General features: G+C 64.0%; 219 protein-coding genes, 2 tRNA genes and 2 pseudogenes (2 of these 223 cut by a window edge). 140 read left to right on the top strand and 83 right to left on the bottom strand.

Features of this window, described 5'->3' with window-relative positions; translation table 11 throughout:
• The 6 genes from EJ070_RS16555 to EJ070_RS16530 all read left to right on the top strand — a co-directional run.
• Positions 1-279: the 3' end of a hypothetical protein gene (locus EJ070_RS16555; protein WP_126092326.1), read on the top strand. The gene continues 867 nt to the left of window position 1, outside the view; 279 of the gene's 1146 nt are visible here — the last part of the coding sequence; its start codon lies off the left edge, out of view; it ends in the stop codon at positions 277-279.
• Positions 280-301: 22 nt separating this feature from the next.
• The gene (locus tag EJ070_RS16550; RefSeq protein ID WP_126092325.1) at positions 302-2212 is read left to right on the top strand and encodes an ATP-binding protein; all 1911 of its coding nucleotides are present in this window, start codon (positions 302-304) and stop codon (positions 2210-2212) included.
• A gap of 101 nt (positions 2213-2313) precedes the next feature.
• Entirely contained in the window at positions 2314-2730 is a 417-nt protein-coding gene (locus EJ070_RS16545) for a DUF559 domain-containing protein (protein ID WP_126092324.1), read from the top strand.
• Positions 2731-2845: 115 nt separating this feature from the next.
• On the top strand, positions 2846-4150 hold the full coding sequence (locus EJ070_RS16540) for a DUF6638 family protein (protein ID WP_126092323.1): 1305 nt from the start codon (positions 2846-2848) through the stop codon (positions 4148-4150).
• Positions 4151-4166: 16 nt separating this feature from the next.
• Entirely contained in the window at positions 4167-5291 is a 1125-nt protein-coding gene (locus EJ070_RS16535; protein WP_126092322.1) for a DUF2333 family protein, read from the top strand.
• A 316-nt stretch (positions 5292-5607) separates the two neighbouring features.
• Positions 5608-7287 carry a formate--tetrahydrofolate ligase gene (locus tag EJ070_RS16530; RefSeq protein WP_126092321.1) on the top strand — a complete coding sequence of 560 codons (1680 nt, stop codon included), beginning with the start codon at positions 5608-5610 and terminating at the stop codon, positions 7285-7287.
• Positions 7288-7357: 70 nt separating this feature from the next.
• Here EJ070_RS16530 and EJ070_RS16525 read toward each other — a convergent pair whose 3' ends face one another.
• The 3 genes from EJ070_RS16525 to EJ070_RS16520 form a co-directional block, all read right to left on the bottom strand.
• A complete protein-coding gene (locus EJ070_RS16525; RefSeq protein ID WP_126092320.1) occupies positions 7358-8839 on the bottom strand; it encodes a hypothetical protein in 1482 nt (493 codons plus the stop codon).
• A 228-nt stretch (positions 8840-9067) separates the two neighbouring features.
• On the bottom strand, positions 9068-9208 hold the full coding sequence (locus EJ070_RS37065; protein ID WP_245464901.1) for a hypothetical protein: 141 nt from the start codon (positions 9206-9208) through the stop codon (positions 9068-9070).
• Positions 9205-9708, bottom strand: a complete 504-nt coding sequence (locus EJ070_RS16520) for a cysteine hydrolase family protein (protein ID WP_245464900.1) — start codon at positions 9706-9708, stop codon at positions 9205-9207. The genes EJ070_RS37065 and EJ070_RS16520 overlap by 4 nt, the downstream gene beginning before the upstream one ends.
• 126 nt (positions 9709-9834) lie before the next feature.
• Here EJ070_RS16520 and EJ070_RS16515 point away from each other — a divergent pair, with 126 nt between their 5' ends.
• A complete protein-coding gene (locus EJ070_RS16515; protein WP_126092319.1) occupies positions 9835-10827 on the top strand; it encodes a helix-turn-helix domain-containing protein in 993 nt (330 codons plus the stop codon).
• A 17-nt stretch (positions 10828-10844) separates the two neighbouring features.
• Here EJ070_RS16515 and EJ070_RS16510 read toward each other — a convergent pair whose 3' ends face one another.
• A complete protein-coding gene (locus EJ070_RS16510) occupies positions 10845-11402 on the bottom strand; it encodes a sugar O-acetyltransferase (protein ID WP_126092318.1) in 558 nt (185 codons plus the stop codon).
• 236 nt (positions 11403-11638) lie between these two features.
• Between EJ070_RS16510 and EJ070_RS16505 the strand changes: the two genes are divergently transcribed.
• The 5 genes from EJ070_RS16505 (at position 11639) to EJ070_RS16485 (ending at position 18104) form a co-directional block, all read left to right on the top strand.
• A complete protein-coding gene (locus EJ070_RS16505; protein ID WP_126092317.1) occupies positions 11639-12100 on the top strand; it encodes a DUF4126 domain-containing protein in 462 nt (153 codons plus the stop codon).
• Positions 12097-13473 carry an FAD-containing oxidoreductase gene (locus EJ070_RS16500; protein WP_126092316.1) on the top strand — a complete coding sequence of 459 codons (1377 nt, stop codon included), beginning with the start codon at positions 12097-12099 and terminating at the stop codon, positions 13471-13473. The genes EJ070_RS16505 and EJ070_RS16500 overlap by 4 nt, the downstream gene beginning before the upstream one ends.
• Positions 13474-13611: 138 nt before the next feature.
• Positions 13612-14667 (top strand): succinylglutamate desuccinylase/aspartoacylase family protein, encoded by a 1056-nt coding sequence (locus EJ070_RS16495; RefSeq protein ID WP_126092315.1) that lies wholly within the window; start codon positions 13612-13614, stop codon positions 14665-14667.
• 294 nt (positions 14668-14961) lie between these two features.
• Complete coding sequence (locus EJ070_RS16490; RefSeq protein WP_126092314.1) at positions 14962-17151, top strand: anthranilate synthase; 2190 nt, start codon at positions 14962-14964, stop codon at positions 17149-17151.
• 5 nt (positions 17152-17156) lie between these two features.
• On the top strand, positions 17157-18104 hold the full coding sequence (locus EJ070_RS16485; RefSeq protein WP_126092313.1) for a cation diffusion facilitator family transporter: 948 nt from the start codon (positions 17157-17159) through the stop codon (positions 18102-18104).
• A gap of 108 nt (positions 18105-18212) precedes the next feature.
• Here EJ070_RS16485 and EJ070_RS16480 read toward each other — a convergent pair whose 3' ends face one another.
• Positions 18213-19295: a hypothetical protein gene (locus EJ070_RS16480; RefSeq protein WP_126092312.1), complete on the bottom strand. Its 1083-nt coding sequence runs from the start codon at positions 19293-19295 to the stop codon at positions 18213-18215.
• 161 nt (positions 19296-19456) lie between these two features.
• On the opposite strand from EJ070_RS16480, the gene EJ070_RS16475 reads away from it, so the two are divergent.
• The 5 genes from EJ070_RS16475 (at position 19457) to EJ070_RS16455 (ending at position 23115) form a co-directional block, all read left to right on the top strand.
• Positions 19457-19891 (top strand): DsrE family protein, encoded by a 435-nt coding sequence (locus EJ070_RS16475; RefSeq protein ID WP_126092311.1) that lies wholly within the window; start codon positions 19457-19459, stop codon positions 19889-19891.
• Between the two features lie 99 nt (positions 19892-19990).
• Positions 19991-20767, top strand: a complete 777-nt coding sequence (locus EJ070_RS16470) for an SDR family oxidoreductase (RefSeq protein ID WP_189350661.1) — start codon at positions 19991-19993, stop codon at positions 20765-20767.
• A 51-nt stretch (positions 20768-20818) separates the two neighbouring features.
• On the top strand, positions 20819-21130 hold the full coding sequence (locus EJ070_RS16465; RefSeq protein ID WP_126092310.1) for a putative quinol monooxygenase: 312 nt from the start codon (positions 20819-20821) through the stop codon (positions 21128-21130).
• A gap of 76 nt (positions 21131-21206) precedes the next feature.
• Positions 21207-22310 (top strand): AbrB family transcriptional regulator, encoded by a 1104-nt coding sequence (locus EJ070_RS16460; RefSeq protein ID WP_126092309.1) that lies wholly within the window; start codon positions 21207-21209, stop codon positions 22308-22310.
• Positions 22311-22362: 52 nt separating this feature from the next.
• A complete protein-coding gene (locus EJ070_RS16455; RefSeq protein ID WP_126095790.1) occupies positions 22363-23115 on the top strand; it encodes an SDR family NAD(P)-dependent oxidoreductase in 753 nt (250 codons plus the stop codon).
• Between the two features lie 29 nt (positions 23116-23144).
• On the opposite strand, the gene EJ070_RS16450 is transcribed toward EJ070_RS16455, so the two are convergent.
• Complete coding sequence (locus EJ070_RS16450) at positions 23145-24032, bottom strand: LysR family transcriptional regulator (protein ID WP_126092308.1); 888 nt, start codon at positions 24030-24032, stop codon at positions 23145-23147.
• Between the two features lie 147 nt (positions 24033-24179).
• Here EJ070_RS16450 and EJ070_RS16445 point away from each other — a divergent pair, with 147 nt between their 5' ends.
• Positions 24180-25715, top strand: a complete 1536-nt coding sequence (locus tag EJ070_RS16445; RefSeq protein ID WP_126092307.1) for an MFS transporter — start codon at positions 24180-24182, stop codon at positions 25713-25715.
• A gap of 269 nt (positions 25716-25984) precedes the next feature.
• Here the strand turns inward: EJ070_RS16445 and EJ070_RS16440 are convergent, their stop codons facing one another.
• The 3 genes from EJ070_RS16440 to EJ070_RS16430 form a co-directional block, all read right to left on the bottom strand.
• Positions 25985-26215: a nuclear transport factor 2 family protein gene (locus tag EJ070_RS16440; RefSeq protein WP_245464899.1), complete on the bottom strand. Its 231-nt coding sequence runs from the start codon at positions 26213-26215 to the stop codon at positions 25985-25987.
• Positions 26216-26299: 84 nt separating this feature from the next.
• Positions 26300-27076, bottom strand: a complete 777-nt coding sequence (locus EJ070_RS16435; protein WP_126092306.1) for an alpha/beta hydrolase-fold protein — start codon at positions 27074-27076, stop codon at positions 26300-26302.
• A 4-nt stretch (positions 27077-27080) separates the two neighbouring features.
• Positions 27081-28247 carry an ATP-grasp domain-containing protein gene (locus EJ070_RS16430; protein ID WP_126092305.1) on the bottom strand — a complete coding sequence of 389 codons (1167 nt, stop codon included), beginning with the start codon at positions 28245-28247 and terminating at the stop codon, positions 27081-27083.
• A 511-nt stretch (positions 28248-28758) separates the two neighbouring features.
• Here EJ070_RS16430 and leuA point away from each other — a divergent pair.
• The 4 genes from leuA to EJ070_RS16405 all read left to right on the top strand — a co-directional run bounded on the left by leuA (position 28759) and on the right by EJ070_RS16405 (position 34169).
• On the top strand, positions 28759-30498 hold the full coding sequence (leuA, locus tag EJ070_RS16420) for a 2-isopropylmalate synthase (RefSeq protein ID WP_126092304.1): 1740 nt from the start codon (positions 28759-28761) through the stop codon (positions 30496-30498).
• A 194-nt stretch (positions 30499-30692) separates the two neighbouring features.
• On the top strand, positions 30693-32447 hold the full coding sequence (locus tag EJ070_RS16415) for a tetratricopeptide repeat protein (protein WP_126092303.1): 1755 nt from the start codon (positions 30693-30695) through the stop codon (positions 32445-32447).
• A gap of 230 nt (positions 32448-32677) precedes the next feature.
• Positions 32678-33481 (top strand): alpha/beta fold hydrolase, encoded by an 804-nt coding sequence (locus tag EJ070_RS16410; protein WP_126092302.1) that lies wholly within the window; start codon positions 32678-32680, stop codon positions 33479-33481.
• A gap of 70 nt (positions 33482-33551) precedes the next feature.
• Positions 33552-34169 carry a hypothetical protein gene (locus tag EJ070_RS16405; protein WP_126092301.1) on the top strand — a complete coding sequence of 206 codons (618 nt, stop codon included), beginning with the start codon at positions 33552-33554 and terminating at the stop codon, positions 34167-34169.
• Positions 34170-34242: 73 nt separating this feature from the next.
• Here the strand turns inward: EJ070_RS16405 and EJ070_RS16400 are convergent, their stop codons facing one another.
• Positions 34243-35187, bottom strand: coding sequence for a metallophosphoesterase (locus EJ070_RS16400; RefSeq protein WP_126092300.1), 945 nt, complete (start codon positions 35185-35187; stop codon positions 34243-34245).
• 68 nt (positions 35188-35255) lie between these two features.
• On the opposite strand from EJ070_RS16400, the gene EJ070_RS16395 reads away from it, so the two are divergent.
• On the top strand, positions 35256-35759 hold the full coding sequence (locus EJ070_RS16395) for an NUDIX domain-containing protein (protein ID WP_126092299.1): 504 nt from the start codon (positions 35256-35258) through the stop codon (positions 35757-35759).
• Here the strand turns inward: EJ070_RS16395 and EJ070_RS16390 are convergent, their stop codons facing one another.
• Positions 35760-36746, bottom strand: a complete 987-nt coding sequence (locus EJ070_RS16390; protein ID WP_126092298.1) for a glutathione S-transferase family protein — start codon at positions 36744-36746, stop codon at positions 35760-35762.
• Positions 36747-37046: 300 nt separating this feature from the next.
• Here EJ070_RS16390 and EJ070_RS16385 point away from each other — a divergent pair, with 300 nt between their 5' ends.
• The 6 genes from EJ070_RS16385 (at position 37047) to EJ070_RS16360 (ending at position 41813) form a co-directional block, all read left to right on the top strand.
• Positions 37047-37652: an N-acetyltransferase gene (locus EJ070_RS16385; protein ID WP_126092297.1), complete on the top strand. Its 606-nt coding sequence runs from the start codon at positions 37047-37049 to the stop codon at positions 37650-37652.
• 29 nt (positions 37653-37681) lie between these two features.
• Positions 37682-38443: a 3-hydroxyacyl-CoA dehydrogenase gene (locus EJ070_RS16380; protein WP_126092296.1), complete on the top strand. Its 762-nt coding sequence runs from the start codon at positions 37682-37684 to the stop codon at positions 38441-38443.
• Between the two features lie 6 nt (positions 38444-38449).
• Positions 38450-39631, top strand: a complete 1182-nt coding sequence (locus EJ070_RS16375) for a CaiB/BaiF CoA-transferase family protein (protein WP_126092295.1) — start codon at positions 38450-38452, stop codon at positions 39629-39631.
• Positions 39632-39687: 56 nt separating this feature from the next.
• Positions 39688-40449, top strand: coding sequence for a HugZ family protein (locus EJ070_RS16370; RefSeq protein WP_126092294.1), 762 nt, complete (start codon positions 39688-39690; stop codon positions 40447-40449).
• Positions 40450-40622: 173 nt separating this feature from the next.
• On the top strand, positions 40623-40961 hold the full coding sequence (locus EJ070_RS16365; RefSeq protein WP_126092293.1) for a metalloregulator ArsR/SmtB family transcription factor: 339 nt from the start codon (positions 40623-40625) through the stop codon (positions 40959-40961).
• Positions 40962-41015: 54 nt separating this feature from the next.
• Complete coding sequence (locus EJ070_RS16360) at positions 41016-41813, top strand: RNA methyltransferase (protein ID WP_126092292.1); 798 nt, start codon at positions 41016-41018, stop codon at positions 41811-41813.
• Between the two features lie 41 nt (positions 41814-41854).
• On the opposite strand, the gene EJ070_RS16355 is transcribed toward EJ070_RS16360, so the two are convergent.
• On the bottom strand, positions 41855-43000 hold the full coding sequence (locus EJ070_RS16355; protein WP_126092291.1) for a hypothetical protein: 1146 nt from the start codon (positions 42998-43000) through the stop codon (positions 41855-41857).
• Between the two features lie 140 nt (positions 43001-43140).
• Positions 43141-43722: an EipA family protein gene (locus EJ070_RS16350; protein WP_126092290.1), complete on the bottom strand. Its 582-nt coding sequence runs from the start codon at positions 43720-43722 to the stop codon at positions 43141-43143.
• Positions 43723-44067: 345 nt separating this feature from the next.
• Here EJ070_RS16350 and EJ070_RS16345 point away from each other — a divergent pair, with 345 nt between their 5' ends.
• Positions 44068-44697, top strand: coding sequence for a histidine phosphotransferase family protein (locus tag EJ070_RS16345; protein WP_126092289.1), 630 nt, complete (start codon positions 44068-44070; stop codon positions 44695-44697).
• Positions 44698-44931: 234 nt separating this feature from the next.
• Positions 44932-45300: a response regulator gene (locus EJ070_RS16340; protein WP_126092288.1), complete on the top strand. Its 369-nt coding sequence runs from the start codon at positions 44932-44934 to the stop codon at positions 45298-45300.
• Positions 45301-45369: 69 nt separating this feature from the next.
• Here EJ070_RS16340 and ctrA read toward each other — a convergent pair whose 3' ends face one another.
• Positions 45370-46065, bottom strand: a complete 696-nt coding sequence (ctrA, locus tag EJ070_RS16335) for a cell cycle two-component system response regulator CtrA (protein WP_006203583.1) — start codon at positions 46063-46065, stop codon at positions 45370-45372.
• Positions 46066-46513: 448 nt separating this feature from the next.
• Between ctrA and EJ070_RS16330 the strand changes: the two genes are divergently transcribed.
• Positions 46514-46891, top strand: coding sequence for a flagellar export protein FliJ (locus EJ070_RS16330; protein WP_126095789.1), 378 nt, complete (start codon positions 46514-46516; stop codon positions 46889-46891).
• A gap of 86 nt (positions 46892-46977) precedes the next feature.
• Here the strand turns inward: EJ070_RS16330 and EJ070_RS16325 are convergent, their stop codons facing one another.
• Positions 46978-47382, bottom strand: coding sequence for a helix-turn-helix domain-containing protein (locus tag EJ070_RS16325; protein ID WP_126092287.1), 405 nt, complete (start codon positions 47380-47382; stop codon positions 46978-46980).
• Positions 47383-47471: 89 nt separating this feature from the next.
• Between EJ070_RS16325 and EJ070_RS16320 the strand changes: the two genes are divergently transcribed.
• Positions 47472-48398, top strand: a complete 927-nt coding sequence (locus tag EJ070_RS16320; RefSeq protein ID WP_126092286.1) for an NADP-dependent oxidoreductase — start codon at positions 47472-47474, stop codon at positions 48396-48398.
• A 104-nt stretch (positions 48399-48502) separates the two neighbouring features.
• On the opposite strand, the gene EJ070_RS16315 is transcribed toward EJ070_RS16320, so the two are convergent.
• The gene (locus EJ070_RS16315) at positions 48503-48778 is read right to left on the bottom strand and encodes a DUF1153 domain-containing protein (RefSeq protein ID WP_006203587.1); all 276 of its coding nucleotides are present in this window, start codon (positions 48776-48778) and stop codon (positions 48503-48505) included.
• A 99-nt stretch (positions 48779-48877) separates the two neighbouring features.
• On the opposite strand from EJ070_RS16315, the gene EJ070_RS36290 reads away from it, so the two are divergent.
• Both EJ070_RS36290 and mnmA read left to right on the top strand, forming a co-directional pair.
• On the top strand, positions 48878-49030 hold the full coding sequence (locus EJ070_RS36290) for a hypothetical protein (protein WP_189350547.1): 153 nt from the start codon (positions 48878-48880) through the stop codon (positions 49028-49030).
• A 7-nt stretch (positions 49031-49037) separates the two neighbouring features.
• Positions 49038-50228 carry a tRNA 2-thiouridine(34) synthase MnmA gene (mnmA, locus tag EJ070_RS16310; RefSeq protein WP_126092285.1) on the top strand — a complete coding sequence of 397 codons (1191 nt, stop codon included), beginning with the start codon at positions 49038-49040 and terminating at the stop codon, positions 50226-50228.
• A gap of 50 nt (positions 50229-50278) precedes the next feature.
• Here mnmA and EJ070_RS16305 read toward each other — a convergent pair whose 3' ends face one another.
• Complete coding sequence (locus EJ070_RS16305) at positions 50279-51244, bottom strand: Gfo/Idh/MocA family oxidoreductase (protein ID WP_126092284.1); 966 nt, start codon at positions 51242-51244, stop codon at positions 50279-50281.
• Between the two features lie 230 nt (positions 51245-51474).
• Between EJ070_RS16305 and EJ070_RS16300 the strand changes: the two genes are divergently transcribed.
• A tRNA-Met gene (locus EJ070_RS16300) sits at positions 51475-51551 on the top strand.
• 240 nt (positions 51552-51791) lie between these two features.
• Here the strand turns inward: EJ070_RS16300 and EJ070_RS16295 are convergent.
• The 4 genes from EJ070_RS16295 to EJ070_RS16280 are packed head-to-tail and all read right to left on the bottom strand — an operon-like array spanning position 51792 to position 54886.
• Positions 51792-52541: an amino acid ABC transporter ATP-binding protein gene (locus EJ070_RS16295; RefSeq protein ID WP_126092283.1), complete on the bottom strand. Its 750-nt coding sequence runs from the start codon at positions 52539-52541 to the stop codon at positions 51792-51794.
• A 9-nt stretch (positions 52542-52550) separates the two neighbouring features.
• Positions 52551-53237: an amino acid ABC transporter permease gene (locus tag EJ070_RS16290; protein WP_126092282.1), complete on the bottom strand. Its 687-nt coding sequence runs from the start codon at positions 53235-53237 to the stop codon at positions 52551-52553.
• Positions 53237-53992: an amino acid ABC transporter permease gene (locus tag EJ070_RS16285; RefSeq protein ID WP_126092281.1), complete on the bottom strand. Its 756-nt coding sequence runs from the start codon at positions 53990-53992 to the stop codon at positions 53237-53239. Before EJ070_RS16285 ends, EJ070_RS16290 begins: the two co-directional genes overlap by 1 nt.
• A gap of 57 nt (positions 53993-54049) precedes the next feature.
• On the bottom strand, positions 54050-54886 hold the full coding sequence (locus EJ070_RS16280) for a transporter substrate-binding domain-containing protein (protein ID WP_126092280.1): 837 nt from the start codon (positions 54884-54886) through the stop codon (positions 54050-54052).
• A 182-nt stretch (positions 54887-55068) separates the two neighbouring features.
• Here EJ070_RS16280 and EJ070_RS16275 point away from each other — a divergent pair, with 182 nt between their 5' ends.
• Positions 55069-56070 (top strand): LysR family transcriptional regulator, encoded by a 1002-nt coding sequence (locus EJ070_RS16275; protein ID WP_126092279.1) that lies wholly within the window; start codon positions 55069-55071, stop codon positions 56068-56070.
• Here the strand turns inward: EJ070_RS16275 and EJ070_RS16270 are convergent.
• Positions 56058-57041 (bottom strand): asparaginase, encoded by a 984-nt coding sequence (locus EJ070_RS16270; RefSeq protein ID WP_245464898.1) that lies wholly within the window; start codon positions 57039-57041, stop codon positions 56058-56060. The two genes, EJ070_RS16275 and EJ070_RS16270, sit on opposite strands and share 13 nt — an antisense overlap.
• Positions 57042-57187: 146 nt before the next feature.
• Between EJ070_RS16270 and EJ070_RS16265 the strand changes: the two genes are divergently transcribed.
• Positions 57188-58624, top strand: a complete 1437-nt coding sequence (locus tag EJ070_RS16265; RefSeq protein ID WP_245464897.1) for an aspartate ammonia-lyase — start codon at positions 57188-57190, stop codon at positions 58622-58624.
• A gap of 542 nt (positions 58625-59166) precedes the next feature.
• Here EJ070_RS16265 and EJ070_RS16260 read toward each other — a convergent pair.
• Positions 59167-60236 (bottom strand): annotated as a pseudogene (locus EJ070_RS16260) (NAD/NADP octopine/nopaline dehydrogenase family protein).
• Between the two features lie 237 nt (positions 60237-60473).
• Here EJ070_RS16260 and EJ070_RS16255 point away from each other — a divergent pair.
• The 9 genes from EJ070_RS16255 to EJ070_RS16220 all read left to right on the top strand — a co-directional run bounded on the left by EJ070_RS16255 (position 60474) and on the right by EJ070_RS16220 (position 67196).
• Positions 60474-61445: a LysR family transcriptional regulator gene (locus EJ070_RS16255; protein WP_126092278.1), complete on the top strand. Its 972-nt coding sequence runs from the start codon at positions 60474-60476 to the stop codon at positions 61443-61445.
• Positions 61442-62902, top strand: a complete 1461-nt coding sequence (locus EJ070_RS16250) for an NAD(P)/FAD-dependent oxidoreductase (RefSeq protein ID WP_126092277.1) — start codon at positions 61442-61444, stop codon at positions 62900-62902. Before EJ070_RS16255 ends, EJ070_RS16250 begins: the two co-directional genes overlap by 4 nt.
• The gene (locus EJ070_RS16245) at positions 62899-63381 is read left to right on the top strand and encodes a hypothetical protein (RefSeq protein WP_126092276.1); all 483 of its coding nucleotides are present in this window, start codon (positions 62899-62901) and stop codon (positions 63379-63381) included. Before EJ070_RS16250 ends, EJ070_RS16245 begins: the two co-directional genes overlap by 4 nt.
• Positions 63378-63944, top strand: coding sequence for a peroxidase-related enzyme (locus EJ070_RS16240; RefSeq protein ID WP_126092275.1), 567 nt, complete (start codon positions 63378-63380; stop codon positions 63942-63944). Before EJ070_RS16245 ends, EJ070_RS16240 begins: the two co-directional genes overlap by 4 nt.
• Positions 63941-64093, top strand: coding sequence for a hypothetical protein (locus EJ070_RS36285; protein ID WP_189350545.1), 153 nt, complete (start codon positions 63941-63943; stop codon positions 64091-64093). The genes EJ070_RS16240 and EJ070_RS36285 overlap by 4 nt, the downstream gene beginning before the upstream one ends.
• Positions 64094-64110: 17 nt before the next feature.
• The gene (locus EJ070_RS16235; protein ID WP_126092274.1) at positions 64111-64851 is read left to right on the top strand and encodes an amino acid ABC transporter ATP-binding protein; all 741 of its coding nucleotides are present in this window, start codon (positions 64111-64113) and stop codon (positions 64849-64851) included.
• Positions 64852-64875: 24 nt separating this feature from the next.
• Entirely contained in the window at positions 64876-65703 is an 828-nt protein-coding gene (locus tag EJ070_RS16230) for a transporter substrate-binding domain-containing protein (RefSeq protein ID WP_126092273.1), read from the top strand.
• Between the two features lie 66 nt (positions 65704-65769).
• A complete protein-coding gene (locus EJ070_RS16225) occupies positions 65770-66486 on the top strand; it encodes an amino acid ABC transporter permease (protein ID WP_126092272.1) in 717 nt (238 codons plus the stop codon).
• A 17-nt stretch (positions 66487-66503) separates the two neighbouring features.
• Positions 66504-67196, top strand: a complete 693-nt coding sequence (locus EJ070_RS16220; RefSeq protein ID WP_126092271.1) for an amino acid ABC transporter permease — start codon at positions 66504-66506, stop codon at positions 67194-67196.
• A 177-nt stretch (positions 67197-67373) separates the two neighbouring features.
• Here the strand turns inward: EJ070_RS16220 and uxuA are convergent, their stop codons facing one another.
• Positions 67374-68558 carry a mannonate dehydratase gene (uxuA, locus tag EJ070_RS16215; protein ID WP_126092270.1) on the bottom strand — a complete coding sequence of 395 codons (1185 nt, stop codon included), beginning with the start codon at positions 68556-68558 and terminating at the stop codon, positions 67374-67376.
• A 187-nt stretch (positions 68559-68745) separates the two neighbouring features.
• Between uxuA and EJ070_RS16210 the strand changes: the two genes are divergently transcribed.
• From EJ070_RS16210 to EJ070_RS16190, 5 genes are all read left to right on the top strand, one after another.
• Positions 68746-69483, top strand: a complete 738-nt coding sequence (locus EJ070_RS16210; RefSeq protein WP_245464896.1) for an FCD domain-containing protein — start codon at positions 68746-68748, stop codon at positions 69481-69483.
• A 13-nt stretch (positions 69484-69496) separates the two neighbouring features.
• On the top strand, positions 69497-70282 hold the full coding sequence (locus tag EJ070_RS16205; protein WP_126092269.1) for an SDR family oxidoreductase: 786 nt from the start codon (positions 69497-69499) through the stop codon (positions 70280-70282).
• Positions 70283-70371: 89 nt separating this feature from the next.
• Positions 70372-70518: a hypothetical protein gene (locus tag EJ070_RS37060; RefSeq protein WP_245464895.1), complete on the top strand. Its 147-nt coding sequence runs from the start codon at positions 70372-70374 to the stop codon at positions 70516-70518.
• Positions 70519-71041: 523 nt separating this feature from the next.
• Positions 71042-71842, top strand: a complete 801-nt coding sequence (locus EJ070_RS16195; protein ID WP_245464894.1) for a WecB/TagA/CpsF family glycosyltransferase — start codon at positions 71042-71044, stop codon at positions 71840-71842.
• Entirely contained in the window at positions 71839-73065 is a 1227-nt protein-coding gene (locus tag EJ070_RS16190) for an NAD(P)/FAD-dependent oxidoreductase (RefSeq protein ID WP_126095784.1), read from the top strand. The genes EJ070_RS16195 and EJ070_RS16190 overlap by 4 nt, the downstream gene beginning before the upstream one ends.
• Before the next feature lie 104 nt (positions 73066-73169).
• On the opposite strand, the gene EJ070_RS16185 is transcribed toward EJ070_RS16190, so the two are convergent.
• Positions 73170-74327: a GNAT family N-acetyltransferase gene (locus tag EJ070_RS16185; RefSeq protein WP_126092268.1), complete on the bottom strand. Its 1158-nt coding sequence runs from the start codon at positions 74325-74327 to the stop codon at positions 73170-73172.
• A 302-nt stretch (positions 74328-74629) separates the two neighbouring features.
• On the opposite strand from EJ070_RS16185, the gene EJ070_RS16180 reads away from it, so the two are divergent.
• Positions 74630-76105, top strand: a complete 1476-nt coding sequence (locus EJ070_RS16180; RefSeq protein ID WP_126092267.1) for a hypothetical protein — start codon at positions 74630-74632, stop codon at positions 76103-76105.
• Here the strand turns inward: EJ070_RS16180 and EJ070_RS16175 are convergent.
• Complete coding sequence (locus tag EJ070_RS16175) at positions 76091-77185, bottom strand: glycosyltransferase family 4 protein (RefSeq protein ID WP_126092266.1); 1095 nt, start codon at positions 77183-77185, stop codon at positions 76091-76093. The genes EJ070_RS16180 and EJ070_RS16175 overlap by 15 nt on opposite strands.
• Positions 77182-78594: a lipopolysaccharide biosynthesis protein gene (locus tag EJ070_RS16170; RefSeq protein WP_126092265.1), complete on the bottom strand. Its 1413-nt coding sequence runs from the start codon at positions 78592-78594 to the stop codon at positions 77182-77184. Before EJ070_RS16170 ends, EJ070_RS16175 begins: the two co-directional genes overlap by 4 nt.
• 240 nt (positions 78595-78834) lie before the next feature.
• On the opposite strand from EJ070_RS16170, the gene EJ070_RS16165 reads away from it, so the two are divergent.
• The 3 genes from EJ070_RS16165 to EJ070_RS16155 all read left to right on the top strand — a co-directional run bounded on the left by EJ070_RS16165 (position 78835) and on the right by EJ070_RS16155 (position 83720).
• Positions 78835-80994, top strand: a complete 2160-nt coding sequence (locus EJ070_RS16165) for a GumC family protein (RefSeq protein ID WP_126092264.1) — start codon at positions 78835-78837, stop codon at positions 80992-80994.
• A 20-nt stretch (positions 80995-81014) separates the two neighbouring features.
• Positions 81015-82124, top strand: a complete 1110-nt coding sequence (locus tag EJ070_RS16160; RefSeq protein WP_126092263.1) for a cellulase family glycosylhydrolase — start codon at positions 81015-81017, stop codon at positions 82122-82124.
• Between the two features lie 72 nt (positions 82125-82196).
• Positions 82197-83720 carry a hypothetical protein gene (locus tag EJ070_RS16155; RefSeq protein ID WP_126092262.1) on the top strand — a complete coding sequence of 508 codons (1524 nt, stop codon included), beginning with the start codon at positions 82197-82199 and terminating at the stop codon, positions 83718-83720.
• 21 nt (positions 83721-83741) lie between these two features.
• On the opposite strand, the gene EJ070_RS16150 is transcribed toward EJ070_RS16155, so the two are convergent.
• Entirely contained in the window at positions 83742-84626 is an 885-nt protein-coding gene (locus EJ070_RS16150) for a hypothetical protein (protein ID WP_245464893.1), read from the bottom strand.
• 422 nt (positions 84627-85048) lie between these two features.
• Between EJ070_RS16150 and EJ070_RS16145 the strand changes: the two genes are divergently transcribed.
• Genes EJ070_RS16145 through EJ070_RS16135 form a run of 3 tightly spaced genes read left to right on the top strand, consistent with a single transcriptional unit; the run spans position 85049 to position 87908 of the window.
• Positions 85049-85600: a MaoC family dehydratase gene (locus EJ070_RS16145; RefSeq protein ID WP_126092261.1), complete on the top strand. Its 552-nt coding sequence runs from the start codon at positions 85049-85051 to the stop codon at positions 85598-85600.
• Complete coding sequence (locus EJ070_RS16140) at positions 85597-86757, top strand: CaiB/BaiF CoA-transferase family protein (protein WP_126092260.1); 1161 nt, start codon at positions 85597-85599, stop codon at positions 86755-86757. Before EJ070_RS16145 ends, EJ070_RS16140 begins: the two co-directional genes overlap by 4 nt.
• Before the next feature lie 5 nt (positions 86758-86762).
• On the top strand, positions 86763-87908 hold the full coding sequence (locus EJ070_RS16135) for an extracellular solute-binding protein (protein WP_245464946.1): 1146 nt from the start codon (positions 86763-86765) through the stop codon (positions 87906-87908).
• 24 nt (positions 87909-87932) lie between these two features.
• Here the strand turns inward: EJ070_RS16135 and EJ070_RS16130 are convergent, their stop codons facing one another.
• Positions 87933-88769, bottom strand: coding sequence for an amidohydrolase (locus tag EJ070_RS16130; RefSeq protein ID WP_126092259.1), 837 nt, complete (start codon positions 88767-88769; stop codon positions 87933-87935).
• Positions 88770-88886: 117 nt separating this feature from the next.
• Positions 88887-89672, bottom strand: coding sequence for an IclR family transcriptional regulator (locus EJ070_RS16125; RefSeq protein WP_126092258.1), 786 nt, complete (start codon positions 89670-89672; stop codon positions 88887-88889).
• Between the two features lie 158 nt (positions 89673-89830).
• On the opposite strand from EJ070_RS16125, the gene EJ070_RS16120 reads away from it, so the two are divergent.
• The 10 genes from EJ070_RS16120 to EJ070_RS16075 all read left to right on the top strand — a co-directional run bounded on the left by EJ070_RS16120 (position 89831) and on the right by EJ070_RS16075 (position 99244).
• Positions 89831-91141 carry a sugar ABC transporter substrate-binding protein gene (locus EJ070_RS16120; protein WP_126092257.1) on the top strand — a complete coding sequence of 437 codons (1311 nt, stop codon included), beginning with the start codon at positions 89831-89833 and terminating at the stop codon, positions 91139-91141.
• A 211-nt stretch (positions 91142-91352) separates the two neighbouring features.
• Positions 91353-92249: a sugar ABC transporter permease gene (locus tag EJ070_RS16115; RefSeq protein ID WP_126092256.1), complete on the top strand. Its 897-nt coding sequence runs from the start codon at positions 91353-91355 to the stop codon at positions 92247-92249.
• 2 nt (positions 92250-92251) lie between these two features.
• Positions 92252-93118 carry a carbohydrate ABC transporter permease gene (locus tag EJ070_RS16110; RefSeq protein WP_126095781.1) on the top strand — a complete coding sequence of 289 codons (867 nt, stop codon included), beginning with the start codon at positions 92252-92254 and terminating at the stop codon, positions 93116-93118.
• Between the two features lie 4 nt (positions 93119-93122).
• On the top strand, positions 93123-94220 hold the full coding sequence (gene ugpC / locus EJ070_RS16105; protein ID WP_126092255.1) for a sn-glycerol-3-phosphate ABC transporter ATP-binding protein UgpC: 1098 nt from the start codon (positions 93123-93125) through the stop codon (positions 94218-94220).
• A 2-nt stretch (positions 94221-94222) separates the two neighbouring features.
• Positions 94223-95344: a mandelate racemase/muconate lactonizing enzyme family protein gene (locus EJ070_RS16100; RefSeq protein ID WP_126092254.1), complete on the top strand. Its 1122-nt coding sequence runs from the start codon at positions 94223-94225 to the stop codon at positions 95342-95344.
• Position 95345: 1 nt separating this feature from the next.
• The gene (locus EJ070_RS16095; protein WP_126092253.1) at positions 95346-95675 is read left to right on the top strand and encodes an L-rhamnose mutarotase; all 330 of its coding nucleotides are present in this window, start codon (positions 95346-95348) and stop codon (positions 95673-95675) included.
• The gene (locus tag EJ070_RS16090) at positions 95668-96741 is read left to right on the top strand and encodes a Gfo/Idh/MocA family oxidoreductase (RefSeq protein ID WP_126095780.1); all 1074 of its coding nucleotides are present in this window, start codon (positions 95668-95670) and stop codon (positions 96739-96741) included. Before EJ070_RS16095 ends, EJ070_RS16090 begins: the two co-directional genes overlap by 8 nt.
• A 7-nt stretch (positions 96742-96748) precedes the next feature.
• Positions 96749-97201 carry a MaoC/PaaZ C-terminal domain-containing protein gene (locus tag EJ070_RS16085; protein ID WP_126092252.1) on the top strand — a complete coding sequence of 151 codons (453 nt, stop codon included), beginning with the start codon at positions 96749-96751 and terminating at the stop codon, positions 97199-97201.
• 20 nt (positions 97202-97221) lie between these two features.
• Complete coding sequence (locus tag EJ070_RS16080) at positions 97222-97953, top strand: SDR family oxidoreductase (protein ID WP_126092251.1); 732 nt, start codon at positions 97222-97224, stop codon at positions 97951-97953.
• Between the two features lie 13 nt (positions 97954-97966).
• On the top strand, positions 97967-99244 hold the full coding sequence (locus tag EJ070_RS16075) for an L-fuconate dehydratase (RefSeq protein WP_126092250.1): 1278 nt from the start codon (positions 97967-97969) through the stop codon (positions 99242-99244).
• An 83-nt stretch (positions 99245-99327) separates the two neighbouring features.
• On the opposite strand, the gene doeB is transcribed toward EJ070_RS16075, so the two are convergent.
• The 10 genes from doeB to EJ070_RS16015 form a co-directional block, all read right to left on the bottom strand.
• A complete protein-coding gene (gene doeB, locus EJ070_RS16070; RefSeq protein WP_126092249.1) occupies positions 99328-100329 on the bottom strand; it encodes a N(2)-acetyl-L-2,4-diaminobutanoate deacetylase DoeB in 1002 nt (333 codons plus the stop codon).
• 4 nt (positions 100330-100333) lie between these two features.
• Positions 100334-101512, bottom strand: a complete 1179-nt coding sequence (gene doeA / locus EJ070_RS16065; protein WP_126092248.1) for an ectoine hydrolase DoeA — start codon at positions 101510-101512, stop codon at positions 100334-100336.
• Between the two features lie 39 nt (positions 101513-101551).
• Positions 101552-102544 carry a cyclodeaminase gene (locus EJ070_RS16060; protein WP_126092247.1) on the bottom strand — a complete coding sequence of 331 codons (993 nt, stop codon included), beginning with the start codon at positions 102542-102544 and terminating at the stop codon, positions 101552-101554.
• Between the two features lie 232 nt (positions 102545-102776).
• Entirely contained in the window at positions 102777-103766 is a 990-nt protein-coding gene (gene eutB, locus EJ070_RS16050; protein WP_126092246.1) for a hydroxyectoine utilization dehydratase EutB, read from the bottom strand.
• Between the two features lie 183 nt (positions 103767-103949).
• Entirely contained in the window at positions 103950-104726 is a 777-nt protein-coding gene (gene eutA / locus EJ070_RS16040; RefSeq protein ID WP_126095778.1) for an ectoine utilization protein EutA, read from the bottom strand.
• 5 nt (positions 104727-104731) lie between these two features.
• Positions 104732-105391, bottom strand: coding sequence for an ectoine/hydroxyectoine ABC transporter permease subunit EhuD (ehuD, locus tag EJ070_RS16035; protein ID WP_126092245.1), 660 nt, complete (start codon positions 105389-105391; stop codon positions 104732-104734).
• A complete protein-coding gene (gene ehuC / locus EJ070_RS16030; protein ID WP_126092244.1) occupies positions 105391-106050 on the bottom strand; it encodes an ectoine/hydroxyectoine ABC transporter permease subunit EhuC in 660 nt (219 codons plus the stop codon). Before ehuC ends, ehuD begins: the two co-directional genes overlap by 1 nt.
• Before the next feature lie 228 nt (positions 106051-106278).
• Positions 106279-107130 (bottom strand): ectoine/hydroxyectoine ABC transporter substrate-binding protein EhuB, encoded by an 852-nt coding sequence (gene ehuB / locus EJ070_RS16025; RefSeq protein ID WP_126092243.1) that lies wholly within the window; start codon positions 107128-107130, stop codon positions 106279-106281.
• Between the two features lie 107 nt (positions 107131-107237).
• Positions 107238-108023 carry an ectoine/hydroxyectoine ABC transporter ATP-binding protein EhuA gene (gene ehuA / locus EJ070_RS16020; RefSeq protein ID WP_126092242.1) on the bottom strand — a complete coding sequence of 262 codons (786 nt, stop codon included), beginning with the start codon at positions 108021-108023 and terminating at the stop codon, positions 107238-107240.
• A 136-nt stretch (positions 108024-108159) separates the two neighbouring features.
• Positions 108160-109545 (bottom strand): PLP-dependent aminotransferase family protein, encoded by a 1386-nt coding sequence (locus EJ070_RS16015; protein WP_126092241.1) that lies wholly within the window; start codon positions 109543-109545, stop codon positions 108160-108162.
• A gap of 83 nt (positions 109546-109628) precedes the next feature.
• On the opposite strand from EJ070_RS16015, the gene EJ070_RS16010 reads away from it, so the two are divergent.
• From EJ070_RS16010 to EJ070_RS15995, 4 genes are all read left to right on the top strand, one after another.
• Positions 109629-110120 carry an Lrp/AsnC family transcriptional regulator gene (locus EJ070_RS16010; RefSeq protein ID WP_126092240.1) on the top strand — a complete coding sequence of 164 codons (492 nt, stop codon included), beginning with the start codon at positions 109629-109631 and terminating at the stop codon, positions 110118-110120.
• Between the two features lie 264 nt (positions 110121-110384).
• Positions 110385-111878, top strand: coding sequence for an NAD-dependent succinate-semialdehyde dehydrogenase (locus EJ070_RS16005; RefSeq protein ID WP_126092239.1), 1494 nt, complete (start codon positions 110385-110387; stop codon positions 111876-111878).
• A gap of 34 nt (positions 111879-111912) precedes the next feature.
• Positions 111913-113292: an aspartate aminotransferase family protein gene (locus EJ070_RS16000; RefSeq protein WP_126092238.1), complete on the top strand. Its 1380-nt coding sequence runs from the start codon at positions 111913-111915 to the stop codon at positions 113290-113292.
• Between the two features lie 168 nt (positions 113293-113460).
• Positions 113461-114564, top strand: a complete 1104-nt coding sequence (locus tag EJ070_RS15995) for an alcohol dehydrogenase family protein (RefSeq protein ID WP_126092237.1) — start codon at positions 113461-113463, stop codon at positions 114562-114564.
• 9 nt (positions 114565-114573) lie between these two features.
• Here EJ070_RS15995 and EJ070_RS15990 read toward each other — a convergent pair whose 3' ends face one another.
• From EJ070_RS15990 to EJ070_RS15980, 3 genes are all read right to left on the bottom strand, one after another.
• Positions 114574-115335: an SDR family NAD(P)-dependent oxidoreductase gene (locus tag EJ070_RS15990; protein WP_126092236.1), complete on the bottom strand. Its 762-nt coding sequence runs from the start codon at positions 115333-115335 to the stop codon at positions 114574-114576.
• A 36-nt stretch (positions 115336-115371) separates the two neighbouring features.
• Complete coding sequence (locus EJ070_RS15985) at positions 115372-116142, bottom strand: SDR family oxidoreductase (RefSeq protein WP_126092235.1); 771 nt, start codon at positions 116140-116142, stop codon at positions 115372-115374.
• Positions 116143-116275: 133 nt separating this feature from the next.
• Complete coding sequence (locus tag EJ070_RS15980) at positions 116276-117109, bottom strand: GNAT family N-acetyltransferase (protein ID WP_126092234.1); 834 nt, start codon at positions 117107-117109, stop codon at positions 116276-116278.
• A 308-nt stretch (positions 117110-117417) separates the two neighbouring features.
• On the opposite strand from EJ070_RS15980, the gene EJ070_RS15975 reads away from it, so the two are divergent.
• Positions 117418-118302, top strand: a complete 885-nt coding sequence (locus tag EJ070_RS15975) for a hypothetical protein (RefSeq protein WP_126092233.1) — start codon at positions 117418-117420, stop codon at positions 118300-118302.
• Here the strand turns inward: EJ070_RS15975 and EJ070_RS15970 are convergent.
• Entirely contained in the window at positions 118289-119491 is a 1203-nt protein-coding gene (locus EJ070_RS15970) for an ROK family transcriptional regulator (protein ID WP_126092232.1), read from the bottom strand. The genes EJ070_RS15975 and EJ070_RS15970 overlap by 14 nt on opposite strands.
• 213 nt (positions 119492-119704) lie before the next feature.
• Between EJ070_RS15970 and EJ070_RS15965 the strand changes: the two genes are divergently transcribed.
• The 6 genes from EJ070_RS15965 (at position 119705) to ugpC (EJ070_RS15940) (ending at position 125823) form a co-directional block, all read left to right on the top strand.
• The gene (locus tag EJ070_RS15965) at positions 119705-120943 is read left to right on the top strand and encodes an extracellular solute-binding protein (protein WP_126092231.1); all 1239 of its coding nucleotides are present in this window, start codon (positions 119705-119707) and stop codon (positions 120941-120943) included.
• 84 nt (positions 120944-121027) lie between these two features.
• The gene (locus tag EJ070_RS15960; protein ID WP_126092230.1) at positions 121028-121912 is read left to right on the top strand and encodes a sugar ABC transporter permease; all 885 of its coding nucleotides are present in this window, start codon (positions 121028-121030) and stop codon (positions 121910-121912) included.
• Complete coding sequence (locus EJ070_RS15955) at positions 121912-122757, top strand: carbohydrate ABC transporter permease (RefSeq protein ID WP_126092229.1); 846 nt, start codon at positions 121912-121914, stop codon at positions 122755-122757. Before EJ070_RS15960 ends, EJ070_RS15955 begins: the two co-directional genes overlap by 1 nt.
• 12 nt (positions 122758-122769) lie before the next feature.
• The gene (locus tag EJ070_RS15950; RefSeq protein WP_126092228.1) at positions 122770-123786 is read left to right on the top strand and encodes an SIS domain-containing protein; all 1017 of its coding nucleotides are present in this window, start codon (positions 122770-122772) and stop codon (positions 123784-123786) included.
• On the top strand, positions 123786-124724 hold the full coding sequence (locus tag EJ070_RS15945) for a PfkB family carbohydrate kinase (protein WP_126092227.1): 939 nt from the start codon (positions 123786-123788) through the stop codon (positions 124722-124724). Before EJ070_RS15950 ends, EJ070_RS15945 begins: the two co-directional genes overlap by 1 nt.
• The gene (gene ugpC / locus EJ070_RS15940; protein ID WP_126092226.1) at positions 124711-125823 is read left to right on the top strand and encodes a sn-glycerol-3-phosphate ABC transporter ATP-binding protein UgpC; all 1113 of its coding nucleotides are present in this window, start codon (positions 124711-124713) and stop codon (positions 125821-125823) included. Before EJ070_RS15945 ends, ugpC (EJ070_RS15940) begins: the two co-directional genes overlap by 14 nt.
• A 14-nt stretch (positions 125824-125837) precedes the next feature.
• On the opposite strand, the gene EJ070_RS15935 is transcribed toward ugpC (EJ070_RS15940), so the two are convergent.
• The 8 genes from EJ070_RS15935 to EJ070_RS15900 form a co-directional block, all read right to left on the bottom strand.
• Positions 125838-127352, bottom strand: a complete 1515-nt coding sequence (locus EJ070_RS15935) for an aldehyde dehydrogenase family protein (RefSeq protein WP_126092225.1) — start codon at positions 127350-127352, stop codon at positions 125838-125840.
• A gap of 182 nt (positions 127353-127534) precedes the next feature.
• The gene (locus EJ070_RS15930) at positions 127535-128806 is read right to left on the bottom strand and encodes an RNA polymerase sigma factor (RefSeq protein ID WP_126092224.1); all 1272 of its coding nucleotides are present in this window, start codon (positions 128804-128806) and stop codon (positions 127535-127537) included.
• Positions 128803-129177 (bottom strand): YciI family protein, encoded by a 375-nt coding sequence (locus EJ070_RS15925; RefSeq protein ID WP_126092223.1) that lies wholly within the window; start codon positions 129175-129177, stop codon positions 128803-128805. The genes EJ070_RS15930 and EJ070_RS15925 overlap by 4 nt, the downstream gene beginning before the upstream one ends.
• A gap of 112 nt (positions 129178-129289) precedes the next feature.
• Positions 129290-130381 (bottom strand): DNA topoisomerase IB, encoded by a 1092-nt coding sequence (locus EJ070_RS15920; protein WP_126092222.1) that lies wholly within the window; start codon positions 130379-130381, stop codon positions 129290-129292.
• Positions 130382-130566: 185 nt separating this feature from the next.
• A complete protein-coding gene (locus tag EJ070_RS15915) occupies positions 130567-131442 on the bottom strand; it encodes a transglutaminase family protein (RefSeq protein ID WP_126092221.1) in 876 nt (291 codons plus the stop codon).
• Positions 131443-133854, bottom strand: coding sequence for a circularly permuted type 2 ATP-grasp protein (locus EJ070_RS15910; RefSeq protein ID WP_126092220.1), 2412 nt, complete (start codon positions 133852-133854; stop codon positions 131443-131445). It lies immediately after the preceding gene.
• A 6-nt stretch (positions 133855-133860) separates the two neighbouring features.
• A complete protein-coding gene (locus tag EJ070_RS15905; RefSeq protein WP_126092219.1) occupies positions 133861-137220 on the bottom strand; it encodes a transglutaminase family protein in 3360 nt (1119 codons plus the stop codon).
• A 105-nt stretch (positions 137221-137325) separates the two neighbouring features.
• Complete coding sequence (locus tag EJ070_RS15900) at positions 137326-138516, bottom strand: acyl-CoA dehydrogenase (protein ID WP_126092218.1); 1191 nt, start codon at positions 138514-138516, stop codon at positions 137326-137328.
• Positions 138517-138622: 106 nt separating this feature from the next.
• Between EJ070_RS15900 and EJ070_RS15895 the strand changes: the two genes are divergently transcribed.
• Positions 138623-139534 (top strand): LysR family transcriptional regulator, encoded by a 912-nt coding sequence (locus tag EJ070_RS15895; protein ID WP_126092217.1) that lies wholly within the window; start codon positions 138623-138625, stop codon positions 139532-139534.
• On the opposite strand, the gene EJ070_RS15890 is transcribed toward EJ070_RS15895, so the two are convergent.
• From EJ070_RS15890 to EJ070_RS15850, 8 genes are all read right to left on the bottom strand, one after another.
• A complete protein-coding gene (locus EJ070_RS15890) occupies positions 139535-141850 on the bottom strand; it encodes a Tex family protein (RefSeq protein ID WP_126092216.1) in 2316 nt (771 codons plus the stop codon).
• Positions 141851-142167: 317 nt separating this feature from the next.
• A complete protein-coding gene (locus EJ070_RS15880) occupies positions 142168-143346 on the bottom strand; it encodes a serine hydrolase (RefSeq protein ID WP_126092215.1) in 1179 nt (392 codons plus the stop codon).
• Positions 143347-143377: 31 nt separating this feature from the next.
• Positions 143378-144574 carry a serine hydrolase gene (locus EJ070_RS15875; protein ID WP_126095777.1) on the bottom strand — a complete coding sequence of 399 codons (1197 nt, stop codon included), beginning with the start codon at positions 144572-144574 and terminating at the stop codon, positions 143378-143380.
• A 65-nt stretch (positions 144575-144639) separates the two neighbouring features.
• Positions 144640-145668, bottom strand: a complete 1029-nt coding sequence (locus EJ070_RS15870; RefSeq protein ID WP_189350543.1) for an extracellular solute-binding protein — start codon at positions 145666-145668, stop codon at positions 144640-144642.
• A gap of 45 nt (positions 145669-145713) precedes the next feature.
• Entirely contained in the window at positions 145714-146526 is an 813-nt protein-coding gene (locus tag EJ070_RS15865; RefSeq protein WP_126092214.1) for an ABC transporter permease, read from the bottom strand.
• Entirely contained in the window at positions 146519-147466 is a 948-nt protein-coding gene (locus EJ070_RS15860; RefSeq protein ID WP_245464892.1) for an ABC transporter permease, read from the bottom strand. The genes EJ070_RS15865 and EJ070_RS15860 overlap by 8 nt, the downstream gene beginning before the upstream one ends.
• On the bottom strand, positions 147466-148566 hold the full coding sequence (locus tag EJ070_RS15855) for an ABC transporter ATP-binding protein (RefSeq protein WP_126092213.1): 1101 nt from the start codon (positions 148564-148566) through the stop codon (positions 147466-147468). Before EJ070_RS15855 ends, EJ070_RS15860 begins: the two co-directional genes overlap by 1 nt.
• Positions 148567-148709: 143 nt before the next feature.
• The gene (locus EJ070_RS15850; protein ID WP_126092212.1) at positions 148710-150377 is read right to left on the bottom strand and encodes an amidohydrolase; all 1668 of its coding nucleotides are present in this window, start codon (positions 150375-150377) and stop codon (positions 148710-148712) included.
• A gap of 252 nt (positions 150378-150629) precedes the next feature.
• Here EJ070_RS15850 and EJ070_RS15845 point away from each other — a divergent pair, with 252 nt between their 5' ends.
• The 4 genes and pseudogenes from EJ070_RS15845 (at position 150630) to EJ070_RS15830 (ending at position 154266) form a co-directional block, all read left to right on the top strand.
• Entirely contained in the window at positions 150630-151283 is a 654-nt protein-coding gene (locus EJ070_RS15845) for a TetR/AcrR family transcriptional regulator (RefSeq protein WP_126092211.1), read from the top strand.
• Positions 151284-151324: 41 nt separating this feature from the next.
• Positions 151325-152355, top strand: a pseudogene (locus EJ070_RS15840) (histone deacetylase family protein).
• Between the two features lie 433 nt (positions 152356-152788).
• Positions 152789-153499, top strand: coding sequence for a helix-turn-helix transcriptional regulator (locus EJ070_RS15835; RefSeq protein ID WP_126092210.1), 711 nt, complete (start codon positions 152789-152791; stop codon positions 153497-153499).
• Positions 153496-154266, top strand: coding sequence for a helix-turn-helix transcriptional regulator (locus tag EJ070_RS15830; protein ID WP_126092209.1), 771 nt, complete (start codon positions 153496-153498; stop codon positions 154264-154266). The genes EJ070_RS15835 and EJ070_RS15830 overlap by 4 nt, the downstream gene beginning before the upstream one ends.
• Before the next feature lie 38 nt (positions 154267-154304).
• Here the strand turns inward: EJ070_RS15830 and EJ070_RS15825 are convergent, their stop codons facing one another.
• Genes EJ070_RS15825 through motA form a run of 6 tightly spaced genes read right to left on the bottom strand, consistent with a single transcriptional unit; the run spans position 154305 to position 159185 of the window.
• Positions 154305-154742, bottom strand: coding sequence for a hypothetical protein (locus EJ070_RS15825; protein ID WP_126092208.1), 438 nt, complete (start codon positions 154740-154742; stop codon positions 154305-154307).
• A gap of 19 nt (positions 154743-154761) precedes the next feature.
• Positions 154762-155844, bottom strand: coding sequence for a flagellar biosynthesis protein FlhB (flhB, locus tag EJ070_RS15820; protein ID WP_126092207.1), 1083 nt, complete (start codon positions 155842-155844; stop codon positions 154762-154764).
• A gap of 24 nt (positions 155845-155868) precedes the next feature.
• Positions 155869-156888 carry a flagellar motor switch protein FliG gene (locus EJ070_RS15815; RefSeq protein WP_126092206.1) on the bottom strand — a complete coding sequence of 340 codons (1020 nt, stop codon included), beginning with the start codon at positions 156886-156888 and terminating at the stop codon, positions 155869-155871.
• Positions 156889-156928: 40 nt separating this feature from the next.
• Complete coding sequence (gene fliN, locus EJ070_RS15810) at positions 156929-157309, bottom strand: flagellar motor switch protein FliN (RefSeq protein WP_126092205.1); 381 nt, start codon at positions 157307-157309, stop codon at positions 156929-156931.
• A gap of 30 nt (positions 157310-157339) precedes the next feature.
• Positions 157340-158275, bottom strand: coding sequence for a FliM/FliN family flagellar motor switch protein (locus EJ070_RS15805; RefSeq protein ID WP_126092204.1), 936 nt, complete (start codon positions 158273-158275; stop codon positions 157340-157342).
• Between the two features lie 34 nt (positions 158276-158309).
• On the bottom strand, positions 158310-159185 hold the full coding sequence (motA, locus tag EJ070_RS15800; protein WP_126092203.1) for a flagellar motor stator protein MotA: 876 nt from the start codon (positions 159183-159185) through the stop codon (positions 158310-158312).
• A gap of 146 nt (positions 159186-159331) precedes the next feature.
• Here motA and EJ070_RS15795 point away from each other — a divergent pair, with 146 nt between their 5' ends.
• The 32 genes from EJ070_RS15795 to EJ070_RS15640 all read left to right on the top strand — a co-directional run bounded on the left by EJ070_RS15795 (position 159332) and on the right by EJ070_RS15640 (position 189735).
• Positions 159332-160453 carry a DUF1217 domain-containing protein gene (locus EJ070_RS15795; RefSeq protein ID WP_126092202.1) on the top strand — a complete coding sequence of 374 codons (1122 nt, stop codon included), beginning with the start codon at positions 159332-159334 and terminating at the stop codon, positions 160451-160453.
• A 7-nt stretch (positions 160454-160460) separates the two neighbouring features.
• Positions 160461-161183 (top strand): flagellar basal-body rod protein FlgF, encoded by a 723-nt coding sequence (flgF, locus tag EJ070_RS15790; RefSeq protein ID WP_126092201.1) that lies wholly within the window; start codon positions 160461-160463, stop codon positions 161181-161183.
• Positions 161184-161187: 4 nt separating this feature from the next.
• Positions 161188-162588, top strand: a complete 1401-nt coding sequence (fliI, locus tag EJ070_RS15785; RefSeq protein WP_126092200.1) for a flagellar protein export ATPase FliI — start codon at positions 161188-161190, stop codon at positions 162586-162588.
• Positions 162569-163225, top strand: coding sequence for a hypothetical protein (locus EJ070_RS15780; protein ID WP_126092199.1), 657 nt, complete (start codon positions 162569-162571; stop codon positions 163223-163225). The genes fliI and EJ070_RS15780 overlap by 20 nt, the downstream gene beginning before the upstream one ends.
• A gap of 88 nt (positions 163226-163313) precedes the next feature.
• Positions 163314-163694: a flagellar basal body rod protein FlgB gene (flgB, locus tag EJ070_RS15775; protein WP_126092198.1), complete on the top strand. Its 381-nt coding sequence runs from the start codon at positions 163314-163316 to the stop codon at positions 163692-163694.
• Positions 163695-163696: 2 nt separating this feature from the next.
• Complete coding sequence (flgC, locus tag EJ070_RS15770; protein ID WP_126092197.1) at positions 163697-164113, top strand: flagellar basal body rod protein FlgC; 417 nt, start codon at positions 163697-163699, stop codon at positions 164111-164113.
• Entirely contained in the window at positions 164113-164442 is a 330-nt protein-coding gene (locus EJ070_RS15765; protein ID WP_126092196.1) for a flagellar hook-basal body complex protein FliE, read from the top strand. The genes flgC and EJ070_RS15765 overlap by 1 nt, the downstream gene beginning before the upstream one ends.
• A gap of 9 nt (positions 164443-164451) precedes the next feature.
• Positions 164452-165240, top strand: a complete 789-nt coding sequence (gene flgG / locus EJ070_RS15760) for a flagellar basal-body rod protein FlgG (protein WP_126092195.1) — start codon at positions 164452-164454, stop codon at positions 165238-165240.
• A 6-nt stretch (positions 165241-165246) separates the two neighbouring features.
• A complete protein-coding gene (flgA, locus tag EJ070_RS15755; RefSeq protein WP_126092194.1) occupies positions 165247-165771 on the top strand; it encodes a flagellar basal body P-ring formation chaperone FlgA in 525 nt (174 codons plus the stop codon).
• Positions 165768-167009 carry a flagellar basal body P-ring protein FlgI gene (locus EJ070_RS15750; RefSeq protein WP_126092193.1) on the top strand — a complete coding sequence of 414 codons (1242 nt, stop codon included), beginning with the start codon at positions 165768-165770 and terminating at the stop codon, positions 167007-167009. The genes flgA and EJ070_RS15750 overlap by 4 nt, the downstream gene beginning before the upstream one ends.
• A 62-nt stretch (positions 167010-167071) precedes the next feature.
• Positions 167072-167602: a MotE family protein gene (locus EJ070_RS15745; RefSeq protein WP_126092192.1), complete on the top strand. Its 531-nt coding sequence runs from the start codon at positions 167072-167074 to the stop codon at positions 167600-167602.
• Positions 167599-168303: a flagellar basal body L-ring protein FlgH gene (gene flgH, locus EJ070_RS15740; RefSeq protein WP_126092191.1), complete on the top strand. Its 705-nt coding sequence runs from the start codon at positions 167599-167601 to the stop codon at positions 168301-168303. Before EJ070_RS15745 ends, flgH begins: the two co-directional genes overlap by 4 nt.
• 18 nt (positions 168304-168321) lie before the next feature.
• Positions 168322-168816 (top strand): flagellar basal body-associated FliL family protein, encoded by a 495-nt coding sequence (locus EJ070_RS15735; RefSeq protein ID WP_126092190.1) that lies wholly within the window; start codon positions 168322-168324, stop codon positions 168814-168816.
• A complete protein-coding gene (gene fliP, locus EJ070_RS15730) occupies positions 168813-169544 on the top strand; it encodes a flagellar type III secretion system pore protein FliP (protein WP_126092189.1) in 732 nt (243 codons plus the stop codon). Before EJ070_RS15735 ends, fliP begins: the two co-directional genes overlap by 4 nt.
• Before the next feature lie 246 nt (positions 169545-169790).
• The gene (locus tag EJ070_RS15725; protein ID WP_126092188.1) at positions 169791-170777 is read left to right on the top strand and encodes a flagellin; all 987 of its coding nucleotides are present in this window, start codon (positions 169791-169793) and stop codon (positions 170775-170777) included.
• A gap of 280 nt (positions 170778-171057) precedes the next feature.
• Positions 171058-172128: a flagellin gene (locus tag EJ070_RS15720; protein ID WP_126092187.1), complete on the top strand. Its 1071-nt coding sequence runs from the start codon at positions 171058-171060 to the stop codon at positions 172126-172128.
• 220 nt (positions 172129-172348) lie between these two features.
• Entirely contained in the window at positions 172349-174007 is a 1659-nt protein-coding gene (gene fliF, locus EJ070_RS15715; RefSeq protein ID WP_126092186.1) for a flagellar basal-body MS-ring/collar protein FliF, read from the top strand.
• Between the two features lie 3 nt (positions 174008-174010).
• Positions 174011-174637 (top strand): hypothetical protein, encoded by a 627-nt coding sequence (locus tag EJ070_RS15710; RefSeq protein ID WP_126092185.1) that lies wholly within the window; start codon positions 174011-174013, stop codon positions 174635-174637.
• The gene (locus tag EJ070_RS15705) at positions 174634-176064 is read left to right on the top strand and encodes a MotB family protein (protein ID WP_126092184.1); all 1431 of its coding nucleotides are present in this window, start codon (positions 174634-174636) and stop codon (positions 176062-176064) included. The genes EJ070_RS15710 and EJ070_RS15705 overlap by 4 nt, the downstream gene beginning before the upstream one ends.
• Positions 176061-177509 (top strand): chemotaxis protein MotC, encoded by a 1449-nt coding sequence (locus tag EJ070_RS15700; RefSeq protein WP_126092183.1) that lies wholly within the window; start codon positions 176061-176063, stop codon positions 177507-177509. The genes EJ070_RS15705 and EJ070_RS15700 overlap by 4 nt, the downstream gene beginning before the upstream one ends.
• Positions 177506-178882 carry a flagellar hook-length control protein FliK gene (locus tag EJ070_RS15695; protein WP_126092182.1) on the top strand — a complete coding sequence of 459 codons (1377 nt, stop codon included), beginning with the start codon at positions 177506-177508 and terminating at the stop codon, positions 178880-178882. The genes EJ070_RS15700 and EJ070_RS15695 overlap by 4 nt, the downstream gene beginning before the upstream one ends.
• Positions 178812-179402, top strand: a complete 591-nt coding sequence (locus EJ070_RS15690; RefSeq protein WP_245464891.1) for a transglycosylase SLT domain-containing protein — start codon at positions 178812-178814, stop codon at positions 179400-179402. Before EJ070_RS15695 ends, EJ070_RS15690 begins: the two co-directional genes overlap by 71 nt.
• Before the next feature lie 222 nt (positions 179403-179624).
• Positions 179625-180293, top strand: a complete 669-nt coding sequence (locus EJ070_RS15685) for a response regulator transcription factor (RefSeq protein ID WP_126092181.1) — start codon at positions 179625-179627, stop codon at positions 180291-180293.
• 184 nt (positions 180294-180477) lie between these two features.
• Positions 180478-181734, top strand: coding sequence for a flagellar hook protein FlgE (locus EJ070_RS15680; protein ID WP_126092180.1), 1257 nt, complete (start codon positions 180478-180480; stop codon positions 181732-181734).
• A 31-nt stretch (positions 181735-181765) separates the two neighbouring features.
• Positions 181766-183220, top strand: coding sequence for a flagellar hook-associated protein FlgK (gene flgK / locus EJ070_RS15675; RefSeq protein WP_126092179.1), 1455 nt, complete (start codon positions 181766-181768; stop codon positions 183218-183220).
• 3 nt (positions 183221-183223) lie between these two features.
• Entirely contained in the window at positions 183224-184273 is a 1050-nt protein-coding gene (locus tag EJ070_RS15670; protein ID WP_126092178.1) for a flagellar hook-associated family protein, read from the top strand.
• A gap of 31 nt (positions 184274-184304) precedes the next feature.
• Positions 184305-184652 carry a flagellar biosynthesis regulator FlaF gene (flaF, locus tag EJ070_RS15665; RefSeq protein WP_126092177.1) on the top strand — a complete coding sequence of 116 codons (348 nt, stop codon included), beginning with the start codon at positions 184305-184307 and terminating at the stop codon, positions 184650-184652.
• The gene (gene flbT, locus EJ070_RS15660; RefSeq protein WP_126092176.1) at positions 184649-185086 is read left to right on the top strand and encodes a flagellar biosynthesis repressor FlbT; all 438 of its coding nucleotides are present in this window, start codon (positions 184649-184651) and stop codon (positions 185084-185086) included. Before flaF ends, flbT begins: the two co-directional genes overlap by 4 nt.
• Positions 185087-185088: 2 nt before the next feature.
• Positions 185089-185496, top strand: a complete 408-nt coding sequence (flgD, locus tag EJ070_RS15655; protein ID WP_126092175.1) for a flagellar hook assembly protein FlgD — start codon at positions 185089-185091, stop codon at positions 185494-185496.
• A gap of 124 nt (positions 185497-185620) precedes the next feature.
• A complete protein-coding gene (gene fliQ / locus EJ070_RS15650) occupies positions 185621-185887 on the top strand; it encodes a flagellar biosynthesis protein FliQ (RefSeq protein ID WP_027165133.1) in 267 nt (88 codons plus the stop codon).
• Positions 185888-186063: 176 nt separating this feature from the next.
• Entirely contained in the window at positions 186064-187929 is a 1866-nt protein-coding gene (gene asnB / locus EJ070_RS15645) for an asparagine synthase (glutamine-hydrolyzing) (RefSeq protein WP_126092174.1), read from the top strand.
• 162 nt (positions 187930-188091) lie between these two features.
• Positions 188092-189735, top strand: a complete 1644-nt coding sequence (locus EJ070_RS15640; RefSeq protein ID WP_126092173.1) for an MFS transporter — start codon at positions 188092-188094, stop codon at positions 189733-189735.
• 35 nt (positions 189736-189770) lie between these two features.
• Here the strand turns inward: EJ070_RS15640 and EJ070_RS15635 are convergent, their stop codons facing one another.
• The 4 genes from EJ070_RS15635 to EJ070_RS15620 form a co-directional block, all read right to left on the bottom strand.
• Complete coding sequence (locus tag EJ070_RS15635) at positions 189771-190139, bottom strand: cupin domain-containing protein (protein WP_126092172.1); 369 nt, start codon at positions 190137-190139, stop codon at positions 189771-189773.
• 102 nt (positions 190140-190241) lie between these two features.
• Positions 190242-191627: an FAD-binding oxidoreductase gene (locus EJ070_RS15630; protein ID WP_126092171.1), complete on the bottom strand. Its 1386-nt coding sequence runs from the start codon at positions 191625-191627 to the stop codon at positions 190242-190244.
• A gap of 123 nt (positions 191628-191750) precedes the next feature.
• Positions 191751-193532: a chloride channel protein gene (locus EJ070_RS15625; protein WP_126092170.1), complete on the bottom strand. Its 1782-nt coding sequence runs from the start codon at positions 193530-193532 to the stop codon at positions 191751-191753.
• Between the two features lie 166 nt (positions 193533-193698).
• Positions 193699-194424: an NAD(P)-dependent oxidoreductase gene (locus EJ070_RS15620; RefSeq protein ID WP_126092169.1), complete on the bottom strand. Its 726-nt coding sequence runs from the start codon at positions 194422-194424 to the stop codon at positions 193699-193701.
• 62 nt (positions 194425-194486) lie between these two features.
• Here EJ070_RS15620 and EJ070_RS15615 point away from each other — a divergent pair, with 62 nt between their 5' ends.
• The 9 genes from EJ070_RS15615 to EJ070_RS15575 all read left to right on the top strand — a co-directional run bounded on the left by EJ070_RS15615 (position 194487) and on the right by EJ070_RS15575 (position 202254).
• Positions 194487-194966, top strand: a complete 480-nt coding sequence (locus tag EJ070_RS15615; RefSeq protein ID WP_126092168.1) for a MarR family transcriptional regulator — start codon at positions 194487-194489, stop codon at positions 194964-194966.
• A gap of 88 nt (positions 194967-195054) precedes the next feature.
• Complete coding sequence (gene flhA, locus EJ070_RS15610) at positions 195055-197142, top strand: flagellar biosynthesis protein FlhA (protein ID WP_126092167.1); 2088 nt, start codon at positions 195055-195057, stop codon at positions 197140-197142.
• Positions 197139-197891 (top strand): flagellar biosynthetic protein FliR, encoded by a 753-nt coding sequence (fliR, locus tag EJ070_RS15605; protein ID WP_126092166.1) that lies wholly within the window; start codon positions 197139-197141, stop codon positions 197889-197891. The genes flhA and fliR overlap by 4 nt, the downstream gene beginning before the upstream one ends.
• A gap of 4 nt (positions 197892-197895) precedes the next feature.
• Positions 197896-198279, top strand: coding sequence for a hypothetical protein (locus EJ070_RS15600; protein ID WP_126092165.1), 384 nt, complete (start codon positions 197896-197898; stop codon positions 198277-198279).
• Between the two features lie 174 nt (positions 198280-198453).
• Positions 198454-199980 carry an FAD-dependent oxidoreductase gene (locus EJ070_RS15595; protein WP_126092164.1) on the top strand — a complete coding sequence of 509 codons (1527 nt, stop codon included), beginning with the start codon at positions 198454-198456 and terminating at the stop codon, positions 199978-199980.
• A gap of 236 nt (positions 199981-200216) precedes the next feature.
• A complete protein-coding gene (locus EJ070_RS15590) occupies positions 200217-200756 on the top strand; it encodes a rod-binding protein (protein WP_126095773.1) in 540 nt (179 codons plus the stop codon).
• Positions 200757-200764: 8 nt separating this feature from the next.
• Positions 200765-201187 carry a hypothetical protein gene (locus EJ070_RS15585; protein WP_126092163.1) on the top strand — a complete coding sequence of 141 codons (423 nt, stop codon included), beginning with the start codon at positions 200765-200767 and terminating at the stop codon, positions 201185-201187.
• A gap of 31 nt (positions 201188-201218) precedes the next feature.
• Positions 201219-201740 carry a hypothetical protein gene (locus EJ070_RS15580; RefSeq protein ID WP_126092162.1) on the top strand — a complete coding sequence of 174 codons (522 nt, stop codon included), beginning with the start codon at positions 201219-201221 and terminating at the stop codon, positions 201738-201740.
• Positions 201741-201969: 229 nt separating this feature from the next.
• Positions 201970-202254, top strand: coding sequence for an SCP2 sterol-binding domain-containing protein (locus EJ070_RS15575; RefSeq protein WP_126092161.1), 285 nt, complete (start codon positions 201970-201972; stop codon positions 202252-202254).
• A 186-nt stretch (positions 202255-202440) separates the two neighbouring features.
• On the opposite strand, the gene EJ070_RS15570 is transcribed toward EJ070_RS15575, so the two are convergent.
• Together EJ070_RS15570 and EJ070_RS15565 are read right to left on the bottom strand one after the other, a co-directional pair.
• Positions 202441-202935 (bottom strand): N-acetyltransferase, encoded by a 495-nt coding sequence (locus EJ070_RS15570; RefSeq protein ID WP_126095772.1) that lies wholly within the window; start codon positions 202933-202935, stop codon positions 202441-202443.
• A gap of 343 nt (positions 202936-203278) precedes the next feature.
• On the bottom strand, positions 203279-204412 hold the full coding sequence (locus tag EJ070_RS15565; protein WP_126092160.1) for a type III PLP-dependent enzyme: 1134 nt from the start codon (positions 204410-204412) through the stop codon (positions 203279-203281).
• A gap of 541 nt (positions 204413-204953) precedes the next feature.
• Between EJ070_RS15565 and EJ070_RS15560 the strand changes: the two genes are divergently transcribed.
• The 4 genes from EJ070_RS15560 (at position 204954) to EJ070_RS15545 (ending at position 209008) form a co-directional block, all read left to right on the top strand.
• Positions 204954-206153, top strand: a complete 1200-nt coding sequence (locus EJ070_RS15560; RefSeq protein ID WP_126092159.1) for an amidase — start codon at positions 204954-204956, stop codon at positions 206151-206153.
• A gap of 2 nt (positions 206154-206155) precedes the next feature.
• Positions 206156-207055, top strand: a complete 900-nt coding sequence (locus EJ070_RS15555) for a LysR family transcriptional regulator (protein WP_126092158.1) — start codon at positions 206156-206158, stop codon at positions 207053-207055.
• A gap of 78 nt (positions 207056-207133) precedes the next feature.
• Positions 207134-207802, top strand: a complete 669-nt coding sequence (locus EJ070_RS15550) for a DUF1007 family protein (protein WP_126092157.1) — start codon at positions 207134-207136, stop codon at positions 207800-207802.
• A 6-nt stretch (positions 207803-207808) separates the two neighbouring features.
• Positions 207809-209008 carry a nickel/cobalt transporter gene (locus EJ070_RS15545; protein WP_126092156.1) on the top strand — a complete coding sequence of 400 codons (1200 nt, stop codon included), beginning with the start codon at positions 207809-207811 and terminating at the stop codon, positions 209006-209008.
• A gap of 180 nt (positions 209009-209188) precedes the next feature.
• Here the strand turns inward: EJ070_RS15545 and denD are convergent, their stop codons facing one another.
• From denD to EJ070_RS15525, 4 genes are read right to left on the bottom strand one after another with little or no spacing between them, the layout of a single operon-like run.
• Positions 209189-210163 carry a D-erythronate dehydrogenase gene (gene denD / locus EJ070_RS15540; RefSeq protein WP_126092155.1) on the bottom strand — a complete coding sequence of 325 codons (975 nt, stop codon included), beginning with the start codon at positions 210161-210163 and terminating at the stop codon, positions 209189-209191.
• A gap of 2 nt (positions 210164-210165) precedes the next feature.
• The gene (locus EJ070_RS15535) at positions 210166-210372 is read right to left on the bottom strand and encodes a hypothetical protein (protein ID WP_126092154.1); all 207 of its coding nucleotides are present in this window, start codon (positions 210370-210372) and stop codon (positions 210166-210168) included.
• A gap of 51 nt (positions 210373-210423) precedes the next feature.
• Positions 210424-211425 (bottom strand): cation diffusion facilitator family transporter, encoded by a 1002-nt coding sequence (locus tag EJ070_RS15530; RefSeq protein ID WP_126092153.1) that lies wholly within the window; start codon positions 211423-211425, stop codon positions 210424-210426.
• 12 nt (positions 211426-211437) lie between these two features.
• Positions 211438-212124: a GNAT family protein gene (locus tag EJ070_RS15525; protein ID WP_126095771.1), complete on the bottom strand. Its 687-nt coding sequence runs from the start codon at positions 212122-212124 to the stop codon at positions 211438-211440.
• A gap of 101 nt (positions 212125-212225) precedes the next feature.
• On the opposite strand from EJ070_RS15525, the gene EJ070_RS15520 reads away from it, so the two are divergent.
• Both EJ070_RS15520 and EJ070_RS15515 read left to right on the top strand, forming a co-directional pair.
• Entirely contained in the window at positions 212226-213410 is a 1185-nt protein-coding gene (locus EJ070_RS15520; protein WP_126092152.1) for a pyridoxal phosphate-dependent aminotransferase, read from the top strand.
• A 354-nt stretch (positions 213411-213764) separates the two neighbouring features.
• A complete protein-coding gene (locus EJ070_RS15515) occupies positions 213765-214118 on the top strand; it encodes an SHOCT domain-containing protein (RefSeq protein ID WP_245464890.1) in 354 nt (117 codons plus the stop codon).
• Between the two features lie 29 nt (positions 214119-214147).
• On the opposite strand, the gene EJ070_RS15510 is transcribed toward EJ070_RS15515, so the two are convergent.
• The 3 genes from EJ070_RS15510 to EJ070_RS15500 form a co-directional block, all read right to left on the bottom strand.
• The gene (locus EJ070_RS15510) at positions 214148-214900 is read right to left on the bottom strand and encodes an SDR family oxidoreductase (protein WP_126095769.1); all 753 of its coding nucleotides are present in this window, start codon (positions 214898-214900) and stop codon (positions 214148-214150) included.
• A 295-nt stretch (positions 214901-215195) separates the two neighbouring features.
• The gene (locus EJ070_RS15505; protein ID WP_126092151.1) at positions 215196-215903 is read right to left on the bottom strand and encodes a tellurite resistance TerB family protein; all 708 of its coding nucleotides are present in this window, start codon (positions 215901-215903) and stop codon (positions 215196-215198) included.
• Positions 215904-216022: 119 nt separating this feature from the next.
• A complete protein-coding gene (locus EJ070_RS15500) occupies positions 216023-216952 on the bottom strand; it encodes a rhodanese-related sulfurtransferase (RefSeq protein WP_126092150.1) in 930 nt (309 codons plus the stop codon).
• A 148-nt stretch (positions 216953-217100) separates the two neighbouring features.
• Between EJ070_RS15500 and EJ070_RS15495 the strand changes: the two genes are divergently transcribed.
• Positions 217101-217736 (top strand): 2-dehydro-3-deoxy-phosphogluconate aldolase, encoded by a 636-nt coding sequence (locus EJ070_RS15495; protein WP_126092149.1) that lies wholly within the window; start codon positions 217101-217103, stop codon positions 217734-217736.
• A 69-nt stretch (positions 217737-217805) separates the two neighbouring features.
• Here the strand turns inward: EJ070_RS15495 and EJ070_RS15490 are convergent, their stop codons facing one another.
• Entirely contained in the window at positions 217806-218558 is a 753-nt protein-coding gene (locus EJ070_RS15490) for an SDR family oxidoreductase (protein WP_126092148.1), read from the bottom strand.
• Between the two features lie 238 nt (positions 218559-218796).
• On the opposite strand from EJ070_RS15490, the gene EJ070_RS15485 reads away from it, so the two are divergent.
• Positions 218797-219690: an AraC family transcriptional regulator gene (locus EJ070_RS15485; protein ID WP_126092147.1), complete on the top strand. Its 894-nt coding sequence runs from the start codon at positions 218797-218799 to the stop codon at positions 219688-219690.
• A 157-nt stretch (positions 219691-219847) separates the two neighbouring features.
• Here the strand turns inward: EJ070_RS15485 and EJ070_RS15480 are convergent.
• From EJ070_RS15480 to EJ070_RS15470, 3 genes are all read right to left on the bottom strand, one after another.
• A tRNA-Gln gene (locus tag EJ070_RS15480) sits at positions 219848-219921 on the bottom strand.
• A gap of 90 nt (positions 219922-220011) precedes the next feature.
• The gene (locus EJ070_RS15475; RefSeq protein WP_126092146.1) at positions 220012-221850 is read right to left on the bottom strand and encodes a DUF882 domain-containing protein; all 1839 of its coding nucleotides are present in this window, start codon (positions 221848-221850) and stop codon (positions 220012-220014) included.
• A gap of 379 nt (positions 221851-222229) precedes the next feature.
• Entirely contained in the window at positions 222230-223771 is a 1542-nt protein-coding gene (locus EJ070_RS15470; RefSeq protein WP_126092145.1) for a sigma-54 dependent transcriptional regulator, read from the bottom strand.
• A gap of 155 nt (positions 223772-223926) precedes the next feature.
• Between EJ070_RS15470 and EJ070_RS15465 the strand changes: the two genes are divergently transcribed.
• The 6 genes from EJ070_RS15465 to EJ070_RS15440 form a co-directional block, all read left to right on the top strand.
• A complete protein-coding gene (locus EJ070_RS15465; RefSeq protein WP_189350541.1) occupies positions 223927-225762 on the top strand; it encodes a M3 family oligoendopeptidase in 1836 nt (611 codons plus the stop codon).
• Between the two features lie 360 nt (positions 225763-226122).
• The gene (locus EJ070_RS15460) at positions 226123-226839 is read left to right on the top strand and encodes a proton-conducting membrane transporter (protein ID WP_126092144.1); all 717 of its coding nucleotides are present in this window, start codon (positions 226123-226125) and stop codon (positions 226837-226839) included.
• 158 nt (positions 226840-226997) lie between these two features.
• Complete coding sequence (locus EJ070_RS15455; protein WP_126092143.1) at positions 226998-228143, top strand: aminodeoxychorismate synthase component I; 1146 nt, start codon at positions 226998-227000, stop codon at positions 228141-228143.
• Complete coding sequence (locus EJ070_RS15450) at positions 228092-228754, top strand: aminotransferase class IV family protein (RefSeq protein ID WP_126092142.1); 663 nt, start codon at positions 228092-228094, stop codon at positions 228752-228754. Before EJ070_RS15455 ends, EJ070_RS15450 begins: the two co-directional genes overlap by 52 nt.
• Positions 228755-228812: 58 nt before the next feature.
• A complete protein-coding gene (locus EJ070_RS15445; RefSeq protein ID WP_126092141.1) occupies positions 228813-229763 on the top strand; it encodes a DUF3445 domain-containing protein in 951 nt (316 codons plus the stop codon).
• Positions 229764-229888: 125 nt separating this feature from the next.
• Positions 229889-230686 carry the 5' portion of a homospermidine synthase gene (locus EJ070_RS15440; RefSeq protein WP_126092140.1) on the top strand. Its footprint extends 648 nt past the window's final position, so 798 of the gene's 1446 nt are visible here — the first part of the coding sequence; it begins with the start codon at positions 229889-229891; the stop codon falls past the right edge of the window.

Here is a 230686-nt window from a genome sequence, read left to right as displayed (position 1 = left end):
AACGCCTGGCTGCTCACCTGGACCATCCAGGAGGTCTTTTCCAAGTCGGAGAAGCCCGGCCGCAAGGGCCTGTTCTCCAGCGAGAAGACGACGCAGGAATTCTTCATCAACACCGACGACCTCGAGGCGGCGCGCCAGGGTGTATCGAGCTACGAGAACCATGCTCTGATCCCGCACGAGGCCTATCAGGCACTTTACGCCGCCGGCGAGGCACAGAGGATCTTTTCCGGCTACAAGGTCCACATCCTGTCGAACGGGCAGGTCATCAGCGACGTTTGATTTCAACCGCGGAGCATCCTTCATGGACACCGGGCTGACAACGATCTCGGAAGCGGCAATCGAAAAACACCGCGCAACCGCGCAGAGCTTCATCACCCGCATCGTCGTGCTGGAAGACCCGTCGCGCGAATCCGGCACCGCGCTCGCCGGCACCAACCGTCGCTTCGTCTCGACCGTCTCGGTCGGCTCGGTGCGCCGCACGCGCGAGGTCGAGCTCACGAAGACGGTCGCCGCGATCCATCCCGACGACCAGTTGATGACCATTGCCCAGCACACGCTTCTCTACCGCGCTCGCCGCGGCCTGGCGATCGCGCTCGCCATAGCGGGCGTCTTTGCCGAGGGTTCCGACCTCGAAAGCCTGCAGGCGAAGAATGCCCGCGCCCCGCTCGAAGGCGACGAAGCCGCAACCTTCAAGAAGCTTCTGTCGGCCTCGGCCTATGTTTCGGCCTTCAGCTTCGCCTCCTACCTCTTCCAGCTCATCGACAGCGACGGCGAGGCGCCGAACGACATCCCCGAACCCGACTTCCTGTTCGACACGCCGCAGGACGCGGTGAAGTCGATCGTGGCCGGCCTCGACCTGGCAATTGCCGGCTCCAGGGACGATGCCGATTTAGCAACGCGGGCGCGCGCCTTTGCCCGTGTCGCCATTGACGGGCTGCTCGCGCGAAAAGGCCGCTTCGACGGCATCGGCCCATTCGAGAACGCCCATATCCGCATCGATGTCGACGACTTCACGCTCGACGGCTTCGACGTGGCGCCCGGCAAACGCTCGAAGCCGCTGGTGATGACCTTCAAGAAGCCGGAAGAGGTGGTCGGCAATCATATCGCCAAATTCCAGTCGGTCAGGCTGGCCAAGATGCTGATGGCCTACGACTTCGAGCGCGAGCTGAACCCCTTCGTCGAGCTCGGCGGGTTCCTGTTCACCTTCATCGGCGATGGCGCGCCGGGCACCGGCAAGACGACGCTGATCCAGATGATCGCCGGTCTCGTCAACGGCTATTGCCAAGTCGCCGGCTATCCCTTCGCCTACGAGAATTTCGGCGTCGACCAGATTTCGTCCTATCAGGGCAAGTCCGGCCAGAACTGCCGCCAATTCGTCAACAACGTGCTCAATCCGCGCGTCATCGGCTTCGGCACCATCGACGACATCGACCAGGTGGCGGCGCGCCGTTCCGACGACCGCGCGTCGGCAGGCCAGCAGGAGATCACCGGCGTGCTGATGGACGCCTTCGCGGGCGCCTCAACGGTGGTGCGCGGCAACTGTTCCTTCGGCATGTTCTCCAACTATCCGGAAAACGTCGACGATGCGCTGCGCCAGCGCGCCGGCGCACGCTGGCTGGTGGACGGTCCGCAGACCCGCGACGACTACATCGACATCTTCGTGCTGCTTGCCGGCAAGAACCACAAGATCCCGCTCGGGGACCACAAGCTCTACGCGGCGCAGGAGATCCAGCGCGCCGTGGCGGAAGCCTATGAGGAGCACGAGAAGCCGCAGGAAGACGGATTGATGAAGGTCTATGAGCGCTACATGAAGGAGAACGGCGCCCCGAAGACGCTGGCCGATATCGGCACCTATCTGCACATGATCAAGGATGCCGAGCCGCGCTTCACCGGGCGCGCCATCAAGAACGTCACCGACGCCATCAAGATGCGCGCCATGGATATCGAGCTGCCGGACGACTGGTTCGAGAAGCCGGAAGCCTTCATGCACAAGAGCTACGACGACAAGAAGGCGATGATCGAGGAACTGCGCGGGCCGTTTTCGATGGACATGGTCATGCAGGAGATCAACCGCTACGCCGATTCCGAATTCCGTTATTCCGACAAGTCCGACGACGCGGCGGTGGAGAAGCTCCTGCGCGACGCGCGCCTGCGCGAACGCGCGGCGCGCGAGATGGAGGAGTTGAAGAAGAAGGGCCTGTGGAATGCTTAATGTTGCTTCGCTGCTCACATGTGCTGAAAGACGTAGCTCCAACGCTGGCGCCCCCCTCTCCCCGTTCTTCACGGGGAGAGGGTAAGGGTGAGGGGCAGCGCATGCGTGGACCGGTAATCGAGACGACGAAGCGAGCACGGCGATTGCGCCAGTCAGACAACGATGCCGAAGGCGCACTTTGGCACGAGCTGCGTGATCGCAGATTGAACGGGTACAAATTCGTGCGGCAGTTCCCCATAGGCAGGTATTTCGCTGATTTTGCCTGCAGGGAATGCCAGCTTGTTGTCGAAGTTGATGGGAGCCAGCATATCGCGAACAAACATGATCAGATTCGCGATCGCTTCATGGTGTCAGCCGGCTGGTCCGTCCTCCGCTTTTGGAACGTTGACGTTTTGAAGGACAGGGAGGCGGTGCTTCAGACCATACTGGCGGCCGTCGAGCAGCGTTTAGGGCGCCACATCGATACACACGACCTTCGATTTATTGCCGCCGAAGGTTATGGGGAGACATATCCTTGACCGTTCGCGCCGCCCCTCACCCTTACCCTCTCCCCGTGAAGAACGGGGAGAGGGGGACGCCAACGTTGGCGCTCCATCCTTCGCCCATACGGGAAAATCTCACTGGGTCGCCCAAATGACCCCCAGCAAAAAGCCCGACCTCCTGCGCGACAACGAGCTGATCTATGGCAGGCTGCTCGCTATCGACGAGCCGCACCTCATCCAGCGCTACAACAAGGCGCTTGCCGCCTTCGGCCTTGAGCCGACCAAGCTGAAAAGCTTCCAGATCGACCGCACCGGCTTCTCGCCCGAGGTCGCCGAGGAGTGCGGCGACTACGACTATCTCGATCCCAATGAGGTCAACCGCCGCTTCATCATCCTGACGCCGTCGCAGATCGACCTGCCGGTGGTGCACACCGCCTTCTCCAACACCTCGCAGTTGATGTTCGAGTTCATGTCGAAGAACCAGCGCGCCATCGACGCGCTGACCATCAAGGATGTCATCTACGGCGAGATCGAGGACTCTGTTCCCAAGGTCAACGACATCGAGGATCTTCTGTCGATCAACCAGGTCGAATTCAAGGTGCTGTCGGCCGAGGATGTGCTGGGCAAGGCGGCCGAGCTCGGCAAGCTGGTCGACCGGTTGAAGCAGGAGCCCGACGCCTGGCGCGACGACGCCATGCTTGAACGCATGGTAGATCTCGCCAAGGTCTGCGGCGACATCCGCGAGAACGCGCTGGTGCCCGACCAGGTGATCTTCCGCCACAACGCCTATTGGACCAGCCATTTCGGCGGGCTCTACGTGTTCGTCGATCCCGATATGACGACGGTGATCAGCGATCCGGCCGCTCCCGGCTTCCGCCGCTCGCGGCCCTGGCAGGTGAGCTATCTGTCGATCAACGACGCCGACAAGGTGTTCCGCTTCCTCGCCGCCACCGGCCGCCTGGACCTGCCGCGCGCCTCCTGGATCGAGGCCTCCGGCTATCTCGAGCATCGCGCCGAGATGGTGGTGCGGGCGCTGATCCGCGACGCCGAGCCCAACCGCAACCTGACCGACGTGGACAAGGTCTGGCTGCAGACCTGGATCCAGCGCCATGCCGACCTGATCGCCAGCGACGGCAACTTCCCCTTCCTCAACGCCGCCAAGCGCGAGATCGCCCAGTTCGGTCACCTGAAGCTGGATGACGTGCCGCCGCGCCTGCGCTTCCTGGCAGTACGCGCCAAGCCCGATCATCCCGATGCCTGGCTCACCAACCAGTTGATCTCGGATTTCGTGCCGCAGGACTTCGTCTCGCGCTACGTCTTCAACAAACCGGGCTTCTACAAGGACTTCGACGGCTTCAGCGACGCCTGGCGATCGCATGTTGTGGACGTTCTGAAAACCACATATTTGAAGGACAAGGCGGCGTTCCGCGCGCGCCTTTACGGCTTGACTGACTGAGGGGGTGACGAGAGCCATGCTTGATCCGATCGTGAATTTCTTTACCCGAATTTTTCAATGGATTGGCCGCGGCATCGGCTTTGTCATCGGCATCGTCCTGTGGCCGTTCATGTGGGCAGGCCGCTGGTACGGGCAGCGCGGCTGGATCCTCAAGGCTGTGGTCGGCCTGGCCTTGCTGGTGCTGATCGGCCTCTATGCCAACTTCTTCTACGCCACCCAATGGTGGAACAATTTCGAGCCGAACTATCCCGACAAATACACCTTCGAGACGCGTAACGTGTCGGCCGGCGAGCAGGTGTCGGCCGGCGCCGGCACCGACACCGCCAAGACTTGCGGCAACTCGGCAATCGCCCAGGTGGCTGCCGATCTGACCGACTTCAACGTCAATCAGAATGCCTGGATCTCGTCCATGATCCTCTACAAGCTCGGCTTGTTCGGCATCGACTGGGACCACACGCCATGGATGGACAACAAGGCTTCCTTCCAGCGCGGCATCAACCAGGCAGTGCGGCGCACGGCGACCGAGCTCGCCGACAATCTGGGTCGCGTGCGCACCACCTCGCAGATCGACGCCGACCTGCAGGACGCGCGCGGCAATCTGCAGTTCGATGAAGAGACTTGGTATTTCGGCCTGAATCCGTTCGGCCCGAAGACCCCGACGCCGAGCTACTATCGCGACGCGGTGCGCAAGCTGCGCTCCTTCAACGCTCGCCTTGCCAGTTGTCAGGCGACGTTCGATGCCCGCGCCGACAATCTGAAGCAATATATCGACCGTATCTCGTCGGACATCGGCTCGACCTCAGCAATCCTCAAGGAGCGCGCCGAGAACCACAATGATGGTTGGTTCGACTTCCGCGCCGACGATCGCTTCTGGTTCGCCTATGGCCAGCTCTATGCCTATTACGGCCTGATGAAGGGAGCGCAGGCCGACTTCGACGACGTGATCAAGGAAAAGCACCTGCAGAACCTCTGGGACACGATGGACGCCCAGTTCGTCTCGGCGCTGCGCATCCAGCCCTTCATCATCGCCAACGGCCGCGAGGACGGCTGGCTGCTGCCGACGCACCTGACAACCATGGGCTTCTATATCCTGCGCGTACGCTCCAACATGGTCGAGATCAGCAACGTGCTGACCCAGTAACGCTGGACCAGACAGCCGGGCGGTGGCGGATTTGCGCCGTCGCCTCTGTCGCTTTTCGCGTATTGCGCGGCTGTTTTAAGACGGCGGAGCGGCGTCGGCTCTGGCTTCTATACGGCGCAACGACCGGGCGCCAAAGACCCTGGGAAGGCCCGACCGGGAACAGCAATTTATTTCTTCACAGGAAACATAGTTGCATGAAAGTTGACGCCACGGCAGCGACAGGGTTAGAACATGCCCTTGCGTCCGGGCGACGTTCCGAACATGCACGAATGATCGAACCCCTACCCTCCACCGCCCAATCCAGAGGAAAGCCGTCATGGCCGAAGTGAAGTCCGACATCGAGATCGCGCGCGCCGCCAACAAGAAACCGATCCAGGAGATCGGCGCCAAGATCGGCATCCCGAACGAGCATCTGCTGCCCTACGGCCACGACAAGGCGAAGGTCTCGGCCGAGTTCATCAAGTCGGTGAAGGGCAACAAGGACGGTAAGCTCATCCTGGTCACCGCCATCAATCCGACGCCGGCCGGCGAAGGCAAGACGACCACTACGGTTGGCCTCGGCGACGGCCTGAACCGCATCGGCAAGAAGGCGGTCGTGTGCATCCGCGAAGCCTCGCTCGGGCCGAATTTCGGCATGAAGGGCGGCGCGGCCGGCGGCGGCCTCGCCCAGGTGGTGCCGATGGATGACATGAACCTCCACTTTACCGGCGACTTCCACGCCATCACCACCGCCCATAACCTGCTTTCGGCGTTGATCGACAACCACATCTATTGGGGCAATGAGCTCGGCATCGACATCCGCCGCGTGGCCTGGCGCCGCGTCATGGACATGAACGACCGGGCGCTGCGCGATATCATCTGCTCGCTGGGCGGCGTCGCCAACGGTTTTCCTCGCGAGGCCGGCTTCGACATCACCGTCGCCTCGGAAGTGATGGCGATCCTGTGCCTGGCCACCGACCTCAAGGACCTCGAGAAGCGCCTCGGCGACATCATCGTCGCCTACCGCCGCGACAAGTCGCCGGTCTATGCCCGCGACCTCAAGGCCGACGGCGCCATGGCCGTGCTCTTGAAGGACGCCATCCAGCCCAACCTGGTGCAGACGCTGGAGAACAACCCGGCCTTCGTGCATGGCGGCCCGTTCGCCAACATCGCGCATGGCTGCAACTCGGTCGTCGCCACCACGACGGCGCTGAAGCTCGCCGACTACGTCGTCACCGAAGCCGGCTTCGGCGCCGACCTCGGCGCTGAGAAATTCTTCGACATCAAGTGCCGCAAGGCCGGGCTCCACCCGGCGGCGGCCGTCATCGTCGCCACCGTGCGCGCCATGAAGATGAATGGCGGCGTCAAGAAGGAAGACCTCGGCAAGGAGAACATCGAGGCGGTCAGGAAGGGCTGCCTCAACCTCGGCCGCCACATCGAGAACGTGAAGCAGTTCGGCGTGCCGGCGGTGGTGGCGATCAACCACTTCACCACCGACACTGAGGCCGAGATCCAGGCGATGAAGGACTTCGTCAAGGCGCAGGGCGCCGAGGCGATCCTGTGCAAGCACTGGGCGCAGGGCTCCGCCGGCATCGAGAACCTCGCCCGCAAGGTGGTCGAGATCGCCGAATCCGGCGCATCACAGTTCTCGCCGCTCTATCCCGACGAGATGCCGCTGTTCGAGAAGGTCAACACAATCGTCAAGCGCATCTATCGCGGCGACGAGGCGATTGCCGACAAGTCGATCCGCGACCAGCTGCATGCCTGGGAGCAGGCCGGCTACGGCCACCTGCCGGTCTGCATGGCCAAGACCCAGTACTCTTTCTCGACCGACCCGAACCTGCGCGGCGCGCCGACCGGCCACACCGTGCCGGTGCGCGAGGTCAGGCTTGCGGCCGGCGCCGGCTTCGTCGTCATCATCTGCGGCGAGATCATGACCATGCCCGGCCTGCCCAAGGCACCGTCCTCGGAAAAAATCTTCCTCAACGAGGCGGGCCAGATCGAAGGCCTGTTCTAAACATCTATCGAGCTGAAAATGACCAAGGGCGCCGCGCTGCCGCGGCGCCCTTTTTTCTTGCCCGGATTTCTCAAGCCACCGTCGAGGAACCGAACTTCTTGATGCCCGCGACCGACATGCTGACGAACTGATCGAGGATGGTGAAGAAGATGTCCAGGCTGAAGCCGAACAGGAAGGCGAAGGTGAACAGGCTGAAGCCTATTCCCGTGACCTCGCCGCCGAGCTTGGTTCCCGGCGCCATGAACCATGCGAGGATCATGCCGGCCAGCGCGCCAAGCGCGATGCGATGGATGAGCCGGGCCAGCGTTGGATTGGGTAAGAGCGGGTTCAGGATCATGCGCATGTGGAACATGATCCCGCCAAGAGCGCCGTAGAGCGCGGGCAGGATCCACAACGCATAGGGGCTGAGGACCTCGCTGAGGGTCTTGGCCTGCAGTGTCAGCGTCGAAATCGAATTCGGCGTGATGGTGATGACGCCTTCGCATTGCAGGCTGCGCGTCGCTTCGTCGAAATCGGCGTTCACATCCTCCGCCAGGCCTGCCGTGTCCGTAGCGCTGACGACCTGTGTTCTGCCTCGAGTGTTGCCGCCGCTCTTGCAGTCGAAATCCGACTGCTTCAGCGGCTGACTGCTCCCGGCCTCGCCGTCTTGCATTGCGGGCGCGACTTCCTGGCCGCAGAATTGGTTTATGGCCATCTGCCGGGGGCTCGGAAAAGCGGTCGATGCCCCTGCACCGGCTGGCGAGGTGGAAAGCTTGCAATAGGTCCACTGCATGCCCCAGATCGGGAATGGCGCCTCCTGCGTCATGAAGCCTTGCGCCCTTACCAACAGCGAGGAAAAACGCTGGTCGAGCGAATGCAGGCTGTCGACGGAATTGTAGTATGCGTCCTTCAGCAACGTCAGGTCGGTCGTCGAGGCCTGCTGGGTCGTGGCTGAGCTCAGTTGCCTCTTCGTCGCCCAGACCTGCCTTATCGATTGTCCGAAGCGGGCGCTGAAGTCGTTATTGTCGATCTCCTGCAGCTCGGCATTGATCGAAACGCCTCTGTTGTAGACATAGGTGAGCTTGCCGATGACGATCATCATCGTCACGGACAGGGCGACGAGAAAATAGGTCGCGACGGCGGTCCGGCGCGACATGTCGCCGGGCGACCAGCCCGACCGCAAGGCCGCCAGGGTGGAAAAAGGCACGGTGGCTGAGCAATCGTTCAGTATTGTCTGGAGATTGACCACAGCAGGTTGGCTGGCGGTCGCATCATCGAGCTTTTCGGCATCGCCGATGGCTGCGAACAGAGCGCTGTCCTTGAATACGCCGTAGCGGCCGTAGCTGGCGACAAGCTTCGCGTCCGCAAGCAGGCCGGAAACAAGGGGATCTTTGGATGTCGTCATCGTAGCCCCTCGGACGACTAACCAAGGTAGCCCGGTACGAAACCGTACTGGGACGGGCATCCACAGGCGTAGCCGGGAGGCCCGGGCGGCTGCGCCCAGCACCAGAAGAACTGGGTGACGCAGATGGTTCCCGGAGCATGCGGGGGAAGTTGCGCGAAGGCGGGCCACGGCAACAGCGCGGCAGCGGCGGCCAGCGCCAGAACAACCATGGTATGTGCAACGCGCGCTTTCACGTCAGCCCCCAGCCAATCGCGCTTGTTCAATGCATCATCACTCTCCAGAAGTGCTGGGCTTACTTCTGTGAAGTGGGTCACGTTTTTCTTGCATTACTTTCTACACCAAGAAAAAGGCGCCGCATTGCTGCAGCGCCTTTTAATCTTCCACACAGGCCCGGGTTTAGGCCGCGTTGCGCGCCAGCGCCCGCTGGTTCGACGCATGGATCGTGTCGCGTTCCGGCAGCGTGCCGGTCCTCAGGCAGTCGATCCATTCGGCGGTCTTCAGCACCGCGGCGAAGCGCGACTGCAACACCACGCTCACCACCCGATGGATGTCCTCGGCCGACGCAAGCCGGCTCGGTTGGCGTAGTGCACAGAACCGCTGGCGTCCGAGAGGAACTCGACCGCAAAGCCCATATGCACGGCGTGGATGATGGTCGACAGATCGCAATTGTGCGTCATGTAGCCGACGACCGCGATCGTATCGATGCCGTTGGCGCGCAGCCAGTCTTCGAGGTCCGTGCCGGTAAAAGCGGAGGGCAGCGTCTTTTCGACATAATGGTCGCGGGCGCGCCTGGCGATTTCGGGATGCAGCTCGCCGCCATGGCTGCCCCTGGCGAAGATCGGCGAGGTCTCCGGCGCCATCTGCTTGACGACGACGATCTTGATGCCGGACGCGGCCGCCGCATCCATGGCGCGCGCCACATTGGCGACGCTGTCGTCGGAGGGCGGATGCTGGATGGCGAGATTGCCGCCGTTGTAGTCGTTCTGGACATCGACGACGACGAGCGCGCGGCGCGGCTGGGTGGCTGGTGCTGGCATGGCGGTTTCCTTTCGACCGGGTTGATGAATGCAAGGCTAGGCCGGACATCCACAAGCAGAAAGTGGCCCGATTGACATTGTTCGAAAGAATTGGGACACTTGACCTAATCCCAAATGGTGTCCGCCATGCGCAATCCGATCATCGCCGCCGTCGCCTTTGACGGCATCAGCCCGTTCCATCTTTCCGTGCCTTGCCTGGTGTTCGGCGCCGACCGCACGAAGCTTGGCCTGCCGCGCTTCGACTTCCGTGTCTGCGCGGCCGAAGAAGGGCCGATCCAGACCGATGCCGGTTTGAGGATTTCGGTCCCGCACGATCTTTCGGCTCTTGACGCGGCCGATATCGTCATCATCCCAAGCTGGAAGGATCTGGAGGCTCCTCTGGCCGCACCGCTCAAGGGTGCGCTCGAACGGGCGCACGAGCGCGGCGCGCTGATCGTCGGCCTGTGCCTCGGCACCTTCGCCATCGCCGCCGCCGGACTTCTTGCCGGACGAAAGGCGACGACGCATTGGGCCTATACCGATCAGCTCAAGGCACTTCACCCCGACATCGCCGTCGATGCGGACGTGCTCTATGTCGATGAAGGCGACATCGTCACCTCCGCCGGCGTCGCCGCCGGATTGGATTGCTGCCTGCACATCGTGCGGGCCCGCTATGGTGCCGAGGCAGCACTTCGGCTCGCCCGCCACGTCGTGCTCTCGCCGCACCGGCAAGGCGGACAGGCCCAGTTCATCGAACGCCCGCTCGCACCGACACCGACCGCCGACCGGTTCGCGAAGGCCCTCGATGAGGTGCTGGCAACGCTCGGCGAGACCCACAGCCTCGACAGCGTCGCCGATGCCGCCGGCCTCACCCGCCGCACCTTCACGCGCCGCTTCCAGAAGACGACCGGCACCAGTTTCGGCGACTGGCTGACCGACCAGCGCGTGGGGCTGGCGCAGCGGCTGCTGGAACAGACGGATAAATCGATGGATATGGTGGCCTTCGAAGCCGGCTTCGGCAGCGCCACGTCGCTGCGTCAGCATTTCGCGGCGCGGCTCAAGACCTCGCCGATGCAGTATCGGCGCGAATTTTCCAGGCACGCGCCGTCGGACCGGGCGGCATACTCGACATTGCTCTAGAAAGACGGCCTTGGCCCTCAGCGCTTCCCGGTCACCCGCGCCGGATTGCCGACAACGGTCGCATTGGCCGGCACGTCGCGTGTCACCACCGCGCCGGCGCCGACGATAGCGCCCTCGCCGATGCCGACGCCGGCAAGGACCACCGCGCTGCCGCCGATCCAGACATTGTCGCCGATCGTCACTGGCTTTGCGATCTCCAGCCCGGCGCGCCGGCCGGCGGCTTCTCGGTGATGCTCGGCGCAGTAGATCTGCACATTCGGCCCAAGCAGCGTGCCCTTGCCGATGCGCACCGGTGCGGTATCGAGGATGGTGCAGCCGGCATTGAGGAAGATGCCTTCGCCGAGGAAGAGGTTGAAGCCGTAAGCGCAGTGAAACGGCGCTTCGATGCGCGCGCCTTCGCCCGCGCCGCCGAGCAGCGCCCGCAAAGCCGGGCCGATATCGCCGCGCTGCCGTGGCGGCAGGCTGTTGTGCTCGAACAGCGCATCGCGGGCGGCAATGCGCAGCGCTTCCAGCTCGGGGTCGATGCAGGTGTACCATTCACCCGCCGCCATCTTCATGCGCTCGCTTGTCGTCATGGCCGCTCCTCCGATGCCGCTGCTGCCAAAGCACAATCCGCCCCTAAAAGCATGTCTCCCGAAGGTGGGAACCGGTTTCGGGACAAAGACATGCGTAAAGTCAAAAACCTAAAGCGCAGGGAGCGAATCTGAAAGATCGCGGCGCGCTTTCGGGAAAAGCCGTGGCCAAACGCCCGGCCTATGCTAGCCTGCTTTGTCGGGACCGTGCGAGGGTCCTGAATTTGAGGGGGTCAATCATGCTTTACATCCTTGCATTGCTGATTGGCGTCGTTGCCGGCCTGCGCGCCATGACGGCGCCGGCGACTGTTGCCTGGGGCGCTTGGCTCGGCTGGTTGCCGGTCGCCGGCACCTGGGCGAGCTTCATGGGGCACTGGATCGCCGTCGGTATCTTCACCATCCTGGCAATCGTCGAACTCGTCACCGATCAATTGCCGTCGACGCCGAGCCGCAAGGTGCCGCAACAGTTCGGCACGCGCATCGTCGTCGGCGCCTTCTGCGGCGCGGTGATCGGCGCGACCGGCGGCGCCACCATCGGCGGCCTGGTCGCCGGCGCGATCGGCGCGGTGATCGGCACGCTGGGCGGCGCCGAAGCGCGTGGCCGGCTGGCCGCCAGCTTCGGCAAGGATCCGCCTGCTGCTTTCATCGAGGATGCCGTGGCGATCATCGGCGGCCTGCTGATCGTGGCGGCCGTCGCATGACCGCGAAGAACTTCGACGCCATCGTCATCGGCGCCGGCCAGGCCGGCACTCCGCTCGCCGGCCGGCTGAACGCAGCCGGCATGAGCGTGGCGCTGATCGAGCGCAAGCTGGTCGGCGGCACCTGCGTCAACACAGGCTGCATCCCGACCAAGACGATGGTGGCAAGCGCCTATGCCGCGCATCTTGCCCGCCGCGCCGCAGACTACGGCGTGACGCTCGGTGGTCCCGTCGGTGTCGACTACAAGGCGATCAAGGCGCGCAAGGACAAGGTATCGGGCGCCTCCCGCGCCGGGTTGGAAGACTGGATCGCCAGCATGGACAAATGCACGCTCTATCGCGGCCATGCGCGCTTCGAATCCGGCGACACGGTGCGCGTCGGCAACGATGTGCTGACCGCGCCAAAAATCTTCCTCAACACCGGCGGCCGCGCCGCCGTGCCGGACCTGCCCGGCGTCAACGACATCCCCTATCTCACCAATTCCTCGATGATGGATCTCGATGTGCTGCCCAGCCATCTCGTCGTCGTCGGCGGCAGCTACATCTCGCTCGAGTTCGCGCAGATGTTCCGCCGGTTCGGCTCCGAGGTCACGGTGATCGAGAAGGCGCTGCGCCTGGCCGGGCGCGAGGACGAGGACGTCTCGGCCGCCATCCTGTCGATCCTCGAAAACGAGGGCATCACAGTCCATGTCGGCGCCGACGACATCGCCTTCGCCAGGCAAGGCAATGGCATCGCTGTTGCCTTCTCGGCGGGCAAGCCGCCGGCTGTCGGCTCGCATGTGCTGCTGGCGCTCGGGCGCGTCCCCAACACCGACGATCTCGGCCTCGACAAGGCCGGCGTCGAGGTCGACCGGCACGGCTACATCGTCGTCGACGACCAGTTGCGCACCAGCGTGCCCGGCATCTGGGCGATGGGCGACTGCAACGGCAAGGGCGCCTTCACGCACACCTCCTACAACGACTACGAAATCGTGGCCGCAAATCTGCTCGACAACGATCCACGCAGGGTGAGCGACCGCATCGAGGCCTATGCGCTCTATATCGATCCGCCGCTCGGCCGCTGCGGCATGACGGAGGCAGCGGTGAAGAAATCCGGCCGCCGCGCGCTCGTCGGCCAGCGGCCGATGACCCGTGTGGGTCGTGCCGTCGAGAAAGGCGAGACGCAAGGCTTCATGAGGATCCTGGCCGATGCCGACACCGGCGAAATCCTCGGCTGCTCGGTGCTCGGACCGGGTGGCGACGAGGCGATCCACTCAGTGCTCGACCTCATGTATGCCAAGGCGACGATCTCGACGCTGGCGCGCGCCATGCATATCCACCCCAACGTCTCGGAGCTTCTGCCGACCATCGCCCAGGAGCTGAAGCCGCTCATCTGAGCCCCGGATCGGCCGCCCTCCCGTCCGGCGCTGCCCGGTCGCAGAAAGGTCCGACTTGCGCCCACAGGTCGGCCCGGCTGGACCACTCGACAGTTCTGCCGCAAACATGCATGTCTGGACTCTCCATCGGAAACACCCATGCACAAGACGATCGAGCGCATCACCGGCGACGGCGAAGGCACCACTTACGAATTTCCGGTCTTTCGCTTTGACGGCTCGGACAAGACGGCTCCAACCGCCTATCTGCAGGCAGCCCTGCATGCCGGCGAACTGCCGGGCGTCGTAGCCATCGACGCGCTGATGCCGATGCTTGCCACAGCGGAAGCGGAAGGCCGCATCAAGGGCGCCATCACTGTCGTGCCCTGGGCCAATCCGATCGGCCGCGCCCAATATCATTTCGGCGAGCATCAGGGACGCTTCCATCTCGGCACCCGCACCAATTTCAACCGCGGCTTCCCGCTGCTTGCCGCGCCCGACACCGCGTTCCTGCCTGACACTACGCTTGGCACCGCCGATCAGCGGCTGAAGACGCGGCTGGTGCAGCTCTCGCTCGGCCACGACATCGTGCTCGACCTGCATTGCGACGACGAGGGCCTCGCCTATCTCTACATCCACACCAGCCTGTGGCCGACCATGGCCGATTGCGCCGCCGCCATGGGCGTCGATGCCGTAGTGCTGTGGAGCGAGGACAGCAGCGGCACCTTCGAGGGCGCCTCGATCATGCCATATCAGAATGTGCCGGCAAATGTGTCGCGCTTCGACCGCCGCGTCGTCACCACGGTCGAATATCGCGGTATGCTCGATGTCGACGGCGCGCTCGCCGAGGCCGATGCGGAAGGCCTCTATCGGCTGCTCGTGATGCGAGGCGTCATTCAGGATCGGTCAGTATCCAAGCCCGGCAACTTCACCGGGGCTGTCGTGCCGATCGAGAACATCGACATGATGCCATCGCCCAAGGCTGGCGCGATCCTCTACCACGTCGAGCCGGGCGACCGCGTCGCCAAGGACGACAGGCTCGCCACAATCGTCCATGCGCCTGGCGAAGTGGGCGGCCGCACCGAAGTCTTCGCGCCGCAGTCGGGCTTCATCCTGACCCGCCGTTCGCGCCGCATCATCCGCGCCGGCGAGGATCTGCTGAAGCTCGCCGGCGACAAGCGGAGCGGCGACGCGCGCTCGGGCACGCTGGAGGATTGACGCATGTCGCCCAAAAGCGCGCAGCGGTTTTGGGCGAACGACATGCATCGGACAAAGGCCATCAGGCTTTCACCATCCGCGTGAAATCCAGTTGCGCGGGTCGTCATTCGCCGCTATGGGAGTCGCCATGAACATGCGTTCGAACAAGACCGTTTGGTGGTGGGCTCGCTGACAGCGGCCGGTTCGAACGCGCGTGCGTGAAAGAGAGGGTGGCCGCAGCGGAATGTCCGGGCGGCCATTTGTTTTTTAAAGCCATTCCCGGGTCCGTTGCCCAAAACGCTGATGGAGACGGCAATGACGACTAAAGTTCTGGACAACGGAGCCGAGCGCTTCGTCACCGCGGGCGGGGTGACGATCACCCGCGAACGCCATGACCAGCCCTATGAAGGCGCTATCGACGCCTATGTCGAAGGGCTGAATTCGCGCCGCGGCGCGGTGTTTTCCTCGAACTACGAGTATCCGGGCCGCTACACGCGCTGGGACACGGCCATCATCGACCCGCCGCTGGTGATCTCCGCGCGTGGCCGCGCCATGCGCATCGAGGCGCTGAACGCCCGTGGCGAAGCGCTGTTGCCGCTGATCGGCAAGGCGCTTGGCCAGATCAGCGAGGTGACGATCGCCGAGACCTCGAAAAAACTCATTCGCCTCGATGTCGCCAAGCCCGGCCGCGTCTTCACCGAGGAGGAGCGCAGCCGCGTTCCGTCCGTCTTCACCGTGCTGCGCGCCATCACCGCCCTGTTCAAGACCGCCGAGGATGCCAATCTCGGCCTTTACGGCGCCTTCGGCTACGACCTCGCCTTCCAATTCGACCCGGTCGACTACAAGCTCGAGCGCAGGGAGAGCCAGCGCGACCTGGTGCTGTTCCTGCCCGACGAGATCCTGGTCGTCGACCATTATTCGACCAAGGCCTGGACCGACCGCTACGACTATTCCGGCGAAGGGTTTTCGACCGAAGGCTTGGCCCGCGATGCTCATGTCGAGCCCTTCAAGACCGCCGACCGCATCCCGCCGCGCGGCGACCATGAGCCGGGCGAATATGCGAACCTGGTGCGCCGGGCTATGGAGAGCTTCAAGCGCGGCGACCTGTTCGAGGTCGTGCCCGGCCAGATGTTCTACGAACGCTGCGAGACCCAGCCCTCCGACATCTCCCGCAAGCTGAAGTCGATCAACCCCTCGCCCTATTCCTTCTTCATCAATCTCGGTGAAAACGAATATCTGATCGGCGCCTCGCCGGAGATGTTCGTGCGCGTCAATGGCCGCCGCGTCGAGACCTGCCCGATCTCCGGCACCATCAAGCGCGGCGACGACGCCATTTCCGACAGTGAGCAGATCCTTAAGCTGCTCAATTCGAAGAAGGACGAATCCGAGCTCACCATGTGCTCGGACGTCGACCGCAACGACAAGTCGCGCGTCTGCGAGCCTGGCTCGGTGCGCGTCATCGGGCGCCGCCAGATCGAGATGTATTCGCGCCTGATCCATACCGTCGACCACATCGAAGGGCGGCTGCGCGAAGGCATGGATGCCTTCGACGCCTTCCTGTCGCACGCCTGGGCGGTCACGGTCACCGGCGCGCCGAAACTCTGGGCCATGCGCTTCATCGAGCAGAACGAGAAGAGCCCGCGCGCCTGGTATGGCGGTGCGATCGGCATGGTCAACTTCAACGGCGACATGAACACCGGGCTGACGCTGCGCACCATCCGCATCAAGGACGGCATCGCCGAAGTGCGCGCCGGCGCCACATTGCTTTTCGACAGCGTTCCCGAGGAAGAAGAAGCCGAAACCGAACTGAAGGCATCCGCCATGCTCTCCGCCATCCGCGACGCCAAAACCGGCAACGCAACCGGCGCCGAACGCGCCACCGCGCGCGTCGGCGACGGGGTGAATATCCTGTTGGTCGACCACGAGGATAGCTTCGTCCACACCCTGGCCAACTACTTCCGCCAGACCGGAGCCAATGTCTCGACCGTGCGCACGCCGGTGCCGGAAGAGGTCTTCGAGCGGCTGAAGCCCGATCTCGTCGTGCTCTCGCCCGGCCCCGGCACGCCGAAGGATTTCGACTGCGCCGCGACCATCAAGAGGGCTCGCGCCCGCGACCTGCCGGTATTCGGCGTCTGCCTCGGCCTGCAGGCGCTGGCCGAAGCCTATGGCGGCGAGTTGAGGCAATTGCACATCCCGATGCACGGCAAGCCGTCGCGCATCCGCGTCTCGAAGCCCGGCATCATCTTCTCAGGGCTTCCGAAGGAAGTGACGGTTGGCCGCTATCACTCGATCTTCGCCGACCCGGTGCGCCTGCCGGATGATTTCGTGGTCACCGCCGAGACCGAGGACGGCGTCATCATGGCCTTCGAGCACCGCAAGGAGCCGATCGCCGCCGTGCAGTTCCATCCGGAATCGATCATGACGCTCGGTCACAATGCCGGCATGCGCATCATCGAGAACATCGTCGCGCATCTGCCCCGCAAGGCCAAGGAGAAGGCCGCGTAGGGACGATGACGGAAGCGCGGGACATGACAGCGGCCGCGGCGAAAGCCGCGACCAGGCAGAAGGTCGAAAGGCTGGCCTTCTGGTCGATCGTCGTCGCCGGTGTCGTGCTCGCCCTCAAGGTCGCCGCCTGGTACATCACCGGCTCGGTCGCGCTCTATTCGGACGCGGCCGAATCGATCGTCAATGTCATCGCTTCGGCCGCCGCTTTCTGGGCGATCCAGGTCAGCTACAAGCCCGCCGATCAGGACCATCCCTTCGGCCATCACAAGGCCGAGTATTTCTCCGCCGTTCTCGAGGGCGTGCTGATTATCGTCGCAGCCCTCCTGATCCTCAACGAGGTGTGGCTATCCTGGCAGCATCCGGCTCCGCTAGAGCAGCCCTGGACAGGCCTTGCCGTCAACGGCGTGGCGACCGTCATCAACGCGATCTGGGCCTGGACCCTGATCAGCTCCGGCCGGAACGCGAAGTCGCCGGCTCTGGTCGCCGACGGCCAGCACATCATGACCGATGTGGTGACATCCGTCGGCGTGTTCGGCGGCCTTGTCAGCGCGGTCCTGACCGGCTGGCAGATCCTCGACCCGGCGCTTGCCGTCATTGTCGCGCTCAACATCCTGTGGCAGGGCTGGCATGTCATCGGCTCGTCGATGAACGGGCTGATGGACCGCGCCGTCGACAGCCATGAGCACATACAAATCCGCGACGTCATCTCGGCCAATTCGAAGGGCGCAATCGAGGTGCATGACCTGAAGACGCGCATTGCCGGGCGCGCCACCTTCATCGAGTTTCACCTGGTCGTCGACGCGGACATGACGGTCGGCGCCAGCCATGTCATCTGCGACCGCATCGAGGACGCGCTGAAGGCCGAGATCCCCTCCGTGCGCGTCACCATCCATGTCGAGCCGGACGACGAGGCCAAGCTGCCGAGGGGCACGACGGCGGTGCCTTTCGCGTAAGGCAATTCGTATCGCAGCCTTGGAAGTTTCGGCGAAGCCTCCCGGGATTCTATGGTCTGCGCCGCGTCGCTTCGCTCCTTGCTCCGCTATAGAATGACGAAGCGAAAGTTATGGCGTGCAGGCCGATTGGGGCATCGGGTTCAGCCTATAGACCTTGTCGTCGGATTTCGTCTTGCCACTCGCGGCCTTCGAGCAGAGGTCGACGATGGCGAGCGCGCTGTTGGGGTTGGCCAGCATCATCGTGCCGCCGGCGCCGCGCTTGAGGAAAATCTCCTTCTGCGAGATGTCGCAGGCAAAATCGCTCATCTTCGAACTTGCTGAGCAGCGCCACTGGTCGGCCTCGCCCTGGCAGGTATAGGTCTGGGTAACCTTGGCTCCCTTCTGCCTGGTCGTCACCGACACCGCGATATCGGCGCCGTCGGGCCAGTTGGCGGTATCGCCGCCGGCGGCGAAGGAAGCGAGCTCGATCGGACCGCGGAAGACGCGGATCGACTGCGTCACCTGGTCGGGATGCGACTTCAGATGCGCGTCGTCATAGTCGCGGCCGTAGCAGAAGGGTTGGTCTGGCTTCAGCCGTTCGCGCAGTGGCGCGCCCAGCGCCGGATCGATCGGATCGATGCGCGCGAACTCCGCCTTGCAGTTGGCGGCCGGCATCGGATCGAGGCGGAAATTGTCGTCTTCGCTGCCCAGCGCCTGCTTGTTGTATTCCGCCTTGCCGAGATCCTCCTCCGCGCCCGCGTCGAGATACACGTCGGGCTGCAGATCGGTGAGGATCAGCCGCCCCTTCTCGTCGACCTTGAGCGAGGCGAGCGTGCGATCGCAATCCATGCCGCAACGGATGCCGCTCGCCTTGTCGTCCGGATCCTCCTTGTTGCACCAGCCGCCGGTCCATTCCGGCGCCTTGGCACCGCGCACCGTGGTGGTGAGGAAGCCATTATAGGAGCTGTCGGCGTCAGTGGCGGGTTCCTCGTTCGGCCGGCTGACGGGGTCATGGCCATAGTAGAAGAAGATGCGCGCGACCTTCTGGTGCGGATGCGCCTTGAGATGGGCGGCATCATAGACGCGGCCGAAGCAGGCGTCGGCGCCGTTGGGGCTCAATTCGGTGAGTTTGAGAGCGTCCTCGGCAAGCGCGGCGCCAGAAATGAACAGTGCCGCGCCGAGCGCCGCGCCCCCAACCATCCTTGACGTCATGCCACCCTCCTCGCACCGACAGGACTGTGATTTATGCTAGTCTAGGAGCAGTTCCAGGAAAAGTGTGCGGCGGTTTTCCGCCCGCAATTGCGTAAGAACAAAAGGCAGTGACGCCCCGGACCACGCAAAATTGCGAGAGCCGGCGAATCGAGGAGGATACGATGCTGCGCCGTGACATTTTCCGCGCCGGCCTGGCCGGAGCGGCCGGCCTTTTCGGCCTGCGCCAGGCAAGTGCCGCCTTGAACGAGGAAAGGCTGAAGGTCGCCTATCATCTCAGCGATGCCGACAAGGTCAATTTCGTCCTCGGCAATATCAAGAACCACTATGAGGGCACCGGCGGCAACGTCGACATCGTCCTGGTCGTGCACGGCCCGGCGCTTGCCGCCTTCAAGGCGAAGAGTGCTTCCGGCGCGACATCCAGCCGGTTTGCCGGCCTCGTCCAGCAGGGGCTCGTTCCACAGGCCTGCGGCAACACATTGCGCGGCATGGACATTGCCGTCACCGATCTGATCGACGGCTTCCAGGTCGCCGAGAAGGGCGGGGTCGTCAACCTCGCGGAACTGCAGCGCCAGGGCTATGTCTATCTCCGGCCCTGATTTCGCGCCCCTGATTTCGCCTCTTGACTTGAATGCCCGGCCGGCAAGCGTCTACCAATTGCCAGTAGAAATCCCGGAGGTCGCGACGTGCCAGCCAACATGACGATGCCACTTGTCATTCCCGACCTTGCCGGCAAAGTGGTGCTGGTCACCGGCGCGTCGACCGGGATCGGCGGAGCGCTTGCCCACGCCTATGCCCGGCAGAAATGCCGCGTCGCCCTGCATTACAATTCAAGCCGGGAAGCCGCCGAAAGGCTCGCCGGGTCCATCCGCGACGACGGCGGCGACGTTCTTTTGACCCAGGGCGACTTTTCGATCCCCGCCGACGTCGAGCGCGTCGTTGAGGAAAGCGCAAAACATTTCGGCCGACTCGACGGTCTGGTCAACAACGCCGGCGGCATGCTCGGCCGCGTCGCCTATGCCGACCAGACCGAAGCGCACTACGACGCGGTGATGAACCTCAATGCGCGATCGGTGCTGACCGCCTCGCGCAAGGCGATCCCGTGGCTGAAGCGCCAGGGCGGCTTCATCATCAACACCACCTCGATCGCCGCCCGCAACGGCGCCGGCGGCGGCGCCGGCCTCTACGGCTCGTCCAAGGCCTTCGTCTCCAACGTGACGCGTGGCATGGCCAAGGAGTTGATCGGTTTCGGCATCCGCGTCAACGCCGTGGCGCCCGGCACCATCCTGACGCCGTTTCACGAGCGCTATTCGAGCGCCGAGCAGATGAAGGCCATGGTTGCGACCATCCCGCAGGGCCGCGCCGGAACGGCCAATGATTGCGTCGGCGCCTATCTGTTCCTGTCTTCCGATCTCTTGAGCGGCTACATCATCGGCCAGGTGATCGAGGTCAATGGTGGCCAGTTGATGCCGTGAGCCGTCGACTGCATACTCGGGCAGCATACAACCTGCAGGGAGAGGAAAGGCATGTTCGGACTGATCGGCAAGATGCGGGCGGCACGCGGCCAGCGCGACGCGGTCATGGACGTGCTGCGTGAAAGCACCGCCGCGCTGCCCGGTTGCCTGAGCTACATCATCGCCACCGATCCGGTAGATGCCGACGCGATCTGGGTCACCGAAGTGTGGACGGACCAGGCAAGCCACAAGGCTTCCCTGCAACTGCCGGAAGTCCAGGCGGCGATCGCCAAGGCGCGCCCTTTCATCGCCGGTTTCGAATTCCAGGTCGAGACCCATCCGGTCGGCGGCTTCGGCCTTCCAGCCTCCGAGAAGAACGGTTGAGAGCGAGTCCGGAGAAATAGAACTTTCAGCGGGAAAATGGGTTCGCATTTGCCCGTGCCCGGTCTAAGAGCCGGATATGGACTCCTCGCCGGAACAATCGCCCCCGGATCAACCGTCCGTTGAACGCATGGCCCGATTGCGCTGGCCGCAGCAATGGCTGGCGCTGGTGGTATTCTCGCTGCTGTTTGCCGGTGCGCTGGAACTCGCGGCCCTGCCGGCGGCGCTGCTGATCGGCCCGATGCTTGCCGCGATCCTGGCCGGCACCAACGGCGCCACCGTACGCGTGCCCCGCGTGCTGTTCGGCTCCGCCCAGGCCGTGGTTGGCTGCCTGGTGGCGAATTCGATCTCCGCCGACATCTTTCCGGTCTTCTACGCTGAATGGGCGCTCTTCTTCGGGACAGTGGTGGCGACGCTCACTGCCTCCAGCCTGCTCGGCTGGCTGATCAGCCGCTGGCGCATCCTGCCCGGCACCACGGCCGTCTGGGGCTCCTCGCCAGGGGCCGCCACCGCCATGGTTCTGATGGCCGGCGCCTTCGGCGCCGATCAGCGCCTCGTCGCCTTCATGCAATATCTGCGCGTCATCTTTGTCTCGATGACGGCGGCGCTGGTTGCCAAGATGTGGGTCGACACCTCAGGCGTCGAAGTGCCGCCCATCGTGTGGTTTCCGCCGATCAACCCGATGGCCTTCGCCGCCACCATCGGCATCGCGATCGTCGGCGGCCTGCTGGGAAGGCTGCTGCGGTTGCCCTCGCCCTTCTTTCTCGGCACCTTCATCTTCGGCGCCGTGGTTCATCTCGGCTTCGGCGTGCCGATGCAATTGCCGCCCTGGCTGCTGGCGCTCAGCTACGCAATGGTCAGCTGGTCGATCGGTTTGAACTTCACCCGACCGATCCTGCGCCACGCCGCACGCGCCCTGCCGCAGATCATCGCCTCGATCGTGGCGCTGATCGCATTCTGTGGCGGGCTGGCCTTCGTCATCAGCCGCCTGCTCGGTATCGACCCGCTGACCGCTTATCTGGCGACCAGCCCCGGCGGCATGGACAGTGTGGCCATTATCGCCGCCGCCGCGCAGAACGTCGATATCTCCTTCGTCATGGCGCTGCAGTCGGCCCGCTTCCTGGTCGTTCTGCTCATTGGGCCAAGCGTCGCCAAGCTTGTGGCGCGAAACGTCAGGGACTGATCCGCGCTACCAAACGCATGGGGAAATAAAGGAAATGCCCATGAACCGCCGTTTGAATGCCGTCGACCTCTCTGGCCGCGTCGCCGTCGTGACGGGCGGCGCGCAAGGCATCGGCCTTGCCGTGGCCCGCCGCCTGCTGTCGTCGGGCGCAAGCGTCGCCATCTGGGACATCGACCAGGCCGCGATGACGAGCGCCTTGGCCGAGCTTGAGCCGCTTGGCCGCGTCGAAGCCTTCACTTGCGACCAGTCGCAAATCGAGGCCGTCGATCGTGCCGCCATCGAAACCGAGCGGGCGCTCGGTCCTGTCGATCTTCTCGTCAACAATGCCGGCATCGCCGGGCCGGCCGCGACCGTGGTGGACTATGATCCCGCCGCATGGCGCCAGATCGTCGACATCGACCTCAACGGCGTCTTCTACTGCTGCCGGCGCCTGGTGCCCGGCATGATCGCGCGCAATTACGGCCGCATCGTCAACATCGCTTCCGTCGCCGGCAAGGAAGGCAATCCCAACGCCGCCGCCTATTCGGCCGCCAAGGCCGGCGTGCTGGCGCTGACCAAGTCGCTCGGCAAGGAGCTCGCCAGCCATGACATCGCCGTCAACGCGCTGACCCCCTCGCCCGCCCGCACCCGTATTCTTGATCAGCTCACCGAAGCCCAGGTGACCTACATGCTCAGCAAGGTGCCGCGCGGCCGTTTCGTCGAAGTGGAGGAGGCGGCGGCCATGGTCGCCTTCATGCTCTCGGACGAGAATTCCTTCACCACCGGTGCCACTTTCGATCTTTCCGGCGGGCGCGCGACCTACTGACCATCGTCGCAGCTTTCGCCGGGCGCAACTTATCGTCCGGCTGCAAGCCGCTCGGGGAGGAAATCGACGAAGACGCGAACCTTCGGCGAGAGGTGGCGATTGGACGGCCATAGCATGCGGAACTGGCCGCGGCCGTCGACATGGTCGTCAAGCACGGTGCGCAGCTTTCCGTCATGCAGCGCCTCCCGCACCAGGAAATCGGGCATGCAGGCGATGCCCAAGCCGGCAATCGTTGCGCCCTTCAATGCTTCCATGTTGTTGCAGGTCAGCATCGAGCGAATCTGCGGTGCCGCGCTTCCGGTAATGAACGGCCAGTTGAGCAACCTGCCGCTGTTGAGAAAGCGGAAGTGTATGCCGAAATGCTGCGCGAGATCCGCTGGCGTGCCGGGCGTGCCATGGCGGTCAAGGTAGGAAGCGGCCGCGCATAAGATCATGCGAAAGGGCGCAACCGGCCTCGACACCAATCGTGAATCGGGCAGCTCGCCGCTTCGGATCGCGACATCGATACCCTCTTCGATGACGTCGACGATGCGATCGTTGAAATCGATATCGAGCTCGATCTCAGGGTATCGTGCCGTGAATTCCGAAAGCACCGGCAAAAGCAGATGATAGGTGACGATCGGGGTCGAAACGCGTAGCCGCCCATGTGGCGTTTCGCGCGTCCGCGACAGCATCGCCTCGGCATCGTCGATATCGTCGAGGATGCGGCGCACACGTTCGTTGAACAGCTTGCCCTCCTCGGTCAGACCTATGCGCCGTGTGCTGCGTTGCAGCAGACGCACCCCGAGCTCCTGCTCGAGTCGGGCGACGCTCTTGCCGACAGCGGATGCCGAGATTCCCAGCGCCCGCCCGGCGGCGACAAAACTGCCGTGCTCGGCGGTGCGGGCGAAAGCGAGAAGGCCGTTGAGACGATCCATCGCAGGAATCCATTCGAGCGCTTCATTCCGGTATGACCGGAGATTTAATACTATTTTGCCGGAAATGTCGCCGCCCTATCTTGTCTTTGCGATCGGCGCCGCCAATCCGCGGCATGCCGGCAAACCTCGCCTCAGATAGGAAAATCCATGACTTCGATGACCATAACCGGCCCCGCCGGCAGATGGCTTGTGCTGCTGTCGGTCTGTCTTGCCGCCATGACGATGCCGTTGAGTTTCACCGGTCCGGCCGTGGCGCTCTCGCGCATTGCCGCCGATCTCGGCGGCAGTCCGATCGAGCTCAATTGGGTGACGAATGCCTTCATGCTGACCTTCGGCGCCAGCCTGATGGCGGCCGGAGCACTGGCCGACAACCATGGCCGCAGGCGGATCTTCCTCGCTGGCCTCGCCACCTATGTCCTTGCCGCACTGGGCTCCACGCTTGCGCCTGACATCGTCTGGTTCGACATTTTCAGGGCCTTGCAAGGCATAGGCGGTGCTGCCGCCTTCGCCGGTGGCGCTTCTGCGCTTGCCCAGGAATTCGACGGCCAATTGCGGCTGCGCGCCTTCAGCTTCCTCGGTACCAGCTTCGGCATCGGCCTCGCCTTCGGCCCTGTTGCCTCAGGCTTGCTCATCGACGCGTTCGGCTGGCGCGCGATCTTTTTTCTGGTGGCAGCGCTTGCGGTTGCCGCCGCGACCCTCGGCCTGCGCGCCGTCACCGAATCGCGCGACCCGGATGCAACCGGGCTAGACTGGGCGGGAGCCGGCACCTTCACCATCGCGCTTGCCGCGCTGACCTATGGCGTGCTGCAGGCGCCGCAGAACGGCTGGACCGATCCCCTCGTCATTGCGCTGCTTGGTATGGCCGCCGTCTGCCTTGTCGCTTTCGTCATTGTCGAGCGGCGCGTGCGCCGGCCGATGCTGGACCTGACGCTGTTTCGCTTCCCGCGTTTCGTCGGCGTCCAGTTCCTGGCAGCCGCACCTGCCTATGCCTTTGTCGTTCTGCTCGTGCTCTTGCCGATCCGCTTCATCGGCATCGAGGGGATGAGCGAGATCAAGGCGGGGCAGTTGATGATCTGCCTCTCTGGGCCGCTGCTGGTATTGCCGTTGCTTGCCGGCCAGGTGGCACGCTGGATCGCTCCAGCCACGATCTGCGGTGTTGGCCTGCTTGTAGCGGCAGCCGGCCTTGTCTGGCTCGGGCGTGCTCCTGCGGCGGACAGCGCGCTGGTCGCCCCGTTGGTCCTGATCGGCATCGGCATTGCCTTGCCTTGGGGGCTGATGGACGGGCTTGCCGTCAGCGTCGTGCCGAAGGAGCGTGCCGGCATGGCGGTCGGCATCTTCAACACCACCCGCGTCGCTTGCGAGGGCGTGGCGCTGGCGATCGTCATGGCGACGCTGTCGGGCTTCACCGCCGCGCAGCTCGGCACTCAAGGGTTGGCGTCACCCGCAAAAGCGGCCGCGGCAGGGCAGCTTCTGGCAACGGGCAATATCGGTGAAACGGCACGACATCTGCCTATGGCCGATGCCGCTGTCCTCATCCAGGCCTACGAGACGGCCTTCGACCGGCTGCTGGTCGTGCTGGCGACAATCACCGTCCTGACCGCCATCGTCATCTTCCTCGGCCTGCGTCGCGGATCGGCGCCGGAACAAGACGTCGAGCCCCTCTCGGCCTGCCAGGAAGGCTAGACGTCGGCCAAAGCCCGGCGCCCTTCCGGCCTTCTTCGGTGGGCGCCGACCTCGCCGCCACGGGGAAGGCTCAACTGCGACCCTGCTGCTGCCGCGACGTGACGTCCTCTGGTATAAAAAATACTTGACTAGCATACTCATATTTGAGAGCGCGGGAGCGCAATCGAGCGGTCGACTTCCAGGAGAAGTGCGTAGCGGTCTTCCGTGCGGAATTGCGTCAAAACAGAGAGATAGAACGGTTCGCCGTTTCGGTGAAACAGTGAAACGATCTAGCTGATGATCAGGCTCGCGATCCGGTCGCCGTCCAGCGTGAAGGTCATGTCGCCTTCACCATTGAAGCCGTCGCCGGTCACCTTGATGCGCACATGGTAGGCGCCGTCCGATTGCGCGATGCGGACGATATCGAGGCGGGATTGCACGCCGATATTGTCCGACTGGTTCCAGCGCGCGATTTCCCCACGGCTGCGGAAGGGGCGGCCCCAGTCGGTGAGCAGGGGCATCCGCCGTGAAGGTCTCCAGAAAGGCCTCGGTGTCGCCCGAATTGGTGGCTTCGACAAAACGTCGGATCGGGTCGGGCGTGGTCATCAATCGAGCCTATGCATCAGGTCCTCGTCCAGCCAGCGCCCGAAGAAATAGACGAGCTGCTTGTGCCACCACGGCCAGTCGTGGCTGACGTCGCCACCCCAATAGTCGACCCAGGCCGGAATGGATTTGTCGCGCAGCACCTGCTCCAGTTCGCGCGTTTCGACAAGCATGCGCTCTTCCCAGGCGCCCTGCCCGCAGCAGAAGATCAGCCTGAGCGCCCTCAGGCGCCCGAGCAGCCGCTGGTCGACGATGCCCGGCAGATAGTCGAGCGGCGAGTTGTAGAAGATGCTGCCCTCCAGCGCCCGGCCGAAGAAGTCGCGCGTCGAATAGACGCCCGACAGCGAAATCACGCCGCTGGCCAGTTCCGGAAAGCGGAAGACGAAATTCGACGAGTGATAGCCGCCCATCGAGCAGCCGCAGAACAGCGGCTTCAGGATTCGTCCGCCATTGGCCTTGGCGGCAACCGCCTGCAGCTCCGGCAGCGCCTCCTCGCGCACATAGCGGAAATAGGCCTCGTGGCGGGCTATGCGGCTGGCGGGATCGCCATGCTTGTCGAAGAAGGATTCCGAATCGATGCCGTCGAGCGTGAACAGCTGGATGCGGCCGGTGTCGATGAACTCGGCGAGCGCGCCGACGCCGCCCGAATCCTCGAACTGGAAGAAGCGTCCCTGCGAGGTCGGGAACACCACCACCGGCCGCCCGGCATGGCCGTAGCGCTTGTATTCCATGTCGCGGCCGAGATTGCGGGCGTGAGCCTTGTGATAGGAAACGTCCATCGCCTCACGCCTTTTCCGCGTGGATATAGTCGACCGCCTGGCGCAAAGCCTTCTGGTCCTTGGAACGCATCTGGTAGGCGTAGTTGCCCATGGCGCGGCTGAAAACCTCTTCGATGGCCTGATGATGCACGATCTTGTCGCCATGGGCGGCTAGCACGTCCTCATGGCTGTGCAAATAGTCGATGTGACGCTTGCGGCTGGCATAAGCGGTGAAATACTTGCCCTTGTAAGGGCCGCCAGCGGCATCCTTGACCACCATGTCCGCCCATGCGGCATAGACGTCGATGTCGAAGGTGTAGTTGATAGCGTCGGTCATCCAGGCGCCCGGCGGGCGCATGTTGACCTCGAGTGCGATGACGCGATTGTCCCTGGTTTCGAACAGCTCGATGTGGAAGAAGCGCTCGCGCACGTCGAACGCTTTCAGGATCTTGCGGCCCGCCTCCTCGACCTCCGGGCTGATCTCGGGAAAGCAGGTATAGCTCATGTGGCGGTCGCGGTTGACCGCGTCCATGATGCTCTGGTCGTAACGGTGGCTGGCCGCCAGCACGACCTCGCCGTCGCGGTTGACCAGGCCGTCGAAGGTCACCACCAGCCCCTCGATGAACTGCTCCATGACGAAGGTCACACCCTCCGGCTTGTCCCTGAAGAACTGGTCGAGCTCCCTGGCATTGGAGATCTTGAACGTGTTCGAGGCGCCGGAGCCTGAATCCGGCTTGACCACCACCGGATAGCCGACCCGGCGGATGAAGGTCATGGCCCCAGTTCGATCCGAGCATTTGCGTTGCGGAATGGTTTCGACGCCGCTTTTGCGGAAAAAGGCGCGCATGCGGCTCTTGCGCTTCAAATTCTTCACGAAATCGAGCTTGGTGCCGAAGATGTTGAAGTCGGTGCGAATGTTGGCTTCGAGCTCCAGCCAGTGCTCGTTGAGCGACTCGAAGCGGTCGATACGGCCCCATTTGTGGATGAAATGCCCCATCGCCCGGAACACGGCATCGTAATTCTCCATGTCGGCGACGCGGTAATATTCCGAAAGCGCCGCTTTCAACTTGCCGCTCAGCGTCTCATAGGGCGCGTCGCCTATCCCGAGCACGGTGGCGCCGGCTTTCTTCAACCGGTCGCAGAAATCGGCGCCGTTGACCGGAAAATGCGGCGAGAAGAACACGAAATTCATGCACGGCCTCCCCCTGAGATCAGGTCCTCCGAGGCAAATGTGGCGCATTTGCCTGGTGCGGGGAAGAGCCCGCGCCGATGCATGTCACCCAAAAGTGTGCAACGATTTTGGGAAAACGACATGCATAAAACCCAAGGACTTAAAGCGCGTCGCTTGAATCCGTTTCGACGCGGCGCGCTTTGTGCCCGGCCAGACCGGCACTTGCCTCCCAACGGCGGCTCCTGTAAGAGAGCCGGCATGACCACGCGCACCCGCTCCGTCGCTTCTCCTCGCCCCGGCTTCGCCGGCGAGACCGTGCGCGCGCTTGCTTCGACCCTGCTTCTTCTCGGCCTTATCGGCGATCGCCGGGTTCGCTGAAGGAGCGCCCGGCGGTCGGAAACCGCCGCCCGAGGCGCATGCTCCTTGGCCAGAATTTGGCAAAGTCACATCAAGCGAACGAAACTTTGGTAAAGGCGCCGCTCGGCACCAATCCGCCTGAGAGCGATCAGACGAGCCGCCGGGAGAAACGACGATGAACAGAAGAGAAGCAATCCCAGTCGGCGGGGCCGAAACGGACAGTTCCGTGGCCGGCCATATGCCGGATGCCCACCGCAAATATCAACCCTACCCGACGGTCGACCTCGCCGATCGCACCTGGCCGTCCAAGGTCATCGAGAAGGCGCCGATCTGGTGCTCGGTCGACCTGCGCGACGGCAACCAGGCGCTGATCGACCCGATGGGCCATGAGCGCAAGGCGCGCATGTTCGCGCTGCTCATCGACATGGGATTCAAGGAGATCGAGATCGGCTTTCCGTCGGCCTCGCAGACCGACTTCGATTTCGCCCGCTGGTGCATCGAGGAAGGCGGCGTGCCGAACGACGTGTCGCTGCAGGTGCTGGTGCAGTGCCGGCCCGAGCTGATCACGCGGACCTTCGATGCGCTCAAGGACGCGCATCGCCCGATCGTGCATTTCTACAACTCGACCAGCGAGCTGCAGCGCCGTGTCGTCTTCGAGAAAGACGTCGCCGGCATCAAGCGGATCGCCACCGACGCCGCCAAGATGATCACCGACATGGCGGCCAAGGCCGGCGGCGGCTACCGTTTCGAATATTCGCCGGAGAGTTTTACCGGCACCGAGCTCGAGGTCGCGCTGGAGATCTGCAACGCCGTCACCGAGATCGTGAAGCCCACTGCCGACAACAAGCTGATCATCAATCTGCCCTCGACGGTCGAGATGTCGACGCCCAACGTCTATGCCGACCGCATCGAATGGATGTGCCGCAATCTCGACAATCGCGACAATCTGATCATCTCGTTGCATCCGCACAATGATCGCGGCACCGGCATCGCCACCACAGAGCTCGGCCTGATGGCTGGGGCCGATCGCGTCGAAGGCACGCTGTTCGGCAATGGCGAGCGCACCGGCAATGTCGACATCGTGACGCTGGCGCTCAACATGTATACGCAAGGGGTCGATCCCGAGCTGGACTGCTCCGACATAAACCGGATGAAGGACGTCTACGAATATTCGAACCAGCTGAAGATCCCGGAGCGCCACCCCTATGTCGGCGAACTCGTCTACACCGCGTTCTCAGGCTCGCACCAGGACGCCATCAACAAGGGCATCAAGGCGCTGCGCAAGGCCAACACGCCGCTCTGGGAAGTGCCCTATCTGCCGATCGACCCGGCCGATGTCGGACGCACCTATGAGGCGATCATCCGCATCAACTCGCAGTCCGGCAAGGGCGGCATCGCTTATGTGCTGCAGGCCGATTACGGCCTCAACCTGCCGCGCAATTTGCAGATCGAGTTCAGCCAGGACATCCAGGCGATCACCGACGCCGAAGGCAAGGAAGTGCCTGTCAAGCGCATCCACGATCGCTTCATTGAGACCTATGTCGAGCAGCCCGGCGCGCGGCTGAAGTTCCTCGACCATCGCACCTATCCCGACACCGGGGTCAAGGGCAGGCGCATGGTGGAGGCTGAAATCCTCGACAATGGCAAGGAAGTGACCATCACCGGCACCGGCACCGGCCCGATCGACGGTTTCGTCGATGCGCTTTCGCGCCATGTCGGCGTGGAAATGTCGGTGCTCGACTATTCCGAACACTCCTTGCAGCGCGGCTCGAATGCTTCGGCCATCTCCTATGTCGAGATGGAGTATCCGGGCGGCAAGCTGTTCGGCGCCGGCATAAACACCAACATCGTCGCCGCTTCGCTGGAAGCCGTGGTTTCCGCCGCCAACCGCATCCTCGGCCGCAAGGCCGGCTGACCCTCGATCTTCGCGCAGCGCGTTCGCTGGGACGCGCTGCGCTTTAAAAACATGCGCGATTTCCCTGCCATTCATTAACCGGCAGGGAAATTTGCGGTGGCTTACGCGATCGCATAACAGATGTATTCTTGTGCGCCGGCGCGAGCGCTATATGATCACCTACTAACCTGTGCCGACTTCGAAAGGTTCGACACTTGGAGCCTGCCACGCCTGCCGCCCCCGCAGTGCGCGAGACATTGGAGCGACTGCTTGCCAGCGAAACGTTCGGACGCTCCGAACGTGCCCGCCGGCTGTTGCGCTATCTCGTCGAGCGTGAGCAGGCCGGCGAAGGCGACAGGCTGAAGGGCGTTTCCATCGCCATGGATGTCTTCGGCAAGGACGGCGATTTCGACGCGTCGACCGACGCGGTCGTCAGGGTCCAGGCGGGGCGGCTGCGTGAGCTTCTGGACCATTATTTCGCCAACGAGGGCATTGCCGAGCCGGTGCGCATCGCAATTCCGCGCGGTGGCTATGTGCCTTCTTACGAGCTGAATGCAATCCGGCTGTCCGCCGATGCCGGCCAAGCTTCTGCGCTTTCGTCCGAGCATTTCGAGAATGCTGCGCCCGTCGATGCCACGTTGATGCCGCCCCCGGCGACACCCGCATCCGCCCCATCGCTGACGCGCCAATTGCGGTTCTTCTGGGCCGCCATGGTTCTGGTCATCGCCATGCTGGGCGTGCTCGTCATCCGCCAGGGCGATGCCTTTTTCCACGGTGGCGATGCCGCCGCGCCGGTCGAAACGGCAGGTGCGACCGGCAGCGTCACTTCGCAAAAGTTCGACAGCCTGCCTCTGATTTACGTGGCCATCAAGGCCGACGGGCCGGAGGCGGCCCGTGTCGCCTCTTCGCTGCGCGCCGGCCTCGCCGGCTTCGACACCATAGACTTCATCGGACGCGACGCCGATGGGACACGCGATAGTTCCGCCGATCCGATCAGCTTTGTTTTCGAAATTATTCCCGGACCGGTCTCCGGCAACGTCACGGTCGAATTGCAGAGCGTTGCGACCGGACGGGTTCTCCTGTCACGCAATCTGGACCCGATCGAAAGCGCGTCTTCGGCGGTCGAAGGCAATATCGCCAGCCTCCTGACCTCGACCGTCCCCGCTTCGGGCGCGATCTACAGCTATATCGATCAGAGCGACATCCAGACCAGCCAGATCGGATGTCTGGTGCTCGACGACCGCTACTATCTCGACCAGAGCGCCAAGACGCACGAAGCCGCGTATCGCTGCCTGGAGAAGCTGGTCGGCGAAGGCACCAAGTCATCACTCGTTTACTCGGAGCTCGCTTCCCTGCATCTGGAAGCCGTCAACAACCACTACTCCTATCCGGCCGGCGCAACGGTCGAGCAGGCCATGTCGTTTGCACACCGCGCCATCCAGATGGGGCCGATGAGCCCGCACGCGCATCGCGCCTATGGCTACCTCAACTCGCGTCTCGGCAACACGGATGAAGCGATCCGCTGGATGCGCAAGGCTTATGAACTCAACCCCTACGATCTCGGCATGGCCGCCGCCTATGGCTACGGCCTGATCTTCGCCGGCAAATATCAGGAAGGAACGCCGATCCTGGAACATGCCGTCGAAACCTTCAGCGGCCACCCGACCTGGTGGGATTATGGCCTGTTTCTCGGAGCCTTCATGCAAGGCGATACCAAGAGGGCCGCGATCGCCAGCGAATCGCTCAGGACCACGGCGTCAAAATCGCATTACCTGGCCGCACGTCTGATCGGCGCCAAGATTTCAGGCCGCGACAAGCTAGCAAGCGAGCTGGCGGACGAACTGACGGCCGAATTCCCGAAATTCGCAGCCAATCCGCGCGCGACCTTTGTCGACAGGAAGTATCCCGCCGATCTCACCGATCGGCTGGTGCAGTCCTTGCGGGCTGCGGGGATCGGCAACCCAAGCTGAGCGATCGCAAGCCTGTCTCAGCCTCGTCGACCCTATGATGGAATCGATCCTTGGCTGCTCGGATATCGCAAAAATGGCACGAGGACGACCATTAGAGTAAACTAATGAATCAGGTTCATTGCTGATCGCTCCCAGTCGCGAAGAATTTACTGGCTATCGACTCGGCCGGGGAGCAATGCAGCCACCATTTGGAATAACCCGCTTGTTTTGCTTCGCAGCCGATAAATTTCATGCTCCCATCCCTTAATGCCGCCGAGCACGGTGCAGGCTCGAGGACGATCGTCTTGCTGCACGGCTTCGGCAGTTGCCATGAGATATGGCGCGACGTGATTTCCGCATTGCTGCCGGGTGTTAGGGTGCTGGCTTACGACCTGCCGGGCCATGGAAACTCGTTGGAGTGCGACGGAAATGGCGGCGCCAAGCCGGCAGCACGGGCCATCCTCGCGGATCTTTCTGATCGCCGGCTGGGCAAGGTCCACCTCGTTGGCCATTCCATGGGCGGTGCGATCGCAACGTTGATGGCGCTGGCCGAACCCGAAAGGGTTGCCTCGCTGACCTTGCTGGCGCCCGGCGGCTTCGGACCCGAAATCAACGGTCCGCTGCTGCGCCGCTATGCCGCCGCAGCCGACAGGAACGAGATTCATGCTTGTCTTGCCGCCATGTCGGGGTCGGGGAGCTTGCCGCCCGGACACGTGGTGGAGGCGCTTTTCCGCATGCGTCAAAGGCCAGGCCAGTTGCAGATCCTTGTCGATACGGCAGCCATGATGACCAAGGACGACCGGCAAGGTGTCATACCGGGCGAACGGCTGGAGACCTTGGGCATGCCGGTGATGGTGGTTTGGGGAACGGACGATCCCGTCCTGCCCGTCGACCAGGCCGAAGGCCTGCCGGCGCATTTCCGCCTGCATCACGTGTTGAAAGCAGGCCATATGCTGGTCGAGGAAGCTCCTGACCTGATTGCAGAGGTCGTGCGCCGCAACACGCGGCGCCGCGGCAGACGCCCGCGGCCCGCATTCGGCGCGGAAGCGAGCTGAGCCCCATCTCGCAGTGCATTTTGCCGGCGACTGTGTTAACTCGCTGTTAACCAACAGTGAGGCAGCCGCCATGATGGATGCAGGCGACAAAATCACCCCGATCGAACCGTCGCAAAAGCTGGCGGATGCCATCCGTGACGTCAAGAACGCCTTCGCCGACCGCGACGACGTGGTGGTCGACATGCGCGAGGCGCACCGCATGCGGCTCGACTTGATGGCCGCCGAACTCGCCCCCGTCTTCGCCGGTGTGCCGACCGACATGGACAATTTCGACTTCGCCGTCTCGTCGGGCCTGCAGCCGCGACTGTGGATCGATGCCGTCAGCCACGTCGCCATGGGGCGCGACCGCCGCACCTACCGCTTCCTCAAGGACACGCGCATCGGCCGCGTCGTGCTGGCTGAATCGACCGATATGAAGCTCGTTGCGGATGCCGTCACGCGTTACGTGGCCGAGCGTGTCGTCGAGCGGCAGCGGATGATGGAAGGTGCGGTCGAGAGCGCCGTGCCTGGCCTGCATCGTGCCGATGTCCAGGAAGCAGAGCCACCCTTGCAATCCGCAACGCGCCGCAACGGCTGGACGACCTTCTTCGCCGGCCTCGGCTTGATCGCCGCCGGCGCGCTGGTGGGCCTGGCGGTATCGCTCGTGCTTTTCTGGGATCGCATCGCCCAGATGAAGATCAGCTTCTGACGCGGGCATGACCCCGAAAAGTGTTTTCGGAAAAGATCATGCTCGAACAAACAGACAGAGCCCCGTCCCGATTTCATCGGGATGGAACAGGCTCCAGTTCACGCGCCGCCGCTATGCCGGCGCCCAATTCGATCACCTGAAGATCCGACGGCGGCAATGCCGGCCCGGTCAGGCCGCGCCGCGTCAGGCGGATGCCCCAATCACCTTTTTCGCCATCGATTTCGAACAGATTGTATTGCGCCGCCGGGTGCTTGCCGCCGGGCGCCTGGCCGGCGGCGGCCACGCCGACCACCGGCACCTTGGCGCCGCGCGGGCCGATGGTGAACAGCGACGGCAGGTGCGAGTGACCGTGCAGGACGAGCTCGGCGCCATGCCGGCGAACGACCTTGTGGAAGCGCGCGATGCCGAAGAGCCGCTTATGCTGCGAGACCGCGCCGCGCACCGGCGGATGGTGGATCATGATGGCGCGAAACAGCCCCTGCTTGGCCATGGCGTCCAGGATCTTGCCGAGCCGCTCCGCTTGGCCCTCCATGAAGAAGCCGTTGGCCATGAAGGGCGCCGTGGCTCGCGCCGTCGTGACGCCGATCAGCGCGACGTTGCCGCGCACGCGCAGATAGGGAAAGGAATTGCGGTCGACCGGACTGTTGACGCCGTCGCCCGTCATCCACGGCGCCCAGGACCGACAAACCTTGTCGAAGGCGCCCGGCACATAGGCATCGTGATTGCCTGGCACCACGGACACGTCGTCCGGAGGGCCAAGCGTTTCCAGCCAGTGCTTCGCCATCTCGATCTCGCCGTCGAGCGCCAGGTTGACGAGATCGCCGGTGACGGCGAGATGATCGGGCGCGTTGGCCTTGATGTCGGCCACGATCGTGTCGATGACCGCATCATGCATATGCCGGCGGCGGTTGCGCTGCCAATTGACGTAACCCAGCACGCGCTTGGATGCGAGGTCGCGATAGGTTACATCGGGCAGCGGCCCCAGATGGACATCGGAAATATGCGCGAGCCTGAACATAGTCCCTTCTTAAGCGAGGCAGCGCAGGCTTTCCACTCACCGTTTGCTGTTCGCTTGGCGATTGCCGGATGACCGGCTCGCCCGACCCGGAAGAGGTGTTCCGCCAGACCGGCTGGCCGGGGCTGCGGGCAAGGCTGTTTCATTTCTATTTCCTGCTGCGCCGCCCGATGACGCTTGGCGTGCGCGGCCTGATTTATGACCGAGCCTCCAACTCCGTCTTCCTCATTCGCCATACCTATGTCCCGGGCTGGCAACTGCCAGGCGGCGGCGTCGAGAGTGGCGAGACGCTCCTTGAGGCGCTGGCACGCGAACTGGCCGAGGAGGGCAACATCGCGCTGACGGCCCCGCCGGTGTTGAAATCGATGCATTTCAACCGCCGCTCCAGCCGCCGTGACCATGTCGGGCTCTATCTGGTCGAGGCCTTCAGCCAGACCGTGCCGAAGCTGCCTGACCATGAGATCGCCGAGGCGGGATTCTTTCCGCTAGATTGTCTGCCGGATAGTACCACTCCGGCGACACTGCGGCGCATTGGGGAGATTTTCGGCGATGAGCCCCCATCGCCTCATTGGTAGCTACGCCGCCTTCCTGAACCTGCCGCGATCGTGCGGCGCGGCATAGTCGAGCTCCGGCCCCACGGGGATGATTCCGGTCGGATTGATCGATTTGTGGCTGCCGTAATAGTGCGACTTGATGTGGTGCAGGTTCACCGTGCCTGAGACGCCGGGCACCTGGTAGAGGTCGCGCAGATAGTTCGACAGGTTCGGATAGTCGGCGATACGGCGCAGATTGCATTTGAAGTGGCCGACATAGACCGGATCGAAACGCACCAGCGTGGTGAAAAGCCGCCAGTCGGCCTCGGTGATGCGCTCGCCGACCAGATAGCGCTGCTTCGACAGCCGCTCCTCGATTGCATCAAGCGCCGCGAACAATTCGCCGAACGCCTCCTCATAGGCCTCCTGCGTGGTGGCGAAGCCGGTGCGATAAACGCCGTTGTTGATCGCCGGATAGACGAGCGCGTTGATCTTGTCGATCTCGGGACGCATTGCCTTCGGATAGAAGTCGAGGTTCGCATCGCCCCACTCGTCGAAAGCGGAATTGAACATCCGGATGATCTCGGAAGACTCGTTGTTGACGATGGTTCCCTGTTTCTTGTCCCACAGCACTGGCACCGTCACTCGGCCCGAATAGGCGGGATCGGCCTTGGCATAGATCTGGTGAAGGTAATCGAGGCCGTAGAGCGTATCGCCGGTGGCGCCGTCTTCTGCCTTGAATGTCCAGCCGTTCTCGCCCATGAAATGATGCACCACCGAAACGGAGATGATGCCTTCCAGCTTCTTCAAGGCACGGAAAATCAGCGTCCGGTGCGCCCATGGGCAGGCGAGCGAAACGTAAAGATGATAGCGGCCAGGCTCTGCCTTGAAGCCGCGCTTGGCGCCCTCCGCCGGCGCGCCGTCGCGCGTCACCCAGTCGCGCCACAGTGATTCCTTCCGTACAAACCTGCCGCTGCTGTCGGTAACGCGCGACAGGTCCTGCCATTTGCCTTCAATCAGCAATCCCATGCGAAATCTCCTGCGCGTCCTAAGTCCTAAGAAGATTTAGGCGCGTTGCCAAAATGTCGAAACCCTCTGGCGCTGAACAGTTCGTCAAACGACGAAACCAGATTGTCAAGCGGCGGAAAAAAAAGGTCAAAAGCGCCGATTGCAGGCGAACAAAATTGGTGCTAGCGGAGGCGCTCATGTTCGACTTTGCCTCGATCCGGTTCGACCGACGACGAAAGGACGCCCGCGCTTGATGAAGCGCTGACTGGCGAACGCTGCCGCTTGCAGCAAACCTTCCTCGTATACCGGAACGCAAAGACCATGAGCCTTGCCGACGTGAAATACCTGCCGGAAACCCCGGCGCACGATGCTGAAATTGAAGCCATCAACGACGAGGCCTTCGGGCCCGGCCGTTTTGTGCTTGCCGCCTACAAGATCCGCGAAGCCGGCGGACATGACCGCTCGATGTCCTTTGTCGCCATCGAGGATGGCACGGTGATCGCCTCGGTGCGCATGACGCGCGTCGCCGCCGGCGCCGGCCGCGCCATGATGCTCGGCCCGCTTGCCGTACGCCCCGCCTTCAAGAACCTCGGCATCGGCCGCAGGCTGGTCGCCATCGCGCTCGAGGCCGCCGCGAAGGCCGGAGCGCCGGCCGTGATGCTGGTCGGCGACGAGCCTTACTACGGGCCGCTCGGCTTCAAGCGGTTTCCGCGCGGCCAGATCACCATGCCTCGCCCCGTCGATCTCGACCGGCTGCTTCACCATGAAATCAAGCCGGGCGCCGTGGCCCGCTTCGTCGGTGAGGTCTGCCATGCGGATACGGCGCGGGTCGCGGACCTCGCCCCGGCCGCGGTCAGGGCGCCGGCTAGTCCGCAAGTCTCGATCGATCCGGTCATTCAGGTTGCGCCCCAGCAGCGTGCTTCGTAGCATGATCCGAATTTTGGGAGGACGCCCGCATGAACCCGAACGGCCAGATCGCGATCGTCACCGGCGGCGGGTCTGGCCTCGGCGAGGCGACGGCGCGCGCCCTTGCCGCCAGGGGCGCCAAGGTTGCGATACTCGATGTCGGCGTTGACCGCGCGGCGAAGGTGGCGGCCGACATCGGCGGCATCGCCGTTCAGTGCGATGTCAGCAGCGGCGACAGCGGCACCGCCGCGATCGCCGAGGTTGCGAAGGAACTCGGCGAGCCGCGCATTCTGGTCAATTGCGCCGGCATTGCCATCGGCGTGAAGACGGTGGGCAAGGACGGTCCGCACCCGCTCGACCAGTACCGCAAGGTGATCGAGATCAACCTGATCGGCACCTTCAACATGATCCGCCTTGTCGCCGACCGCGCGGCGAAACTCGATCCGCTCGCCGGCGGCGAGCGCGGCGTCATCGTCAACACGGCGTCGGTCGCGGCCTATGACGGCCAGATCGGCCAGGCCGCTTATTCGGCCTCCAAGGGCGGCGTGGTCGGCATGACGCTGCCGGTGGCGCGCGATCTCGCCCGGTCCGGCATTCGCGTCTGCACCATTGCCCCGGGCATCTTCAAGACGCCGATGATGGCCGGCATGCCGCAGGAGGTGCAGGATTCGCTTGGCGCCTCGGTGCCCTTCCCGCCCCGCCTCGGCGAGCCTTCGGAATATGCGGCGCTTGCGCTCCACATTATCGAGAACCAGATGCTGAACGGCGAGACGATCCGCCTCGACGGCGCCATCCGCATGGCGCCGAAATAGAAGGGAATGACCACGTCGCGGACAGGCGCCTCCCCCGTCAAGGCAGGACCGCTGGCGGGTCTCAAGGTAATCGAGATGGCGGGCCTCGGCCCGGTGCCGCTCGCCGCCCTGATGCTGTCGGAAATGGGCGCCGACGTGCTGCGCATCGAACGGGCGGACGCGAAGGAGCCGCCCCTGCCCTTGCCGGAAGCATACGACCTCGATCGTCACGGCCGCTCCATCCTCGAGCTCGACCTGAAGCGTCCGGATGGCGCGGAGCTTCTGCTGCGCCTTGCGGAAAAGGCCGACATCCTCGTCGAGGGCTTCCGCCCCGGCGTCATGGAACGGCTGGGCCTCGGACCCGACGTCGTGCTCGAACGCAATCCGGCGCTGATCTATGGCCGCCTGACGGGCTTCGGCCAGGGTGGACCGCTCTCGCGTCGCGCCGGCCATGACATTACCTACCTCGCCTATGCCGGCCTGCTGCATGCCATCGGCAGGCAGGGAGCCCCGCCCGTGCCACCGCTCAATCTCGTCGCCGACCAGGGTGGTGGCGCCATGATGTTGATCGCCGGCGTGCTGGCCGCTCTCTTCCAGCGCTCGCGCACCGGCAAGGGCCAGGTGATCGATGCTGCGATGGTCGAGGGCGCATCAATGCTGGCGGCTCCGATCCACGCCTACATGGCGGCGGGTCTGTGGAGCGACAGTCGCGGCGATAACCTGCTCGATTCCGGCGCGCCCTTCTACGACGCCTATGAAACCGCGGACGGCCGGCATGTCGCCATCGGCTGCCTGGAGCCCCATTTTTTTGCCGAATTCGCCAGGCTGCTGCCGCTCGACCAGCGCTTTGTCGGCAGCCAATATGACAGGACATTGTGGCCCGAGATGCGCGCCGCCATAGCCGACAGGATCGGAGAGAAGACGCGCGACGAATGGGCCGACGTCTTCGCCGCGACCGATGCCTGCGTCGCGCCGGTTCTTTCCCTGACCGAGGCCAGGGGTAACTCTCACAATCGCGCAAGGCAAAGCTTCGTGAGGTCCGACCGGTTCGAGCGTCCTGCCCCTTCGCCACGTTTCTCGCAGGCCTCCCAGACCCTTGCCGCGGCGCCAACCGCTGCAGACCGTCAGCCGGCAAGCGTGCTGGCACGCTTCGGCATGGACGAAAGTGAAATCGAAGCCCTTGTCATGTCCGGCCTGTTTGACCGATAACCGGAGAACAGAAATCAACTTATCCTGAAAGTGTTTCGACCAAAAAGGTGAGCGCTTTGACCGAGACCAGGAAGGATGTCATCCGCGAGACCGATGCCGAGGCCGTCAGGCTGGCGAAGACGCTGATCCGCTCGGCCCGATTTGGCGCGCTGGCGGTGATCGAGCCTGGCACGGGCGCGCCGCTGGCAAGTCGGGTCGGCACGGCGACCGACATAGACGGCGCGCCGCTCATCCTCGTCTCGATGCTGGCCGCGCATACCGGCGCGCTTCTCGCCGATCCGCGCTGCTCGCTTCTGCTTGGCGAACCCGGCAAGGGGGATCCGCTCGCGCACCCGCGTATAACGCTGGCGTGCCAGGCGCTGCGGCTGGACCGTGGATCGGCCGAGCACCTTCGCGCCGAACGGCGCTACCTCAACAGCAACCCGAAAGCGAAGCTCTATGCCGGGCTTGGCGACTTCTCGATATTCCGGCTCGAGCCCGAACGCGCCAGCCTGAATGGCGGCTTCGGCAAGGCCTATCTTCTCGATCGCGCCGACCTGATCACCAGCGGCCCGGTCGTCGAGGAGCTCGCGGCTGGCGAGCAGTCCGCGCTTGACCACATGAACGCCGACCATCGCGATGCGATTGCCATTTATGCCCACCATTTCGGCCGAGCCGAAGGCGATGGCTGGATTGCGACGGGTTTCGATCCGGACGGCATGGACCTGGCTTCTGCGGATGGCGCCTGCAGGGTCTTCTTTCCGCAGCCTCTCACCGCTGCCCGCGAGTTGCGGGCCGTTCTGATCGAGATGGCAAAGGCTGGACGCGCCGCCGGCTAGACACGGCAACGAAAGTTAATCGCCTCAGCTCAAAAGCAACTCTTGAGATTTAGATAAAATGATCTACCTTTCGTTGTAGCGCTGATTCAGCGGCGCTTCCTGACCTGAACATTGTGGAATCAGCCACCATTGCCCCCATGGTGACTGGATGAGCCAGAAAACATGGGGGATCTATGATCTCGAGCAAGCTAGTCGCCAATGCCGAATCGGCTGCAGCGTTTCTGATGCTCATGGGCAATGAAAAGCGGCTGCTGATCGTGAGCTACCTGATCGACGGCGAAATGTCGGTCGGTGCCATCGCCGAAAAAGTTCAGCTGAGCCAGTCCGCTCTGTCGCAGCATCTGGCCAAGCTGAGAGCGCTCGATCTCGTCGAGACGCGTCGCGATCGCCAGATGATCTACTATTCCTGCAAGTCCGACGCCGTGCGCGAGCTGCTTCGCATGCTGGAAGGCATTTTCGGCGACGGCGACCTGTCCCAGATGGCCTATAAGATGCGCCGCGCCGGGTCTTGACCCGCCCTATCCAAAGCTCCTTACCTCGCTGACAATCTTGCCGGCGATATCTGCATGAACCTCATTCCCATCGGCGACCCGCAGGATCCGCGTGTCGCTGCCTATCTCGATATCCGCGAGCGCGATCTCATCGGTCGCCACGGGCGCTTCGTCGCCGAGGGCAAGGTGGTGCTGGATCTTCTTTTGTCGACCGGGCGCTTCGCCGCTGAGTCGGCCCTCATTCTCGAAAACAGGTTGGCCGGCCTGGAAGGCGTCCTGAGCAAGGCGCCGGCCGGCTTTCCGGTCTATGTCGCCAGCGGCGAGGTCATGGACCGTATCGCCGGCTTCCACATGCACCGCGGCATATTGGCGATCGGCGTTCGGGGTGCTCCTCAGCCGGCGCAGGCTTTGCTCGAAGCCTTGCCCGCAAGCGCGCTGGTCGTCGTTCTGGTCGGCATATCCAATCACGACAATATGGGCTCGATCTTCCGCAACGCCGCGGCCTTTGGCGCGGATGCCGTGCTTCTCGATCCAACCTGCTGCGATCCGCTCTATCGCAAGGCGATCCGCGTTTCGGTCGGGGCGGCGCTGAAGGTTGCCTTCGCGTCCTTCGGCGACACTACGAGCTTGATCGCAACGCTCGACCGGCTTGGCTTCACCCAGTTCGCGCTCTCGCCGCGCGGCGAAACCGACATTCGCGCGGCGGAAAGAACGCCTCGGCTGGCGCTCTATCTCGGCACCGAAGGCGAAGGCCTGCCCGAAGCTCTGCTCAACCGGCTGCGGACTGTACGGATCGGCATGGCGGATGGTTTCGACAGCCTGAACGTCGCTGCCGCTTCGGCCATTGCCCTGCATCACTTCTCGAAACGATAGCCGCTCAACCTGGGGGAGCGCCGCTTGGCCGACTGCCAGGATCAGTTGGTCGTGCTGGCCTTCTGCAGAGCCCTCACGCGGTCCGCGAGGCTGATGCCGCGTTCGCCGGCGCCCTGCCGCCCGTCGCGAGGAGTCGCCAAGGCTTTGGCAATGGGCGAATCCGGCCCGTCCAGCTTCATCGTCAGGTTGACGACCTCAGCCGCCAGTTCATTCATCTGCTCGCGAAGCGCCGCACCGGCGCGGCGCGCGTCGCCTGCCTGTTCGGGCCTTGCCGTTTCAAGCGCGGCGAGATCGGTCTTGAGCCGCTTGTTCTCACGCGCCAGCGCCGTCAGCCTCGACTCCAGCCGCTCCCGATCGCCCTCGAGCCTGGCGATAGCCTTGTCGATGCCTTCGACCTCGCCGGCATCGTGCGTTCCACCGTTTGCCGCGGGGGCCTGCTTTGGGCGTTCGCGCATCCGGGCAAGCTCCTTCTCGCGCCGGTCGAGCTTTTCCTCGCGGTCGGCAAGCGTCGCGAGCAGCCGTTCGACCTTCTTGTCCAGCTCGGCTGCCCGCTTCTTTTCCAACTTGAGCGCGTCTCTCGCCGCTTTGCCTTCCATGGCGGCTTCCTGATTGCGCCTTTCCGCTTCCTTGCGCTGGCTGCGCAGCACCGCGATGTCGTTGGCGAGCTTGTCCAGTTCCGATTCGCGGGCCACGAGCTCGATCTGGCGGTTGCTGGAAGCGAAGCTGGCGTCGTCATACATCTGCTCCAGCTTTTGCAGCTCCAGCGCGCGCTTCTCAAGCGAGCGCTCCGTTTGCGCCAGCTTTTCCGACACCTTGTGCAGTTCCTCCTCGCGTTGCCTGAGCTCGGCGTTCTTTGCCTGCAGATCGGAAAGGGCCTGGTTCTTGTCCTTCGTTTCGACCGTCAACCCCTTCAGCGCCTCGCGGCCGCGGCCGATCTCGACCAGTTGCTCGGCCGCCTTCTCCTTGAGGCTCTTGATGTTCATCTCGAGCCGGCGCGTGGTCATGGCGAATTCGGCGCGAACCCGGTCCTTCTCCGCCAGGATCTCGGCAGGTGTCAGCGGCATCGAGGCTTCGAGGCGCCTGCGCGTCAAGACGACGGCCCGCCGCCAGACGGCCGGCGCGATCAGCGACACCAGGAAGACGGCGCAGAGGAAGCCGAGTGCGAAGAACAGGACCGACTGGACCAAGATGGACTAATCCGTATGCGAGGCGGCAACCCGCCAATGCCCGACTGTGCCACCTTGGCATGGCGGAAATCCAGCGCCGCGGCAAGAGCTTGCCACGGCGCGATCAGGCTTATCCGAGCGGTTGTGACAATCCTGTCCGCTCAGAACGGATTCCAGGTCGCCCGCTCGGTAAGCTTCAGATAGCCGAGATTGACGCCGAGCCGGGCGCCGACGCCGGTACGGATCGGAACGATGAGCACCCTGTTGCTCTGCAGCACGTTGAAGCCGACGCCGGCCACGACATAGGCGGAACCGGCAACACCGCCAAAGCGGTTATAGAGGCTGCTGATGTCGTCCAGATTGTAGACCAGCATCATCACGCGCGACCCTTCGCCGCCGAAATCCCAGCCGAGCGACGGGCCTTGCCAGAACACCTTATGGTCGCCGGCATTCTTGGTGTAGAGAGTGCCCTCGCCGTAGGTCAGGCCGCCGATCAGCGCGCCGGATCCTTCTTCCCCGAGCAGATAGCCGTTGGGCAGGCCGTAGGACGCGAAAATCTTTTCGACCACGGTGGCGAGGCCGCCCGACGTCGCGCCGAAGAACTTGTGGCCGGAATCGATGATCTCCTGGGCGGTATATTCCTGGGCCCGCGACGCGGAGGTCGAGAAGATGAGGACGCCCACGAGGGCGATCGTCATGGTGAGGACGCGGACGATAGTCCGGTCATAGAATCGGGAAAACATGCTTCCAATCTCCGTCAGGGAGCACTTTCGCCGACGCCTCGTACCCCTACGGCTCTTGGCGGCCGCTTCGAGATGACTATCACGGGCAAACTATGCCGTAATCCTTTTTCAACCATTAAGCTGGCGCAGGAAGATGGCAGTTCGAAGGCTGGCGGCCCGGCACAGTCCCTTTAGCCTCGTTTTCAAGGCGTAAACGCACCATTTTCGCCGTCCGCGGCTGCGGATTTGTTGATGCACGGGCGGGCGCTGTGTATTCAGAGGGCGTTGGAAAGAGCGTGATTCGCGTGGCGGGCGCGAAAATCGGTCGCTCGGCCATGAATATGTGAACTAGCAGGGATTTATCCGATGGCCGAGCTCTTCACCCTCTCCGCCCCCGATCTGGCGGCGCTTCTGTGCAGCCGCGTATGCCATGACATCATTTCGCCGGTCGGCGCCATAAACAACGGCCTCGAACTGCTCGACGAAGGCGGCGCCGACGAAGACGCCATGAAGCTGATCCGCCAGAGCGCCAGGAACGCCTCGGCGCGCCTGCAGTTTGCCCGCATCGCTTTCGGCGCCGCCGGCTCTGCCGGCATGATGATCGACACCGGCGACGCGGAGGCCGTAGCCATTGCCTTTCTGAAGAATGAGAAGCCGGAACTGGTCTGGAACGGGGCTCGCGCGCTGCTGCCCAAGAACAAAGTCAAGCTGCTGCTCAATCTCATTCTCGTCGCCAATGCCGCCATACCGCGCGGCGGCAAACTGGTGGTCACGCTGGAGAACCTCGAGACCGAGCCGCGTTTTTCGCTGTCGGCCAGCGGCCCGATGCTGCGCGTGCCGCCAAAATTCCTCGAGCTGCATTCCGGTCACAAGCCCGAAGAGCCCATCGACGCCCACTCGGTCCAGCCTTATTACACGCTGCTTTTGGCGCGTGAGGCCAACATGACGATCTCGATTCACGCGACGGCCGAAGAGATCGTGCTGTCGGCGGCCTGAAGACAACGGCCAAGAACAGGTCAAGTATTCATTCCACTGATATTTCCGCTTGCAATGCCAGAGGGGCAATCCTTACCATTGCAGGTGTATTGGTTCGGCGGCGAAAAAGCGCGCAACGCGCCTCTTTGGAAAAACTTTACCTAACGGCTTTTCAGCTTCTTTACCGGATTGCTCTAAGGTGCCCCACGGTTACCGGAGGTTGCCGGTTCGGCAGATGGCAAAGAGGACCCGGAAATGAAGCGCTGCCTGTTCGTGGACGATTCGAGCGTCATCAGGAAAGTTGCAAAGCGTATCCTTGGCGGTTCGGACATCCTGGTCATCGAAGCGGCCAACGGGCTTGATGCGATCGAGATGTGCTCCACCGAAATGCCCGATGTCATCGTTGTCGACGGCGGCTTGGCCGACATGCAGGCAGTGGACCTCATTCGCCGCATCCGCGCCATCGAAAGCCCCGTCAAGCCGCAGATCCTGGTTTCGCTCGTCGAAGTCGACGTCGCTTCGATCATGCGGGCGAAACGCGCCGGCGCCCAGGGCTATCTGCTGAAGCCTTTCAACCGGGCGCAGTTACTCGAGAGCTTCCGCTCCCTGAAGATCGCAGCCTGAGATTTTCGATATCAAAAAACGAAAAACCCGGCCAAAGCCGGGTTTTTCGTATGAATTTCTTGGCTCCGCTCAGGCGCTGACGCGGATGTCTTCAGGCTCGCGCAGCACATAGCCGCGACCCCATACAGTCTCGATATAGTTCTGGCCGCCGGAGGCCGCGTCGAGCTTCTTGCGCAGCTTGCAGATGAAGACGTCGATGATCTTCAGTTCCGGCTCGTCCATGCCGCCATAGAGATGGTTGAGGAACATTTCCTTTGTCAGCGTCGTGCCCTTGCGCAGCGAGAGCAGCTCCAGCATCTGGTATTCCTTGCCCGTCAGATGCACGCGCTGGCCACCGACCTCGACCGTCTTGGCATCGAGATTGACCACCAGGTCGCCGGTCGTGATGACCGACTGGGCATGGCCCTTGGAGCGGCGCACGATGGCATGGATGCGTGCCACCAGTTCGTCCTTGTGGAAGGGCTTTGTCATGTAGTCGTCGGCGCCGAAGCCGAGGCCGCGCACCTTGTCCTCTATGCCGGCCATGCCGGAGAGGATCAGGATCGGCGTCTTGACCTTGGAGAGGCGAAGCGTGCGCAGCACTTCGTAGCCCGACATGTCGGGAAGGTTGAGATCGAGAAGGATGATGTCGTAGTCGTAGAGCTTGCCGAGATCGACCCCTTCTTCGCCGAGATCGGTCGTATAGACGTTGAAGCTCTCCGATTTCAGCATCAACTCGATGCTTTGTGCGGTTGCACTGTCGTCTTCAATCAGCAGAACACGCATTTCATTCCCCTTTTCTGCTGCCGGACCGCGTCACGACCCGTCCGGGACCGGAGCAGTGATTGCCTGAACAGAAGGTGCCACTGACTGGTTAACAAATCCTAATTTCGTGCCGAACACGATATCAGATTTTTTAACCCCTTTCTACACCCACTTGAATCTAATAACGAATCACAGACCCAAATCGCTCATGTACCACATTAATTAGTCAGCCTAAGTGACTCCAGAGACTCGCAGGCCTGGGCTTCCCGCCGCAGCCGGAATTTTTACCCGGCCTTAAGTCCTCGCCCGTATGATTAACAATGCCCGTAAACGAATGGTTACCGCCGGCAAAAATCTTTAGGGCTTTGTTTCCCATAGCGTTGGGAAAGCCGGGGGAAACGGGTGACGCTTGGGCCTTTCCAGGCTGATGGGACGATATGCAGGTGTGCGTTTCCGGGAGTACCGAGTCATGAAGTCACGTGAAAACCTCGTTCGGCTGAAGCAGTTTCAGGTGAATGAGAAACGGCGCCAGCTGTTGCAGTTGGACATGATGATCGCCGAGTTCGAGCGCATGGCCGTCGAGTTGGAGGCGCAGATCGTCGCCGAAGAGAAAAAAGCCGGCATCACCGACATCAACCATTTTGCCTACCCGACCTTCGCCAAGGCAGCGCGCCTGCGCCGCGACAACCTCAGGAACTCGCAGGGCGACCTCGCCCAGCAGCGAACCACGGCCGAATCATTACTCGGCGAAGCTGAAGCGGAGCTTTCCAAGGCGGAGATGCTGGAATCGCGCGACAGCAAGATCCGCGACGCGGAAGTGGGCGGCCGCAGCGCCATGATCGGCTGAGTGGATCGCTATTCGCCCCAACGCCGGTGCCCGCCGGCATCGCTGTTGAAACCCGCGCCGGGACAAATCCCGCCCGCGCCCCCGCTTCAAGGCAGCACTGCCATATCGTCCTGATGGTTCGCCGATGCCCGCGCGCGGGCATCCTTGATGTCGGGCGCATGCTCTTCCGCCCATGACCGGATTTGGCTGAGCAGTCCCGCCAGGTTCTGGCCGAGCTCCGTCAGCTCATATTCAACCCGCGGCGGGATGACCGGATAGACCTCGCGCCGGACAAGGCCGTCGCGCTCGAGCACACGCAGCGTCTGGGTCAGCATCTTCGGCGTGATGCCTTCCATCTTGCGCGCCAGTTCGCCATTGCGCAGCCGGCCGCGCCTTAGCGCGCAGACGGTCAGATAAACCCATTTGCTGGCCAGCATCTCGAGCACGGTATGCGACGGGCAGGTGCGCCGGAACGCATCGTAGCCGAAGGGGGTGGAGTTATCACTATCCATGAGGTACCTATATATAGAAAAGGTACATACTAGACAACAGAATATTACTATCCAAATGATAGCGGCATATTCATTCATGGGAGACCTTGATGCGTGCGGTTATCCAGAACTCCGTCGGTGGACCCGACGTCCTTTTCGTCGCCGAGCAGCCAGACCCCTCGCCCAAGCCTGGCGAGGTGCTGGTCCGCGTCGAGGCGGCGGGCATCAACCCTGTCGATGGCGCCGTGCGCGGCGGCTTTTACCCCCTGCTTGGCGAGCCGCCTTTCATTCTCGGCTGGGATATTTCCGGAACCGTCGAGGCGCTTGGCGCCGGCGTGACCGCCTTCAAGGTCGGCGACGATGTGTTCGGCATGCCGCGCTTTCCGAAACAGGTCGGAGCCTATGCCGATCTCGCGGCCGCGCCGGCGGACGAGATCGCCATCAAGCCTGCCGGCATCGATCATGTCCACGCCGCGGCGCTGCCGCTGGCTGGCCTTACCGCCTGGCAAGGCCTCGTCCGGCACGGCCGCATTCAGTCCGGCCAGCGCGTGCTGATCCACGCCGGGGCTGGTGGTGTCGGCCATCTGGCTGTGCAGATCGCCAAAGCACGCGGCGCTCATGTCGTCTCGACCGCCAGCCCGGGCAAGCTCGACTTCGTTCGCTCGCTCGGCGCCGACGAGGTCCTCGACTACACCAAGGGTGATTTCACTGAGAAGGCCGGCGGCTTCGACCTGGTGCTGGAGACTGTCGGCGGCGACCACGCCGAGGAGTCGCTTAAGGTGCTGGGGGACGGTGGCGTGCTGGTCTCGCTGCTCAATGTCCACGACACGACAAAGGCGAAGGCAAAGGAGCGGAACATCCGCGTCGAGCGCATGTCGGTGACGCCCGACCGCGAGGGCCTTGTCGAACTCGCCAGGCTGGTCGATGCCAAGAAGCTGTCGGCCCACGTGGCGAAAGCCTTCCCGCTCGATCAGGCAGGCGCAGCCCATGCCTTCCTTGCGACCCGGCCGATCGGCAAGGTCGTGCTAACGGTCTGACCAAAGCATGTCTCCCGAAAGTGGGAGCCGGTTTCGGGACAAAGACATGCGTAAAATCAAAAACCTAGAGCGCACGGAGCGAATCTGAAAGATCGCGAGGCGCTTTAGTGCCGGTATTGCTGGATTCGCGTCGTGCGCAGCCCGGCAAGGCCATATTCGTCGATCGACGCCTGCCAGGAGAGAAATTCCTCGGTGGTGAGCTTGTAGCGCTGGCAGGCTTCCTCAAGACTGAGCAGTCCGCCGCGCACCGCCGCGACCACTTCCGCCTTGCGCCGGATAACCCAGCGCCGCGTGTTCGTCGGCGGCAGGTCGGCTATCGTTAGCGGGCTGCCGTCGGGCCCTATAACATACTTGACTCTAGGTCTAACCAGATCGGTCATTCGTACTCTCTACTAAAAACTCAAAGACCCAATCCCCGCCACAGTACCGCCACAGCTTTAAAATTTGCCTAAGCGAACCCTAATGACTAGGTAAGGATCGTGAACGTCACGTTAGGTTTTTGTTCGGCATTTGAGACAATCGCGGTCGGAGCCCTGATTTTGCCGGGAAAAATCGCTTCGGCAGGCAAGCTGGCGCACCCGGGTCGCTTGACCTATATTCCGGCCATTGGCAGCCAGCGCCACGCAGATTGAAAGAACCATGAACAGCCTCGATCTTCCCGGACGCCCAGAAAACACCCGCGTCGTCGTTGCCATGTCGGGCGGCGTCGATTCGTCGGTCGTTGCCGGCATCCTGAAGCGAGAGGGCTATGATGTCGTCGGCGTCACCTTGCAGCTTTACGATCACGGCGCGGCCACACACCGGGCGGGTTCCTGCTGCGCCGGCCAGGATATCGACGACGCCCGCCGCGTCTCCGAGACGCTCGGCATCCCGCATTACGTGCTCGACTACGAAGAGCGCTTCCGCAAGGCGGTCATCGATCCCTTCGCCGAGAGCTATGTCGCCGGAGAGACGCCGATTCCCTGCGTGTCGTGCAACCAGACGGTCAAGTTCGCCGATCTTTTGGCCACCGCGCAGGATCTCGGCGCCGACGCCTTGGCCACCGGCCACTACATCCGCTCCCGCGCCAATGGCGCCCATCGCGCGCTCTACCGTCCGGTCGATGCCGACCGCGACCAGAGCTATTTCCTGTTCGCCACCACGCAGGCGCAGATCGACTATCTGCGCTTTCCGCTGGGCGGCCTCTCTAAGCCGCAGGTGCGGGCGATCGCCGAGGAGATGGGGCTGACGGTCGCCGCCAAGCAGGACAGCCAGGACATCTGCTTCGTACCGCAAGGCAAGTATTCCGACATCATCGCCAAGCTGAAGCCGGCGGCCGCCAATCCGGGCGACATCGTCCATATCGACGGCCGCGTGCTCGGGCGCCATGAAGGCATCCTGCGCTACACGATCGGCCAGCGCCGCGGCATCGGCATCGCCTCAGGCGAGCCGCTTTATGTCGTCCATCTCGACGCCGACCGGGCGCGCGTCGTCGTCGGCCCGCGCGAGGCGCTGGAGACGCACAAGATCTATCTGCGCGCCATGAACTGGCTTGGCGACGGCCCGCTCTCGGACGTCCCCGCCGGCGGCATCGAGCTTTTCGCAAAAGTCCGTTCGACCCGGCCGCCGCGCCCGGCCGTGCTGCATCATCGCGACGGCGTGACCTCGGTCGAGCTGGTCGACGGCGAATCCGGCATCGCGCCCGGGCAGGCCTGCGTGCTCTATTCCGATGACGGCAACGAGGCGCGTGTCTTCGGCGGCGGCTTCATCGAGCGCTCCGAGCGCGGCGCCGAGGCCGAGGCCATGCTGTCGAGGCTTGCGGCGCGGCCCGCGCACATTCCCGCCGAGTAAGCCAAAGCTTCCGCCAGCCGCTACAGTTCAGGATCGTCTTTGCAGGCGGCTCAGGCCGATGAACCGCTATGCGTCACCGTGCCCGCCGTCAGGATGCGCAAAACCCGGATCGCTTCCTCGCCGTCGGTGCGCGGTTCGGCGCGCGTCTCGATGCACTGCATGAAATGGGCAAGCTCCCGCGTCAACGGCATGCCTTCGCCGACTGCCACATAGGACGGCTCGTTCGCGGTGAAGGCCCACTGGCCGCTATCCTGCCAGACCGCGTGCCGATAGACGGCAAGCTTGCGCTCCCACGGCTCGACATCGTCGAACACCGCCATTGCCTTGGTGCCGACCACGGTCAGCCGCCGCTCGCGATAGGGATTGAGGCGAGAGGCGAAGAGATGACTGCGCACGCCATTGGGAAAACGCATGTGCAGATGCGCGAAGTCGCTGAGATTGTCTAAGAGCGCCGCGCCCTCGCCCCTGACCTCGATCGGTTCGGTGCCGGTGATGGCGAGGATCATCGACAGATCATGCGGCGCAAGGTCCCAAAGCGCGTCGTTCTCGGTATGGAACTTGCCGAGGCCGAGCCGGTGCGAGTGGATATAGCGGATCTCGCCGAGCTCGCCATTGTCGATGAGCGCCTTGAGCGTCTCGAAGGCAGGATGAAAGCGCAGCACATGGCCGACCATGAAGACGCGGCCATTGTCCCTTGCCGCCTTCACCGAACGCTCGGCGTCGGCGACCGTCAGCGCGATCGGCTTCTCCACCAGCACGTCCTTGCCGCCTTCGACGGCGCGCACCGCCATGTCGGCATGGTATTGCGGCGGCAGCGCCATGACGATGGCATCGACATCGGCGCGCTCGAACAGCTTGTCCGGCTCGATCGCCAAGCAGTCCTGCTCACTGGCGAAGCCTTCGGCGCGAGCGCGGTTGACGTCGGAAACGGCGTGGAGCGCGCCGAGCGCCTTGAGGGTGCGGATGTGGTTGCTGCCCCAGTATCCGCAACCGAGGACTGCGATGCGCGGCTTCATTCGTTCAAACTCTAGAATTTCATGGCCGAGACATAGCGACGTGCCCGGTCGAACTCAACCCCGCTGCATGCGCTTCAGTGCCTGCCCGGCAAAGCTTTTCTGGGATTGGATTATACTGGTGCGTCCGGCTTGACAGGTTTGCCCTGCCAACCTTATATCCGCGCGACCTTGGCGAACGCCTCGAAATTGCCCGATCCCTGGGCGGTTCCTCGAGCCTCTTCGTCACTCCTGGCGGAGTAGCTCAGTTGGTTAGAGCACGGGAATCATAATCCTGGGGTCGGGGGTTCAAGTCCCTCCTCCGCTACCACGAACCTCCGCTACCACGAATCCGTTAAGCGTTTGAAATACTTATTAAAATCGAAATTTATGGTAGCGCTCTCGGGCAAAATTTCTCAATAATTTCAATGCGGCGCCGTCAGTTTGCTCAGCCGCAATTCAGGTGCCGGGAGACGGTCGCGATCGCGCCGGAAGCGGACGTTTGGCACCCGAGCGACGACCGCGCCGACATTGTCGATGAGGTCAAAGATGTGCTCAGTGGAAACAATGCCTACAGAACTTTGGAAAGGAATTCCTTGGTTCGCGGATCACTTGCACGTGCGAAGAAGTCGGCGGGCGGTGCATGCTCAACGATCACACCCTTGTCGGTAAAGTAGATATGGTCCGCCGCCTCGCGCGCGAAACCCATCTCGTGCGTCACGAGAATGCAGGTCATGCCATCCTCGGCGACTTTCCTGACAGCGGAAAGCACTTCCTTCACCATCTCCGGGTCCAAAGCCGCGGTGACTTCGTCGAAGAGGATAACTTCGGGCTCCATGCACAGCGCCCGCGCAATCGCAACACGTTGCTGCTGGCCGCCTGACAGCTCTCCAGGATAGGAGCTCGCTTTGTCTGGAAGGCGCATCTCGCCGAGGAGCTTGCGGGCGCGTTCTTCGACCTGAGGCCGAGGCTGCTTCAGCACCTGGATCGGCGCCATGGCGACATTCTCCAGCACCGTCTTGTGCGGGAACAGATTGTATTGCTGGAAGACCATGCCAACACGATGTCGAAGCTTGACCTTGTCGACTTTCGGATCGTTGACCTTGATCTCGCCGACCGTGATGACGCCTTCATTGATCGGCGTCAGCCCGTTGATCGTTCTCAGAATTGTCGATTTACCCGATCCGGACGGGCCAATGATGGCCACGACTTCGCCCTTTCGGATATCTATGTCGATGCCGCGGAGAACCTCGACGGCTCCGAAAGACTTGCGAACACCGCGAAGCGCAATCAAGGGCTGGGACGAGCTGGAGAAGTTCATATCGAAACCTCATTTCGTACGGAAGCGGCGCTCGAGCATCAGGGACAGGCGGTTGATCGGCCACGTGTAGATGAAAAACATCGCCAGCAGCGAAAGGTACATCGGTATCAGCATCCGCGAGTCCGACACCGCCTGAACTGCCGCCTGCGTCCTGCCCAAAGCCTCTTCCACGCCAACGATCACCGAGAGTGGGGTCGCGGTAAGGAGGAGCGCATAGAGGTTCATCCACGGTGGGATCATCCGAGTAATGCACTGCGGCAGAATGATACGAAACAGCGTTGCGCTACGCCTGTAGCCCAAGGCTTCGGCGGCCTCCCACTGACCACGCGGGACGGAGTTGACCGCCCCACGTACGATTTCCGAGAAATTTGCGGCCACGGGGAACGAGAACCCTATCGTGGCGCGTAGCCAGCTCGGCATAACTATCACGGAGCCGCCGATACTGACCTGATAGGGCATCAGGAAGATGCAGTAGAACAGCAGGACCAGCCACGGTGCGTTGCGGAACAATTGCGTGGCCAGCCGCGAGGGCCAGCCGACAATGCGCAGGCTCGACAGTTGTCCCAGCCCCAGGAACGTCCCAACGGTCGTGCCGATGGTGATGGCAAGGACGCTCATCAGGATGTTGAGGCCAAATCCTTTCAGGAGGAAGGGCATCCACTCCAGGAGGCGACCGAACAAGTTCAGGTCCCCCATCACCCGACTCCCAGACCAAATCCGGGCAAACGTGTCGCCGCCTCAACCCGGTTGATGATGAAGACGACGGCTCCGGTCAGCCCCAGGTAGATCAGCAGCATGACGTTCATCATCTCGATGGTGTTCAGCGAATCCGACCAGATCTGGTTGGACACGTAGAGGAGCTCAGCTACGCCGACCGCGTAGGCGACCGTCGTTGCCTTGGTCAGGTCGACTAAGTTGTTCGACAGCGAGGCGAAAGAGAATCGCAGCGCCAGTGGGACCGTGACGGAGATGAAGGCCTGCGTGCGACTGTAACCCAGCGCCAGGGCAGCTTCCTCGTAGGAATTGTGAACCGCGCCGACACCGGAGCGGAACGTTTCCACGTTGAACGCGCCGGAGTAGAGCGAAAGCGAGATAACCGCCCAACTGAAACTGCCAAGGAGCGGCACCGGCAGGCCGATCTCATTCTGTGACACGGGCATGATGCTGCCAATCGCGAAGTAGAAGAAATACATCTGCACAAGCAGCGGCGTGTTGCGGAAAAGCGCAACATAGGCACGTACGACCGCTGTAGCGGGTCCCTTACTTAGCGTGAGAATCGCGGCGCCTGCTGCGCCAATAATGATGGAGAAGAATCCGCTGAGCACGACCAACAAAAGCGTGTTGCCGAGACCCTTCACGAAGCGATCGAAGTCGAACGCATCGTAAAAGATGGTCAGGTTTATCCCGGAGTCCGCGAGATGACGAAAGAATGTCTGGATGTCGGCAATCATAAGCCCTGACCTCAGTTGGTCCGGCGCCGCGGCGCCGGACATGCCGTTATGCAAGGATCAGTCGATGTGGTCCTTCAAAGCGTCATGCATCCTGATCAAGAAGGCTGAGTTCTTGATGCCGTTCGCTTTTTCCAGATCGAGGAGTGTGCCGTCCCGATGCATCTCCGAGATCACACCCGCTACGAAGTAATAGAAGGGCGACGACTGATCCGCCTGCCGCACCGCCATGCCCCAAGGCGTGTCTGCCTGAATTGGCAGCGGCATCTGGTAACCTGCCCATTTCGGGTCACTCAGGCGAACGTTAATTTGGTTATCGTCCTCCAGCAGGCCGATGCAGCGCCCCTGGGTCATGGCGGCTTCGGTCTCCGCGGTGCCCGGGAAAGCGAGAACCTTGATGCCGAATTCCTCCTGGGCCGGCTTGTTGTACCAGGCGCCCTGGACGGCACAGACAGTCTGGCCGGAAATCTGGCTCCATTGGGTGGCCTTCACTGCAGCCGGCAGGAATACTGTATAGCCGGACGAATAGTAGTTCGGATGCACGAATGTGACGATCTTGCGCCGTTCAGCGGTATCCGAGGCCGATGCGATCATCAAATCGATCTGGCCCTGCGCGAGGAATTCGAAGCGATTGGCAGAATTGACCTTGACGAATTCGGTCTTCACGCCGAGGACCTTGGCAATCTTGTTACCGATATCGACTTCCATACCCTTGAAGCTGCCGTCCGCAGCCCGGTATGACCACGGTACATAGTCGTCCTTCGTGCCGATCTTCAGCACGCCGGCCGCTTTTACGCGGCAAAGTGTATCGGTGCCGCAGTCGAGCGTCTGGGCGTAAGCTACTGATCCGGTGAATGCGATGCCGGCTGCAAGCGCCAGTGCCTTCAGGTTAATCATTTCAATTCCCTCTGATGGAGTTCAGTCCTCAAGAACCAACCTGTGCCCGTTTTTTTCTTTGGACTTCTGTTTGCGCAGCGCAGGTACTCAGTACGCAGCAAGCCTGTTGAATGTCCTGTCTTGCGGCAATGGCAAATCACTATTAGTAGTGAGATTACTGGAAACCATTATCCTGACTGCACATGCTGCTCCCCGACTTGCATGCTCTGGAAATCGCCGCGACCGTCATTGAGGAAGGCAGCATGAGCGCCGCAGCGGCTCAGCTTGGCCTGACGCAATCCGCGGTGTCGCAAGCGGTGAAGCGCGCCGAGGCACAGATCGATGTGCCGCTCGTGCATAGAGACCGCCGACCTCTGGTACCGACTGAGGCAGGCCGAGTTCTCGTTGCCCATATCCGGGAAATCGCCCTCAGGGCCGAGCGAGCGGTCGAGGAGGTCAGAGCGACGGCATCGCGCCCCGAGCGCCAGGATCTGCGTCTCGGCATGGTGGATACGTTTGCGTCGGCGGTTGGGCCGGTCCTGATCCGCGACCTTATGGAAGGGTCTATCGCCTTGCGCGTGACCGCCTTCTCAGGGCTGGCCCACGCCCATACCGATGCGCTGATGCGGCATGAGATTGACGCGGCGATCAGCTCAGACCCCATGGGAGAACTCGACGGGCTGATGCGGTTCCCGCTCTTTCGCGAGCCTTTCGTGCTGGTCTGTCCCGCCGCTTGGGGGGATATGCTGCGCAACCGGCCATTGCGGGACGTTTTGTTCGAGCATCGCCTAATCCGCTACAGTGCCCGCTCCCATATGGGCGCACAGGTTGAGCGGCACCTGCGGAGGCTACGCATTGAGCACCCGCAGGTGCTCGCCTTCGATACGTCGGACTCGCTGCTGGCCATGGTAGTCGGAGGTATGGGAGTGGCAATCATGACACCTCTCTGCCTCCTCCAGGGCGCAGTGCACTTCCCGGCGCTTGCCGTGCTACCCCTGCCCAGCCCTGGCTTTTCAAGGGAACTGACACTCATCACACGGCGCGGTGAGTTCGACACGCTCGGGCCGCGTATCGCCGAGGCCGCACGCGATATGCTGCGGCGTTACACACTGCCCCAGATCATCGGCCAGATATCGTGGCTTGAAGAGATGTCAAAAGACATGGTCTGGTCCCCGGCTTCGCCGGATGCAGCTCAAATCGACTGAAAAACCTGCGCAATTTTCTGCGGGGTGTCTTCTCGCGCAAGACAAAGGGCGAGAAGGATACGAGCCTTCTGTGGATTGAGATCGTTGCCAGCGATAATGCCCATGGCCTTGTGCCGGGCGCTGTCAACAACCTGGCCTGCTCCCGCGCGCGACGACTGCACGACGACAACCCCAGCCGCTATCGCGTCGGCCAGGGCAGCGGTCTCGGCCGGCGATCCTATTCCGGGACCGAAGCCAGCGGACACGATGCCTCTCGCGCCAGCCTCGACAAATGCCCTGATCGCGCAACCGTCGGCGCCGACGTAACTGTAAGCGATGTCGACGCGCGGCAGCCGACGCAGCAAATCTTGTGGGAAACCAGCCGCTTTTGGCCGAGGTTGCCTTGCCAAGCTGACTCGCGATCCGTCGATGGTGCCTATTGGTCCAAGCCAGGGCGATTGGAAGGCGTTCAGACGCAGCGTGTGGTTCTTCGTGACAGCACGCGGCGAATGGACTTCGTCATTCAGAACGACGAAAACGTTGCCTCCGTCCTCGTGCTTCGCAGTTGCGACGCGGACAGCGGCCGCCAGATTCGCGCCCGCATCCGAAGATATGCCCGTGAGCGGCCGCATGGACCCGGTGACGACCACTGGGACCTTGACCTCCAGAACCAGCGACAAGACCCATGCTGTTTCTTCGAGGCTGGCCGTTCCGTGGCCGATCACTATCCCATCGAATGTTGAGTCACGGGATAGCTGTCGGCACAGGCTGGCCAGGTCGGCCCAGTCAGCGGACGAAATCGCCGTACTGTCCATCCGCCGGAAATCGATAGGTACGATATCCGCAATTGTACCCAGCAGGCCGGACCGCTCCAGGAGTGTCCGTGCATCCACACGCTCATCTGAAGCATTGTAGTCCAACAGATCGAATGGGTCGCTCCCGATGGACGCGATGGTTCCCCCGGTTCCAATGAAAGCAATTCTGGGCAGCAAGCTGGGTCCTCGGCGCGTGTCGTTATCGCTTACCGGGCGTAGGACGAGCCCGCAACGACCTGCCACTACAATAAATTCAAATTATGCTGTTCAGTGAAATCATTTAAGTCTCACGTCTTTGGTTTCAAACCGCAGACAGCTTTGCCATGCTGATGTCCATCATATTGCCGGATGGAACCCGCATGCCGCACACCCGTATCGATACCGACAGCCTTGGGTCCAGACAGTTGCCCGCAGGGGCACTCTATGGGGTTGCCACGCTCCGCGGTCAGGAGAACTTTGATATTTCATTCCGCAAACTTGGGGACGCGCCGGAGCTGATCGTCGCGCTTGCACGCGTCAAGCATGCGGCAGCAGCTGCCAATCGCGACATTGGCGTGCTGCCCGCCGAAATCGCCGATGCGATCATTGCGGCATCGGAGGAAATCGAGAATGGCCGTCATGTCGACCAGTTCGTCATCGATCTCCTGGAAGGGTCAGGCGGCACATCGATCAACATGAACGTGAACGAGGTGATTGCGAACCGCGCACTCCAGTTGTTGGGAGACGAGCCGGGCCAATATGACCGCATCCACCCGAACGACCATGTCAATACCGGCCAATCGACCAACGACGTCGTGCCAACAGCGGTGAAGCTGGCGGTCTACGACAAGTCACAATCGCTCATGGACGCCTTGTCGCATCTGGTGGCGGCGCTCGAGGATCGCGCACGGGCCTTCGACGACGTGCTGAGGATTGGTCGGACCTGCATGCAGGCGGCCCAACCGATGCGCCTGGGTCAAGCCTTCGGCGGCTACGCGGCGGCAATTCGCAGGCTCGTGCCGAAGTTGATGACTGCGCGTGACGAAATGCTGGTCCTGCCCCTCGGCGGAACAGCCATTGGCACCGGTCTCGGTTCGGCGCCCGGTTATCGTATCGCCGTATACCGGCACCTGCGCAAGATCGTCGGAGCCAACGTCCGCCCTGGCGAAAACATGTTCGACGCCATGCAGAGCGCTGATGGATTCGCGCGCGTCTCCTCCGAGATTCGCATCTGCGCCGAAGTCATCGGGAAGATCGCTTCGGACTTCGTCATCCTTTCATCGGGTCCGAACAGCGGCGTGGGAGAACTACATCTTCCTTCGGTCCAGCCTGGCTCCTCCATCATGCCCGGCAAAATCAACCCTGTCCTCCCCATGATGATGCAGCAGGTGGCTTTCGCAGTCGTGGGTAACGACGCCGCCGTGTCGCTGGCATCGCTGCAAGGACAACTCGAGATCAACCATTTTGAGCCCGTCATTGCCGCTCGCCTGTTTGACTCCATTGAATTGCTGGCGAAATCGACCCGGATCTTTGCCGACCGCTGCGTTGCCGGCATTGAGGCTGACCGCGAGCAATCGCTCAAAAACCTGATGCGATCGTCAGCTCTCGCGACGGTCTTTGTTCCGAAACTCGGATACGCCAAGGTCTCGAAGCTCGTATATGCCGCGGCCAACGAGCAGCGACCGTTCATCGAGCTTGCTATCGAAGAGGGTTTGCTGACGCGTGACGAGGTGCTCGACGCGTTGCGCGAAAGCACTGACTATCGCGAGGGCACGGCATAAGCCTCCAGTCGGTGGTACCGATGGCGCCGTTGCCAAGCGTGGTGAGCTAGCGCACAGGTCGTCCCGACATCTAGGCTGGACTGCCGAAGGACAGCTAGTTACTCGGTGCGTCAGGCAGTTCTCTATGACTGCTTTTGCGGCGCAAAGCAGCCATGCTCAGCTTCTGGCGTCAAACCTTCACTTCTAAGTACTCCTCGCGCCAACGGTTGTTCCGCTATGACGCGACACGGAATACGAACGGCACCGGTTCGGAATGTGGGAAACGCTTGAAACGGTCACCCGCTACCATCGATCCCCATGCAAAATCACCAAGCGCCACCACCGTTCCCCGGTCGCATTTAGGACGACATCATGTCGTCAACAGGATGCAGACGGTGGTTATCCCAGATCGCGTCATCAACGGCCATCGCCACACGATCGGAGTTCCAATGATGTGTATGGGCCGAAGGACTTTCCTACACCTGCCGGCGCCCGAAACTCTTCATCAAAGCGGACAGGCAAGGCCACGCCCTAACGTGGCTCAGCATTTCCGCTGCGGCTAGTTAGAATCCCTCACGCGAAAGATTAACGAGGCCCGCGTCTGACCACCCTTCAACCCCGAGAGCAGGAAGAATGTCATTGTCTGCCCTGAGGTCGCGACCATAAGCCGCCGACAATATTGAAACTCCAGACTCATGGAGCATGGCCGGTTTCCCGGTGATCTTCCCCAACAGTACGGTCGGCAGCAGCCCGAACGGAACATCCTCGAGAATGTAGCGGCTTTCGATGGTTGTCGGTCCAAAGCCACCGCGGCCCTGGCGGTCCATCTCCTGGTTCATTTCCGAAACGGTTCCCATCGGAACATGGAACGATAGTGAAAAATGCTCTTTGACGGTGCGAACCGCGATGCCGAAATGGGCTGCGATTGCCAACCGCTCTGCATCCAAAGCCTCGATAAGGCGGCCGACGGCCGGGGTGACATTCCCCCCTGGCTCCATCGTTCGGCCTTTTCCATCCGTGTCAGATTAAGAAGGGCAATTCCCAGGTGGTTCTGTGGATTGAGGTTGCTGAGCGCGATCGCCAGCATCCCGTCGCGCTTGACGAAACGATCGCCGAACAAAGTCGTGCAAAGTTCGTACCCTTCATCTTGGGCTTTGAAAGGTAGCGTCGCGACGTCAAGCTTCTGGCGAATGGTAGTGACATGAACTTCGGTTGGTCCGAGTTGGCGGCCAGTCACCAGCGTTGTGCCCCAAACGACGATCGGCAACGAGGCCTTGCGTTCGGCCAACCGCTTGGAGAGATACAGCGCTGCGAATGAGCAATGCGAACTGATGATGACCGGAACTCCATCGATCAAATGGGGGACGGCGGCATCTATCACCATCTTGTGGCCGTAGGCCGGGAGCGCGATCACCACCACGTGCGCATTGGCGATGGCATCCTGGCAATCCTTGGCAATGCGCACCGGAACCGTCGCCTCTATATCCCCCGTCGCCTTCAACAACTCGCCAGCAGCCAACGCCCTGGTGCGCTGTCCCGACGGCGACCAGAGCGTTGGCAAATGCCCCGATCCTGCCAAATAAGCGGCAAGGCCATAAGCTATTGCTCCGGCGCCCAAAATACTCACGCGCATTAATATTCCTCCTGCTGCGGGCTTTATGGTTCGCCATTGCTGTCGATCAGCTTCAATTTTTCATTAGGTTCTTGCGCAAGTTGGAGCCGCATCTGCCCTCATCGGCCGCTTCCGATCGGGATTCTGGCTCTGAGCCGGCAAATGCGCAAAGCCGCAGCGAACATTCGTTTCTACTTGACATATATCAAAAACGAATGAGACGATGTCAATCATTCAGATTGCGCATGTAGGGAGAGCATGGAAACCCGAGACCTTCAGACCTTCCTTGCGGTTGCTGCCAGCGGCAGCATCACCAAGGCGGCTGACATGCTCGGTCGTTCCCAGCCTGCGGTGACACGCACCATTCAGGATCTCGAGGCCGAGCTTGGCTTCGAATTGCTGCATCGGATCGGTCGACGAGTGCAGCTGTCTGAAGAAGGAGTCGCCTTCGAGGAGGAAGCGCGGCGCCTGCTGATGTCCTTCACCGAACTCGCGGCGCGGGCCAAGATGATCGCGGCCGGCAGGGGCCGCATCCTGCAGATTGTGACGACGTCCGCGATCGGCACCGGCTTGATCCCGACGGCCCTGGCTGAGCTCAAGGGCGTCGAGCTTCCGCATGAGACGCATCTCGGGCAGTTTCTTCCCTCGATCGTCGCCCAGGAAGTGCGCAGCGGACGTGCCGAGATCGGGTTCTCAAGTCTGCCGCTCGATACGCCCGGTCTGGATGTCCTGCGGCTCTATTCGGCGCCCGATGTTGCGGCCGTGCGGGAGGACGACCCGCTGGCCAAGCTTGATGTCGTCCCGCTCTCGGGTTTTGCCGGTCGCCGCGTCGCCACGTTGCTCAATCCGCTGCGTTTTCAGTTGCATGTCGCCAAGGCCTTGGCGGCCCGGGGCATCGACACCGGCCCGGTGATCCGGACCAATACTGCCTATGGCGCCTTGCAGATCGTGCGCAAGACTGGGGTCGCGGCAGTCATCGATCCCCTCACGGCCTATGGCGTGCCCCTGCCGGGCGTCGTCATTCGCCCGCTCGATGTAACCGTTCTCTTTTATTGGGGCGTTGTGGCTGCAGCAAATCGCCCCCTTCGTCCAGTCGCACAGGCGTTGATCGATGCGGTCGAAGCGGTTGCTGAACGGTCGATCGCCGGCTTCAGGAAGCTCGATCCAGCCTTAGCCGGCCAATTGGTGACCGATCCCGCATCGGGCACAAGTCACGGAACTGGAATATGAAGCATACGCCCACCCCCGCAGGACTTGATGCACTGGAGGCACAACTTGCGCAGGATCTCGAGTTTCTCGAGCTGCCCTCCAAGCCCTGGGTCCCCAAGCGAATGCATGACGGCGTGCCGGTCCGTGACGTCGTTGTTATTGGCGCCGGCATGTGCGGACTTGCCGCCACGGCAAAGCTTGTCCTGACCGGGATCACCAATGTCGTCGCCTATGATGCCGCTCCGGCTGGACTCGAAGGTCCATGGGTGACGTTTGCGCGCATGCAGACGCTGCGCTCGCCGAAGACCCTGAACGGCCCCTCCCTTGGTCTGCCGCAGTTGACCTTCCGCGCCTGGTTCACCGCGCAATGGGGTGTTGAGGCCTGGCGGTCACTGGACAAGATCCCCAGGGGCCAGTGGATGGATTATCTGGTCTGGTACCGCAAGGTTCTTGCCCTGCCGGTGCGAAACAGCGTGCGCATGACCGGCGTCGCGCCTGTCGATGATTTGATTGCGATCGATGTCGAAGGCGCGGAAACGGGCCTGGTTCTGACCCGCCATCTCGTTCTGGCCACTGGCCGGTCCGGCCTCGGCGGTTTTGCCGTGCCCGATTTCCTCAAGGGCATCGATCGCACCTATTGGGCCCATTCTGCCGACGACATCGATTTCGATGCGCTGAAAGGCAAGCGTTTGGCGGTGATCGGCGCCGGCGCCTCTTCCATGGACAATGCCGCAACGGCGCTCGAGGCGGGCGCCGGTTCTGTCGACATGTTGATCCGGCGCAAGGAAATGCCGCGCATCAATAAGCTGACCGGCATCGGCAGCCAGGGAGTCGTGCACGGTATCTATCACCTGCCCGACGCCTGGAAATGGAAATTCTTCGACTATACTGCCTCGACCCAGACGCCGCCGCCGCGTTCTTCGACGCTTCGCGTGTCTCGCCACCCGAATGCGCGGTTCTTCCTCGACTGTGGCATCGTCGCAATAAAGGAAGATGCCGGAGGCCTTGTGGTCGAAACCACACAAGGGGCAATGCGCTACGATTTCCTGATCGCGGCAACCGGCTTTTCGAACGACTTCAGCGACCGCCCCGAATTTGCAGCTCTCGCCCCCTATATCCGGACCTGGTCGGATGGTCGATACACATCGGATATGGGACCGCCGCGTCCAGGTATGTCGGAGGCGCCGGACCTCGGTCCAGCTTTCGAGTTTCGCGAACGCATTCCCGGCTCCTACCCGATGCTGGCGCATATCCACTGCTTCAACGATGCCGCCATGCTGACTCATGGGAAGGTGTCCGGCGATATCCCAGCCGTCAGCGCCGGTGCCGACCGTCTCGTCCGGGGCATTACCGCATCGCTCTTTGCGGAAGATGTCGAAACCCACTTCGCCAATCTGATCGCTTACGACACCCCCGAACTTCTGGGTGACGAATGGGCCGATTCAACACCTCTGCTGCAGAAGGAGGCCGTGCAGTGATCGACGCAATGGATAAGGCCGCCGGTCTTTCGCCGGAAGATGCCCTTTTCGCTGCGCGGCGGTTTCGACCCGAATTCGTGCAAGGGGCTGAGGAATGTCGCCTTTCTGTAATGCGTCCGGCAAATGACCAAGGGCTGGCGCCGAATTTGCGGGTTGCTCTGGCCCGTCGCATGGCCGCCCTGAATGCCGATCCGGTCCTGATGGCTGAATATGATGTGCAGCTGGCTCAGTTCGGTCCGACGGAGCAGCTTCTGGCCTTGGCTCGAGGCGAAACGGATCTTGAGGAGCCATTGGCGACCATCGCCAAGCATGTCGACCTGATCACGCTGACGCCGAAAAAAGCAGAGGCGAGTCACATCGTGCTGCTGGCGCAGGCCGGATTGAACAACCCTCAGATCGTCGCGCTCTCCGAACTGATTGCCTTCGCAAACTTCCAGACCCGGGTTGCGACCGGCCTGCGATTGATGAGGTCGGTATGATTTCCTCGGTTCGCCTGAAGCCTCTGAATTGGCATCCCTACATCGCACCGGTCGAGCTATCCGAGGCCACGCCGGAGCAGCTCGAAGCGATGAAGGTCACGCCCTCTGCCAAGAAAGTTTCGGAATATGTGCGCACCCTCGTACATGATCCCGAAAGCTATCTTGCCCGCACGATCCTGTTCAACGCCATTATGTATGTCGAAGGCGGACTTGCCCGCCCCGATCGCGAACTTGGCGCGTTAGGCGCGTCGATGATCAACGGCTGCAAATTCTGTGCCGTCGTTCACGCTCGCCGGCATGCGGAGCTGACCAAGAGCGATGACGTGGTCACTGCGCTGTACCTCGACAAAACCGAAAACCTTGGGCCGCGCGATGCGGCAATCTACAGCTTTGCCCGCCGACTGTCGGCGGCGCCGTCGGAAGCGACGGCGGATGATATCGCCTCGCTTCGATCTGTCGGAATGGATGATGCCGAAATCATCGACCTGATCCACGCCATATCGATCTTCGGCTGGGCAAACCGGCTGATGCACGTTCTCGGCCATGCGGAGGCCGGGAAATGAAGTCGCATATCGTCACCACCATCGGGCTGGATGCCGCCAACAAAAGCCGGCCGACCCGGCAGCTGATGACAAGAAAAGGGGAACTGATGCGCAGGAATTCCTGGCCGCATGGCGATCGTCTGGCCGTCGGCCCCTCGCGCACGAAATAAAGGAACACCAATCAGAAATGCTCGAACTCAGAGATATCAGGCTGTCCTACGGAAGCACCCAGGTCCTGAACGGCGTCAATCTTTCGGTGCAACGCGGAGACGTGGTGTCAATCATCGGCCCGAGCGGGACCGGCAAGACCACGCTGCTGAAATGCATTAACTACCTGGCCAAGCCGTCGTCAGGAACCATCGCATTCGACCAGATTCGGATGGACTACCAGCGCGCCGACAAGACCGCTGTCCAGGCGATCCGGCTCCGGACAGCGATGGTCTTTCAGCAATTCAATGTCTTCAAGAATATGACAGTCCTCCAGAACGTGATGGATCCGCTTGTCGTCGTGCAGCGCAAGTCCGCGGACGAGGCGCGTGAAATCGCGCTGCGAGAGCTTGACCGGGTCGGTCTCTCGGCGAAGCGGGACAGCTATCCTTCCCAGCTGTCGGGCGGCCAGCTCCAACGCACCGGCATCGCGCGTGCGCTGGCGGTTCGTCCCGACGTGATGCTCTTCGATGAACCCACGTCATCACTGGATCCTGAGCTCGTCGGTGAAGTTCTGAAGGTGATCAAGGATGTCACGTCGTCAGGGATCACTTCGTTGCTTGTGACCCACGAGATGCAGTTCGCAAAGAACATCTCGAACCGGATCGTCTTCATGGATCGTGGCGTGGTTGCCGCCGACGGCAGTCCGGCTGAGATCTTCGATGCGCCTTCCAGCCCACGACTTGCTCAATTCCTGCAGTCAGAACTCGCTTTTCAATAACTCAACGAGAAGGGAACCTAAGAAATGTCTGCAATCACATCCAATTTTTCCCGTCGCGCTGCCCTGACTGTTGCCGGCGGCATCGCAATTGCCCTTGCAACCGCGGGGATCAGCCACGGTGAGACGGTCCGGACGATCAAGATCGCCACGTCGGCAGAATCCAAGCCGCTGGCGTGGGGCGCGATCGGCGTCGAACCACAAGGCTATGAGCCCGATCTCCTGAGGGCAATCAACGCCAAGCTGCCGCAATACAAGTTCGAGATGGAAGGCGTCTCGGACATAGCGCAGGAAACCGGCCTCGCCACAGGCAAGTACGACATCGCGGTCGGTGGCTACTACAAGTCCCCCGAGCGCGCCAAACAGTTCTTCATTCCGGAGAGCCCTATGGGTGCCAGCCTGATGAAGATCTACAGCAAAAAAGGCAGCGGCATCAAGGAAATGAAAGATCTGGTCGGCAAGAGAATCGTTCCGACCACGGCTGGCGGGGGAACCTACAAGTTCATCATGAACTGGCAGAAAGAGAACCCGCAATACAAGCTCGACGTGACGGCATCGAGCGCGGGCATCCCGTACCCGAACCGTCTGGACGAAGTTCAGAACGGCAAGTTCGACGCACTGGTCCTGCCTTCGAATCTGGGGGAGCAGACCGTCATCGAGGAAAAGAAGCTCGATATCGTGGCGTCCGAGCCAGTCTTTAGCAACAACACCTACATGCTCATTCACAGGTCAGATGAAAACAAGGTTCTGGCTGACGATATGAGCAAGGTTCTTAAGGAATTGAAAGACGACGGTACGATCGAAAAGCTCTCGCAGAAATGGTTCGGCGAGGGCATCGTCCAGTACATGAAATAACAGGGCGTCTACGACTAGGTTTGTTAGTCAGCGGCAAGGCTGAATTGCAAGAAGGAGTGTTTCAAAGTGGATGTTTCTGCTATGATTCCCGAGTTGCTCTCGGCGTTGCCGCTGACGCTCGCCATCACGTTCACGGCCATGTTGGTCGGCTTTTGCCTGGCTCTCGTCGCGACAACACTCCGGGTTCGCAGGATACCGGTGGTCAGCCACCTGACCGACATCTACGTGTCTTATGCCCGGAGTGTTCCCGTCGTCCTCCAGTTGTTCGTCGCGTTCTACGGGCTTCCCCTATTGGTGGCCCTGTTCGGTTCCGCAGATTTTTTCTCACCGACGGTCGCTGCAATGGTGGGGCTGAGCTTTTACCATGGGGGATATCTGTCGGAAGTCATGCGGCCCGCATACCTGGCCGTCGATCGCGGCCAGCATGATGCGGCAGACAGTCTAGGATACACCTTCCGCCAGAAGATCGCTCGCGTCGTGGGCCCGCAGGCGGTGCACTTCGCGTTGCCAGGCTATGGAAACTCCATCATCTACCTGATCCATAACGTTGCGCTGGTCATGTATATCGGGGCGGCGGACGTGATGGCGACCGCGCACTTGATCATGGAGCGCGACTATAACCAGTACCAGTTCGAAACCTACCTCGTCCTGGCGGTCATCTATTCGCTGATGTGCCTGATCGCGTGGCTCATCGTGCGGTTCTTCGAGCTTCGCTCACCGATGCAGGCACCGGAGGCGACGACCACGGCTCAGATCAAGAACGCGCTCATCGCGAGCGCCTGACGTAAGGGCATTCGACCGTGTTTGATACCGATATTCTACTCCAGGACTCGCAGGAAATTCTGGGCGCCGTACCCGTAACGCTCGGCATGGCTTTCATGATTTTCGTCTTGTCGACGATAGTCGGCAGCATTTTTGCACTCGTCGAATATAGACGGGTCCCGGTACTGCGGGAGTTCATCATGGCTTACAAGGTCGTCTTCAAGGGCGTTCCGATGGTCATCGTGATTTTCCTCGCCTATTTCGGTCTGCCCCTGGCATTCCAGTTCCTGCTCTCGTTGCTCGGGATCAACTTCAACGCCCACGAAACGCCCAACTGGATAATCCTTGTCATTGCAGTGACCGGCTGTGTCGCGGCGTTCCAAGCGGAGATCATCAAGGGAGCCCTGAACGCCTTCGATACCGGTCAATCAGACGCCGCCCATTCGCTGGGCTATACAAGCGGCCAACTGTTCCGACGGATCCTATTTCCCCAGGTGACCCTTACGGCAATTCCCGACCTCACGACCTCCATGATGGTCATCATGAAGGCGCTTTCCCTCGGGTTCGCCATCGAGGTTGTCGATATCTTCGCCCAGTCCCAGTTGACCGCGGCGCTGAATTATTACTACCTCGAAGCCTTCGTGATTGCCGTCGTGATCTACATGGTGATTGCCTATATCGTCACGCAGATTGCCGATAGGCTGGAACGGGCGCTGAGAGTGCGGACCTGAGCCGAAGCGTCGTCGAAAGAGCACGCGAATTCGCCGCCAGAGTCGGCGAGCTCGGTAGCCGCCGGGCTCTTCCAACCGGGGTCCGGCGGTGGCGGACCTCCGCTAGCAAAATTCTCTCCGCGATCTCAAATAGATTGCTGGCTTCAACGTTAACCAAGCCGCTCAGTCTCCCCGGACTCAAGCCAACCCAAACCGCTCGACGGCCCGCATGATGCCGCGCAGTTCGGCAAGGCCCTTCAGCCGGCCGATCAGCGAGTAGCCGGGATTGATCCTGGTCTTGCCGATGTCGTCGGCGAGCAGATGTCCATGATCCGGCCGCATCGGAATGCGCCAGTCGGCACGGCCTTCCTTCCGGCGGCGCGCCTCCTCTTGCATCAGCGCAAGGATGACATGCGCCATGTCGGTGCCGCCCTCGAGATGCTCGGCCTCGTGGAACGAGCCGTCATCCTCGATGGTGACGTTGCGCAGATGGACGAAATGGATGCGGCCGGCGAATTCCTTGACCATGGCGACGATGTCGTTGTCGGCGCGCGTGCCATAGGAGCCGGTGCAGAACGTCAGCCCGTTGGCCGGGCTGTCGACGGCGGCCAGGATAAAGCGCGCATCCTCGGCGGTCGAAACGATGCGCGGCAGGCCGTAAAGCGAGAAGGGCGGATCGTCGGGATGGATGCACATGCGCACCCCTTCCTGTTCGGCCACCGGAATGATCTCGCGCAGAAACCAGGCGAGGTTGTCGCGCAATTCCCTCGGCCCGATCGAATCGTATTCGGCCAGCGCCTCGCGAAAGCTGTCGCGGTTGTAGCTGCGCTCGGTGGCGGGCAGGCCGGCGATGAGGTTGCGCTCGATCCTGTCGATCTTCTCGTCGCCGAGTTCCTTCAGCCGCGATTGCGCCTCGGCGATGCGGGCGGACGTGTAGCCGGCCTCGGCATTGCTGCGCTTCAGCACGAACAGGTCGTAAGCCGCGAAATCGATCGCGTCGAAGCGCAACGCATAACCGGTGGTCGGAAGGCGATAGGCCAGATCCGTGCGGGTCCAGTCGACCACCGGCATGAAATTGTAGCAGATCGTCGCGATGCCGGCCTTGGCGAGCGCGCGGATCGTGTCCTTGTAGAAGCCGACATAGCGGGACCGTTCCGGCGAGCCGATCTTGATCGAGTTGTGGACGGGAATGCTCTCGACGACCGACCAGGTCAGCCCCGCCGCCTCGATGATCCGCTTGCGCTCCAGGATGTTTTCCAGCGGCCAGGCGCGTCCATCATAGATGTCGTGCAGGGCCGAGACGACGCCGGTCGCACCCGCCTGCTTGACATGATCGAGTGTCACCGGATCGTCCGCGCCATACCAGCGCCAGCACTGTTCCATCGTCGCTTTCCTTCTTCGAGAGAGCGACAACTTATTGTTGGACCACAATGAGAGTCAAATTAAAAATCCGACGCCCGCTAAGGGACAAACGCCTCACAAATTCCTGCGAAATTCGACGAAGCAGGTCCGAATCAGATTGTTTTCCCCCAAATCATACGATATTCTGGTCCAACAATTAGGAGAATGGATGTCGGAAAACTCTCAGGCCGTGCGGGACAATGCCGTCGCCCGCCGCGCCGGCGGCAGGTCCGCGGTCGATACCGCGGCCGGGCGGATCCTCGACCTCATCCGCGCGCGGCAGCTCAATGTCGGCGACGTGCTGCCGACGGAGCGCGAGCTCAGCGAGATCACCGGCGCCAGCCGCAACACGGTGCGCGAGGCGTTGCGCACCATTCGGACCTATGGGCTGATCGAGCCAAAGCCCCGCGTCGGCGCCGTCCTGGCCGACGGGCAAAGCATCGCGATCCAGAATTTCTTCGCCGCGCACATGGATGTCTCGCGCTCGTCCTTCGCCGACATCCAGGGTTTCAGGCGCATCATCGAAGTCGGCATCGGCGACCACATCGTGCTCCATGCCACGAACGAGCAGATCGAGGCGCTCGACGAGATCAATGCCCGGATCGTCGAGAGCCGCTCGATCGAGGAAGCCGCCGAGAACGATTTCAATTTCCACATGGCGCTGGTCGCGTTGGCGGACAATCGCATGCTGACGGACATCTACTCCTTCCTTTCCCCGGTGATCCTGCGGATCATGACTATCGGCAAGGAAATGCGTCCGGTGCTGGCCGACACCCGCGCCGCGCATGACGAAATCATCGCTGCGCTGCGCGCGCGCGACAGGCTGGCCTACGCCTACCTGATGAGCCGCCACCTCGATTTCGCCCTGCGATTCCTGCCGGAAGAACCGGCTTCCGACAGTGACTGAAGGAGTTCCCGCAATGAAGGATTTCGACGGCAAGGTGGTCCTGGTGACGGGGACGACCGGAATTGGCCTCGCAACCGCCAGACGCCTCGCGGCGGGGGGTGCCGCGATCGTCGCCTGCGGCATCGACCGCGCGGCGAATGCCGCGATGAGGGCCGAACTGGAAAGCTGCGAAGCCGGCGCGCTGGTCATCGACACTGACGTCTCCGTTTCCGACCAGGTCCGCGACGCCGTCGCGGCCGGCGTCGAGCGCTTCGGCGGCCTTGATGTCATCGTCAATTCGGCGGCAGTCCATCCGTACGGAACCGCGACCAGCACCGATTTCGACACCTGGAACAAGGCGATGACGGTCAATGTCGGCTCGATCTACCTGACGGCGCATTTCGGCATCCCCGAGATGATCAAGCGTGGCGGCGGCGCCATCGTCAATGTCGCCTCGGTGCAGGGTTTCGCCTGCCAGCAGAATGTCGCCGCCTACGCCACGACCAAGGGCGCCATCCACACGCTGACGCGTTCGCTGGCGCTCGACTACGCGGCGGCCGGCGTCCGCGTCAATTCGGTCAGCCCGGGCTCGATCCGCACGCCGATTCTCGAGAAGGCCGCGCGCGGTGAAAGCGGCAGCGATGCCGATGTCGAGGAGGCCTACAGGCGCTTCGGCGCCGCCCATCCGCTTGGTCGCATCGGCGAACCGGAGGAAGTGGCGGAGCTCATCGCCTTTCTGTGCTCGTCGAAAGCCGGCTTCTGCACCGGCGCGGACTACAAAATAGACGGCGGCCTGACCGCCGGCATCGGCGTGAAGTAGGACCATGAAGATCGGCCTTGGCCTCTACCGGGAGTCGCTGACGCCCGACAATTTCCGGTTTGCCCGTCAGGCAGGCGCAACGCACATCGTTGCCCACCTCGCCAACTATTTTTCGCGGGCGCGATCCTTCGCTGTCCGCGGGCGGCGAGAAGGAAGGCTGGGGCGACTGCTCCACCGACGAGCTCTGGGACTACGAGAGCGCGGTGGATGCCTACAAGACCTTCTGCATCATGTGACAGGCTGCCGGGAACGCGCCGCTGCCGCAAAGCAGCAGCCCTCCCGCGGATGCAGTTGACGAGGATCGGTGGGCCGCTCACGTCCGCACCCGGACGCACTGATCTTCCGCCGGTGAAACCAGTCGCCCCATTGGCCGCAATCGGCGACAACCGTGTCACGACTTTGCACCTGAAAAATTCAACTTCAAATCTGCAAAAAGTAAGCTGCAGTTGCGGTCGCGAGAATTCAATTAGTACAAAATTAGATTCAAAATTTACACATTAACTAATTATTAACATATCACTTAACTTTTTGTTTTTTTTACTTATGGTGGCAATGAAGGGGGTAGTTTGAATATCGGGGAGTGGGGCGAATTCTCCTATGCGAAAAGTTTTAGAAAGTTCAAAAAGAGATTTTGAACAAGAGGGCGCTACGACCGGCGCACCGGATCCGCTCCATTCCAGCCAACGTGTGACGCCTGCGAACCATGAGACCTCTCATTTTCCTCGGTTGCCGCCTCAGACTTCGACCGGGCACACGAGCGTGAGCGCCGTGGCGAAGCTGGAGGCAGCGCCATCCCGGCAGGACGTGCTTGCATTGCCGACGGTGCAGCTTGGCGGGCTGCCCATCACCGTGATCGACCGGCAGGGCGCCGCCCGCCTGATGATCGCGGCGGCGCGCCAACACCGGCACGGCAGCCGTCCGTATTATTTCACCTCCGCCAACGGCGAGGTCATCGCCCAGGCGCGCGCCAAGTCCGAGATAGCCGCCCTCTTTCGCGAAGCCGACCAGATCTTCGCCGACGGCCAGCCGCTTGTTCTCGCTTCGCGCCTTTTGTGCCGCACGCCGCTGCCGGAACGGGTGGCCACCACCGATCTGTTCCACGACGTGGCAAAGCTCGCCGAGAACGAGGCGGCAACCTTCTATCTGCTGGGATCCACGGAGGCCGAGAACGGCAAGGCCGTGGCGGCGATCCAGGCCAGTTACCCGCGCCTGCGCATCGTCGGCCACAGCCACGGCTATCTCGCCGGCGAAGCGCTCGAGAAGAAGCTCGATGAAATCGACGCGCTCGCTCCGGACATATTGTGGCTCGGCCTCGGCGTGCCGCGCGAGCAGATCTTTGTGCGCGACTTCGGGTCGCGCCTCTCGAATGTCGGGGTCATCAAGACATCCGGCGGCCTTTTCGACCATCTTGGCGGCAAGGTCCGACGCGCGCCGCTCTGGGTCCAGAAGGCCGGCTTCGAATGGCTCTGGCGCATGCTGATGGAGCCGCGCCGGCTCTTCTGGCGCTATTTCACCACCAATCCCCGCGCTCTCTATGCCCTGTTGAGGTATTCGCAATGACCGCCGAAAACTCGCTCCGTCCGCTGCCGGCAGGAACCGATACGGAGATCGCCATCGTCGGCGGCGGGCTCTCAGGCACGCTTGCCGCGACCCTGCTTGGGCGGTCCGGCTACCACGTCACGCTGATCGATCGCTATCCCGTTTTTCCGCGCGAGTTCCGCGTCGAGAAGATCGCCGGCGACCAGATCGACAAATTGCGCCGAATCGGTCTGCTGGACAGCCTTTCGGCGGCGGCCGCGGCATTCGACGAGATCGTCAATATGCGCAAGGGACGGGTGCTCGACCGCACGCGCGCCTGCCACTACGGCATTTTCTACGACGACCTCGTCGCCGCGATGCGCGCCGAACTGCCTAAGACCGTACGCTTCGTCGCCGGCCGGGTGAGCGGAGTGGAGGCTGGCCCCGAGCGGCAGCGCGTGTCGATCATCGGGCAAGAAGATGTGACGGCGCGCCTCCTCGTGCTCGCCACGGGCATGGGTGACATCCTGCGGCGCGATGTGGGTATCGAGCGCCGGTCCATCCACCAGCGGCAATCGTTGACCTTCGGCTTCAATGTCCGTCCGGCGGGCGCGAGCGCCTTCAGGCACCCTGCGCTGACCTATTACGGTGAACGCGTCTCGGACGGGATCGATTACCTGAACTTTTTCCCGGCCGGGGACGTTACCCGCGCCAATCTCTTTGTTTTCCGGGAGCACACCGACCCGTGGGTCAAGGCGCTGCGCGACCGTCCCCGGGAAACGCTCATCGAAACGCTTCCAGGACTGATCAACACCTTCGGCGATTTCGAAGTCATCGACCGTGTCTCGAGCTGGCTCACCGACATCACCGTTGCCGAGAATTGCAAACGCGACGGCGTGGTCCTGATAGGCGATGCCTACCAGACATCCTGTCCGGCCGCCGGAACGGGCGTCAGCCGGCTGCTCACCGATGTGGAACGGTTATGCATGGTGCATGTGCCGCAATGGATGGCCACGCCCGGCATGGCGGCGGCGAAGATCGCCGCTTTCTACGACGATCCGGCGAAGCTGGCGATGGACGAACACGCGCTCCAACTGGCGAATTTCCGCCGCAGTCTGACCATCGACACCGACCTGCGCTGGCGCGCGCGCCGGCAAGTCCACTTCAGCCGCCGCCGCATCCTGTATGAGATCGACAAGGTGAGCCCGAGCTTTGCCGCGAGGCTGCGCGGCCTCAAGCGACCGAGCGTAGAAGCCGTCGGTTGATCGCACCGCCACCGTCCAGGGCCGGCGCTCGACAATCGCGTCCGTCAACGCGCGATGGACGTTCGGATGCGTGACGCCTCGAGGCTTTGCGGCTACGATCTTACTCAGGAAGATTCGGCGGCCTCATCGGAGGCCGACGGAACCATGATGGGAGAAGGCTTGGCCTTCTTGACATGCGCGGCCTCCAGGATGCGCCGCGCCAGCACCTTGGTTGCCGGCATTTTCTCCACCGTCATATGCGCCGCGTAGCCGAGCGGACTCCCCGCCCGGTAGATTTGCCACATCGGTGAGGGCCGTCCGCCGAAGATGCGCTTGTAGGGTTCGTCGCCGATGGTGAAATCGAGGTGATGGTCGCCGCGCTCGATACAGTCGCGGGCGATCTGCTCGAACATCAGGCTGCCGATCGACTGCTTCCTGTAGCCGGCCTCGTCGAAGCCGCCGAGAATGACCAGGAGCGAGCCACGGTGCTCGAGCCCGAGCGCGCCGGCGATCGGCCGGCCGTTCATCCAGAATGCATAGGTGCGGGCGAAGCCGCCGCATCCCTCATTGGCCACGGCCAGGTAGAAATCGAAATAGGAGGGCAGTTGCAGAAGGTCGGCGGGACCGTTGCTGCCGTCGAAGCGTTTGCCGCGATAGAGCCTGAGCGCATCGAATGTTGTGCGGATGGCGGCCGGGCCGTCCACGCATTCGAAGCGCGCCTCCCCCATCCGGTTGAGCTGCCGCGACTTCTTGTCGAGCTCCTTGCGATACGACTGGTCCAGCCGATGCTCACGCCAGCCGGCGAATGTCGGCTCCAGCTTGCTGGAATAGGCGCTCATGCCCATGCTGTCGCGCTTGTCGATGCCAAGCAAGCGTTCCATCGCCAACGAGCGATCCGCGAGCTTGCCGATGCGCAAGAGATCGTATGGCCGCAGATGCTTGCGGATTGCTGCGACTGCGCGGCTGTCGGCCAGGATGCGTGAGAAGGTCTCCTCGTCGGCGACCGGCGACACATAGTCGGAAACCCGCATATCCGCGAATTCCACCACCTTCAGCAGCGTGTACCGGCGCCTCACCAGCGGCAGGACCATCGCAAGCTTCCCGCTCGCACGCACGCGTACGACGATGATCAGCGGCGTGGCGGCGCCTTGCCGCACGATCCTCTCATACAGTTGCGCGAGCCATATGGGATGCTGAAAAGCGGTCGCCGCCGAATTGGCGAAGAGCTCGGCGTATTCCGTCGAACGGAAATCGAACGCATCCTCGGCAGTGACTTCAAACATGTGATCCGAACCGGCTGGACAGCGGCCTATCGACGACGTCTTGCGTTTCAGGTCAAGATCGGTCGCCGGGATTGTTGGAATCTTGGTATATGCGTAAAATGCTAATGTTGCGTTGCAAAAGCGGCCGGGCGCATGGCCCTCGGCCGGTTCGGGATCGCAAGTCAAGAATTTTCGCCGTGGACGTCAAAGTCGAAGTTGGACTTTGCGTGTAACCCGGATGTAAGCATTTTTAAGCTAGTCTTTCGCTCCTCATTATCGGAACTACGAAAACCCGATTAGAAAATAGACGCGGACGGCAAGACATGCTGGCGATCGAGGTCATCGTTCCGCAATCGGCGCCGCGCCGTTGGCAGCAGGTCGCCATAGAGCGGCTGGAGGCGGACGGCCACGATGTCGCGGTTGCGCATCAGCCCGGGCCGGCAAGCTGGCCGGCCACGGCAAAAGCCGCCTTCCAGTTCGAGCAACGTCTTTTCCGCCGGCGCGGCCCTCTTCTCGGCTCCGCAGTGCAAGCAATCCAGGCCCGACCCGGCAAGCGCCCCGCTGCGCTGAGGCTCGACCTTGCCGGCGACGCGGCCCCATCGGACGTTCCGACCATCGGCCTTCGCTTCGATGGATCCAGCGCCGATCTCTCGGCCGCAATCGCCGTCGCGGCCGGCAGGCTGCCGGTGATCGAGGCCGTCCTCGACAAAAAGACGGTGGTGGGCCTGGCGCGGCCGATGGTCGACAAGCGCGAATCCACCGCACTCGGCACCGAGGACGTGTTCGCCCGGGCCGTCACCCTGGTTCAATCGGTCGCTCGCGCGTTCGCCGCCGACCGGCTGCCACGCGAGGCAATCACCGAAACCCATGGTCTTGGTGAGCGAGGCCGGTTCACATCCGCCTATCTCGGCGCAGCACTGCCACGGCTGGGCCGGGAAGCGCTTCGGCGCGCACGCTTCCGCCATGCGCACTGGCGGGTAGGCTACCGCTTCACTGATGCACCGGGCGTCGCCGACACGGGCAAGCTCGGCACCGGCTGGTCGGTGCTGCCCGACCAGGGCGATCATTTCTATGCCGATCCTTTCCCCTTTTGGTGGCGTGATCAGCCCTTCGTCTTCGTGGAAGATTATCCGCACGCGACCGGCAAGGCGGTGATCTCCGTTGTTCCCTTCGATGCGGACGGCATTCCCGGTGCGCCGCGGGTCGTGCTGGAGGAAGCGCACCACCTTTCCTACCCGCAGGTGTTCGAGCGCGACGGCGTGATCTGGATGCTGCCGGAAGCGAGCGCCAGCGGCAAGCTCACGCTCTATCGCGCCTCGGGTTTCCCGGACGGTTGGATAGCCGAGGCCGTGCTGGTCGAAGGCGAGATTTCCGACGCCACCTTGTTCGAGCATGAAGGCATGCTCTGGCTGTTCGCCACGGATCGGGATGGCCACGGAAGCACTTCCGACACGCTGGTGGTTTTCTCCGCTCCCGCGCTCGCCGGCCCATGGCGGCCACATCCGGCGAACCCGATCCTGATCGACCATCGCATGGCTCGCCCAGGCGGAGCCTTCGTCCTCGACCGCGGGGGCAGCGTCCTCCTTCCGGTCCAGGACGGAACCCTGGGCTATGGCGGCGGGCTTGGCCTGTGCGAGCTGCTGCAACTCGACGAGCGGATGGTGCGGCTCTCGCCCCCCCGATCAATCGATGCGGCCGGCGATTGGCCCTATCCGAAGATCCACACGCTCAATCGGGCCGGCCGCCTGGAGGTGATCGACGGGATTGCGGCCGTGCGGAAGCGATCAGCCAAGAAGTAGCGCCTCGTAGCCGGCGCACATCCTGGCCGGCGAATATTTGTCCCGCAGCCGCCGCCCCGCCGCCGAAAGCCTGGCCTTGGATTCTGGCCGCGCGAACAGGTCGGCGAGCCCGCTGGCCATGCCGGCGGCGTTGGCTTCGACGAACAGCGCGGCGGGTGAGCCGTCCTCCGCCGTCAGCACCTCGCGCATGACGTCGAGGTTGCTGGCCACGATCGGCAGGCCTGAAATGGCCGCCTCGACGCAGGCGAGGCCAAAGGTCTCCGTCATCGACGGAAAGGCGTAGGCGTCGCCGGCCGCGAGGAATTCGAAGATGCGCGCCGGCGGAACCTCGCCGACGAGATGCAAGCGATTCGCCACGCCGTGGCTTTCGGCAAAGGCAACGAGCGCCTCGCGCTCCGGCCCGGCGCCGGCGAGCGCGACGTGCACCTCGGGCAGTTGGTCGAGCGCCCCGACAAGGGCGATCTGGTTCTTCGTCCGTGTCAGCCGGCCCGATGAGACGGCCAGCCACACGCCCTGCGGCAGGCCGAAGGCGGCACGCGCGGCCGCCTTGTCGAATTCCCCGCCCGGCACGGGAACGCCGTGGTCAATGCGGTGGAGACGCTGCCGATAGGATTGTGGATAGCGATCGAACTGCGCCTCCGTCCAGCCGGAATTGACGACATTGGCCTGGTAGAGGCCGACCATGCCCATCAGCTTGTCGATCTGCGACAGAAGACCCATCACGCCCTTGCTGTGCGGGGCGCCGCTCTGATTTGCGACGACGTGCCTGACGCCGGCCAGCCGGGCGCCGACCGTGCCGAAGATATTGCCGTAGTGCTGATAGGTGATGACGGCGTCGGGGCGTGCCGCGCGCAGATATCGCGCCAGGCCGACGGTTGCCCGTATCTGTCCCGGCAATCCGCGCGGGCGCTCCTTGAGGACGAAATCCGCGTTCGGATCGCTGTCGTAGGCTTCGGTCTTCCGGTACATGAAGACGGTGCGCACCTCATGCCCGCGCGCCCGCAATCCTTCGCCCACCATGTCGGAGATGCGTTGCGCGCCCGCGGCCTCGGCCTGGGTCTGCACCTGGACGATCTTCACGTGCGTCCCCTCAGAAGGGCATGCGGCAACAGTCCGACCCCGTTCAGGGACAGACCAAGGATCGACGGGTTGATGCCGATTCTGCGCCGGGCGATCAACACCCCAAAGGACGTCCAGGCGATGACGGTCCCGGCAATGGCCAGCGCCGCGCCCACGGATCCGAGGTAGTAGGTTGCCACCGCGGTCACGCAAAGCCCGATGATGTTGACGACGACAAGCACCTTGAACAGCGCATGCTGGAGGCCGGTCAACTGCAGCAGGATTTCGATCGGGCCACAGGCGGTGCCGAACGTCGCCCCTATGCCGAAGATGACGAGCGTCGCCCTCATGGTCGGCGTCGCATAGGCCGGATTGAAGATGGACAGGATCAAGTTGCCGAATATCCAGAAGGATGCCAGCACGCACAGCGCAATGGCCGAGCCGCCAAGGGCGGCGAGGCTGGTGATGCGCTGCACGTGAGCCCTGTCGCCGCTGTAGAAGGCAGCCGATATCTGCGGCGCCAGCGCCTGGTTGATACCGTTGAGCGCAAGCGTCACGAAACGCGTGGTCCGATCCGCCACGAAGATTGCGCCGGCGGCCTCCGGCCCCAGGATCATCGCCACCAGCAGGGTGCTGACCTGGCCGAGCGCGGGCGGCAGCGAGGTGACGCCCCACAGGCCGAGCGTCACGGTCTTGAATTCCTGCTTTTGCCCTTCCGTGAGACCGCCGCGATCGGCCCGCATCGTGTCGCGCACCAGGATGAATGTTTGCGGGACGACCGAGAGGACGAGCAGCAGCGCCGTCAGGTAGGTCGCTGCAATCGCGTCCATCTTCACATGCATGAAATGCAAAACGAGAACGGTGCCGATCGTCGCCGCGCGCCAGATGATGTCCCGCGGCAACAAGCCGGATATGAGCGCGTTCTTGGCCCGAAAAGCGCCGGAGGTAAACTCCGACCAGCCGAGCGAGAAGGACAGCACCGCGGCCGCCACGCACAATGGGAGCCATTCCGGCGTTCCCCTGCCGATGAAGGGCAGGAATCCCACCACGACTATAAGCAGGCTGGTGGCAACCAGCCCGGCCAGCGCGACGAGAATGGCGCGGGCCATCAGCCCATGAGCCGAGGCGAGATCGCCCAGTCCGGCATATTGGGGCCAGAACCTAAGCACGGTGCTTTGCTGGCCCACCGAAGCGAAGAAAGAGACCAGGCTCGCGCCGGCGTAGGTCGCGCTGTAAAGGCCGAACTCCCGTTCGTCCGTCACCATCGCCACGGCCACGAACATGAGGAAGGACAAGCCCGCGCTGGCCAGCTTGATGATGCCGGCCACGGCGCCGCTCTTGGCAAGGGCTGTGATCGACATGCGCATGTCGGTCGCCGGGCTGGCCGCTGCCCCCTGGGCGGCCTCACGGTTCCCTGTATTGTCCTTCAACGTCGCCTCCTGAGACGATCGGCGATGGGCCTACCCAGCACCTACGACGACGCTCAAAACCCGATCCTGCATAAGCAAAATGCCGCAACCGCGCCAGTGCGAACGCTTCGCATGGTTACCGGCGGCGCCCAAGCCGAACTCATCGTCACGCCGCCACCCTTAACGGATGGCTAACGATAATCCTTAATAATGTGGAGACGAGTGAGGTCGTTAGGTCGCGGCTCCGCGCGAGGAACATTGATGAAGCCAGCCAGGATCGACGAGCGCACTCTTCCGCCGCTGTTCGACATAGGTGCCGTGTGGGCCATTCTTTGGGCGCGGCGCTTGATGGTGCTTGCCATCGCCGGCGCGGCATTGCTGCTCGCGCTTTCCTATCTTGCGGTGACGAAACCAAGCTATACCGCGACGGCCTCGATACTGATCGACCCCCGCGACACACGCGCGACCAATTTCAACAACGTGCTTCCGGGGATCGGGTCCGACAGCGCCGCCATCGCCAGCCAGGTCTTCGTCATTCAATCGCCGGACCTGCTGGGCGCGGTTTTCAAGAACCAGAAGCTCGGCAGCGACCCGGAGTTCGCCGGCGTCGGCCCGGTGTCGCGTCTGCTGTCGCTGTTCGGAGCCGGCGCGAACTCGGCGCAGGATGCCGCCTTCAAGCGCTTCCAGAGCAAGGTTTCGGTGGAGCGCGAGGGACTTACCTACGTCATCAATGTCAGCTTCACATCGCCGTCGCCGGAGAAGGCCGCGCGCATCGCCAACGCCATCGTCGATCAGTACCGGGCGGGCCTCGTCGGAGAACGCGAGACCGCCAACAGCGACGTGAACACCTTGCTGACGGACAGGATCTCGGGCCTGCAGAAGGATGTCAGCGACGCCGAGCGGGCGGTCGAGGATTTCAAGACGAAACACAACATCGTCAATTCGACGGATGGCGGCACGCTGCAGTCGCAGCTCGATCAGCTCACGGCGCAGATGATAGCCGCCCAGGGCGACGCCGATCAGGCCAAGGACCGATACAACCAGGCGCTGGCGGCTGGCAATTCGCCGGCCGGGCTCGCCAAGCTTGCGGACATTCTTACCTCGACCTCCGCCATCAAATTGCGCGACGACTACAACCAGCGCGCCACCGAGCTTGCCAGCCTGCAAACCATGTACGGGCCGCGTCACCCGACCATCGGACGGCTTCAGTCCGAACTGGAGCGGTTGAAGCGGCTCATGGCCGCCGAGGCCGACCGGATAAGGCAGCAGCTGAAGGCCAACTATGATCTTGCCGTGCAGAATGTCGGCAAGCTGCAGGACAAGCTCGAAGCCCTGCGTCAGCAGTCCACGAACTCGAACATCGCGCAGGTGCAGTTGCGGCAACTGGAATCCAAGGCGCAGGCCGCGCGCGCCGTGCTCGACGACTACCTCAAGCGCGCCCAGGAAACCTCCCAGATGCAGGGCGTGCAGACCTCCGAGGCGCGCAAGATCGGCGTCGCCTCGCCGCCTGTACAGCCGACATGGCCGAAGCCGGTCCTGCTTCTCCTGGTGAGCGCCGTTCTGGGGCTTCTCGCCGGATGCGGCCTCGCGCTGGCGCTTGGTCCGATCCCGCAGCCGGAAGAGCATCCGCAGGCGCCGAAGCATGTCGCGCCGGAGCCGGCCGTGGACAGCAAGGACAACGCGCCCGCCAGCCCCCGGCCGTTGCCGATGCCGGCCAATTTCGGCGAATACCGTCTGCCTGGCGTTGCCGGCGGGACCGCCTATTCCAACATCAAGGCGATCAGGAAGCAGCTTTTCCAGACCGGAAACGAAACGCTTTCGCTAGACGTCCTGAAGATCATGCGGCAGATGGTCCTGCACCTCAACGACCATGGCAAACCCTTTGTCATCCTCGTATCTTCGATCCGCAGCAGCTTCGAGGCGAGGATCGCGGGCGCGATGCTGGGCATCGGCATGCAACGGGCCGATCAGAATGTGCTGGTGGTGGAGATTGGCGATCATCTGTCCAGCTCGACGACGGAAGGAGCCGGATTGTTCATCGACGGCGCGACCGGTCTGCAGACGGTAGTGTGCGGCTCCGTGGCGGGGAAAGGCCCTGGCGTTGCGGATCGCAACACGTTCCGCGGCATTCTGGCCGAGGCCGGGAGCGCATTCGATTTCGTGCTCGTGATCGCGCCTTCGTTCAACGAGAACGGCTGGAATCCTGAACTCTTCGCCAAAGCCGATCTTGCCCTTCTTGCGCTCGGTCCGTCCGAGCAGGCTTCGGACGCCGCCAAGCTGCTTGCGCAGCAATTCGGCGCCGGCCAGATCGGCCGCAGCGCCACTCTCGTCGTCGCGCCGGACGGCGTCCGGCCGGTCGGAGCGGTCGACGGTCCGCGAGCGGTGGACGAACAGCGCCGCAGCTCTGCTGCCCGGGGATAAGCCATGGAGGCGGTGGATCGATGACATCGCCGCTCAAGGTGTCACGCCGACATGCGCTGGCTCTTGCCGCCGGAGCCGTTCTCGCCACCTGCCCTCTGCCACGGTCAGCCGCGCTGGCGACCACCGATGCCCGCGTCCCGTCGCGCGGCTTCAACCTTCCCGGATGGCTCGACCGTGATGGTGGACTTGCCCCCTCCACGGCCACGCTTGAAAAGCTGCGCCAGGCGGGGTTCGAAACGATCCGGCTGCCGGTAAACGGCGATCTCGTCTCCAGCGGCGACCCGGCAACGCTTCGCCGCATCCAGAACGGGATCAGGGACCTTGTCGGGCTCGGCTTTTCCGTTCTCCTCGACATGCATCCCTCGGGCGAACTGGTGGCAGCCTTCCGGAGCGATCCCGACGCCGCGGGCGGACGCGTGCTTCAGGCTTGGACGGCGCTGCGTGTCGTCGTCGCCGATCTGCCGGCGGAATCGGTCTATCCGGAGCTGCTCAACGAGCCACCCATGGAACGGAGCGCATGGCTGGCGCTGCGCGAACGGATCGCCGCGACACTGCGAGCAAGCTGTCCGCTGCACACACTGGTCTGGGGACCGGCACGGTTTCAGGGTATCTGGGAAATCGCCGACACGCCGCCGCTCGCCGACGACAACCAGATTGCCGCCGTCCACTATTACGCGCCTATGGCCTTCACCCATCAGTGCGAGAACTGGGATGCGTCGCCGCTCGCCCGCATCGCAAACCTGCCCTTTCCCGCGAGCAGCGAAATGACGGCGGTCCGCCAGCTTCTCTCCAAGCTTCGATCGGCCGGCGATGAAGAGGCCACCAACCTCGTTGAAGACGAACTGTCGTCGCCATGGACAGAGGCGCGGATCGCCGCGGATTTTGTCGATCTGGCGCGCTGGTCCGCGAACCACGATTGCCCGGTCATGCTGAACGAATTCGGTGTGCTCAATTTCTGTGTGGATCCCGAAAGCCGCGCGTCCTGGGTGCGCACCGTGCGCATGGCGGCGGAGGCGAACCATGTGGCATGGACTTATTGGGAGCTCGATCAGGGTTTCGGCTTCATCAGGGACAGGCGGAGTATCGAAGGATTCGACCGCTCGATGATCGCCGCGCTCCTTGGAGGTTAAGCGGGAAACGGACGTGAACGAAAGGCGCCATAACCACTTGCCGCGGCGAGCAACGACCGGATCGGGCCGCCGATGAGCACGACGCAGGCCTATTCGCCCGCCAGCCTGGGCGTGCCGGGCCGTGACACGCCCGAAGCCCTGCTGCATGTCGGCACCGCCTTGCTTGTCGTAGCGCTCGCCGTCTCCTCCTTTGCCGTCTGGACGCCGTTCGGGGTTGCTGCGACCTTCGTGCTGACGCTGATCCTTGCAAACGCAATGCCTTCGGGCGTCCCCGTGCTGATCATCTGCGCCTTCCTCTACCAGAACCTCGTGGTCGCCTGGTTCACCCCTTACATTCCCGACAACGACACATTCGATGCGCTGCGCGGCACCAACTTCATCATCCTGATGACGGCGTTCGGCATCTTCCTGGCCGCCTCGTTTCAGCACCGTGTCCGCGCGCTGACCGAATTGCGCCCGTGGCTGCTGCTGAGCATGGTGCTTTGCGGAACGGTTTGCTTCTATTTCGCCCTCGGCGTCGTGCATGGCGGCCCCAAGGACGCGGTCGTCTATTTCCGCAACACGATCACACCGCTCGCCTGCTTTCACATCGCGGCCCTCGCCGCCAGCCTTTATCCCGTCGATCTGCGCAAGAGCATGCTCTGGCTCGGCGCCGGCGCGATCATCTATGGCTACGCCGAACTGATCTTCACCATGGATTTCCTCGGCCTCTTCCACGGCGACCTTTACGTCGAGCGCAGCATATCGCGGCAGGTCGAGACAGGTGTGTGGGAGCAGGCGCTGAAGGAAACGGGTTTCGTTTATCGTGGGATCGAAGACGTGATGACCACGACCTTCTTCAACACGCCGCTGTTCAACGACATCCTGCCGAGCGTCTTTCGCATCGGCGGCCCGAACTTCCATCCGATCAGCTATGCTTACGCCTTGAGCATCATTTCGGCCTGGCTCCTGTTCAGAGGACGATGGTTGCTGCCTGTCGCGGCCTTGCCGCTCTTGCTCGTCATCGGCTCCAAGGGAGCGACGTTCATGCTTTTCGTCGCGATTGCCGCGCGGCTGATCTACAAGCCCTCCCGTGCCGGTCTGGCGCTTACGGCCGTCATAGGTTTGGCCGTGGTCTGGACAACCGCGGCGATCGGCTACGGTGCAACACATGGCGACTATCACGTCCTCGGCCTGATCGCCGGCATGCGCGACTTCCTGGCCGACCCGCTGGGGCAAGGGCTGGGGCTCGGCGGCAACCTGTCGAGCACGAGCATCAATCTCAACTGGCAAAGCGCTCAGGCCGAGGGAGCGGCCTCCGTGCCGGTCGAGAGCGCGGTTGGCGTCATGCTTTACCAGATGGGCGTGGGCAGCCTGGTGTTCTTCGGCTTCCTGGCGGCGCTGCTGGTGGCGCTGCGCCGGCAGCTCATCGAAACCGGCGACCCGGATTTCCTGTTCGGTTTTGTCGGCATCGCCACCATCTCGGCCAACGCCGTGCTGCAGGAGGAGGCGTTCTACTCCCCTCTCGCCCTCGCCTTCTGCCTTTTGCTCGTGGGCGTGTCGCTCGGAACACGCTGGCGCATGGCCGCGGCGGCGAGGGTTGGTTTGCCCGACTGATTCAGCCGCTTCGCGATTCCTTCACGAGCCGAACAGCACCATCTCGGTGAATGTCAGGTCTCCCGGCAAGGGCGATCTCGGACCCTTGAAATATTTCAGTCCCTTGTTGGGAAAATACCTGCCGAACAGTCCGGCAATCGGGCCCATGGCATCGACGAGGCAAAGCAACTTGCCGCGCCGCAGGAGAAAGCGCCCCACGGCCCCGGCGCACCGGAGCAGATCCGCGTGGGAGCGGCAGTAGACGACCTGGCAGCACGGAATAAGGCCATGCAAAATCCGGCGCGGCTTCAGCACAATGGGCAGCGCCACACCGTCGCAAACGCAGATCAGCGACAGGCAGCCCAGCGCCGCATGCTCCAGGAGTATGTATCTTTCATTGTCGGTGAGCTCAGCCATTTCGGCGAGATCCGAACGGACTTCCAGCACGCGGTCCTGGCGCGGCATCGCATTCAGGACGGGGAGGAAGGCGACCTGTCCGCCGGAAAACAGGCGAAAGCCGAACGCCTTGTTGAGTTTCAATGTCCCGGGTGACGGGGAAATATTGGTATAGACAACGTCCTTGCGCGCAATGACCGTCGCGATCATCCGGCTGGCATAGGGCCGGAACTCCGCGTCCACCGACCAGCTCGAGAGATTGCAGCGGATTTCGTCGCCGTCCACGCCCCTGTGCCTGGCATAGAGCGTGAGCACGGCGCCGACGATCTTGCCCGACTTCTCGAGGACAAAACCATATCGAGGGAAATCGGCGACCGCGGGCCGACGCGACAGGCGGGTCAGCGCCTCGATCCAATAGCTGCGGCTGCGTTCCGGAAAGCCCCTGCGCAGGCAATCCGCCACGCCTTCCCAGTCCCCCTCATCGAAGGGCCGGCAGCCGACACCGGAAGGGAATGCACCAAGAACCGCCATAATCGTCTCAAGAAAAAAGTCACTCGATGTGATCGAGGTCCATATTATCCTGACGATCGATTACTAACGAATTACACCACCTTCGGGGCCAATTTTATTGGCCATATTTCACGACACCGCGCAGTGCTCCTCCGCTACAACCGATCCTCCAAATTCTACAACCCAAGAGGGTTGACGTAGCTGGCTCTGTCGGGCCGCAGGCAGCCAACAGGGAATGGCCGGGAGCAACGTTGTGCCCCGCGCACATGTTTCACTCTCGGTTCGACCGTGTGGCCAAAATTTCTGTTCGACTCCGCTTGTACCGAAATCTCATATGTGAATATAATCTTCACAAGAGAAGATTGATGGGAGGATCGATCGCGCCCCGGCTCCGGCCTGCCCGGACGGCGCGGCCTATTCTCCGGCAGCGGACGAACAGGATAATGACCAGCTTCCCACCCACCGTCGGCGTCGCTTCGACCCGCCCTTCCGACATGCCGGCCGATCACGCCGAACTGCCGGTGTGGAACGCCGAAAACTGGTTGTATGAGGATTGGCCGGTCGGCCAGAAAATCCGCTCGCTCCGGCGCACCATGGCCGAAGGCGACAGCCATCTCTTCAACACCCTGGTGCTCGACATCCACCCTTACGTGCAGGACCAGATGTTCGCCGAGCGCGAAGGCATTTTCGGCAGGCGTCTGGTGGCCGGCGCGTTCGTCTTCTCCGCCGGGCTCGGCCTCGTCGCGACCAATTGCGTCAACGCCTTTTCCTACGGCTACGACAAGCTCCGCTTCATCAAGCCGGTCTTCATCGGCGACACCATCTATTCGATCCGCACCAACATGGAGAAAAAGCCCCGCTACAAGGACATGGGGCTGATCCGCGCCAGCTACGAAGTCTTCAAGGGCGAAGGCGAGCTGGTGCTCTACTGCGAGCACCTTCAGACGGTGAAATACAAGAACCCGGCCGACTTCGCCGGCAAGACGGAGAAGTGATGATGGCCGCCGACCTGCCGCTGTCCGGCCTTGTCGTCGTCGACATGAGCCAGTTCCTGTCGGGACCTTACTGCTCGCTGAGACTGCTCGACCTCGGCGCGCGCGTCATCAAGATCGAGCGTCCGGATGGCGGCGACCTGTCCCGCAGGCTCTATCTCAGCGACACCGAGATCGGCGGCGATTCCACCATCTTCCACGCCATCAACCGCGCCAAGGAGAGCTTTGCCGTCGATCTGAAGAACGAAGCGGACCTTGCCGCGCTCCGCGGCCTGCTCGGCAAAGCGGATGTGCTGATCCAGAATTTCCGGCCAGGCATCATCGAGCGGCTCGGCCTCGACTATGAGCATGTGCGCTCGCTCAACCCGCGGCTGGTCTATGCCTCGATCAGCGGCTATGGCGAGGAAGGCCCTTGGGTGAAACGTCCAGGCCAGGATCTGCTCGCCCAGGCGCGCTCCGGCGTGATGTGGCTGAACGGCGACGAGGATCAGGGTCCGGTGCCGTTCGGTCTGGCAATCGCCGACATGCTGGCGGGTGCCGCCTGCGCGCAGGGCATCCTCGCAGCACTTGTCCGGCGCGGCATCACCGGCGAAGGCGGCCATGTCGAGACCAGCCTGTTCGAGGCGCTGATCGACTTCCAGTTCGAGGTTCTGACGACACATCTCAACGACGGACGGCGGCTGCCGCGCCGTTCGTCCTTCCGCAGCGCCCATGCCTATCTGGCGGCGCCCTACGGCGTCTATCCGGCCAAGGACGGTTTCCTGGCGATCGCCATGACGCCGATCCCTAAACTGGCCGACCTGCTCGAGATCGAGGCGCTGGCGCCCTACCTCGACCAGCCGTCGACCTGGTTCACCGCGCGCGACGAGATCAAGGCGATCATCGCCCAGCGCATCGCGCAGAAAGCGGTCGATGAATGGCTGGCGATCCTCGAGCCGGCCGATATCTGGTGCGCGAAGGTGCTGAACTGGAGGGAGATGCTGGAGAGCGACGGCTTCAAGGCGCTCGACCTGCTGCAGACCGTGACGCGCGAGGATGGGGTGACGATCGACACGACCCGGTCGCCGCTGCGGATCGACGGCGTGCGCGCCAAGGTCGAGCGGGCGGCGCCGCGCGTCGGCGAGCACAGCGACAAGATCCGCAAGGAGTTCGGCCTGTGAGTGGCATGTCGTTGAAAGGCATGACCTGGAACCATCCGCGCGGCTACGATCCGATGGTTGCCTGCTCCAGGCTGTGGCAGGAAAAGACCGGCATTTCGATCGAATGGGAGAAGCGCTCGCTGCAGGATTTCGAATCTTTCTCGGTCGAGGAACTCGCCCGCGCCTATGACCTGATCGTCATCGATCATCCGCATGTCGGCCAGATCACCGCCGAGAAGTGCCTGGCGCCGCTCGACGTTCCGGGCCGCGAGGCGGAGCGCGAAGCGCTGGCCAAGGCAAGCGTCGGTCGATCCTATCCAAGCTACGCCTGGCGGGGACGGCAATGGGCCTTTCCGATCGACGCCGCCAGCCAAGTGCAGGCCTGGCGGCCCGATCTGATCGAGGCCGCGCCGACGATCTGGACCGAAGTGCTGGAGCTTGTCGAGCAGGGCTGCGTGCTCCTGCCGCTCAGGCCGCCGCACTCGCTGATGTGCTTCTTCACTTTAGCCGCCGATCTTGGCCGGCCGTGCGCCGTCGAAGGCCCGGGCGATCTGGTCGATCCCGAGACCGGCGAAACCGTCTTCGAAATGCTGCGTGAGATCTCGGCGCTCGTCGATCCCGAATGCCTGACGATGGATCCGATCGCGGTGTTCGAAAAGATGGCGGAAGCCGGCTCGCGCATCGCCTGCGCACCGCTGATCTATGGCTACGTGCCCTATGCGAAAGCCGGGTTCCGTCCGAACCAGCTTTTTTTCAGCGACATGCCGTCCGTGGGCACTGACGGCCCGGTCGGTTCCGCTCTCGGCGGCACCGGCATCGCCGTCTCGGCTTTCTCCACTGCCAGCAAGGAAGCGATCGACTTCGCCTACTGGATCGCCAGCGGCGAGGTGCAGCGCGGTCCCTACGCCGCCGCCGGCGGCCAGCCCGGCCATGCCGCCGCCTGGGAGGACGCGGCCGTCAACGCCGCGACCGGCGATTTCTATCGCCGCACGCGGGCAACGCTCGAGGGCGCCTGGGTACGCCCGCGCCATGACGGCTACATGGCGTTCCAGCAGGCCGCGTCCGACTGCCTCAACGAGGGCCTAGCCGGCCGGCAGGATGGGCGCCGGGTCGTCGCCGACATCAACCGCCTGTTCCGGGAGAGTTTCGCGCCCGCCGTTGCGGCCGACTAATACATTCGCGCATCGGCGCTGGGCTTACAGCCGCCAGAGTTTCTTCGCGTTGCCGGACAAAAGCTTCGCGCGCTCGGCCTCGCTCGCGCCGGCAATGAGCGCGTGTGTCGCCGCCACCCAGCCGAGCAGCCCGCCGCCCAAGGTGCACACGGGCCAGTCACTGCCCCACACGACGCGGTCCCAGCCGAAGCTTGCGATGGTGTGCTCGACATAGGGCCGCAGCGTCTCGGCGGTCCAGGTCGCGGGATCGGCATAGGCGACGACGCCGGAGATCTTGCCGACGACATTGGGGCGCCGCGCGATCGCGGCTATCTGCTCGCGCCAGGGGTGCTCGGCCTTGCCCTTGATGTCGGGCACGCCGCAATGATCGAGGACGAACTGCACGTCCGGCGCCAGATCGACGAGCGCAATGGCCTGCATCATCTGCCTCGGCAGGACGCAGAGATCGAACGTCAGTCCGCTGCCGGCGATACGCTTGATGTTTTCGCGAAAAAGCGCGCCCTCGGAAACGTCGTCGGGCACGACATGCAGCACGCGGCGAAAACCCTTCACGAAAGGATCGGCTTTCACCTTGTCCAGCCAGGCGGCGAAACCGGCCTCTTCCGGCCGGCACGAGACGATCGCGCCCCGCACCAGGCTGCCGGGCTTCTTCGACTGTCCTTCGACGTGAGCCGTCTCGGCCTCGATATCGGCCGGGTCGACATCGACCTCCATATGCAGCGCCTGCTCTATGCCCGCGCGGCGCGCCTCGGTGGCATATTCATCGTGGGAGAAGTTGCGGTCGAGCGCCGGCACGCCGGACAGCCAAGGGTAGCGCAGCGCCGCCTTGTCGATGAGATGCAGGTGCGTGTCGACGATCATGGCTTCCTCCCTTGTCGCTTATGCATGTCATCCAAAAGTGTGCAGCGGTTTTGGGTGACATGCATCAAAACCCTGGATTCGATCATCTCACGGGAGAATTCATCATTCAAATAAGAATTATCCCTTTGGCCGCACATCCGATCCGGCGAGTTGCGACAGACGGGCGGCGGCGGCCTGGAGCAGCGTGATGGTCCTGGTGATATCGGGCGCGGACGGCGCGTTGACCAGGGTGATGTAGGGTATGGTGAGCGCGGCGATGCCGCGGCCGTCGGGACCGAGCACCGGCGCTGACAGATTGTAGACGCCGGCCGTCTGCAGCGAAGCCATCATCTCATAGCCGCGGTCGCGCACCTGGTCGAGGCGGGCGAAGAAGTCGGGCGACAGCTTCATCTCCTCGTTGCTGCGCAAGTGCTCGGCGATCATCATCTCGCGCTCTTCCGGCGAGCGGAACGCCAGCAGGACATGTCCCGACCCGGTGTCGAACAGGCTGATATGCGAGCCGACGCGGATCGAGATACCCCAGTATCGCGGCGCTTCCTGCTGGGCGATGACGACCGCGCTGCCACGATCGAACACCACGAGCTGGTTCGCCTGCCACGACGTCTCGGCCAGTTCGCGCATGATCGAGGTGGCGTAGGAGACCAGCCTGCGCACCGGCGCATGCAACTGGCCGAGCCCGAAGAGCTTCAGCGTCAGCGAATAGCGGTCGCCGTCGGGGCGTGTGACGTAGCCGCGCTTCACCAGCCGGTCGAGCATCCGGTAGAACTCGTTCGGGCTGCGGTCGAGCCGCTTGGCGATCTCGGCCTGGGTCAGGCCGCCGTCGACGCTTGCCAACAGCTCCAGGATGTCCAGCCCTTTGTCCAGAGCCGGCGCGCGATAGCGGTCTTCTTCGTCGTCCTGCACCGGATGCCCCTCTGGTGAATTTTCATCTTCATATACGCAAGAGCGCCATCGTTGGAAAGCAGTTTCGGCTTGACGACTTATGAATATTTTGTTTGCATATGAATGAAGCTGCTGAGCTTCAGATCACGACGGCTGTCGGCCGTCCAGGGAGGATATTCATGAACAGACTGCTTTCCGGCGTCGCCGGCGCATTGCTCATGGCATCGGGCGCGGCATTCGCGGCCGATCTGCCGGGCAAGTTTCCCGGCGTCACCGTCGACGCCAAGCTGATTGGCGGCCAGCAATACGAGAAGCTCTACGAGCGTATCGGCGAGTGGGAGAAGGCGACCGGTGCCAAGGTCAACGTCATCTCCAAGAAGAACCACTTCGATCTCGACAAGGAGATCAAGTCGGATATTGCCTCCAACTCGATCACCTGGTGCGTCGGCTCCAACCACACCTCGTTCGCGCCGCAATATCCGGGCATCTACACCGATCTCGCCAAGCTGCTGCCGAAGGAGGAGATCGATGCCTTCGTGCCTGCCAACATCGCGGCCGGAACGCTGGATGGCAAGCTGGTGATGCTGCCGCGCGCGCAGTTCGACGTCTCGGCGCTCTACTACCAGAAGAGCCTCTATCAGGACGAAGCCAAGAAGAAGGCCTACAAGGAGAAGTACGGCGAGGACCTCGCGCCCCCGGACACGTTCGACGAGATGGCCCAGCAGGCGGAATTCTTCGCCAGCCCGCCCGACTTCTACGGCACGCAATATGCCGGCAAGGAAGAGGCGATCAACGGCCGCTTCTACGAGATGCTGATTGCCGATGGCGGCGAATATCTCGACAAGGACGGCAAGCCGGCCTTCAACTCCGAGGCCGGCGTCAAGGCGCTCGACTGGTTCGTCAAGCTCTACAAGGCCAAGGCCGTGCCCGCCGGCACGACCAATTATCTTTGGGATGACCTCGGCCAGGGCTTCGCGTCTGGCACCGTGGCGATCAACCTCGACTGGCCGGGCTGGGCCGGCTTCTTCAACGACGCGAAGTCGTCCAAGGTCGCCGGCAATGTCGGCGTCAAGGTCCAGCCCAAGGGCTCGTCCGGCAAGCGCTCCGGCTGGTCCGGTGCGCATGGCTTCTCGGTGACCGAGAACTGCGCCGACAAGGAAGCCGCTGCCTCGCTCGTCTGGTGGCTGACCAATGAGGACAGCCAGAGGCTGGAAGCCGCGGCCGGCCCGCTGCCCACCCGCACCAAGGTCTGGGAATGGGACCTCGATCAGGCGAAGTCCGATCCTTACAAGACCGAAGTGCTGCAGGCCTTCCAGGAAGCCGCCAAGAACGCCTTCCCGGTGCCGCAGACGCCGGAGTGGATCGAGATCTCCAACGCCGTCTATCCGGAGCTGCAGGCCGCCATCCTCGGCGACAAGACCTCCAAGCAGGCGCTCGACGACGCGGCCGCCAAGGCGACGCAGATCCTCGAGGACGCGGGCAAGCTCTAATGCATGTCGCCCAAAAGTGCGCAGCGGTTTTGGGTGGACGACATGCATCAGAACAAAGGCTTAAAGCGCGTCGCTTGGAGTTCGTTTCGAAGCGACTCGCTTTAAGCGCCATCCTCCCCGCGGCGCCGGTCCTCGCGACCGGCGCCGCTTTGACCGATGCGGCCGGCCGCGACACGGATCGCCAGCAGCACTACCATCTTTGGAACATTGCATGACTGCCAAGCGGCTTTCCGCGCCAACCCTTCTTCTGCTGCCGGCCGTGCTCGTGCTGGCGGCAGTGGTGGTCGTGCCGCTCTGCCTGTCTTTCTATTCCAGCTTCACGCCGTTCAGGCTGACGCGGCCGGAAACCTTCTTCACCTTCATCGGGCTGCGCAACTATCGCAACATCCTGTCCAACGCGAATTTCTGGTGGGCCTTCGGCCGCACCGTGCTCTTGCTCACCATCGCGCTCAATCTCGAGATGCTGCTGGGGCTCGGCCTTGCGCTGCTGGTCGAGAAGGCCAGCCGCGGCCAGCGGCTGCTGCGCACCATCATGATGTTCCCGATGATGTTCTCGCCGATCCTGGTCGGCTTCCAGTTCAAGTTCATGTTCAACGACAATATCGGGTTGGTGAACAACGCGCTGCAGTCGCTCGGCCTGACGCAGGACGCCATCCCGTGGCTGATCGAAGGCCACCTTGCCTTCATCGCAATTTCGATTGCCGAGATCTGGTCGTCGACCTCGATCTTCGCGATCCTGATCCTCGCCGGCCTGCTCGCCATGCCGAAGGAGCCGGTCGAGGCGGCGCGAGTCGATGGCTGCACGCCGTGGCAGACCTTCCGCTATGTGACCTGGCCCTTCATCATGCCGTTTGCCTATATCGCCATGACCATCCGCTCGCTCGACGTCGCGCGCGCCTACGACATCGTCAAGATCATGACGGATGGCGGCCCGGCCGGCCGCACGGAACTGTTGTGGACGCTGGTGGCGCGCACCGCCTATAGCGACGCGCGCATGGGTGTCGCCAACGCGATGGCCTATTTTTCGATCCTGCTGTCGATCGTCTTCACCGTCTATTTCTTCAAAAAGCTCGCCGCGGCGCGCACCCAGATCGGCGCGGAGTGGTGATGATGGACGCCAACGCATCCGCCCGCCTGAAGCGCCGCGCTGGCGTCGTCGCCCATCGCGTCGGCCTGTTCCTCGCCATGCTTTTGATCTGCCTGCCCGGCGTCTGGATCGTGCTGTCGTCCCTGCGGCCGACGGTCGAGATCCTAGCCAAGCCGCCGGTCTGGATCCCGCAGCAAGTCTCGCTCGATGCCTACATCGCCATGTTCAGCGGCGTCGGCAAGGGCGGCATCCCGGTCCTCGATTATTTCCGCAACTCGCTGATCATCTCGGTGACGTCGACCGTCATTGCCATCGCCATCGGCATGGCCGGCGGCTACGCCTTCGCCCGCTACCGCTTCCGCGGCAAGTCGGCGATGTTCCTCGGCCTGATGCTGACGCGCACCGTGCCCGGCATCGCGCTGTCGTTGCCGCTGTTCTTCGTCTACGCCCGGCTCGACATCATCGACACGCATTTCGGCCTGATCCTGGCCTACGTCGCGCTCAACGTGCCCTTCACCATCTGGCTGATCGACGGCTTCTTCCGCCAGGTGCCGAAGGACCTCGCCGAGGCGGCGCAGATCGACGGCTGCACGCGCTGGCAGGCCTTCTGGCAGGTCGAGTTTCCACTGGCCGGACCGGGGATCGCGTCGGCCGGCATCTTCGCCTTCCTCACCTCCTGGAACGAGTTCGCGCTGGCTTCGCAGCTCACGCGCTCGATCAATTCGAAGACGCTGCCCGTCGGGCTGCTCGATTACACCGCCGAATTCACCATCGACTGGCGCGGCATGTGCGCGCTGGCCGTGGTGATGATCATTCCGGCGCTTATCCTCACTTTCATCGTGCAGAAGCACCTCGTCGGCGGCCTGACCTCCGGCGCGGTGAAAGGTTGATCCGATGGCGATTGTCTCGCTCAAGAAACTCACCAAGCGTTACGGCAACATGGAGATCGTGCACGGCATCGACCTCGATGTCGCCGACCGCGAGTTCATCGCGCTGGTCGGGCCGTCGGGCTGCGGCAAGTCGACCACGCTGCGCATGATCGCCGGTCTCGAGGACATCTCCGGCGGCACGATCGAGATCGGCGACCGCATCGTCAACGACCTGCCGCCGCGCTCGCGCAACATCTCGATGGTGTTCCAGTCCTACGCGCTTTATCCGCATATGACAGTGCGCGAGAATCTCGGCTTCTCGTTGAAGATCGCCGGCGCGCCGAAGGAGGAGATGGCCCGCCGCGTCGCCGAGGCCTCGGCCATTCTCGGCCTCGACGCGCTGCTGGAGCGCCGCCCCTCGCAGCTTTCCGGCGGCCAGCGCCAGCGCGTCGCCATGGGCCGCGCCATCGTGCGCGACCCGGACGTCTTCCTGTTCGACGAGCCGCTCAGCAATCTCGACGCCAAGCTGCGCACCCAGATGCGCACCGAGATCAAGAAGCTGCATGCCAAGGTGAAATCCACGGTCATCTATGTCACGCACGACCAGGTCGAGGCGATGACTCTCGCCGACCGCATCGTCATCATGCGCGACGGCTATATCGAGCAGGTCGGCACGCCGGATGAAGTCTTCCAGCGGCCGGCCACGCGCTTCGTCGCGGGCTTCATCGGCTCGCCGCCGATGAACCTGCAGGAGGCGACCGTTGACGACGGCAAGGTCGTTTTCGCCGGCGGCCAGAGCCTGCCGCTGCCCGGCCGTTTCAAGGCTAGGGTCAGCGCCGGCGACAAGGTGATTTTCGGCCTGCGTCCCGACGACCTCTATCCAGCAGGCCACGGCCTGCATTCGGGTGACGCCGCCGATGTCCATCAGATTGAGCTGCCGGTGACGGTGACGGAGCCGCTCGGCAACGAAACGCTGGTGTTCGCCGAATTCGATCGCCGCGACTGGGTCTCGCGCATGCTGAACCCCAGGCCGTTGAAGGCCGGCGACCGCGTCGCCATGAGCTTCGACCTGTCGCAGGCGCATCTGTTTTCCGCGGAAACCGGCAAATCCTTGAGGAGCTGACGATGGCCAAGATCGAGAAAGTCGAGCTTGCAATGGTCGATCTGGTGCCGAAGGTGAAGCGCACCGACGCGATCCAGAGTTTCGTCAGCCAGGAAACTCCGATCGTCACCATCACCGACGCCGACGGCGCGGTCGGCATGGGCTATTCCTACACGATCGGCACCGGCGGTTCTTCGGTGATGCGGCTTCTGGCCGATCACCTCGCGCCGCGCCTTATCGGTGAGGACGCCGACCGGATCGAGGCCATCTGGCACGATCTCGAATTCGCCACCCACGCCACCACCATCGGCGCCATCACGGCAATCACGCTCGCGGCAATCGACACCGCGCTCTGGGACCTGCGAGCGAGGAAGCAGAACCTGCCGCTCTGGAAACTCGCCGGCGGCGCCAAGGACCGCTGTCCGCTCTACACCACCGAAGGCGGCTGGCTGCACCTCGAGACGGCCGCACTTGTCGAGGATGCCCTGGCCGCCAAGGCGAAAGGCTTCACGGGCTCCAAGGTCAAGATCGGCAAGCCGCACGGTTCGGAGGATTTCGCCCGGCTTTCGGCCGTGCGCAAGGCCGTCGGCGACGGCTACGAGATCATGACCGACTGCAATCAGGGTTTTACCGTCGATGAAGCCATCCGGCGCGCCGAGCGCTTGCGCGATCTCGATCTCGCCTGGATCGAGGAGCCGCTGCCCGCCGACGACATCGACGGCCATGTGCGGCTGTCGAATTCGACCGCGACGCCGGTGGCCGTCGGCGAGTCGCTTTATTCGATCCGCCATTTCCGCGAATATATGCAGAAGGGCGGCTGCAACATCGTCCAGGTCGATGTCGGCCGCATCGGCGGCATCACGCCGTGGCTGAAGGTGGCGCATATGGCGGAGGCCTTCGACATGCCTGTCTGCCCGCATTTCCTGATGGAACTGCATGTCAGCCTGGCCTGCGCGGTGCCGAACGGCAAATATGTCGAGTACATTCCGCAGCTGGATGAGTTGACGGGCAAGAAGATGGTGATCGAAAACGGCCATGCGCTGGCCCCAAGCGAGCCGGGCCTCGGCATCGACTGGGATTTCGATGCGCTCAAGGCGCGCAGCATCGCCGAATTCAACGTGACCATCACCGAACGGAGAAATTGAGATGCAGCGCATGGGCATGGTGCTCGGCCTGAAGCCGGAGAAGGTCGACGAATATGTGCGCCTGCACGCCGCTGTGTGGCCGGACGTGCTCAAGATGATCTCGGCCTGCAACATCAAGAACTACTCGATCTATCTCAAGCGTCCGGAGAACCTGCTGTTCTCCTATTTCGAATATCACGGCACCGATTATGCCGCCGACATGGCCAAGATGGCCGCCGACCCGAAGACCCAGGAATGGTGGGCGGTCTGCATGCCTTGCCAGGAGCCCTTGCCGACCAGGCAGGAGGGCGAATGGTGGGCGATGATGGATGAAGTCTTCCACCATGACTGACGCCTTCGACCCTCGATTGCTGGCGCAATCCTGGCCAGCGCCTGCGAAGCCGCGTCCGATTGTAACCTTCGGCGCCGGCTCGATCGTTGGCGACGCGCACTTGCCGGCCTATCGCAAGGCCGGCTTTCCAGTTGCCGGCCTCTACGATCCCGACCATGCCAAATCCGGAAAACTGGCTGAGAAGTGGGGCGTGACGGCGTTCCGCTCGGTGGGCGAGGCGGCCGCTGTCAAGGACGCGATCTTCGATCTCGCAACGCCGCCCGGCCGGCACGCCGAGGTCCTGAAGGCCCTGCCCGATGGTGCGGTCGCATTGATCCAGAAGCCGATGGGCAACTATCTCGGCGAGGCAACCGAGATCCTCGAAATCTGCCGCGCCAAGAAACTCAAGGCTGCGGTCAATTTCCAACTGCGCTTCGCGCCGATGATGCTGGCGCTGAAGGACGCGATCGCCAAGGGCTGGCTGGGCGAGGTCGTCGACTTCGACGCCTGGCTGGCGCTTGCCACGCCGTGGCAGCTCTGGGAATTCCTGCTCAAGGCGCCGCGCGTCGAGATCGCCATGCATTCGATCCATTACCTCGACCTGATCCGACAGCTCCTCGGCGACCCCAAGGGGGTCCACGCCAAAACGCTCGGCCATCCCAATCACAAGGTCGCGCAGACCCGCACCAGCGCCATCCTCGACTATGGCGACACGGTGCGCTGTGCGCTCTCGATCAACCACGATCACAAATTCGGACGCCGGCACCAGGCCTGCGAGTTCCGCATCTGCGGCACCGAGGGCGCTGCCTATGTCAAGCTCGGACTCAATCTCGACTATCCTCGCGGCGAGCCCGATGTGCTGGAGATCTATCCCAAAGGTGGATCCGACTGGGTCAGCGTGCCGCTCACCGGCGAATGGTTCCCCGACGCCTTTGTCGGGCGCATGGCCAATGTCCAGCGCTTCGCGTCCGGGGAAGACAACGAGCTAGTCAGCTCCGTCGAAGATGCCTGGAATACGATGGCGTTGGTGGAGGCCGCCTATAAATCGAGCGCCGCACCGGCGACGCCGCTCGCGGAAAAGCCGTAGGGACGAGATGGAACAGGTCACCTATTTCGAAGACTATGAGATCGGCTCGTCGCGGCTCACCGGCGGCCGCACGATCACCGAGACGGACTTCGTCGTCCATGCCGGACACACCGGCGATTTCTTCCCGCATCATATGGACGCCGAGTTCATGAAGACGACGCCCTTCGGCCAGCGCATCGCCCATGGCACGCTGGTGTTCTCGGTCGGCGTCGGCCTCACGGCAACCGTCATCAACCCGGTCGCCTTCTCCTATGGCTATGACAGGCTGCGCTTCATCAAGCCGGTGTTCATCGGCGACACGATCCGCACGCGCACGACGATCGCCGCGAAGGAGAACGATCCGAAACGACTGGACTCAGGGCGCGTCATCGAACGCGTCGAGGTCATCAACCAGCGCGACGAAGTCGTACTCGCCGCCGATCACATCTACATCGTCGAGCGGCGTCCCCGACTCGGCTGAACGACGGAGACAAAAACAACATGGCTGATCTGACGGGCAAGGTCGTTGTCGTTACCGCGGCGGCGCAGGGCATCGGTCGGGCAAGCGCGCTTGCCTTCGCCAAGGCCGGCGCAATCGTCCACGCCACCGACATCAACGAGGCGGTTCTGCCCGAGCTCGGCAAGATGCCCGGCGTCAAGACCCGCAAGCTCGACGTGCTGAACGACGAGGCCGTGAGGGCCGCCTTCGCCGAGATCGGCCGCGTCGACGTGCTGTTCAACTGCGCCGGCTTCGTCCATTCCGGTTCGATCCTCGAGATGAAGGACGAGGACCTCGACTTCGCCTTCAATCTCAATGTGCGCGCCATGATCCGCACCATCCGCGCCGTGCTGCCCGGCATGCTGGAGCGCGGCGATGGCGCCATCATTAACATGGCCTCGGTCGCGGGCGCGCCGAAGGGCGTGCCCAACCGCTTCGCCTATGGCGTGACCAAGGCGGCCGTGATCGGCCTGACCAAGTCGATCGCCGCCGATTATGTCGCCAGGGGAATCCGCTGCAACGCGGTCTGCCCCGGCACGGTGGAGAGTCCGTCGCTCGAAAGCCGCATGCGCGCGCAGGGCGACTATGAGGCCGCCCGCGCCGCCTTCATCGCCCGTCAGCCGATGGGAAGGCTGGGCACGGCTGAAGAGATCGCCGATCTCGCCGTCTATCTCGCCGGCGCGACTTACACGACCGGACAGGCCTATAATATCGACGGCGGCTGGTCGATCTGATGAGGCACTGAGCATGACACGCATTACCGATCTTCGCACCTTCGACCTGCGCTTTCCGACGTCGCAAAGCCTCGACGGGTCGGACGCGATGAACCCCGACCCGGACTACTCCGCGGCCTATGTCATCCTCGACACCGACGTCCCGTCGTTGAAGGGCCATGGGCTCACCTTCACCATCGGCCGCGGCAACGAGATCTGCTGCGCGGCGATCGAAGCGCTGCGCCATCTGGTCGTCGGGCTCGACCTCTGCTGGGTCAAGGAGGACCCCGGCCGTTTCTGGCACCACGTGACCGGCGACAGCCAGCTGCGCTGGATCGGCCCGGACAAGGGCGCCATGCATCTTGCGGTCGGCGCGGTCGTCAATGCGGTCTGGGACCTGTGGGCGAAGGAAGCCGGCAAGCCGGTCTGGCGGCTGGTCGCCGGGATGAGCCCGGAAGAGACCGTCAAGATCGTCGACTTCCGCTACCTCACCGATGCGATCACGCCGGTCGAGGCGCTGGAGATCCTGAAGAAGGCCGAAGCCGGCAAGGCCGAGCGTATCGCCACGCTCGAGCGCGAAGGTTATGCCTGCTATACCACCTCGGCCGGCTGGCTCGGCTATCCCGACGACAAGCTGCGGCGGCTCTGCCAGGAAGCGGTCGACCAGGGTTTTGACCACATCAAGCTGAAGGTCGGCCGCGACCGCGCCGACGACATCCGCCGCCTCAGGATCGCCCGCGAGGTGATCGGCCCGGACCGCTACCTGATGATCGACGCGAACCAGGTCTGGGAGGTCGACCAGGCGATCGACTGGCTCACCGACCTCGCCTTCGCCAAGCCCTTCTTCATCGAGGAACCGACCAGCCCGGACGATGTTGCCGGCCATGCGAAAATCCGCAAAGCCGTGGCGCCGATCAAGGTCGCGACCGGCGAGATGTGCCAGAACCGCATCATGTTCAAGCAGTTCATCGCAGGTGGCGCCATCGACGTCGTGCAGATCGATTCCTGCCGCATGGGCGGGCTCAACGAAGTGCTGGCCGTGCTTCTGATCGCGGCCAAGTTCGGCTTGCCGGTCTGGCCGCATGCCGGCGGCGTCGGCCTGTGCGAATATGTCCAGCATCTGTCGATGATCGACTATGTCGCCCTCTCGGGCACCAAGCAGGACCGCGTGATCGAATATGTCGATCACCTGCATGAGCATTTCCTCGATCCCTGTGTCATCGAGAACGCGGCTTACATGCCGCCGACGGCACCAGGCTTCTCGATCGAGATGAAGGCGGATTCCATTGCCGCCTATCGACATCGCGGTTGACTGCGAGTCGTAACGCAGGCGATCAAACCTGCGTTACGACATCGCTTCTGAACCGTTCACCGCGGCGAGCGCCGTGATCCGCGTCAATCAACCTCGACGGCAAGCACCGAGACGCAATCACCGGCCTTGACCAGGCCCGGGAAATGACGCGCGGCCAGCAGGCCCGACATCCTGGCCCTGATCTCCTGCGGCGCGACGCCGGTGCGGCCTGTCGAATGGATGCGCGCCACGACCTGGCCCTCATCCACTTTCTCGCCGAGATCGACCATGGTCTCGATCATGCCGTCCTCCTCGGCGAAGGCAAAGCAATCGCCCGAAGGCATGTCGAGCCAGCGGGTTCTGCCCTTCTCGATCGTACCAGCGACGATGCCGGCGTGGCGAAGCACGTTGAGCACGCCGCGACGGGCGATGCGTACCGTCTCGGCCCGTGATGTGCCGCCGCCGCCAAGCTCGGTGGTGACGAAGACCTTGCCCATCTCCTCCGCCGCCGTGTCATACATGCCGACCGTGTCGATCTCGGTCATGCGCATCGAGAACGGCGCCGAGAAAGCCTCGACAGCGGCGAAGGCCTTCTCTTCCTGCGCCTTGTCGAGCAGCGTGTGCGCGGCGCAGAACGGCACGAAGTCCAGCGTCTTTCCGCCGGAGTGGAAGTCGAACACGATGTCTGCCCGCGGCAGCAATTCGCGCTGGAAATAGTCGGCGATCTTCTCCGTCACCGTACCGTCCGGCCGGCCGGGGAAGCTGCGGTTCATGTTGCCCTTGTCGATCGGCGAGGTGCGGGTGCCGGCTCGGAAGGCCGGATAGTTCATCGCCGGCACGATGATGACCGTGCCGGAGACATCCTTAGGATCGAGCGTGCGGGCGAGTTCGTAGAGCGCCAGCGGTCCCTCATACTCGTCGCCGTGATTGCCGCCGGTGAGCAGCGCCGTCGAGCCCTTGCCGTTGCGGACGACGCAGATCGGGATCATCACCGAGCCCCAGGCGGAATCGTCGCGGCTGTAGGGCAAGCGCAGGAAGCCGTGCTGGACGCCGTCGCGTTCGAAGGCGACGGTCGGCGTGATCGGCGATGGACGCAGAGCTGACATTGCCTCAATCCTTCACGAACAGCTTGCGCGGCACATTGGCCAGGCACTCGACACCGGTCTCGGTGATCAGGATCGACTCGGTGATCTCTAGTCCCATTGTCTCAAGCCAGAGACCCGTCATGAAATGGAAGGTCATGCCGGGCTTGAGCTCGGTGCGGTCGCCGGGGCGCAGGCTCATGGTGCGCTCACCCCAGTCCGGCGGATAGGAGATGCCGATCGGGTAGCCGGTGCGGTTGTCCTTGACGATGCCGTACTTCTTCAGCACTGCGAAGAAGGCATTGGCGATGTCCTCGCAGACGTTGCCCGGCTTCGCGGCGGCAAGGCCCGCCTCCATGCCTTCCAGCGTCGCCTTCTCGGCGTCGAGGAAGGCCTGCGTCGGCTTGCCTAGGAAGACCGTGCGCGACAGCGGGCAATGGTAGCGGTTGTAGCAGCCGGCGATCTCGAAGAACGTGCCCTCGCCCGCCTTCATCGGCTTGTCGTCCCAGGTGAGATGCGGCGCGGAAGCGTCGGCGCCCGACGGTAGCAGCGGCACGATCGCCGGATAGTCGCCGCCGATGCCCTCGACGCCGCGCGTGCCGGCGTCGTAGATCTCGGCGACCAGATCGCATTTGCGCATGCCGACTTCGATCTTGTCGACGATGCGCTGGTGCATCGCCTCGACGATGCGGGCGGCATTGCGCATGTAGTTGATCTCGGTCGGGCTCTTCACGGCGCGCTGCCAGTTCACCAGCGCGGTGGCGTCGACGAAACGGGCGTTGGGCAGGTGCTTCTGCAGCGAGGCGAAGGCGGCCGCCGAGAACCAGTAATTGTCCATCTCGACGCCGATGGTCAGCTTGTCCCAGCCGCGCTCTGCCAGCACGCTCGCGAGGTAGTCCATCGGGTGCCGCTCGGTCGACTGCACATAATGGTCAGCGTAGCCGATGATGTTGTCGTGGGCGAGATAGGCGGTGCGCTTGGCGCCGTTGGCGTCCTGGCCGCGGCCATACCAGACCGGCTCGCCCGAGGGCGGCACGATGACCGCCTGATGCACATAGAAGGACCAGCCGTCATAGCCGGTCAGCCAGGCCATGTTGGAGGGATCGCTGACGATCAGCAGATCGACCCCCTTGGCCTCCATGGCTTTCCGCGTCTTGGCGAGGCGATCGGCAAATTCGCCTCGCGAGAATTTCAAGTTTGGCTGCATCGTTCTTGGTCCTCGTTTGTTGGGCCTCGCGGCCAGGCATCAGCTTTCGAAAACGGTTCCGGCATTGGCTGCCCGCGCGCGGTCGCGGGCCAAAGTGGCGATCGCAGTGTCCTGCACGCCGGTACCGGTGAGGTCGGCGACGGTGATGTCGCCGGCCGAGCGTCGTCCGTGCTTTTTCCCGGCGATGATCTGGCCGAGCTCGGTCACGTCGGCGTCGGCGGCCATCACGCCCGCCTCGATGGCGTGATGGAGCTCGCCGAGGCGCCGCGTCTGTTTCGCGCTGTCGGCGACATAGAGATCGGCCATGCGCAGGATCGCCGGCGCGATCTCGTTTTTGTGCTCGGCATCCGACCCCATGGCGGTGATGTGCTGGCCGGCGGAAACGAAACCGGCCTTGATCAGCGGCTCGGTCGACGGCGTGGTGGTAACGATGATGTCGGCCTCTGCCGCCGCCTTCGCCGCATCCGGCTCGGCGCGCACCATGATGCCCAGCTTCTCGCGTAAGCGAGCGGCGGCCGCCTCGGCCTTCGCTGCGTCACGGGCCCAGATGCGGGCTTCCTCGATCGGCCTGACAAGGCGCAAGGCCTCCAACTGCAGGCCGGCCTGCAAACCGGCGCCGAAGATCGCGGCCACGGTGGAGTCTTCTCGCGACAAGAACCTGGCCGCGACCGCGCCGGCTGCGGCGGTGCGGACATCGGTCAGATAGCCATTGTCGAGCAGCAGCGCTTCGACCACCCCGGTCTTTGCCGAGAGCAGCACCATCATGCCGCCGCCGCTGGGCAGGCCGAGCTTCGGATTGTCGAAGAAGCCGGAGCTGATCTTGATGGCGAAGCCGTCGATGCCGGGCACATAGGCGGACTTCACGTCGACCTCGCCGCGATGCTCGGGAATGTCGAGCCGCAAGATTGGCGGCATTGCCACCGGCAGCGTGGCCAAAGCGCGGAAAGCATTCTCGACACAGGCGACGGCGTCGAGATCGAGCGTCACGATCTTGCGCAGATCCGCTTCGGTGAGGATGGTCATGCGGCTCATGCGATGCGCTCCACGATGGCCCACGCTGCGAAGGAAGGCGCTCCGTCGCACCCCCCTCTGGCCTGCCGGCCATCTCCCCCGCAAGGGGGGAGATCAGCAGCTTTGCCGACGGCACTTGTCCTGCAACGTCGGTGATTGGCGAAAGCGATGGCGACATCCAATCTCCCCCCCTGCGGGGGAGATGTCCGGCAGGACAGAGGGGGGTGGGCGGGAACTAGACGCAGAAGAACTTTCATGCAGCGTGCTCCGTTATGAGTTCGCCGCAGACGATACGGCGATGCAGGCTCATGTCGATGTTGCGGCCGGAGAGGATGAGGACGGTCGGGCCTTTCGCCTTCACCTTTCCGGAAAGCAGCGCGCCGATGCCGACGGCGCCTGCGCCCTCGACGATCTCGCGCTCTTTCTCATAGGCATGGCGGATGCCGGCGGCGATCTCGTCCTCGGAAAGCAGGATGACATCGTCGAGCAGGCTGCGGCACATGGCAAAGGTCAGTTGGTTGTCGAGGCCGATGCCGCCGCCGAGCGAATCCGCCAGCGTCGGCAGTTCCTCGACCTGCACCGGCCGGCCGGCATCGAGGCTCGCCTTCATCGCCGCACCTCGCTCCATCGAGATGCCGAGAACTTTCGTGCTCGGGCTCACACCCTTGACGGCCGCCGCGACGCCCGCGGCCAATCCGCCGCCGGAGAGCGGTACAAGCACGCTTGCTGCGTCCGGGACCTGCTCCATGATCTCCAGCCCGAGCGTGCCCTGCCCGGCGATGATGTCGGGATGGTCGAACGGAGGCAGCATAATCAGCCCCTCCTTCGCGACCAGCCGGTCGACTTCCTGCTGGGCATCATCTTGGCTGTTGCCGACGATGCGGATATCCGCGCCCAGACGGCGGATGGCGTCGAGCTTGTTTTCGGGCACCAGTTTCGACATGCAGATCACTGCGCGCATGCCTTCGAGCCTGGCGGCATGCGCAAGCGCGCGGCCGTGATTGCCGGTCGACGCCGCGACGACGCCGCGCGATCTTTGCTGCGGGCTCAACGCGGCGATGGCGTTGGACGCGCCGCGCAGCTTGAACGCGCCGGTGGTCTGGTGATGCTCCAGCTTGAGGTGGACGGGATGGCCCGCGCGATCCGACAGGCTTTGCGACAAGACGGTTGGCGTCCGCTCAATCTTGTTGGCGATACGCTCGCGGGCGGTGCGTATGTCCGCGAGGGCGATGGCGCGCGTCATCGGGCGACCCCCTCTGGCCTGCCGGCCATCTCCCCCTCAAGGGGGGAGATCACCAGCTTCGACGCTGTCTCTCTTCTTGCAACGTCGATGATTGGCGAAAGCGTAACAGCAGCCAATCCCCCCCCTTGAGGGGGAGATGGCCGGCAGGCCAGAGGGGGTCGCTCTTGTAAGCAGGACATAATTTTACTGTCCAAGCGGCTTCGTCATCAGCCGGCCGAACTCCGGCCGTGGTGTGTCGTCGCCGCAGAGTCGCAGGCAATTCCAGGCGCTGGCCTGGTTACTGGTGACGACCGGGCGGCCGATCGCCTCCTCCATGCCTGGAACGGCAAGCGCCGCGCGTAGCGCCGTGCACGAAACGAACAGCGCATCGGCCCGTGCATGGGTGACTTTGCGCGCCAGATCAACGAGAGCGCCCGGCTTGATGCGCGCCATCTCGCGGTCGTCCTCGAAGCCGAGACAGGTGAAGCTCTCGATGTCGAAGCCGTGCGCGGCGAAATAGGTCGCCATCGGCCGGCTGGTCTCGATGGTGTAAGGGGTCAGAATGCTGATGCGCTTCACCCCGAAGGCATTCAGGCCGCGCACGCCGGCCATGGGTGGCGTGACCACGGGAACGTTCGGTTTGGCCGCCTGGATCGCGGCTTCGATCTCGGCGTCGCCGATCACCACGGAGGCCGAGGTGCAGGAGTAGCAGACGGCGTCGAGTGGCTCGTCCGGCAGGATGAGCGCCGCGCCCGCCGAAAGCTGCGGCTGCATCTTGCGCAAATTCCCCGGCGTCGTCGGATTGGCATAGGGAATGCGCGCGACATAGACGCCGATCCGCTCGCTCGCCACCATGCGGCGGAAGTCGATCTCGCTGGTATGGTCGGTGGCAAGGGCGATCAGGCCGACGCGTTTTTCCAGCGGACGCGCATCGAGGGCGGGCCGGCTCGGCGCCAGCCGGATTTCGGGCAACGGTTTCATGACTTTCATCTTTCGATCCTGCCGTAGCGGTGCTCCAGCCAGCGCAAGAGTACGACGGAGCAGATGCTGATGACGAGGAAGAAGGCGCCAACCAGCGTCATCGGTTCGATGTAGCGATAGTAGCTGTTGGCGACGCTCTTGGCCTGGTTCATCAGCTCGAGCACAGTGATCGCCGAAAGCAGCGGCGTCTCCTTGAACATGGCGATGAAATAGTTGGCCAGGGCCGGGATCATCGGCGGGATCGCCTGCGGCAGGATGACATGCGTCCAGGTGTGGTGGCCGCTCAGATTGCAGGCCTTGGCGGCCTCCCACTGGCCGCGCGGCACATTGTCGATGCCGGCGCGATAGACCTCGGCGGTATAGGTGCCGTAGTGCAGACCGAGCCCGATGACGCCCGCCACCAGCGGCGGCAAGAGGATGCCGATGTCGGGCAGCACGTAGAAGATGAAGTAAAGCTGCACCAGGAGCGGCGTGCCGCGGATGAATTCGGCGAACCAGCCGACGCTGCGCGACACCGCCCGGTTCGGCGAGCGCCGCGCCAGCGCTATCGCCAGGCCGACGATCGCCGCCAGGACCGAGCCGAGCACCGTCGCCAGGATCGTGATCTTCACGCCCTGGATCAGCGTCGGCATGATCTCCCGGACAAAATTCCAATCCCATTCCATCAGACACGCACTCCGTCGAGGCCGCGCGCCATGCGGCGCTCCAGCGAGCGCACGCCCCAGGAGATGATCAGCGCAAGCACGAAATAGATGACGAGGACGGAAACGAAAGGCATCAGCGTGCTGCCAGTCTGCGAGCGCACCACCTGCGCCTGGAAGGTGAGGTCGGCGAGCGAGATCAGCGACACGACCGACGTCGCCTTGAGCAGTTCGATCGCGTTGTTGCCGAAGGTCGGCAGCATGATGAGCAGCGCCTGCGGCAGGATGACGTGGCGCATGCCTTGCCAACGGCCGAGATTGAGCGCCGTGCAGGCCTCGTACTGCTCGCGGCCGATCGACAGGATGGCGCCGCGCACCACTTCCGCCGCATAGGCGCCGACATTCAAGCCCAGCGCCAGCACGCCAGCCTGCAAGGGCGTCAGCGACAAGCCGGCGAAGGGCAGCACGAAATAGGCCCAGAACAGTTGCACGAAGATCGAGGTGCCGCGGAAGAACTCGATGTAGACCGTGGCCAAGGCGCGCACGATGAAGAAACGCGACACGCGGCCCATGCCGGCGAGGAAGGCCATGACGAGCGCGAGCACCGATCCCATCAGCGTCAGCTCGATGGTGACAAGCGCTCCCTGCAATATCAGGTCGAGATAGCCGGACCACTGGGTCATTGGGTTTCAAAATTCCAATCGTTTGCTGTTATGCGAGACAGCCGCGACAGCCTCTTCTCCCCGTTCACGGGGAGAAGAGGCTGTCCACCCTCCGAAGCTGCAGCGTAGCTGCTGCGAAGGGCGGGCAGGCAGATGAGGGCAGCGCGAACGCTGAAATGCTGGCGCCGCCCCTCATCCGGCCCTTCGGGCCACCTTCTCCCCGTGAACGGGGAGAAGGAAAAGTCGCGCCTACTTCGCCGCGCAGAGCTTCTCGCGCGTCGTCGACATCGCCGCCTTGGCCGAGAAGCCGTAGGGCTCGATGATCTTGGCGAACTCGCCGGACTTCTTCATCTTGGCGAGCTCGACGTCATAGGCATCGCGCAGCGCCTCGTCGCCCTTCTTGAAGGCGGCGCCGTCGCAATAGACCGGCGCGCCCTGCACCGGCGCGATCACTTCGAGGTTCGGATCGTTGGCCTTCTTGATCAGGTCGTTGATCGACAGGACGGGGAGCGAATAGGCGTCGATGCGGCCGTCCTGCACCATCTTCAGGCCGCTCTGGCCGTCCGGCACGACGATGACGCGGTCGCGCGGCACGCCGGCGGTGAGCGCCAGCTTCTCCTCGGTGCCGCCGCCAGGTGCGCCGACGGTGGCGGACGTGTCCTTGGCGATGTCCTCATAGCTCTTGAAGCCCTTCGGATTACCCTTCTTCACCAGCATCGCCTCGGCATCGCAAAGCACCGGCTCGGAATAGGCGACTGCCGCGCAGCGCTCCGGCTTCATGAACAGACCGGCGGTGACGACGTCGAAGCGCCCGGCCTGCAGGCCGGGGATCATGGCGCCATATTCGGAGATGGAGGCAACGATATCGTTGACGCCGAGGCGCTTGAAAATCTCGCGCGCCACGTCGGGCGCGGCGCCCGAGACCTTGCCGTCGGCGGCCACCGCCGTGTAGGGCGGCTCATTGGCGATGGCGACGCGGGCGAAGCCTTGCCCCTTGAGCTCCTCCAGCTTGGCGTCGTCGGCCGAACGCGCACCAGAGGCGACCAGCACCGCGGCCACTGCGAGGCCGGCGACGCCAGCCAGAATGCCAAGTTTCTTCATCGTTCCCAACTCCTTATCTCTCTTCTTGGTTTGCTCGGTTCGGGACAGCGTTCTCGCCGCCCGTTTCTGGTCTTCGGGACGGCTTCACCGCCCCTGGGGCATTGCGGTCAGACGCGGTGTCCGGCCGCGATGATCTTCTTCAGGAAGCCCTGCGTGCGTTCCTGCTTGGGATGGCGGAAAATCTCGTCGGGCTTGCCTTCCTCGACGATCCTGCCGCGGTCGAAGAACAGCACCCGGTCGGCGAAGTCGTGGGCGAAGCCCATCTCGTGGGTGACCAAAAGCATCGTCATGTCGGTCTCGGCGGCGAGCTTGCGCATAACGTTGAGCACCTCCTCGACCAGTTCGGGATCGAGCGCCGAGGTGACCTCGTCGAACAGCATGATCTTGGGCGACAGCGCCAGCGCCCTGGCGATCGCGACGCGCTGCTTCTGGCCGCCGGAAAGCTGCGCCGGCATCGCCTTGGCCTTGTCGGCCAGGCCGACCATGTCGAGCAGTTCCATCGCCCGCTTTTCGGCGGCGACGCGCGCGACGCCCTTGGTCAGCATCGGCGCCAGCGTCACGTTGTCTATGACGCATTTGTGCGGGAACAGATTGAAGAGCTGGAAGACCATGCCGATCTTCTGGCGCATCTTGGCCAGGTGCCGCTCGTCGGCCGGCAGCAGCTGCCCGTTGCGCTCCATGTGATAGAGCTGCTCGCCGTCGATCTGGATGTGGCCGCCGTCGATCTTCTCCAGCGTCATCAGGATGCGCAGGATCGTCGTCTTGCCCGATCCGGACGGACCGATCAGCGCCAGCTTCTCGCCCGGCATGACCTGCATCGACAGGCCGTCCAGCACCTTGAAGGTACCGAAGCTCTTCGAAATGGCGTCGACCTTGATAATGGGCGCGGGCAACAGATTTCCCCGTTCTGGAGCAGCCTATGCCCTTAACGATGCGAAACACTCCAAATCATGTCAATTAGGAAAATAATATCATGACAATATTTCGGGCGTCGCACAATTTCAGGGCAATCTGCGCTCCGCTTATGCATCAGATGGCGAGCAGGAGATGCTCCGGATCGCCGAGCAGGAGCTTGGCGACAACGCTCAAGCCCGCGCGCAGTTCCCCCTCGGTGGTCGATCCGAGCGAGATACGCACGGCCGGATGCCAGGGCGTGTCGGCGATGCGGAAAGACGTGCCCGGCGCGATCGCCACGCCACGCAGGCGCGCCTGCGCGACAAAGCTCTCCTCGGCCCGGTCGCCGGGCAGCTCCAGCCAAAGATGCAGCCCGTCGCGATGGCTGCGATAATCGACGCCCGAGAGCACTTCCGCCGCGATCTCCTGCCGTCGCCTGAGCGCCCCGCGCTGCCACTTGACCAGCTCCATCGCCGTGCCGTCGCTCACCCAGCGCGTCGCAATCTCCGCCACCATCGGCGTCGCCATCCAGTTCGAGACGAGGTGGCGGTTGGCGACGGCAGCGACGTAGCGGTCCGGCACGGCGAGATAACCGATGCGCAAACCCGGCACGACGATCTTGGTGAATGAGGTGACGTAGAGCGTTCGCTCGGGCGCGAAAGCAGCGACAGCGGGAGGCCGGCCTTCGACCAGAGGCCCAAGCACATCGTTTTCGATGATGGCGATATCGTGCTTGCGCGCGACGGCCGCGATCTGCTCGCGGCGGGCGGCGTCCATCAAGGTGGCCGTCGGGTTGATGACCGAAGGCTGGACGAAGACGGCGCGGATGTCCGACAGACGGCAGGCCTCGTCGAGCGCCTCGGGAATGAGCCCATTGCCGTCGATCGGCAGGCCTTCGAGGTTGAAGCCGAGATAGCGGGCAAGCGGCACCAGCGTGTGGTGGCCGATCGCCTCGGTGGCGACGGTCGAGCCGGGTGGCGCCACACTCATCAGCGCCACCGTCATGCCGGCCGTGGCGCCATTGGTGAGGCAGATATTCTGCGGCGACGCTTCGAGGCCGCAGAGCTTCAGCCACTCGACGGCCACCGCGCGATGGCGCGGGAACACCATGTTCGGCCGGAACGACAGCGCCGAGCTCGACGGCAGGTTCTCGGAGAGCCACCCCAGTGCCTGCTTCAGCTTCTCCAGATGCATCGGCTCGCAGACCGGCTTCAGGATGGAAAGATCGATGACCTCGCCCAACCGTTCTGGGAGGTAGGGCGGATCCGGCTCGCGGCGCTGCGTCTGCACGAAGCTGCCGCGTCCGATCTCGCCGGAGATCAGGCCGCGGCGAATCAGCTCCTCATAGGCGCGGCTGACGGTCTGCACGGAAAGTTTCAGGTCATCCGCAAGGCGTCGGTGCGTCGGCAGCCGAGCGCCATTGGCGAGCCGCCCGTCATGGATCGCGCGCGCGAACTGGTCGGCCAGCGAAAGGTAGGCCGGCCGGCGGATGAGAGCGGGATCTGGCTGCCATAATGTCATGACTTATTAGAGATCGAAATCAGTGCAATTGACAATCGAAATAATGCATCGTCATGGTGTCTTGGACAGAAAACGGAGCCGGCATGGCGGCAGCGAAACTCGACCCGATCGACCTCAAGATCCTGGACGCCATCCAGCGCGACGGGCGCATCACCAAGCTGGCGCTGGCCGAGAAGGTCGGCCTCTCGCCGACGCCCTGCTGGATGCGGCTGCGCAAGCTGGAGAAGGCCGGCATCGTTTCCGGCTATCACGCCTCGATCGCCATGCGCGCGATCGCGCCAGTGGCGACGGTGCTGATGGAAGTGACGCTTGCGAGCCACCGCCAAGCCGATTTCGACCGTTTCGAGCGGGTCATCCGCGACATCCCCGAGATCGTCGCCTGCTGGTCGGTCGGCGGCGGCGTCGATTATGTGCTGAAAGTGATGGCGCGCGACATCGACGCCTATCAACGACTCGTCGACGCTCTGCTGGAACGCGAGATCGGCATCGACCGTTACTTCACCTACATCGTCACCAAGACGGTGAAGGAGGAGACGGTGTTGCCGGTCGCCGACCTGCTGCCGGGGCAAGCGTGAGCCCCCTATCCGGCCGCTACGCGGCGACCTCCTCTCCCCTCGGAGAGAGGTCGGATTGCCCCCAGTTGCCCTTCGCAATTCGGTCGGCAATCCGGGTGAGGGGGACTCCGCCTCAGTTGCAGCGTACGTCTGAGGCTAGGAGAGAGATCGTCCTGCCCTGCCTCCGAATAGAGACAATCTCTCTACAAGCGGCTGCCGAAACAGCCTCTCTGTCTCAGTCGCGCGGCTAGTCTCTCCACATCGCATAGGCACCGGGAGATATCGATGTCAGCGCATTTTGCACGCCCGCACCGCCACGAAGCACTGGACCGCCTGACCGATCGCCGTCTGCTGCGCGATCTCGGCTATGTCGGCGGCCACTGGACGGCTGGCCATTCGGCCGCGAGCTTCGAGGTCACCGATCCCGCCACCGGTTCCACCGTGGCCTTCGTCGCCGCGCTCGATGCCGGTCAGACGATCGACGCGATCGACGCGGCGTCCCGCGCCCTGCCCGCCTGGCGCTCTGCCCTGCCGCAGGAGCGCTCCAGGATTTTGCGAAAATGGTTCGAGCTGATGATCGCCGCCAAGGACGACCTTGCGCTGCTGATGACGTTGGAACAGGGCAAGCCGCTCAAGGAATCGCTTGGCGAGATCGACTACGCCGCCTCCTTTGTCGAGTGGTATGCCGAGGAAGCGAAACGCCTCAATGCCGAAAGCGTCAGCAGCCATCTGCCCAACGCCGAGATGACGGTGCGCCGCGAGCCGCTCGGCGTGGTCGGTGTCGTCACCCCATGGAACTTTCCGTCGGCCATGCTCACCCGCAAGGCCGCGGCGGCGCTTGCCGCCGGCTGCACCGTGGTGGCGCATCCGTCCTCCGAGACGCCGCTGTCGGCGCTGGCATTAGCCGAACTTGGCGAGCGCGCCGGACTGCCGGCCGGCGTCTTCAATGTCGTCACCGGCGATGCCCGCACGATCGTCGGCGCGATGTGCGCCGATGCCAGGGTTCGCGCCATGAGCTTCACCGGCTCGACCGAAGTCGGCAGGCTGATCGCCGCGCAGAGCGCGCCGACCATGAAGCGGCTGGTGATGGAGCTCGGCGGCCACGCGCCGCTGATCGTCTTCGACGACGCCGATATCGACAAGGCGGTGACGATCGCGATCGACGCGAAATTCGCCACCTCCGGCCAGGATTGCCTGGCCGCCAACCGCGTCTATGTGCAGCACCAAATCTACGACCGCTTCTGCGCCGCCTTCGCCCGTCGCATCGAGCGTCTGCGCACCGGCAACGGGCTTTCCGCCGATGCCGATATCGGGCCGCTGATGCATGAGCGCGCCGTCAAGAAGGTGGAGGAGCAGGTCGCCGACGCGCTGGCTCGCGGCGCGCGCTGCCTGTCCGGCGGCAAGCGCCATGCGGCCGGGCCGCTGTTCTACCAGCCGACACTGCTCGTCGATTTGCCGGACGACGCGCTGATCATGCATGAGGAAACCTTCGGTCCTGTCGCCGCCGTGACGCCGTTCGACGACGAAGCCGAGGTTGTCGCCCGCGCCAATGCCACCGAATATGGCCTCGTCGCCTATGTCGTGACCGAGAACGGCGCGCGGCAGGCGCGCATGGGTCGCGCGCTGGAATACGGCATGGTCGCGATCAATCGGGTCAAGATCACCGGCGCGCCGATCCCGTTCGGCGGCGTCAAACAGTCCGGCATCGGCCGCGAAGGCTCGCGCCACGGCCTCGAGGCCTTCACCGATCTGAAATACCTTTGCCTGGACGTCGCCTAAGCGCGCCCTACAGGAACCCAACAAGGAGAAAAACATGCTCGAACGGTCCAACGAACTCGCCGCCTGGGATCGCGACCACTTCTTCCATCCCTCGACGCATATGGGCACGCATGCGCGCGGTGAATCGCCGGCACGCATCATGGCCGGCGGCGAAGGCGTCACCGTCTGGGACGACACCGGCAGGAAGAGCATCGACGCCTTCGCCGGCCTCTATTGCGTCAATGTCGGCTATGGCCGCCAGAAGATCGCCGATGCGATCGCCACCCAGGCGAAGAACCTCGCCTACTACCACGCCTATGTCGGCCACGGCACCGAGGCGTCGATCACGCTCGCCAAGATGATCATCGACCGCGCGCCGAAGGGCATGTCGAGGGTCTATTTCGGCCTCTCCGGCTCCGACGCCAACGAGACCAACATCAAGCTGATCTGGTACTACAACAACGTCCTGGGACGGCCGGAGAAGAAGAAGATCATCTCGCGCTGGCGCGGCTATCACGGCTCGGGCGTGATGACGGGTTCGCTGACCGGGCTCGAACTGTTCCACAACGCCTTCGACCTGCCGCGCGCGCCGATCATGCACACCGAGGCGCCCTACTATTTCCGCCGTGCCGACCGCTCGATGAGCGAGGAGCAGTTCTCGCAATATTGCGCCGACAAGCTCGAGGAAATGATCCTCGCCGAAGGCCCGGATACGGTGGCGGCCTTCATCGGCGAGCCGATCCTCGGCACCGGCGGCATCGTGCCGCCGCCGGCCGGCTATTGGGCAAAGATCCAGGCCGTGCTGAACAAGTACGACGTGCTGCTCGTCGCCGATGAGGTGGTGACCGGCTTCGGCCGTCTCGGCACGATGTTCGGCTCCGACCACTACGGCATCAAGCCCGACCTGATCACCATCGCCAAGGGCCTGACCTCCGCCTACGCGCCGCTTTCCGGCGTCATCGTCTCCGACAAGGTCTGGCAGGTGCTGGTCAAGGGCTCCGACAAGCTGGGTTCCCTCGGCCATGGCTGGACTTATTCTGCGCACCCGATCTGCGTTGCCGCGGGCGTCGCCAATCTCGAGCTGATCGACGAGATGGACCTGGTGAGGAACGCCGGCGAGACCGGCGCCTATTTCCGTACCGAGCTCGCCAAGGCCGTCGGCGGCCACAGGCATGTCGGCGAGGTTCGCGGCGACGGCATGCTGGCGGCGGTCGAGTTCGTGAAGGACCGCGACGACCGCGTCTTCTTCGATCCGGCGCTGAAGGTCGGTCCGCAGATCGCCACGGCGCTGGCAGCCAGCGGCGTCATCGGCCGCGCCATGCCGCAGGGCGACATCCTCGGCTTCGCGCCGCCGCTCTGCCTGACGCGCGAGGAGGCCGACATTGTGGTGGCGAAGACCGCCGACGCCGTGAACAGCGTGCTCTCGGCTCTCTGATTTTCGACCCTTGGCGCTGCCCCTCATCCGCCTGCCGGCACCTTCTCCCCGTGAAAGACGGGGAGAAGGGACAAGCTCCAGCGCTGGCGATCCGCCTCTCCCCGTTCTTCACGGGGAGAGGGTATGGGTGAGGGGCAGCGCTGACCTGCACAGTTGGAAGTAACATCCATGAAGTCCCATCCCACCATTCCAGCAACCATGGCCGCCGTGCAGCTCACCGGCCATGGCGGCATGGAGAAGCTCGTCTACCGCACCGACGTGAAGGTGCCCTCGCCGGCTGCCGGCGAGGTGCTGGTCAAGGTCAGTGCCTGCGGCATGAACAACACCGACGTCTGGGTCCGCCAGGGCGCCTATGGCACCGAGGAAGATGCGGCCGCGGTGTCGACCTGGCGCCGGCAGGGCAACACGCTGACCTTCCCGCGCATCCAGGGCACCGACACGGTTGGAACGATCGTCGCTGTCGGTGACGGTGTGTCCGCCGAGCGCATCGGCGAGCGGGTGATGGTCGACTTCTCCATCTACAACCGCGACGACGATTCGCTGGCCGACATCGACTATATGGGCCATGGCCGCGACGGCGGTTATGCCGAATACCAGGCGCTGCCGGCCGAGAACGCGCATGTCGTCGACACCGACTTGAGCGATGTCGAGCTGGCCACCTTCTGCTGTGCTTATCTCACCGGCGAGCAGATGCTGGAGCGCGCGGGCTTGAGAGCCGGCGAGCGCGTGCTGGTCACGGGCGCCTCCGGCGGCGTCGGCTCCGGCATTGTCCAGTTGGCACGGGCGCGCGGCGCCATTCCCTATGCCATCGCCGGCAAGGGCAAGGAGCAGGCCGTGCTCGACATCGGCGCCGAAAAGGTGATCACGCGCGGCGTGGCCGACCTGCCGGCCGCCGTCAACGAGGCGACCGGCGGCCAGCCCATCGACGTGGTCGCCGATCTTGTCGGCGGCGCCATCTTCAACGATCTGTTGCGCATTCTCAGACCCGAAGGCCGCTACACCACCGCCGGCGCCATCGCGGGACCGGTGGTGCAGCTCGATCTACGCACCATGTATCTGAAGCAGTTGCAGCTTCACGGCTCGAGCCAGGGCACGCGGGCGGATTTCCGCCGCATCGTCCGCTACATCGAGGAAAAGAAGATCAAGCCGCTGGTCGGCGGCGTTTACAAACTGTCGGACTTCCACCGCGCCCAGACAGACTTCATGGCCAAGGACTTCGTCGGCAAGCTGGTGGTGGTGCCGGACGCAGTGGCGGATACGGCCGAGGGCTGACCTTCGTGGTCAGCCCTTGCGCTCCTGCAGGATGTTGCCGCCATCCACGACGAGAACCGCGCCGTTGACGTAGCTTGCCCCGTCTGAGGCCAGGAACAGGACCGCGGCGGCGACTTCTTGCGGTGTGCCGGCGCGTCCAAGCGGCGTTTGTTGCGCGGCGACGAGCTCTTCCGGCGTCGAGGCGCCGGTGGCGATCCAGCCCGGCGCCACGGCGTTGACGGTGACGCCGCTGCGGCCGACCTCCAGCGCAAGCGCGTGGGTGAGGCCGACCATGCCCGCCTTGGCGGCCGAGTAGGCGGCATCGCCTTCATTGGAGACGTAAGGTCCGGTGACCGAGGCCATGTTGACCACGCGTCCATGGCGGCGCTGAACCATGCCGGCCAGGAATCCGCGCGTGCTAAGAAACGCGGTCTTCAAGCTGACATCGATGCCCCGGTCCCAGTCGCTTTCGCTGAGGTCGAGAAATCGCCGCTGCAGCGCCGGCTGGGCCACCGTGCCCATCCCGGCATTGTTGACGAGGATATCGACCTCGCAGACCTCCGAGCATAGCCGCTCGACATTCGCCGCGCGCGTCAGGTCGGCCACGACCGCACGAACGTCGAGCCCGTCGGCCCGCAGCTCCTCGGCGCGTTGCTCGACACGTTGCGACGAAGCGGTGATCGCGACGGCAAGCCCGGCTTCGCCAAGAGCGCGCGCGACGGCGACGCCGATGCCGTCGGCGGCGCCCGCGCCGGTCACCAGCGCCGTGCGGGATTTGCGAAACACGACCATGAACCCTCCAGGCGACGAAGCCGATGCCCCTGCCACTCAGTATCCGGCGCTGACGCCGAAATCGATCGGAAGCACCGCTCCGGTGATCGGCGCCGCGCCAGGCTGGCAAAGATAGTGGATGAAGGAAGCGATCTCTTCCACGGTGATGAAGCGAGCTCTTTCCCATTGCGGGTAGTGCCCCAGAAGCTTCCGCTTGTAACCGTCCGGGTCATTTCCGCCATAGGTCCTCGCCTGATACTCGATCATCGGCGTCGCCGTGTCGCCGGGACAGACGGCGTTGACCCTGATGCCGTGCGGGGCAAGTTCCAGCGCGAGAGCCTTGGTCAAAAGCACCAGCCCGCCCTTGGAGGCGCAATAGACCGCCGCGCCGTTATTGCCGACGATGCCGGCGTCGGACGCAATGTTGATGACGACGCCTTGCGCCGCCGACAGATGCGGAATGGCGGCCGAGATCAGGAAGAACGCGCCCTTGAGGTTGACGTCCAGCACCAAGTCCCATTGCGCTTCCTGGACGTCGCTGGCCGGCCCCTCCAGCCAGACGCCAGCGGCGTTCACGAGAATGTCCAGGCCACCTCCCCACTCACGGGCTTTGTCCACCGCTTCGCGGCAGGCAGCAACGGAGCGGATGTCGAGCGGCAAGCCGATCGCTTTCGCGCCTGTCGCGGTAATCCTTGCCACGGCCTCGTCGAGTTTGAGGCCAGGAAGGTCGGCGAGCGCGATCCGCTCGCCGTCTGCCGCGAGGCGAAGTCCGGTCGCGAAACCCATCCCTCCGGCGCCGCCCGCGATCAGGACCGTCCTGCCAGCCATTCGATAACCTCCACGAAACGCCGCCGCGAGCACATGCCAACCATGTCCGGAAGTCATGCCGCATGCACCACGCCGGACAAACAATGATCCCAACAGGCAATGATCCCAACAGGTCTGGTCCTTCGGCCCTGGATCACCCCAGTTCCAGCGTTGTGATGCCGAAAACCTTCGTCGGTGCGTTGCCAGGCTTGCCGCCCTTGTACATGCGGGTCGTGGTGAAGCCCGCAACCATGCCGGCAGCCTGAAGCATGGCGGTGAATCCGAACTGGGTGGCCGGCACGTCGATATGCAGCGCTTCGCCCGCCGCTTTGCCCGCCAGTTCCGCCACCAACGCCAGGGCTATGTCCATGTCGTCGGCGAACAGCGGCCCGACCTTGAATCCCTCCCGGCATCTCCGCGCCACGCCAAAGCCGGCAATGCCGGCCGAACCTGCGGACATGAGCGCAATCCGAGGCGGCTGCAGCCATTCCCGCAGGAAGGCCTCTCGTGGCGCCGGGAAGCACTGGCGGTCGTAAGCCAGGATCCCGGCTGTGCTCGCGGCCATCACGGGCAGGATGTCGCTGCGCCCGGCCAGTCCGACCGGACGACCGCTGAAGCGGACGGTCTGATAGGCGGGCGCGAACCCCTTGCGCTGGTAGTTGGCCCGTTGCTCGGCCACGCCGTCGAGGCCGATGATACGGTCGCCGAGCCGTTCCATGCCGGCATCCCATACCGCCTTGCCATGGCCTTCGCCGCGCCGGTCGGGCCGGCAGATGTAAAGGCCGATGAAGCCGAAGCCCGAGCCGTAGGCGACGGCCGAAATGCCGGCCACCATCTCGCCGCCGGCAAAGGCGCCGATGAACCCTTCCGGATCGGCCGCGCGCAGCGCGGCGGCGTCGTCGATGCCTGGATTCCAGCCCTCCCCCGCCGCCCAGTCGACGAGCGTTTCCACCTCGCCGGCGGTCAGCGTCCTTATCGTTCTCGGCATCGTTTCACTCGGCGGCCTGAGGCGATGGATTCAAGCCGCCACGATAAGATGCGGCCCGCAAGTTGCAAAGGCCGGCGTCGTCCGCCCGCGCCGCGAAGATGGAGCCGGCCTGCTCACTTACACGAGACATCCGAGGCACGACTGCTGGCCAACAATTACCGGGGAGGGGTTTTCCAAATCGATGCAAGGGGTTGGCAAAGAAATCGCCGAGCGGTCATTCGTTGTTCCAATCGGCAACTGGACACAACCGGCGAAGGCTATAAATCTTCATTTGCAGTTGCTTGGAATCGAATGGAGTGCCGCAGGAAATGCCGCTGAGCGCCGAAGAGATCGCCAGTCATCCTGCAGCTCTCCGCAGTGTGCAGGAGCAGTCGCGCGCGCTCATCCATGTCTACGAGACCAGCCCGCGCCTTGCCGCCGTCTTTGCCACCCAGCAGCGCTGGCTGCTCGGCCATGTCGGGCTCGCCTTGCATTTCAGGCGCGACCCCGACGACCGCCGCACCGAGATGACAGTGGCGCGTTTCATCGAGGCCGTGCGCCGCAATTCGGTCGCCAGCCGCAACACCGCCGAGGCGTTCGTCAAGGAAATGCTGCACTACAACATCGCCGAATATGTTTCGACCAGAGGTGATGGCCGTGCCCACCCCTTGCGGGTGACCGCGGCCACCATTGAAACCTTCACCGCCTGGATTCACGCCCATTTGAGGACGCTCGATCGAATCGATGGCGGAACCCGGCTGGCAACCTTCCTCGAGCAGCCCGATGTGCTGGCAAAGCTGCAGCCGTTGATCTGCGACGGCTTGCTGGCATCCGGTCCGGTGCGGGAGCCCGAGCAAACCTTCTCGTTGTTTATCTGGCTGAACAACGGCGGCATCGTCATGGACTGGCTGATGGCGGGCATCGATCCGGACGACGCCAGTCTCGACAGGATACCGACCAGCGTCATTTCGATCGGCGAATTCGCGCATTGGCTGAAGCTGTCGCGCACCCATCTGGCGCGCAAGCTCCATGATGCCGAAGCGCTTGGCAGCATCGGCTGGGTCGGTCAGCGCGGACATTCCGTCATGTGGGTCTCGCGACAGTTCTTCGAGGAATACATGGCCGTGCAGGCAGCCAAGCTCGCAATCGTCGACGCGGCTTTCGACGCCTGTTTTCCCGCGGCTGGCGAAATGGGGGCGCCTATCCGGCCTTGAGGATCGCCGAGAAGCGCGGGTCGAAAGCCCTGCTGATCGGCTCGGCCGCGGCGCCCACCGCAATCGCCCAGGGATCGGTGATGCCGAGCTGCAGGCGCGGCAATCGCCGCTCGGGGCGGTCGGCGATGGACGGCAGCAGCGGATGCATGGCCTGCAGGAGGCGCCGGGCCAAAGGCTCGGGCGCACCGCTGGTGAGGATCACGGTCTGCGGATCGAAGATCGTTTCGATGAGATGCACGCTCCAGCGCAGATCGGATGCAGCACCCTCGATCCAGCCCAGGACCTTGGGATCATCCGCAGCAGCCAAGGCCGCCAATCTTGCGTAGAGATTGGCATCGGCGGGATCGAGGCCGAGATGCTGGTAGAGCGAAGCAAGCGAGGCACGGTGCTCGAGTGGCGTCGCGCCGGGGCCGGCCGGCGACAAAAGCGCCCTGCCGATCTCGCCGGCATTGCCGTTGCCGCCATTGTAGAGCTCGCCATTCAGGATCAGCCCCGCGGCGATGCCATAGCCGACATAGAGGCAGACCGCGTGATCGACACCGTGCGCGGCGCCGACGATGCGCTCCGCCGTGGCGCAGGCGGCGGCATCGTTCTGCAGTCCGACATTCAGTCCGGTGCCTGCCGCAAGCGTCTCCAGCAGTGGGTACTGCTGCCAGGCAGGCATCATCCATTTGTCGTCGGATTCTTTCAGGCCGAACGGCCCCGGCATGGCGACGCCGAGACCGACCAGCCGCCGTTCGAACTGCTCGGTGATGCCGGCCAGTTCGCGCCTGACACGTGCGATGAGAGCGAGGATGGTCTGGACACCCGGCGACGGCTCGTCGAGCGGCAAGTTGGCCTCGGCACGCACTATCACGCTGCCGACCAGATCGACCACCACCACGCGTGTCAGGTGGCGGTCGATCTGCAGGCCGATGGCGAAAGCGCCTTCGGGCACCAGCCTGTAGGGCGTGAAGGGCTGCCCCCTGCCCTTGCGCACCGTGTCCAGCGCCACGACCAGGCCGTCGCGTTCGAGATCCTCGACGATGTTCGAAACCGCCTGCTTGGTGAGTTGGGTCGCCCGCGCCAGGTCGGCGCGCGAAAGCGCGCCGTTGAGCCGCAGCGCCTCGATCATGACGCGGCGGTTGTGCGCGCTGGTCCCTTCCTGGTTGGTGCCGCTCTTGGCGCGGATCGGGCTGATGTCGTGCACCTGCGTTTCCCCCTTGACTCCATTAAAGGATTGCATGACTAATTAAGTCAAGCGAATTGACTTAATGGTGAAGACCGGTACGGTTTCGAGAAAAAGACGGCAAGGCGCCGAGCCCTCGCCGCCCCACCGTCCCGGCAGATCCGGTCACACGCGATAGCATTCGGAGAAGCGGCGCGCGCCGCCACCCGCAAATGTCGAAATGGGAGAAAAAAGATGCTGAAATCGATCGGTAGGACACTTCTCGGCGCGGTCTGCGTTGGCGGGTTGCTTGTCCCGCACGCCTTTGCCGAGACCACGCTGAATGCGCTCTTCATGGCCCAGGCCGCCTACAGCGAGGCGGATGTCCGCGCCATGACCGAGGGCTTCACCAAGGCCAATCCGGACATCAAGGTCAATCTCGAATTCGTTCCGTACGAGGGCCTGCACGACAAGACCGTGCTCGCGCAAGGGTCGGGCGGCGGCTACGACGTCGTTTTGTTCGACGTCATCTGGCCGGCCGAATACGCGACCAACAAGGTGCTGGTCGACGTGTCGTCGAAGATCACCGACGATATGAAGAAGGGCGTGCTGCCCGGCGCCTGGACCACCGTCCAGTATGACGGCAAATACTACGGCATGCCCTGGATCCTCGACACCAAGTACCTGTTCTACAACAAGGAAATCCTGGAGAAGGCCGGCATCAAGGCGCCGCCGAAGACCTGGGAAGAGCTGGGCGAGCAGGCCAAGATCATCCAGGACAAGGGGTTGCTGAAGACGCCGATCGCCTGGAGCTGGTCGCAGGCCGAAGCCGCGATCTGCGACTACACCACGCTCGTCAGCGCCTATGGCGGCGATTTCCTCAAGGATGGCAAGCCGGACTTCCAGAACGGCGGCGGCGTCTCGGCGCTGAAATACATGGTCGACAGCTACAAGTCGGGCCTCACCAATCCCAATTCCAAGGAATTCCTGGAAGAAGACGTCCGCAAGGTCTTCGAAAACGGCGATGCCGCCTTCGCGCTCAACTGGACCTACATGTACAACATGGCCAACGATCCGAAGGACTCGAAGGTCGCCGGCAAGGTCGGCGTCGTGCCGGCGCCGGGCGTTGCCGGCACCAGCGAGGTCTCGGCCGTCAACGGCTCGATGGGCCTTGGCATCACCGCTGTCTCAAAGCACCCGGACGAAGCCTGGAAGTACATCGAGTTCATGACCTCGCAGGCGACGCAGAACCAGTATGCCAAGCTCTCGCTGCCGATCTGGGCCTCGTCCTATGACGATCCGGCAGTGACCAAGGGCCAGGAAGAATTGATCGCCGCCGCCAAGCGCGGTCTGGCTGCGATGTATCCGCGTCCGACCACGCCGAAATACCAGGAGCTGTCGACCGCCCTGCAGCAGGCCATCCAGGAATCGCTGCTCGGCCAGACGACGCCTGAAGACGCGCTGAAGACGGCGGCCCAGAACAGCGGCCTCTGATCTATCGTTCCTCAACGGGCGGCCTCATGCGCGAGCGCCGCCCGTGTTGTTTCTTGATCGGATGAAGGAAGAGAGGCGCCTTCGATGTCAGGCACCTGGATGACGACCCGTGCGTGGCTGCTGATGCTGCCGCTTCTCGTGGTCATGGTCGCCGTCATCGGCTGGCCGCTGGTCGACACGGTTGGCCTTTCCTTCACCGACGCCAAGCTCGTCGGCACTGCAGGCAATTTCGTCGGCATCGACAACTATTCGAAGATGCTGACCAGCTCGAACTTCACCCGCACGCTGACCACCACCACCTGGTTCGCCGTCATTTCCGTTGCCGCGGAAATGGTTATCGGCGTGCTTGCCGCGCTTCTGCTCAACCAGGAATTCCGCGGCCGCACCGTGCTGCGTGGACTGATGATCCTGCCCTGGGCGCTGCCGACCGTCGTCAACGCCACGCTCTGGCGGCTGATCTACAATCCCGAATATGGCGCGCTGAACGCAGCCCTTACGCAACTGCATCTGATCGACAGCTACCGGTCCTGGCTGGGCGAGCCCGGAACGGCGCTCGCGGCGCTGATCGTCGCCGATTGCTGGAAGAATTTTCCGCTGGTGGCCCTCATTGCGCTCGCCGCCCTGCAGGCGGTGCCGCGCGACATCAACGCCGCAGCACTTGTCGACGGCGCCGGTCCCTTCGCGCGCTTCCGCTTCGTCATCCTGCCCTATCTTGCCGGCCCGCTGATGGTGGCACTTGTGCTGCGCACCATCGAAGCCTTCAAGGTCTTCGACATCATCTGGGTGATGACCCGCGGCGGGCCGGCCAACAGCACCCGCTCGCTGTCGATCCTCGTTTACCAGGAGGCCTTCTCGTTCCAGCGTGCCGGCTCCGGCGCCTCGCTGGCGCTGATCGTCACCTTGCTCGTCACCACGCTTGCCGTCGCCTATGCGGCGCTGGTCAGGAACACCGCGGGGAGCGCCGCCTGATGGAACGCAAGTCCCCGCTTTTCACAGCTTTCATCTACGCCTGCGCCATCCTGCTTGCCGCCGTGATCCTGGCCCCGCTCGTCTGGCTCTTCGTCATGAGCATTTCGCCGGCGGCCGATCTCGCCGCCAAGCCGCTGCACTGGTGGCCGCAAAGCGCCGACTTCTCCCGCTACGCGCAACTTTTGTCGACGGTCGAAAACAGCGCCGGCGCCGCCTTCACCGCATCGCTGCGCAACAGCCTCGAGGTCGCGGGCATGGCGACGCTCGCCGCCATCCTGCTTGCGGTGCCGGCCGGCTGGGCAGTTTCGCGCACACCTGCGGTCGGCTGGTCGCTGTCCATGGTGATCGCCACCTATATGCTGCCGCCGGTGGCGCTCTCCGTGCCGCTCTATATGGGGCTCTCCTATCTCGGCCTGCTCAACAACGTCTTCGGCCTGGCGCTGATCTACCTGACGATCCTGGCGCCCTTCACCACCTGGCTGATGAAATCGGGCTTCGATGCCATCCCGCGCGAGATCGAGGCCGCCGCCATGATCGACGGCGCCGGGCTGTTCCAGACCTGGCGCATCCTGACCTTGCCGCTGGCTGCGCCCGTGGTGGCGACATCGGCGCTGTTTGCCGTGCTGCTGGCCTGGGACGAGTTCTTCTATGCCCTGCTCTTCACTTCGGACCAGCGGGCAAAGACCTTGACGGTCGCCATCGCCGATCTCGCCGGCGGCCGCGTTTCCGACTACGGGCTGATCGCCACCGCCGGCGTGCTCGCTGCCTTGCCGCCGGTGCTGATCGGCCTCGTCATGCAGCGCGCGCTGATCTCGGGCCTGACCAGCGGCGGTGTGAAAGGATAACAAAGGATAGTGATGACTGCGGAAAAACCTCGACCGGCAGGGCTTGTCGCAATCGACCGCGAGATGGCGCGCCAACATGGGGACGCGCTTGCCTCGTTCAAGAACAACGAGGATGCCGCCGGCCAGGTCGCGGCCTCGATCAGGCGGAACGGCAGGCTGATCCTGCTCGGCATGGGTGCCTCGCATGCGGTTGCCCGCGCTGTCGAGCCGCTTTATCGCGCGCACAGCATCGATGCCATCGCGATGCCGCTGTCCGAGCAGCTCGGCCAGCCCTTGCCGCTTGCCGGCAAGACGGTGCTCGTCACCTCGCAATCCGGAGAAAGCGCGGAGGTGGTGCGGTGGTTCTCTGAGCCTGGCCAGCGCGCCGACACCTTCGGCCTGACGCTGGAAGCCGGCTCCTTCCTCGGCCGGACGGTTCCTTGCCTTGTCGGCGCCGGCGGCACCGAGCTTGCCTTCGCCGCGACGCGCAGCCTGACCGTGACCTTCGCCTTGCATCTGGCGATCCTCTCGGCGCTCGGGGACGATCCCGCGCCAGCGCTTGCGGCGCTGGAAGCCCCGGAAGCTATCGCGATCGACGCCGCGCTGGCGGCACTGAACGAGGTGGCGACCGTCGTCACTTCCGGCCGCAGCCTGCAGGGGCTGGCCGAAGCGCTGGCGCTCGGCCTCACCGAACTGTCGCGCCTGCCATGCTATTCGCTCGAAGGCGGCCAGCTTCGCCACGGACCGATGGAAATGCTCGGTCCAAAAATCGGCGTCATTCTCTTTCGCGGCGAGGATCCGACATCCGACCTCGTCACCGCGATGGCGCTTTCCGTCGTCGAGGCAGGCGCGCGGCTGATCATCTTCGACGCCTCGGGCAAGCCGCCGGTCGGTGACGCGGTCACGCTGGCTTTCAAACCAGCCTCCGGGCTGGCGGCGATCTTCGCCATGCTGCCGGTGGCGCAGCGCCTGATGATCGCCTTCGCCGATGCCCGTGTCGACAATGCCGGGACGCCGGTCCGCACCACCAAGATCACGCGGAGCGAATGATGCGGCCGCTTGCGGTGATCGGCAACGTCAATGTCGACCTGATCGTCGGCCCGGTCGCGCCATGGCCGAAGGCGGGAACCGAGACCGTCGTGGATCATGACGACCTGCGCGTCGGCGGCCAGGCCGGCAACACAGCGCTAGCCTGGCAGGCGCTGGGCATCGATTTCGATATCGCCGCCAATCTCGGCGACGACCAGTTCGGTCGCTGGCTGCGCGAGGCTTTCGGCTCGCGTGCCGAGAAATGGCCGGTGCGTCCGGAGGGCACGACGCTGTCGGTCGGCATGACGCACCCGGACGGAGAACGCACTTTCTTCACCACACGCGGTCATCTGCCCCGCTTCAGCCTGGACGACGTTCTTGCCGTTCTCGACGGCAAGCGGCTTTCCGGCGGCTACGCGCTCATTTGCGGCTCCTTCCTGACCGATGACCTCACCCGAGACTACGGCGCCTTTTTCGACTGGGCGGAGGCGCATCATATCGCCGTCGCGCTCGATACCGGCTGGCCGATCGACGGCTGGACGGCGAAGAACTGCAACGCCACCCGAGATTGGCTGTCGCGCTGCGAGTTGGCCCTCTTCAACGAGGTCGAGACGACGACGCTGGCCGGGCTGGCAAGTCCGGCGGACGCCGCGCGCAAGATCCGCGACGGAATGAGGAAGGGCGCGACTGTCGTGGTCAAGCGCGGGCCCGACGGCGCGATCGCCATCGGCGCCGACGGCCAACTCATCGAAGTCCCGGCGCCCCGTGTGAAAGTCGTCGACACGATCGGCGCCGGCGATGTCTTCAACGCCGCCTTCCTCGCCGCGCTGGCGCGGGAGCGGCCGCTGGCCAACTGCCTTTCCGCCGCGATCCGGGTGGCCTCACGCGCCATCTCCACCTTGCCCCGCGACTATGGCGGGCCGATGCTTTTCGAGGAAGCCGTCAATGAGCGCGCTTGAAATCCGCGATATCCGCAAGAGCTACGGCAGCGTCGAAACCCTGAAAGGCATCGACATCTCGCTTGAGAGTGGCGAGTTCCTGGTGTTGCTCGGCTCGTCCGGCTGCGGCAAGTCGACCTTGCTCAACATCATTGCCGGGCTCGCCGAGGCGACCAGTGGCGACGTGCTGATCGGCGGCCGCTCGGTGCTCGGCGTGCATCCCAAGAACCGCGACATCGCCATGGTCTTCCAGTCCTATGCGCTTTATCCAAACCTGACCGTGAGCCGCAACATCGGCTTCGGCCTGGAGATGCGAAAAGTCCCCGCGGACGAACGCGACAAGGCGGTGCGTGAGGCAGCCAAGCTCCTGCAGATCGAAAGCCTGCTCGACCGCAAGCCCGGCCAGCTTTCCGGCGGCCAGCGCCAGCGCGTCGCCATCGGCCGGGCGCTGGTGCGCAAGCCGCAGGTATTCCTGTTCGACGAGCCGCTCTCCAATCTCGACGCCAAGCTGCGTCTCGAGATGCGCACCGAGCTCAAGCGCCTGCACGAGATGCTGCGGACCACGGTCGTCTATGTCACGCACGACCAGATCGAGGCGATGACGCTGGCGAGCCGCATCGCCGTCATGCGCGACGGCCGCATCGAACAGCTCGGCACGCCGGAGGAGATCTACAACCAGCCGGCGACCCTCTATGTCGCCGGCTTCGTCGGCGCGCCTGCGATGAACGTGCTGGAAGCGGTGGTTGAGGATGGCAAGCTTGCCATAGCCGGCACCGACACGCGACTGGCGTTGCCGCCCCGTTACGCGAGCGCGGCCCGGAACGGCGCCAAAGTCGTTGTCGGGATCAGGCCCGAAGCGCTCCGCCTCGGGTCAGGCACTGGCGCCGAATTGTCGCTGCCCGTCGAGATCGATGTGGTCGAGCTGACCGGGCCCGAGCAGGTCACCACAGCCCGGATCGGCGCGCAGAGGCTCACGGCAACCTTGCCGCCGCGGAGCCGCGTTGCCAAGGGCCAGCCATGCGCCTTTGCCTTCGATGAAGACGCGCTTCGCCTGTTCGATCCAGCGACAGGCAAGGCTTTCCGAGGAGCAGTATCGAGCGGTTCAGCTTCTCCAAGCTGAACCGCTCGCATGTCTCAGTCGATGTCGAACGACACGCCCTGCGCCAAGGGCAGCGCCTTCGAGAAGTTCACCGTGTTGGTGGCCCGGCGCATATAGGCCTTCCAGGCGTCCGAGCCGCTCTCACGGCCGCCGCCGGTTTCCTTCTCGCCGCCGAATGCGCCGCCGATCTCGGCGCCGGAGGTGCCTATATTGACGTTGGCAATGCCGCAATCCGATCCGTCGACGCCGAGGAAGCGTTCCGATTCCTGCAGGTCGCGGGTGAAGATCGAGGACGACAGGCCGGCGCCCACAGCATTGTGCAGGTCGAGCGCCTCGTCGAAATCGGAATATTTCATCACGTAGAGGATCGGCGCGAAGGTTTCTTCCGTCACAGGTGACACCTGCTTCGGCATCTCGACCAGCGCCGGATGCACATAGTAGGCGTCGGGGTGGCCGTTCTCGAACCGCGTGCCGCCGGTCACCTTGCCGCCATGTGCTTCGGCTTCCTTCAGCGCCTTCTGCATGTTGTCGAAGGCGGCCTTGTCGATCAACGGTCCGACCAGCGCCGACGTCTCCAGCGGATTGCCGACCGAGACGCTCTGATAGGCCTTCTTCAGGCGCGGCAGCAGCGCGTCGTAGACGCTCTCATGCACGAACAGGCGCCGCAGAGTCGTGCAGCGCTGGCCGGCGGTGCCCATGGCGCCGAAGGCAATGGCGCGCAGCGCCATGTCGAGATCGGCGGTCGGGCAGACGATGCCGGCATTGTTGCCGCCAAGCTCCAGCACGGCGCGGGCGAAGCGCTTCGCCAGCCGCGGACCGACCTCGCGGCCCATACGGGTCGAGCCGGTGGCAGACACGAGCGGCACCTTGGGATGATCGACCAGCACCTCGCCGACGGCGCGGTCGCCGATCAGCACCTGGAGCAGGCCTTCCGGGGCATCGGCGCCGAAGCGCTTCACGGCACGCTTGAAGACCGCGTCGCAGGCAAGCGCCGTCAACGGCGTCTTTTCCGACGGCTTCCACACCACCGCGTCGCCGCAGACGAGCGCGAGCGCCGCGTTCCACGACCATACCGCGACCGGGAAGTTGAAGGCCGAAATGACGCCGACGACACCGAGCGGATGCCAGGTTTCCATCATGCGGTGACCGGGCCGCTCGGTGGCGATGGTCAGGCCGTAGAGCTGGCGCGAAAGGCCGACGGCGAAATCGCAGATGTCGATCATCTCCTGCACCTCGCCGAGCCCCTCGGACGGGATCTTGCCGACCTCGATCGACACCAGCCGGCCGAGTTCCGCCTTGTGCGCGCGCAATTCCTCGCCAAGCAGGCGCACCAATTCGCCCCGCTTCGGCCCAGGCACCAGCCGCCAGGCCTGGAAGGCCTTGTGCGCGGCGTCGATGGCCTTGCTTGCATCGGCGGCAGAAATCGTCTTCAGCGCCGCGATCTGCTCGCCCGTCACCGGGCTGCGCACGACGAGGTCGCCGCCGGAAAGCGCGTCCTTGGCGACGCCAAGTTTCTCCAGAAGTGAGGCCGTTTCCTTCGCTATCGTCATTTTTGTCCCTTTCAGATCCCGCCCGGATATGGCGAGCGTCGAAGCCTTGCGCCATGCTTGGCGCGCCCTCCGGCACGTCCAGGCGCTTTGATGGCGTGGCATTACTCGTTTCAGGGAAAAACCGCCACCCCGGCATGGTCCAAGCCCGGCTCGCAAAATTGGGCCAGGCGCCGGAGGGGGGATCAGCGGGCTTTGTGGACCGGCTTTTCGGCGCTTTCCTTGATCAGCCTGTCAATGTGCATGCGGATGTGAGCGGCCTCGGCGGCGGTGTTGGCTAAAGCGATCGCACGGTCGAAGGCCACGCGCGCCTCCTCATTGCGGCCAAGCTGCATCAACAGTCCGCCCCTCAGGCCGAAGAAGTGGAAATAGCCGGACAGCCTGTCTTCCAGCGGCTCGATCATGGCGAGCGCGGCTTCAGGTCCGCTCACCTTGCTCACCGCGACGGCGCGGTTGAGCGTCACCACCGGCGAGGGCTGCATCTGCTCGAGCAGGCCGTAGAGCAGGTCGATCTCGGTCCAGTCGGTATCCTCGGGCGTCGCCGCGCGCGCATGCAACGCCGCGATCGCCGCCTGCACCTGGTAGGGGCCGGGCTTGCGATGGCGCAGCGCCTTGTCCACCAAGGCCAGGCCTTCGTCGATCATCTTGCGGCTCCACAGCGACCTGTCCTGATCCTCGAGCAGCACGATCTCGCCATTCTCGTCGAAGCGCGCCGGCGCGCGCGCATGCTGGAGAAGCAGCAGCGCCGTCAGACCCATGATCTCGGGCTCGGTCTGAAAGAGCCTGAGCAGCAGCCGGGCAAGCCGGATCGCTTCCTCGCACAGTGGCGCGCGAGCCGGCGCCTCGCCGCTGTTGGTCGAGTAACCTTCGTTGAAGATGAGGTAGATCATGGCGGCGACCGCCGCGAGACGCTCCGACCGCTCGACCGCGCCTGGCGTCTCGAACGGCACGCCGGCGTCCGCGATGCGCGCCTTGGCACGGGTGATGCGCTGCTCCATGGCGCTTTCGCCGACAAGAAAGGCGCGCGCGATCTGTTTGACGGTGATGCCGGAGACGATGCGCAGCGCCACTGCGATCTGCTGTGTCGCCGGCAGGTCCGGATGACAACAGATGAACAAGAGCCGCAGGATGTCGTCGCGATAATGCGCGCCGTCCAGCCGCTCGGCCATATCGCCTTCGGCGTCATCGAGATCGGAGATCTGGTCCTCTTCCGGCAGCGGCGCCTGCTTGGAGCGCTTGCGCACCGCGTCGATGCCGCTGTTGCGGCCGACGAAGATCAGCCAGGCCGCCGGATCGCGCGGCGGCCCGTTTTTCGGCCAGTTCTTCAATGCCCTCAAGCATGCGTCCTGGAAAGCTTCTTCCGCGGCGTCGAGATCGCGGAAATAGCGCAGCAGCGCGCCCATCGCCTGCGGACGGGCGGTGCTGATCGCGTTGCTGATCCAGGCAAGATCGGTCATACGGCAACCTTGGTCGGATTGAAGATGGAGATCGGCCTGATCTCGTAGGAGCCGCCGCTCGGATTGACCTCGGAGAGCTCGCGGGCGAAATCGACCGCCTCGTCAAGGTCGCGGCATTCGAGCGTGTAGAAGCCGAGGAACTGCTCCTTGGTCTCGGCGAAGGGCCCGTCGAGCACGACCGATTCCCCCTTGACCTTCCTCAGCGTCGTCGCGGCGGTGGTCGGCAAGAGACGGGCCACGGGTCCAAGCCGACCTGCCTTGGCGTATTTGTCCTGTACGTTGAGGAGCTTTGCCATCACCTCGTCGTCCTGTTCCTTGCTCCAGGAGCAGACGACGTCTTCGGAGGCGTAGCAGAGGATGGCGTAGAGCATGGTCTCGTCCTTTCCGTATCAAAGGACGCGACAGTAGGACCCTTCCCGACACAAGGTCGACAAAAAAAATTCATAGGGCGATCACGGGCTTATCCCGTGCCCTCGCGATATGTCAGGCTCCGCGCGCTTGCAGCCATCTGAGCACCAGCGTCTCCTCTTCGTCGAGGCCGGGCATGAGACGCTTCCGTCTGTTGGCTTCCGCCATTTCGTCGAGCAGCTTGCCTTGCGACCACGCCTCGAAGACCAGCGGATGGATGTAGCATTTGCGGCAGACGGCTCGCGTGTTGCCCAATCGTTCGGCGACCTTGTCGACGATGCTGTTTATCATCCGCTTTTGCTGGGGGGCACTTTCGGGCAGTTCCGTCTGCGCAAACAGCGACGCCGCATGAATTGTGCCGCCCCAGGTGCGGAAATGTTTTGAGCTGAATTCCACGCCGGACGCCTCACGGATGTAGCGGTTGATATCCTCGGAGCGCACCGGCCGGCGGTTTCCTTCCTCGTCGAGATACTGGAACAGGTTCTGGCCCGGCAGGTCCTGCGCTCCGCGCACGATTTTGGCGATGCGGCGGTCGACGAGCCTCAGCTTCCATTCCTTGCCGGACTTGCCCTTGAAGGCGAAGCGCAGCCTCGAACCCTCGATATCGACGTGTCGGTCGCGCAGCGTGGTCAGCCCGAAGCTCTTGTTGTCCCGGGCGTAGGCGGCATTGCCGACGCGGATCATGGTGTTGTCGAGCAGCCAGACGATCGCTGCGACCACACGCTGCTGCGGCAGGCCGTGCCGGCGCAGGTCGGCATCGATGCGGCTCCGCAGTTCAGGCAACGCCTCGGCAAAAGCGACAAGGCTGGAATATTTGACGCCGTCCCGCTCCTCGGTCCATTGCGCGTGATAGCGGTACTGCTTGCGCCCGCGCTGATCCCGGCCGGTCGCCTGGATATGCCCGTCCGGGTCAGGCGAAATCCAAACATCCGTCCACCCGGGCGGAATAACGATCGCTTTGATGCGGTCAAGCGTCGCCGCGCTGACCGCGCCTCCGTTCGGGTCAGCGTAATCAAATCCCTTGCCTTTTCTCCGGCGCCGGATGCCCGGATCGGCATCGCTGACATAGCTGAGCGACGCGCTTTCGGCCGAACTTTGCGCGCCGTTCCCCTGCATCTTCGTACCACCCGCCAGGCGGTCCGAGGACGATTGTGCTCGTTGCAGCATAATGGCTCCACGGAACTGGTCCGTAGATAAGCCGCGCGACAGGCGGCTGGTTCCACATTGCGGAGCGACGCCAACCCCGGCCCGCCAGCCATCAGGCGCTTTGCAACTGGCTATGATAGATCGAGACCCGGCGTCGCGTCGCGAGTTGAGAAGCAGCCCGCGCGATCGATGCCGCTCGCGCGGCTTCAGGCGGCGACCGGAATGACGTCGACCGCCTGCTCGCCGACCTGGCCGCCGGTGGTCTTCAAGACGCCGACGATCGGCGCCACGTCGGAATAGTCGCGGCCGTGCCCGACCGTGATATGGTCGTTGCTCGCCCGCATGCCGTTGGTTGGATCGAATTCCTGCCAGCCGGCATCGCGGCCGCACCAGACCTTTACCCAGGCATGCATGGCGTCGGCGCCCTCGAGCCTCGGTTTTCCTTTCGGCGGAATGGTGCGCAGGAAGCCGCTGACATAGCCGGCGGGAATGCCCAGGCCGCGCAGGCCGGCAATCATGATGTGCGAAAAGTCCTGGCACACCCCGCGTTTGAGCGCGAAAGCGTCGCTGCCCCGGGTCTGCACGGTGGTCGCCTTGCCGTCATAGGTGAAATCGCGATGGATGCGGTTGCAGAGATCGACCGCGGTGCCGACCGTGGAGCCAGAGAGACTCTCCCGCGCATAGGCGGTGATCGCCGCATCGAGGCCGGCATAGTCGCTGGCGGCGAGGAAATGATGCGGCGCGGCAGGGGACAGCGAGCGCACGGCATCCAGTTCCGCCCTCAAACCGTGGATGTCGGGCGAAACGTCCAGCCCTGGTTCCGGCCGCGAGACCGACACCCGCGCGCTCATCCTGATGTCGAGTTCCTCATGCGCCTCGCGAAAGGCGATCGAGGTGACGTTGTTGCCGAAGAAATCGGAAAAATCCGCCCGTTCGGACGGCATCGGCTGAAAAGACAATGACGCGGCGATCACCCGCTGCACGCCGGCGATCGTCTGCGGCAAGACGCGCACCTGGTGCCGGCCGCCGCCGGCGGCGGAGGCGTATTCGTAATGCAGATGAAGCCTGATGTCGTAAAGCATCTAACCGAAATAGGCCTTGGCGAGGCTGTTGTAGAGATCACCGATCTGGTTGGCGAGCTCGTCTAGCACCCTGGCGGTCATGTCCGACGGTTCCATCACAGCGGTCGCCGTGTTGAGCTGTAGGATTTCCTTCGCCGCGGGCGACATATGCCCCTCGCCGCCGACCGAAGGCAGCATGCCGATCTCGGCCTTCAGCCGCTCGAGCTGGAACAGGATGGAGCGCGGATTGAGCGGATCGAGCGCCAGGAGGTCGATCACCGTGCGCCGGCCGGCCTGCACCGGATATTGCCGGCGGTGGGTCATCACGCTGTCGCCGATCTCCAGCATCATGTCGAGCGCGCCGTCCGGCGCGCCGTTTCCAGTCAGTCGGGCGAGCGTCCGGGCGATCTGGATGCCGCGCTCCAGCCGGCGGCCGATCTCCAGGAATCGCCAGCCGGTGAACCGGTACATGTTCTCGTGCAGCAGGCCCGAGAAGCCCGCAAGCTTGCGCAGCATGACGGTCATCGCGCGCGTCGCGTCGTCGCCAGGCGCCACCGTTCCGGCGAATCTATGGATCGTCTTCGACAGATCCTTCAGCGCCAGCCAGCCGTCCGGCGAGAAGCGGTCGCGGATCTGTCCGGCGCTGTAGACGGCGCTGTCCAACGTGCCGATCAGGCCAAGCGGGATCGCCGATTCGACCTCGATGCCGAACGGCTCGAGATAGTCCCTGATATCGGCGAGCAGCGGCATATCGGGATCGGACGTCTCCGCCAGCCTGACATGATAGGCGCGCAGCACGCGCACCGTGTCTTCCGAGCGCTCGATATAGCGGCCGAGCCAGGTCAGGTTCTCCGCCGCGCGGCTTGGTAGGCTGCCGGGCATGGTCCGGGTGAAACCGTCGGTCTCCTGCGGCAGCAGCGTCTCGCGTTCGACCGGCCTGTCGCTGACCACCCAGACATCGGCGGCCTGGCCACCGCGCTGCATGGCGATTGCCGTCGGGTCGAGCGAGAAGCCGACGCGCGCAAAGCCTCCAGGCATGACGGTCCAGCCTTCTTGGGTGCGCGCCAGATAGACCCGCAGGCTGGCGGGCCGCGGCTCCAGCCGGCTGCCGGCAAAGACCGGCGTCGTCGAAAGCGTAACGGCTTCCTGGCCGACAAAGCCGGCACCGTCCGTCTCGATCCGCGCGATCAGTTCCGCCCGCTCCCCTGACGAAAGCGCCAAGCCCAGCCGCGTCGCGCCATCGTCTTCAAAGGCGAGCCGCGTCGACAGCGCCGGGCCAATCACCATGCGGTCGATGTTGGCAAGCACATGGTCGCGTTCGGTCTGCTGCCCGCACCACCACGTGGCGATGCTCGGCAGGGAGAGATCCTCGCCACGCAGTTCCTGGGCGATCCTGGGCAGGAAGGAAAGCAACGCCCGCGTTTCCATCAGGCCCGAACCCAGCGCGTTGACGGCCGAGACCGTGCCGCGGCGGATCGCCTCGACCAGGCCCGGCGTGCCGATCTGCGAGTCCGGGTTGAGCTCGAGCGGATCGGCGAAGGCCGCATCGAGCCGCCGCCACAAAACGCCGATCGGCATCAGGCCCGAAACGGTGCGAACCATCAGGCGGCCGCCGGAGACGGTCAGGTCCTCGCCCTCGAGCAGCATGATGCCGAGATAGCGCGCGATATAGGCGTGCTCGTAATAGGTCTCGTTGAGCGGTCCTGGCGTCAGGATGGCGACGCGTCCGCCGGACTCCCTTGCCATGCCGTTCAGAGCGTCGCGGAAGCGGCGGAAGAAGCCGGCAAGACGGTGCACATGCATTTCGCCATAGATGTCGGACAGCGCACGCGTGGTGGCGACGCGGTTCTCCAGCGCGAAGCCGGCGCCCGACGGCGCCTGGGTGCGGTCGCCCAGCACCCACCAGCGGCCGTCCGGTCCGCGGCCAAGCTCGAAAGCGACCATATGCAGGAAATGGCCGCTGGCCGGCCGGACGCCGACGACCGGGCGCAGATATTCGGGGCTGGCCGCGATCAACCCGGCCGGCAGGATGCCCTTCTCGACCAGCCGGTTCGGACCGTAGACGTCGGTCAGGATCGCCTCGAACAGGTCGGCGCGCTGGACGAGCCCGGCGCTGATTTCGGCCCATTCCTTCTCGTCGATTAGCAGAGGGACATGCGCCAGCGGCCATTCGCGTTCGTTGGCGCCGGCCTTGTCGTAGACGCGGTAGTAGACGCCCGCGTCGCGCAGATACTGGTCGGCGCGGGCAAATCGCTGTCCGAGCGTCTCAGCCCCCAGTTCATCGAGCGCTTCGATGAAGGAACGCCAGGCCGGGCGCGGATTGCCTGATGCGTCGACCATCTCGTCGACGACACCGTCGATCGGACGGTAGCGCTCCAGCAGGCCCTGCGCCCGCGGCCTGCCGCCCGCCCGTTTCTGATTCCCCTTGGCCATGGTGGATCAGAGTCTCGCCGGCCGCCTGAGGTCAAGGGTCATGGGGAAGTCTTCAGAGGCTTCTTCGGCTTCGAGCACGTAGCTGCCCGGTGTGTGGCCGCGCGGCTCGAAGCGGGCAAGCCGCCGCGCCTCGGCCTCGTTGCCGTTGACCGGAAAGGTGTCGTAGTTGCGGCCGCCCGGATGCGCGACATGGTAGACGCAGCCGCCGATCGAGCGGCCCGACCAGCGATCATAGATGTCGAAGATCAGCGGCGTGTTGACCGGCAAGGCCGGATGCAGGCCGGAGGCCGGCTGCCAGGCCTTGAAGCGCACACCCGCCACCGCGATCTCCCTGCTGTCGGTGACCTTCATCGGCACGATGCGGCCGTTGCAGACGATGGCATGGCGCTCAGGGTTCAGTCCTTCGGTCCTCACCTGCAGCCGCTCGACGGACGAGTCGACGAAGCGGACGGTGCCACCGATCGCGCCCTGCTCGCCCATCACGTGCCAGGGCTCCAGCGCCTGCCTCAGCTCCAGCTTGATGCCGGCATGCTGCACTTCGCCGCAGAACGGAAAGCGGAATTCGAGCTGCGCGGCGAACCATTCGGGGCGAAAGTCGAAGCCGTTGAGCTTCAAGTCTTCAAGAACATCGAGGAAATCCGCCCAGACATAATGCGGCAGCATGAACCGGTCATGCAGCGAGGTGCCCCAGCGCGCGAAGCGGCCGTCGAACGGATTCTTCCAGGCGCGGGCGATGATGGCGCGGACCAGCAACTGCTGGGCAAGCGACATGCGCGCATTGGGCGGCATCTCGAAGCCGCGGAACTCGACCAGCCCGAGCCGGCCGGTCGGGCCATCCGGCGAGAACAGCTTGTCGATGCAGATTTCCGAGCGATGCGTGTTGCCCGTGACATCGGTGAGCAGATTGCGGAACAGCCGGTCGACCAGCCACGGCAAGGGCGCCTCTCCCTTGTCCGGATGCGGCACCTGCGCCAGCGCGATCTCGAGCTCATAGAGCGAATCGTGCCGCGCCTCGTCGAAGCGCGGCGCCTGGCTGGTCGGGCCGATGAACAGGCCGGAAAACAGATAGGACAGCGACGGATGCCGCTGCCATTGCAGCACCAGGCTCTTCAACAGGTCCGGCCGGCGCAGGAACGGGCTGTCGTTGGGCGTCGCGCCGCCGACCACAACATGGTTGCCGCCGCCGGTGCCGGTATGGCGGCCGTCGATCATGAACTTGTCGGTCCCAAGCCGCGACTGCCGGGCTTCCTCGTAGATCGCCGTGGTCGTGGCAACGCATTCCTGCCAGTTGGCGGCCGGATGGATGTTGACCTCTATGACGCCTGGGTCCGGCGCAACGCGGATGACGTTGAGGCGCGGATCGTGGGGCGGGCCGTAGCCTTCGATATGCACCGGCAGCCCAACCGCCTTCGCCGCATTCTCGGCCGCGGCCACCAGTTCAAGATAATCCTCCAGCGCCTCGACCGGCGGCATGAACACGCAGAGCCGGCCGTCCCGCGGCTCGACGGTGAGGGCCGTTCGCACCGCGCCGCCGATCTCTGTGATCTCCTGCTCGACGCGGTCCTGCTGGCCAGTCGCTGCCGTGAAGGATACCGCCTGCTGACGACGGGCCATTTCGTCGGCGCCTTCAGGCTCAACCGGAGCGGTTTCCGGCAAGATCGCCTCGCGCGCAGGCAAGGCGCCGCGCGGCACAGAGGGGTCGACCGGCACGATGTAAGGAAACTGCGCCGGCGGCACGTAGGGCAGCGTGCCGAGCGGCAGACGATAGCCGACCGGAGAGTCGCCAGGGACAAGGAACAGCCGCCCGCGCCGTGTCTTCCATTTCTCCGAGCGCCAGCGCTGCCCCGCGGCCTGGCTGTTCCAACGCTGCACCGGCAGAACATAGCCCGACGGCTTGGTCAGGCCGCGCTCGAAGACGCGCGCCATGCGGCTGCGCTCTTCCGGATCCTCCAACTTCGAATTGGAAGGATCGACATTGTCCGGCAGCTTGCCTTCCTTGAGCAGCCATTCGGCCGGATCCTCATAGGCCTCGCTGACCATCGCCTTGTCGAGGCCGAGTTCGCCGGCGATCGCCGTGAGCAAGCTTTCGGCCTGCTCAGGCCCGACAGAGACCGTGCTCTTTTCCTGCGCGATCAGCGAGGGGTCGCGCCACACCGGCTCGCCATCGGCGCGCCAGTAGAGCGAAAAGGTCCAGCGCGGCAAGCTCTCGCCCGGATACCATTTGCCCTGGCCGTAATGCAGGAAGCCGCCCGGCGCGAAGCGCTCGCGCAGTCGTCGGATGAGCTGATCCGCCTTGTCGCGCTTGGTCGGACCGACGGCGGCCGTGTTCCATTCGGCGGACTCGAAATCGTCGATCGACACGAAGGTCGGCTCGCCGCCCATGGTGAGCCGTACGTCCTGCTCGTGCAAAATGGCATCGACCTTGTTGCCCAGCGCATCGAGCGCTTCCCAGCTTTCGTCGGAGAACGGCTTGGTGATGCGCGGATGCTCGGCAATGCGGTCGACGCGCATGTCGAAGTTGAAATCGACATTGGCGAAGCTCGCCATGCCGGAGATCGGCGCGGCGTTGCGGAAATGCGGCGTAGCGGCAAGCGGCACATGGCTTTCGCCGGTAAGCAGGCCGGAGGTCGGATCGAAGCCGATCCAGCCGGCGCCCGGAATATAGACCTCGCACCAAGCATGCAGGTCGGTGAAGTCGACCGAGGTTCCGGGCGGTCCGTCGAGCGAAACGAGATCGGGCTTGAGCTGGATCAGGTAACCGGAGACGAAGCGCGCGGCGACGCCGAGGTTGCGCAGGATCTGCACCAGCAGCCAACTCGAATCCCGGCACGAGCCTTTGCCCGCGGCCAGTGTCTCCTCCGGCGAGTAGACGCCGGTCTCCATGCGCACGATATAGGCGATCTCGCGCTGCAGCCGCGCATTGAGGTCGACGAGGAAATTGACGGTGTTTGTCGGCCTGCGGTCGATGCTCTCCAGGAACTTCGACAAGAGCGGTCCCACCGGCTCCGGCGTCCGGTAGATGGCAAGGTCTTCGCTGATCTCTTCCGGATAGTCGAAGGGAAAGGTTTCGGCCGAGGGTTCGACGAAGAAATCGAACGGGTTGTAGACCGTCATGTCGGCGACGAGGTCGACTTCGATCTTCAGCTCGTTCACCGGCTCCGGAAAGACGAAGCGGGCGAGGAAGTTGCCGTAGGGGTCCTGCTGCAGGTTGACGAAGTGGTTCTTCGGCTCGACCTTCAAAGAGTGGCTGAGCACCTTGGTGCGGGAATGCGGCGCCGGCTGCAGCCTGATCACCTGGGGGCCGAGCACCACCGGCCGATCGTATTTGTAATGGGTCAGGTGGTGGACGGCTGCCAGTATTGCCATGGTGCCCCGGGGAACGGCGTTTCAATCGCCGAACCCTGACACAAGTCCTGGGCATTCTCCAAGCAGAGATGTTGCGCTGCACCTAATTTAAGCAGCATTGCCGGCTTAGAAAAACGCTTGAATACCCGTCTGCGCCCTTCCGAGGATCAGCGCATGCACGTCATGCGTGCCCTCATAGGTGTTCACCGTCTCCAGGTTCTGCGCATGGCGCATGACGTGGTAGCCGATCTGGATACCGTTGCCGCCATGCATGTCGCGGGCGTGGCGGGCGATGTCGAGCGCCTTGCCGCAATTGTTGCGCTTGACGATCGAGATCATCTCCGGCGCCATCTTGCCTTCGTCCATCAGCCGGCCGACGCGCAAGCTGCCCTGCAGGCCAAGCGCGATCTCGGTCTGCATGTCGGCGAGCTTCTTCTGGAAGAGCTGCGTGCCGGCGAGCGGCTTGCCGAACTGCTTGCGGTCGAGACCGTACTGGCGCGCCCGGTGCCAGCAATCCTCTGCAGCGCCCATGGCGCCCCAGGAAATGCCGTAACGCGCCCGATTGAGGCAACCGAACGGACCTTTCAGGCCCGCTACATTGGGCAGCAGCGCCTCCTCGCCGACCTCGACGCCTTCCATCACCACCTCGCCGGTGATCGAGGCCCGCAGCGACAGTTTGCCGCCGATCTTCGGCGCCGACAGCCCTTTCAGGCCCTTTTCCAGCACGAAGCCGCGGATCTGGTTGTCATGCACTGCCGATTTCGCCCAGACGACGAAGACGTCGGCGATCGGCGCGTTGGAGATCCACATTTTGGAGCCGGAAAGCCTGTAGCCGTTCGCCGTCTTCTCGGCGCGCGTCTTCATGCCGCCCGGATCCGATCCGGCGTCCGGCTCGGTCAGGCCGAAGCAGCCGATCCATTCGCCGGAGGCGAGCTTCGGCAGGTATTTCCTGCGCTGCTCTTCCGAGCCATAGGCATGGATCGGATACATGACCAGCGACGACTGCACGCTCATCATCGAGCGGTAGCCGGAATCGATGCGCTCGACCTCGCGCGCCACCAGCCCGTAGGTCACGTAGTTCGCGCCGAGCCCGCCATATTCCTCCGGGATGGTGATGCCGAGCAGGCCAGCCTCGCCCATCTCGCGGAAAATCGAGGGATCAGTCTTCTCGTCGAGATAGGCTTCCTCGATGCGGGGCGCGAGCTTGTCGGCGGCGAACGCAGCCGCGCCGTCGCGCACCATGCGCTCGTCCTCGGAAAGCTGGTCCTCGATCAGGAAAGGATCGTTCCACACGAAGGCGTTCTTCTCGGCGGCCATGGCCCGCTCTCCCGGCAGTATTTTTGAGGTGCCCGGCTTATCCGCCTCCGCACGGAAAAAATCAAACGAAATTGCATGACGGATCAATGAGCGTTAGTAATAGATCATGAACGTCCAGCGCCGTCTCCTGCCGAACACCGCCGCCCTTGCCGCCTTCGAGGCGGTGGCGCGTCTCGGCTCCTTCACCGCCGCCGCCCGCGAGCTCGATCTGACCCAGGGTGCCATTAGCCGGCAGATCAACCTGTTGGAGGAGCAGTTCGGACGCCGGCTGTTCGAGCGCGACAGCCGCAATGTCAGGCTGTCGGCAGCGGGCGAGATCTATGCCGAAACGGTGCGCTCCGCGCTCGGCCAGTTGCGGGATGCGGCGCTCGGATTGATGAGCAATCGGCATAGCGGCGCTCTTAACCTCGCCATCCTGCCGACCTTCGGCACACGCTGGCTGATGCCGCTGATCCCGGATTTCGTCGCCCGCCATCCCGATATCACCATCAACTTCGCCACGCGCATCGGCCGCTTCGACTTTGCCCGCGAGCGGCTCGACGCCGCGATCCATCACGGCATGCCCGACTGGCCGGACGCGGACTGCACGCTTCTGATGCGCGAGACCGTCGTTCCGGTCGCAGCACCTGAATTCCTCGCAGAGCGCAAGGTCGAGACGCCAGCCGATATCGGCCGCCTGCCGCTGCTGCATATGGCGACGCGCCCCGGCGCCTGGAGCGAATGGTTCGAGCATCAGGGGCTCGACGCGCCGACCGGCCCCGGCATGCAGTTCGAGCAGTTCGGCACCGTCGCCCAGGCCTGCATGGCAGGTCTTGGCGTCGCGCTGCTGCCGGAAATCCTGATTGCCGGCGAGTTGCAGCGCGGCCAGTTGGTCCCGGCGCCCGGCCAACCGATGCAGAGCCGCAGCGCCTATTACCTCGTCGTGCCGCACGACAAGCGCGGCCATGCCCCCGTCGCCAGCTTTCGCGATTGGCTGCTGGGCCAGGTCGAGAAGGAACCGGCTGTTCTGGCCTGGTAGCTATTTGCGCTTCATCGCCTCGGCGAGCGCCGCGCCAAACGCGCCCTGCGCCGGCCGCTCCTGTTGCCGATGCGGAGCCGGAGAGCGCGGCGCGGGCTTGCCCCCCTGATCTCGCTGGCCGCCGCGGGGAGCGCCCTCGCCGCCATCCTTGCGCATCGAAAGCCCGATGCGCTTGCGCTTGATGTCGACGTCGACGACGCGAACCTTCACCACGTCGCCCGCCTTCACCACCTCATGCGCATCCTTGATGAAGCGGTCGGCCAGTTGCGAGACATGCACCAGTCCGTCCTGGTGGACGCCGATGTCGACGAAGGCGCCGAAGGCCGCGACATTGGTGACGGTGCCTTCGAGCAGCATGCCGGGCTTCAGGTCCTTGATGTCGTCGACACCCTCGGCAAAGGTCGCCGTCTTGAAGCCGGGACGCGGGTCGCGTCCAGGCTTTTCCAGCTCGGCGATGATGTCGCGCACGGTCGGCAGACCGAAGCGTTCGTCGACGAAGACGCGCGGGTCGAGCGCCTTGAGTGCCGCGCTGTCGCCCATCAGCGAGCGCACGTCGCGTCCGCAGGCAGCGACTATCCTTTTCGCCACGCCATAGGCTTCCGGGTGCACCGAGGAAGCATCGAGCGGCTCCACGCCGTTCGGGATGCGCAGGAAGCCGGCGCACTGCTCGAACGCGCGCGGCCCGAGCCGTGCAACCTTGAGCAAGTCGCGTCGTGTTCCGAAAGCACCGCTGGCGTCGCGATGCGCCACGATTGCTTCCGCGAGCGACGGCCCCAACCCTGAAACGCGCGCGAGCAGCGGCGCGGACGCCGTGTTGAGGTCGACGCCGACGGCGTTGACCGCGTCCTCCACCACCGCTTCCAGCGAGCGGCCAAGCCGGTACTGGTCGACATCGTGCTGGTACTGGCCGACGCCGATCGACTTCGGCTCGATCTTGACCAGCTCGGCGAGCGGGTCCTGCAGGCGCCTCGCGATCGACACCGCGCCACGCAGCGACACGTCCAGGCCCGGGAACTCTGCCGCTGCCGTCGCGGAAGCCGAATAGACCGAGGCACCCGCCTCGCTGACGATCACCTTGAGCGGCTTCGGCCCGGCACCGGCCGGCAGATCCGACAGCATGTCGGCCACCAGCTTCTCGGTCTCGCGGCTGCCGGTGCCGTTGCCGATCGAGATCAGCTCCACCTTGTGCAGGCGGATAAGCGCGGCGAGTTCGACTTGGGTGCCGCGCACATCGTTCCTCGGCGGGAACGGATAGACCGTCGTTGTCGCCACCAGCTTGCCCGTGCCGTCGACCACCGCCACCTTGACGCCGGTGCGGATGCCGGGATCGAGCCCCATGGTCGGCCGCGAACCGGCGGGGGCTGCAAGCAGCAAATCCTTGAGGTTGCGGGCGAAGACGTGGATCGCCTCTTCCTCGGCGCGCTCGCGCAGGTCGCGCATCAGGTCGAGCGTCAGGTGCAGCGACAGTTTTATCCGCCAGGTCCAGCCGGCGACCTCCATCAGCCAGCGATCGCCCGGCAAGCTCGCGCCGATCGCATAGGCGTTGGCGATCATGCGCTCAACCGGCTTCACCGGCGATTGATCATCGACATCGACCTCGATGTCGAGCGACAGCACTTCCTCGTTGCGGCCGCGCAGCATGGCCAAGGCGCGGTGGCTGGGCACACCGGCCCAACGCTCGACATGGTCGAAATAGTCCGAAAATTTCGCGCCGGCTTCCTGCTTGCCGTCGACGACCCTGGCGCGCAGGAAAGCGCGTTCCTTCATGTAGGCGCGCAGCTTGCCGACCAGATCGGCATTCTCGGCGAACTGCTCCGACAGGATGTCGCGCGCGCCTTCGAGCGCCGCCTTCGCCTCGGGCACTTCTTCGGTGACATAGGCGAGCGCGAGCTCGGTCGGCACCGCTGAACGGTCGGCCAGGATCGCTTCGGCCAGCGGCCCGAGCCCGCGTTCCTTGGCGATCTCGGCCTTGGTCCGGCGCTTCGGCTTATAGGGCAGGTAGATGTCCTCGAGCTCGGCCTTGGTGCTTGCCGCCGCGATCTTGGCTTCCAGATCCTCGGTCAGCTTGCCCTGCTCACGGATCGAGCCGAGTATCGTCTCGCGACGCGCATCGAGCTCGCGCAGATAGGCAAGCCGCTCGGAAAGATCGCGCAACTGCGTGTCGTCGAGCCCGCCGGTGACTTCCTTGCGGTAACGCGCCACGAACGGCACCGTAGCGCCTTCGTCGAGAAGCCCGATCGCCGCCGCGGCCTGCTCCGGCCGCGAACCGATCTCGGCCGCGATGATTGCTGCGATGCGCGTGATGTCCGATGCCATGCTGGTCCCTGTCGAAAGAGCGGCGACCATAGGCCGGGATGCCGGCTGCGCCAACCGGGTTGGTTTCGGCCGGCGGAAAGGTCCACAGGAAAGCGGTCTAACGTGGGCGCCGCCCCTCACCTGCCTGCCGGCACCCCTCTCCCCGTATGGTGACGGGGAGAGGGGTGCTCTCATCGACGGTTTCGCCAGTCGCCAGCGTTGCAAGAAGGGCGCCGAGGCTGTGGCCGTCCTCCTTCTCCCCGTCACTATACGGGGAGAAGGTGCCGGCAGGCGGATGAGGGGCGGAGCCGACATAGACAGTCGGCTCGATAAGCCCCTCAAACCATGCCGCTCAGTGTCTCGAAAAACGCTACGATATCGACGTCAAGCTTGTCATCCACCGGCTCCGGCTGCGACGACATCTTGGCGATGACCACTTCCGTCTTGGGGTCGACGTAAATCCATTGGCCGTGGATGCCGATGCCGCAGAAGGCGCCGCTTGCCTTGCCCATCTGGTACCATTTGTTGCGATAGCGCCCTTCGGGGAAGAGGAACGCCATCGTGCCGCGCTGCCAGGCTTCATGGCTGCCGCCGGTGGCAACCGTGTCGCGCACCCAGGCCTCAGGCACGATGCGCCGGCCATTGGCCATGCCGCCCTGCCGCATCATCTCGCCGATGCGGGCAAGATCGCGCGGCGTCATCGACATGCCGCCGGCGGTGCGCGCCGTGCCTTCCATGTCGACGGTGACGGACATCTCGCTCGCAGCGCCGAGCGGCAGCCACAATTTCTCGGCTAACAGGTCGCTGACGCGTTTGCCGGATGCCCGCTCGACAAGAATGCCCAGCGTATCCGAATTGGGGGAGCGGTAGCGGTAGGTCTGCCCGTGCGGCTCGGCGAGGCGCTGCAGCGTCAGCAGGAATGCCGCAAGGCTTTCCGAGCCGCCGCCGGGATTCCACAGCGTCGCGCGGCGGTATCGGGCGAAGGCGCTTTCCGGATCGAGATAGGCTTCCTCGAAATCGAGGCTGACCGTCATGTCGAGCACATTGCGCACGCTGGCATCGCCATAGGCCGAGCGCTTGGCTTCGGGAATGTACTCAGTCACCGGCGCTTCAAAGTCGAACACCCCCTCGTCTTCCAGTATGCCGGCGAGGATGGCCGTCACCGATTTGCTGATCGAAAAGACGATGTGGCGCTGGCCGAACGCCATATGCGGCGCCGCCCAGTCGCCGATCAGCCTGCCGCCCTTCATGATCGACAGCCCGTCGGTGTCGGAACGCCTGAGGAAGGCTTCGACGGTTTCGGCGCCGCCAGCGAGCTTGACCTTTTCTTCGAGCAGCGCACCGAGAGGCTTTGCCTGCTCCTCGCCGCCGGGCGCGGCGGCAACATGCACCGACGGGACGAGTTCGCCGACATTCTGGAACGACCATTGGCTGAACGGCCTCAGCCGCCAGTTGTCGAGCCGCACGTCCTTGCGGGCAAAGCCGTATCTGGTCTCGAACGCAGTCTTGCCGGCCACGATTGTCTCCCGGTACTTTTGTCTCTGATTTTCAGGCGAGAGCCGCGGCGATGGCGTGCACGGCCTTCAGCGTCGCCACCGAATAGGCGATGTTGGTGAAATCCGGATAGGTCGAAAGCTTCACCACGACCATCCTGTTGTCCCAGTCGATGTGGATCAACTGCCCGAACACACCGCGACACATCAGCGAGCGCGAGCGCGAATCCTCGATCCAGAACTGGTTGCGGTAGCTGCCGTCCGGAAGGCTCGGATTGAAATTCGGTCCGTGCCTGCCCGTCCGCGTCGCCGCGATCCAATCGGCCGGAATGACCCCGCCGCCATTGTCGAGGATGAGCTGACCAAAGCGGCCGTAGTCGCGCAGCGTCGCGTTGAAGCCACCGTCGGCCAGCGCATAGCCGGCGCTGTCGACGGTGAAGCAGGCGCTCTCGTCGGCGCCGAGCTTTTGCCAGAGCTCTTCCGAGACGAGCTGCGCCAGCCGCCTGCCGCTCACCCGCTCCATGATGAAGGCGAGCACGTCGGTTTCGATCGAGCGGTATTCGAGGGCCTCGCCGTGCGAGCGCACCTTGTCCTTCAGCCGCAGGATCAGTTCGAACAGATGCGATGGCCAATGGAAATCGGGATCGCTGCCCGGCGGCACCGGTTTCCAGCCGCTGGCGACATCGACCTGGCCGATCTCGGAATAGCGATCGGTATACTCCTCGGAGAAGCGCACGCCCGTCGTCATGTCGAGCACGTGCTGCACGGTGGCGCCAGCCCAGGCCGTCTCACCGAGCTCTGGAAGATAGTCGGTGACCAATTTGGCCGGATCGATCAGACCGCGCCCGACCAGGATGCCGAAGACAGAACCGGTGACGGATTTCGCCATCGACTGCGACAGATGCGGCGTGCGCTCGTCCATGCCGTTGAAGTAGTGCTCATAGGCAACCCTGCCGTCCTTCAGCACCAGGAAGCCGTCGGTATAGGTCTCGTCGAGCAGTCCGGCGAGCGTCGTTGGGCGGCCTTCGCCATCCGCCACCGCCAGGCCGTCGAGATCGACCTCGGCACGCTCGAGACGACGGCGATGGCCATGGCCGCGCCAGACCTCCACGGTCGGCAGGAACTCGCGGATATGCTGGAAAGCCCAGCGGTTCCAGGGCGGCCGGTCCCAGTCGAGCTTTGGCACCACCATGGCCGGCGGCGACCCCTGCATGATCGGCGGCCGCGGATCGGAGTTGCGATAGGACGTCAGGATTTCCTCCCTGGACACAAGAAAGGGAGGCCGGAGCCTCCCCTCCTTCATGCTTTGCGGCGGAGCTATTTGCGCAGGTTCGTCCAGATCTTGTTGTAGATCTCCACCACCTCCGGCGGACACGGCGGCACGAATTCCGGCGTCGCCGAACCGGCCGGCGGACTGATCTCCGGCGAGTTGGCGAACTCCGCCGGCAGGAATTTGTGGCTGCCGGCAATGCCGTTGTCGTAGCCGGCGAACTCGGAGATCAGCGCCGCATTCTCAGGCGCCATGACGAAGTCCTGGAACAGCTTGGCGTTCTCGAGGTTCTTGGCGCCCTTCAGCACCGCGACATTATCCATCCAGCCCTCAATGCCTTCCTTCGGATAGGCATATTTGATCGCCGGGATCTTCTGGCGCGAGCGGTAGGCTGCGCCATTCCACTGCTCGGTCACGACCACGTCGCCCGAGGTGATCTTGGTGATGGTGTCGTAGCTGAAGGTCTTCCACGACGGCTTGGCAGCCGTCAGGATGTCGTTGATCTTCTTCAAATTGGCCTTGTCGGCGCCACAGCGCGGCACGCCGGCATAGCGTTCGGCCGCGTGCATGACGGTGTTGACGTCGTCGAGCACGTTGATCTGGCCCTTCAGCTCATCCGGCGGATTGAACAGGATCGCCAGCGTGTCGATGTCGCCCTTGAACTTGTCCATATTGACGGCGAATGTCGTCGTGCCGAACTGCCATGGCGCGGTGTAGTGGCGGCCCTTGTCCCAATAGATGTCGACGAAGCGTGGATCGATGTTCTTGCCGTTCGGCATCGCGTTGGGCTCGGTCTTTTCGAGCAGGCCCTCTTCGATCATGATCTTCACGGTGTAGTCGGACGGCACCACGATGTCGTAGCCGGAATTGCCGGCGCGCACCTTGGACAGCATGGTTTCGTTGGAATCATAGTCGTCCAGCGTCACCTTGATGTTGTATTGCTTCTCGAACTTCTCGATCAGCTTGGGGTTGGTATAGTCGCCCCAGTTGTAGATGTGCAGTTCGCCGTCGGCGAGCGCGGGCACGGCCCATAACAGCACGGCCGCGGAAACGGCCGCCATCAGTTTTCCAGACATTTTATGTTCTCCTTGCCTTCCCATTGTTGTGTTGGAGTTCACGGGTCATTTGGCGCGTCGCCGCGCTATCAGGAACGAGATCGAGACGAACAGGATCGACACCAGAAGCAGGATTGTGGAGATGGCGTTGATCTCCGGCGTCATCGGCCGCCGAATCTGGTTCCAGATGTAGAGAGGCAGCGTCGTCTGGCCGGGACCGGCGACGAGCTGCGTGATGGTGAAATCGTCGAAGGAGACGATGAAAGCGAGCGCGGCGCCCGACATGATGCCGGGCACCAGCAGCGGCAGCGTGATGCGCTTGAAGGCGTTCCACGGCGTCGCGTAGAGGTCCGCCGCCGCATATTCCAGCGTCAGGTCCATGTCCTCGAGCCGCGCCCGGATCGGCATATAGGCGAAGGGGATGCAGAACACGGTATGGGCAAGGATCAAATTGCCGATGCCGAAATTCAGCCCGAACGTGCCGGCGATCAGCGCGAAGAAGGAGAGCGTCGCCACCGCCGTGATGATCTCCGGCACCATCAGCGGCAGGTTGATCACCATGAAGGCCGCCGCCAGCCCGCGCCACGGCTTCACTCTGGTCATCCCGATCGCTGCAAGCGTCGCGCAGATGGTCGAGACGATCGTAGCGGTGACCGAAATGATCAGCGTGTTGCGGGCCGCGTTGTGGAACTCCGCGTTGCGCAGCGCGCTGCCGTACCAGCCGAGCGTGACGCCTTCCCAATGCGTGACCAGCGAGCCGCTGTTCAGCGAGAAGATCATCAGGATGAGCACCGGGATGTAGAGCACCAGCAGGCAGATGATGGCGATCGAGCGGAAGCCCGGCTGGTCCTTGATGTCGATGGTGCGCGGTTCAGCCATGCTGCACCTTCCCCGACGTGTTGCGGACGTAGAAGTAGAGCGCCACCAGCACCGCGGCCATCAGGATCAGCGCCTGCGCGCAGCCGAGCGGCCAGTTGCGCCCGGAACCGAATTGCTGGGCAATCAGGTCACCGATCATCAGGTGGACACCGCCGCCCAGGATCAGCGGCGTCACATAGGCACCGAGCGCCGGGATGAAGACCAGCAGGCAGCCGGCGATGATGCCGGGCTTGGAAAGCGGAATGATCACCCGCCACAGCACCTGGCGGCGCGTCGCGTAGAGATCGTAGGCCGCCTCGATCAGCCGGAAGTCGAGCTTCTCCAGGCTCGAATAGAGCGGCAGCACCATGAACGGCAGGAAGGCGTAGAGCAGGCCGAGCTGGATGGCGAAATTGGTGTAGAGCATGGTGATCGGCTTATCGATCACGCCCAATGCCATCAGCGCGTTGTTGATCAGGCCCTCGTCGCGGATGATGAACATGATCGCCAGCGTACGCACCAGGAGGTTCGACCAGAACGGAATGGTGATAAGAAGCACCCACCAGTTGCGCTGCGCCGGCGGGCGGGTGGCCATGAAATAGGCGGTCGGGAAGCCGAGCAGCAGGCAGATGACTGTCGTCACCACCGCGAACAGGAACGAGCGCAGGTAGATGATCAGGAAGTCCGGCGTGAATTGCAGCGTGTCGTCGAAGATGTCGCGCTGGAACAGGAAGTTCAGATAGGCGTCGGTCGAGAACTGCCACTGCACGCCACCATAGGGCGCCGCGACAAGGAACGAATAGACGCAGATGATAAGGAGCGGCAGCACGCCGAAAATGCCGATGATGATCAGCGCCGGTAGCGACAGCAGCCTGTTGCGCCGCGCGCCGGCTTTCACCGCCTGGGCCTCGAACAACGCGGCCTTGGAAGGCATGGTTGGGGAGAGCGTGGCTGTCGTCATCAGTCTTTCAGGACGCGGGCTGCGTCCTCCTCGAACTGGATGCCGACTTTGGCGCCCTTCTCGTAGGTCACCGGGCTCGAACGGCTGTTCTGGTGGCGCACGATGAAGTTTTCGCCACCATCGAGCTTCACGTGATAATGCGTGTCGGTGCCGAAATAAACGATGTTGGAGAGGGTTCCGGCGATCGTGCCCTTGGCCGGGTCCGGCACCAGGTCGGCATGCTCGGGACGCACCACCAGCGTCACTTCGCCCGTCGGATCGAAGCCTTCCGGATAACCGGCGGCGATCGTGGCACTGCGCGCGAATTTGACCGTCGCCACGCCGGGCTTCTTCGATACCACCGTGCCGGCCAGGAAATTCGTCTCGCCGATGAAGTCGGCGACGAAGCGCTCCGCCGGCCGGTCGTAGATATCGCGCGGCGTCCCGACCTGCAGGATCTTGCCGGCCGACATGACCGCGATGCGGTCGGACATGGTCAGCGCTTCTTCCTGGTCGTGGGTGACGAAGATGAAGGTGATGCCGGTCTCGTGCTGCAGACGCTTCAACTCGATCTGCATTTCCTTGCGCAGCTTGTAGTCGAGCGCCGAGAGCGGCTCGTCGAGCAGCAGCACTTTCGGCTGCGGCGCCAGCGCCCGGGCGAGCGCGACGCGCTGCTGCTGGCCACCGGAGATCTGGCTGGTGCGGCGCGCCTTCAACGCCTCCATCTTGACCAGCTTTAGCATCTGGGCGACGCGCGCTTCGATCTCCGCCTTCGGCTTGCCGAGCATCTCCAGCCCGAAGCCGATATTCTCAGCCACCGTCATATGCGGGAACAGCGCGTAGCTCTGGAAGACGGTGTTGACCGGGCGCTTGAATGGCGGCAGCGGCGCGATGTCCTGGCCGTGCAGCAGGATTTCGCCGGCGGTTGGGAAATCGAAGCCGGCAATCAGTCTCAGCAGCGTCGTCTTTCCGCATCCGGACGGGCCGAGCAGGGTGAAAAACTCGTTCTCGCGGATCGACACCGACACCGTGTCGAGAGCGGCTACCTGGTTTTCACCGGTTCCAAATACTTTGCGTACACCGCGAACTTCGATCGCGTTCTTACCCGGTTGTTCCGGCACGATTTCCCCATTGAGAGAGCCTGCTCTTGGCGGCAGGTTTGTTCCTGTTTGATTGTCACCATAAGCCGACTGGCTTGGCAACTGCGGAGCTGTCACTCGACTTTTAAAGGCAATCTCCATGCCACCCTCGGGTCTGGCTGTCCTCAGGCTTGGTAAGTGACCCTTCCACCACAAATGGTGGTGACGGGCCGAACGGTGTGCAGCGCTTCGGGCGCCGTCGCCTCGATATCGGCCGACAAGACGACGATATCGGCGAGGTACCCGGTCTTCAGACGACCCTTGCAGTGTTCCATGAACTCGGCATAGGCGCCCTCGACCGTATAGCCGGCAATCGATTCATGGAGCGAGAAACTCTGATCCGGCAGACCTTCTGCCCAAGGTTTGCGCATCACTGCCGCCTGGATGCCCAGGATCGGGTCAACCGGCGAGACCGGCCAGTCGGAGGCGAAGACGACCCGCGCGCCGGCGTCTTTCAGCGTGCGCCAGGCATAGCTCAGCGGCCACTTATCGCGACCGATGCGCGAGATCGTCGGCTCCAGCGGGAAATTCATGGCGCCCGGTGGATGCGGCGGCTGCATCGACGCGAGCACACCGAGCTCGGCGAAGCGCGGCACGTCGGAAGGCGTGGTGACTTCGATATGCTCGATGCGGTGGCGGCTGTCGCGCCTGCCGTTCTTCTTGAGCGCCGCCTGGTAGCCGTCGAGCACGGCCCGCACCGCGCCGTCGCCGATCGAGTGCACGGCGACCTGCAGGCCGCGCCTGTCGGCCTCGACCGCCACCTCGGCGAAATGTTCGGGCGAAAAAAGCGGCTCGCCGCGCCAGCCCGGCCGGTCGGCATAATCGTCGACCATCACCGCGGTCCAGGAGTCCAGCACGCCGTCATAGAAGAGCTTGACCATGCCGGATGACAGCCATTCGGAATTATAGGTCGCAGCCATGCGCGAGGCTTTTTCGAGCATGTCCAGCGACATGAAATTCTTGAAGTGGAATGGGATCTTTGTGCGGCACAGCAACCGCCCCTCTTCTTCCAGGCCGGCAAGCAGCTCGAGCTGGTAGAGGTTGCCGTCCATATTCTGGATCGAGGTGATGCCGTGCTGGGCGCACCACTGAAGCCCTCGGTGCATCAGGTTGCGATCGGCGGCCAGCTCCTCGGCCGACGGATAGGGATCCGGCTCCTCGCCGGTCAGTCCCAGCCGTGTCCGATTTGCTCCGAAATGCTCGAGGATCGGTCCGAACGCCTCGCCCTCGCGCAACTCGCCGGCGGCGAGACCGTCAGCGCCCATGACGATCTCGTTGCCCTGTCCTACCTGCTTGCCGTGCAGCAGGCCCGCCTCTTTCAGCGCCTTGGTGTTTGCCCACATCGTGTGGTGGTCGGAAGCCGACATGGCGAAGGGCCGGTCGGGGATGATGCGGTCGAGATGATGACGCGTCACCGGTTCGGACAGGATCGCATAATCGACGCCGGCGCCGATCAGCAGCCTGGCGTTCGGACGCTTCGCTGCGAAGCCCTGAATCGCTTCGCGCAGCGCGTCGAAGCCATGCACGCCCGCCAGATGCAGGTTGTCGAGCTCGGCCGCGCCGCCGAACAGATGCATATGCGCTTCGATGAAGCCAGGCAGGACGGAGCCGCCCTGGGCGTCGATGACCTTGGTGGCCTGCCCTTTGAGCGTTTCGATCGAGGCTCGGCTGCCGATGGCGACGATGACGCCGTCCTTGACGGCAATAGCCTCAGCGGCGGGATTGTCATCGTCCATGGTCAGCACACGACCGTTGACGACCATCAGATCCGCACCACCATCCGCAACCGACATCGCGACTCCACATTTTGCTGAGGGACCGACAGCGCCAAGTCCAGTGAGCTGCCGCTCCACTGAGGCGGCGCCGTGGGACGAAAGTCGATGCCGATGCGCCGTCTTCGAAATTCCCCTTGTTATCGTGGAAGACAGCGTAGATAAAGAATGCGACTGTTTATTCGCGTTTGTCAACAGCCGGAATTTGGAATGTATAGTGGACAGCACCCCGCGCCTGTGCTGAGGCCGGTCGGTGAACGAGGGCATCGGAAAGTGAAGCGCAGTCTCGACCGCAAGACCAGGATAGCGCTCGAACCGCGCAAGCAGCCGCGGCAAAAACGGTCAAGCAAGGTGGTCGACAGGATTCTCGACGCGGCGCTGATCCTGACGCGTGAGCAGGGAACCAGGGCGCCGACGACGCTGGCCATCGCGCAACGCGCGGGCCTCTCGGTCGGCTCGGTCTATCAGTACTTTCCCAACAAGGAAGCCATTCTTCTGGACCTGGCCCGGCGCTGGCTGTCGTCTTTTCCCGAGGTCATCCGGAAGCGTATCAACGTCCCCCGGCCGACCAACCGCGACGAGTTTCGGCGCGAAGTGCGCAAACTCTTCATCGACACATCCAGGCTCTATCTGGACAACGTCACGCTGATGCCGGTGATCGAAGCCATATCCGGCAACGCCGACCTCAGGCCGATCCAGGACGAATATGACAAGCAGATCATCGCCCTCTACGCAGCCTGGTTGCAACATGTGAACCCGGCCCTTGAAGAAAAGATCGCCAAGCGGTTGGGCCTGGTGATGATGGAGGTCGGACACGCCTGCAGGCTTGTGGGGCTGAAGAGAGATCGCAAGACATTCGACCTCATCGAGGACGATGTGGAAGCCATGTGGCTGGCTCTCGTGAACCCCTATCTCAACCTCGACTGATTTCACACTTCCAACTGATTTCGCGCTCCAGGGGAATTCCTATGAAGACTGTCTATTCGCCGCTTCATGCCGGTCACGCTGACCAGATGGAACTGGTCACCTCGGCAATCGTGCCGGGTTTCGAGAAGCCGTCGCGGGCCGAATTCATCAAGGCGCGGGTGGAAAGCGAGAAGCTTGGGCCGATCGTCGGGCCGGTCGAGCACGACCTCGCCGCGGCCAAGCGGGTGCATGAAGCGCACTACGTCGACTTCCTGCCGACCGTGTGGCCGGAATGGGTCGCCGCCGGCTTCAAGGGTTCGGCCATGGGCTTCACCTGGCCGACGCGCGGGTTGCGCGGCGACGTGCCGCCGAAGCGCATCGACGCCTTGCTCGGCTATATTCCTTCGATGCCGGCGCCACCTTCGTCGAAGGCACCTGGGCGGCGATCAAGTCGTCCTATGACGTCGCGCTGACGGCGGCCGCCCTGGTCAAGGGCGGCGAGCGGACCGCCTTCGCGCTCTGCCGTCCGCCAGGCCATCACGCGGGCGCCGCCTTCATGGGAGGCTACTGCTTCATCAACAATGCCGCGGTCGTCGCGCAATGGTTCCGCGACCAGGGCGCAAGCCGTGTCTCCATCCTCGATGTCGACTATCACCACGGCAATGGCACGCAGGAAATCTTCTACCGCCGCGGCGACATCCAGGTGCTCAACCTGCATGGCGATCCGATGGTCGAGTACCCCTTCTTCCTCGGCCATGCCGACGAGCGCGGCGAGGGCGAAGGCGAAGGTTTCAACATCAACTATCCGATGCCCTTCGGCACCAATTGGGACGGCTGGAACGCATCGTTGGAAGATGCCTGCGCCAGGCTTGCCGCCTACACCCCCGACGTCGTCGTGGTGTCGCTCGGCGTCGATACGTTCGAGAAGGATCCGATCAGCCAGTTCAAGCTGAAGAGCGAGGACTATCCCAAGATCGGCCGCCGCATCGCCAAGCTCGGCCTGCCGACGCTGTTCGTCATGGAAGGAGGCTACGCGGTGGAAGAGATCGGCATCAACGCCGTCGGCGTGCTGACCGGCTTCGAGGATCATTAAGCCGCGCTGATCGAAAGGACATGCGCCCTCGGAGATGGCCGAGGGCGCATTTTTTTAGCGATTCCGCCCGAAATCGTCGGCTCAATTCAGGCCGGAAATCGCCGCCAGGCAACGCGAAGCGAGGCTTCTGAGTCGCAACACGAGTCCATCAGATTCGATTTTGTCAAATCGCGTTTGATGTCGGATTCATCTGCAGGTAGATTAGACCCGAATCAGCCGGTCCACGGGGGGCGCGGCTACCACCCAAAGTCTCCAGTTCCGGCATCCGGCCGGCACCAGACGCGGACGGCTGCGCGTTCCCTAAAAGGATTCGGCTCGGTTGGGCGCTGTGCGTGCCCTTGAGTGTGTTTTCGTCAACGTGATGCGTTTCGGGTCCGGCCGCCGGCTTTTGCCAGCACCGGGCACAGGGATCGATTCCGGCCAGAATATCAAGATGAGCAGTCCCGCCGCGCCTCTCCAACCCGACGCCTCAGGCTCGCACCTGACGTCCCGCGGCGATCTCACCAGTTTCTTCATGCAGCTTGCCGCCGACATCGGCGCCGACAGCTACATGCTTGTCGCCATCGTGCACGACCAGGACCGCAACGACGCCCGCATCGTGTCGTCGAACTGGATTTTCGACGCCATAGAGCTGATCGGCAAAAGGCTGATCGCCAATCTTGCGCTGGGACCGCTGACCGCCGCACCCGGCATGCGCCCCAAGCCGCTGGTCGCGGCGCATGCCCCCGACGCCGGCGCGTTGCTGACCAGTGAGGAAGCCAGGCTGCTCGACGTGCTCGGCCACGCCGAAATCTATTCGCTGAGGCTCAATGTCGGCCGCCAGCGTCTTTTCGTGCTGTTCTCGGCCGCGGAGGCCGGCAAGATCGATCTGCCTGCGCTGATGAAGGCGCAGCTGAAATGCTGCTACGCGCTGTCCTGCATCCCGCAACTGATTGCCGCTGCCGCCATGCAGGACCCTCTGTCGGACCGCGAGCGCGAATGCCTGTTCTGGGTGTCGGAAGGCAAGACCACCGACGAGGTGGCGCTCATCCTTGGCGTCTCGTCGAACACCGTCAACAGCTACATCACGCATGCCATCCAGAAATTCGCGGCCAGCAACCGTGCGATGGCGATTGCGACCGCGATCAGGAGCGGCATCATTTGAAACACGCGCAGATCAGAGAGACCGCAGCCGCCCTTTTCAACGACCAGCGCAATCCGTTCGGCGCGTTCTCGCTTGGATCGGAAACGCATCAGGCGGTCACCATCCCGGATGCCGTGCGCCGCTGCCGCTGGATCGCCGTCGACATCAACGCTTCCGGTTTCGGACTGTTCTTCGTCAGCCCTTCGCTGGAGCGCGCCCGCCTGGTCGCCTGCTTCGATTCCGACTATCCGTCGACCGCCCTCACGACCAAATTCATCTCGGGCGCCAGCGGCGAGGATATGGTGCGCCACAGCCGCATCTCGACGACGCCGCGCTGGTGGGCGGATGACGGCATCGCCGGCTCGCGGCAGCCCCTTGAGAGCCTGGCATGGGCCGAGCCGACCGCGCCGCTCGCGCCCGGCACCAACGGCATCGCCTTTCCGGTGCATGCGGATCGCGGCCAGTGCGGGCTGGTCGTCTTCCTTGGGTCCGACATCACGCTGTCGGACGACACGCTCTGTGAAATCCACGCGCGCTGCTTTGCGCTGTTCGCGGCGGTCGCCCGGATCCGTCCGGGCGAAACCGGCAGGACGCGCGCGATCTCCAAGCGCGAGCTCGAATGCCTGAAGCTGACCGCCAACGGCAACACCAGCGAAGAAATTGCGAAGCTTCTGAAACTGTCGGTGCACACCGCCAACCAGTACCTCACCCAATCGACGCAGAAGCTCAACGCGGTCAACCGCAACCAGGCGGTGGCCAAGGCGCTGCGGCTTGGCCTGATCGAGTAGCTCGCTCAGGCCAAGCGTCCACACGCCCCAAATTGTCGTCAAGGATAGGCGAGCGGCTCGGTCTTCCGGATGCTGGCCTGCTCGATCGCGCCCTCCAGCAGGGCGGTGTTGTGCTCCGGCGTCTCGCCCGGCTTCTCGAAAGACACGTAGTTGACGACCACGGACGCCCCGTGCTCGGTCAGCGTGAGCTGGAAGTAGACGGTGACGCCGCGCGGCCGAAGCTCCAGATCGAGCACGATGCGCGGGCTGCCGCTCCAGTCGACATGCGCTTCACCGCCATGGCCGAGCCTGAGCGTGCCCGGTTGGAAGTAGAGTTCCGCGGCCGAGTCCACCAGGTCCGACAGGCAAGCGAAATGCTCCAGCCGGATGAAGGCGATATAGTCGGCGACCTCGATCAGGCGCAGCTCGCCGACTACATCCTGGATGGCGCTGGCGACGATCTGCTCGCGTGAATTGGCGTGTGGTTGCCGGTTCATGGATAGAGGCAGCATCCGTTCATGAGGGTACTCTGCGCACGGCCTTCTTCGAGTAGACGATCCGCACCAACTCGGCGACGGCCTGGTAGAATTGCGACGGGATCACGCTATCAACCGAAACTTGCTTGTACATGGAGCGGGCAAGCGCCACGTCCTCGAAGATCGGGATGTTGTGCTCCCTGGCGATTTCGCGGATCTTCAGCGCCACCAGGTCCTGGCCCTTGGCGAGCACGACCGGAGCGGAATCCTCCTCGCGCACATATTTCAGCGCGATGGAGTAGTGCGTTGGATTGGCGATGACGAGCGTCGCACGTGGCACCGCCGTCATCATGCGCTGCCGCGCCCGGTCGCGCGCCAGCGAGCGCAGGCGCGACTTCACGATCGGATCGCCTTCCGATTGCTTCAACTCGTCCTTCACTTCCTGCTTGGTCATGCGCAGATCGCGCCGCCAGTGGAAGCGCGACCAGACGATGTCGGCGACCGCGATCAGCCCCATGACGAAGACGATCGACACCAATATGTCGACAAAGATGCCGCGGATGACCATGCCGAACGACACCGGATTGGTGATCATGCCGGCAAGCAGCCTGCGATGATCCTCCGACAGCGTGAAGGCGAGCACGGCGATGGCGAAGGCAAGCTTGGCCAGCGACTTGCCGAATTCGACGAAACCCTGCACACCGAACAGCCGGCTCCAACCCTTGGCGATCGAAATGCGCGACAGTTGCGGCCTGATCCGCTCGCCGACGAGTTGCGGCATGTTCTGGAACACCGAGGCACCGATGCCGGCGACCACCAGCAGCACCAGCAGGCTGACGACGGCGCGGCCGATCTCGATCAGGACCTGCTCGTAGAGCGTGATGACATCGGTCTCGGTGTCCATCGGCCATGCTTCGGGCTTTTCCAGGAACGTCGACAGGAACATGCCGAGATCGACGACGGCATCCTTGGCGTAAAAAACCGCGAACACCAAAATGGCAAGGAACGAGGCAAAGATCGCCGTCTCGCGCGAATGGGGCAGCTTGCCCTGTTCGATCGTGTCGCGGATCTTCTTCTCCGTGGCTTCCTCGGTTTTGGAATCCTTGTCGACCGCCTCAGCCATGGTGACCCGACCGTATTGCTGTCGTCAGGCCGCTTCGGCGGCGCTTTGCGTCGAGGGAAGCTCGAACGCTCCTTGCCGCGACAGACGGATGGTCGCCACGGCGATCGTTTTGCGCGCCGCCATAATGTCGGCCAGCGCAATGCCTTCCGATCCCTGCCCGAGCTCGGATTCGATCATGCGGCGTGAGCGTGCGCCGATCGCCGACAGCACGGATTCGGTGAGCGCCGCGGGCGCGCCGCGCAGCGCCAGCGTGACGAGCTCGGTCGACAGCCCGTCGAACAGCAGCACGCGCGCCTTCTGGGTAAGCAGCGGCAGGTCGTCGAAAGCAAACAACCGCGACTTGACGCCGGCGAGATCGGGCGTGCCGGCCTCTTCCAGATCCTGCATGAGCTCGTCGAGCTCGGGCTTGGCCATTTCGTTGAGCACGCTGGCGACACGCTCCTGGCCGGCCGAAGTGTCCTTGGTCGCCTTCTGCGCAAGCACGCTGGCGCGCAACTGGCTCTCGACGATCCTGGTCGCTGCGTCCGGAATGTTGGCCATCGTCACCATGCGCTTGATGATCTGGCTGCGTATCGGCTTTTCCATCGTCAACAGAACGTTGGCGGCGGCCTGCGACGCGAGCTTCGACAACACCATGGCCGCCGTCTGCGGATGTTCCCCGGCGAGGAAGGTCCCGAGGCGCGCGGGCTCGAGCTTCTCGAGATCCGGCCAGATCGGCGGCGGTCCCTCGGGAGCAGGCTCGAGTTTCTTGTCGCCCATGATGGCGCTCATCTCCTCGGGCGACAGCGATTCGTTGAGGATCGTGTCCATCCGGTCGGCCGAATCGAGCAGGCCGGCGCCCTCCGTGAACTCGGCCTCGAATTCCGCGACGATGCGCTCCAGATCGGCTTGCGGGATGGTGCGCAGCAGGCGGGCGCCCTCGATCAGCGCCTTCAGCTCTTCCTGCTTGAAGAATTTGAGCAGCCGGCTGGCCGAGGGCTTGCCCATCGCCACCAGGATGGCGGCAGCCTTTTGCGGGCGCGTCAGCGTCAATGACGTCATCATGCTTGGCTCCGCGGCCGGTGGATGCTCTGGCTGTCCATTTCTACGCGCTCTTCGTCGCGGCGATGATCTCGGTGAGCCTGATGCCGAAGCGCGACGGATCGTTTTCCAGCACGGTGATCTCGCCGCGCGCAATTCTGCGGCCGTTGACGACCACGTCGACCGGCTCGCCGATGCGGCGGTTGAGTGCCACGGTCGAGCCTTTCTGCAATGCCATCAGCTCCGACACCGGCATTTCGGTGCTGCCGAGGATGATCTGCACATCGACCGGGATCGTCATGATGATCGACGAATTGGCGCCTGCCTGGAAGGCGGCGTCCGGACGCTGTTCCTCTTCCCGCAGCACGCCGCGCAGTTCCTCGATGGCGCGGTCGAGCTGCTCGTCCGGCTGATCGGGTTCGGCTTCCACCTTGGTCTTTGCCATGCCTCTTCTCCAATAATCCCAGGTCCGGCCTCAGCCGGGCATAAGTCCGTCGATAAAATCCTGCCCGGCATCGTGAGGATGCCGGATGCGGACCGTGTAATTCTGACCGAGCTTGCCGAACTCGCAGACAAACAGCGTCTTGTCGCGCGCGCTGAGCTTGGCCTGCGACTGCGCGTTCTCCTCGAACTCGATCACCTGGCCGGGCTGCAAGGCCGCGAGATCGCCAAGCGTCAGCCGGGCGAGCGGCATGGTGGCCTCTAGCCGCACAGCCGAGCGCATCACTTCCTCCGAGAAGCGGGCTCGCCAGTCGAATTCCGTCGTCTGGTCGTCGCCCTGAGCGGCGGTGGCGCCGCGCGCCGCCAGAAGGATGCGCTGCGGGATCATCACCGTCACCGTGCCGGTGTCGGTTGGCGTCGAAATGCCGTAGACGATGCGGGCTGCCGCGCCATCGCGCAGCACACGCCGTCTTGCCTCGTTGCCGGACATCGCCCGGGGGATTGTCAGGCGCAGGTTTAGGGAGCGCCTGTCCGATCCGTTCAGCGCCACTGCGACCTCCTGGAAGACGCTGGTCGCGACGTCAGTCTCGATCTGCGACAGGTCGCGCTCGATCGGCGCCACCGGCTGGTCGGGGTCGCCGCCGAACAGAGCGCTGACCATGACGGCGATCGCCGGCGCGTCCATGACCAGCGTCATGGCGTCGGCCGAGGTCGGCGAGGAGACGATGGTCATGGCGAAGGTTTCGCCGGCGCGGATGCGCGCATCAGGCACACGACTCACTTCCACCGCTTGCAGGTCGACCGTGACCGGCGCGCCAAGGTCGCCGGAAAGGGCTTTCTGCAGCAGCGGCAGCGAGCGTTCGGCCATGCCGCGGCCGACGCCGATCACCTGCGCGGCCTCGCCGCTGTCGCCGACGAGACGCTCGATGATCAAGGCCCGGGTTTGCGACGGACTGCCCGGACTGGTCATGACGGCATGCGGCCCTGGCTGAAGTTCTGCATGCTCAGGCCGCCTTCTTCTCGGCGACGCCCGTATTCATGGTGCTCTGCTCGACGGCATCGATCGTCGGGCGCTCATAGGAGGAGATGGTCTTGCGGCCGAACTCGATCGCGACCTGCGGCAAGGCGCCGTTCATGTAGGCGAGCAGCGTCTGCTTGACGATGATGTAGAGGCGGTTCTTCTTCTCGCGAACCGTCTTGATCTTGGTGGCGACCGGGCCGACCACGCCATAGGACAGGAAGATGCCGAGGAAGGTTCCGACAAGCGCGGCGCCGATCAGCCCGCCGAGGATTTCCGGCGACTGGTCGAGCGCGCCCATCGCCTTCACCACGCCGAGCACTGCGGCGACGATGCCGAGCGCCGGCAGGCCGTCGCCGACCGCGACCATCGCGTGATAGGCCTTCAGCTTGTCGCTGCGGATGGTCTGGATCTCCTCGTCCATCAGCGCCTCGATCTCGTGCGAGCGTGCATTGCCGATGATGATGATGCGGCAATAGTCGCAGATGAAATTCGTCAGATCGTGGTTCTTCAGGACGGTCGGGAAGGCCTGGAAGATCGCGGATTCTTCCGGATTGTCGATATGCGCCTCGACCTCGCTGCGCGACTTCGAGCGCAGTTCGCGCATCAGGCTGTGCAGCACGCCGAGCGTCTCCAGGTAGTCCCGTTCCTTGGGCACCGCCTGCTTGAAGGCTTCGATAATGCCCTTGCCCGTGTCCTTGACCGTCTTCATCGGGTTGGCGACGAGGAAGGTGCCGAGCGCGGCGCCGCAGATGACCACCGCTTCCCATGGCTGCATCAGCACATGCAGGTGCCCGCCCATGGCCATGAAGCCGCCGAGAACGCAACCAAGCGTCACCACAAGTCCGATCAGAATACCCACGACAGGTCCTTCCGCACATCACGTCGTGATCACGGATAGTCCTCGTGCCTTGTGTGAGGCTTGAATCGAAGCCGATGGGCGCGATTCAGTTTCGCGCAAGGAAGTGAGCTTATTGTTTCGGGATAGCTTCGGCCGGAGGCGTGTCCTTGCTCAATACCTACACCAGCTACCAGTTGATCGTGAAAGACATCAACAAGTCGATCGACCGTATCGAGCAACAGCCGACGGTTGATCGCGATACCAAGTATTACCTGGCCAACATCACCAAGGTGAAATCGATCGACGATTTCGTCAACAATGACCGCGTGTTCAAATATGCCATGAAGGCCTACGGGTTGGAGGACATGGACTATGCCAAGGCCTTTATGGTCAAGGCGCTGAAGGAAGGTGTTTCCGATCCCAATAGCTTCGCCAACAAGCTGACCGACAAGCGCTACGCCGAATTTGTCAGCGCCTTCAACTTCGCCGCCAATGGCGCCGATGCGACCATCTACAACAAGGCGCAGCAGCTGGTGACGAAGAACTACGCCATCCAGGCGCAGATCGCCGGTCTTGATCCGAATTCGGACTATGTGAAGGGCGAGACGACCTATTATCTCGCCAATATCACCAAGGTGAAGTCCGTCGACGACTTGATGGGCAACAGCCGGCTCTACACCTACGCGCTGGCGGCGTTCGGCCTCGATTCGGCCACCGAGGACAAGGATCTCATCAAGCAGGTCCTGCAAGGCGGCGTGCGCGACCCCGACAGCGTCGCCAACAAGCAGACGGATCCGGCCTATGCGGCGCTGGCCTCGGCCTTCAACTTCGAGCAGTACGGCGAGAACGCCACCGCCTACGTTCCGGCGCAGCAGCCGACCGTCGACAAATACATGCGCCAGACGCTGGAGGAAGACGCCGGCAAGACCAATGAGGGCGTGCGGCTGGCGCTTTACTTCCAGCGCAAGGCGCCGGGCATCACCAGTTGGTACGACGTGCTCGCCGACACCGCGCTTGCCAGCGTGGTGCGCACCGCGCTCGGCCTGCCCGATTCCTTCGCCACGGCCGACATCGACAAGCAGGCGCAGTTGTTCGAGCAGAAGCTCGACATCTCGGATTTCACCGACCCCGAGAAACTCGGCAAGTTCCTGACCCGCTTCACCAGCATGTACGAGATCAACAACCCGACCTCGACCGCCGTGACGTCGGTCAGCGTGCTCTTCGCGCAGCCGATCACCGTGGGCATCTCCACCGACCTGATGATGGCCATGCAGAAGCTGAAGTTCTGAGAACACCATGCAGGACAGTCTCTACGTCGCCCTCTCCTCGCAGATTGCGCTCGAGCGCCGCCTCGACACCATCGCCGACAATGTCGCCAATGCCTCGACCATCGGCTTCCGCGCCACCGGCGTGAAGTTCGAGGACGTGGTCTCCGGCACCGGGCCGAAGTCGGTCTCCTTCGCTTCCTCGGGCAAGACCTATCTTTCCACCGCGCATGGCTCGCTGACCGAAACCGGCAATCCTTTCGACTTCGCCATCCAGGGCGATGCCTGGTTCGCCATCGAGACGCCGGTTGGCACCGTGATGACCCGCGACGGCCGCTTCTCCATGAACGAGAACGGCGAGCTGATGTCGATCGAAGGCTATCCGGTGCTGGACAGCGGCGGTGCGCCGATCCAGCTCGATCCGCGCAACGGCCCGCCAAAGGCCGGCGCCGACGGCTCGCTGAGGCAGAACGACCAGCTTGTCGGCGCCATCGGGCTCTATGATTTCGACCCCGGCGACAATTTTGTCCGTTACGGCAATTCCGGTATCGTGCCCGCGCGCACGCCGGAGCCTGTCACCGACCGCTCCAACGTCGGCGTCGCGCAAGGGTTTCTGGAAGAATCCAATGTCAATCCGGTGCTGGAAATGACCCGGCTGATCATGGTGCAGCGTGCCTTCGAGAACACGGCGGCGCTGATCCGGCAGAGCGCTTCCTCCACCGACGACGCGATCAAGACGCTCGGTTCGAAGTAACGGCATGGCGACCGGCTCGTCCCTGCTGCGCGCGCCCGAGAGGCTTGCCGAGGCCGGCTCGGCGGACAGGCTGTCGGCGCTCGAACGCGTCTGGCGGCGGTTCGACGATCCGCAAACAGTGCTCAGCCGCGGCGGCCGCGTCGTCGAGATCTCGCCAACCCACTATAAGGTGCGCGGCCTTTCGGATATCGCGAGGCTTGGCGACATCGTCGAGCAGCGCGGCAAGGCTGGGACCCGCCGCGGCGAGATCGTCAGAATAGGCCGCGACGAGGTCGTGGTCGCGCCGTTCGAGCGCAGCGCCGATGCCGGCATCGGCGACGCCGTGTTCCGGCGCGGTCCGCTTGGCGTCGCGCCGCACGGTTCCTGGCGCGGACGTGCCATCGACGCTTTGACTCGCGTCATCGACGGTGGCCCGCCGCTGATCAGGCCGAACGCCGGCGATGGCGCGCTGACGCCGGGCGCCATGTCGCGCCAGCGCGTCGGCACCGGCTTCCTGACCGGCGTGCGGGTGATCGACATCTTCACCCCGCTCTGCTTCGGCCAGCGGCTCGGCATCTTCGCCGGCTCCGGCGTCGGCAAGTCGACATTGCTTGCCATGCTCGCCGGCGCCGAGGCCTTCGATACGGTGGTCGTCGCGCTGATCGGCGAGCGCGGCCGCGAGGTGCGCGAATTCCTCGAGGACACGATCGGCGCCGACAGCATGGCAAAGACCGTCGCCGTCGTCGCCACCAGTGACGAGAGCGCCATGATGCGGCGACGCGCGCCCGACACCGCCATGTGCGTGGCAGAGCATTTCCGCGACCAGGGCCATCGCGTGCTGCTGGTGCTGGATTCGATCACCCGCTTCGCCCACGCGCTGCGCGAGGTGGCGACGGGAACCGGCGAGCCGCCGGTCGCGCGCGGCTACCCGGCCTCGGTCTTCACCGATTTGCCCAAGCTGCTCGAGCGCGCGGGACCAGGCGCAGAGGGCAAAGGTTCGATCACCGCCATCATCTCGGTGCTTGTCGACGGCGACGATCATAACGACCCGGTGGCCGATTCGGTGCGCGGCATCCTCGACGGCCATGTCGTCCTCGACCGCGCGATCGCCGAGCAGGGACGCTACCCACCGGTAAATCCGCTGTCGTCGATCTCGCGTCTCGCCGACAAGGCCTGGAGCGCGGAGCAGCGCCTGCTGGTGACCAGGTTGAAGTCGATGATCGCGCGTTTCGAGGATACGCGCGATATCCGCCTGCTTGGCGCCTACCAGGGCGGCGCCGATGCCGAGCTCGACATCGCCGTGCGCCAGGTGCCGCTGATCTACGAGGCGCTCACGCAGTCGCCGAGGGATCGCGCTTCGGCCGATCCGTTCGCCGACCTCGCCCGCCATCTCAAGGGGAAGCAGAATGGCGATCAAGGAGACTGATCTGCAGCAAACCGAGCGTCTGCTGCGCGAGATGATTGCCGAGGCCAAGGCCACCGAGGAGGCCGAGGCCAGCCGCGACTTGGCTATCAACGGTCTGTTTCCGAAGGTGGAATGGCCGCAGCCGCCGCGGGCCGAATTTCCGCGCCTGGCCGACAGGAAAGCGGACCGGCGCAGCGATTTCGTCGTCGCCGCGCTCGGCATCACGCTCGGGCTGATCTGCGCGCTGTTTCCCTGGTACATCTTCTTCAACCAGGAGCAATTCGGCGTGCAGGCCATCAAGTTCGGTGGCAGCGGCAGCAATTCCGGACGCGAGGGCGGTGGCGTCGCGGCCGAACGCAGCGCATCGCTGACGGCCAAGGACGTTCCCAATGCCGATATCGACCTGCTTGCCACCGGAACGGTGCAGGACGAACCCCCGCCGGCGCCCGGCGATCAGCCCTTCCCGGCCGCCGTGTCGGAGTTCAAGGTTGTGCATGTCGCCAATGGCCGCGCCATGATCGAGGACGATACCGGCCTGTGGATCGTCCAGCGCGGCTCGGTCCTGCCCGATTCCAGCCGCGTCGCCTCGATCGAACAGCGCGGCGGCAAATGGGTGATCGTCACGGACGCAAACAAGGTGGTCGAGCTTTCCAGGTGATGGCGCTGTAACGGACTTCGGGCCTATCCGCGCAAGGTCCGCGCAAGACTGACGGCCTAGTCTTGTGCCTACTCGCCCGGAGAGTCCCATGGAACCCGTCAACCTTTTTGATCTCGCCACCCGGCAGTCGCAATGGCTGGCCGTGCGCCAGTCCGCGATCGCCTCCAACATCGCCAATGCCAACACGCCGGGCTACACGGCAAATGACGTCGAGCCGTTCGAAAAGGTTCTCGACCGGACCGCGGTGACATTGAAGGCCACCGAAGCAGGCCATCTTGGCGCCGAGACGACGAATGCCGGCTTCAATGTCAAGCCGCAGGAAGCCACCGGCTCGATCATGCCGTCGAAGAACACCGTCGTTCTCGAAGACGAGTTGATGAAGGCTGGCGAAGTGCGCCGCTCCTTCGAGCTCAACACGGCGATCGTCAAAGCCTTCCATTCGATGATGACGATGGTGGTGAAGAGCTGACCATGGACGCGCTGACCGCAGCCCTCAAAGTCGCATCATCAGGCCTTGGCGCCCAGTCGGAGCGCCTGCGCGTGGTGTCGGAGAACCTCGCCAACGCGCAATCGACGGGCAACACGCCCGGCGCCGATCCCTATCGGCGCAAGACGATCACCTTCCAGTCCGAGCTCGACCGCGCGAGCGGCGGCTCGCTGGTCGAGGTGAGCTCGATCGCGCGCGATCCGTCGGACTTCCCGATCGAGTTCCAGCCCGGCAACGAAGCCGCCGACGAAAAGGGGTACGTGAAGATGCCCAACGTCAACGTGCTGGTCGAAATGGCCGACATGAGCGAGGCGAACCGCTCCTATGAGGCCAACCTGCAGGTCATCAAGCAGGCTCGCGATCTGATTTCCATGACCATCGACCTGATGAGGAACCAGTAATGATCGGCGGTATCGGGGCACTACAGTTCAAACCGGCAATCGAAGGCGCAGAGGCCGCCTCGCCAGGCCTGCTTCCGGGCGGTGTCGGGACACAGGCAAGCGAAAGCGTCGGCGGCAGCTTCGCGGACCTTCTCAGCCAGGCCGCAACCAAGACCGTCAACACGCTGCAGAACGCCGAGCAGATGTCGATCCAGGCGCTCAAGGGCGATGCCGACACCCGTCAGGTGGCCGATGCGGTGATGAGCGCCCAGCAGGCCCTGCAGACGACCATCGCCATCCGTGACAAGGTCGTCTCGGCCTACCTCGAAATCAGTCGCATGAATATCTAGGACCGCGTCATGAAAGCCCTTGCTATCGCCGCGACCGGCATGAACGCCCAGCAGACCAATCTGGAAGTCATTGCCAACAACATCGCCAACATCAACACCACCGGCTACAAGCGGGCGCGGGCCGAATTCTCCGATCTGCTCTATCAGGTCGACCGTACCCAGGGCGTGCCCAACCGCTCCAACACCTCGCTTGTGCCCGAGGGCGTCTCGATCGGCCTCGGCGTCAAGACGACGGCGGTGCGCAACGTCCACACCCAAGGTGAACTGACCAGCACCGGCAACAGCTTCGACCTGGCGCTGACCGGGAGAGGCTGGTTCCAGATCGAGGGCGCTGACGGCAGCACGCTCTACTCCCGCGCCGGCGCCTTCAACACCAATGCCACCGGGCAGTTGGTCACCGTCGACGGCGCCAGCGTCGTCCCGGCGATCACCGTGCCGACCGACGCGGTCGAGGTGATCGTCAACAAGACCGGCCAGGTCTTTGCCCGCATCGACGGCCAGACCGACCTGCAGCTTCTCGGCCAGCTTCAGATCGTCAACTTCGCCAATGAGGCCGGCCTCGCCCCGCTCGGCGACAATCTGTTCCAGGAGACGGCGGCTTCCGGTCCGGCCAATGTCGGCGTTCCCGGCGATCCCGGCTTCGCCACGATCGAGCAGGGTTATCTGGAATCCTCCAACGTCGATCCGGTCAAGGAAATCACCGAGCTGATCTCGGCGCAGCGCGCCTATGAAATGAATTCCAAGGTCATCCAGGCCGCTGACGACATGGCCTCGGTGGTCTCCAAGAACATCAGGTAACGGATGATGCCGAGGCCGATCTCCTGTTCCGCATTTTGCCGCGCCGCGCTGGCCCTCGCGCTGGTTGCCGGCGGCATGCCGGCATTCGCGCAGGAAACGGCCGGCCAATCGGCCAGCCAGATCGCCGCCGGCCAGCCGGCCGGCGAGGCTGTGCTGATCCCGAACCGGGTCATCTACCCGGGCGAGACCATCGAGCTTGCGGCGCTGAAGCAGGTGACCCTCGTGCCGGGCAAGCACGAGCCGGACGGCATGGCGACGCGCTCCGAAGACCTGCAGGGCAAGGTCGCCAAGCGCACGCTGCTGCCCGGCCGCTACATTCCCGTGGCTGCTATCCGAGAAGCCTGGCTGGTCGAGCAGGGCGCCTCCGTGCAGGTCTATTTCACCGCCGGCGCGCTGACCATTTCGGCTGCCGGCGTCACCTTGCAGCCAGGCGCCGCGGGCGACCTCATCAAGGTCCGCAACATCGACAGCGGCAAGATCATTTCCGGCATTGTCATGGCCGACGGCACCATCAAGGTCGGCGCATCGTGATGCGCGCTTTCGCCCTTTTGCTCAGCGCCGCGATCGGCCTTCAGCCCGCCTTGGCGGACGGGCTGACGCCCAAGGCCAAGCGCGAGCTGGCCTTGAAGAACGGTGGCGTCTACGACGACCCTGAATACGATCCGGCCACCACCACGCGCATGTTCCGCGTCTCAACGGGGCCGAGCACGCTGCCGCCCGGCCAGGTCGCGGCGCGCATCAAGGATATCGCCCAACTGCAGAGCGCCCGCGACAACCAGCTCGTCGGCTACGGCCTTGTCATAGGCCTGGCGGGAACCGGCGACAGCCTGCGCAACTCGCCCTTCACCGAACAGTCGATCCGCGCCATGCTGGAGAACCTCGGCATCGCCACCGAAGGCGGCAGCGCGCGCGCCAAGAACGTCGCCGCCGTCATCGTCACCGCCAACATGCCGCCCTTCGTCCAGTCGGGCGCCCGCATCGACATCGACGTCTCCTCCATGGGTGACGCAACCTCGCTCGCCGGCGGCACGCTGGTGATGACGCCGCTGAAGGCGGCGGACGGCGAGATCTATGCTGTCGGGCAAGGTTCGGTGATCGTGGGCGGCTTCACCGCCAAGGGCCAGGCCGAGCAGTTGACGCAAGGTGTGCCCACCGCCGGCCGCGTGCCGAACGGCGCCATCATCGAGCGCACCGTGCCGGCCGAATTCGACGACCAGGGCGTGCTGACGCTGCAATTGCGCAATCCCGATTTCTCGACCGCCATTCGCATCGCCGACGCCATCAACGATTACACCGCGCAGCGCTTCGGCATGCGCGTCGCGGCTGAGCGCGATGCCCGCACCGTGCAGATCAGGCGGCCGAAGAACGTGTCGGCCGCGCGCTTCTATGCCGAGATCGAAAACCTGGTCGTCGAATCGGATGCCCCTGCCCGCGTCGTCATCGACGAACGCACCGGCACCATCGTCATCGGCAACAACGTCAAGATCTCGCGCGTCGCCATCAGCCACGGCACGCTCACCGTGCGCATCACCGAAGCGCCGAAGGTGGTTCAGCCAGAACCCTTCTCCAGGGGCGAGACCGCGGTCGAACCCTTCACCGCCATCGAAGCTACGCGGCCCGACGCGCGCGTTGCCGTGCTCGACGGCCCTGACCTGGAAACGCTTGTCTCCGGCCTCAACCGCCTTGGTGTGAAACCCGACGGCATCATCGCCATCCTGCAAGGCATCAAGTCGGCCGGCGCCCTGCAGGCCGACCTGGTTCTCCAATAGGCACGCCGATGATCGAGCTTTTCTCCGCAAGACTGCATCGTCGCCCGAGACTTCATCCTGGAATGAGCCTCCTCGCCGCAGCCGCCATTGTCGCGCTGGTGGGCGGTACCGCCCGCGCGGAAGAAGTCCGCCAGGTGCTGCCCGGCGGACAGGCGCCGGCTCAGCCGGCCCAGCTCGTGCGCGCGAAGGCGCCGGACCAAAGCGAGATCCAGCGCTTCTGCTCCAACATCGCCGATGCCGCGCGCGACCGCCGCTACGCGCTCCAGGCCGAGGAACTGAAGCAGCTTCAGGCCGGCATCGACGAGCGCATGAAGGCGCTGGAGGCAAAACGCACCGAATATGAGGAATGGCTGAAGCGCCGCGAAGTGTTCCTGGCGCGCGCCGAGGACAGTGTGGTCAAGATCTATGCCGGCATGAAGCCCGACGCCGCGGCCGAGCGCCTTGCGATGGTCAATGCCGAGCTCGCTGCCGCCATCCTGATGAAGCTCGATTCACGCAAGGCGGGCGTCATCCTCAACGAAATGGACCAGAAGGCGGCGGCGACGCTCACCGGCATCATGGCCAGCGCGGCGCGAAGGGTTGATCCGTCATGAAGTTGAAGTTGCTCGTCCTGGTCGCGGTTGCGGCACTGTCCGGCTGCGGCACCGACCTCAAGGAGGTCGGCCGCGAGCCCGCGCTGTCGCCGGTCGGTTCCGGCATCGGCAATGGCGGCGGAGCGCCCTACAGCTATCCTGAGCCGCCGGCCGCGCCCGTGAAAAAATTCTCGCTGTGGGACGACCGCCAGAGCAGGCTCTTCACCGACCCGCGGGCGCTGCGGGAAGGCGACATCCTGACCGTCAACATCAAGCTCAACGACAGGGCCAATTTCAAGAACCAGAACGACCGCAGCCGCACCGCCGCCCGCAAGCTCGGCTACGACGTCACGCTCGGATGGGACGGCAAGAGCACAAGCGGCAAGGGCGACGCAGGCCTGAGTTCCAGCACCGAGACCAACGCCGACGGCGAGATCAAGCGCTCGGAGAGTCTCGAGCTCAACGTCGCCGCTGTCGTCACCGAAGTGCTGCCCAACGGCAATCTGATGATCAGGGGCTCGCAGGAGGTGCGCGTCAATTACGAGCTTCGGGTCCTCACCATCGCCGGCATGGTGCGTCCCTCCGACATCGGCGCCGAAAATACGATCCCCTACGAGCGCATCGCCGAGGCACGCATCTCCTATGGCGGCCGCGGCCGTGTGATGGAGGTCCAGCAGCCGCCCTACGGCCAGCAGATCCTCGACCAGGTTCTTCCTTTCTAGGACGGGGAGACCGCTGTTATGGCAAATGTCGAGCAGGCGCAGCCCAAGAAAGGACCATCCCTCGTGGTCCAACTCGCCATGCTTCTGGTCATGACGGGCGCGGCCATCGGCCTGGGCTGGGTCTCCGGCGGCTATCTCAAGCAAGGCGAAGCGCCGGCACCTGTGCCTGCCGCGCCGGAGAATGCCGGCAGCCCGGAGAAGGCGGCCGAAGCCGGCAAGCCGGCTCCCGGACCGACGGTGGTTCAGCTCGCGCCGATCACCACCAATATCGCTTCGCCGGGCGAAGTCTGGATAAGGCTTGAGGCTTCGGTGCTCTACGACGCGCCGCAGCCTCCGGAAATGGCCGAGCAGATCCAGCAGGACCTTCTGGCGTTCGTGCGCACGCTGAAGATGCACCAGATCGAGGGCGCCAGCGGCTACCAGCACCTCAAGGCCGACCTCGACGAGCGAGCTGCGCTGCGCAGCGGCGGCCATGTCAAACAGGTTCTCATCAGGACGATGCTGCTCGAATGAGAAGATTGCTTGTCGCCACGGCGCTTATCGTCGTCACCACCTCTGTCGCCGCGGCCCAGCAGCTCGATCTCGGCGGCATCGGCAAGGCCGACGGCACGACGGTCGGCTACCTCATCCAGATGTTCGGTCTGCTCACCGTGCTTTCGGTGGCGCCGGGCCTGCTGATCATGGTGACGAGCTTCACCCGCTTCGTCATCGCCTTCTCGATCCTGCGCGCCGGCATCGGCCTGCAGTCGACACCCGCCAACCTGATCCTGATCTCGCTGTCGCTGTTCATGACCTTCTATGTCATGGCGCCGACCTTCGACCAGGCCTGGAACACCGGCGTCAAGCCACTGATGGACAATCAGATCACCCAGGCCGAAGCCTTCGAGAAGATCTCGGATCCGTTCCGCAGCTTCATGCTGCACAATGTGCGCGACAAGGATTTCGACCTCTTTGCCGATCTCGCCCGCGAGCGCGGCCAGACCGTCTCGCGTGACGCCGTCGACCTGCGCATCCTGGTGCCCGCCTTCATGATCTCGGAGATCCGGCGCGGCTTCGAGATCGGCTTCCTGATCGTGCTGCCGTTCCTGGTCATCGACCTCATCGTCGCCACCGTCACCATGGCGATGGGCATGATGATGCTGCCGCCGACAGTGGTCTCGCTGCCTTTCAAGATCCTGTTTTTCGTGCTGATCGACGGCTGGAATCTACTGGTCGGCAGCCTGGTGCGGTCCTTCACCTGATCGCCACGGCCGGACGCCCTGGGATGCCGCGCAAGTCTTGAAGACTTGGAGACGAAAGTCGGCGCGAAGTTTCCAATATTATTTTCGATTAACCGTCCGGTTTAGCCCTTTGGTAGGGACTTGCCGCCATAGTCGCCTGCAGATGGCGGGTGACCGGTCTCAACGGTCATTGGCATGATGCCGCACCGTCATACCGGAAATGCCGGTATGTCAAAAAAATCCGTGTAAAATCAAGGTACGAGTATCATGGCCAGTATCATGACCAATGCCTCGGCGCTGACCGCGCTGCAGAGCTTGAACGCCACCCAGAAGAACCTCGACACCACCCAGGCCCGCATCTCGACGGGTTATCGCGTCTCGCAGGCTTCGGACAACGCCGCTTACTGGTCGATCGCCACCACGATGCGCTCCGACAACCAGGCCATGTCCACCGTTTCGGACTCGCTCGGCCTCGGCGCCTCGAAGGTCGACACCGCCTATACCGGCATGAGCAGCGCGATCGACACCATCAACAAGATCCAGGAGAAGCTGACCGCATCCTACGGCCAGACGGATGCCTCCAAGGAAAAGACCCAGACCGAAATCAAGGCGCTTCAGGATCAGTTGAAGGCTTACGCCGACGGCGCCACCTTCTCCGGCACCAACATGCTGTCGGTAAAGACCGCCTCGGGCACGGCCGCCGACGTCAAGATCGTTTCAGCCTTCAACCGCAGCGCCACAGGCTCGGTTTCGATTTCGACGATCGACGTCAACGTGGAAAGCATCAAGCTGTATGATAGCGGTGCGGCCCCGACCACGAAGGGTATCCTCGACGCCGACCGCGTCGGCGCGACCGGCGCCATCGTCGGCACGGCGCAGAACCCGACCCTGGGTGCGGCTGCGGCAGCCGGCGACACCTACTCGGTCGCCACCCTGAAGATCTTCTCCGGTACCACCGCTGCCAGCGACAGCCAGATCTCGGAGATGATGAACGTCGTCGACACCGCGCTCAAGGCCATGACGACCGCTGCCACCAAGCTCGGCGCCGCCAAGAGCTCCATCGACCTGCAGAAGACCTTCACGCAAAGCCTGATGGACTCCATCGACCGCGGCGTCGGCCAGCTCGTCGATGCCGACATGAACAAGGAATCGACCCGCCTCCAGGCCCTGCAGGTTCAGCAGCAGCTCGGTGTCCAGGCGCTGTCGATCGCCAACGGCTCCTCGCAGTCGATCCTGTCGCTCTTCCGCGGCTGATCGCCTTCGACCGATCAAGTTAGACATACGGGCCGCGCCAAAAGCGCGGCCCGTTTTGCGTTTGCTCCCCAATTTGCGTCTTGATCAAGGCTCGCGCAACCCTCGTTCCTTAACCTCTCGAAAGCTGACTTTTAACAGGGCATTAACCATATCACGCTAAGTATGGTTAACCGTTAGCTTACGACAGGTTGTCGAATCGGCCCTGACCGGGACAATCGCAGCCGATGGGCGGGTCGACCCGGCCTGTATGGCATGCCGGCTTAGAGAAGGAGCGAGTTTCTTGGCGAGCATCATGACGAACGCTGCGGCGTTGACTGCACTTCAAAGCCTCAACGCCACCAACAAATCGCTCGAACAGACACAAGCCCGGATCTCGACCGGCTACAGGGTCTCCGAAGCCTCCGACAACGCCGCCTACTGGTCGATCGCCACCACGATGCGGTCCGACAACTCGGCGCTGTCGACGGTGCAGGATGCGCTCGGCCTCGGCGCCTCGAAGGTCGACACCGCCTACACCGGCATGAACAACGTGCTGGACACGATCGGCAAGATCAAGACCAAGCTGCTGTCGAGCGTCGGCCAGTCGGATGCCAACAAGGCAAAGACGCAGACCGAAATCACTACGCTTCAGGCGCAGATGAAGTCCTTTGCCGATGCCGCCACCTTCTCCGGCTCGAACTACCTCTCGGTGACGTCCAAGCAGGTCGCGGCCGCCAATGACGGCGTCCAGCCCGACGCCAAGATCGTCTCCTCGTTCAACCGCACCTCATCCGGCGCCATCTCGCTCGGAACCATCGACATCGATGTCGAAAGCATCAAGCTGTTCGATTCCGGCCTCGCCACCGCCGTCAAGAACCAGGGCATCCTCGACCGCAAGACCTCGATCTACTCCACGGCTGCGGACCAGTCCGCCTACGATGCCGCCTATGCGGCCGCGATCGCCGGCGGCGCCACCGACATCGCCGCCAACACCGCCGGCCAGGCCGCTGTTGGGGGCACGCCCGTCAAGATCGACAACGTCTCCGCCTACAATCTCGACATCACGGCGTCGGGCGTGACCGACGACATCATCACCCAGATGATCACCAAGATCGACAACGTCATGAGTCAGCTCACCGACTCCGCCACCATCCTCGGCGCCGCCAAGAGCAGCATCGACCTGCAGAAGACCTTCACCCAGAGCCTGATGGACTCCATCGACCGCGGCGTCGGTCAGCTCGTCGACGCCGACATGAACAAGGAATCGACCCGCCTCCAGGCCCTGCAGGTTCAGCAGCAGCTCGGCATCCAGTCACTGTCGATCGCCAACAGTTCCTCGCAGTCGATCCTGTCGCTGTTCAAGAACGGCTAACCGTCTTATCTTCCGGATCTATCGAAAGGCCGTGCCTTGGGCGCGGCCTTTTCGCTTGCCGGCTTGTTGTTGCTGTGGTCGTCGTCCTCGCGCGGCACGCGCTTTTTGTGCGTGTCTTTGTCCCAACCCCGCCAGGTTTTGGGCGGCACGCCCTATCATCCTCGCACAAGCTTCGCGGTCTAGTCTTCCGGCGGACAGTCATGCTGGGAGCGCTTGAAACGTGCCGGAACAGATCCAGAGCCTCATCGCGAATCTGCGGGGATTCGGCGTCAGGCGTCTCGCCCTCATGGGCGGCATCGCCGCGCTGGTCATGGCGGTCATCGGCCTCGCCTCGGTCTACCTCAACCGTCCGGCCTACGAGACGCTTTATGTCGGGCTCGACCGCTCCGACGTGAACCAGATCGGCCTGGTGCTGGGCGAGGCCGGCATCGGCTTCGATGTCGGCGCCGACGGAACGTCGGTGCTGGTGCCGGCCGGCACCACCGCGCACGCCCGCATGCTGCTTGCCGAGAAGGGCCTGCCGACCAGCGCCAACGCCGGCTACGAATTGTTCGACAATGTCGGCTCGCTTGGCCTGACGTCCTTCATGCAGCAGATCACCCGCGTGCGCGCGCTCGAAGGCGAGATTGCGCGCACCATCCAGTCGATTGCCGGCGTCAAGGCGGCGCGCGTCCACATCGTCATGTCCGAGCGCGCCAATTTCCGCCGCGACGAGCAGCAGCCCTCGGCTTCGGTGGTCATCCGCTATGCCGGCATGGATGCCGAAAAGAGCGCGCAGTCGATCCGCCACCTGGTCGCCGCGGCGGTTCCCGGCTTGTCGGCCGACAAGGTCACCGTGCTCGATTCCAACGGCAACCTGCTCGCCGCCGGCGACGACACCTCCAACACCAGCGCTGCCCGCACGCTCGGCGTCGAGCAGACGGTCGAGGCGCAGATCGGCGACAACATCCGCCGCGCGCTGACACCCTATCTCGGCCCCGACAATTTCCGCGCCAGCGTCAAGGCCGACGTCAACACCGACACGCGCCAGACCGAAGAGACGATCTTCGATCCTGAATCCCGCGTTGAGCGATCGGTGCAGTCGGTACGCACCAACGAGGCCAGCAACCAGAAGCAGGCCTCGACCCCGACCAGCGTCGAGCAGAACCTGCCCGAGACCCAGACGACCAGCACCGAGGGGCCGCAGTCCTCCTCGCAGAACGACCGCAAGGAAGAGATCACCAACTACGAGATCAACTCCAAGAAGATCGCCACCGTCTCCAACGGCTATTCGGTGACCAAGATGTCGATCGCCGTCGTCGTCAACCAGGATCGGCTCAAGACCATCCTCGGCAAGGACGCCACGCCCGAGCAGATCGCCAAGCGCGTTGCGGACATCCAGAAGATGGTGGCCTCGGCCACCGGCTTCGACGACAAGCGCGGCGACATCATCGACGTCTCGGCGGTGGAATTCATCGACGGACTGGATGGCGAGCCGATCGACCAGCCCGGCATCCTCGCCTCGATCGGCACGTACACCGGCACGCTCATCAACGCCGGCGCCTTCATCGTCGTCGTGTTCCTTGTCGCCTTCTTCGGCCTTCGGCCGATGGCCGCCGCGCTGACGGCATCGGCGAAGCCCGCAGCCATCGCCGGCCCCAGCTTCGACGATGTCCAGCGCTCGCTGCCGACGCCCGACGCGCCGGTGGCTGCGATCGCTTCCGATACGCCGGTCGGCGCCTTGCCCGACGCTCGCCCGGGCTCCACCCCGCTCGACGACCTGCGTCAGAAGATCAGGCCAGCGCCGCAGGAACGGCTGGCGCGCATGGTCGACCTCAACGAGGAGCGCACCGCACAGATCCTGCGCAAATGGGCGGCCGCCCCGGAAGCGGCGGCTTAAGCCATGGCTTCGGGAGCCCTTTTCGATCTCCTGCCCGATTTCGGCCCGCGCGCGCCGCGCACCGGCCAGCCGCCGGCGGCGCAGAACGTCGAGCCCAAGCCGGAGGCATCCCCGCCGCAAGCCGACATTGGCGCTTTGATCGCCGAGGCGGTGGCCGACGCGGAAGCAGCACTCGAAGCCCGCCTCACGGCCGCCCATCAGGCGGCGCTGGAGGCCGAGCGCCAGGCCAATGACGATGCGGCGAAAGCGTTCCTGGAAAGCTTCGGCGGCGATCTCGGCGCGGCGGTCACGACGCGGATCGATGCCATGGAGGCGCGTGTTGCCGAGATCACCGCCGCCACCATCGCCCGCATCATGGGCGGCATCGTCAGCGAAGAGCTGCAAAAGCGTTCGCTCGACGCCCTCACCCGCACCATCGGCGCCGCGGTCGCCGACAGCGAGGCCGTGCGGATCGGCGTGCGCGGGCCGCTGTCGCTGTTCGAGCCGCTGAAGGCGGCACTTGGGGACCGCGCGGCCAATCTCGATTTCACCGAAGCCCCGGGCTTCGACCTGACCGTGACCATCGATGAAACGGTGTTCGAGACGCGTATCGCCGAATGGTCGGCTTCCCTGTCGGAGGTCCTGTCATGAGCGCCATCGACCACGGCGAGGCCAGGCACGAGATCATCATCGTCAAGCGCAACCACGACGGTCATGACGACGACCATCATGGCGGCGTCTGGAAGATCGCCTTTGCCGACTTCATGACGGCGATGATGTGCTTCTTTCTCGTCATGTGGCTGATCAACGCCGCCAACGAGCAGACCAAGGCGGCGGTCGCCAGCTACTTCAATCCGGTCGAGCTGATCGACCGCAACTCCAGCCGCAAGGGTCTCGAGGATCTCGGCGACGGCCCGAGCAAGGTTGGTCTCACCGCCGACAACCCGCAGGATGGCGCCAGCAAGGCCGGCGAGAACGGCAAGGGCGGCGCCGGCTCCTCCGACCGCAGGCAGACCAAGGAAGCCTCGCAGAAGTCCGACCTTTCCGACGAGCACCTGTTTGCCGACCCGTACGCCGTGCTTGCCGAGATCGCCACCGATACCGGCGTCATGCAGAATGTCAGCGCCAAGGGTGAAGGCGGTGTTCAGAACGCCGGTCCGGCGACCGGCGCTTCCGGCGGCGAATCCTATCGCGACCCTTTCGCGCCGGATTTCTGGTCGCAGCAGGTGGCGACACCTGGCGCCGAAGCCAGCGCGGAACGCAAGAAGATCGAAGGCGATCCGGCCAAGCCCGGCGAAAAAGTCGCCGAAACCGAGGTACCGAAGGTCAAGGCGGCTCCGCCGGCGCCGCCGCGCCTGGAAGCCCCACTCGAACCGATGGCAACGCCCGAGAAACCCGATACCAAGATGGCTGCCGGATCGGCCGATGCGAAGGCCGGGAAAGCCGCGCGCCAGGAGATCAAGGTCGAGAAGGCTGAAAGCGGAAAAGCGGAAGCCGAAAAAGCCGGAGATGAAGCCAAATCCGAAGCCGCGAAGGCTGGATCGGCGAAGGCGGAGACGGCGAAGGCAGAGCCGGAGCAGACACCAGACCAAGGCGTAAAGGCCCCGAGCAGCACCGCCCTCAAGGCCGCCGCCGAAATCAAGCAGGAGCTGGCCAAGGCCTTCGCGCCGGGTGAAAAGCTGGCCGAGGGCGTCTCCGTCGAGGCCACCGACAAGGGCGTCGTCATCTCGATCACCGATCAGCTCGACTTCGGCATGTTCGAGATCGGTTCGGCCTTGCCGCGCCGCGAGCTGGTGCTGGCGATGGAGAAGATCGGGCACATCATCAACGAGAAGAAGGGCACCATCACCATCGGCGGCCATACCGACGCGCGGCCGTTCCGCAGCGACACCTATGACAACTGGCGGCTGTCCACCGCCCGCGCCCACTCCGCCTATTACATGCTGGTGCGAGGCGGCGTCGACGAAAGCCGTATCACCGAGGTCGCCGGCTATGCCGACCGCCAGCCCAGGATCCCGTCCGATCCGCTGGCCGCCGCGAACCGCCGCATCGAAATCCTGATGGCTACAGGCGGATGAGAGGCAAGACCGTCATCGGCCGCGCTGTCGGGCTGCTGCTGCTCGCCGCCGCAGGATCGCCGGCCGCGGCTTTCGCCCAGGATGACGGCTTGCAGCCTTATCAGCTGGTGCGTTCGCTGCAGCTGATCCAGGACCGCATCGCCGGCGGCGACCATGCGGCGCTGCCGATGCAGGCCAAACTGCTCGAAATGACCGATGCCAGGCTTCGCGCCGCCGATGCCGAGGATTTCAAGGATCCGAAAAATTTCCGCGGACTGCTCGTCTACGGCATGAGCGGCGGCAACCCTGTCACGGTCGAGGCCGCGGCTTCGCGCGCGACGACCGACCCGCAAAGCCTCGCCATCGCCAAGGGGATCGTCGCCTACCTGAACGGCCGGCCGGCCACCGCGATCGAGATCCTGAAGCCGATCGATCCGATGAGCGTGCCTCCCGACCTCGGCGCCTTCCTGGCGCTGGTCAAGGGTTCTCTGCTCGCGACCGATGAACCGGCCGCAGCGCTCATCTTGCTGGACCAGGCCCGCCTGCTCAGCCCCGGCACGCTGGTCGAGGAAGCAGCCCTTCGCCGTTCCGTCGGCATCGCCGCGGCACAAGGCGATGCCGCTCGCTTCGCGCTCGCCTCGACGCAGTATGTCGCGGGCTATCTCTATTCCCCCTATGCCAGCCAGTTCGCGGATTCCTTCGTCTCCGGCGTTATTCAACTGCACATGTCGATCAGCCAGGACAAGCTCGCCGACATCACGTCGATGATGGATGCCGAGCGCGAGAAGGTGATCTATCTGCGCATCGCCCGCCGTGCCGCGATCGACGGGCTGACGGATCTCTCCGCTTTCGCCTCGGCGCGGGCCGAGCAAGGCCGTAACGGCAACGGCAATCAGGACGATCCACGCGCCGTGCTCTACTCCAGCCTCTCCACGGTGACGTCGGCCACGATCGACGACGTGCGCGCCAGGCTCGGCAAGATCGATCGCGCCAAACTTTCGGAAGGCGACCGCGCCTTGCTCGACGCCGCGCAAGCCGTCGCAGGCGAGGTCGTCGCACCTGTGCCGGCGGCAGGCAAGGACGAGATCGAGGCTGCGGATCCGGCAAGGATCAATGCGGCGAAACCCGCCGCCGAAGCCGAGTCTGTGAGCAAGGCCGACGCCGAAGCCTTGCCGCCGGTGGAAGGCGCCATGTCCGAGCAGCCGGCTGTCGCGGCTGCGGCCAAGCCGGCGGCGGACGCGCCGACCGCGGCTCCCGCGCCGCCGACCCTGCCAACGACGGCTCCGCCCACGGTCGCGGCGCTAGCCGCCGCTCCGGCACCACCCGAAACGCCAGCCGTGCTGCCTGCGTCTGCGCCGGCGGCCGTCGCGGATCTTGATCCGCACGATCCCACCGACGCCGCGATGCTCAACGCGCGCCGTCAGCTCGACCAAATTGACCAGTTGCTCGGAGCCGCTCCCAAATGACCAGCATCAGCCAGGCCTTGCCGGGACTCGGCTCTGCCCACGCCCAGTCGCGGCAGCACGCTGCCGACGGGAAGGAAAAAGGCGCGAATTTCGGCGAGATGGTGAATGGCGCCGAGAAGCCGGCCTTGCAGGGCAAGCAGTCGGCGGAGTCTGTCTCCCCGAATGCCCATCCGACACGGCGTCCCCTCGCCGGTCCGGCCAAGACACAGGCTGGCCAGGATGGACAGACCAGGACTGCCGCGCAGAAGCCGGCGACTGGAAAAGCCGCGAAGAACAAAGCTGATGCCGACCATATGAAGGCCGCGGACGATGCCGGTGCGGCGGCGCAATCGTCGGATGCCGCTCCGTTTGAGGATCGCCTGCCCTTGTTGATGGCGCTGGGCGACATCCGCCATTTCGCAACGTCGACAAATGCCGATCGCAGCGGATCGGCCGCCGAGGGAGAGGCTGGGATCCAATCCTCCCTCGGCCAATCCGCCCCTTCGCAGCTCGCGATCCGTCAGGGCAAACGCATATCGGCCGACGCCACCGAAAGCTCCGAGCCGTTGCCGCGATCCGCTCGCGCCACGATGGCGACGGACAAACCCGAACCCGCCTTCGGCCAGAAACCAGCCAGCGCCGGCCCCGCCACATTGGTCCGCAAGGACGACATCGTCCTGCCCGGAACAACTGGAACCGAGACCGACGCCGCAGCGCCGCGAGGCTGGCGGCCGGCAGCCGCCCAGAAGACCGCGCAAGCGGCGCAATCCATCGCATCGCTCAACCAGGCCAAGCCATCCGCCGCCGGGCGCATGGATGTCGTCAGCGAGCAGAGCTTCCCGGCGCCGGCGCAAACTACCATCAGCCAGACGGCATCGGCGCTGGTCGAGGCGATCGCCTCGGACACCGGCGTCCAGCAGACCTTTTCAAGCGCCGCGGCCGCCGCTCAAACGGCCAATTCTGTTGCCGTTCCGACACACGTCCTGAAGATCGAGCTTCATCCTTCGGAGCTTGGCGTGGTGACCGCCAGCCTGAGGCTCTCGGGAGAACAGCTTTCGATTGAGATGAAGCCACAGACGCATGAGGCATACCGCCGCCTGACCGCCGACAGCGACGCGATCGTCAAGTCGATGCGCGGTCTCGGTTTCGAGGTCGATCATGTTACCATCCTGCAACCCTCGATAGCAGTTCATTCAGCCGGCCGCACCGATGCAACCAGCACGCCGCCGATGTCGGCGGGCCGCGACCAGCCTTCGTTCCAGCCAGGGAATTCGGGCGGCGACAGTGCCGGCGGCGGCCGCCAACCGGGAAGGAACGACAGCAATGGCGCACAGGAAATCGGCCGCGCTGCTTCGCCTCTTCGCGAGCGCGCTGGCGACGATATCTATATCTAGCCTGGCTGTCGTTGCCGCCAAGGCCGCCGCCAATCCTTGCGAGCCGGAAATCCTGCGCGCCGCCGACCGCTACGGCGTGCCGGCTGGTATCCTCTATGCGGTTGGCCTGACGGAAACGGGAAAGAAAGGCAGCCTCCAGCCTAATGCCTTGAATATAGAAGGAAAAGCTGTCTTCCCGCACAGCCGCGGCGAGGCGCTTGCGACATTCGAGAATGCCCGCCGCGAGGGCAAGACGCTGATCGATCTTGGCTGCATGCAGATCAATCATCGCTATCACGGCGATCATTTCCGCAGCGTCGGGGACATGCTCGACCCGCACCAGAACGTCGACTACGCGGCGCGCTTCCTGGTCAGCCTCCATGCCCGGCACATGACCTGGTCGATGGCCGTCGCCCGCTATCATGCCGGCCCCGACAATGACCCGGCGCAAAAGATCTATGTCTGCCGCGTCATCGCCAACATGGTCGCCACCGGTTTCGGCAAATGGACGCCGAACGCCAGCGCGTTCTGCAATCAATAGTTGTTGCGACAACGACCCCTGGTCGACCGCCGTCGAGGCGCTCGACGGCCCCAATATCGTCCTCGATCCGGTACCGCCAATACATTTTGCAGCCGGCTTTTATTACGGCTCCCCAAAAAACTCCCAAGAAAATAGCTACAAGAAATGACGGTTTTTCAGGATTCACGCCACCGGGTACCCCTTTCCGCACGGGGCAAATGAGATGATTCGGAGGGCGGGCCGATGATCGTGATCGTTGATGAGCGCGAGCTCGTAACTGAGGGTTATAGCTCACTTTTCGATCGCGAGGGCGTCGCCACCGCGGGCTTCGCGCCGGGCGAGTTCGGCGAGTGGGTGAGTTCCGCCGCCGACACCGACCTCAGATCCGTCAGGGCCTTCCTCATCGGCGACTGCCGCGACGGCGCCATCTCGCCGCGCCAGATCCGCGACCGCACCGGCGCGCCGGTGATCGCGCTCAGCGAGCAGCACTCGCTGGAACACACGCTGCGGCTTTTCGAGAGCGGCGTCGACGACGTCGTCCGCAAGCCCGTGCACATCCGCGAGATACTCGCCCGCATCACCGCCATCCGCCGCCGCGCCCATGAAGAGGCCGCCTACACCGAAGTCGGCTCGATGCGCATCTTCATGGACGGCCGCGATCCGGAGATCGACGGCGAGCCGCTGCCGCTGCCGCGGCGCGAGCGGCGCATCCTGGAATATCTGGCCAGCAATCGCGGCCGCCGCGTGACCAAGACGCAGGTGTTCAACGCCATCTACGGCATCTTCGACGAAGAGGTCGAGGAGAACGTGGTCGAGAGCCACATCTCGAAGCTGCGCAAGAAACTGCGCGAGAAGCTTGGCCACGACCCGATCGATTCCAAGCGGTTCCTCGGTTACCGGCTGGTGTTCTGATGGCTGCCGCCGGCACGGTCCGCGCCAGCCTCGCGCAAGACACGAAGCCTACCCTCATGGCCTCTGACCTAGTGCATGCCGCCCAAAAGTGCGCAGCGGTTTTGGGAGAACGGCATGCATCAAACAAAGACATAAAGCGCGCCGCCCCGACGCGACGCGCTTCGTGCATCGAGGAGATGTATCTATGAGCCTCTACGGAATGATGCGGACCGGCGTCTCCGGTATGAACGCGCAGGCCAACCGCTTGTCCACGGTGGCCGACAACATCGCCAACTCCGACACCACCGGCTACAAGCGCTCCTCCGCTGAATTCTCGACGCTGATCATGCCGACCACCGGCGGCGCCTACAATTCGGGCGGCGTCACGACGACGATCCGCTCCGCCATCAGCTCGCAAGGTGTTCTTCAGTACACCACCTCGGTGTCCGACCTCGCCGTCAACGGCGACGGCTTCTTCGTCGTGCAGGATCCGAGCGGCACACCCTATCTCACCCGCGCCGGCGCCTTCATTCCGGATGCCGAGGGTCGGCTGGTAAATGCCGCGGGCTACCAGCTCATGGCCTACAGCTACGCCAATGGCGATCCGGCCGCGACCGCCAACGGCTTCGAAGGCCTGGTGCCGGTGCAGATCTCCGACCAGGAGATGACGGCGACGCCGAGCACCGAAGGCAATTTCACCGGCAACCTGCCGGCGGGCGCGACCCCAGTCGCAGCCGGCAGCCTGCCGTCCACCAACAGCGCGACCGCCGAATACACATCGAAATCCTCGCTGGTCGCTTACGACAATCTCGGCAACAAGGTGCTGCTCGACGTCTATTTCACCAAGACGGGCACCGGCACCTGGTCGGTCTCGGTCTTCGACCAGTCGAAGGCTACTCCCGGCACGTCCTTCCCCTATACGGGCGGCGCGCTGGGCTCGGCCAACCTCACCTTCGATACCACCACCGGCAAGCTCACCGGCGCGACCACGGGCATCTCCTTCACGGTGCCGAACGGCTCGACCCTCAACCTCGATCTCTCCAAGATGACGCAGCTTGGAACCGGCTTCACGGTCTCCGACGCCAAGGTCAACGGCAATCCTCCGAGCACGATCGAGAAGATCCAGATCAGCCAGGACGGCGTCATCTACGCGCAGTATCAGGACGGCACCACCAAGCCGCTCTACAAGATACCGCTGGCCGACGTTCAGAGCCCCGACAACCTCACCGCGATGCCGGGCAACGTCTACGTGCAGAGCGCGGATTCAGGCGCCGTCCGCATCGGCTTTGCCAATGAAGGAAAGCTTGGCTCGGTCGTCTCGGGCGCGCTCGAAAACTCCAACGTCGATATCGCCGAGGAACTGACCAACATGATCGCGGCGCAGCGCAGTTACACCGCCAATTCGAAAGTCTTCCAGACCGGTTCCGACCTCATGGACGTCCTCGTCAACCTCAAGAGATAACCCATCGGGCGCCAGCCCGTGAAAGACCCGCATGTCGCTTTCCACCGCATTAAGCATCGCCCAGTCGGCGCTCCTGGCCACATCCAAGCAAACCAGCGTCGTGTCGCGCAATGTGGCCGACGCGTCCAACCCGGACTATGCCCGTCGCGTCGCCGTCGTCACCAGCACGGCGCCCGGCGCGCGATCGGTGGAGATACAGCGCGCCGCCAACGACCTTCTGTTCCGCCAGAACCTTTCCGCGCTGTCGGCATGGAGCGGCCAGAGCGCGCTCTATAGCGGCATGGATCAGCTCGACCTCTCGGTCAACGGGGTCGACAATGCGTCGTCCCCGTCGACCGCGATCGCCAACCTGCAGCAACAGTTGCAGCTCTATGCCACGACGCCTTCGAACCAGAACCTTGGCACCGCCGTCATCGACGCGGCCAAGCAGGTGGTGAACTCGCTGAACGGCGGCACCAAGGCGATCCAGGACTTCCGCACCCAGACCGACGGCCAGATCGCGACCGCCGTCGACGACCTCAACTCGCTGCTCAGCCAGTTCCAGGACGCCAACAAGGCCGTCATCTCGGGCACCCGTTCCGGCACGGACGTGTCCGATGCGCTCGACCAGCGCGATGCGCTTCTGAAGAAGATCGCGGAATATGTCCCGGTCTCGACCTTCACGCGCGGCGACAACGACATGGTCATCACCACCACTGATGGCACGACGCTGTTCGAGACGGTGCCGCGGTCGGTGACCTTCACGCCCTCGGCAGGTTACACGGCCGGCACCCCCGGCAATACGATCTACATCGACAATGTGCCGCTTTCGGCGGGCGCTGGCGACAACGCCACCGCCGACGGCAAGCTTGCCGGCATGCTCAAGCTGCGCGACAGCGTCGCCGCGACCATGCAGAGCCAGCTCGACGAAATCGCGCGCGGCCTGATCGCGGCATTTGCCGAGACCGCGCCGTCGCAGCCCGACGCGGCAGGCCTCTTCACCTGGTCCGGCGCGCCGGCCATCCCGGCCGCCGGCACCCTGGTCAATGGCCTAGCCGGTTCGATCAGCGTCAACGCCGCGTTCGATCCGAGCGCCGGCGGCAGCCCCTCGCTGCTGCGCGACGGCGGCGCCAACGGCGCGGCCTATGTTTCCAACCCCGGCAGCGGCGCCTCTTATTCGGACCTGCTGATCGCCTATGGCAACAGGCTGGATCAGCCGATGGCTTTCGACACATCCGCCGGCATCACCGTCAGCTCCGGCGTCTCGGACTATGCCGCCAACGCCATCGGCTGGTTCGAGGGCGTGCGCCAGCAGGCATCGACCAACGCCGACGCCAAGGAGGCGCTGGCCACGCGCACGGCCGAGGCGCTGTCGAACGAAACAGGCGTCAATGTCGATCAGGAGATGTCGCTCCTTCTCGACCTCGAGCACACCTATCAGGCGTCGGCGCGGATGATGAAGACGGTCGACGACATGCTGAACGCCCTGTTGAGCGCGGTGGGATAATCCATGAAAGCGACAGCCGTTTCTTCAGCCGCCATCTCCAACGCCATGCGCTATCAGCAGATGCGCATGCAGGCTGAGCTCGTCAAAGCGACGACGGAATCCCAGACCGGCAAGGTCGCGGATGTCGGCCTGGCGCTTGGCGGACGCACGACCCAGGCCGTCACCTTCCAGCGCGACCTCGACCGGCTGAACGGCATCATCGATTCCAACGCGCTGGTCGGCGCTCGGTTGGCATCGACCCAGGATTCGCTCGGCCAGCTCTCCGATGTCGCGCAGAGCTTCCTGTCGGCGCTGACCGCCGGCGTGTCGGGCGACTCCTCGACCAGCGTCCTGCAGACCGCCGGCGCCTCGGCGCTGCAGCAGATGACCGGCATCCTGAACACCAGCGTCAACGGCGAATATCTGTTTGCCGGCACCAACACCGACGTCAAGCCGATCGACGATTTCAGCGCTGCCGGCTCGCCCGCCAAGGCGGCGTTCGACGCTGCCTTCACCAGCTACTTCGGCTTCACCCAGAACGACCCGGCAGCCGCCAACATCACCGCCGCCCAGATGGACGACTTCATCACCACCCAGGTCGAGCCGCAATTCCTGGACTCCGGCTGGCAAACCAACTGGTCGAGCGCTACCGACGACCAGATCACCAGCCGCATTTCGCTGAACGAAACCACCCAGACTTCGGTCAGCGCCAACGAGCAGGGCATCCGCAAGCTCGCCATGGCGGCCGCCATGGTCAGCACTCTTGTCACCGGCAACATCAGCGAAGCCGCCCAGAATACGATCGCCAGCCGCGCGCAGGAACTGGTCGGCGAGGCCATCGGCGGCATCGTCCAGGTGCGGTCCGAGGTGGGCCTGGCCCAGAAGCGCGTGTCCGATGCCAGCGACCGCATGAAGACGCAGGTCGATCTCTTCGAGAAGCATATCGTCGACCTCGAAGGCGTCGATCCCGCCGAAGCCGCCACCCGCGTGGCCGACCTGACCCAGCATATCGAAACGTCCTTCGCCTTGACCGCGCGCCTGCAGCAGCTCAGCCTGCTGAACTATCTCACCTGAACACATAAACCGGAACGGCAGAGCTCCGACGATGTATCAATTCTCCTACGCCGACATCCAGACCGACTCCGTCGCCGACGCCAAGGATCGGGAGCGGCAATTGCTCACCCGATCGATCGATATGCTGGCCGCGGCGGCTGCCGTCGGGCCGGAGTCGATGGAAGCGGTCGAGGCACTGCACTTCACCAACCGCATCTGGACCACCTTCGTCGAGGACCTTGGCTCCAGCGACAATGCGCTGCCCAAGGAACTGCGCGCCAACCTGATCTCCATCGGCCTGTGGCTGCTGCGCGAGACGGAAGACATTCGCCAAGGCCGCGCCAACAATTTCGAAGGACTGATCGAGGTCTCCCAGATCATCCGAGACGGCATCCAATGACCAACACGCTGAAGATCTCGCTGAAGCCGAACGAGAAGATCTACATCAATGGCGCCGTCATCCGCGTCGACCGCAAGGTCACCATCGAGCTGATGAACGATGTCCAGTTCCTGCTCGAAAGCCATGTCATCCAGGCCGAGCAGGCCTCGACGCCGCTCAGGCAGCTCTACTTCATCGTGCAGATCATGCTGGTGAACCCGTTGGGCGCCTCCGAGGCGCGCGACATGTTCCGCCGCTCGCTGCCGATGCTCATTGCAACCTTCGACAATCCGGACATCTGCAACGCGCTGAAGCAGATCGACCGCATGGTCGGCGAGGATCACATCTACGAGGCGCTGAAGGCGATACGAGCGCTCTATCCGCTCGAGCGCCAGGCGCTCAACGGCGATGAAGACATTTCCGAAGCGCCGCGCGCGCTGGCTGTGGGAGCATAAAGATGGCCGTGGATATGACGACGACGATCCCGGTTGGCGCCAACCAGGCAAGTCAGCAGACCTCGAAGACGGCGGTCGACTACCAGTCGTTCCTGAAGCTCTTGATTGCCGAGATGAAGAACCAGGATCCGACCAAACCGATGGATTCGACGCAGTATGTCGCGCAGCTCGCGACCTTCTCGCAGGTCGAGCAGTCGGTGCAGACCAATAGCAAGCTCGATCAGATCATGCAGTCCTCGGCGCTGTCGCAGGCCGATGCGCTGATCGGCCGTTCGATCACCTCCGCCGACGGCAAGACCACGGGAACGGTGGCTTCGGTGAAGCTCGCCAGCAGCGGCCTGATCGCGGTGCTGCAGGACGGAACCGAGATCCCCGTCGGCGCGGGCGTGTCGATCAAGCCGGCCGCCTAAGCAGGTCTCCCGAAAGTGGGTCCGGTTTCGGGACAAAGACATGCTTGAAATCAAAAAGCCTGAAGCAGGTCGCGTGAATCCTTTTTCACGCGACCTCTTTAGCCGGTTTCGCAAGGGGCTGCCCATGAATGAGGCCGACGCCCTCGATATCGTCCAGTACGCGGTGTGGACGGTGCTTACCGCATCCGCGCCGGTCGTGCTTGTGGCGATGGCGGTCGGCATCGGCATCGCGCTCATCCAGGCGCTGACCCAGATCCAGGAAATCACCCTCACCTTCGTGCCCAAGATCGTCGCCATCATGCTAGTGGTGGCGCTGACCGGTCCGTTCATCGGCAGCCAGATCTCAGCCTTCACCAACGTCATCTTCGAACGCATCGAGCACGGCTTCTGACGCATGCCTGTCGCGGGCGCTGGGCCACTCCACTTGCAGCCGGTCTCGGACGGAAAACCGCTACGCACTTTTCCTGGAATTGCTCTAGATTGTGAGCCGCGCCGACTTCGGCGGCGTCTTTGGAATTCGGACAGACTTCGGGAAGCCATGGATCAGGCAGAAGCGGCCGGCGGGCCATGTGCGGGATAGCCGGCGTCTGGCGAAAGCGCGATCCGATCGGCGCCGGCGATCTTTCCGACATCGCCCGCATGATGCAGGCGCTGGCGCATCGAGGTCCCGACGATCACGATAGCTGGAACGGCGCCAGGCTGGCGCTCGGCCATCGCCGGCTCACCATCATCGACCCCTCGCCCGCCGCGCGAGAACCCATGCTCACATCCGACGGGCAAGGCGTCCTTTGCTACAATGGCGAAGTCTACAACTACCGTTCGCTGCGCAAGACGCTGGAAGCCGAAGGCCTCGAGTTCCGCACGGTCTCCGACACCGAGGTGGTGCTCCAGGCCCTGCACCACTGGGGCGTCGAAAAAGCTGTGCCACTGTTCGACGGCATGTTTGCCTTCGCCTATTTCGATCAGCGCGACGGCGCGTTGTGGCTTGCCCGAGACAGGCTTGGCATCAAGCCGATATCGGTAGCCGACACCGCAGACCGGCTGCTGTTCGCCTCCGAGGACAAGGCGATCCTCGCCTGCCACGACGTCCCGCGCAGGGTCGACGCGCGCGAGCTCACCTTGCGGCTTGCCTGGCAGACCCGCGATTCCAGCTACAGCGTCTTCGAAGGCATCGAGCGCCTGCCTCCCGCCGGTCTCTGGAAGATCAGCGACGGCGGCATCGAGAAGCAGCATTTCTGGCATGTGCTCGACATCCTGGAGACATCGCGCATCGTCGACGACAGGACGTCCGACGCCGAGCATATGGCGAGCCTTGAGGCGCTGCTCGAACAAAGCGTCAAGTTGCATTGCATCGCAGACGCCAGCCTCGCCACAGCCTGCAGCGGCGGCATCGATTCCGGCCTGATCACGGCACTCGCCAAGCGCTACAGGCCGGAGATGCACGGCTATGTCGTCGATCCCAAGCTCGGCCGCAGCGAGGCCGAAAGCGCCGAGCGGACCGGCCGCCACGTCGGCGTCAACCTACGTCGCGTGGCTGTCGACAGGGATCGCTTCCTCGAGCTGTGGCCGCGCGCGGTCTGGCATCTCGAAAGCGACGGCTGGCACGCCAGCGTGGCGGGCCTGCTGGCGCTCGCGGATCAGTGCCGCGCCGACGGCGTCAAGGTGCTGCTCACCGGCGAAGGTTCGGACGAGCTGTTCGGCGGCTATAAATGGCAGGCGTCGACCATCAGGCTTTGGCGTCAGTCATGGCTGCGACGCCTGTTTCGTCCGAAGGCCGCCCGGGACCGGAAATTCGCGCGGCTTCGTCGCGCCCCGTTCCGCAATTCGATCGGCCGGGGATCGCCCTGGGACCGCAACATCGTGCTGCGCGCGCTCTCGCCGGAACTGAACTTCCTGCAAACCAAGCTGTTCGATCGGCTGGATGGCGTCAGCCCGGACGGCGACCGCGCCTTCCTGGCAAGCTGCCTCTACGATCTCTATTCTCATCTGCAGGACCTGCTGCACCGGCATGACCGCCTCAGCATGGCCGCTTCGGTCGAACTGCGCGTTCCCTTTCTGGAGAACCGGCTGATCGATTTCGCGATGCATCTGCCGAGACGGCACAAATATCGCAACAGGACCGGCAAATGGCTGCTGAAGAAGGTCGCCGAAGGTTATCTGCCGCGTGAAAACATCTATGCGGCAAAGAATGGCTTCGAGATGTCCGGCGCCTTTTCGGCCGGCACGCAGGGGCTGCTGCGCGGCGGCTTCCTGCGCGACGCCATGAAATGGTCGGCATCGGAGCTGGACGACCTCATCGACATGGCCGGGAGCGAAGAATCGTCGAGACTGCGCCTCGTCGGCATGGAGATGCTGCTGAGACTGTATTTGGGCGGCGAGGCCGCAGGCAGCCTCACCGAGGCGCTGCACGCCGAGACCAGGGGCGCGAAATAGGCAAGGGTTGGTCCAGACCGGCAAGATGCTTGGCTTAAACCTTCGCCGACGCATTTTCGCCTTTGCCTTCCTGTTGTTGGGCCGCGATCCTTTTGGCGAGTCGCCGGCGCGACCCTGGCGCGCGGCAAGCGCGAGGCAGCAGATGAAGGCGGAACAGCGACCATGATCGACGACGAGCCGGAAAGCGAACGCGTCTCGGCGCTGGCGCCGTTCCGGCACAGCATCTTCCGCGCCGTCTGGTCGGCCAGCCTGGTGTCGAATTTCGGCGGTCTGATCCAGGGCGTAGGCGCCGCCTGGATGATGACCACGATCGCCACCTCGTCCTACCAGGTGGCGCTGGTCCAGGCCTCGACCACCTTGCCGATCATGCTGTTCGCGCTCATTGCCGGCGCCATCGCCGACAGCTTCAACCGCCGCAAGGTCATGCTGGTGGCGCAGACCTTCATGCTGGTCGTCTCGGCGCTGCTCACCGTGTTCACCTGGTTCGGCTGGATGACGCCGTGGACACTGCTTGCCTTCACTTTCCTGATCGACAGCGGCACGGCGCTGAACAGCCCGTCATGGCAGGCCTCGGTCGGCGACATGGTGCCGCGCGCCAAGGTGCCGGCGGCGATCGCGCTCAACTCGATGGGCTTCAACATCACACGCAGCGTCGGCCCGGCGATCGGCGGCGTCATCGTTGCCGCCGCGGGTGCGGCCGCCGCCTTCGCCGCCAACGCCATCAGCTATATCGGGCTGATTGTCGTGCTGTTCCGCTGGAAGCCGGAAATGCCGGCGCCGACGCTGCCGCGCGAGGCGCTCGGCGCCGCGATGAGCGCCGGTCTGCGCTATGTCGCCATGTCGCCCAACATCGCCAAGGTGCTGGTCCGGGGTTTTGCTTTCGGCTTCAGCGCCGGCGCGGTGCTGGCGCTCCTGCCTCTGGTGGCGCGCGACGTCGTCAAGGGCGACGCCTTGACCTATGGCATCATGCTCGGCGCCTTCGGCATCGGCGCGGTCGGCGGCGCGCTGATCAGCGTGCGGCTGAGGCAGTTGCTCTCCTCAGAAACGATGGTGCGCGCCGCCTTCGCCGGCTTCGCGCTCTGCGCCTTCAACGCCGCCGTCAGCCACAATGCCTGGCAGACATCGGCGGGCCTGCTCATCGGCGGCGCCTGCTGGGTGATCGCGCTTTCGCATTTCAACGTCACGGTGCAGATGTCGACGCCGCGCTGGGTGGTCGGCCGCGTGCTGTCGATCTACCAGACGGCGACCTTCGGTGGCATTGCGCTGGGGAGCTGGATTTGGGGCGTCGTCGCCGATGCCCATGGCGCCGAGACTGCGTTGATGGCGGCCGCCGTCGCCATGCTGGCGGGTGGCGCCATCGGCTTGTTCCTGCCGTTGCCGAAGCAGACGGTTCTCAACCTCGACCCCCTCAACCGGTTCAAGGAGCCGATGCTGTCGCTCGACCTGAAGCCGCGCAGCGGACCGATCGCCATCATGATCGAGTACATCATCCGCGAGGAAGATGTGCCGGAGTTCCTCGCCACCATGGCCGAGCGCGGCCGCATCCGCCGCCGCGACGGCGCCCGCAACTGGACGCTCGCGCGCGATCTCGAAAATCCAGGCATCTGGATCGAGCACTACCACACGCCGACCTGGGTCGAGTACATCCGCCACAACAGGCGCGCCACCTATGCCGATGCCGTGGTCGGCGAACGCATCCGCGCGCTCCACAGCGGCGAGAACCCGCCGCGCGTGCGCCGCATGATCGAACGCCCGACCACTGCCGGCACGGCGCTCGTCTCACCAAGGGGGCCGATCGATCACTAATCCGCGTCTTTCGGCTCGAAAGATCTGCCTTTCGATCAGCCGGCGCTCTGGATCATGTAGAGCTTGCGCGTCGTCTCGCGGATCAGCCATTCGCCCTTCCAACCTTGCGGCAGGACGAGAAGGTCGCCCGGACCGAGCTCGCGTATCTCGCCATCGGCGCGGCTGACTGCGGCCCGGCCCGAGATGATGTGGCAGATTTCCGACGAGCCTGAGCGATCGGCGCTGAAGCGGCCGGGCGTGCACTCCCATATGCCGATATCGACAGTTCCGTCCGGCGATTGGAAAAGCGAGCGCGCGGCCTCGACCTGACTGCCTTCGATAGATGTCGGCTTGGGCGAAAACGCGCCGATATCGGCCTTGGCGAGGTCGTGGAAAGTCGAAAGGTCGATCAAGTTGGGCTCCATGGATCAGAGCAATTCCAGGAAAAGTGTGCAGCGGTTTTCCGCCCGGATTGCTAAGAAACAAATGGTTAGAGGTTCAGCGGTTCTATGAAACGCCGGACCGCTCTAGTGGCCAGTGATGCTGTCGGCCAAGGCGGCAAGCTTCGAAGTATGCGCGAGCCCCGCGGCCTCGCGTTCGTCGGCGATGCGGTAGAGCTGGTACATAGAGTGGACGCCGAGCCAGCGGAACGGTTCCGGCTCCCATGGCCGGACCTTGCGGTTGACCCAAGGCAACCGTGTAAGATCGGTCTCGTCGCCGAGGATCAGGTCGGCAAGCGTGCGCCCCGACAGGTTGGAGCTCGAGACGCCGAGCCCGACATAGCCGCCGGCCCAACCGATACGCGTCTTGGGATCGAGGCCGACCGTCGTGCACCAGTCGCGCGGCACGCCGAGCACGCCGCACCACGCGTGGTCGATGCGGCAACCCGCCGTCTGCGGCAACAGCGTCGTCAGGATCGTGTGCAACTGGTCGATCGTCGCCTGCTGCGTCTGGCCGTTGACGTCGGTGCGCGAGCCGTAGCGATAAGGCACGCCGCGGCCGCCCATGGTGATGCGCCCCTCGCGCGTGCGCTGGGCATAGCAATAGGCATGCGCCGCGTTGCCGAGCAGCTCATGCCCTTCCCAGCCGATCTCGCGCCAGAGCTCCAGCGACAGCGGCTCGGTGGCGATCTGCCCGCTGTTGAGCGCCAGCCAGGTCCGCTCTTCCCCCGGAATGCCGGCGGTGAACCCTTCGGTCGCGCGGATGACGGTTTCGGCCCGCACCGTGCCTCGGTCGGTGGTCACGCTGCCCTTGGCGATGGACGTCACTGTGGTCTTTTCGTAGATCGGCACGCCGAGCCGTTCGACCGCCTGCGCCAGTCCGCGCACCAGCTTGGCCGGCTGCACACGCGCCTGGCCGTGGATGACGAAGCCGCCCATGACATTTTTGATGTTGATGCGCGCGCGTGTCGCGGCGGCATCGAGCAGCTCGATGCGGTTGGGGTCGGCATCCCAGGAGCGGATCGTCTCGCATTCCTCGCGCACGCGCTCGAGCTGCGCCGGATTGGTGGCGACCGTCAGATTGTCGGCGCGGCGGACATCGGCGTCGATACCTTCCGCCGTCGCCACCCGGATGACTTCGTCGACGCAGCCCGCCATCGCCTTCTGCATGGCGCTCACGCCTTGCCGGGTCGAGGTCTTGAGATATTTTTCGCGCGACCAGCCGAAGCCGCCCGACAGCCAGCCGCCATTGCGCCCCGAGGCGCCGAAGCCGGCGAACTCGCGCTCGAGGAGCACGATGCGGAGCGAAGGCTTCGCCTTCTTCAGATAATAGGCGGTCCAGAGCCCGGTATAACCGGCGCCGACGATCGCGACGTCGGCTTCGATGTCGCCGGGCAAAGGCGGACGCGGGGCGGGAACCGCGCCCAGATCCGCATACCAGAACGAGATGTCGCCGTTGCGCTTGACTTGCATGGGATGATTCCTGGGAGAAGTGCCGATCAGGTCTGCGTCGCTTCTTTGCCACAAGCCTGGCGTCGTCGCCAGCGCAGCAAAATTCCCCACTCGCTCGCCGAGCTGGCTTGAGAAAAAGTTCGACTACCCCTCACCCGAGAGATCTCGCCGCGCCTTGTCGAGCTCCTCGGCGTAGCGCCGCATCAGATGGCTTTCAGTCAAAAGGCCGAGAACGATGCGGTCGTCGAAATCCTCGACGACAGCCAGCTCTTCAGCGCCTGCACGCTGGAAGGTCTCGGCGGCGGATTGCACATTCATCGATGGCACCAGCACCGCATCCTTGAACTGGGCCAGCGCCTTGACCGGCGTGGCGCCGTCGGAGAGATCGCTGTGCAACTCGGGGACGAGCAGGACGCCGGCATAGTGCTTGCCCTCTCCGACGGCGATGACGCGCTGGGCGGAACCGAGCGGGATTTCCTTGCGGAATTCGGCCAGAGTCGTCGCGGCATCGATGGTGCGGACGTCCTTGCGCATCATCGAGCCGACATTGAGGCTGCGCATCCAGCCGACATCGTGGGCGCTGCGGATCGTTTCGCCGCGCAGGTGGAAGCGCCAGGTCGAGAAGGAGTAGCCGAAAGTCTCGCGCACCAGGATCGCCGACATGATCGAAGCCGCCAGCACCACACCGGTAAGCGTGAGGTCGCGGGTGGACTCCAGCGCCAGGAAAGTCATCGTCAGCGGGCCGCCGACGACGCCGACGGCGAGCGAGGTCATGCCGACGACGGCGGCGACTGCAGGATCGATGCCTGTCGATGGCGCGGCGAGCGCCATAACGCCGGCAAAGACCTTGCCAAGCAGTGCGCCCAGGAACAGCGAAGCAAAGAACAGGCCGCCGCGGAAACCGGAGCCGAGCGAAATAGCCGAGGCGGCGAGCTTCAGCACGAAAACGCTCGCCACCACGGGAAGCGCGTAGTTCATGGCGAACTCGCGATGCAATGCGCCATGCCCGCTGGAAAGCACCTGCGGCGTGACCAGCCCGAGCAGCCCGACAACGATGCCGCCGACGAAAGGCCTGACCGAAGCGTCGATCGCCAGCCGCACGAAGATGCGCTCGACGATGCTCACCAGATGCATGATCGCGATGGACGCCGCCCCGCCGAGGAGTCCCAGCAGGAGGAACGGCACATACTGGCCGGCGGTCAGCGTCGGCAAACCCGCGAGTTCCAGCGGGAACGGTACGCCGCCGAACACTTCGGCCGTCAGCGAGGCCGCGATCGCCGCCGTCATCACCGGCGCGACATTGGCGACCGAATAGATACCGATGACCAGTTCGAAGCCGTAAAAGGCGCCGGTCAGCGGCGCGTCGAAGGCGGCCGCGATGGCGCCGGCGGCGCCGCAGCCGACCAGAATGCGCACGTCGTTGCGGCGGAGCCGGAAGGCACGCGCCAGCCGCGAGGCGATGCCGGAGCCGATCTGCGTATAGCCGGCTTCCAAACCGACCGAAGCGCCGAAGCCGCTGGAGATCATGGTCTGGCCGACGATGATGAAGGTATCGGTGAGCGACATGCGCCCGCCATAGAGCGCATTGGCCTCGATCGGGTCGACGGGTGTGCGGAACTTCCGCCTTCTCAGCCAGATCACCGAGAGGCCGAGCAGCAGGCCACCCATCGGCGGAAACATCGCCTGCACCGGATTGGCCAGCGAAAACATCGCCGAAAGCCGGCCGCCCGGCTGCACGTCGAAGAGCAGCCAGTGCATGCTTTGCACCAGCTCGCTCATGCCGGTGACCAGCGCGCCCGCGATCATGCCGACGAGGCCCGCCATCAGCACGATGACGATGCCGCGCGCCTCGAGCACGGGGATCGAATTGATCAGCACCGCCCGAAGCCGGCGGGCGTAGACTTGCGGTTCGTTTCTGGCAGGCAACGGAGAGGCTCGCCGGTATGCGGAGGGTGGAAAGCTGCCGTGCCTGATACGCGCGGCGGCATTGCGTGACAACCGCAATGCCGACCGCTTATGGCGCCATTTTGGCGCTGCGCCGATTAGTGATGTAGTGAACCCATCGCCTGTCGCAGCGAGTTCGAAGGTTCCGTCACACAGCCAAGCGGAAGTCGGCGCGCCAGCCGAGTTCGTGGACCGCCTTGTCGGTCGTGATATGGCCGTTCGGCTCCGCGACGTTGAACGCGCCCTGCGAACCGCGCTCGATGGAAAGCAGCGCAGCGTAGGCTGCGGCATCGACATGCACGGCCGGATCGGCAGCGGTCTCCGCTCCCGTGCCCGGCCCGTAAAGATGGCCATAGCGCAGCACGATGCCGGTCATGGGCGCTTCGAGAACCCGCCGTTCGAGCGCGATGACGCCGCCGACGCTGATGCCGCGGCCGCCTTCGGCGCCGCTGTCGAGCGGATCGGTTTCGGCGTGCGGCTCGGGTCCGGACGCATAGACCCAGGCAATGCTCTGCGCGATCAGGCGCCTGGCGCCGGCCGACTGCGCCGCGTCGACCAGATTTCGGGTCCCCTCGTCGCGAACGCGCGCATTTGCGATGATCGCCTCGCCCATCAGGGCGGGATCGAGCCCAGGCGGCAGGTCGGTGAGCTGATGGATGACGATCTCGGGCCTCGCCGCTGCGACGGCGGCGCGCAAATCGCCGGCATCGAATACATCGATCAGCACCGCATCGGCGCCGATTGCGCGCAGCTCCGCGGCCTTTGCAGCGCGGCGCGTGGTCGCCGTCACCAGATGGCCTGCCTCCAGCAGCTGCGGAACCAGGCGGCGGCCGATCGCGCCGGAAGCGCCGGCAAGAAAGATCCGATAGCCCATCGTCTTCCGCTCCATCTCGCGATAATGTCAGAGTTCGAACAACGTATAAGAGCTCTGACATCATGCGCAAGCAGAAAGCGTCCTCGGCCATCCCCGCTCCCGGCGAAGGCAAGCGCGGCGAGAAAGGCTATCTCGGTTATCTGCTGCGACAGGCGGCAGGCGCCTACAGGCTGCGGGTCGAGCGGGCGCTGGACGAATTCGGCGTGACGCAGCCGCAGTTTGCGACGCTGACCATGCTGTCGGCCTATCCCGGCATCTCCAATGCCGATCTCGCCCGGCTCGCGGTGCTCACGCCGCAGACGGTAAGCGTGATCGTCGCCAATCTGGAAAAGGCCGGATCGCTCGTACGCAAGCCGCATGCGGTGCACGGGCGCATCCAGCATCTCGACCTCAGCGACAGCGGCCGCGCCTTGCTGAAGAAATGTCGCGAACGTGTGCAGCGGCTCGAAAGCGAACTGACGGTCGGGCTATCCGCCCATGAGGAACGCGCCGTCCGGCACTGGCTCGTCGTCGTCGCTACCGCGGACGCGGCGCAGCTGTAAACCGCCCCTCTCCCACCCTCGCGCAAGCTTGGCCGGCTACGGTCGGCGGCCAGCCTTTGTGCTGGGCAAGTCTGGATTCGAGGACGACATGGCGATCAGCGAAACAATCCCGTCCGGCGTGGTGGGCAAGAACGGCCGCGACGTCTTCTTCGCGCTCGGCATCGTCGTCATCCTGGCGGTGCTGTTCCTGCCGATCCCGGCGTTCCTCATCGACATCGGCCTTGCCTTCTCGATCGCGCTCTCGGTGCTGATCCTGATGGTGGCGCTCTGGATCCAGCGGCCGCTGGATTTTTCCTCCTTCCCGACCGTGCTGCTCATCGCCACGATGCTGCGGCTGTCGCTCAACATCGCCACGACGCGCATGATCCTGTCGCACGGCAATGAGGGCACGCATGCCGCCGGCTATGTCATCTCCGGCTTCTCGAAGCTGGTGATGTCGAGCGACTTCGTCATCGGCCTCATCGTCTTCATGATCCTGATCGTGGTGAACTTCATCGTCATCACCAAGGGCGCCACCCGCATCGCCGAGGTCGGCGCGCGCTTCACCCTCGACGCCATCCCCGGCAAGCAGATGTCGATCGACGCCGACCTTTCCGCCGGCATGATCGACGAGAAGACCGCGCAGCTCCGCCGCCGCGAGCTGGAGGAGGAATCCTCCTTCTTCGGCTCGATGGACGGTGCCTCGAAATTCGTGCGCGGCGACGCGATCGCTGGCCTCATCATCACCGCCATCAACATCGTCGGCGGCATCGCCATCGGCTATCTGCGCCACGGCATGGGCCTCGGCCAGGCGGCCGACGTCTTCATCAAGCTGTCGGTCGGCGACGGGCTCGTCACCCAGATCCCGGCCCTCATCGTCTCGCTCGCCGCCGGCATGCTGGTCTCCAAGGGCGGCACCCGCGGTTCGGCCAACCAGGCGGTGTTCGGCCAGCTCGGCGCCCATCCGCGCGCGCTCTATGTCGCGGCCTCGCTGCTCGTCATCCTTGGCCTGATGCCCGGCCTGCCGCTGTTCCCGTTCTTTGCGCTGGCCGGCGCCATGGCCGGGCTCGGCTACGTCATCCCGTTGCGTCACAACCGGGCGCTGGCCGCGGCCGAGGCGCAGAAGAACCAGGAAAAGGCGAACAAGGTCGAGGAGGAGAAGAACTCGGTCAAGGCGTCCCTGGCCACCGCCGAGATCGAGCTTTTGATCGGCAAACAGCTCTCGACCCGGCTGCTGGTGGCGCATCAGGAACTGGTGTTCCGCATGTCGAAGATGCGCAAGAAATTCGCCCAGCAATACGGCTTCGTCGTGCCGGAAGTGCGCGTCACCGACGACTTCGCCATCCCGCCCAAGAGCTACCAGATCAAGGTCCACGGCACGGTCGTTGCCGAATACCAGATGCGCGTCGGCGAAATCATGGTGCTGCTCGGCACGCGCGGCGTGCCCGATATCCCGGGCGAGGAGATCCGCGAGCCGGCTTTCGGCATGCGCGCCTATTCGGTGCTCGAGACCTTCGCCGAGGACCTGAAGCGCGAGAACTACACCTTCGCCGACAACATGTCGGTGCTGCTCACCCATCTCTCGGAGGTCATCCGCAACAACCTGCCGCAGCTTCTTTCCTACAAGGACATGAAGGCGCTGCTCGAGCGGCTGGACCCCGAATACCGCAAGCTAGCCGACGAAATCTGCACCTCGCACATCTCCTATCCCGGCCTGCAGGCGGTGCTGAAGCTTCTGCTCGCCGAGCGCGTCTCGATCCGCAACCTGCACCTGATCATCGAGGCCATCGCCGAGATCGCGCCGCATGTGCGCCGCACAGAACAGATCGTCGAGCATGTGCGCATACGCATGGCGCAGCAGATCTGCGGCGATCTCTCCGAGGGAGGCATGCTCAAGGTGCTGCGCCTCGGCAACCGCTGGGACCTCGCCTTCCACCAGAGCCTCAAGCGCGACGCCAAGGGCGAGGTGCGCGAGTTCGACATCGATCCGCGCCAGCTCGAGGAATTCGGCCAGGACGCGACCAAGGCGATCCGCAAGCATCTCGAAGCCGGCGAACGCTTTGTCCTCGTCACCGCGCCCGACGCGCGCCCCTATGTGCGCATGATCATCGAGCGGCTGTTCACGACGCTCCCCGTTCTCTCCCATGTCGAGATCGCCAAGGGCGTCGAGATCAAGGTACTCGGAACGATTTCGTGAACGCGCTCTCGCAAGGCGTCGTCATCGCCGCCTTCCTCGCCTTCTGCCGCATCGGCGCCTGCTTCATGCTGATGCCCGGCATCTCCAGCACCCGCGTGCCTCTCCAGGTCCGGCTGTTCGTGTCGATTGCGGCCACCGGCGGCCTGCTCGCCTTCCTCTGGGATAAAATCTACCCGTTCGTCGATCCGCGCCCGCAGGTCTTGGCGCCGATGATCGTCTCCGAGCTTCTGGTCGGCGGGCTGATCGGCGCCATGACCAGGCTCTATATGGAAGCGCTGCGCTTCATGGGTTCGGCCATCGCCATGCTGATCGGCTATGGCGGCTCCGGCGGACCGGCGATCGAGGAGCCCGAGCCGCAGGCGGCACTTGCCGCCATCATCTCGTTCTCGGCGCTGCTTCTGCTGTTCGTCTTCGATTTCGACCATGAGATCGTGCGCGCGCTGGTCGCTTCCTACACGGTCGCGCCGGTCAACGTGTTCTTCAACCCGCAGGCGGCGCTCGTCGACGTCACCGACACGGTGTCGGACACCTTCTTCCTGGTCCTCCGCCTCGGCAGCCCCTTCGTCGCCTATGCCATCCTGGTCAATTTGACGATCGGCTTCGTCAACAAGCTGACGCCGCAGATCCCGGTCTATTTCATCTCGCTGCCCTTCGTCATCGCCGGCGGGATGATCATCTTCTACTTCGCCGTCGGCACCTTGCTGTCGCTGTTCGTCGACGGCTTTGTCGACCTGACGCTGGCGAGATAACCCGATGACCTCGCGCAAGGACCGCCTGAAGAAGCTGGTCAAGGTACAGGAGCAGTTGAAGGCGCTGCACGAGACCCGCCATGCCGGTTTTCTCTCCGCGGCCGCGGCGGCGGAATCGGAAGCGAGGGAACTCATCGAGCATTTCGACACCGACAGCTCGCTGGCCGGTCTGTTCCCGGCGCTTTACCATCGCCGCATCGCCGCTGCGCTCGGCCGGAAGGAACAGAGCCTCGAGAATGCCCGGCAGGAGGCGGCGCTGATCGCCAGGGCAACCGCCCGCACCAACATGGTCGAACGCGCCTACAAGGACGTGCGCCGCCGCGACGAGCGCGAGCGCTCGGACCGCGAGCGGCTCGACCTGATCGCGCAGAAGCGGCGCGACGAATAGCGTCCAGAATTCCTCGCCAGACCCGATGTTGATGTCCGCGGGCGTTGCGCGGTCATGCGACAACGATGGCGCCGGCCATCAATCTCAGGAACCTTTTGGCCGCCGCGGCGTCAATTCTGGGTCCGACACCCGAATGGATGGATCGTCGGCAAACCTTCCGAAGGAGGGTCACCAATGACCGCGCAGAAAAATCCTGATCTAGGCCCCGACTTCACGGTCGGAGTGCCGATTGCAGCGTTTGGCGAGAGCGTGCTGCTTGGGGGCCATGTCGGCGAGGAGCCGGTGCTTCTGGCGCGTGTCGGCGAGGAAGTGCTGGCGGTCGCAGGCAAGTGCACCCACTACGGTGGGCCGCTGGCCCAGGGGATCGTGGTCGACGACACGGTTCGATGTCCCTGGCACCACGCCTGCTTCAATCTCCGTACCGGCGAGGCGCTCGCCGCGCCCGCCTTCGACCCGCTGCAGCGATGGAGCGTGGAGCGCCGGGGCGATCGCATCTTCGTGACCGGCAAGGTTCCGGCAGACAAGGAGGCCGCATCGTCATCGCAGCCGGATGCGGCAGGCCAACAGGAGCGCATCGTCATTGTGGGTGGCGGTGCCGCCGGGTTCGCGGCAGCCGAAATGCTGCGCCGCGGCCAGTTCGCCGGCGAAATCACCATGCTCAGTTCGGACGATGACGCACCTTACGACCGCCCCAACCTGTCCAAGGACTATCTTGCCGGGACGGCGCCCGAGGCGTGGATTCCGCTGCGCGGCCCAAAATTCTACGCCCGCACCAAGATCGACCTCCAGTTGCAGACGACGTGTGAGCGTATCGACGTCGACGGTCGGGCGGTGATTGCCGGCGACGGTCGGGTCTTTCCGTTCGACCGCCTTCTGCTGGCGACGGGGGCTGAGCCGATTCGCCTGCCGCTTGCCGGCACCGATCGCGACCACGTCTTCACATTGCGGTCGCTGGCCGACAGCCGCGCTATCATCGAGCACGCTCAAAGCTCGAAGACGGCGGTCTTGCTCGGCGCGGGGTTCATCGGACTGGAGGTGGCGGCAGCCCTTCGCAAGCGTGGCCTCGCGGTCCACGTTGTCGCACCGGAGGCCTATCCGCTTGAAGCAGTCCTTGGACCGGAACTCGGCGCATTCATCCGCTCGCTGCACGAAGAGCATGGCGTCGTTTTCCATCTGGGCGCGACGGCCGAACGGATAACCACCCGGACCGTCGCGTTGAGCGACGGCCAAGTGATCGATGCCGATCTTGTCGTCGTCGGCGTCGGCGTGAAGCCGCGCGTCTCGCTGGCCGCCGATGCGGGCATCGCCGTCGACCAGGGTGTGCTCGTGAACGAATTCCTCGAGACAAGCGTGGCCGGCATATTCGCTGCTGGCGACGTTGCTCAATGGCTTGACTTGAAGACGTCTGAGTCGCGGCGCGTCGAGCACTGGGTCGTGGCGGAACGCCAGGGGCAGATTGCGGCGCTAAACATGCTCGGCCTTCGGCAACCCTTCTCGAGCGTTCCGTTCTTCTGGAGCGCACACTACGACGTATCGATCCGCTATGTCGGCTACGCCCGGTCGTGGGACTCCGTCGAGATCGATGGGAGCATCGCCGATCGCGATTGTCTGGTCGGCTACAAGAAGGGCGGCGAGATTATCGCCGTTGCCGCCATCGGTCGTGACGTGCAGGCTCTGGCCTGCGAGGTTTCCATGGCTTGATCACGCGTTCGACTGCTGGAAAGCGTTCGAGCAGTGTCGAGACGCTGGACTTTGACGCCAACGGCGGAAATCCGTGCCCTGGCGCCCGGCGGACGAACGATCCACTTCGGCAATCCGGTCCTCTGGCCAAATCCCCAGGTAAGCCTGCCACAAGCTTGTTGGGTCATTGTGCAACTAACAAAACCCGACAAAAAGGCAGTGCTTTCTTGGCCATCTCACCACCCAGCGACATCGTTATGGACGTCGCCCGCGCAGCGGAGCCGGCCGATGTCGAGGCGGCGCGTGCCGCGCTTGCGAGGCGTACCGGTGGCGCCCCGGGCACGTTCTCCGTCGATCCGGCAACCACTGTCGATGCTGGTTCCGTGCTCTCACGCGCAACAGCCGACAAAGCCGAAGCGGCGAACCCGGCGAAAAAATTCCAGCGCTTCGAGGCGATGGTGCTGACGACTTTCATCCAGAACATGATGCCAAAGGACACCGAAGGCGTTTATGGCAAGGGCCTGGCCGGCGACATGTGGAAGTCGCAGCTTGCCGAAAAGGTGGCCGATGTCATGGCCGCGCACGGCGGCATCGGCATCGCCAAATCAATGCTCGCCGACCACTATCTGGACGGCAAGCACAAGGTGCCGGTCGGGCCCGTTGGGGGCGGACCGGAGAAGGTCGAGATCGACCGGCAGACCAGGCTTTCGACCTCGATGATCGAGGAGCTTGAGCGCAAGGCCGCCCGGTCGATGACCGGCGACGACACGACCAAAAAAACAGACATCAAGATCTAGGGATTTACATGGCCGACCAAACGGATTTTTCCAACCTGCCTGCACGGACCACCGCCACGGAAGCGTCGATCGCGCCTGCGCGGCCCGGCAACCTCGCAGCCATCATCGGCCGTATCGAAGAAGCGGTGGACGAGGAAACGGCGGGTATCCGCAGCGGAACCGGTTACGACCTCAAGGCCTCGAATGCCCGCAAGAGCCGCTATCTCTACGAGCTGACCCGCGCCTTGAAGGGCGCCAACGAGATCGAATTCCTCGAGCAGCATCGCGATGGGCTGGCGCGGCTGCGCCAGAAGCTGGCGAGGAACGAGGCGGCGATCCTTGCCCATCTCAACGCCGTCAACGAGGTCGCCACGCTGTTGAAGAACGCCATCCAGCGCGCCGATGCCGACGGCACCTATTCGGCCGGCGAATTCGGATACGCCCGAGCCTGAATGTGATGGCAACGGCGCAAGGAAGGATCCGGTGATCAAGTTCATCGCCGCAGCGCTTTGGATCTGCGCCGTGACGCTCGGCGCGGTGTTCTACTCCTTCCAGGCAGCGGGCCAGCGCGGCGTCGGCGAGCCGCCGAAGCCGATGCTGGGTGGGCTCGATTACGTCAAGACCGACATCATTTCGGTGCCGCTCATCAAGGACGCCAAGATCGATGGCTATTTCCTGACCAAGCTCGTCTACACGGTGGAACCGGAGCAGATAAAGAAGCTTTCGATCCCGGCGCCGGCGCTGATAACCGACCAGGTCTATTCCTATCTCTACGCCAATCCGCAGATCGATTTCACCAAGAAGGAGACGATCGATCTCGATGCCTTCCGCAAATCGATCCGTGACACCGTCAACGCCCGCGTCGGCGTCGAACTGGTGCATGACGTGCTGGTCGACCAGGTCAACTTCCTGTCCAAGGATGAGATCCGCGACAATGCCATTCGCCGCCGCAGGGGCGCCGGCGAAACGGCCCAGGAAATGACCAAGGCCTTCAAGCAGCATTGATCGCGCCGCCGGTGCTTTCGCCGGGTTGGATGTACCGCCTCAACCATCCGCCGGCTGATGCGCCTTGCCGCATGGTTACCACCATGCCGCATGGCGGCCACGTTGACGTAAACGTCAACCCGAAGCTATATGCGCCGGTGGCTGTCGCCGCGCCCCCGCGCGACGCGGCGCCTCGCCCAGCGGCCAAGGGCCGGTGCGCGTCAAACGCAACCAAACGAGGAGAACCGCCATGGGCGTTCAGGAGATTGCCGACAAGATCAAGTCGCGCGTGGCAAGCGCGGGTTTCGAGCACTCGGTCAAGTTCGACACCGGCAGCGACGGCGTCATCGTCGTCGACGGTGCGACCGTCTCGACCGCCGATGCCCCGACCGACTGCACAATCAAGCTCTCGCTCGACGATCTCGACTTGCTGATCGCCGGCGACCTCAACCCGACCATGGCTTTCATGGCCGGCAAGCTGAAGGTCGAGGGCGACATGACGGTCGCCATGGCGCTCAGCCAGTTGCTCGGCTGATTGACGATATATCCATTCGGAATTGATCCGATGCGGCGCCGCGCTCTTGAACGCGTGACGCCGCACAGGCTTTTCTTCACTCGCTTCAATGCATGTCGCCCAGAAGTGCGCGGTTCTGGGACAACGACATGCATCAAAACCAGGACTTAAAGCGCGTCGCCTGAATCCGTTTCAGCGCGATGCGCTTTAGGCCAGGAACTCCAGCGCCTTCACCTTGCGGCCGGCGGCCTTGATCGTGCCCTTGGCGCCGTCGAGCGCGCCTTCCTTCAGCTCCAGCGCCAGCAGCCGGTGCCGCTCGTAGGGGCCAGGCATGGAGAGCGAACCGGTGCGGTCGGCCGAAAAGTCGAAGCGCCCGTAATAAGGCGCATCGCCGACGAGCAGGATCGCGCCATGGCCAAGTCGCGCGGCCTCGGCGACCGCGTGCCGCATCAGCGCCGAACCGATGCCGCCGCTCTTCAATCCCGGCTCGACCGCCAGCGGCCCGAGCAGAAGCGCTGCCGGGCCGTTCTCGCCCAGCGTCACGTCCCACAGCCGAACCGTGCCGACGACCGCGCCCGATGGATCGCGCGCGACAAAAGCCAGGCCTTCCGACGGTCGGCGGCCACGCCGCAGCTTTTCGGACGATTTCTTCCTGCGCTTCGGCCCCATGGCGCGGTCGAGCAGCGCTTCGCGCGCCAGCATGTCACCGGTGCCTTCGGCAAGGATGACGAAGGCGCGGGCAGTCTCCCCCCTCGAGGGGGAGATGTCGCCGAAGGCGACAGAGGGGGTCGCCGCGCGTGAAGCGCCGGCGCCCTGCGTGACGAGAAGCGGCGTTGGCGCTCCACGCGCGACGACCCCCTCTGGCCGCTGCGCGGCCATCTCCCCCTCAAGGGGGGAGATTACCCGGCGCGCGGCGCCCTCGACGATGAAATCTGCATTGTCCATTTCCGCGATCCTTCTCGAGCGGAGATCTGTTCCACAAGCGAGCCCGGGCGGGCGACATGATCGCCCGCGCCGGGTGATCTGAGCGGTTCTTGTGAACCGCTCAGATCACGTAGGATCGGAGCGGCTCGAAGCCGTTGAACGCGACCGAAGAATAGGTCGTCGTGTAGGCGCCGGTGCCTTCGATCAGCACCTCGTCGCCGATGGTCAGCGACAGGGGCAGCGGATAGGGCGTCTTCTCGTACATCACGTCCGCCGAATCGCAGGTCGGGCCGGCGAGCACGCAGGGCGCGGTCTCCGAGCCGTCATGGCGAGTGACGATCGGATAGCGGATCGCCTCGTCCATGGTCTCGGCGAGGCCGCCGAACTTGCCGATGTCGAGGAACACCCAGCGCACATTGTCGTTGTCGGCCTTCTTCGAGATCAGCACGACTTCCGACTTGATGACGCCGGCATTGCCGACCATGCCGCGGCCCGGCTCGACGATCGTCTCGGGCAGCGCGTTGCCGAAATGCTTGCGCAGCGCCGAGAAGATAGCCTGGCCGTAAGCCTGCGCCGCCGGCACGTCCTTCAGGTAACGGGTCGGGAAACCGCCGCCCATGTTGACCATCTTCAAGACGATGCCTTCCTCGGCGAGCGTCGCGAACACTTTCTTGGCGTCGCCCAGCGCGCGGTCCCAGGCCGACAGGTTGGTCTGCTGCGAGCCGACATGGAACGACACGCCATAAGCGTCCAGGCCAAGCTCCTTGGCATGGCGCAGCACATCGACGGCCATCGCCGGCACGCAGCCGAACTTGCGCGACAGCGGCCATTCGGCGCCTTCGCCGTCGGTCAGCACGCGGCAGAACACGCGCGAGCCGGGGGCGACGCGGGCGATCTTCTCGACCTCCTCCACACAGTCCACGGCGTAGAGGCGGATACCGAGCTGATAGGCGCGCTGGATGTCGCGCTCCTTCTTGATGGTGTTGCCGAAGGAAATGCGGTCCGCCGGCGCGCCGGCGTCCATCGCCATCTCAACCTCGGCAACGGATGCGGTGTCGAAGGACGAGCCCATCGCAGCAAGAAGGCGCAGGATCTCCGGCGCCGGGTTTGCTTTCACCGCATAGTAGATCTTGGAATCGGGCAGCGCCTTCTCGAAGGCGCGGAAGTTGTCGCGCACGACATCGAGGTCGACGACGAGGCAGGGGCCGTTCGGACGTCGGGTGGCGAGGAAGTCAAGGATGCGCTGGGTAGCCATCGAGGTCTCTCCATCTGCGCCTTTCGGCGCGCACAAAGGCTGCGGGACGCGGGCGCTCAGCCTCGCGAACTCGCGGTGGACAAAGGCGGGACGGAAAATCCGTGGAACCAGCCGGTGGAGACCCCGGAACCACGAATCGCCGTCTCGCGGCGGTGAACCTGGCCTTGCCCGGCCTCGGTTCGCTTTGTCTGCCTTGGCTTGGATGGGAGGACCCCGTCCGCACTACAGGCAATGAAGGTGTGCCTCTTCAGTAACCCCGGTCTTTGGACGACCGGTAGACACCAGAAAGGCCCGCACCGTCGTTGCTTCAAGGTGTCCTCGGTCTGGCGGTTGGCCACTAGACCGACTGGAGGGGTTGGCTCCAGTTACCTTACCGGTTGCCCTCACCATTCGAGGATCGGCGGACACCCACAGGCACGTGCGACTTTGGGCAAGCGCGATATAAGAGCGAAGGGTTTCACAATCAATAAAAATCGTAAGCGCCGGTTGTAAAAATTCCGGCATCGAACAATGTTTGTGGACCGTATCCGGAAATCGAACGATGCCAGGCACCCACGGCCCTCTCAACGCCTTCCTCGATCTGCGCCAAGTGCCTGTGGCCAATGCGGAATCAGGCCCGCTTGCCGGCCTGCGCCTGGCCGTCAAGGACATTTACGACGTCGCCGGCTATCGCACCGGCTGCGGCAACCCGCGCAAGTTCGAGCAGGCTCACGCCGCCTCGCAGACAGCCAAGGCCGTCCAGATGATTCTCGACGCCGGCGCTCGCTTCGTCGGCAAGACGCAGACTGACGAGCTTGCCTTCTCGTTGTTCGGCCAGAATTCGCATTTCGCCTTTCCGGTGAACCCGGCCGCCCCGGACCGCGTCACCGGCGGCTCTTCCTCGGGATCGGCATCTGCAGTCGCAGGAGGCCTTGCCGATATCGCCATCGGTTCCGACACCGGCGGCTCGATCCGCGCGCCGGCAAGCTTCTGCGGCCTGATCGGGCTGCGCACCAGCCACGGCCGCATCTCGCTCGACGGCGCGATGAAGCTGGCGCCGAGCTTCGACACCTTCGGCTGGTTCGCCGACGACATCGAGACCTATGAGGCGGTCGGCAAGCTCCTGCTCGGGCGCGATCCGCATCAGCATCCGCTCAACCGCCCACTGTCGATCCGCTGGCTGGACGCTTTCGTTGCCGGCCCGGCCGAGGCCGCCGAATATGGACGAATGAAGGCACTGACGGCCGGCGTCGTCGGCGAGCCGACCGAGATGGAATACGCCTTCGCCTCGTCCCCGGATGATCTCTACTGGTGTTTTCGCCGGCTGCAGGCTTACGAGGCCTGGCAGGTGCATGGCAGCTGGATCTCGGCGGGCAACCACGGCCTTGGCCCTGGCATCGACGAGCGTTTCGGCTTCGGCCGCACGATCGATGCCGGCACGGTCGCCGCCGAGGCGGAACGCCGGCTGGCCTTCCGTTCCGATCTCGGCGCCCTGCTCGGCAACAACGGCTTTCTCGTTCTGCCGACCGTTCCAGGCGCGGCGCCGCTGAAGACCAGCACGCCCGAACAGTTCCAGGCCTATCGCGAAAGGGCGCTGCATCTGTTGTGCCTGGCAGGCCTGTCGGGCTTCCCGCAGATCACCTTGCCGCTCGGCTCCGTCGACGGCGCGCCCTTCGGCCTGTCGCTGCTGGGCCCTTCCGGCGGCGACGTCGCTTTGATACGGCTCGGCCGCAGGATTCTCGACGCGGCACGAAAGGTCTGATCATGGACACATTGACCCGTATGCGCGCCTTCATCGACGTGGTCGAGGCTGAAGGCTTCTCGGCCGCAGCGCGCAAGATCGGCCGTTCAAAAGCGCTGCTGTCGAAATATGTGCGCGAGTTGGAGGACGAACTCGGCGCGCTGCTTCTGAACCGCACCACGCGCCAGTTCTCGCTGACCGAAGCCGGCCACACCTATTATCAGCGCGCTTCCGAAATCGTGCGCGAGGTCGACAGCCTGGCCGACGCCGTGCGCGAATCCTCCGGCGACGTGCGCGGCCGGATCAAGCTTTCGGCGGCGCGCACCTTCGCCGACGCGCCGATCGGCCAGTCGCTGATCGACTTCGCCAAGCAGCATCCCGACATCGTGCTCGACATCCACCTCGACGACCGCTTCGTCGACCTTGTTGAAGAGGGTTTCGACCTTGCGGTGCGCATCTCGCGGCTTGAGAACTCTTCGCTGATCGCCAGGCGCTTGGGACCGTTTTCGGTCAAGCTGTGCGCATCGCCAGAGCTGCTCGCAAAGCATGGCAAGCCGACGCGTCCACAGGATCTCGCCAACATGCCTTGCCTGGTCGACACCAACGGCCGCTCGCTGGCCAATTGGCGTTTCAAGGGTGAGGGTGAGGAGTCCATGAGCGTCGCCGTCTCCGGCCCGATCGAGGTCAACAGCCCAATTGTGGCGCGAGCTGCCGCTCTCTCCGGCCTCGGCTTCGCCATGCTGCCGGATTTCATAGCTGCTCCCGATATCGCTTCCGGTAAGTTGGTCACCGCGCTCGACGATCGCATCCTGTCGGGTACCGGTATCTTCGCCGTCTACCCGCACCGCCGCTACCTGCCCGCCAAGGTCCGCGTCTTCGTCGATTTCCTGGTGCACTGGTTCAGGACGCGAGACGGCGCGTGATATCCCGCGTCCCAATTTCGCCCCCTTTCTGATAACTCTCGGGTTTTACTCCCGAAGTCGATGGAATCGCGGCCCAGAATGCACCTGAAACGGCAAGCAACCATGCTGGCTTCGGCCGCAGCAGTGACATTCGCCGCGGTCGAGCCGGCCGAGGTGCATCCGCATGTCTTTGCCGAAGCCCGCCTCGACGTGATCCTGAGCGAGGATCACCAAAGCGTGAAAGCGCTGCGCCATCTGTGGCGTTTCGACGATCTGTTTTCGAGCACTGTGATGATGGAGTTCGACAAGAACTCCGATCTGAAACTTGATGACAAAGAGCTCAAGGAAGTGGCCGATACCGTCCATTCTTCGCTGGCCGAATTCAACTACTTCCAGTTGGTCACGCAGGACGGCAAGGACGTGCCGATGATCCCGCCGCCGCATCTGATGGCGAACTTCGACAATGATCAGTTGATCATCCTGTTCGAGTCCGAGCCGAAGACGCCGATCAAGCTTGCCGGCAAGATCGACATCGGCGTTTACGATCCGACATTTTACACGGCGATCGATTTCACCGACGACGCCAACCTCACCGTCGAGGGCCTGCCCTCGAACTGCACCAAGAAGGTGGTCCGCCCCGATCCCGACGAAGCGATCAAGGAGAACCAGAAGACCCTGACGGATGCGTTCTTCAACGATCCGACGGGCACCGACATGAGCAAGATCTTCGCCACCAAGCTCGAACTGAACTGCCCGCCAGAAGGATAATCGGTGATGAAACCATCGCTGCGCTTGGCGCTTGGCCTTTTGGCCGCCACCCTGGTGATGACGCATCTGCCAGGCATCGCCCATGCCCAGAGCTCACTCGGCATCGGCACCAATGACGGCATGGCGCCAAGCACCTCCGGTCCGTTCGCCCATATCCTGATGTGGATCAATCTCAGGCAGCAGGAATTCTACCATTCGCTGGCAGCCGCGATGAAGGCGATGCGCCAGGACGGCAGCAAGCTCTGGCTGCTGGTCGGCCTTTCTTTCGCCTATGGCATCTTCCACGCCGCCGGTCCCGGGCACGGCAAGGCGGTGATCTCCTCCTATATGGTCGCCAACGAAGTGGCGCTGAAGCGCGGCATCCTGCTCTCCTTCGTCTCGGCGTTGCTGCAGGGCCTGACCGCGGTCGTGGTCATGGTGCTCGCCTATTTCGTGCTGCGCGGCACGGCGGTGTCGATGACCGACGCGACCTGGTTCCTCGAAATCTCCAGCTTTGTGCTGGTCACCCTGTTCGGCGCCTGGCTTTTGTGGCGCAAGCTCGGTCCATCGATACCGCGCCTGCTCGGCAGAGCGCCCGCCCACAGCCTGTCGGCCGCCCATGCGGGGCATTCGCGTGCCGGGCATTCCCATGCCGGGCACGCGCACGCGCATTCCCACGCAAGCCATTCCCATGCTCATTCGCTTTCGACGCATGCCCACGCGGCGCATACGCTGCACACGCATCACGACCACGATGATGTGGCGCACTCGCACCCGCATAGCCACGATCATGGCGCGCACGATCATGCAGCGCATCATCACCACGATCATGGCCCGGGCGAAGTCTGCGAGACCTGCGGCCATTCGCATGCGCCGGATCCGGCGCTGCTTTCCGGCGACCGCTTCGACTGGCGCACGGCCTGGTCGGCCGTTGCCGCCGTCGGCATTCGCCCCTGCTCAGGCGCGCTGATCGTGCTGAGCTTCGCGCTTCTCAACGGGCTTTGGCTTGGCGGACTGCTGTCGGTGCTTGCGATGTCGATCGGCACCGCGATCACCGTCTCGGCGCTGGCGACGCTCGCGGTGACGGCCAAGAACTGGGCGGTCTATTTCGCCGGCGACGGATATCTCGGCAACCGCATCCATTCGATCGTCGAGATCGGCGGCGCGGCCTTCATCTTCCTGGTTGGGCTGCTGCTTTTGTCGGCCAGCCTGACGGGCGGCGCCTGACCATAGGTGCGCGCGAAGGTGTGTTGAGATTCAGGTCAGGCCGAGCCGAAAACGGTGGATTCCGAGAACCGGCCTACGCCGGCCGTAGCCTTAACTACCACGCCACTCTCATGAATGCTTCGGCCGGCGAATGCCGGAAGCGCAGGAAGCCGCCGTTTGCAGGCCGGCATCACCTGAATATCAATATATCTTCCCGCCCAGCTCGTCCTCGATATGAGCGCGGATGATCTCGTCGAAATTCTTCTCGGCGGCAAAACCCAGCTCCCTCGCCCGCCGCGCCTCGAAGCGCGTCGGCCATCCTTTGACGATCGCCCAGATCGTCTCGTCTGGCTGTTCGCGGATCCGCTTCACCACCTCGTGTCCGGCGATGCGCTCCAGCGCCTCGATCTGCTCGCCGACGGTGGCAGCGACTCCCGGCATGGTGAGATTGCGCCGCGGCCCGACCGCATTGCCGTCGATCTCCGCCGCATGGATCAGGAAATTGACGGCGGAGCGCGGGCTGGCATGGGTGTGCAGCACCGAGCGCGGCACCGGCAGGATCGCTTCCTGGCCACTCAAGGGCTCACGGATGATGCCTGAGAAGAAGCTCGACGCCGCCTTGTTCGGCTTGCCGGGGCGAACGCAGATCGTCGGCAGCCGGATGCCGACGCCGTCGAAGAAGCCGCGCCGCGTGTAGTCCGCAAGCAGCGCTTCGCTCATCTGCTTCTGCGTGCCGTATGAGGTGAGCGGCGTCGGGTGGAACTCGTCCGGGATGACATCCGGGAACGGCGCGCCGAACACGGCGATCGACGAGGTGAAGACCAGGCGCGGCGCAAAGCCCGCCAGCCGCACGGCGTCGAACAGCGCGCGTGTGCCGTCGAGATTGACGCGGTAGCCGAGATCGAAATTGGCCTCCGCCTCGCCGGACACGATGCCGGCAAGGTGGAAGATCACGTCCGGGCGTGAACCGACCAGGCTTGCCGCCGCTCCGGATGCGGCGAAGTCGCCGGTATGGATGGCGACTTCCACGCCGTCGATCGCCGGCGCCTGCGCCGGCACGATGTCGTGCAGATCGAGCGCCGTGATCTTGCGGCCGGCGAGTGTGCCGTCCTTGGCCAGCCGTGCAATCAGCTTCCGGCCCACCATGCCGGCGGCACCCGTAATCAGAATTCTCATCTTTAGAGACCCTTCTTGCGCTGGCTGCGTCCGCGCAGCCACAGGACGACGAACAGCCCCACCATGAAGATCGCGGCGATGATGGCGGCCAGGATGGTCGAGACCTTGCCGGCGGCCAACATGATGGTCGGCAGGAAATAGGCGGCGAGGCCGAACAGCAGCAGTATCCAGGCCGCGGCGATCGCCGCGTTGCGCGTCTCGCGATCCATCAGCAGGCGTCCCTTGGCCCGAGGTCGTTTAAGTTCATCATCAGGCACGCGTCAATGATAGTGGCGGCGATCAGGAGGCGCATCATGCGCGTGGTCGTGATCATGGCGATGGTCGTGCTCGTCATGGCTGTCGGCGCAGAGGCCGAACTCGGGCTCCACCGTCGCATGATCGATGCCGTGCTTCGCGGCAAGCCGTTTCTTGATGGCGCTCACCGCCACATGCGGATCGACGCCGTCATTCAGGCAGGCGTGCAGTGTCGCCATGTTGCTGGTGCCGTCGAGCGACCAGACATGCATGTGGTGCACCTCGCGCACGCCCTTGACCGCGCCTTCGATATCCTTGGCGATCAGGTCGCGGTCGAGGCTTGCCGGCACGCCTTCGAGCAGCACATGCGCGGCCTCGCGCATCAGCGACCACGCCGTCGACAGGATGAGCAGCGACACCAGGACGGAGAGGATCGGATCGATCGGCGTCCAGCCGATTGCCAGGATGATCAGCGCCGCCACGATTGCCGCGGCCGAGCCAAGCAGGTCGCCCAGCACATGCAGGATGGCGCCGCGCATGTTCAGGCCCTCGCGATCGCCGCCGTGCAGCACGAAGAAGGAGGCGATGTTGACCAGCAGGCCGGCGACTGCCACCACCAGCATCGGGCCGCCCAGCACGGGCGCCGGGTGAATCAACCGTCCCCAGGCTTCATAGACGATCCATAGCGCGATGACGAAAATGGCGATGCCGTTGGTGTAGGCCACCAGCGTCTTCACGCGGGCGAAGCCGTAGGTGAGACGGCCGGTGGCAGGGCGGCCGGCGAGATGGAAGGCATACCAGGCAAGGCCGAGCGCGATCGCGTCCGCCAGCATGTGACCGGCGTCCGCAAGCAGCGCCAGCGAGCCGGTGAGAAGGCCGCCGAGCGCCTCCGCGACCATGAAGCCGGCCGTCAGGCAGGCCGCGATCAGCACCCGCTTCTTGTCGGTCGATCCATGCATGTGCCCGGCGCCGTGGCCATGGCTATGGTCGTGTGCACCGACCCCATGCGAGCCGTGATCGTGCGCCATCTAGCGCTCCCGTTATGCGCCGAATTCGGCGCGGAAATCCTCGAGCCGCCGCTTCTGGCGGCCCTCGCCATCGAAATTCGCCGGATCGAGCCAGGCCTCATAGGCCTTACGCAAAGCCGGCCACTCCTTGTCGATGATCGAATACCACGCCGTATCGCGATTTTCGCCCTTTACCACAAGATGCTGGCGGAAAATGCCCTCGAACTTGAAGCCGAAACGTTCGGCCGCGCGCTTCGACGGTTCGTTGCGGTTGTTGCATTTCCATTCGTAGCGGCGGTAGCCGAGCTCGTCGAAGGCATATTTGGTGAACAGGAATTGCGCTTCGGTCGCCGCCGGCTTGCGCGAGATCAGCGGCCCCCAATAGATGTTGCCGATCTCGATGACGCCGTTGGCGGCATCGATGCGCATCAGTGTCTGGCGCCCGGCAACCTTGCCGCTCGCCTTGTCGATGACAGCGAAGAACAGCGGATCCTCGCTCGCCTCGACCTTGTCCAGCCATGGCTGGAACGCGGCGCGGGTTTCCGGCGGATAATCCGGCAGCCAGGTAAAGCGGCCATCGACATCGGCCACAGACGACGCCTCGTAAAGCCCATCGCCATGTTTTGCGGCGCTCAACGGCTCGAGCCTGACGGTCCGGCCCTCGAGCGCTTTGCGTTCCGGACGCGGGCGCGGCTGCCAATCTTTCAGATTTTCCGACACCCCAATATTTTTTGGCACGGGGAACTCCAATCTGTTTGACTTTTGCGAATGGACGCTCACAAAAACGCTCGCCAACAGTAAGAACCACAGGGACGGGAAAAATGCTCCACACGATCGCCGCCTTCGACCGTCTCGGCGAGGAAAATGCCTTCGCGGTGCTCGCGCGTGCCACCGCGCTTGCCCATCAGGGCCGCGACATCATCAATCTCGGCATCGGCCAGCCCGACTTCAAGACGCCGCAGCACATCGTCGAGGCGGCGATCAAGGCGCTGCGCGACGGCCATCATGGCTACACGCCCGCCAACGGGCTGCTGGCCACCCGCGAGGCGGTGGTGCGCCGCACGCTGACCACGACCGGCGTCGAGGTGTCGGCCGAAAACGTGATGATCCTGCCCGGCGGCAAGCCGACCATGTTCGCCGCGATCCTGATGTTCGGCGAACCGGGCGCGGAGATTCTCTATCCGGATCCCGGCTTTCCCATCTACCGCTCGATGATCGAGTTCACCGGCGCCGCGCCTATTCCCGTGCCGATCCGAGAGGAGAACGGCTTCGCCTTCTCGGCCGACGAGACGCTGGCGCTGATCACGCCGAAGACAAGGCTCCTGATCCTCAACTCGCCCGCCAACCCGACCGGCGGCGTCACCCCGCGGGCCGAGATCGAGAAACTGGTCAAGGGATTGGAGAAGCACCCGCAGGTGGCGATCCTGTCCGACGAGATCTACGACGTCATGACCTATGACGGCGAGACGCATTGCTCGCTGCTCAATTTCCCGGAAATCCGCGACAGGCTGATCGTGCTCAACGGCTGGTCGAAGACCTGGGCGATGACTGGCTGGCGCATGGGCTGGTCGATCTGGCCGAACGGCGAAAAGGGCGCCTATCTCTACGACAAGGTGCGCAAGCTTGCGGTCAATTGCTGGTCCTGCGTCAACGCGCCGAGCCAGTATGCCGGCATCGCGGCGATCGACGGCCCGCAGGACGATGTCGAGAAGATGATGCGCGCTTTCGACAACCGCAGGAAGATCGTGGTCGAAGGGCTGAATGCGCTGCCCGGCATTTCCTGCATCACGCCGAAGGGCGCCTTCTATGCCTTCCCCAACGTGTCGAAGACCGGCTGGAAGGCCAAGAAGCTTGCCTCGACGCTGTTGGAAGACGCCGGCGTGGCCTTGATCGGCGGTCCGGACTTCGGCGTGCTCGGCGAAGGCTATGTCCGGCTCTCCTACGCCAATTCCGAGGAGAACATCCTGCGCGCGCTGGAGCGGATCGAGGCGTTTTTGGCAAAGTAAGCTTCCACCCTCCACTCGAGGGAGATGGCGAGCGGGCTCGCCGAGCCGACACCGGGTTGGTCGAGATCAGCTCGCTCGGGCCGCTCTCGTGAGCTGCCCGCCCTAAAGCATGTCTCCCGAAAGTGGGAACCGGTTTCGGGAGACAAAGACATGCGTAAAATCAAAAACCTAAAGCGCACGGAGCGAATCTGAAAGATCGCGACGCGCTTTAAGCGAATCCGTCAGACGCGTCTTTGCGATGGTCCGGCTGGAGTCCTTCAGCATGACCGTCGCAAGCATGTCGCGTTTGATCTGGCGCAAGATACCGGCCGCTCGACGGTGTAGGATGGCAAGTGTGAATGATGGAGCAAGCCCATGCAGAAAGGTCTGCTGAGGTCGACTGCGGCGATGAACGTGGTCTTGGCCCTTTCGCCCGGCGTTGCCTGGGCTCAGGCGTCGGATGCCGACAGGTATGCCTATGGTCCCGGCATGATGTGGTGGGGCGGAGGTTGGATGATGATTTTCGGCCCGTTGTTCATGATCCTCTTTTTTGTCGTGCTGGTAGCCGCCGTCCTGCCGCTCGGTCGCTGGCTGGGCGGGCCGGCTGTGATGCCACCCCATCAGCCGCCGCCAGGGCGCACGGCGCTTGACATTCTCAAAGAGCGCTTCGCGCGCGGCGAGATCGACAAGAACGAGTTCGAGGAGCGGCGGCGGGTGCTCGGCGAGTAGGCGCTGCGTTCGATCAGCGCTCGGGGCCGTTACCCGCGTCCGACAAACGGCATCTTCGTTGCCATCACGGTCATGAACAGCACATTGGCGTCGAGCGGCAGGCTCGCCATGTGCAGCACCGCGTCGGCGACGCGCTGGACATCCATGACCGCTTCGGCGGCGATGGAGCCATTGGCCTGCGGCACGCCGACCGTCATCGGCTGCGCCATCTCGGTCAACGCATTGCCGATGTCGATCTGGCCGCAGGCGATGTCATAGGGCCGGCCGTCGAGCGCCAGCGTCTTGGTCAGGCCGGTTATGGCATGCTTGGTCGCCGTATAGGGCGCCGAGCCCGGGCGCGGCGCATAGGCCGACACCGAGCCGTTGTTGATGATGCGCCCGCCCATCGGCTTTTGCCGGCGCATGACGCCGAAGGCGGCGCGGGCGCACAGGAACGAGCCGGTGAGGTTGACGCCCACGACATCGTTCCAGACCTCGACGGGGATCTCGTCGATCAGCGTCGACTTGTAACCCATGCCGGCATTGTTGAAGAGCAGGTCGACGCGCCCGAACGCCTCCACCACGGTCTCGAACATGTCGTCGACTTCGTCGGCCTTGCTGATGTCGCAACTGACTGCGAGCGCTTTGGCGCTCGTCTTCCCGGCCTCGGCGATCGCCTCCTCGAGCAGCTTCTTGCGCCGGCCGCAGAACACGGTGTTCCATCCTGCCTGGAGCAGCGTCGTGGCAACGCTCTTGCCGATGCCGGTGCCGGCGCCGGTAACGATGGCGGTTTTCTCTGTCATGGCGGTCATCGTCATCCCTTCCCGGTCATTGCTGGAAGAACACGTGGCATCGCAAATGATAGGGACCGTGGCAAGCGGCTCTTGCCGACAAAAGAGAAGAGGCCGGCAAGACAACGGGCCGACAAAAAGGGCGGTCATTGGCGACCGCCCTGATCTGAACCGCGCTTGGGAGGAGGAAAAGCCGGTCCGACTGCCTAGAATGATGCGCTTGCTGGGTTAACGAAAGGTTAACGGCCGGCAGCGCGCCACGAGCGCGTTTACCAACCCGGACTTGTCAGCGCCGGTTGGACGCGGCTCAAGCCGGCGCCTTCGCCGCCGAGACCGTCGCCTCGACATGGTCGACCAGCGCGTCCGGCAGGCCGAGCCGGCCGGCGAGCAGATCGAGATAGCCGCGCTCGGTGCGGGTGTCGGGGTCGATGGTGAGGCGCGAGGCGGTGTAGAGCTCGAGCTTCTGCGCGTCGGTCTTGGCGCCGGCGACCAGCGCGTCGAGGTCGAGCGGGCTCTCGAGCTCTGCCATCAGGAACTTCTCCGCATCCGCCCCGATGCCGGCGAGCTTGAGCTTATCGGCGATCTTCTGCCGCTCCTCGTCGTCGACATGGCCATCCGCCTTGGCCGCGGAGATCATTGCCCTGACCAGCGTCAGCGTGAACTCGGCCTCGCCTTGCGGCGCCTGCGAGGGGTCGAAGGCGGTATCCTTGGGCGGCGGCAGCAGTTCCGGCTCGCCCGTGGCCGGGGCCTGCGCCGGCTCAGCGCCGTTCTTATAGTTCTGGTAGGCCTTGTAGGCGAGGCCGCCGATGGCCGCCAAGCCGCCGAGCTTGATGGCGGCGCCCGTCACCTGCCGGCCTGTGCCGGTGCCGAGCAGCACCGCGGCCAGCGCGCCGGCGGCGAGCGGATTGTCCTTCGCCATCTGCACCGCCTGCCCCGCCTTGTCGCGAACGGTCGATCCCGTGCCAGGAATTTGCGAGCCGAGAAGGTCGTCGAGCAGCTTCTTGGGGTCGAGCATCAATGCCTCCAGAATTGGCCCGGCCGAATGCGCCCGGGCGGAGTTTCGGACCGGCAAGACGTAGGCCCCGCGCGTTGACATTACAATGACGGGCGGACGCTTTGTGGAACTGACGCCGCTTAGCTTCCGATATGGCGCCGGCCGCCTCGCGCCTGCGCCAGCTCGACCTGGCGATGCCGCTCGGCGTAGCGGGCGCGGTCTTCTTCCGAGCGCGCCTCGAAGCAATGCGGGCATGAGATGCCGATGACATATTTCGGCGAAAGCCGATCCTCGACGGTGAGCGGATGCCGGCAGGCACGGCACAACTCGGCATCACCTTCGGCCAGCCCATGCGACACGGAAACCCGCTCGTCGAAGACGAAACACTCGCCCTGCCACAGGCTCTCTTCGGCCGGCACCTCTTCGAGATATTTCAGGATGCCGCCCTTGAGATGGAAGACTTGGCCGAAGCCAAGCGACTTCACATAGGCCGTCGCCTTCTCGCAGCGAATGCCGCCGGTGCAGAACATCGCCACCTTGCGGCCTTCGAGCTCATCGCGGTGCTGCTCGACCCAGGCCGGGAACTCGCGAAAGCTGGCGGTTTTCGGATCGACGGCGCCCTTGAAGGTGCCGATCGACACCTCGTAGGCGTTGCGCGTGTCGATCACCAATGTATCGGCGTCCGAGATCAGCGAATTCCAGTCGGCCGGCGCGACATAGGTGCCGGCGCTGGTCGCGGGGTCGAGATCGTCGACGCCCATGGTGACGATCTCGCGCTTCAGCCGCACTTTCATGCGGTGGAACGGCATGTCGGCGGCGGCGCTGTATTTGACCTCCAGCCCGGCAAGCCCTTCGATCGCCTGGAGGTGGTCGATCAGCGCCGAAATCGCTTCCTCGCTGCCGGCGACCGTGCCGTTGATGCCCTCATGCGCCAGAAGCAGCGTGCCCTTGATGCCGCGCTCGAGGCAAAGGGCGGCAAGCGTCGCGCGCAGGGCTTCGATGCCGTCGAGCCGGGCAAACTTGTAAAGCGCGGCGACGCGAACCGGCTGAATATCCGTGCTTGTTGTCATGGCCATGCCACTAAACCGTGCTGAAAGCGGTTTCAAGGCAGAGCCAGTGAACGGCCCGCCGCGTGACATCGCGACACGCCCTGGCTTCGTGGACTTGGGTTACCCCTTCTGCTAATCGGTTGAAATCGATCGCAATGGAGAACAGCGAATGACCAGCAAGACCGAAAAGCTCCTGTCGCTTCTCAATGGTCAACCTGTCATCCCGGTGCTCAAGATCGCCAATGTCGCCGACGCCGTGCCGCTCGCCCGTGCTCTGTCGCGCGGCGGCTTGAGGGCGATCGAGATTACGCTGCGCACAGCCGACGCCCTGGAAGCGATCCGCCGCGTCGCGGCCGAGGTCGAGGACGCGATCGTTGGCGCCGGCACCATTCTCGATGCCAGGCAATTCGACGAGGCAGCCGCCGCCGGCTCGAAATTCATCGTCAGCCCCGGCATCACCAGCCAGCTTCTGGACACGGCGAAGGGCAGCCCCGTGCCGCTGCTGCCCGGCGCCATCACGCCGGGTGAGATCATGGCCGCGCGCGAAGCCGGTTTGCGCTTCCTGAAATTCTTTCCGGCCGAGCAGTCGGGCGGTATCGCTTCGCTGAAAGCCTTCGCCTCGCCGCTCGCCGACGTGAAGTTCTGCCCGACCGGCGGCATAACGGCAAAGAATGCCGCCGACTATCTCAGCCTGCCCAACGTCATCTGCGTCGGCGGTTCGTGGGTCGCGCCCGACGATCTCATCAAGGCCGGCAAGTGGGATGAGATCGAAGCGCTCGCGCGCGAGGCGAGCAAGCTGGCCTAACGCAATTCCAGGAAAAGTGGACACCGGTTTTCCGTCCGGAATTGCGTCAAAACAAAATTCCACCTGCGCTCACCAAGGCAGCGGCCCGTTTTCGTCAAAATAACCGCCGGTCGGCCCGCCCGCATCCAGCGTCGCCAGGCGCACGACGATCTCGGCCGCCTGCTGCACCGTGCGGTGGCCTTTGTGCCCGTTGAGATCCGTCGCGGTGTAGCCGGGAGCGGCGGCGTTGACCGTGATGCCGCGCGGCGCAAGCTCCCTGGCGAAGGCCACCGTTATGGCATTGAGCGCCGTCTTCGAGCTGCCATAGCCCATGACAATGGGTGACTGACTCTCGCCAGCCGCACGAGCGATCGAGCCGAGATAGCTGCTGACCATGACGATGCGTGCGGCGGGCGATGCCGAAAGCAGCGGCAGGAATGCCTGGGTGACGCGGACCGGCCCGAAGACGTTGACGTCATAGGTGGCCTTCATGTCGACGTCGACATCTTCCCGGCTCGGCGGCCGTTCGTAACGGCCGTCCGGGCCGAGCGCGTCGACATATCCTGGGGCGATGCCGGCATTGTTGACCAGCACATCGAGGCTGGGTGTCCACGCCGCGACGGTCTTGGACGCGGCCGCGACGCTCTCGTCGCTGGTGACGTCGAGCTCGAGCCATTCGGCGTCGAACCCTTCGCCGCGCAGCGCTTCTGACGCGGCCGTACCGCGCTTCGAGTCCCGGGCGCCGAGCCAGACCTTGAACCCAATCGCCGCCAACCGGCGGGCAGTCTCGAGGCCGATGCCCTTGTTGGCGCCGGTCACTAGCGCATTCTTCCGTGTCGTCATATCCATCTCCTTTGCAGAGACCTAGAAATGACGTGAACCGGTCGGTTTCGCGCGCCGAAAGCTCTCATCCTCTTGCCTAATCCTGTCGGGTGCGCGCTTGCGCGTCACTTGGGTGCGCGCTTGCGCGTCACTTGGGTGCGCGCTTGCGCGTCACTTGGGTGCGCGCTTGCGCGTCACTAGGTGCGCGCTTGCGCGTCACCTCGTTGCGCGGCTTGCGCGGATCGGCAATGCTGAACCAATGAACGAGGCGCTCCAGGAGTTGATCGCAATTGCCGGCCGCCACGCGCGTGGACGGCGGACAAGGACGGCCGTTCCGCGCGTCACGATCGGCCGTAGCGAGGTTCCGACGCCGCCGCTGCCCGAGCTTTGCCAGCCGACCGCCCTGTTCGTGCTGCAGGGCACGAAATCGGTGCTGATCGGCGATCGAACGCTTCGCTACGGCGCCGGCAGCTGTTTCGTCTATGCGGTCGAGACGCCCGCCACCAGCCAGTTGATCGAGGCGAGCGCCGCCCATCCTTATATGGCCATTGCTTTCAGCCTCGATATCGAGCTGATCGCCACATTGCTCATCGACCACAAGCCGGCGGCCGGCGGCGACGACTTCGTGACCTATCCCGCCGATGACGAGCTGCTCGACGCGTGGCGCCGGATGCTGCGGCTGCTCGACAGGCCGAACGAGATCCCCGTGCTCGCGCCCATGCTCGAACGGGAGATCGCGTTTCGGCTGCTGCAAGGCCCGCAGGGCGCAAAGCTGCGCCAGCTCGCCCGCGCCGACGGCCGCCTGTCACAGATCCGCCGCGCCACCCAGTGGATACGTACGCACTACAACGAGCCGATCGATGTGACGGAGCTGGCCGCGCTCACCCATATGAGCAACGCCGCGTTTCACCGCCACTTCAAGGCAGCGACCGCCATGAGCCCGATCCAGTATCAGAAGCAGGTCCGTCTGCTCGAGGCCCGCCATCTGCTCATCGCACAGCCGGGCAACGCCGCGCGTGTCGCCTTTACCGTCGGCTACGAAAGCGCCTCCCAGTTCAGCCGTGAATATGCGCGGCAGTTCGGCTTGCCTCCGGCCCGTGACGCCGCGCGGCTCCTGGCGAGGGGCGAGGCGCCCACGCTGGAAGTTGACTAGCTAGATCGCCTCAAGCCGCCAGCAGAATCTTCTTCATGAATCCCCGGTTTGGAACGAACGCATCCTAACCCGAAAAAGCGCGAGCCGTTCCGGCCTCACGAGAGGTTTAGGCTTGCGTGATGGCATCCTGCGCCGGCCGGAAAACACGGCCGCCGGCTGGTTCCCGCTCATGGATTCGAACCACGATTCACGCCTTCAAAGGGCGCTGTCCTACCATTAGACGAAGCGGGATGGCCGGCGGTCAAATATGCCGCCATGGATGAAGAAGCAAAAGCCGCGCCGTTGTCCAAAAACGGGGCCTTCGCGGCACCGGCGGGCTCGTTATTTCGTTTGGAAACGGGCAACCGAAAGGAACTTCACGGCGTTGCCGGTGAAACGGTTGGCATCCGGCATTTGGGCATCCGTCTGGAAGCCGGCCGTGTAGACCTCGCTCGGCGGCGTATGCACCATATTATAGGCATAGCGCGGCGCCGTCGTCGGGTCGGAAACAGTGGCGATGTTCTCGCCGCTGCCCAGCGCCCAACGCGCCGCCTGCGGCGGCGTTGCCACCACCATCGCCTTCGGTCCCGGCCGCAGGTCGCTGGTGGAAGCCCTGGCCTCCTTGCGCGTCGTCTTCACACCGGCGCCGATCGCTTGCGCTGGATCGGTGCCGGCCGGACGGGCGGCGATGGCTTCACGCGGCGAGGCCGCATCGAGGCCCGACGGATCGTTGAACGCCGAGCGAGGCTGAGGCTCCGATAGTGAAGCGACCGCATATTCGGCTCCGCTCGGACCGGCTTCGGTGGTTGCGCTGGCCTGTTCGAGGACAGCCTTGATCTCATCCGGTTTGCCCGCGTCGGGCCGCGCCGTCGGCAGCACCGAGAAGGCATCGGTCGCGCTCTTGTCCTGCGAGGCCGTTTCCGCCAGCGCCAGAAGCACGCTCTTGTCCTTGGGCGACAGTTCAGCCGGAGTGGAGCGATCGGGACGCCAGGTCGGCAGCGGGATGTTGTTGACCGCCACCTTGGCAGGATCCGCCGCTGCGGCTTCCGCCGCGTTGGCCATGCCGAACGGCACGTTGACCGGCGCATGCGCTGTCGCCACCGCCTGCTCGGTCGTGGCCGAGGCGTCCGCCGTGGCGAACGGCACGTTTTCAGGCGTCTGCTGGCCGACATCGGCCTTCGGACGCGGCGCGAAGGCGGGCAGCGGGACCTCCTTCGGCGGCAACGCGGCGATGATCGTTTCCGGCGTGTCCTGCTGCTGCGAATCATCCGCGCTGTCATCCGCGATCTGCGGGATGTTGGCGCGCTTGGCGTTCTGCGGCGAGACGATCGCGATGCCCGGCAGGTTGCTGCTCTTGGCTGCTGCCACCTGCTTCACGACCTTGGGCTGGGGCTCCGGTGCGCCGCCGCCAGCATCGGCATCGTCGTCGGCCTCGTCGGCGCCACCACCGAACCAGGCCGCAAGCAGCCCGCCGGACCGCTTGCTCGACCCGCCGGCGCTGGCCAGCTCGATATTGGGCGTGCCCGAGCCCTTGCGCGCCTTATAGGCAGCCATCGCCTGTTCATAGCCCGGCAGCGGCCGGCCGTCGCTCGGCACATGCAGCGTCTTGCCGTTCGGGAACAGGCTGACCAGTTCCTGGCGGCTGATGCCCGGCCAGTGGCGCACGTTGCCGACATCCATGTGGACGAAGGGCGAGCCGGAACTCGGATAGTAGCCGACGCCACCGCCCTGCATCTTGAGGCCGATGTTGCGCAGCTTCTTCAGCGGCACGCCGGGAATATAGAAGTCCATCGCCTTGCCGAGCATGTGCTGGCTTTTCTCGGCGACGCCGCGGCTGCGGCTGCGCAGCAACGCGTTGGTGGACGGCGAGCGATAACCGCAGACGACCTGGATGTAATCCGACGAGCCGCTCTCACGATAGGCTTCCCACACCAGGTCGAGCAGCCGCGGATCCATCTTGGTCGGCTCGTTGCGGCGCCAGTCGCGCAGGATGATGTTGATCTTGCGCAGGCCTTCCGGATCGTAGCGGCCATTGCGCTTGTAGACGATCTCGGCCTTTTCGTGCGTGTGCAGGTGGTAGAGCTTCAGCGTGCGGACTTCGGCTTTCGCGCCGGAAGCGGCTGCCGAAAGGAACCCGACGGCCAAAATCACAAACGTCAGCCACCTTGGCCAGACGCTCATATGAAAATGCCGCCCGTCTGTGTGTCGTTCGACTTGGTTCAAATCAAAAGGCCTTGCAGGCTGACCGTTTGTCCCCGGATTTGCCCAAACGGATGCGTGGTTCTCACATCCGAATATCGATCCTAATGGTTAATCATCGCTTATTGAAGCCGAAATGCGGTAACACCGTGGCGATATCCCGTCAAAAATGATGCACCGCGTATCGTGGTAAATCACTGGTTTAGATCAAGAATTCGGCTCGGGCCGAAACACGATCTGTTACCGTTTGCCGCAATGCGTGATCGCCGGCGCTGAAATTGCTGGAAAACAGCAGTTTCTGAACCGGCAAGCGGCAATTTGATTCAAATTCTAGGCGGGGAAGCTGGGCTAGGCTAGCGTCTCAGGAGGCAAGCCGGTCGAGACGGCCCGCTTCCGGGTCAATGCCATATTCCTTCAACTTGCGGTAGAGCGTGGAGCGCCCGATGCCAAGGCGGCGCGCGACTTCGCTCATCTGACCGTTATAGTGGTCAATCGCAAGCTTGATCATCTCGAGTTCCACGTCGGCCAGCGCCCGCACGTTGCCGCGCTCGTCCAGGGCCCTGAGCGTGCCGAAGCGGGGCTGCAGCCTCGCCAGGGCGTCGCTCTCGCGCAGGGCGGCACCGGCCTCGTCGGCAGCGGCCTGATCGATTGGCTGCGGCTCGTCCGCGGCCAGTCCAGCGGCCGGCGCCGGTTCGGCGCCCAGGTTCACCGTGCCTTCGACCTGCGCCCGGATTTGCGGGAATTCCTCTTCGGTCAGCAACTCACCTTCGGCCAGCACGGACGCCCTGAACACCGCATTTTCCAGTTGGCGGATGTTGCCCGGCCAGTCATAGGCCTGCAGCATCGCCAGCGCCTTGGCCGATATGCCGGTGAGGCGGCGGCGCGGATCGGCCGGTGCCACCTTCTCCATGAAGTGCTTGACCAGATAGGGAATATCCTCACGTCGGTCGCGCAGCGGCGGCACGAAGATCGGATAGACATTCAGCCGGTAGAACAGGTCCTCACGGAATTTGCCGTCCTTGACTTGCTGCAAAAGGTTGCGATGGGTCGCCGAGATCAGCCTTATGTCGACCTTGACGGTCGAGCGGCCGCCGACCGGGTCGACTTCGCCCTCCTGGACGGCGCGCAACAGCTTGACCTGGACGTCGAGCGGCAGGTCGCCGATCTCGTCCAGGAACAGCGTGCCAGAATGCGCTTCGACGAATTTGCCGGTGTGCTTGTCGGTGGCGCCAGTGAAGGAGCCCTTCTCGTGGCCGAACAGGATCGATTCGACGAGATTGTCGGGGATGGCGCCGCAATTGACGGTGACAAAGGGCTTCGAGCGGCGGTCGCCACTGCCCTGGATCGCGCGCGCCACCAATTCCTTGCCGACGCCGGATTCGCCTTCGATCAGGATCGGGATGTTGGAGGCCGCCGCCTTCTGCCCGAGGCGGATCACCCGGTCCATCGCCGGGCTGCGGGTGATGAGGTCCTTGAAGGTGAGATGGCCGCCGCGACGCCGCGACGTGCGTTTCATCTCGTCCTCGACCGCCTCGACCCTCAAGGCATTGGAAATCGACGTCTGCAGCCTGTCGGGCGAGGCCGGCTTGACGACGAAATCGAAAGCGCCGTGGCGCATGGCCGAGACAACGGTCTCGATGCCGCCCTGCGCGGTCTGCACGATGACCGGCAGGTTGATCTCGCGCTCGCGCATCGCCTTCAGCACACCGATGCCGTCGAGGCCGGGCATGACCAGGTCGAGAATGATGACCGAAACATCGCGGGCGTTCGGCCCGTCGAGCACATCCAGGCCCGCCTCGCCGCCATCGGTGACGATGGCGCTATGGCCGAATTTCGTCACCGCCGCCTCGAGCAGCCTGCGCTGCACGGGATCGTCATCGACTATGAGTATGGAACCTGTCATGACTGTCTGAATTGCCCGCCAGAGAAATCCCCATGGATCATCTTGGCACAGGGTTCTAAATAAGGTTTCAAAAAACCCGGTGAACGAATTCCTTAGGATTTGACCGGCTTCTCCTTTCCCTTTGATTCTGGCCCTGATTCAAAAAGGTATTGTTGATGCGCATGATGTTTGGTCGGCGGCTTGCAACGGCGTCTGGTCACGGCGCGCTGGAGCTTGGCGATCTGCCGGAATGGAACCTCGCCGATCTTTATTCCGGCATGGAGGCGCCGGAGCTGAAGCGCGACATCGCGAGCGCGGCAACCGATGCCATCGCCTTCGAGGCGCGCTGGAAGGGCACTTTGGCCGCCGAGGCCCAACGCGGCACCGCCGGCAGGCTCGGCGAGGCGCTGGAGGCCTATGAGGCGCTGGAGGAGCTGATCGGCCGCATCGTCTCCTATGCGGGGCTGGTCTATGCCGGCAACACCGCCGATCCGCAGCGCGCCAAACTCTACGGCGACGTCCAGGAGAAGATGACCGATGCCAGCGCGCATCTTTTGTTCTTCGCGCTGGAGCTCAACCTGATCGACGATGCGGCGATCGAAGGCGCGCTTGCGGCCGACGCGGCCTTCGCCCATTACCGGCCCTGGGTGCTCGACCTCAGGAAGGACAAGCCCTACCAGCTTGAGGACCGGGTCGAGCAGCTGTTCCATGAAAAGTCGGTCACCGGACGCGGCGCCTGGAACCGCCTGTTCGACGAGACGATGACCGACCTGCGCTTCGATGTCGACGGCGAGGAGTTGACGCTGGAGCCGGCGCTGAACCGGCTGCAGGACGCCGATGGCGAAGTGCGTCGCCGCGCCTCCGAGGCGCTCGCCGCGACTTTCCGCAAGAACCTGCGCACCTTCACGCTGATCACCAACACGCTGGCCAAGGACAAGGAAATCTCCGACCGCTGGCGCGGCTTCAAGGACATCGCCGATTCACGCCATCTCGCCAACCGCGTCGAGCGCGAGGTGGTCGACGCGCTGGCGGCCGCCGTGCGCGAGGCCTATCCGCGCCTCTCGCACCGTTACTACGCCATGAAGGCGCGTTGGCTAGGCATGGACGTGATGAACCATTGGGACCGCAACGCGCCCCTGCCCGAAACCCCGCAGGCGGTGATCCGCTGGGACGACGCCAGGGACACGGTGCTGTTGGCCTACCAGCGTTTCTCGCCCGACATGGCCGAGATCGCGCGGACCTTCTTCGACCGCAACTGGATCGACGCGCCCGTGCGGCCCGGTAAATCGCCCGGCGCCTTCGCCCATCCGACGGTGCCTTCGGCGCACCCTTATGTGTTGCTCAACTACATGGGCAAGCCGCGCGATGTGATGACGCTGGCGCACGAGCTCGGCCATGGCGTGCACCAGGTGCTCGCCGGCGGCCAGGGCGCGCTGATGGCCGCGACGCCGCTGACGCTGGCTGAGACGGCCTCCGTCTTCGGCGAGATGCTGACCTTCCGCTCGCTGCTCGACCAGACCGGCGACCGCCGCGAACGCAAGGCGATGCTCGCCCAGAAAGTCGAGGACATGATCAATACGGTCGTGCGCCAGATCGCCTTCTACGAGTTCGAGCGCAAGGTGCATGCCGAGCGTCGCAACGGCGAGCTCACTTCAGACAGGCTCGGCGAATTCTGGCTCGAGGTTCAAGCCGAAAGCCTGGGGCCGGCGATCAAGCTGCGCGACGGCTATGAGGTCTTCTGGACCTACATCCCGCATTTCATCCACTCGCCCTTCTACGTCTACGCCTATGCCTTCGGCGACTGCCTGGTGAACTCGCTCTATGCCGTTTATCAGAACGCCGAGCGCGGCTTTCAGGAGAAGTATTTCGAGATGCTGCGCGCCGGCGGCACCAAGCATCACTCGGAGCTTCTGGCGCCCTTCGGCCTCGACGCCACGGACCCCGCCTTCTGGCAGATCGGCCTTGGCGTGATCGGCGCGCTGATCGATGAACTGGAAGCGCTCGACAAATGACGGGTGTTTCGCCGGCGGCATAGGCCAGAACAATTTAGCCGGGGCGAATATTCGCGGCAGCTCTATTGTCGTCCTAAATATCTGTTCTTCAATAACTCTCCGCCGCATTTTTCAATTAGCTTTCCACGGGCCGTATGATAGCGTCCCGCCTCAAGCTCAGCCGGACGCATAGCGCGGGCCAGTGACGGCCCGTGTTGCGCTTCGGCGGATGCGATGACGGCCGTCGGCTATAGCTGGAGGAGAGCCACGCGCCGACAGCTCGATTGAAGCGGCTGTTCCGCCGACCGCGGAACGATAGACGATCCTTGCGGCAAGCTCGCCATTCCGGGCCGCGGCCGACAGATCGGACTGGAGAGGGAAATGAGCACTTTCTTCTACATGCTCCTGGCGTTCATTGTGGGTATTCTGGTTGGCTGGTTCTTCTGGGGCCGGCTGCGCGGCGAGCTCGACAGCCTGCGCGGCGATCTCGACCGCACGAAGAGCGAACGCGATAGATTGCGCGCCGATACCAATCGCCTGAGCGGCGAACTCGACGCATGCAGCCGCGCCCGCGCCGACCTCGAGGGCCGGCTGCGCGAGGCGCCTTCCACGCCCGCCAAGACCGGCGCCAACAAGGCCGCCGCGCCTGCGCCGACGGCGCTGATGTCGACACCGGCCGAGGCCAAATCGTCGCCGGCGAAATCGGCTGCGGCCAAACCCGCCGCGGCCAAGCCGGCGGCTCAGCCGAAGCCGGCGGCTAAATCCGCCGCGCCGAAGGCAAGCGCGGCGCCGAAGAAGGCCCCGGCTCCGAAGAAGGCCGCTGCCCCGAAGGCGGCCGCCGGCAAGGGCGACAATCTGCGCCGCCTGATCGGCATCGGCCCGGTCAACGAAAAGCTGCTCAAGGGCCAGGGCGTCACGACCTACGCCCAGATCGCCGCGTGGACCGAGGCCGACGTCAAGCGCATCGAAGACGTGCTGAATTTCGACGGTCGTATCGCGCGTGAGAAATGGATCGAGCAGGCGAAGCTCTTGGCCGCTGGCGACGAGAAGGAATTCGCCCGCCGATTCCCGACGGCGGGCACCGCAAGCAACACCTGAACAGCCGACATGTGTTGGCGCAAAGGCGGCGTCCTCCACGGGCGCCGCCTTTGTTTTGGACCACGGCCAGCTTTGCGCCGCCCGACGCCGTTCCCTCGATTGCGCCTCGCCGAGCCCCCATATAGAGCGGTCGACTGAATTGACCGCATTCGAGGCTTATGTCCCTGCCTTCAGCCATCTTCCGCAACGACGAGACCGCTCGCCAGTTCGTCTTCGACCGGCCGCACGAAATCATTGTCGCGCGCAGCGCGGCCGAGTTCACGCCAGCGCTCGAGGCAGCGCAGGCGGCCTCCGACGCCGGCAAATGGCTGGCAGGCTATTTCTCCTACGAGGCCGGCTACCTGCTCGAGCCAAAGCTGGTGCCATTGTTGCCTGAAGGACGCCGCGCGCCACTGATCTGTCTCGGCGTCTTCGACGCGCCGCTCGAACAGGCGGTGCCGAAGGGTTCGGGCCCCGCCAGCAACGGCCCGATCTTCGACGCCAGGGCAAGCTGGTCCGCCAAGGACTACGCCGTCCGCTTCGCGCGCCTTCACGAACACATCCGCAAGGGCGACTGCTACCAGGGCAATCTGACCTTTCCGGTCCATGCGCAATGGTCCGGCGATCCGCTTGCCGCCTTCGACGCGCTGACCGAACGCCAGCCGGTGAAATACGGCGCGCTGATTTCGCTTGGCGATCCGGTCGTGCTGTCGCGTTCGCCGGAACTCTTCTTCGAGATCGACGCCGAAGGCATGATCGAGACGCACCCCATGAAGGGCACCGCGCCGCGCGGCGCGACCAGGGCCGAGGACGCGCGGCTGAAGGCGTTCCTGCGCAACGACGAAAAGAACCAGGCCGAGAACCGCATGATCGTCGACCTGCTGCGCAACGACATTTCGCTGATCAGCGAGGTCGGCACGCTGGAGGTGCCGGAATTGTTCCGCATCGAGACCTATCCGACGGTGCACCAGATGGTGAGCCGGGTGCGGGCGAAACTCTTGCCGGATGTCGGCATTCGCCGGGTCTTTGCCGCGCTTTTCCCTTGCGGCTCGATCACCGGTGCGCCGAAGATCCGCGCCATGGAGATCCTGCACGATCTGGAGAGCGTGCCGCGCGACGTTTATTGCGGTGCCATCGGCTGGGTCGCACCCGGCGGCACGATGCGCTTTTCGGTGGCGATCCGCACCATCTCGCTCTTTGCCGATGGCGAGGCCGTCTACAATGTCGGCGGCGGCGTCGTCTTCGATTCGACGGCCGATGAGGAGTACCGGGAGTGTCTTCTGAAAGCGCGCTTCGCGACGGGAACCGTGCCGACTTCGAACTGATCGAGACCATGCGCTGGGAGCCTGGCTCGGGCTTCCTGCGCTTCGACCGCCATCTTGCGCGGCTTTACGCTTCCGCCGCGGAGCTCGGCTTTGCCTGCGACCCGCAACGGATCGGTGAGGTGCTGATGGGCGCGGTCGGCGGGCAGCAAATCGCGATGCGCACCCGGCTTGCCCTGCAGCGCAATGGCGAAGCGACAGCCGCCGCGCAACCTTACGAACCGCTTCCGGCCGGCAAGGTGTGGCGGCTGCGGCTGGCGCGAACCCGGCTCGATTCCAGTGACATGCTGCTGCGCCACAAGACCAGCCGGCGACAGGTCTACACGCACGCACGTGCCGAATATCTCATCACGCAAGCCGACGAGGTGCTGCTCGCCAACGAGCGTGGCGAACTCTGCGAGGGCACGATCACCAATCTCTTCGCCGACTTCGGCGACGGTGTGCTGGCGACGCCCCGGCTCGACTGCGGCCTTTTGCCTGGAATATTGCGCGGCGAGCTTCTGGACGAAGGCCGCGCCGTGGAAGCGATCTACAGCTACGACGATCTCAAGTCGGCGAAGGCGATCTTTGTCGGCAATTCACTGCGCGGGCTGATCCCGGCGCAACTGGCCTGACACTGGAGCCGCCAGTCGTTTTCTGTTTGAGAAAAGCCATTTTCTGTTTGAGAGAAGCATGATCGTTCGCCAGCCGACCCACATGCCCCCAACCCACACGCCCTATGACGGGTCTTCAAAGCCTTTCACCATCGGCCTCAAACCGCTCGAGCTCGATCGCTGGATCGAGATCGATCGGTTCCTTCTGCCCCATCTCGCAGAGAAGCGGCGGCTTTACACGGAAATCCCGGAAAAGGTCTTTGTCGAGGAAGACGGCACCCGCGACGCGCAGCGCGAGGTGCTGGACCTCCTCTCCGCCTATCTTCCGGCAAAATATCCTGAGACACACCGAGGTATCGGCTCGGATGTCGAGGTTGTCGGCCTCGAGCAGGCAACGGGCGGACTGGCTCCCGATTTGCTGGAAGCGCCGCTTGTCCGGGCGTCCCTGCTGGTCCAGGAAGATCTGATCCTGATGCGCCGGGGCGACGACGGCTGGCGGCTCGCCGCCGGCTCGCTCTGTTTCCCCTCATCCTGGTCGCTCCAGGAAAAATTCGGCAAGCCGCTTCAGGAGATCCATGCGCCCGTGCCTGGCTTCGGCCCCGGCACGCGGCCGGCCGATTTGATCAACCGCATGTTCGACGGGCTGCAGGGCCAGGCGGTCGAACGCTTCAACTGGTCGATCCAGGCGGGCGACGCACTCTATCATCCGCTTTCCAACATCCAGCGCCTCGACCGCGCCACCAACCGCCCGACGCGCTTTCCGGACGGCGACATCAACGCGCATGCCTTCATCCGCGTCGAGCGCCAAACGCTGCGCAAGCTGCCGGTCTCGCGCGACATCCTCTTCACAATCCGCATCCATCTCGACCCGCTGGCCGTGCTTGCCCGCCACCCAGACAAGCCAGCGCTCGCGGCCTCTTTCGCCGGGCAGCTCAACGCCCTCGATCAGGAACAGCTCGACTACAAGGGCCTGACCGCCGACCGCGACCGGCTGGTCAGCTTCCTCGACGGCATGGCCAAGGCGGCTTAACCACGCCATCATCGCGACTTAGCCGGCGGTTGGCGCTTTTCGCTGGTTTGTGACAATGATCTGTGGTGTAGCGCTTCCGGCGGAAACGCCGGATTTTGCATGTGTTTGAAGGAGTGTCCCAGAAAATGGCGAATGAAAACTGGCCCGTTTACGGTGAAATCACCGGCCCTGTCGTGATGATCGGCTTCGGCTCGATCGGACGGGGAACGCTGCCGCTGATCGAACGCCATTTCAAGTTCGACAAGTCGCGCATGGTGGTCATCGACCCGCTCGACACCGACCGCAAGCTGCTCGACGAGCGCGGCATCACCTTCATGCAGGACGCCGTCACCAAGAAGAACTACAAGAAGCTGCTGACCCCGCTTCTCACCAATGGCGGCGGCCAGGGCTTTTGCGTCAACCTGTCGGTCGACACCTCCTCGCTCGAATTGATGAAGCTCTGCCGCAAGCTCGGCGTGCTCTACATCGACACCGTGGTCGAGCCCTGGCTTGGCTTTTATTTCGACGAAACGGCCGACAATGCCTCGCGCACCAACTACGCGCTGCGTGAAACCGTGCGCGAAGAGAAAGAGAATAATCCCGGCGGCAGCACGGCGATCTCCTGCTGCGGCGCCAATCCCGGCATGGTCTCGTGGTTCGTCAAGCAGGCGCTGGTCCACCTGGCCACCGATCTCGGGCTCGAATTTGCCGAGCCCGAGCAGCACGACCGCGAGGGCTGGGCCAAGCTGATGAAGAAGACCGGCGTCAAGGGCATCCACATCGCCGAGCGCGATACCCAGCGCACCAAGAAGCCGAAGCCGATGGACGTGTTCTGGAACACCTGGTCGGTCGAGGGCTTCATCTCGGAAGGCCTGCAGCCGGCCGAGCTCGGCTGGGGCACGCACGAAAACTGGATGCCCAAGAACGGCAAGAAGCACAAAAAC

Origin of the sequence: Mesorhizobium sp. M1E.F.Ca.ET.045.02.1.1 (assembly GCF_003952485.1) — a bacterium.
GTDB lineage: Bacteria > Pseudomonadota > Alphaproteobacteria > Rhizobiales > Rhizobiaceae > Mesorhizobium.
This window is presented reverse-complemented; position numbering and strand designations above follow the sequence as displayed.

Coding starts and splice junctions, on each gene's coding strand:
- EJ070_RS16550 (WP_126092325.1), top strand. CDS start 302: ATGGACACCGGGCTGACAACGATCTCGGAAGCGGCAATCGAAAAACAC.
- EJ070_RS16545 (WP_126092324.1), top strand. CDS start 2,314: ATGCGTGGACCGGTAATCGAGACGACGAAGCGAGCACGGCGATTGCGC.
- EJ070_RS16540 (WP_126092323.1), top strand. CDS start 2,846: ATGACCCCCAGCAAAAAGCCCGACCTCCTGCGCGACAACGAGCTGATC.
- EJ070_RS16535 (WP_126092322.1), top strand. CDS start 4,167: ATGCTTGATCCGATCGTGAATTTCTTTACCCGAATTTTTCAATGGATT.
- EJ070_RS16530 (WP_126092321.1), top strand. CDS start 5,608: ATGGCCGAAGTGAAGTCCGACATCGAGATCGCGCGCGCCGCCAACAAG.
- EJ070_RS16520 (WP_245464900.1), bottom strand. CDS start 9,708: ATGCCAGCACCAGCCACCCAGCCGCGCCGCGCGCTCGTCGTCGTCGAT.
- EJ070_RS16515 (WP_126092319.1), top strand. CDS start 9,835: ATGCGCAATCCGATCATCGCCGCCGTCGCCTTTGACGGCATCAGCCCG.
- EJ070_RS16510 (WP_126092318.1), bottom strand. CDS start 11,402: ATGACGACAAGCGAGCGCATGAAGATGGCGGCGGGTGAATGGTACACC.
- EJ070_RS16505 (WP_126092317.1), top strand. CDS start 11,639: ATGCTTTACATCCTTGCATTGCTGATTGGCGTCGTTGCCGGCCTGCGC.
- EJ070_RS16500 (WP_126092316.1), top strand. CDS start 12,097: ATGACCGCGAAGAACTTCGACGCCATCGTCATCGGCGCCGGCCAGGCC.
- EJ070_RS16495 (WP_126092315.1), top strand. CDS start 13,612: ATGCACAAGACGATCGAGCGCATCACCGGCGACGGCGAAGGCACCACT.
- EJ070_RS16490 (WP_126092314.1), top strand. CDS start 14,962: ATGACGACTAAAGTTCTGGACAACGGAGCCGAGCGCTTCGTCACCGCG.
- EJ070_RS16485 (WP_126092313.1), top strand. CDS start 17,157: ATGACGGAAGCGCGGGACATGACAGCGGCCGCGGCGAAAGCCGCGACC.
- EJ070_RS16480 (WP_126092312.1), bottom strand. CDS start 19,295: ATGACGTCAAGGATGGTTGGGGGCGCGGCGCTCGGCGCGGCACTGTTC.
- EJ070_RS16475 (WP_126092311.1), top strand. CDS start 19,457: ATGCTGCGCCGTGACATTTTCCGCGCCGGCCTGGCCGGAGCGGCCGGC.
- EJ070_RS16470 (WP_189350661.1), top strand. CDS start 19,991: ATGACGATGCCACTTGTCATTCCCGACCTTGCCGGCAAAGTGGTGCTG.
- EJ070_RS16465 (WP_126092310.1), top strand. CDS start 20,819: ATGTTCGGACTGATCGGCAAGATGCGGGCGGCACGCGGCCAGCGCGAC.
- EJ070_RS16460 (WP_126092309.1), top strand. CDS start 21,207: ATGGACTCCTCGCCGGAACAATCGCCCCCGGATCAACCGTCCGTTGAA.
- EJ070_RS16450 (WP_126092308.1), bottom strand. CDS start 24,032: ATGGATCGTCTCAACGGCCTTCTCGCTTTCGCCCGCACCGCCGAGCAC.
- EJ070_RS16445 (WP_126092307.1), top strand. CDS start 24,180: ATGACTTCGATGACCATAACCGGCCCCGCCGGCAGATGGCTTGTGCTG.
- EJ070_RS16440 (WP_245464899.1), bottom strand. CDS start 26,215: ATGCCCCTGCTCACCGACTGGGGCCGCCCCTTCCGCAGCCGTGGGGAA.
- EJ070_RS16435 (WP_126092306.1), bottom strand. CDS start 27,076: ATGGACGTTTCCTATCACAAGGCTCACGCCCGCAATCTCGGCCGCGAC.
- EJ070_RS16430 (WP_126092305.1), bottom strand. CDS start 28,247: ATGAATTTCGTGTTCTTCTCGCCGCATTTTCCGGTCAACGGCGCCGAT.
- leuA (WP_126092304.1), top strand. CDS start 28,759: ATGAACAGAAGAGAAGCAATCCCAGTCGGCGGGGCCGAAACGGACAGT.
- EJ070_RS16410 (WP_126092302.1), top strand. CDS start 32,678: ATGCTCCCATCCCTTAATGCCGCCGAGCACGGTGCAGGCTCGAGGACG.
- EJ070_RS16405 (WP_126092301.1), top strand. CDS start 33,552: ATGATGGATGCAGGCGACAAAATCACCCCGATCGAACCGTCGCAAAAG.
- EJ070_RS16400 (WP_126092300.1), bottom strand. CDS start 35,187: ATGTTCAGGCTCGCGCATATTTCCGATGTCCATCTGGGGCCGCTGCCC.
- EJ070_RS16395 (WP_126092299.1), top strand. CDS start 35,256: ATGACCGGCTCGCCCGACCCGGAAGAGGTGTTCCGCCAGACCGGCTGG.
- EJ070_RS16390 (WP_126092298.1), bottom strand. CDS start 36,746: ATGGGATTGCTGATTGAAGGCAAATGGCAGGACCTGTCGCGCGTTACC.
- EJ070_RS16385 (WP_126092297.1), top strand. CDS start 37,047: ATGAGCCTTGCCGACGTGAAATACCTGCCGGAAACCCCGGCGCACGAT.
- EJ070_RS16380 (WP_126092296.1), top strand. CDS start 37,682: ATGAACCCGAACGGCCAGATCGCGATCGTCACCGGCGGCGGGTCTGGC.
- EJ070_RS16375 (WP_126092295.1), top strand. CDS start 38,450: ATGACCACGTCGCGGACAGGCGCCTCCCCCGTCAAGGCAGGACCGCTG.
- EJ070_RS16365 (WP_126092293.1), top strand. CDS start 40,623: ATGATCTCGAGCAAGCTAGTCGCCAATGCCGAATCGGCTGCAGCGTTT.
- EJ070_RS16360 (WP_126092292.1), top strand. CDS start 41,016: ATGAACCTCATTCCCATCGGCGACCCGCAGGATCCGCGTGTCGCTGCC.
- EJ070_RS16350 (WP_126092290.1), bottom strand. CDS start 43,722: ATGTTTTCCCGATTCTATGACCGGACTATCGTCCGCGTCCTCACCATG.
- EJ070_RS16345 (WP_126092289.1), top strand. CDS start 44,068: ATGGCCGAGCTCTTCACCCTCTCCGCCCCCGATCTGGCGGCGCTTCTG.
- EJ070_RS16340 (WP_126092288.1), top strand. CDS start 44,932: ATGAAGCGCTGCCTGTTCGTGGACGATTCGAGCGTCATCAGGAAAGTT.
- ctrA (WP_006203583.1), bottom strand. CDS start 46,065: ATGCGTGTTCTGCTGATTGAAGACGACAGTGCAACCGCACAAAGCATC.
- EJ070_RS16330 (WP_126095789.1), top strand. CDS start 46,514: ATGAAGTCACGTGAAAACCTCGTTCGGCTGAAGCAGTTTCAGGTGAAT.
- EJ070_RS16325 (WP_126092287.1), bottom strand. CDS start 47,382: ATGGATAGTGATAACTCCACCCCCTTCGGCTACGATGCGTTCCGGCGC.
- EJ070_RS16320 (WP_126092286.1), top strand. CDS start 47,472: ATGCGTGCGGTTATCCAGAACTCCGTCGGTGGACCCGACGTCCTTTTC.
- EJ070_RS16315 (WP_006203587.1), bottom strand. CDS start 48,778: ATGACCGATCTGGTTAGACCTAGAGTCAAGTATGTTATAGGGCCCGAC.
- mnmA (WP_126092285.1), top strand. CDS start 49,038: ATGAACAGCCTCGATCTTCCCGGACGCCCAGAAAACACCCGCGTCGTC.
- EJ070_RS16305 (WP_126092284.1), bottom strand. CDS start 51,244: ATGAAGCCGCGCATCGCAGTCCTCGGTTGCGGATACTGGGGCAGCAAC.
- EJ070_RS16295 (WP_126092283.1), bottom strand. CDS start 52,541: ATGAACTTCTCCAGCTCGTCCCAGCCCTTGATTGCGCTTCGCGGTGTT.
- EJ070_RS16290 (WP_126092282.1), bottom strand. CDS start 53,237: ATGGGGGACCTGAACTTGTTCGGTCGCCTCCTGGAGTGGATGCCCTTC.
- EJ070_RS16285 (WP_126092281.1), bottom strand. CDS start 53,992: ATGATTGCCGACATCCAGACATTCTTTCGTCATCTCGCGGACTCCGGG.
- EJ070_RS16280 (WP_126092280.1), bottom strand. CDS start 54,886: ATGATTAACCTGAAGGCACTGGCGCTTGCAGCCGGCATCGCATTCACC.
- EJ070_RS16275 (WP_126092279.1), top strand. CDS start 55,069: ATGCTGCTCCCCGACTTGCATGCTCTGGAAATCGCCGCGACCGTCATT.
- EJ070_RS16265 (WP_245464897.1), top strand. CDS start 57,188: ATGCTGATGTCCATCATATTGCCGGATGGAACCCGCATGCCGCACACC.
- EJ070_RS16255 (WP_126092278.1), top strand. CDS start 60,474: ATGGAAACCCGAGACCTTCAGACCTTCCTTGCGGTTGCTGCCAGCGGC.
- EJ070_RS16250 (WP_126092277.1), top strand. CDS start 61,442: ATGAAGCATACGCCCACCCCCGCAGGACTTGATGCACTGGAGGCACAA.
- EJ070_RS16240 (WP_126092275.1), top strand. CDS start 63,378: ATGATTTCCTCGGTTCGCCTGAAGCCTCTGAATTGGCATCCCTACATC.
- EJ070_RS36285 (WP_189350545.1), top strand. CDS start 63,941: ATGAAGTCGCATATCGTCACCACCATCGGGCTGGATGCCGCCAACAAA.
- EJ070_RS16235 (WP_126092274.1), top strand. CDS start 64,111: ATGCTCGAACTCAGAGATATCAGGCTGTCCTACGGAAGCACCCAGGTC.
- EJ070_RS16230 (WP_126092273.1), top strand. CDS start 64,876: ATGTCTGCAATCACATCCAATTTTTCCCGTCGCGCTGCCCTGACTGTT.
- uxuA (WP_126092270.1), bottom strand. CDS start 68,558: ATGGAACAGTGCTGGCGCTGGTATGGCGCGGACGATCCGGTGACACTC.
- EJ070_RS16210 (WP_245464896.1), top strand. CDS start 68,746: ATGTCGGAAAACTCTCAGGCCGTGCGGGACAATGCCGTCGCCCGCCGC.
- EJ070_RS16205 (WP_126092269.1), top strand. CDS start 69,497: ATGAAGGATTTCGACGGCAAGGTGGTCCTGGTGACGGGGACGACCGGA.
- EJ070_RS16190 (WP_126095784.1), top strand. CDS start 71,839: ATGACCGCCGAAAACTCGCTCCGTCCGCTGCCGGCAGGAACCGATACG.
- EJ070_RS16185 (WP_126092268.1), bottom strand. CDS start 74,327: ATGTTTGAAGTCACTGCCGAGGATGCGTTCGATTTCCGTTCGACGGAA.
- EJ070_RS16180 (WP_126092267.1), top strand. CDS start 74,630: ATGCTGGCGATCGAGGTCATCGTTCCGCAATCGGCGCCGCGCCGTTGG.
- EJ070_RS16165 (WP_126092264.1), top strand. CDS start 78,835: ATGAAGCCAGCCAGGATCGACGAGCGCACTCTTCCGCCGCTGTTCGAC.
- EJ070_RS16160 (WP_126092263.1), top strand. CDS start 81,015: ATGACATCGCCGCTCAAGGTGTCACGCCGACATGCGCTGGCTCTTGCC.
- EJ070_RS16155 (WP_126092262.1), top strand. CDS start 82,197: ATGAGCACGACGCAGGCCTATTCGCCCGCCAGCCTGGGCGTGCCGGGC.
- EJ070_RS16150 (WP_245464893.1), bottom strand. CDS start 84,626: ATGGCGGTTCTTGGTGCATTCCCTTCCGGTGTCGGCTGCCGGCCCTTC.
- EJ070_RS16145 (WP_126092261.1), top strand. CDS start 85,049: ATGACCAGCTTCCCACCCACCGTCGGCGTCGCTTCGACCCGCCCTTCC.
- EJ070_RS16135 (WP_245464946.1), top strand. CDS start 86,763: ATGTCGTTGAAAGGCATGACCTGGAACCATCCGCGCGGCTACGATCCG.
- EJ070_RS16130 (WP_126092259.1), bottom strand. CDS start 88,769: ATGATCGTCGACACGCACCTGCATCTCATCGACAAGGCGGCGCTGCGC.
- EJ070_RS16120 (WP_126092257.1), top strand. CDS start 89,831: ATGAACAGACTGCTTTCCGGCGTCGCCGGCGCATTGCTCATGGCATCG.
- EJ070_RS16115 (WP_126092256.1), top strand. CDS start 91,353: ATGACTGCCAAGCGGCTTTCCGCGCCAACCCTTCTTCTGCTGCCGGCC.
- EJ070_RS16110 (WP_126095781.1), top strand. CDS start 92,252: ATGGACGCCAACGCATCCGCCCGCCTGAAGCGCCGCGCTGGCGTCGTC.
- ugpC (WP_126092255.1), top strand. CDS start 93,123: ATGGCGATTGTCTCGCTCAAGAAACTCACCAAGCGTTACGGCAACATG.
- EJ070_RS16100 (WP_126092254.1), top strand. CDS start 94,223: ATGGCCAAGATCGAGAAAGTCGAGCTTGCAATGGTCGATCTGGTGCCG.
- EJ070_RS16095 (WP_126092253.1), top strand. CDS start 95,346: ATGCAGCGCATGGGCATGGTGCTCGGCCTGAAGCCGGAGAAGGTCGAC.
- EJ070_RS16090 (WP_126095780.1), top strand. CDS start 95,668: ATGACTGACGCCTTCGACCCTCGATTGCTGGCGCAATCCTGGCCAGCG.
- EJ070_RS16085 (WP_126092252.1), top strand. CDS start 96,749: ATGGAACAGGTCACCTATTTCGAAGACTATGAGATCGGCTCGTCGCGG.
- EJ070_RS16080 (WP_126092251.1), top strand. CDS start 97,222: ATGGCTGATCTGACGGGCAAGGTCGTTGTCGTTACCGCGGCGGCGCAG.
- EJ070_RS16075 (WP_126092250.1), top strand. CDS start 97,967: ATGACACGCATTACCGATCTTCGCACCTTCGACCTGCGCTTTCCGACG.
- doeB (WP_126092249.1), bottom strand. CDS start 100,329: ATGTCAGCTCTGCGTCCATCGCCGATCACGCCGACCGTCGCCTTCGAA.
- doeA (WP_126092248.1), bottom strand. CDS start 101,512: ATGCAGCCAAACTTGAAATTCTCGCGAGGCGAATTTGCCGATCGCCTC.
- EJ070_RS16060 (WP_126092247.1), bottom strand. CDS start 102,544: ATGAGCCGCATGACCATCCTCACCGAAGCGGATCTGCGCAAGATCGTG.
- eutB (WP_126092246.1), bottom strand. CDS start 103,766: ATGACGCGCGCCATCGCCCTCGCGGACATACGCACCGCCCGCGAGCGT.
- eutA (WP_126095778.1), bottom strand. CDS start 104,726: ATGAAACCGTTGCCCGAAATCCGGCTGGCGCCGAGCCGGCCCGCCCTC.
- ehuD (WP_126092245.1), bottom strand. CDS start 105,391: ATGGAATGGGATTGGAATTTTGTCCGGGAGATCATGCCGACGCTGATC.
- ehuC (WP_126092244.1), bottom strand. CDS start 106,050: ATGACCCAGTGGTCCGGCTATCTCGACCTGATATTGCAGGGAGCGCTT.
- ehuB (WP_126092243.1), bottom strand. CDS start 107,130: ATGAAGAAACTTGGCATTCTGGCTGGCGTCGCCGGCCTCGCAGTGGCC.
- EJ070_RS16015 (WP_126092241.1), bottom strand. CDS start 109,545: ATGACATTATGGCAGCCAGATCCCGCTCTCATCCGCCGGCCGGCCTAC.
- EJ070_RS16010 (WP_126092240.1), top strand. CDS start 109,629: ATGGCGGCAGCGAAACTCGACCCGATCGACCTCAAGATCCTGGACGCC.
- EJ070_RS16005 (WP_126092239.1), top strand. CDS start 110,385: ATGTCAGCGCATTTTGCACGCCCGCACCGCCACGAAGCACTGGACCGC.
- EJ070_RS16000 (WP_126092238.1), top strand. CDS start 111,913: ATGCTCGAACGGTCCAACGAACTCGCCGCCTGGGATCGCGACCACTTC.
- EJ070_RS15995 (WP_126092237.1), top strand. CDS start 113,461: ATGAAGTCCCATCCCACCATTCCAGCAACCATGGCCGCCGTGCAGCTC.
- EJ070_RS15990 (WP_126092236.1), bottom strand. CDS start 115,335: ATGGTCGTGTTTCGCAAATCCCGCACGGCGCTGGTGACCGGCGCGGGC.
- EJ070_RS15985 (WP_126092235.1), bottom strand. CDS start 116,142: ATGGCTGGCAGGACGGTCCTGATCGCGGGCGGCGCCGGAGGGATGGGT.
- EJ070_RS15980 (WP_126092234.1), bottom strand. CDS start 117,109: ATGCCGAGAACGATAAGGACGCTGACCGCCGGCGAGGTGGAAACGCTC.
- EJ070_RS15975 (WP_126092233.1), top strand. CDS start 117,418: ATGCCGCTGAGCGCCGAAGAGATCGCCAGTCATCCTGCAGCTCTCCGC.
- EJ070_RS15965 (WP_126092231.1), top strand. CDS start 119,705: ATGCTGAAATCGATCGGTAGGACACTTCTCGGCGCGGTCTGCGTTGGC.
- EJ070_RS15960 (WP_126092230.1), top strand. CDS start 121,028: ATGTCAGGCACCTGGATGACGACCCGTGCGTGGCTGCTGATGCTGCCG.
- EJ070_RS15955 (WP_126092229.1), top strand. CDS start 121,912: ATGGAACGCAAGTCCCCGCTTTTCACAGCTTTCATCTACGCCTGCGCC.
- EJ070_RS15950 (WP_126092228.1), top strand. CDS start 122,770: ATGACTGCGGAAAAACCTCGACCGGCAGGGCTTGTCGCAATCGACCGC.
- EJ070_RS15945 (WP_126092227.1), top strand. CDS start 123,786: ATGCGGCCGCTTGCGGTGATCGGCAACGTCAATGTCGACCTGATCGTC.
- ugpC (WP_126092226.1), top strand. CDS start 124,711: ATGAGCGCGCTTGAAATCCGCGATATCCGCAAGAGCTACGGCAGCGTC.
- EJ070_RS15935 (WP_126092225.1), bottom strand. CDS start 127,352: ATGACGATAGCGAAGGAAACGGCCTCACTTCTGGAGAAACTTGGCGTC.
- EJ070_RS15930 (WP_126092224.1), bottom strand. CDS start 128,806: ATGACCGATCTTGCCTGGATCAGCAACGCGATCAGCACCGCCCGTCCG.
- EJ070_RS15925 (WP_126092223.1), bottom strand. CDS start 129,177: ATGCTCTACGCCATCCTCTGCTACGCCTCCGAAGACGTCGTCTGCTCC.
- EJ070_RS15920 (WP_126092222.1), bottom strand. CDS start 130,381: ATGCTGCAACGAGCACAATCGTCCTCGGACCGCCTGGCGGGTGGTACG.
- EJ070_RS15915 (WP_126092221.1), bottom strand. CDS start 131,442: ATGCTTTACGACATCAGGCTTCATCTGCATTACGAATACGCCTCCGCC.
- EJ070_RS15910 (WP_126092220.1), bottom strand. CDS start 133,854: ATGGCCAAGGGGAATCAGAAACGGGCGGGCGGCAGGCCGCGGGCGCAG.
- EJ070_RS15905 (WP_126092219.1), bottom strand. CDS start 137,220: ATGGCAATACTGGCAGCCGTCCACCACCTGACCCATTACAAATACGAT.
- EJ070_RS15900 (WP_126092218.1), bottom strand. CDS start 138,516: ATGGCCGCCGAGAAGAACGCCTTCGTGTGGAACGATCCTTTCCTGATC.
- EJ070_RS15895 (WP_126092217.1), top strand. CDS start 138,623: ATGAACGTCCAGCGCCGTCTCCTGCCGAACACCGCCGCCCTTGCCGCC.
- EJ070_RS15890 (WP_126092216.1), bottom strand. CDS start 141,850: ATGGCATCGGACATCACGCGCATCGCAGCAATCATCGCGGCCGAGATC.
- EJ070_RS15870 (WP_189350543.1), bottom strand. CDS start 145,668: ATGTCTGGAAAACTGATGGCGGCCGTTTCCGCGGCCGTGCTGTTATGG.
- EJ070_RS15865 (WP_126092214.1), bottom strand. CDS start 146,526: ATGGCTGAACCGCGCACCATCGACATCAAGGACCAGCCGGGCTTCCGC.
- EJ070_RS15860 (WP_245464892.1), bottom strand. CDS start 147,466: ATGACGACAGCCACGCTCTCCCCAACCATGCCTTCCAAGGCCGCGTTG.
- EJ070_RS15850 (WP_126092212.1), bottom strand. CDS start 150,377: ATGTCGGTTGCGGATGGTGGTGCGGATCTGATGGTCGTCAACGGTCGT.
- EJ070_RS15835 (WP_126092210.1), top strand. CDS start 152,789: ATGAGCAGTCCCGCCGCGCCTCTCCAACCCGACGCCTCAGGCTCGCAC.
- EJ070_RS15825 (WP_126092208.1), bottom strand. CDS start 154,742: ATGAACCGGCAACCACACGCCAATTCACGCGAGCAGATCGTCGCCAGC.
- flhB (WP_126092207.1), bottom strand. CDS start 155,844: ATGGCTGAGGCGGTCGACAAGGATTCCAAAACCGAGGAAGCCACGGAG.
- EJ070_RS15815 (WP_126092206.1), bottom strand. CDS start 156,888: ATGATGACGTCATTGACGCTGACGCGCCCGCAAAAGGCTGCCGCCATC.
- fliN (WP_126092205.1), bottom strand. CDS start 157,309: ATGGCAAAGACCAAGGTGGAAGCCGAACCCGATCAGCCGGACGAGCAG.
- EJ070_RS15805 (WP_126092204.1), bottom strand. CDS start 158,275: ATGACCAGTCCGGGCAGTCCGTCGCAAACCCGGGCCTTGATCATCGAG.
- flgF (WP_126092201.1), top strand. CDS start 160,461: ATGCAGGACAGTCTCTACGTCGCCCTCTCCTCGCAGATTGCGCTCGAG.
- fliI (WP_126092200.1), top strand. CDS start 161,188: ATGGCGACCGGCTCGTCCCTGCTGCGCGCGCCCGAGAGGCTTGCCGAG.
- EJ070_RS15780 (WP_126092199.1), top strand. CDS start 162,569: ATGGCGATCAAGGAGACTGATCTGCAGCAAACCGAGCGTCTGCTGCGC.
- flgB (WP_126092198.1), top strand. CDS start 163,314: ATGGAACCCGTCAACCTTTTTGATCTCGCCACCCGGCAGTCGCAATGG.
- flgC (WP_126092197.1), top strand. CDS start 163,697: ATGGACGCGCTGACCGCAGCCCTCAAAGTCGCATCATCAGGCCTTGGC.
- EJ070_RS15765 (WP_126092196.1), top strand. CDS start 164,113: ATGATCGGCGGTATCGGGGCACTACAGTTCAAACCGGCAATCGAAGGC.
- flgG (WP_126092195.1), top strand. CDS start 164,452: ATGAAAGCCCTTGCTATCGCCGCGACCGGCATGAACGCCCAGCAGACC.
- flgA (WP_126092194.1), top strand. CDS start 165,247: ATGCCGAGGCCGATCTCCTGTTCCGCATTTTGCCGCGCCGCGCTGGCC.
- EJ070_RS15745 (WP_126092192.1), top strand. CDS start 167,072: ATGAGCCTCCTCGCCGCAGCCGCCATTGTCGCGCTGGTGGGCGGTACC.
- flgH (WP_126092191.1), top strand. CDS start 167,599: ATGAAGTTGAAGTTGCTCGTCCTGGTCGCGGTTGCGGCACTGTCCGGC.
- EJ070_RS15735 (WP_126092190.1), top strand. CDS start 168,322: ATGGCAAATGTCGAGCAGGCGCAGCCCAAGAAAGGACCATCCCTCGTG.
- fliP (WP_126092189.1), top strand. CDS start 168,813: ATGAGAAGATTGCTTGTCGCCACGGCGCTTATCGTCGTCACCACCTCT.
- EJ070_RS15725 (WP_126092188.1), top strand. CDS start 169,791: ATGGCCAGTATCATGACCAATGCCTCGGCGCTGACCGCGCTGCAGAGC.
- EJ070_RS15710 (WP_126092185.1), top strand. CDS start 174,011: ATGGCTTCGGGAGCCCTTTTCGATCTCCTGCCCGATTTCGGCCCGCGC.
- EJ070_RS15705 (WP_126092184.1), top strand. CDS start 174,634: ATGAGCGCCATCGACCACGGCGAGGCCAGGCACGAGATCATCATCGTC.
- EJ070_RS15700 (WP_126092183.1), top strand. CDS start 176,061: ATGAGAGGCAAGACCGTCATCGGCCGCGCTGTCGGGCTGCTGCTGCTC.
- EJ070_RS15695 (WP_126092182.1), top strand. CDS start 177,506: ATGACCAGCATCAGCCAGGCCTTGCCGGGACTCGGCTCTGCCCACGCC.
- EJ070_RS15690 (WP_245464891.1), top strand. CDS start 178,812: ATGGCGCACAGGAAATCGGCCGCGCTGCTTCGCCTCTTCGCGAGCGCG.
- EJ070_RS15685 (WP_126092181.1), top strand. CDS start 179,625: ATGATCGTGATCGTTGATGAGCGCGAGCTCGTAACTGAGGGTTATAGC.
- EJ070_RS15680 (WP_126092180.1), top strand. CDS start 180,478: ATGAGCCTCTACGGAATGATGCGGACCGGCGTCTCCGGTATGAACGCG.
- flgK (WP_126092179.1), top strand. CDS start 181,766: ATGTCGCTTTCCACCGCATTAAGCATCGCCCAGTCGGCGCTCCTGGCC.
- EJ070_RS15670 (WP_126092178.1), top strand. CDS start 183,224: ATGAAAGCGACAGCCGTTTCTTCAGCCGCCATCTCCAACGCCATGCGC.
- flaF (WP_126092177.1), top strand. CDS start 184,305: ATGTATCAATTCTCCTACGCCGACATCCAGACCGACTCCGTCGCCGAC.
- flbT (WP_126092176.1), top strand. CDS start 184,649: ATGACCAACACGCTGAAGATCTCGCTGAAGCCGAACGAGAAGATCTAC.
- flgD (WP_126092175.1), top strand. CDS start 185,089: ATGGCCGTGGATATGACGACGACGATCCCGGTTGGCGCCAACCAGGCA.
- fliQ (WP_027165133.1), top strand. CDS start 185,621: ATGAATGAGGCCGACGCCCTCGATATCGTCCAGTACGCGGTGTGGACG.
- asnB (WP_126092174.1), top strand. CDS start 186,064: ATGTGCGGGATAGCCGGCGTCTGGCGAAAGCGCGATCCGATCGGCGCC.
- EJ070_RS15640 (WP_126092173.1), top strand. CDS start 188,092: ATGATCGACGACGAGCCGGAAAGCGAACGCGTCTCGGCGCTGGCGCCG.
- EJ070_RS15635 (WP_126092172.1), bottom strand. CDS start 190,139: ATGGAGCCCAACTTGATCGACCTTTCGACTTTCCACGACCTCGCCAAG.
- EJ070_RS15630 (WP_126092171.1), bottom strand. CDS start 191,627: ATGCAAGTCAAGCGCAACGGCGACATCTCGTTCTGGTATGCGGATCTG.
- EJ070_RS15620 (WP_126092169.1), bottom strand. CDS start 194,424: ATGGGCTATCGGATCTTTCTTGCCGGCGCTTCCGGCGCGATCGGCCGC.
- EJ070_RS15615 (WP_126092168.1), top strand. CDS start 194,487: ATGCGCAAGCAGAAAGCGTCCTCGGCCATCCCCGCTCCCGGCGAAGGC.
- flhA (WP_126092167.1), top strand. CDS start 195,055: ATGGCGATCAGCGAAACAATCCCGTCCGGCGTGGTGGGCAAGAACGGC.
- EJ070_RS15600 (WP_126092165.1), top strand. CDS start 197,896: ATGACCTCGCGCAAGGACCGCCTGAAGAAGCTGGTCAAGGTACAGGAG.
- EJ070_RS15595 (WP_126092164.1), top strand. CDS start 198,454: ATGACCGCGCAGAAAAATCCTGATCTAGGCCCCGACTTCACGGTCGGA.
- EJ070_RS15590 (WP_126095773.1), top strand. CDS start 200,217: ATGGACGTCGCCCGCGCAGCGGAGCCGGCCGATGTCGAGGCGGCGCGT.
- EJ070_RS15585 (WP_126092163.1), top strand. CDS start 200,765: ATGGCCGACCAAACGGATTTTTCCAACCTGCCTGCACGGACCACCGCC.
- EJ070_RS15575 (WP_126092161.1), top strand. CDS start 201,970: ATGGGCGTTCAGGAGATTGCCGACAAGATCAAGTCGCGCGTGGCAAGC.
- EJ070_RS15570 (WP_126095772.1), bottom strand. CDS start 202,935: ATGCTGGCGCGCGAAGCGCTGCTCGACCGCGCCATGGGGCCGAAGCGC.
- EJ070_RS15565 (WP_126092160.1), bottom strand. CDS start 204,412: ATGGCTACCCAGCGCATCCTTGACTTCCTCGCCACCCGACGTCCGAAC.
- EJ070_RS15560 (WP_126092159.1), top strand. CDS start 204,954: ATGCCAGGCACCCACGGCCCTCTCAACGCCTTCCTCGATCTGCGCCAA.
- EJ070_RS15555 (WP_126092158.1), top strand. CDS start 206,156: ATGGACACATTGACCCGTATGCGCGCCTTCATCGACGTGGTCGAGGCT.
- EJ070_RS15550 (WP_126092157.1), top strand. CDS start 207,134: ATGCACCTGAAACGGCAAGCAACCATGCTGGCTTCGGCCGCAGCAGTG.
- EJ070_RS15545 (WP_126092156.1), top strand. CDS start 207,809: ATGAAACCATCGCTGCGCTTGGCGCTTGGCCTTTTGGCCGCCACCCTG.
- denD (WP_126092155.1), bottom strand. CDS start 210,163: ATGAGAATTCTGATTACGGGTGCCGCCGGCATGGTGGGCCGGAAGCTG.
- EJ070_RS15535 (WP_126092154.1), bottom strand. CDS start 210,372: ATGGATCGCGAGACGCGCAACGCGGCGATCGCCGCGGCCTGGATACTG.
- EJ070_RS15530 (WP_126092153.1), bottom strand. CDS start 211,425: ATGGCGCACGATCACGGCTCGCATGGGGTCGGTGCACACGACCATAGC.
- EJ070_RS15520 (WP_126092152.1), top strand. CDS start 212,226: ATGCTCCACACGATCGCCGCCTTCGACCGTCTCGGCGAGGAAAATGCC.
- EJ070_RS15515 (WP_245464890.1), top strand. CDS start 213,765: ATGCAGAAAGGTCTGCTGAGGTCGACTGCGGCGATGAACGTGGTCTTG.
- EJ070_RS15510 (WP_126095769.1), bottom strand. CDS start 214,900: ATGACAGAGAAAACCGCCATCGTTACCGGCGCCGGCACCGGCATCGGC.
- EJ070_RS15505 (WP_126092151.1), bottom strand. CDS start 215,903: ATGCTCGACCCCAAGAAGCTGCTCGACGACCTTCTCGGCTCGCAAATT.
- EJ070_RS15500 (WP_126092150.1), bottom strand. CDS start 216,952: ATGACAACAAGCACGGATATTCAGCCGGTTCGCGTCGCCGCGCTTTAC.
- EJ070_RS15495 (WP_126092149.1), top strand. CDS start 217,101: ATGACCAGCAAGACCGAAAAGCTCCTGTCGCTTCTCAATGGTCAACCT.
- EJ070_RS15490 (WP_126092148.1), bottom strand. CDS start 218,558: ATGACGACACGGAAGAATGCGCTAGTGACCGGCGCCAACAAGGGCATC.
- EJ070_RS15485 (WP_126092147.1), top strand. CDS start 218,797: ATGAACGAGGCGCTCCAGGAGTTGATCGCAATTGCCGGCCGCCACGCG.
- EJ070_RS15475 (WP_126092146.1), bottom strand. CDS start 221,850: ATGAGCGTCTGGCCAAGGTGGCTGACGTTTGTGATTTTGGCCGTCGGG.
- EJ070_RS15470 (WP_126092145.1), bottom strand. CDS start 223,771: ATGACAGGTTCCATACTCATAGTCGATGACGATCCCGTGCAGCGCAGG.
- EJ070_RS15465 (WP_189350541.1), top strand. CDS start 223,927: ATGCGCATGATGTTTGGTCGGCGGCTTGCAACGGCGTCTGGTCACGGC.
- EJ070_RS15460 (WP_126092144.1), top strand. CDS start 226,123: ATGAGCACTTTCTTCTACATGCTCCTGGCGTTCATTGTGGGTATTCTG.
- EJ070_RS15455 (WP_126092143.1), top strand. CDS start 226,998: ATGTCCCTGCCTTCAGCCATCTTCCGCAACGACGAGACCGCTCGCCAG.
- EJ070_RS15445 (WP_126092141.1), top strand. CDS start 228,813: ATGATCGTTCGCCAGCCGACCCACATGCCCCCAACCCACACGCCCTAT.